The sequence below is a fragment of the Roseobacter sp. MH60115 genome (assembly GCF_015644665.1).
In the GTDB taxonomy this organism is placed as follows: domain Bacteria; phylum Pseudomonadota; class Alphaproteobacteria; order Rhodobacterales; family Rhodobacteraceae; genus Roseobacter.
This window is the reverse complement of sequence record NZ_JADOBQ010000002.1, coordinates 287,524-512,496: the sequence shown is the minus strand read 5'-3', so window position 1 is coordinate 512,496 and position 224,973 is coordinate 287,524. Positions and strand designations below refer to the sequence as shown.

The 224,973-nt window shown below is 60.2% G+C and carries 236 protein-coding genes, 3 tRNA genes, 2 pseudogenes and 1 riboswitch (2 of these 242 cut by a window edge); of the genes and pseudogenes, 86 read left to right on the top strand and 155 right to left on the bottom strand.

All coding sequences use genetic code 11. The features are described 5' to 3' along the window. On the top strand, positions 1-111 hold the final stretch of the coding sequence (locus ISX84_RS08125) for a sulfite exporter TauE/SafE family protein (protein ID WP_326838718.1). The gene continues 696 nt to the left of window position 1, outside the view; 111 of the gene's 807 nt are visible here — the last part of the coding sequence; its start codon lies beyond the left edge, outside the window; it ends in the stop codon at positions 109-111. A gap of 3 nt (positions 112-114) precedes the next feature. Here ISX84_RS08125 and ISX84_RS08120 read toward each other — a convergent pair whose 3' ends face one another. Genes ISX84_RS08120 through ISX84_RS08090 form a run of 7 tightly spaced genes read right to left on the bottom strand, consistent with a single transcriptional unit; the run spans position 115 to position 7,796 of the window. Further along, the gene (locus ISX84_RS08120; protein WP_195819833.1) at positions 115-1,260 is read right to left on the bottom strand and encodes an iron-containing alcohol dehydrogenase; all 1,146 of its coding nucleotides are present in this window, start codon (positions 1,258-1,260) and stop codon (positions 115-117) included. Positions 1,261-1,264: 4 nt separating this feature from the next. After that, complete coding sequence (locus ISX84_RS08115) at positions 1,265-2,638, bottom strand: aldehyde dehydrogenase family protein (RefSeq protein ID WP_195819832.1); 1,374 nt, start codon at positions 2,636-2,638, stop codon at positions 1,265-1,267. A 3-nt stretch (positions 2,639-2,641) separates the two neighbouring features. After that, on the bottom strand, positions 2,642-4,006 hold the full coding sequence (locus tag ISX84_RS08110; protein WP_195819831.1) for a glutamine synthetase family protein: 1,365 nt from the start codon (positions 4,004-4,006) through the stop codon (positions 2,642-2,644). Positions 4,007-4,061: 55 nt separating this feature from the next. Beyond that, the gene (locus tag ISX84_RS08105; protein WP_195819830.1) at positions 4,062-5,096 is read right to left on the bottom strand and encodes a TRAP transporter substrate-binding protein; all 1,035 of its coding nucleotides are present in this window, start codon (positions 5,094-5,096) and stop codon (positions 4,062-4,064) included. A gap of 48 nt (positions 5,097-5,144) precedes the next feature. Then, a complete protein-coding gene (locus ISX84_RS08100) occupies positions 5,145-6,467 on the bottom strand; it encodes a TRAP transporter large permease (protein ID WP_195819829.1) in 1,323 nt (440 codons plus the stop codon). Then, positions 6,457-7,035 (bottom strand): TRAP transporter small permease subunit, encoded by a 579-nt coding sequence (locus tag ISX84_RS08095; protein ID WP_195819828.1) that lies wholly within the window; start codon positions 7,033-7,035, stop codon positions 6,457-6,459. Before ISX84_RS08095 ends, ISX84_RS08100 begins: the two co-directional genes overlap by 11 nt. Further along, positions 7,032-7,796: an N-formylglutamate amidohydrolase gene (locus tag ISX84_RS08090; protein WP_195819827.1), complete on the bottom strand. Its 765-nt coding sequence runs from the start codon at positions 7,794-7,796 to the stop codon at positions 7,032-7,034. The genes ISX84_RS08095 and ISX84_RS08090 overlap by 4 nt, the downstream gene beginning before the upstream one ends. A gap of 119 nt (positions 7,797-7,915) precedes the next feature. Between ISX84_RS08090 and ISX84_RS08085 the strand changes: the two genes are divergently transcribed. Beyond that, positions 7,916-8,788 carry a MurR/RpiR family transcriptional regulator gene (locus ISX84_RS08085; RefSeq protein ID WP_195819826.1) on the top strand — a complete coding sequence of 291 codons (873 nt, stop codon included), beginning with the start codon at positions 7,916-7,918 and terminating at the stop codon, positions 8,786-8,788. A gap of 22 nt (positions 8,789-8,810) precedes the next feature. Beyond that, complete coding sequence (locus ISX84_RS08080) at positions 8,811-10,505, top strand: AMP-binding protein (RefSeq protein WP_195819825.1); 1,695 nt, start codon at positions 8,811-8,813, stop codon at positions 10,503-10,505. A 129-nt stretch (positions 10,506-10,634) separates the two neighbouring features. On the opposite strand, the gene ISX84_RS08075 is transcribed toward ISX84_RS08080, so the two are convergent. The 4 genes from ISX84_RS08075 to ISX84_RS08060 form a co-directional block, all read right to left on the bottom strand. Next, entirely contained in the window at positions 10,635-11,171 is a 537-nt protein-coding gene (locus tag ISX84_RS08075; protein WP_195819824.1) for a peroxiredoxin-like family protein, read from the bottom strand. A gap of 180 nt (positions 11,172-11,351) precedes the next feature. Continuing rightward, positions 11,352-12,146 carry an ABC transporter permease gene (locus ISX84_RS08070; RefSeq protein WP_195819823.1) on the bottom strand — a complete coding sequence of 265 codons (795 nt, stop codon included), beginning with the start codon at positions 12,144-12,146 and terminating at the stop codon, positions 11,352-11,354. Then, a complete protein-coding gene (locus tag ISX84_RS08065) occupies positions 12,139-12,906 on the bottom strand; it encodes an ABC transporter ATP-binding protein (RefSeq protein WP_195819822.1) in 768 nt (255 codons plus the stop codon). The genes ISX84_RS08070 and ISX84_RS08065 overlap by 8 nt, the downstream gene beginning before the upstream one ends. Before the next feature lie 5 nt (positions 12,907-12,911). After that, positions 12,912-13,931 carry an ABC transporter substrate-binding protein gene (locus ISX84_RS08060; protein ID WP_195819821.1) on the bottom strand — a complete coding sequence of 340 codons (1,020 nt, stop codon included), beginning with the start codon at positions 13,929-13,931 and terminating at the stop codon, positions 12,912-12,914. A gap of 153 nt (positions 13,932-14,084) precedes the next feature. Between ISX84_RS08060 and rpe the strand changes: the two genes are divergently transcribed. Then, entirely contained in the window at positions 14,085-14,774 is a 690-nt protein-coding gene (rpe, locus tag ISX84_RS08055; RefSeq protein WP_195819820.1) for a ribulose-phosphate 3-epimerase, read from the top strand. Positions 14,775-14,788: 14 nt separating this feature from the next. On the opposite strand, the gene ISX84_RS08050 is transcribed toward rpe, so the two are convergent. Both ISX84_RS08050 and ISX84_RS08045 read right to left on the bottom strand, forming a co-directional pair. Continuing rightward, a complete protein-coding gene (locus ISX84_RS08050) occupies positions 14,789-16,879 on the bottom strand; it encodes a 3-hydroxyacyl-CoA dehydrogenase NAD-binding domain-containing protein (RefSeq protein ID WP_195819819.1) in 2,091 nt (696 codons plus the stop codon). A 105-nt stretch (positions 16,880-16,984) separates the two neighbouring features. Beyond that, positions 16,985-17,470, bottom strand: a complete 486-nt coding sequence (locus ISX84_RS08045; RefSeq protein WP_195819818.1) for a class I SAM-dependent methyltransferase — start codon at positions 17,468-17,470, stop codon at positions 16,985-16,987. Positions 17,471-17,642: 172 nt separating this feature from the next. Here ISX84_RS08045 and ISX84_RS08040 point away from each other — a divergent pair, with 172 nt between their 5' ends. The 5 genes from ISX84_RS08040 (at position 17,643) to ISX84_RS08020 (ending at position 24,815) form a co-directional block, all read left to right on the top strand. Continuing rightward, positions 17,643-19,415, top strand: coding sequence for an ABC transporter ATP-binding protein (locus ISX84_RS08040; RefSeq protein WP_195819817.1), 1,773 nt, complete (start codon positions 17,643-17,645; stop codon positions 19,413-19,415). Beyond that, complete coding sequence (locus ISX84_RS08035; protein WP_195819816.1) at positions 19,408-21,327, top strand: ABC transporter substrate-binding protein; 1,920 nt, start codon at positions 19,408-19,410, stop codon at positions 21,325-21,327. The genes ISX84_RS08040 and ISX84_RS08035 overlap by 8 nt, the downstream gene beginning before the upstream one ends. Then, positions 21,324-22,352: an ABC transporter permease gene (locus ISX84_RS08030; RefSeq protein ID WP_195819815.1), complete on the top strand. Its 1,029-nt coding sequence runs from the start codon at positions 21,324-21,326 to the stop codon at positions 22,350-22,352. Before ISX84_RS08035 ends, ISX84_RS08030 begins: the two co-directional genes overlap by 4 nt. Beyond that, entirely contained in the window at positions 22,349-23,503 is a 1,155-nt protein-coding gene (locus tag ISX84_RS08025; RefSeq protein ID WP_195819814.1) for an ABC transporter permease, read from the top strand. The genes ISX84_RS08030 and ISX84_RS08025 overlap by 4 nt, the downstream gene beginning before the upstream one ends. A 136-nt stretch (positions 23,504-23,639) precedes the next feature. Continuing rightward, positions 23,640-24,815, top strand: a complete 1,176-nt coding sequence (locus ISX84_RS08020; protein ID WP_195819813.1) for an MFS transporter — start codon at positions 23,640-23,642, stop codon at positions 24,813-24,815. 58 nt (positions 24,816-24,873) lie between these two features. Here ISX84_RS08020 and ISX84_RS08015 read toward each other — a convergent pair whose 3' ends face one another. Together ISX84_RS08015 and ISX84_RS08010 are read right to left on the bottom strand one after the other, a co-directional pair. Then, entirely contained in the window at positions 24,874-25,347 is a 474-nt protein-coding gene (locus tag ISX84_RS08015; RefSeq protein WP_195819812.1) for a GNAT family N-acetyltransferase, read from the bottom strand. Between the two features lie 153 nt (positions 25,348-25,500). After that, the gene (locus ISX84_RS08010) at positions 25,501-26,391 is read right to left on the bottom strand and encodes an SRPBCC family protein (protein WP_195819811.1); all 891 of its coding nucleotides are present in this window, start codon (positions 26,389-26,391) and stop codon (positions 25,501-25,503) included. A 123-nt stretch (positions 26,392-26,514) separates the two neighbouring features. Here ISX84_RS08010 and ISX84_RS08005 point away from each other — a divergent pair, with 123 nt between their 5' ends. Continuing rightward, entirely contained in the window at positions 26,515-27,309 is a 795-nt protein-coding gene (locus ISX84_RS08005) for a helix-turn-helix domain-containing protein (RefSeq protein ID WP_195819810.1), read from the top strand. A gap of 409 nt (positions 27,310-27,718) precedes the next feature. After that, positions 27,719-28,549 carry a LysR family transcriptional regulator gene (locus tag ISX84_RS08000; RefSeq protein WP_195819809.1) on the top strand — a complete coding sequence of 277 codons (831 nt, stop codon included), beginning with the start codon at positions 27,719-27,721 and terminating at the stop codon, positions 28,547-28,549. 48 nt (positions 28,550-28,597) lie between these two features. Here ISX84_RS08000 and ISX84_RS07995 read toward each other — a convergent pair whose 3' ends face one another. Next, positions 28,598-30,952, bottom strand: coding sequence for a mechanosensitive ion channel family protein (locus tag ISX84_RS07995; RefSeq protein WP_195819808.1), 2,355 nt, complete (start codon positions 30,950-30,952; stop codon positions 28,598-28,600). Positions 30,953-31,246: 294 nt separating this feature from the next. On the opposite strand from ISX84_RS07995, the gene ISX84_RS07990 reads away from it, so the two are divergent. The 9 genes from ISX84_RS07990 (at position 31,247) to ISX84_RS07950 (ending at position 38,143) form a co-directional block, all read left to right on the top strand. Further along, positions 31,247-32,461, top strand: a complete 1,215-nt coding sequence (locus tag ISX84_RS07990; RefSeq protein WP_195820273.1) for a glycosyltransferase family protein — start codon at positions 31,247-31,249, stop codon at positions 32,459-32,461. Further along, the gene (locus tag ISX84_RS07985) at positions 32,458-33,705 is read left to right on the top strand and encodes a glycosyltransferase family 4 protein (protein ID WP_195819807.1); all 1,248 of its coding nucleotides are present in this window, start codon (positions 32,458-32,460) and stop codon (positions 33,703-33,705) included. The genes ISX84_RS07990 and ISX84_RS07985 overlap by 4 nt, the downstream gene beginning before the upstream one ends. Before the next feature lie 65 nt (positions 33,706-33,770). Further along, positions 33,771-34,775, top strand: coding sequence for a glycosyltransferase family 4 protein (locus tag ISX84_RS07980; RefSeq protein WP_195819806.1), 1,005 nt, complete (start codon positions 33,771-33,773; stop codon positions 34,773-34,775). Beyond that, positions 34,772-35,356 carry a histidine phosphatase family protein gene (locus ISX84_RS07975; RefSeq protein WP_195819805.1) on the top strand — a complete coding sequence of 195 codons (585 nt, stop codon included), beginning with the start codon at positions 34,772-34,774 and terminating at the stop codon, positions 35,354-35,356. The genes ISX84_RS07980 and ISX84_RS07975 overlap by 4 nt, the downstream gene beginning before the upstream one ends. Further along, positions 35,353-36,498, top strand: a complete 1,146-nt coding sequence (locus tag ISX84_RS07970) for a glycosyltransferase family protein (RefSeq protein WP_195819804.1) — start codon at positions 35,353-35,355, stop codon at positions 36,496-36,498. The genes ISX84_RS07975 and ISX84_RS07970 overlap by 4 nt, the downstream gene beginning before the upstream one ends. Beyond that, positions 36,488-37,249: a polysaccharide deacetylase family protein gene (locus ISX84_RS07965; protein ID WP_195819803.1), complete on the top strand. Its 762-nt coding sequence runs from the start codon at positions 36,488-36,490 to the stop codon at positions 37,247-37,249. The genes ISX84_RS07970 and ISX84_RS07965 overlap by 11 nt, the downstream gene beginning before the upstream one ends. Beyond that, complete coding sequence (locus tag ISX84_RS07960) at positions 37,246-37,725, top strand: class I SAM-dependent methyltransferase (protein WP_195819802.1); 480 nt, start codon at positions 37,246-37,248, stop codon at positions 37,723-37,725. The genes ISX84_RS07965 and ISX84_RS07960 overlap by 4 nt, the downstream gene beginning before the upstream one ends. 64 nt (positions 37,726-37,789) lie before the next feature. Continuing rightward, positions 37,790-37,909: an entericidin A/B family lipoprotein gene (locus ISX84_RS07955; protein ID WP_195819801.1), complete on the top strand. Its 120-nt coding sequence runs from the start codon at positions 37,790-37,792 to the stop codon at positions 37,907-37,909. A 117-nt stretch (positions 37,910-38,026) separates the two neighbouring features. Next, on the top strand, positions 38,027-38,143 hold the full coding sequence (locus ISX84_RS07950) for an entericidin A/B family lipoprotein (protein WP_195819800.1): 117 nt from the start codon (positions 38,027-38,029) through the stop codon (positions 38,141-38,143). A gap of 6 nt (positions 38,144-38,149) precedes the next feature. Here the strand turns inward: ISX84_RS07950 and ISX84_RS07945 are convergent, their stop codons facing one another. Together ISX84_RS07945 and ISX84_RS07940 are read right to left on the bottom strand one after the other, a co-directional pair. Beyond that, positions 38,150-38,329 (bottom strand): CTP synthetase, encoded by a 180-nt coding sequence (locus ISX84_RS07945; RefSeq protein ID WP_195819799.1) that lies wholly within the window; start codon positions 38,327-38,329, stop codon positions 38,150-38,152. A gap of 11 nt (positions 38,330-38,340) precedes the next feature. Continuing rightward, positions 38,341-38,664: a TraR/DksA family transcriptional regulator gene (locus ISX84_RS07940; protein WP_195819798.1), complete on the bottom strand. Its 324-nt coding sequence runs from the start codon at positions 38,662-38,664 to the stop codon at positions 38,341-38,343. Positions 38,665-39,623: 959 nt separating this feature from the next. Here ISX84_RS07940 and ISX84_RS07935 point away from each other — a divergent pair. After that, positions 39,624-40,730: a hypothetical protein gene (locus tag ISX84_RS07935; protein WP_195819797.1), complete on the top strand. Its 1,107-nt coding sequence runs from the start codon at positions 39,624-39,626 to the stop codon at positions 40,728-40,730. Here ISX84_RS07935 and lepA read toward each other — a convergent pair. After that, positions 40,727-42,526: a translation elongation factor 4 gene (gene lepA / locus ISX84_RS07930; protein ID WP_195819796.1), complete on the bottom strand. Its 1,800-nt coding sequence runs from the start codon at positions 42,524-42,526 to the stop codon at positions 40,727-40,729. The two genes, ISX84_RS07935 and lepA, sit on opposite strands and share 4 nt — an antisense overlap. Positions 42,527-42,572: 46 nt before the next feature. Between lepA and ISX84_RS07925 the strand changes: the two genes are divergently transcribed. Together ISX84_RS07925 and ISX84_RS07920 are read left to right on the top strand one after the other, a co-directional pair. Then, positions 42,573-43,682, top strand: coding sequence for a hypothetical protein (locus tag ISX84_RS07925; RefSeq protein WP_195819795.1), 1,110 nt, complete (start codon positions 42,573-42,575; stop codon positions 43,680-43,682). A gap of 456 nt (positions 43,683-44,138) precedes the next feature. Further along, entirely contained in the window at positions 44,139-45,236 is a 1,098-nt protein-coding gene (locus ISX84_RS07920) for a porin (protein ID WP_195819794.1), read from the top strand. A gap of 506 nt (positions 45,237-45,742) precedes the next feature. On the opposite strand, the gene ISX84_RS07915 is transcribed toward ISX84_RS07920, so the two are convergent. From ISX84_RS07915 to ISX84_RS23180, 8 genes are all read right to left on the bottom strand, one after another. After that, the gene (locus tag ISX84_RS07915) at positions 45,743-46,330 is read right to left on the bottom strand and encodes a GNAT family N-acetyltransferase (protein ID WP_195819793.1); all 588 of its coding nucleotides are present in this window, start codon (positions 46,328-46,330) and stop codon (positions 45,743-45,745) included. Positions 46,331-46,332: 2 nt separating this feature from the next. Next, the gene (locus ISX84_RS07910; protein WP_195819792.1) at positions 46,333-46,725 is read right to left on the bottom strand and encodes a ketosteroid isomerase-related protein; all 393 of its coding nucleotides are present in this window, start codon (positions 46,723-46,725) and stop codon (positions 46,333-46,335) included. 9 nt (positions 46,726-46,734) lie between these two features. Next, complete coding sequence (locus tag ISX84_RS07905) at positions 46,735-47,196, bottom strand: arsenate-mycothiol transferase ArsC (protein WP_195819791.1); 462 nt, start codon at positions 47,194-47,196, stop codon at positions 46,735-46,737. Continuing rightward, on the bottom strand, positions 47,197-47,676 hold the full coding sequence (locus ISX84_RS07900; protein WP_195819790.1) for a UPF0262 family protein: 480 nt from the start codon (positions 47,674-47,676) through the stop codon (positions 47,197-47,199). It lies immediately after the preceding gene. An 82-nt stretch (positions 47,677-47,758) separates the two neighbouring features. Next, positions 47,759-49,060 (bottom strand): histidinol dehydrogenase, encoded by a 1,302-nt coding sequence (gene hisD / locus ISX84_RS07895; RefSeq protein WP_195819789.1) that lies wholly within the window; start codon positions 49,058-49,060, stop codon positions 47,759-47,761. 72 nt (positions 49,061-49,132) lie between these two features. Then, positions 49,133-49,600, bottom strand: a complete 468-nt coding sequence (locus tag ISX84_RS07890; protein WP_195819788.1) for a DUF2948 family protein — start codon at positions 49,598-49,600, stop codon at positions 49,133-49,135. Next, positions 49,597-50,865, bottom strand: a complete 1,269-nt coding sequence (murA, locus tag ISX84_RS07885; RefSeq protein ID WP_195819787.1) for a UDP-N-acetylglucosamine 1-carboxyvinyltransferase — start codon at positions 50,863-50,865, stop codon at positions 49,597-49,599. The genes ISX84_RS07890 and murA overlap by 4 nt, the downstream gene beginning before the upstream one ends. Before the next feature lie 4 nt (positions 50,866-50,869). Next, a complete protein-coding gene (locus ISX84_RS23180; protein WP_229884178.1) occupies positions 50,870-51,049 on the bottom strand; it encodes a hypothetical protein in 180 nt (59 codons plus the stop codon). Between the two features lie 86 nt (positions 51,050-51,135). Here ISX84_RS23180 and ISX84_RS07880 point away from each other — a divergent pair. Beyond that, positions 51,136-51,210 (top strand) — tRNA-Thr (locus ISX84_RS07880). A 27-nt stretch (positions 51,211-51,237) separates the two neighbouring features. Here ISX84_RS07880 and ISX84_RS07875 read toward each other — a convergent pair. Next, on the bottom strand, positions 51,238-51,609 hold the full coding sequence (locus ISX84_RS07875) for a hypothetical protein (protein ID WP_195819786.1): 372 nt from the start codon (positions 51,607-51,609) through the stop codon (positions 51,238-51,240). Between the two features lie 152 nt (positions 51,610-51,761). Here ISX84_RS07875 and ISX84_RS07870 point away from each other — a divergent pair. Further along, positions 51,762-52,099, top strand: a pseudogene (locus tag ISX84_RS07870) (transposase); the annotation flags it as partial. 172 nt (positions 52,100-52,271) lie between these two features. Here the strand turns inward: ISX84_RS07870 and ISX84_RS07865 are convergent. From ISX84_RS07865 to ISX84_RS07860, 3 genes and pseudogenes are all read right to left on the bottom strand, one after another. Then, positions 52,272-52,928 (bottom strand): hypothetical protein, encoded by a 657-nt coding sequence (locus tag ISX84_RS07865; RefSeq protein WP_195819784.1) that lies wholly within the window; start codon positions 52,926-52,928, stop codon positions 52,272-52,274. Positions 52,929-53,660: 732 nt separating this feature from the next. Next, positions 53,661-53,783, bottom strand: coding sequence for a hypothetical protein (locus ISX84_RS23365; RefSeq protein WP_268247446.1), 123 nt, complete (start codon positions 53,781-53,783; stop codon positions 53,661-53,663). Positions 53,784-53,795: 12 nt separating this feature from the next. After that, a pseudogene (locus tag ISX84_RS07860) lies at positions 53,796-54,469 on the bottom strand (IS5 family transposase); the annotation flags it as partial. Positions 54,470-54,611: 142 nt separating this feature from the next. Here ISX84_RS07860 and ISX84_RS07855 point away from each other — a divergent pair. From ISX84_RS07855 to ISX84_RS23455, 5 genes are all read left to right on the top strand, one after another. Then, complete coding sequence (locus ISX84_RS07855; protein WP_195819783.1) at positions 54,612-55,334, top strand: DUF2303 family protein; 723 nt, start codon at positions 54,612-54,614, stop codon at positions 55,332-55,334. A gap of 63 nt (positions 55,335-55,397) precedes the next feature. Next, positions 55,398-55,634 (top strand): hypothetical protein, encoded by a 237-nt coding sequence (locus ISX84_RS07850; RefSeq protein ID WP_195819782.1) that lies wholly within the window; start codon positions 55,398-55,400, stop codon positions 55,632-55,634. Then, a complete protein-coding gene (locus ISX84_RS07845) occupies positions 55,631-55,984 on the top strand; it encodes a hypothetical protein (protein ID WP_195819781.1) in 354 nt (117 codons plus the stop codon). The genes ISX84_RS07850 and ISX84_RS07845 overlap by 4 nt, the downstream gene beginning before the upstream one ends. Before the next feature lie 16 nt (positions 55,985-56,000). Continuing rightward, a complete protein-coding gene (locus ISX84_RS07840) occupies positions 56,001-56,243 on the top strand; it encodes a helix-turn-helix domain-containing protein (RefSeq protein ID WP_195819780.1) in 243 nt (80 codons plus the stop codon). After that, positions 56,204-57,319 (top strand): tyrosine-type recombinase/integrase, encoded by a 1,116-nt coding sequence (locus tag ISX84_RS23455; RefSeq protein WP_195819779.1) that lies wholly within the window; start codon positions 56,204-56,206, stop codon positions 57,317-57,319. The genes ISX84_RS07840 and ISX84_RS23455 overlap by 40 nt, the downstream gene beginning before the upstream one ends. 48 nt (positions 57,320-57,367) lie before the next feature. Here ISX84_RS23455 and ISX84_RS07830 read toward each other — a convergent pair. From ISX84_RS07830 to ISX84_RS07815, 4 genes are all read right to left on the bottom strand, one after another. Further along, positions 57,368-57,444 (bottom strand) — tRNA-Arg (locus tag ISX84_RS07830). Between the two features lie 124 nt (positions 57,445-57,568). After that, positions 57,569-58,996, bottom strand: coding sequence for a sensor histidine kinase (locus tag ISX84_RS07825; protein ID WP_195820272.1), 1,428 nt, complete (start codon positions 58,994-58,996; stop codon positions 57,569-57,571). A gap of 13 nt (positions 58,997-59,009) precedes the next feature. Then, positions 59,010-60,428, bottom strand: a complete 1,419-nt coding sequence (locus ISX84_RS07820; RefSeq protein ID WP_195819778.1) for a dihydrolipoyl dehydrogenase family protein — start codon at positions 60,426-60,428, stop codon at positions 59,010-59,012. 3 nt (positions 60,429-60,431) lie between these two features. Beyond that, a complete protein-coding gene (locus ISX84_RS07815; RefSeq protein WP_195819777.1) occupies positions 60,432-61,175 on the bottom strand; it encodes a TVP38/TMEM64 family protein in 744 nt (247 codons plus the stop codon). Between the two features lie 311 nt (positions 61,176-61,486). Here ISX84_RS07815 and rpmH point away from each other — a divergent pair, with 311 nt between their 5' ends. From rpmH to yidD, 3 genes are read left to right on the top strand one after another with little or no spacing between them, the layout of a single operon-like run. Further along, the gene (gene rpmH, locus ISX84_RS07810; protein ID WP_037911188.1) at positions 61,487-61,621 is read left to right on the top strand and encodes a 50S ribosomal protein L34; all 135 of its coding nucleotides are present in this window, start codon (positions 61,487-61,489) and stop codon (positions 61,619-61,621) included. Positions 61,622-61,646: 25 nt separating this feature from the next. Next, a complete protein-coding gene (rnpA, locus tag ISX84_RS07805) occupies positions 61,647-62,060 on the top strand; it encodes a ribonuclease P protein component (protein ID WP_195819776.1) in 414 nt (137 codons plus the stop codon). Next, a complete protein-coding gene (gene yidD / locus ISX84_RS07800; protein WP_195819775.1) occupies positions 62,057-62,299 on the top strand; it encodes a membrane protein insertion efficiency factor YidD in 243 nt (80 codons plus the stop codon). Before rnpA ends, yidD begins: the two co-directional genes overlap by 4 nt. 8 nt (positions 62,300-62,307) lie before the next feature. Here the strand turns inward: yidD and ISX84_RS07795 are convergent, their stop codons facing one another. Continuing rightward, positions 62,308-62,838, bottom strand: a complete 531-nt coding sequence (locus ISX84_RS07795) for a DUF3833 domain-containing protein (protein ID WP_195819774.1) — start codon at positions 62,836-62,838, stop codon at positions 62,308-62,310. A 173-nt stretch (positions 62,839-63,011) separates the two neighbouring features. After that, a complete protein-coding gene (gene ttcA, locus ISX84_RS07790) occupies positions 63,012-63,914 on the bottom strand; it encodes a tRNA 2-thiocytidine(32) synthetase TtcA (protein ID WP_229884177.1) in 903 nt (300 codons plus the stop codon). A 409-nt stretch (positions 63,915-64,323) separates the two neighbouring features. Between ttcA and ISX84_RS07785 the strand changes: the two genes are divergently transcribed. The 8 genes from ISX84_RS07785 to ISX84_RS07750 all read left to right on the top strand — a co-directional run bounded on the left by ISX84_RS07785 (position 64,324) and on the right by ISX84_RS07750 (position 72,148). Further along, a complete protein-coding gene (locus ISX84_RS07785) occupies positions 64,324-65,868 on the top strand; it encodes a putative bifunctional diguanylate cyclase/phosphodiesterase (protein WP_195819773.1) in 1,545 nt (514 codons plus the stop codon). A gap of 157 nt (positions 65,869-66,025) precedes the next feature. Next, a complete protein-coding gene (gene yidC / locus ISX84_RS07780) occupies positions 66,026-67,849 on the top strand; it encodes a membrane protein insertase YidC (RefSeq protein ID WP_195819772.1) in 1,824 nt (607 codons plus the stop codon). Further along, positions 67,846-68,577, top strand: coding sequence for an MOSC domain-containing protein (locus tag ISX84_RS23450; protein WP_195819771.1), 732 nt, complete (start codon positions 67,846-67,848; stop codon positions 68,575-68,577). Before yidC ends, ISX84_RS23450 begins: the two co-directional genes overlap by 4 nt. Beyond that, positions 68,574-69,227 (top strand): ribosome biogenesis GTP-binding protein YihA/YsxC, encoded by a 654-nt coding sequence (gene yihA, locus ISX84_RS07770; protein ID WP_195819770.1) that lies wholly within the window; start codon positions 68,574-68,576, stop codon positions 69,225-69,227. The genes ISX84_RS23450 and yihA overlap by 4 nt, the downstream gene beginning before the upstream one ends. A gap of 59 nt (positions 69,228-69,286) precedes the next feature. Beyond that, positions 69,287-70,150 carry an acetylglutamate kinase gene (gene argB, locus ISX84_RS07765; protein ID WP_195819769.1) on the top strand — a complete coding sequence of 288 codons (864 nt, stop codon included), beginning with the start codon at positions 69,287-69,289 and terminating at the stop codon, positions 70,148-70,150. 57 nt (positions 70,151-70,207) lie between these two features. After that, positions 70,208-71,002, top strand: a complete 795-nt coding sequence (locus tag ISX84_RS07760; RefSeq protein WP_195819768.1) for a sterol desaturase family protein — start codon at positions 70,208-70,210, stop codon at positions 71,000-71,002. Further along, positions 70,999-71,649, top strand: coding sequence for a ferredoxin (locus ISX84_RS07755; RefSeq protein WP_195819767.1), 651 nt, complete (start codon positions 70,999-71,001; stop codon positions 71,647-71,649). The genes ISX84_RS07760 and ISX84_RS07755 overlap by 4 nt, the downstream gene beginning before the upstream one ends. 4 nt (positions 71,650-71,653) lie before the next feature. Next, complete coding sequence (locus ISX84_RS07750; RefSeq protein WP_195819766.1) at positions 71,654-72,148, top strand: SixA phosphatase family protein; 495 nt, start codon at positions 71,654-71,656, stop codon at positions 72,146-72,148. 27 nt (positions 72,149-72,175) lie between these two features. Here ISX84_RS07750 and ISX84_RS07745 read toward each other — a convergent pair whose 3' ends face one another. The 14 genes from ISX84_RS07745 to rpsM all read right to left on the bottom strand — a co-directional run bounded on the left by ISX84_RS07745 (position 72,176) and on the right by rpsM (position 85,000). After that, positions 72,176-72,946 carry an amino acid ABC transporter ATP-binding protein gene (locus tag ISX84_RS07745; protein WP_195819765.1) on the bottom strand — a complete coding sequence of 257 codons (771 nt, stop codon included), beginning with the start codon at positions 72,944-72,946 and terminating at the stop codon, positions 72,176-72,178. Positions 72,947-72,999: 53 nt separating this feature from the next. Beyond that, complete coding sequence (locus tag ISX84_RS07740; RefSeq protein WP_195819764.1) at positions 73,000-74,298, bottom strand: amino acid ABC transporter permease; 1,299 nt, start codon at positions 74,296-74,298, stop codon at positions 73,000-73,002. Between the two features lie 5 nt (positions 74,299-74,303). After that, a complete protein-coding gene (locus ISX84_RS07735) occupies positions 74,304-75,518 on the bottom strand; it encodes an amino acid ABC transporter permease (protein WP_195819763.1) in 1,215 nt (404 codons plus the stop codon). 133 nt (positions 75,519-75,651) lie between these two features. Beyond that, a complete protein-coding gene (locus tag ISX84_RS07730) occupies positions 75,652-76,668 on the bottom strand; it encodes an amino acid ABC transporter substrate-binding protein (RefSeq protein WP_195819762.1) in 1,017 nt (338 codons plus the stop codon). Between the two features lie 204 nt (positions 76,669-76,872). Next, the gene (locus ISX84_RS07725) at positions 76,873-77,577 is read right to left on the bottom strand and encodes an ATP12 family chaperone protein (protein ID WP_195819761.1); all 705 of its coding nucleotides are present in this window, start codon (positions 77,575-77,577) and stop codon (positions 76,873-76,875) included. Beyond that, a complete protein-coding gene (locus ISX84_RS07720; RefSeq protein WP_195819760.1) occupies positions 77,574-78,248 on the bottom strand; it encodes an HAD-IA family hydrolase in 675 nt (224 codons plus the stop codon). The genes ISX84_RS07725 and ISX84_RS07720 overlap by 4 nt, the downstream gene beginning before the upstream one ends. After that, the gene (locus ISX84_RS07715) at positions 78,245-79,288 is read right to left on the bottom strand and encodes an RluA family pseudouridine synthase (RefSeq protein WP_195819759.1); all 1,044 of its coding nucleotides are present in this window, start codon (positions 79,286-79,288) and stop codon (positions 78,245-78,247) included. The genes ISX84_RS07720 and ISX84_RS07715 overlap by 4 nt, the downstream gene beginning before the upstream one ends. Further along, on the bottom strand, positions 79,285-79,665 hold the full coding sequence (gene crcB, locus ISX84_RS07710; RefSeq protein ID WP_195819758.1) for a fluoride efflux transporter CrcB: 381 nt from the start codon (positions 79,663-79,665) through the stop codon (positions 79,285-79,287). The genes ISX84_RS07715 and crcB overlap by 4 nt, the downstream gene beginning before the upstream one ends. Before the next feature lie 31 nt (positions 79,666-79,696). Beyond that, positions 79,697-81,004: a replication-associated recombination protein A gene (locus ISX84_RS07705; RefSeq protein ID WP_195819757.1), complete on the bottom strand. Its 1,308-nt coding sequence runs from the start codon at positions 81,002-81,004 to the stop codon at positions 79,697-79,699. A 1-nt stretch (position 81,005) separates the two neighbouring features. Continuing rightward, the gene (locus ISX84_RS07700) at positions 81,006-82,385 is read right to left on the bottom strand and encodes a trypsin-like peptidase domain-containing protein (RefSeq protein WP_195819756.1); all 1,380 of its coding nucleotides are present in this window, start codon (positions 82,383-82,385) and stop codon (positions 81,006-81,008) included. Between the two features lie 135 nt (positions 82,386-82,520). Beyond that, a complete protein-coding gene (gene rplQ, locus ISX84_RS07695) occupies positions 82,521-82,940 on the bottom strand; it encodes a 50S ribosomal protein L17 (protein WP_195819755.1) in 420 nt (139 codons plus the stop codon). A gap of 156 nt (positions 82,941-83,096) precedes the next feature. Next, the gene (locus ISX84_RS07690) at positions 83,097-84,113 is read right to left on the bottom strand and encodes a DNA-directed RNA polymerase subunit alpha (RefSeq protein ID WP_195819754.1); all 1,017 of its coding nucleotides are present in this window, start codon (positions 84,111-84,113) and stop codon (positions 83,097-83,099) included. A 113-nt stretch (positions 84,114-84,226) separates the two neighbouring features. Beyond that, positions 84,227-84,616 carry a 30S ribosomal protein S11 gene (gene rpsK / locus ISX84_RS07685; RefSeq protein WP_159974560.1) on the bottom strand — a complete coding sequence of 130 codons (390 nt, stop codon included), beginning with the start codon at positions 84,614-84,616 and terminating at the stop codon, positions 84,227-84,229. Positions 84,617-84,631: 15 nt separating this feature from the next. Beyond that, on the bottom strand, positions 84,632-85,000 hold the full coding sequence (gene rpsM, locus ISX84_RS07680) for a 30S ribosomal protein S13 (RefSeq protein WP_195819753.1): 369 nt from the start codon (positions 84,998-85,000) through the stop codon (positions 84,632-84,634). Between the two features lie 443 nt (positions 85,001-85,443). On the opposite strand from rpsM, the gene ISX84_RS07675 reads away from it, so the two are divergent. Then, positions 85,444-86,250 (top strand): hypothetical protein, encoded by an 807-nt coding sequence (locus tag ISX84_RS07675; RefSeq protein WP_195819752.1) that lies wholly within the window; start codon positions 85,444-85,446, stop codon positions 86,248-86,250. 29 nt (positions 86,251-86,279) lie between these two features. Here ISX84_RS07675 and ISX84_RS07670 read toward each other — a convergent pair whose 3' ends face one another. The 16 genes from ISX84_RS07670 to ISX84_RS07600 form a co-directional block, all read right to left on the bottom strand. After that, positions 86,280-86,927 carry an adenylate kinase gene (locus ISX84_RS07670; protein ID WP_195819751.1) on the bottom strand — a complete coding sequence of 216 codons (648 nt, stop codon included), beginning with the start codon at positions 86,925-86,927 and terminating at the stop codon, positions 86,280-86,282. Then, positions 86,924-88,291 carry a preprotein translocase subunit SecY gene (secY, locus tag ISX84_RS07665; RefSeq protein WP_195819750.1) on the bottom strand — a complete coding sequence of 456 codons (1,368 nt, stop codon included), beginning with the start codon at positions 88,289-88,291 and terminating at the stop codon, positions 86,924-86,926. The genes ISX84_RS07670 and secY overlap by 4 nt, the downstream gene beginning before the upstream one ends. A gap of 121 nt (positions 88,292-88,412) precedes the next feature. Next, positions 88,413-88,895 carry a 50S ribosomal protein L15 gene (gene rplO / locus ISX84_RS07660; protein WP_195819749.1) on the bottom strand — a complete coding sequence of 161 codons (483 nt, stop codon included), beginning with the start codon at positions 88,893-88,895 and terminating at the stop codon, positions 88,413-88,415. A 604-nt stretch (positions 88,896-89,499) separates the two neighbouring features. After that, a complete protein-coding gene (locus ISX84_RS23355; RefSeq protein WP_268247445.1) occupies positions 89,500-89,634 on the bottom strand; it encodes a hypothetical protein in 135 nt (44 codons plus the stop codon). A gap of 101 nt (positions 89,635-89,735) precedes the next feature. Continuing rightward, positions 89,736-89,924: a 50S ribosomal protein L30 gene (gene rpmD, locus ISX84_RS07655; RefSeq protein ID WP_195819748.1), complete on the bottom strand. Its 189-nt coding sequence runs from the start codon at positions 89,922-89,924 to the stop codon at positions 89,736-89,738. 2 nt (positions 89,925-89,926) lie between these two features. Then, the gene (gene rpsE, locus ISX84_RS07650) at positions 89,927-90,505 is read right to left on the bottom strand and encodes a 30S ribosomal protein S5 (RefSeq protein ID WP_195819747.1); all 579 of its coding nucleotides are present in this window, start codon (positions 90,503-90,505) and stop codon (positions 89,927-89,929) included. A gap of 172 nt (positions 90,506-90,677) precedes the next feature. Further along, entirely contained in the window at positions 90,678-91,037 is a 360-nt protein-coding gene (rplR, locus tag ISX84_RS07645; RefSeq protein WP_195819746.1) for a 50S ribosomal protein L18, read from the bottom strand. A gap of 11 nt (positions 91,038-91,048) precedes the next feature. Then, on the bottom strand, positions 91,049-91,582 hold the full coding sequence (gene rplF / locus ISX84_RS07640) for a 50S ribosomal protein L6 (protein WP_195819745.1): 534 nt from the start codon (positions 91,580-91,582) through the stop codon (positions 91,049-91,051). Positions 91,583-91,592: 10 nt separating this feature from the next. Then, on the bottom strand, positions 91,593-91,985 hold the full coding sequence (gene rpsH / locus ISX84_RS07635) for a 30S ribosomal protein S8 (protein WP_195819744.1): 393 nt from the start codon (positions 91,983-91,985) through the stop codon (positions 91,593-91,595). A gap of 12 nt (positions 91,986-91,997) precedes the next feature. Continuing rightward, positions 91,998-92,303 (bottom strand): 30S ribosomal protein S14, encoded by a 306-nt coding sequence (gene rpsN, locus ISX84_RS07630; RefSeq protein ID WP_195819743.1) that lies wholly within the window; start codon positions 92,301-92,303, stop codon positions 91,998-92,000. Positions 92,304-92,319: 16 nt separating this feature from the next. Continuing rightward, positions 92,320-92,883 (bottom strand): 50S ribosomal protein L5, encoded by a 564-nt coding sequence (rplE, locus tag ISX84_RS07625; RefSeq protein WP_195819742.1) that lies wholly within the window; start codon positions 92,881-92,883, stop codon positions 92,320-92,322. Further along, positions 92,876-93,187, bottom strand: a complete 312-nt coding sequence (gene rplX, locus ISX84_RS07620) for a 50S ribosomal protein L24 (RefSeq protein ID WP_195819741.1) — start codon at positions 93,185-93,187, stop codon at positions 92,876-92,878. Before rplX ends, rplE begins: the two co-directional genes overlap by 8 nt. Before the next feature lie 2 nt (positions 93,188-93,189). Then, complete coding sequence (gene rplN, locus ISX84_RS07615) at positions 93,190-93,558, bottom strand: 50S ribosomal protein L14 (protein ID WP_011567679.1); 369 nt, start codon at positions 93,556-93,558, stop codon at positions 93,190-93,192. A 72-nt stretch (positions 93,559-93,630) separates the two neighbouring features. Continuing rightward, on the bottom strand, positions 93,631-93,870 hold the full coding sequence (gene rpsQ, locus ISX84_RS07610) for a 30S ribosomal protein S17 (protein ID WP_195819740.1): 240 nt from the start codon (positions 93,868-93,870) through the stop codon (positions 93,631-93,633). 11 nt (positions 93,871-93,881) lie between these two features. Beyond that, a complete protein-coding gene (rpmC, locus tag ISX84_RS07605; protein WP_195819739.1) occupies positions 93,882-94,088 on the bottom strand; it encodes a 50S ribosomal protein L29 in 207 nt (68 codons plus the stop codon). 274 nt (positions 94,089-94,362) lie between these two features. After that, entirely contained in the window at positions 94,363-95,034 is a 672-nt protein-coding gene (locus ISX84_RS07600; protein ID WP_229884175.1) for a LysE family translocator, read from the bottom strand. 287 nt (positions 95,035-95,321) lie between these two features. Here ISX84_RS07600 and ISX84_RS07595 point away from each other — a divergent pair, with 287 nt between their 5' ends. Next, on the top strand, positions 95,322-95,942 hold the full coding sequence (locus ISX84_RS07595) for a TIGR02466 family protein (protein WP_195819738.1): 621 nt from the start codon (positions 95,322-95,324) through the stop codon (positions 95,940-95,942). Between the two features lie 153 nt (positions 95,943-96,095). Then, the gene (locus tag ISX84_RS07590) at positions 96,096-96,839 is read left to right on the top strand and encodes a hypothetical protein (RefSeq protein WP_195819737.1); all 744 of its coding nucleotides are present in this window, start codon (positions 96,096-96,098) and stop codon (positions 96,837-96,839) included. A 137-nt stretch (positions 96,840-96,976) separates the two neighbouring features. Here the strand turns inward: ISX84_RS07590 and rplP are convergent, their stop codons facing one another. From rplP to rplB, 5 genes are read right to left on the bottom strand one after another with little or no spacing between them, the layout of a single operon-like run. Next, positions 96,977-97,390: a 50S ribosomal protein L16 gene (gene rplP, locus ISX84_RS07585; protein ID WP_195819736.1), complete on the bottom strand. Its 414-nt coding sequence runs from the start codon at positions 97,388-97,390 to the stop codon at positions 96,977-96,979. Between the two features lie 13 nt (positions 97,391-97,403). Then, positions 97,404-98,111, bottom strand: coding sequence for a 30S ribosomal protein S3 (gene rpsC, locus ISX84_RS07580; RefSeq protein ID WP_195819735.1), 708 nt, complete (start codon positions 98,109-98,111; stop codon positions 97,404-97,406). Further along, on the bottom strand, positions 98,111-98,491 hold the full coding sequence (rplV, locus tag ISX84_RS07575; protein WP_195819734.1) for a 50S ribosomal protein L22: 381 nt from the start codon (positions 98,489-98,491) through the stop codon (positions 98,111-98,113). Before rplV ends, rpsC begins: the two co-directional genes overlap by 1 nt. A gap of 3 nt (positions 98,492-98,494) precedes the next feature. Then, on the bottom strand, positions 98,495-98,773 hold the full coding sequence (rpsS, locus tag ISX84_RS07570) for a 30S ribosomal protein S19 (RefSeq protein ID WP_067296663.1): 279 nt from the start codon (positions 98,771-98,773) through the stop codon (positions 98,495-98,497). Between the two features lie 3 nt (positions 98,774-98,776). After that, entirely contained in the window at positions 98,777-99,619 is an 843-nt protein-coding gene (gene rplB, locus ISX84_RS07565; RefSeq protein WP_195819733.1) for a 50S ribosomal protein L2, read from the bottom strand. A 313-nt stretch (positions 99,620-99,932) separates the two neighbouring features. Between rplB and ISX84_RS07560 the strand changes: the two genes are divergently transcribed. Then, positions 99,933-100,646, top strand: a complete 714-nt coding sequence (locus tag ISX84_RS07560; RefSeq protein ID WP_195819732.1) for a DUF533 domain-containing protein — start codon at positions 99,933-99,935, stop codon at positions 100,644-100,646. Between the two features lie 256 nt (positions 100,647-100,902). Here the strand turns inward: ISX84_RS07560 and ISX84_RS07555 are convergent, their stop codons facing one another. The 5 genes from ISX84_RS07555 to rpsJ all read right to left on the bottom strand — a co-directional run bounded on the left by ISX84_RS07555 (position 100,903) and on the right by rpsJ (position 104,412). After that, positions 100,903-101,943, bottom strand: coding sequence for a hypothetical protein (locus ISX84_RS07555; RefSeq protein WP_195819731.1), 1,041 nt, complete (start codon positions 101,941-101,943; stop codon positions 100,903-100,905). 341 nt (positions 101,944-102,284) lie between these two features. After that, a complete protein-coding gene (locus ISX84_RS07550) occupies positions 102,285-102,581 on the bottom strand; it encodes a 50S ribosomal protein L23 (RefSeq protein WP_195819730.1) in 297 nt (98 codons plus the stop codon). After that, positions 102,578-103,195 (bottom strand): 50S ribosomal protein L4, encoded by a 618-nt coding sequence (gene rplD / locus ISX84_RS07545; RefSeq protein ID WP_195819729.1) that lies wholly within the window; start codon positions 103,193-103,195, stop codon positions 102,578-102,580. Before rplD ends, ISX84_RS07550 begins: the two co-directional genes overlap by 4 nt. Next, on the bottom strand, positions 103,192-104,073 hold the full coding sequence (rplC, locus tag ISX84_RS07540; protein WP_195819728.1) for a 50S ribosomal protein L3: 882 nt from the start codon (positions 104,071-104,073) through the stop codon (positions 103,192-103,194). The genes rplD and rplC overlap by 4 nt, the downstream gene beginning before the upstream one ends. Before the next feature lie 18 nt (positions 104,074-104,091). After that, complete coding sequence (gene rpsJ, locus ISX84_RS07535) at positions 104,092-104,412, bottom strand: 30S ribosomal protein S10 (protein WP_195819727.1); 321 nt, start codon at positions 104,410-104,412, stop codon at positions 104,092-104,094. A 451-nt stretch (positions 104,413-104,863) separates the two neighbouring features. On the opposite strand from rpsJ, the gene ISX84_RS07530 reads away from it, so the two are divergent. Next, positions 104,864-105,640 (top strand): hypothetical protein, encoded by a 777-nt coding sequence (locus ISX84_RS07530; protein WP_195819726.1) that lies wholly within the window; start codon positions 104,864-104,866, stop codon positions 105,638-105,640. Between the two features lie 179 nt (positions 105,641-105,819). Here ISX84_RS07530 and tuf (ISX84_RS07525) read toward each other — a convergent pair whose 3' ends face one another. The 10 genes from tuf (ISX84_RS07525) to ISX84_RS23160 all read right to left on the bottom strand — a co-directional run bounded on the left by tuf (ISX84_RS07525) (position 105,820) and on the right by ISX84_RS23160 (position 123,395). Then, positions 105,820-106,995, bottom strand: coding sequence for an elongation factor Tu (tuf, locus tag ISX84_RS07525; protein ID WP_195819710.1), 1,176 nt, complete (start codon positions 106,993-106,995; stop codon positions 105,820-105,822). A gap of 78 nt (positions 106,996-107,073) precedes the next feature. After that, positions 107,074-109,191: an elongation factor G gene (gene fusA, locus ISX84_RS07520; RefSeq protein ID WP_195819725.1), complete on the bottom strand. Its 2,118-nt coding sequence runs from the start codon at positions 109,189-109,191 to the stop codon at positions 107,074-107,076. A 66-nt stretch (positions 109,192-109,257) separates the two neighbouring features. Continuing rightward, complete coding sequence (gene rpsG, locus ISX84_RS07515) at positions 109,258-109,728, bottom strand: 30S ribosomal protein S7 (protein ID WP_195819724.1); 471 nt, start codon at positions 109,726-109,728, stop codon at positions 109,258-109,260. Between the two features lie 12 nt (positions 109,729-109,740). Then, complete coding sequence (gene rpsL / locus ISX84_RS07510; RefSeq protein WP_011570072.1) at positions 109,741-110,112, bottom strand: 30S ribosomal protein S12; 372 nt, start codon at positions 110,110-110,112, stop codon at positions 109,741-109,743. Between the two features lie 425 nt (positions 110,113-110,537). After that, positions 110,538-111,404 carry a DMT family transporter gene (locus tag ISX84_RS07505; protein ID WP_195819723.1) on the bottom strand — a complete coding sequence of 289 codons (867 nt, stop codon included), beginning with the start codon at positions 111,402-111,404 and terminating at the stop codon, positions 110,538-110,540. A 70-nt stretch (positions 111,405-111,474) separates the two neighbouring features. Further along, positions 111,475-112,707: an HlyD family secretion protein gene (locus tag ISX84_RS07500; RefSeq protein ID WP_195819722.1), complete on the bottom strand. Its 1,233-nt coding sequence runs from the start codon at positions 112,705-112,707 to the stop codon at positions 111,475-111,477. Between the two features lie 3 nt (positions 112,708-112,710). Then, a complete protein-coding gene (locus ISX84_RS07495; RefSeq protein WP_195819721.1) occupies positions 112,711-113,061 on the bottom strand; it encodes a hypothetical protein in 351 nt (116 codons plus the stop codon). 221 nt (positions 113,062-113,282) lie between these two features. Continuing rightward, positions 113,283-117,527 (bottom strand): DNA-directed RNA polymerase subunit beta', encoded by a 4,245-nt coding sequence (gene rpoC / locus ISX84_RS07490; protein WP_195819720.1) that lies wholly within the window; start codon positions 117,525-117,527, stop codon positions 113,283-113,285. Positions 117,528-117,804: 277 nt separating this feature from the next. Beyond that, on the bottom strand, positions 117,805-121,941 hold the full coding sequence (rpoB, locus tag ISX84_RS07485; protein WP_195819719.1) for a DNA-directed RNA polymerase subunit beta: 4,137 nt from the start codon (positions 121,939-121,941) through the stop codon (positions 117,805-117,807). Between the two features lie 386 nt (positions 121,942-122,327). Further along, a complete protein-coding gene (locus tag ISX84_RS23160; RefSeq protein WP_229884174.1) occupies positions 122,328-123,395 on the bottom strand; it encodes a helix-turn-helix transcriptional regulator in 1,068 nt (355 codons plus the stop codon). 120 nt (positions 123,396-123,515) lie between these two features. Here ISX84_RS23160 and ISX84_RS23445 point away from each other — a divergent pair, with 120 nt between their 5' ends. Beyond that, positions 123,516-124,361: a VPLPA-CTERM sorting domain-containing protein gene (locus ISX84_RS23445; RefSeq protein WP_195819718.1), complete on the top strand. Its 846-nt coding sequence runs from the start codon at positions 123,516-123,518 to the stop codon at positions 124,359-124,361. A gap of 83 nt (positions 124,362-124,444) precedes the next feature. Here the strand turns inward: ISX84_RS23445 and rplL are convergent, their stop codons facing one another. The 10 genes from rplL to ISX84_RS07425 form a co-directional block, all read right to left on the bottom strand. Then, positions 124,445-124,819 (bottom strand): 50S ribosomal protein L7/L12, encoded by a 375-nt coding sequence (rplL, locus tag ISX84_RS07470; RefSeq protein ID WP_195819717.1) that lies wholly within the window; start codon positions 124,817-124,819, stop codon positions 124,445-124,447. 73 nt (positions 124,820-124,892) lie between these two features. Continuing rightward, positions 124,893-125,408 (bottom strand): 50S ribosomal protein L10, encoded by a 516-nt coding sequence (rplJ, locus tag ISX84_RS07465; protein ID WP_195819716.1) that lies wholly within the window; start codon positions 125,406-125,408, stop codon positions 124,893-124,895. Positions 125,409-125,679: 271 nt separating this feature from the next. Next, complete coding sequence (gene rplA, locus ISX84_RS07460) at positions 125,680-126,378, bottom strand: 50S ribosomal protein L1 (RefSeq protein WP_195819715.1); 699 nt, start codon at positions 126,376-126,378, stop codon at positions 125,680-125,682. Position 126,379: 1 nt separating this feature from the next. Continuing rightward, positions 126,380-126,805 (bottom strand): 50S ribosomal protein L11, encoded by a 426-nt coding sequence (rplK, locus tag ISX84_RS07455; RefSeq protein WP_195819714.1) that lies wholly within the window; start codon positions 126,803-126,805, stop codon positions 126,380-126,382. 124 nt (positions 126,806-126,929) lie between these two features. Beyond that, complete coding sequence (gene nusG / locus ISX84_RS07450) at positions 126,930-127,463, bottom strand: transcription termination/antitermination protein NusG (protein ID WP_195819713.1); 534 nt, start codon at positions 127,461-127,463, stop codon at positions 126,930-126,932. Positions 127,464-127,670: 207 nt separating this feature from the next. Further along, a complete protein-coding gene (gene secE / locus ISX84_RS07445) occupies positions 127,671-127,868 on the bottom strand; it encodes a preprotein translocase subunit SecE (RefSeq protein ID WP_195819712.1) in 198 nt (65 codons plus the stop codon). A gap of 148 nt (positions 127,869-128,016) precedes the next feature. Then, positions 128,017-128,092, bottom strand: a tRNA-Trp gene (locus ISX84_RS07440). 80 nt (positions 128,093-128,172) lie between these two features. Then, positions 128,173-128,829, bottom strand: a complete 657-nt coding sequence (locus ISX84_RS07435; protein WP_195819711.1) for a CatB-related O-acetyltransferase — start codon at positions 128,827-128,829, stop codon at positions 128,173-128,175. A gap of 538 nt (positions 128,830-129,367) precedes the next feature. After that, entirely contained in the window at positions 129,368-130,543 is a 1,176-nt protein-coding gene (tuf, locus tag ISX84_RS07430; RefSeq protein ID WP_195819710.1) for an elongation factor Tu, read from the bottom strand. Between the two features lie 110 nt (positions 130,544-130,653). Next, positions 130,654-131,274, bottom strand: coding sequence for a hypothetical protein (locus ISX84_RS07425; protein ID WP_195819709.1), 621 nt, complete (start codon positions 131,272-131,274; stop codon positions 130,654-130,656). 112 nt (positions 131,275-131,386) lie between these two features. Here ISX84_RS07425 and ISX84_RS07420 point away from each other — a divergent pair, with 112 nt between their 5' ends. After that, the gene (locus ISX84_RS07420) at positions 131,387-132,766 is read left to right on the top strand and encodes a cytochrome P450 (RefSeq protein WP_195819708.1); all 1,380 of its coding nucleotides are present in this window, start codon (positions 131,387-131,389) and stop codon (positions 132,764-132,766) included. A gap of 97 nt (positions 132,767-132,863) precedes the next feature. Here the strand turns inward: ISX84_RS07420 and parC are convergent, their stop codons facing one another. Further along, positions 132,864-135,167 carry a DNA topoisomerase IV subunit A gene (gene parC / locus ISX84_RS07415; RefSeq protein WP_195819707.1) on the bottom strand — a complete coding sequence of 768 codons (2,304 nt, stop codon included), beginning with the start codon at positions 135,165-135,167 and terminating at the stop codon, positions 132,864-132,866. Positions 135,168-135,371: 204 nt separating this feature from the next. Between parC and ISX84_RS07410 the strand changes: the two genes are divergently transcribed. The 6 genes from ISX84_RS07410 to ISX84_RS07385 all read left to right on the top strand — a co-directional run bounded on the left by ISX84_RS07410 (position 135,372) and on the right by ISX84_RS07385 (position 139,698). Further along, positions 135,372-135,974, top strand: a complete 603-nt coding sequence (locus tag ISX84_RS07410; protein ID WP_195819706.1) for an SH3 domain-containing protein — start codon at positions 135,372-135,374, stop codon at positions 135,972-135,974. Between the two features lie 57 nt (positions 135,975-136,031). Next, complete coding sequence (locus ISX84_RS07405; protein ID WP_195819705.1) at positions 136,032-136,862, top strand: SDR family NAD(P)-dependent oxidoreductase; 831 nt, start codon at positions 136,032-136,034, stop codon at positions 136,860-136,862. A gap of 81 nt (positions 136,863-136,943) precedes the next feature. Then, positions 136,944-137,147 carry a twin transmembrane helix small protein gene (locus tag ISX84_RS07400; protein WP_195819704.1) on the top strand — a complete coding sequence of 68 codons (204 nt, stop codon included), beginning with the start codon at positions 136,944-136,946 and terminating at the stop codon, positions 137,145-137,147. Between the two features lie 6 nt (positions 137,148-137,153). After that, positions 137,154-137,726: a cob(I)yrinic acid a,c-diamide adenosyltransferase gene (locus ISX84_RS07395; protein ID WP_195819703.1), complete on the top strand. Its 573-nt coding sequence runs from the start codon at positions 137,154-137,156 to the stop codon at positions 137,724-137,726. A gap of 287 nt (positions 137,727-138,013) precedes the next feature. Continuing rightward, entirely contained in the window at positions 138,014-138,772 is a 759-nt protein-coding gene (locus tag ISX84_RS07390) for an electron transfer flavoprotein subunit beta/FixA family protein (protein ID WP_195819702.1), read from the top strand. Beyond that, positions 138,772-139,698, top strand: coding sequence for an electron transfer flavoprotein subunit alpha/FixB family protein (locus tag ISX84_RS07385; protein WP_195819701.1), 927 nt, complete (start codon positions 138,772-138,774; stop codon positions 139,696-139,698). Before ISX84_RS07390 ends, ISX84_RS07385 begins: the two co-directional genes overlap by 1 nt. Before the next feature lie 62 nt (positions 139,699-139,760). Here ISX84_RS07385 and ISX84_RS07380 read toward each other — a convergent pair whose 3' ends face one another. Beyond that, positions 139,761-140,597 carry a DUF6473 family protein gene (locus ISX84_RS07380; protein WP_195819700.1) on the bottom strand — a complete coding sequence of 279 codons (837 nt, stop codon included), beginning with the start codon at positions 140,595-140,597 and terminating at the stop codon, positions 139,761-139,763. A 157-nt stretch (positions 140,598-140,754) separates the two neighbouring features. Between ISX84_RS07380 and ISX84_RS07375 the strand changes: the two genes are divergently transcribed. Then, positions 140,755-141,630, top strand: a complete 876-nt coding sequence (locus ISX84_RS07375) for a 3-hydroxybutyryl-CoA dehydrogenase (protein ID WP_195819699.1) — start codon at positions 140,755-140,757, stop codon at positions 141,628-141,630. Positions 141,631-141,634: 4 nt separating this feature from the next. Here ISX84_RS07375 and ISX84_RS07370 read toward each other — a convergent pair whose 3' ends face one another. The 7 genes from ISX84_RS07370 to ISX84_RS07340 are packed head-to-tail and all read right to left on the bottom strand — an operon-like array spanning position 141,635 to position 147,023. Further along, positions 141,635-142,516: a lysophospholipid acyltransferase family protein gene (locus tag ISX84_RS07370; protein WP_195819698.1), complete on the bottom strand. Its 882-nt coding sequence runs from the start codon at positions 142,514-142,516 to the stop codon at positions 141,635-141,637. A gap of 42 nt (positions 142,517-142,558) precedes the next feature. Beyond that, positions 142,559-142,828 carry an HPr family phosphocarrier protein gene (locus ISX84_RS07365; RefSeq protein WP_195819697.1) on the bottom strand — a complete coding sequence of 90 codons (270 nt, stop codon included), beginning with the start codon at positions 142,826-142,828 and terminating at the stop codon, positions 142,559-142,561. After that, positions 142,825-143,238 (bottom strand): PTS sugar transporter subunit IIA, encoded by a 414-nt coding sequence (locus ISX84_RS07360; RefSeq protein WP_195819696.1) that lies wholly within the window; start codon positions 143,236-143,238, stop codon positions 142,825-142,827. The genes ISX84_RS07365 and ISX84_RS07360 overlap by 4 nt, the downstream gene beginning before the upstream one ends. Before the next feature lie 4 nt (positions 143,239-143,242). Then, entirely contained in the window at positions 143,243-144,130 is an 888-nt protein-coding gene (rapZ, locus tag ISX84_RS07355; RefSeq protein WP_195819695.1) for an RNase adapter RapZ, read from the bottom strand. Further along, positions 144,127-144,588 (bottom strand): HPr kinase/phosphorylase, encoded by a 462-nt coding sequence (locus ISX84_RS07350; protein ID WP_195819694.1) that lies wholly within the window; start codon positions 144,586-144,588, stop codon positions 144,127-144,129. The genes rapZ and ISX84_RS07350 overlap by 4 nt, the downstream gene beginning before the upstream one ends. Before the next feature lie 3 nt (positions 144,589-144,591). Further along, complete coding sequence (locus tag ISX84_RS07345; RefSeq protein WP_229884173.1) at positions 144,592-146,280, bottom strand: sensor histidine kinase; 1,689 nt, start codon at positions 146,278-146,280, stop codon at positions 144,592-144,594. 41 nt (positions 146,281-146,321) lie between these two features. Next, entirely contained in the window at positions 146,322-147,023 is a 702-nt protein-coding gene (locus ISX84_RS07340; RefSeq protein ID WP_195819692.1) for a response regulator transcription factor, read from the bottom strand. Between the two features lie 323 nt (positions 147,024-147,346). On the opposite strand from ISX84_RS07340, the gene ISX84_RS07335 reads away from it, so the two are divergent. Beyond that, complete coding sequence (locus tag ISX84_RS07335; protein ID WP_195819691.1) at positions 147,347-148,945, top strand: phosphoenolpyruvate carboxykinase; 1,599 nt, start codon at positions 147,347-147,349, stop codon at positions 148,943-148,945. 24 nt (positions 148,946-148,969) lie between these two features. Here the strand turns inward: ISX84_RS07335 and ISX84_RS07330 are convergent, their stop codons facing one another. Continuing rightward, entirely contained in the window at positions 148,970-149,701 is a 732-nt protein-coding gene (locus ISX84_RS07330) for a hypothetical protein (RefSeq protein ID WP_195819690.1), read from the bottom strand. Between the two features lie 54 nt (positions 149,702-149,755). Continuing rightward, positions 149,756-150,733, bottom strand: coding sequence for a LysR family transcriptional regulator (locus ISX84_RS07325; protein WP_326838715.1), 978 nt, complete (start codon positions 150,731-150,733; stop codon positions 149,756-149,758). A gap of 109 nt (positions 150,734-150,842) precedes the next feature. Here ISX84_RS07325 and ISX84_RS07320 point away from each other — a divergent pair, with 109 nt between their 5' ends. The 4 genes from ISX84_RS07320 to ISX84_RS07305 all read left to right on the top strand — a co-directional run bounded on the left by ISX84_RS07320 (position 150,843) and on the right by ISX84_RS07305 (position 154,239). Continuing rightward, complete coding sequence (locus ISX84_RS07320) at positions 150,843-151,202, top strand: helix-turn-helix domain-containing protein (protein ID WP_195819689.1); 360 nt, start codon at positions 150,843-150,845, stop codon at positions 151,200-151,202. Between the two features lie 288 nt (positions 151,203-151,490). Beyond that, complete coding sequence (locus ISX84_RS07315) at positions 151,491-153,176, top strand: acyl-CoA dehydrogenase family protein (RefSeq protein ID WP_195819688.1); 1,686 nt, start codon at positions 151,491-151,493, stop codon at positions 153,174-153,176. Positions 153,177-153,313: 137 nt separating this feature from the next. Beyond that, entirely contained in the window at positions 153,314-153,835 is a 522-nt protein-coding gene (locus ISX84_RS07310; protein ID WP_195819687.1) for a TetR/AcrR family transcriptional regulator, read from the top strand. Next, on the top strand, positions 153,832-154,239 hold the full coding sequence (locus ISX84_RS07305) for an META domain-containing protein (protein WP_195819686.1): 408 nt from the start codon (positions 153,832-153,834) through the stop codon (positions 154,237-154,239). Before ISX84_RS07310 ends, ISX84_RS07305 begins: the two co-directional genes overlap by 4 nt. Here ISX84_RS07305 and recO read toward each other — a convergent pair. The 12 genes from recO to folK all read right to left on the bottom strand — a co-directional run bounded on the left by recO (position 154,223) and on the right by folK (position 163,687). Further along, the gene (recO, locus tag ISX84_RS07300) at positions 154,223-154,948 is read right to left on the bottom strand and encodes a DNA repair protein RecO (protein ID WP_195819685.1); all 726 of its coding nucleotides are present in this window, start codon (positions 154,946-154,948) and stop codon (positions 154,223-154,225) included. The genes ISX84_RS07305 and recO overlap by 17 nt on opposite strands. After that, the gene (locus ISX84_RS07295) at positions 154,948-155,277 is read right to left on the bottom strand and encodes a DUF1491 family protein (protein WP_195819684.1); all 330 of its coding nucleotides are present in this window, start codon (positions 155,275-155,277) and stop codon (positions 154,948-154,950) included. The genes recO and ISX84_RS07295 overlap by 1 nt, the downstream gene beginning before the upstream one ends. A 63-nt stretch (positions 155,278-155,340) precedes the next feature. Continuing rightward, the gene (gene era / locus ISX84_RS07290; RefSeq protein WP_195819683.1) at positions 155,341-156,249 is read right to left on the bottom strand and encodes a GTPase Era; all 909 of its coding nucleotides are present in this window, start codon (positions 156,247-156,249) and stop codon (positions 155,341-155,343) included. Beyond that, positions 156,246-156,932: a ribonuclease III gene (gene rnc, locus ISX84_RS07285; protein ID WP_195819682.1), complete on the bottom strand. Its 687-nt coding sequence runs from the start codon at positions 156,930-156,932 to the stop codon at positions 156,246-156,248. Before rnc ends, era begins: the two co-directional genes overlap by 4 nt. Then, positions 156,929-157,768, bottom strand: coding sequence for a signal peptidase I (gene lepB, locus ISX84_RS07280; protein WP_195819681.1), 840 nt, complete (start codon positions 157,766-157,768; stop codon positions 156,929-156,931). Before lepB ends, rnc begins: the two co-directional genes overlap by 4 nt. 119 nt (positions 157,769-157,887) lie before the next feature. After that, positions 157,888-158,295: a holo-ACP synthase gene (acpS, locus tag ISX84_RS07275; RefSeq protein ID WP_195819680.1), complete on the bottom strand. Its 408-nt coding sequence runs from the start codon at positions 158,293-158,295 to the stop codon at positions 157,888-157,890. Beyond that, positions 158,292-158,915: a LysE family translocator gene (locus tag ISX84_RS07270; RefSeq protein ID WP_195819679.1), complete on the bottom strand. Its 624-nt coding sequence runs from the start codon at positions 158,913-158,915 to the stop codon at positions 158,292-158,294. The genes acpS and ISX84_RS07270 overlap by 4 nt, the downstream gene beginning before the upstream one ends. Continuing rightward, positions 158,912-159,661: a pyridoxine 5'-phosphate synthase gene (locus ISX84_RS07265; RefSeq protein WP_195819678.1), complete on the bottom strand. Its 750-nt coding sequence runs from the start codon at positions 159,659-159,661 to the stop codon at positions 158,912-158,914. The genes ISX84_RS07270 and ISX84_RS07265 overlap by 4 nt, the downstream gene beginning before the upstream one ends. A gap of 14 nt (positions 159,662-159,675) precedes the next feature. Beyond that, positions 159,676-160,347 carry a DUF2062 domain-containing protein gene (locus ISX84_RS07260; RefSeq protein WP_195819677.1) on the bottom strand — a complete coding sequence of 224 codons (672 nt, stop codon included), beginning with the start codon at positions 160,345-160,347 and terminating at the stop codon, positions 159,676-159,678. A gap of 88 nt (positions 160,348-160,435) precedes the next feature. Then, entirely contained in the window at positions 160,436-162,595 is a 2,160-nt protein-coding gene (locus tag ISX84_RS07255; protein WP_229884171.1) for a RelA/SpoT family protein, read from the bottom strand. Between the two features lie 32 nt (positions 162,596-162,627). Beyond that, a complete protein-coding gene (gene rpoZ, locus ISX84_RS07250; RefSeq protein WP_195819676.1) occupies positions 162,628-162,981 on the bottom strand; it encodes a DNA-directed RNA polymerase subunit omega in 354 nt (117 codons plus the stop codon). 97 nt (positions 162,982-163,078) lie between these two features. Continuing rightward, a complete protein-coding gene (folK, locus tag ISX84_RS07245) occupies positions 163,079-163,687 on the bottom strand; it encodes a 2-amino-4-hydroxy-6-hydroxymethyldihydropteridine diphosphokinase (RefSeq protein WP_229884170.1) in 609 nt (202 codons plus the stop codon). 97 nt (positions 163,688-163,784) lie between these two features. On the opposite strand from folK, the gene ISX84_RS07240 reads away from it, so the two are divergent. From ISX84_RS07240 to ISX84_RS07205, 8 genes are all read left to right on the top strand, one after another. Then, positions 163,785-164,339 carry a LabA-like NYN domain-containing protein gene (locus ISX84_RS07240; protein WP_195819675.1) on the top strand — a complete coding sequence of 185 codons (555 nt, stop codon included), beginning with the start codon at positions 163,785-163,787 and terminating at the stop codon, positions 164,337-164,339. A gap of 102 nt (positions 164,340-164,441) precedes the next feature. Continuing rightward, complete coding sequence (ispH, locus tag ISX84_RS07235; RefSeq protein ID WP_195819674.1) at positions 164,442-165,392, top strand: 4-hydroxy-3-methylbut-2-enyl diphosphate reductase; 951 nt, start codon at positions 164,442-164,444, stop codon at positions 165,390-165,392. Further along, on the top strand, positions 165,389-166,003 hold the full coding sequence (locus ISX84_RS07230; RefSeq protein ID WP_195819673.1) for a LysE family translocator: 615 nt from the start codon (positions 165,389-165,391) through the stop codon (positions 166,001-166,003). The genes ispH and ISX84_RS07230 overlap by 4 nt, the downstream gene beginning before the upstream one ends. Beyond that, positions 166,000-166,656 carry a glutathione S-transferase family protein gene (locus ISX84_RS07225; protein WP_195819672.1) on the top strand — a complete coding sequence of 219 codons (657 nt, stop codon included), beginning with the start codon at positions 166,000-166,002 and terminating at the stop codon, positions 166,654-166,656. Before ISX84_RS07230 ends, ISX84_RS07225 begins: the two co-directional genes overlap by 4 nt. A 31-nt stretch (positions 166,657-166,687) precedes the next feature. Next, positions 166,688-167,140, top strand: coding sequence for a DUF3429 domain-containing protein (locus ISX84_RS07220; RefSeq protein WP_195819671.1), 453 nt, complete (start codon positions 166,688-166,690; stop codon positions 167,138-167,140). Then, complete coding sequence (locus ISX84_RS07215) at positions 167,137-167,730, top strand: class I SAM-dependent methyltransferase (protein WP_195819670.1); 594 nt, start codon at positions 167,137-167,139, stop codon at positions 167,728-167,730. Before ISX84_RS07220 ends, ISX84_RS07215 begins: the two co-directional genes overlap by 4 nt. Further along, positions 167,723-168,178, top strand: coding sequence for a ribonuclease HI (gene rnhA, locus ISX84_RS07210; protein WP_195819669.1), 456 nt, complete (start codon positions 167,723-167,725; stop codon positions 168,176-168,178). The genes ISX84_RS07215 and rnhA overlap by 8 nt, the downstream gene beginning before the upstream one ends. Next, a complete protein-coding gene (locus ISX84_RS07205; protein WP_195819668.1) occupies positions 168,175-168,798 on the top strand; it encodes a trimeric intracellular cation channel family protein in 624 nt (207 codons plus the stop codon). Before rnhA ends, ISX84_RS07205 begins: the two co-directional genes overlap by 4 nt. A 137-nt stretch (positions 168,799-168,935) precedes the next feature. Here ISX84_RS07205 and ISX84_RS07200 read toward each other — a convergent pair whose 3' ends face one another. From ISX84_RS07200 to ISX84_RS07150, 11 genes are all read right to left on the bottom strand, one after another. Further along, on the bottom strand, positions 168,936-169,817 hold the full coding sequence (locus ISX84_RS07200; RefSeq protein ID WP_195819667.1) for an AEC family transporter: 882 nt from the start codon (positions 169,815-169,817) through the stop codon (positions 168,936-168,938). Positions 169,818-170,016: 199 nt separating this feature from the next. Beyond that, positions 170,017-170,940 carry an endonuclease/exonuclease/phosphatase family protein gene (locus ISX84_RS07195; protein ID WP_326838727.1) on the bottom strand — a complete coding sequence of 308 codons (924 nt, stop codon included), beginning with the start codon at positions 170,938-170,940 and terminating at the stop codon, positions 170,017-170,019. Positions 170,941-171,132: 192 nt separating this feature from the next. Further along, complete coding sequence (locus ISX84_RS07190) at positions 171,133-172,563, bottom strand: hypothetical protein (protein WP_195819666.1); 1,431 nt, start codon at positions 172,561-172,563, stop codon at positions 171,133-171,135. A 12-nt stretch (positions 172,564-172,575) separates the two neighbouring features. After that, complete coding sequence (locus ISX84_RS07185) at positions 172,576-173,349, bottom strand: class I SAM-dependent methyltransferase (RefSeq protein WP_195819665.1); 774 nt, start codon at positions 173,347-173,349, stop codon at positions 172,576-172,578. After that, positions 173,346-173,735: a GtrA family protein gene (locus tag ISX84_RS07180; RefSeq protein ID WP_195819664.1), complete on the bottom strand. Its 390-nt coding sequence runs from the start codon at positions 173,733-173,735 to the stop codon at positions 173,346-173,348. Before ISX84_RS07180 ends, ISX84_RS07185 begins: the two co-directional genes overlap by 4 nt. Beyond that, positions 173,735-174,685 (bottom strand): glycosyltransferase family 2 protein, encoded by a 951-nt coding sequence (locus ISX84_RS07175; protein WP_195819663.1) that lies wholly within the window; start codon positions 174,683-174,685, stop codon positions 173,735-173,737. Before ISX84_RS07175 ends, ISX84_RS07180 begins: the two co-directional genes overlap by 1 nt. 157 nt (positions 174,686-174,842) lie before the next feature. Continuing rightward, complete coding sequence (locus ISX84_RS07170; RefSeq protein ID WP_195819662.1) at positions 174,843-175,142, bottom strand: DUF4387 family protein; 300 nt, start codon at positions 175,140-175,142, stop codon at positions 174,843-174,845. Next, the gene (locus tag ISX84_RS07165) at positions 175,135-176,490 is read right to left on the bottom strand and encodes an acyclic terpene utilization AtuA family protein (protein ID WP_195819661.1); all 1,356 of its coding nucleotides are present in this window, start codon (positions 176,488-176,490) and stop codon (positions 175,135-175,137) included. The genes ISX84_RS07170 and ISX84_RS07165 overlap by 8 nt, the downstream gene beginning before the upstream one ends. A gap of 121 nt (positions 176,491-176,611) precedes the next feature. After that, a complete protein-coding gene (locus ISX84_RS07160) occupies positions 176,612-178,117 on the bottom strand; it encodes a tripartite tricarboxylate transporter permease (RefSeq protein ID WP_195819660.1) in 1,506 nt (501 codons plus the stop codon). A 1-nt stretch (position 178,118) separates the two neighbouring features. After that, positions 178,119-178,610, bottom strand: coding sequence for a tripartite tricarboxylate transporter TctB family protein (locus ISX84_RS07155; RefSeq protein WP_195819659.1), 492 nt, complete (start codon positions 178,608-178,610; stop codon positions 178,119-178,121). After that, on the bottom strand, positions 178,610-179,578 hold the full coding sequence (locus tag ISX84_RS07150; protein WP_195819658.1) for a Bug family tripartite tricarboxylate transporter substrate binding protein: 969 nt from the start codon (positions 179,576-179,578) through the stop codon (positions 178,610-178,612). The genes ISX84_RS07155 and ISX84_RS07150 overlap by 1 nt, the downstream gene beginning before the upstream one ends. A gap of 104 nt (positions 179,579-179,682) precedes the next feature. Here ISX84_RS07150 and ISX84_RS07145 point away from each other — a divergent pair, with 104 nt between their 5' ends. The 5 genes from ISX84_RS07145 (at position 179,683) to ISX84_RS07125 (ending at position 185,824) form a co-directional block, all read left to right on the top strand. After that, positions 179,683-180,351, top strand: a complete 669-nt coding sequence (locus ISX84_RS07145; protein WP_195819657.1) for a response regulator transcription factor — start codon at positions 179,683-179,685, stop codon at positions 180,349-180,351. Beyond that, on the top strand, positions 180,348-181,730 hold the full coding sequence (locus tag ISX84_RS07140) for a sensor histidine kinase (RefSeq protein WP_195819656.1): 1,383 nt from the start codon (positions 180,348-180,350) through the stop codon (positions 181,728-181,730). The genes ISX84_RS07145 and ISX84_RS07140 overlap by 4 nt, the downstream gene beginning before the upstream one ends. Next, a complete protein-coding gene (locus tag ISX84_RS07135) occupies positions 181,700-182,722 on the top strand; it encodes an ABC transporter substrate-binding protein (protein ID WP_195819655.1) in 1,023 nt (340 codons plus the stop codon). Before ISX84_RS07140 ends, ISX84_RS07135 begins: the two co-directional genes overlap by 31 nt. Positions 182,723-183,089: 367 nt before the next feature. Then, complete coding sequence (gene ettA, locus ISX84_RS07130; RefSeq protein ID WP_195819654.1) at positions 183,090-184,745, top strand: energy-dependent translational throttle protein EttA; 1,656 nt, start codon at positions 183,090-183,092, stop codon at positions 184,743-184,745. A 98-nt stretch (positions 184,746-184,843) separates the two neighbouring features. Then, on the top strand, positions 184,844-185,824 hold the full coding sequence (locus ISX84_RS07125; RefSeq protein WP_195819653.1) for a hypothetical protein: 981 nt from the start codon (positions 184,844-184,846) through the stop codon (positions 185,822-185,824). 188 nt (positions 185,825-186,012) lie between these two features. On the opposite strand, the gene ISX84_RS07120 is transcribed toward ISX84_RS07125, so the two are convergent. Continuing rightward, positions 186,013-186,360 carry a hypothetical protein gene (locus ISX84_RS07120; protein ID WP_195819652.1) on the bottom strand — a complete coding sequence of 116 codons (348 nt, stop codon included), beginning with the start codon at positions 186,358-186,360 and terminating at the stop codon, positions 186,013-186,015. A 35-nt stretch (positions 186,361-186,395) separates the two neighbouring features. On the opposite strand from ISX84_RS07120, the gene cutA reads away from it, so the two are divergent. Next, on the top strand, positions 186,396-186,725 hold the full coding sequence (cutA, locus tag ISX84_RS07115) for a divalent-cation tolerance protein CutA (RefSeq protein WP_195819651.1): 330 nt from the start codon (positions 186,396-186,398) through the stop codon (positions 186,723-186,725). A gap of 73 nt (positions 186,726-186,798) precedes the next feature. Here the strand turns inward: cutA and ISX84_RS07110 are convergent, their stop codons facing one another. Next, positions 186,799-187,275, bottom strand: coding sequence for a DUF2938 domain-containing protein (locus ISX84_RS07110; RefSeq protein ID WP_195819650.1), 477 nt, complete (start codon positions 187,273-187,275; stop codon positions 186,799-186,801). A gap of 521 nt (positions 187,276-187,796) precedes the next feature. On the opposite strand from ISX84_RS07110, the gene ISX84_RS07105 reads away from it, so the two are divergent. The 3 genes from ISX84_RS07105 to ISX84_RS07095 all read left to right on the top strand — a co-directional run bounded on the left by ISX84_RS07105 (position 187,797) and on the right by ISX84_RS07095 (position 189,282). Then, a complete protein-coding gene (locus ISX84_RS07105; protein ID WP_195819649.1) occupies positions 187,797-188,282 on the top strand; it encodes a histidine phosphatase family protein in 486 nt (161 codons plus the stop codon). Between the two features lie 315 nt (positions 188,283-188,597). Continuing rightward, a complete protein-coding gene (locus tag ISX84_RS07100; RefSeq protein ID WP_195819648.1) occupies positions 188,598-188,852 on the top strand; it encodes a hypothetical protein in 255 nt (84 codons plus the stop codon). 223 nt (positions 188,853-189,075) lie between these two features. Then, positions 189,076-189,282, top strand: coding sequence for a cold-shock protein (locus ISX84_RS07095; RefSeq protein ID WP_007117950.1), 207 nt, complete (start codon positions 189,076-189,078; stop codon positions 189,280-189,282). 143 nt (positions 189,283-189,425) lie between these two features. Here the strand turns inward: ISX84_RS07095 and ISX84_RS07090 are convergent, their stop codons facing one another. The 8 genes from ISX84_RS07090 to ISX84_RS07055 all read right to left on the bottom strand — a co-directional run bounded on the left by ISX84_RS07090 (position 189,426) and on the right by ISX84_RS07055 (position 196,698). Next, positions 189,426-189,680, bottom strand: coding sequence for a hypothetical protein (locus ISX84_RS07090; RefSeq protein ID WP_195820265.1), 255 nt, complete (start codon positions 189,678-189,680; stop codon positions 189,426-189,428). A gap of 129 nt (positions 189,681-189,809) precedes the next feature. Further along, positions 189,810-190,799, bottom strand: a complete 990-nt coding sequence (locus tag ISX84_RS07085) for an ABC transporter substrate-binding protein (RefSeq protein ID WP_195819647.1) — start codon at positions 190,797-190,799, stop codon at positions 189,810-189,812. 22 nt (positions 190,800-190,821) lie between these two features. Next, positions 190,822-191,664 carry an ABC transporter permease gene (locus ISX84_RS07080; protein ID WP_195819646.1) on the bottom strand — a complete coding sequence of 281 codons (843 nt, stop codon included), beginning with the start codon at positions 191,662-191,664 and terminating at the stop codon, positions 190,822-190,824. Next, on the bottom strand, positions 191,661-192,524 hold the full coding sequence (locus tag ISX84_RS07075; protein ID WP_195819645.1) for an ABC transporter permease: 864 nt from the start codon (positions 192,522-192,524) through the stop codon (positions 191,661-191,663). Before ISX84_RS07075 ends, ISX84_RS07080 begins: the two co-directional genes overlap by 4 nt. A 237-nt stretch (positions 192,525-192,761) precedes the next feature. After that, positions 192,762-193,556, bottom strand: a complete 795-nt coding sequence (locus ISX84_RS07070; protein WP_195820264.1) for an ABC transporter ATP-binding protein — start codon at positions 193,554-193,556, stop codon at positions 192,762-192,764. A 27-nt stretch (positions 193,557-193,583) separates the two neighbouring features. Beyond that, on the bottom strand, positions 193,584-195,044 hold the full coding sequence (gene hydA / locus ISX84_RS07065; RefSeq protein WP_195819644.1) for a dihydropyrimidinase: 1,461 nt from the start codon (positions 195,042-195,044) through the stop codon (positions 193,584-193,586). Positions 195,045-195,127: 83 nt separating this feature from the next. Beyond that, positions 195,128-195,451, bottom strand: coding sequence for a hypothetical protein (locus ISX84_RS07060; protein WP_195819643.1), 324 nt, complete (start codon positions 195,449-195,451; stop codon positions 195,128-195,130). Then, entirely contained in the window at positions 195,448-196,698 is a 1,251-nt protein-coding gene (locus tag ISX84_RS07055; RefSeq protein ID WP_195819642.1) for a Zn-dependent hydrolase, read from the bottom strand. The genes ISX84_RS07060 and ISX84_RS07055 overlap by 4 nt, the downstream gene beginning before the upstream one ends. 181 nt (positions 196,699-196,879) lie before the next feature. Here ISX84_RS07055 and ISX84_RS07050 point away from each other — a divergent pair, with 181 nt between their 5' ends. Then, on the top strand, positions 196,880-197,497 hold the full coding sequence (locus ISX84_RS07050) for a TetR family transcriptional regulator C-terminal domain-containing protein (protein ID WP_195819641.1): 618 nt from the start codon (positions 196,880-196,882) through the stop codon (positions 197,495-197,497). Positions 197,498-197,613: 116 nt separating this feature from the next. Then, positions 197,614-198,087: a hypothetical protein gene (locus ISX84_RS07045; RefSeq protein ID WP_195819640.1), complete on the top strand. Its 474-nt coding sequence runs from the start codon at positions 197,614-197,616 to the stop codon at positions 198,085-198,087. A 3-nt stretch (positions 198,088-198,090) separates the two neighbouring features. Here ISX84_RS07045 and preA read toward each other — a convergent pair whose 3' ends face one another. Then, complete coding sequence (gene preA, locus ISX84_RS07040; RefSeq protein WP_195819639.1) at positions 198,091-199,392, bottom strand: NAD-dependent dihydropyrimidine dehydrogenase subunit PreA; 1,302 nt, start codon at positions 199,390-199,392, stop codon at positions 198,091-198,093. Between the two features lie 24 nt (positions 199,393-199,416). Beyond that, the gene (locus tag ISX84_RS07035) at positions 199,417-200,748 is read right to left on the bottom strand and encodes an NAD(P)-dependent oxidoreductase (protein WP_195819638.1); all 1,332 of its coding nucleotides are present in this window, start codon (positions 200,746-200,748) and stop codon (positions 199,417-199,419) included. A 324-nt stretch (positions 200,749-201,072) separates the two neighbouring features. Here ISX84_RS07035 and ISX84_RS07030 point away from each other — a divergent pair, with 324 nt between their 5' ends. Continuing rightward, positions 201,073-201,279, top strand: a complete 207-nt coding sequence (locus ISX84_RS07030) for a cold-shock protein (RefSeq protein WP_159977586.1) — start codon at positions 201,073-201,075, stop codon at positions 201,277-201,279. 55 nt (positions 201,280-201,334) lie between these two features. Here ISX84_RS07030 and ISX84_RS07025 read toward each other — a convergent pair whose 3' ends face one another. Together ISX84_RS07025 and ISX84_RS07020 are read right to left on the bottom strand one after the other, a co-directional pair. Continuing rightward, positions 201,335-201,952, bottom strand: a complete 618-nt coding sequence (locus ISX84_RS07025; RefSeq protein ID WP_195819637.1) for an SOS response-associated peptidase — start codon at positions 201,950-201,952, stop codon at positions 201,335-201,337. A 1-nt stretch (position 201,953) separates the two neighbouring features. Continuing rightward, positions 201,954-202,643, bottom strand: a complete 690-nt coding sequence (locus ISX84_RS07020) for an arylesterase (protein ID WP_442800615.1) — start codon at positions 202,641-202,643, stop codon at positions 201,954-201,956. On the opposite strand from ISX84_RS07020, the gene ISX84_RS07015 reads away from it, so the two are divergent. Both ISX84_RS07015 and ISX84_RS07010 read left to right on the top strand, forming a co-directional pair. After that, positions 202,642-203,331 carry an ABC transporter ATP-binding protein gene (locus tag ISX84_RS07015; protein ID WP_195819636.1) on the top strand — a complete coding sequence of 230 codons (690 nt, stop codon included), beginning with the start codon at positions 202,642-202,644 and terminating at the stop codon, positions 203,329-203,331. The two genes, ISX84_RS07020 and ISX84_RS07015, sit on opposite strands and share 2 nt — an antisense overlap. Beyond that, entirely contained in the window at positions 203,328-205,856 is a 2,529-nt protein-coding gene (locus ISX84_RS07010; protein WP_195819635.1) for an ABC transporter permease, read from the top strand. Before ISX84_RS07015 ends, ISX84_RS07010 begins: the two co-directional genes overlap by 4 nt. A gap of 220 nt (positions 205,857-206,076) precedes the next feature. Here the strand turns inward: ISX84_RS07010 and gcvP are convergent, their stop codons facing one another. From gcvP to gcvT, 3 genes are all read right to left on the bottom strand, one after another. Continuing rightward, positions 206,077-208,920: an aminomethyl-transferring glycine dehydrogenase gene (gene gcvP, locus ISX84_RS07005; RefSeq protein ID WP_195819634.1), complete on the bottom strand. Its 2,844-nt coding sequence runs from the start codon at positions 208,918-208,920 to the stop codon at positions 206,077-206,079. Positions 208,921-208,996: 76 nt separating this feature from the next. Further along, positions 208,997-209,356, bottom strand: a complete 360-nt coding sequence (gene gcvH / locus ISX84_RS07000; RefSeq protein WP_195819633.1) for a glycine cleavage system protein GcvH — start codon at positions 209,354-209,356, stop codon at positions 208,997-208,999. Between the two features lie 18 nt (positions 209,357-209,374). Beyond that, on the bottom strand, positions 209,375-210,499 hold the full coding sequence (gcvT, locus tag ISX84_RS06995; protein WP_195819632.1) for a glycine cleavage system aminomethyltransferase GcvT: 1,125 nt from the start codon (positions 210,497-210,499) through the stop codon (positions 209,375-209,377). 149 nt (positions 210,500-210,648) lie between these two features. After that, positions 210,649-210,737, bottom strand: a riboswitch (glycine riboswitch). Positions 210,738-210,834: 97 nt separating this feature from the next. Between gcvT and ISX84_RS06990 the strand changes: the two genes are divergently transcribed. Then, positions 210,835-211,425 (top strand): gamma-glutamylcyclotransferase family protein, encoded by a 591-nt coding sequence (locus ISX84_RS06990; RefSeq protein WP_195819631.1) that lies wholly within the window; start codon positions 210,835-210,837, stop codon positions 211,423-211,425. Here ISX84_RS06990 and ISX84_RS06985 read toward each other — a convergent pair. The 3 genes from ISX84_RS06985 to ISX84_RS06975 form a co-directional block, all read right to left on the bottom strand. Continuing rightward, positions 211,372-212,772, bottom strand: a complete 1,401-nt coding sequence (locus ISX84_RS06985) for an MATE family efflux transporter (protein ID WP_195820262.1) — start codon at positions 212,770-212,772, stop codon at positions 211,372-211,374. The genes ISX84_RS06990 and ISX84_RS06985 overlap by 54 nt on opposite strands. Positions 212,773-212,873: 101 nt before the next feature. Beyond that, positions 212,874-214,208 carry a glutamate--tRNA ligase gene (gene gltX / locus ISX84_RS06980; RefSeq protein ID WP_195819630.1) on the bottom strand — a complete coding sequence of 445 codons (1,335 nt, stop codon included), beginning with the start codon at positions 214,206-214,208 and terminating at the stop codon, positions 212,874-212,876. A gap of 60 nt (positions 214,209-214,268) precedes the next feature. Then, entirely contained in the window at positions 214,269-214,679 is a 411-nt protein-coding gene (locus tag ISX84_RS06975; protein WP_195819629.1) for a DUF1801 domain-containing protein, read from the bottom strand. A gap of 103 nt (positions 214,680-214,782) precedes the next feature. Here ISX84_RS06975 and ISX84_RS06970 point away from each other — a divergent pair, with 103 nt between their 5' ends. After that, positions 214,783-215,709 carry an MBL fold metallo-hydrolase gene (locus ISX84_RS06970; RefSeq protein WP_195819628.1) on the top strand — a complete coding sequence of 309 codons (927 nt, stop codon included), beginning with the start codon at positions 214,783-214,785 and terminating at the stop codon, positions 215,707-215,709. Positions 215,710-215,751: 42 nt separating this feature from the next. On the opposite strand, the gene ISX84_RS06965 is transcribed toward ISX84_RS06970, so the two are convergent. Together ISX84_RS06965 and ISX84_RS06960 are read right to left on the bottom strand one after the other, a co-directional pair. Next, a complete protein-coding gene (locus tag ISX84_RS06965) occupies positions 215,752-216,561 on the bottom strand; it encodes an alpha/beta hydrolase family esterase (protein ID WP_195819627.1) in 810 nt (269 codons plus the stop codon). A gap of 130 nt (positions 216,562-216,691) precedes the next feature. Then, positions 216,692-218,350: an NAD+ synthase gene (locus ISX84_RS06960; protein ID WP_195819626.1), complete on the bottom strand. Its 1,659-nt coding sequence runs from the start codon at positions 218,348-218,350 to the stop codon at positions 216,692-216,694. 182 nt (positions 218,351-218,532) lie between these two features. Between ISX84_RS06960 and ISX84_RS06955 the strand changes: the two genes are divergently transcribed. Beyond that, on the top strand, positions 218,533-219,921 hold the full coding sequence (locus ISX84_RS06955) for an MORN repeat-containing protein (RefSeq protein ID WP_195819625.1): 1,389 nt from the start codon (positions 218,533-218,535) through the stop codon (positions 219,919-219,921). Between the two features lie 1,041 nt (positions 219,922-220,962). Here ISX84_RS06955 and ISX84_RS06950 read toward each other — a convergent pair. Beyond that, positions 220,963-222,765: an NAD(P)/FAD-dependent oxidoreductase gene (locus ISX84_RS06950; RefSeq protein WP_195819624.1), complete on the bottom strand. Its 1,803-nt coding sequence runs from the start codon at positions 222,763-222,765 to the stop codon at positions 220,963-220,965. 144 nt (positions 222,766-222,909) lie between these two features. Continuing rightward, entirely contained in the window at positions 222,910-224,736 is a 1,827-nt protein-coding gene (locus ISX84_RS06945) for a sigma-54-dependent Fis family transcriptional regulator (protein ID WP_195819623.1), read from the bottom strand. 197 nt (positions 224,737-224,933) lie between these two features. Between ISX84_RS06945 and ISX84_RS06940 the strand changes: the two genes are divergently transcribed. Beyond that, a protein-coding gene (locus tag ISX84_RS06940; protein ID WP_195819622.1) for a TetR/AcrR family transcriptional regulator crosses the window boundary here: on the top strand, positions 224,934-224,973 show its 5' end (the start). 545 nt of this gene lie beyond the right edge of the window; the window shows 40 of its 585 coding nt (coding positions 1-40); it begins with the start codon at positions 224,934-224,936; the stop codon falls past the right edge of the window.

Genomic DNA, 224,973 nt, shown 5'->3' with positions numbered 1-224,973 from the left:
GGCGAGGTCTTTCGCAAACGCCTTTCAGGCATCGCGTTTCGCAATGCTCTCCTGATCGTTTTCGTGTTCATGGGACTGAACCTGATCCGCCGCGCCATCTGGTACGGCTGAGGATCAGAGACACGCCTCCAACAGGTCCGTGGTGTTTTTCACGGTCATCTTCACCGGGTTTCCGCCGACACTGGGATCCTGCAACGCAGATGCCACAAGCGCGTCGATATTCGGGTCTTTTACACCGAGTTCCGTCAGATTATTTGGAATATTCAACTTTGTGTTCAAGTCACCCACAAAGCGATGGAAGCCGTCAAACCCGCCCGAGATGCTGAGGTAATTGGCCGCCCGTGCCAGATGTTTGCGCACTTTCGGACGGTTGAACATCAGCACTTGCTGCATGACCACCGCGTTGGTGGTCCCGTGGTGCGTATGATGCACCGCGCCAATCGGATGCGACAGGGCGTGGATCGCACCAAGACCTTTCTGGAACGCCGTCGCGCCCATTGCCGCCGCCGACATCATATGCGCCCGCGCCGTCAGGTTGGTACCGTCCTCATAGGCCGTCAACAGGTTATCCTTGACCAGCCGCATGCCCTCCAGCGCCATGCCCTGGCTCATCGGATGATAATGCGGCGAGCAATAGGCCTCCAGGCAGTGGGCAAAGGCGTCCATCCCTGTGCCCGCCGTGATCGCAGGGGGCATCCCAACGGTGAGTTCAGGATCGCAGATCACAACCGAAGGCAGGATTTTCGGGTGGAAGATGATCTTTTTCTCATGGGTGTCTGAATTGGTGATGACGCTGGCGCGGCCCACTTCCGAGCCCGTCCCCGCCGTTGTCGGCACCGCTACGATGGGCGCAATCGCCTCTGCATCGGCGCGCGTCCACCAATCTCCAATATCCTCGAAATCCCACAGGGGTCGCGTCTGACCGGCCATGAAGGCAATAACCTTGCCCAGATCGAGCCCCGAGCCACCCCCGAAAGCAACCACGCCATCATGCCCGCCATCGCGGAACATGCGCACGCCTTCTTCGGCGTTCTTCTCAGTCGGGTTCGGGTCTACATTCGAGAACATCGCGCGGCCCAAGCCAGCGGTCGTCAGTAGTTCGAGCGTGTTCTGGGTGATCGGCAAGTCCGCCAGTCCCTTGTCGGTGACCAGCAGCGGCTTGGTGATCCCGGCGGCCGCACAGGCTTCGGCAATCTCGGAAATGCGCCCAGCACCAAAACGGATCGCGGTGGGGTAGGACCAGTTTGCAGTCAACGTCATCGGATCAGGCCTTCTTGAGGTGGTATGATTTCGGGCGTGTCAGATTGTGGTAGCCAATGACCGACAGCCCGCCACCCCGTCCGGTATCCTTGCACCCGGTCCAGCACAAGCCCGGATCGAGGTAATCAGCGCGGTTCATGAAAACGGTGCCGGTCTCGATTGCATCGCCGATCGCCTCGGCGCGACCGATGTCCGGCGTCCAGAGCGATGCCGTCAGCCCGTAGGCGCTGTCATTCATCAACCGGACCGCCTCGGCGTCGTCCTTGACCGGCATGATACCCACAACCGGGCCAAAGCTCTCATCGCGCATCACGCGCATGGAATGATCCACATCCACCAGGATTTGCGGCATGAGATAAGCGCCACTGTCCTGAGGAAAGAGTTGCTTGTCGATCAGTGCCTTGGCGCCCATTTCTAACGCTTCTGCCGTCTGTGCCCGCACCTCATCGGCAAAACGTACCTGCGCCATGGGGCCAAGCGTCGTCTCCTGTTCCAACGGATTGCCGAGCTTGTAGTTTTCGACGATTGAGACCGCCTTATCCACAAACCGATCAAACAACGTTGCGGCCACGTAAATGCGCTCAATCCCACAGCAACACTGGCCGGAATTGAACATCGCCCCGTCGATCAGCGTCTCGGCGGCAGCCTCGAGATCGGCGTCCTCCATCACATAGCCCGGGTCCTTGCCACCCAATTCCAGCCCAAGACCGGTGAAGGTACCCGAGGCCGCAGCCTCCATCGCTTTGCCGCCACCGACAGAACCGGTGAAATTCACAAACCCAAAAGCCCGGTCGGCAATCAGCGCCGAGGTGGTCCTGTGATCCAGGAAGACATTCTGAAACACATCCTCCGGGATGCCCGCGGCGTGGAACGCCCGTGCCATGCGCTCGCCCACCAGCGGCGTCTGGCTCGCGTGTTTCAACATCACCGCATTGCCCGCAATGAGCGCGGGGGCGACTGTGTTGATCGCAGTCATGTAAGGATAGTTCCAGGGGGCCAAGACCAGCACCAACCCATGGGGCACACGTTTGATCATGCGGCGAAACGCGCCGCTGTCCTCTAGCGCAATCTCGGCCAGCGCTTCCTCGGCAATGCCGGCCATGTGCCGCGCACGCTCGTCAAATCCGCCGAACTCACCGCCATAGCGCACAGGGCGTCCCATCTGCCAGGCCAGTTCCGGCACGATCTCGTCATTCATCGCGCCGACATTGGCCACGCCTTTCAAGACGAGATCGATCCGTTCCCGCAAGGGCCGCGCGGCCCAATCAGCCTGTGCGGCCTTGCCCTTGGCCACGGCTTCGGCGGCCTCAAATTCGTTCAGCACGGGGCGCGTGGCGTAAATGGAGCCGTCAATCGGGGAGATACAGGTGATGGTCATGGCTCAGGCCCTCTCGAAGCCGCGTGCAATTTCCCAATCGGTCACGGCGCGGTCAAATTCTTCCTGCTCCCATTCGGCGCAGCGCGTGTAGTGGTCGATCACGTCGTCGCCCATGGCCGCGCGCAACATCGCTGAACCGCGCAGCGTCTCGGTCGCTGCCCGCAATGTCTGTGGGATATCGGCGGCTTTTGCGTCTTCGTAAACGTCACCTTTGGTCGGCGGGGCAAGCGTCATCTTGTCCTCGATCCCCTTGATGCCAGCGGCCAGCATGGCTGCCTGCGCCAGATAGGGGTTCAGGTCCGATCCGCCGATCCGGCATTCGACGCGCAGACCCTTCGTGCCCTCACCACAGAGCCGGAACCCGGCGGTGCGATTGTCCACCGACCAGACGGTCTTGGTCGGCGCAAAGGTCCCCTTGGCGAAGCGCTTGTAGCTGTTTACGTAAGGCGCCAGAAAAAACGTGTAGTCCGGCGCATAGGCAATCAGCCCAGCCATGTAATGGCGCATGAGGTCGGACATGCCCATCTCGGCCCCTTCTTCATAGAAGAGCGGGGCGCCGTCCGCCCAAAGCGATTGATGCACATGGCTGGAACTGCCGACCTTGTCGGCGGCCCACTTCGGCAGGAAGCTGGCGGCATGGCCTTGCTGCCACGCGATCTCCTTTACCGCGTGTTTGGCAATCGTGTGGTGATCAGCGCAGTCGAGGGCTGCGGCGTAGCGGATGTTCAGCTCTTCCTGCCCGGTTTCCGCTTCACCCTTTGTGTTTTCAACCGGCACACCGGCGGCATAGAGGTGGTTGCGCAAGGGGCGCATGATACCTTCTTCCTTGGTGGTCTGCACGATGTGATAATCTTCATTGTAGCCGCTGATCGGCGCCAGGTCGCGGAAACCCGATTTGCGGATCTCATCATAGCTCTTCTCGAAGAGGAAGAACTCCAACTCCGTCGCCATCATCGCGTCAAAGCCTATCTCGGTCAGCCGCGCCACCTGGCGTTTCAGCACCGCGCGGGGATCGTGCGGCACCGGCGCATGCGTGTGATGATCGAGAATATCGCAGAGCACCATCGCCGTGCCCTCCAGCCACGGGACGGGTCGGATCGTGCTCAGATCCGGGCGCATCACATAGTCGCCATAGCCTGCCTGCCACGAGGTACTGGCATAGCCATCGGGCGTCGCCATCTCCAGATCCGTGGCCAGCAGGTAGTTGCAGCAGTGCGTCTCCGCATAGGAATGCTCGACGAAGTTCGCCGCGTGGAAGCGTTTGCCCATCAACCGGCCCTGCATGTCCACAAAGCAGACAAGAACCGTGTCGATCGCGCCCTCCGCCACCTGCGATTTCAACTGTTCAAAGCTCAATGTGCCAGCCATGGGAGTGTCCGTTTGCAAAAGGGTCGGGGGCGACACGCGCCGCCCCCAAGAAGAGTTAGCCGTAGCGGTAAGGCCGTCCGGCCTCGACCATATCGGCGTTGTATTGCTTGAATATCTCGACGACCTTCGCCTTGGTCTCGGACTCTGCTGCGATCTCGTCCCAGAACTTGAGCGCGGCATCTTCGACCTGCTGCCATTCCGCATCGGGGATCGAGGTCAGCTCCATCTTGGTGCCGTTCACGCGCAGGTTGGCCTCGCCGCCCCAGTACCACCATTGGCGATAATAGTGCGACTGATCCATGCAGACTTTCAGCAGCTCTTTGAGGTCATCCGGCAGCGCGTTGTAGCTTTCCATATTAGCAAAGAACGAGCCCGCCCAGGCGCCGGAAATGTTGTTGGTCAGGAAGTAGTTGGTCACATCTGCCCAACCCACGGTGTAATCTTCGGTGATGCCTGACCAGGCGATACCGTCCAATTCACCCGTCTGTACCGCGACCTCGATATCTTCCCAAGGCAGCGTCACCGGCACCACGCCGAACTGCGTCAGGAAGCGGCCAGCCGTGGGGAAGGTGAAGACGCGCTTGCCCTTGAGGTCTTCGAGGCTGTTGATCGGATCCTTGGTGGCGAAATGGCACGGGTCCCAGGCACCGGCAGAGATGTGTTTCACACCCACAGCCGAGTACTGCTCGTCCCATATCTCGTTCAGCCCGTATTGGTTGAAGAGCACCGGTACGTCGAGCGAGTAGCGCGAGGCGAAGGGGAAATAGCCTCCAAAAACAGTGACTTCCGTAGGCGAGGCCATGCTGTCATCATCCGACTGCACGGCGTCGATGGTGCCGTTCTGCATGGCGCGGAAGAGCTCCCCCGTGGGCACCAGCTGATCGGCAAAGAAAAGCTCGATCTGCATCCGGTCGCCGGCGATCTTGTTGAAGCTATCGATGGCGGGCTTGATCACATGCTCGGCCAGTGCGGGGCCCGCATAGGTCTGCATCCGCCATGTGATCGTGCCTTGCGCCAGCGCAGGGGCGGCCAGCGGCGCGGCTGCGGCCCCGGCTGCGGCGCTGGTCAGAAACTTACGTCTTGTTGTCATGGTCTTACTCCTTGTTGAGGTGAATGCCCCGGTCTGCCGGGGTCTTGATTATTTTCCGTAAACGTATTCGGGCAGCCACAGGGCAATCTGCGGGAAGGTCATGATCAACGCGAGGCATCCAATCATCACGATCACGAACGGCAGGATCGAGCCGTAGATGTCCTTGAGCGTGATCTCGGGCGGGGCCATCGCCCGCATCAGAAAGAGATTATAGCCAAAGGGCGGTGTCATATAGGCGATCTGTGTGGTGATCGTGTAGAGCACGCCGTACCAGATCAGATCAAACCCTAAGGCGGCGACCAGCGGCACGTAGAGGGGCGCTACAATCACCAACATCGCGGTGTCATCGAGGAAGGTGCCCATCAGCAGAAACGAGAGCTGCATGAGAATCAGGATCATCCATGGGTTGAGGCCCAACTGTTCCGTAAACAACTGATCGATGGCTTTAACCGCACCCAGACCGTCGAAAACCGCACCAAACCCGAGGGCGGCGAGAATAATCCACATGAACATACAGGAGATCGCCAGCGTCTGGCGCACGGAGGTTTCGAACACCTCGCGGTTCATGCGTCCCTTTACCACGGCGGCCATGAAGGCCGTCAGCGCGCCGATGGCCGAGCTTTCCACTAGGCTGGTCCAGCCGTTCACAAACGGCACCATCATCGCCATGAAAATGACAATGGGCAGCAGCCCCGCCCGCAACAGCCGCAGCTTTTCCGCCGTCGGCACGGTGCGCTCTTCGGGTGGCAGTACCGGCCCCAGCGCGGGGTTCGCCTTGCAGCGCAGGTAGATATAGAGAATGAACGCCGCTGCCATCATCAGCCCCGGGATCACACCAGCCAGCCACAGCTGCCCCACAGGCTGCCGCGCGATCATCGCGTAGAGCACCAGCACCACGGAGGGCGGCACGAGGATGCCCAAACTCGACCCCGCCTGGATCACCCCCGTCACCATGCGTTTGTCATAACCGCGCCGCAAAAGCTCGGGCAGTGCGATGGTGGCCCCGATGGCCATGCCCGCCACGCTTAGGCCGTTCATGGCCGAGACCAACACCATCAGCCCGATGGTGCCAATCGCCAACCCACCGGACACCGGCCCCATCCAGACGTGGAACATCCGGTAGAGGTCATCCGCGATCTTCGATTCCGACAACACGTAACCCATGAAAATGAACATCGGTAGCGTCAGCAGCGGGTACCATTTCATCAGCTTCATGGCGGAGGAAAACGGGATGTTCACCCCGCCCGGCGTCCAGAGCAGCACCGCCGCAATCGCCGCCACGCCGCCAATGGCGCCGAACACCCGTTGGCCAGTCATCAGCATCAGCATCATTGAGGCGAACATCAGGATCGCGATCATCTCATACGACATCGAGATCCACCTCGCGTAATGTCGCAATATCCTTGATCAGCTCGGAGATCGCCTGCAGCAGCATCAGGAAGAACCCCGCGATCATCACCGCCTTGATCGGCCAGATATAGGGTCGCCACGCGGTGCTGGAGCGCTCCAACCGTCCGACCTCTTCCGCGCCTGTCAAAAGCCCGGCGAAATAGGTCAGCGGCTCCTGCCCCCAATACCCCAGCGAATAGGCGGTCGACCCCAGCGCGCCGTAGAGCAGGATGCCCAGATAAAAGATCAGCAGCAGTACGGTGAAGGCGTCGAACCACGCTTTCTTCTCCACCGACCAGTTGTGATAGAAGAGGTCCATGCGCACATTCGCGCCCAGTTGCATCGCATAAGGCCCCCCCGTGATGTAGTAGGCAACCATCGCAAATTGCGCCATTTCCAGCGTCCAGAGGGTCGGCAGGAAAAACGTCTTGGAGATCGACGACCACAACAGGATCGCCATCATGACAAAGATACCGTACATCATGATGCGCCCGATCCGGTAGTTCACCGCATCCACCCAGCGGACGTAGAAAGCGGCCACGCGCGTCATGCTGCCGCCTCTAGTGCCGCAAGCGCCTGGGCGACCCAACCGGCCAGCATTTCCGCCACGTCCTGCTGCTGTTGCGCAGTGGCGATCAGATCATTCCGGATCTCAAGCATCACATTGGGGATGCCGCGGCTCTGCCCGTGCAGTTTCAGCGTATGCGTTACGCCGTCCTCGGGCCCGTAGGGCGCATTCCGCTGGACGTTTAGCGCCGTGTGTCGGGCCGCGGTGCTGAGCATGGCGTCCGCAAGCCGCGTGTCGCTGTCGTGCAGGATACCGATTTCCACGTCGCGGGTCTGCCTCATGAAAATCGGCGTGAAACTATGCACGGTTACCAGAACCCGCGCGTTCGCCGCATCCATGGTGTCGCGTACCGCGGCCTCGAACGGCAGATAATAGCGCACGACACGGTCCGCCCGATCCGCCCCACTGAGGCCGATGTTGCCTGGAATGTCGCGGCCTTCGCTCTGGTCCAGAATGGCGGAGGCGGCTTCGGGCGGACGGTTGCAATCATAGATCAGCCGCGACACGGCGCCTGCCACAAGGGGCGCATCAAGACGCTCCGACATCCTACGCGCAACCGCCAGTGCGCCGGGATCCCAAGCTGCGTGGCCCTTTTGCATGTCAGGCGGCAGCCCCAGCGCGTTCAGTTCCGGCGGGAAGAAGGCGCTGGCGTGTTCGCAGACCAGCACGGTACCGGACGCACCATCTGCATGTAGTACATGCACCGGTACATCCTCCTGTTGCGCTGCGCCTGGTTTCGTCATTCGACCCCCGTTTCGCATAAACTTCTTGCCGGATCGGGATTCTGTCAACAGAATAATGAAACTATTCTTTCAGTTCTCTATGATCTGTAAAAAAATCCATCAAAAAGAAGGCACCCGATTTGGATGACGCCAATCTCACCATCGCAGACCGCATTCAGGCCCGGCTTGAAACCCTGACCCGTGCCGAGCGACAGCTGGCCCATGCGATCCTGGAAAACTACCCTGCCTCAGGGCTTGGTCCGATTGCGACCCTGGCCAAGGATGCCGATGTTTCGACCCCGACCGTGGCGCGGATGGTGCAGAAGCTGGGGTTCAAAGGGTATCCGGAGTTTCAGGCCGATCTGCGCGAGGAACTGAAGGCGAAGGTCAGCGGCCCCATCGCCAAACATGACACCTGGGCCGAGGGTGCGCCGGAAGGCCACATGCTGAACCGTTTCACCGAGGCGGTGATCCAGAACATCCGCCATTCGTTGGCCCAGATCGACACCAATGATTTCGATGCCGCCTGCGCACAACTGGCCGACACCAGTTCGCGGCTGCACATCGTCGGTGGACGGATCACCCACACGCTGGCGGAATATCTCTTTCTGCACATGCAGATGATCCGCCCGGAAGTGATCCATATTCAATCCACCTCCAACGCCTGGCCGCATTACCTGCTGGACGTGAAGGAGGGCGATACTTTCGCGATCTTCGACGTGCGCCGGTACGAGAGCAATACGCTCAAGCTGGCGGAAATTGCCCAAGCGCGGGGCGCGCGGATCATTCTCTTTACCGATCAGTGGCGGTCCCCCATCCACAGCCTCGCCGATATCTGTTTCTCCAGCCGGATCGTTGTGCCCTCGGCCTGGGATTCCGCCGCCACCACATTGCTGTTGGTCGAGACGGTCATCGCGGCGGTGCAAGACCTGTCCTGGGCCGATACCAAGGACCGGATGCAAACGCTGGAAGACATGTTTGACCAAACCAAACTCTTCCGTAAATTCACCTAGAGATGCGTCGGGAGGGACAGATATGAGCAGGCACAATCGGCGACCGCGCAAGGGGATGTCCCATGTGATCGGCGACACATCCGCGCCTCTTCTGAACATGACCTTGCCTAATATGCTGGCGCAAACGACCGCGCGGCTCCCGGACCATCCCGCCGCTATCTTTCGCGCTCAGGAGATCCGATGGAGCTATAGTGATCTCAGCCGAGAGGTAGACCGTTGTGCCGCCGGGTTGCTTGATCTGGGGATCAGCCAAGGCGACCGCGTCGGCATCTGGTCGCCAAACCGCTATGAATGGCTGCTCACCCAGTTCGCCACCGCCCGCATCGGGGCCGTGCTGGTGTGCATCAATCCTGCCTACCGCCTGTCGGAGCTTGAGTTCGCCCTGAACAAGGTTGGCTGTCGGGCGTTGATCACGGCCCGCGCCTTCAAGTCCTCGGACTACACCGGCATGCTGCAAAAGCTTGCCCCTGAACTGGGCCAGACCACGGGTCTCCTGCGCGCCGCCAAGCTGCCCCACTTGCGCCATGTCATCGTGATGGGGCAGGACATCCCGGAAGGGATGCGCAGTTTTGACGCGCTGTGCCGGGCAGGCAAAGCCAGCACAGCCGACCTCGACGCAATCAGTGCCCGTCTCGACCCGCAGGATGTGATTAACATTCAGTTCACCTCCGGCACCACCGGCAGCCCAAAAGGCGCCAGCCTCACGCATCATAACATCGTCAACAACGCGCATTTCGTCACGCAAACCCTTGAGCTGACGGAACGCGACAAGCTCTGTATCCCCGTGCCTTTCTATCACTGCTTTGGCATGGTGATGGGCACCTTAGGCTGCGTCACCAAAGGTGCCACCATCGTGGTCCCCGGTGAGGGCTTTGATGCGAGGGAAACTCTGCAAGCCGTCTCGGAAGAATGCTGCACGGCCCTCTTCGGCGTGCCCACGATGTTTGTGAACGAACTCGCCCTGCCCGACTTCGACCGCTACGATCTCAGCACCCTGAGGACGGGCATCATGGCCGGCGCGCCCTGCCCGCGCGAAATCATGAAACAGGTGCAGTCGCAGATGCACATGACCGGCGTGACCATCGCCTACGGCATGACCGAAACCTCCCCTGTTTCCTTCCAAAGCAACGTGGACGATCCGCTGGACAAGCGGGTCTCCTCAGTGGGCCGCATCCATCCGCATGTCGAGGTCCGCCTCGTCGATGCAGAAGGCCACACAGTGCCCACCGGACACCAGGGAGAGCTATTGACCCGCGGCTATTCGGTGATGAAAGGCTACTGGGGAGAGGATGAAAAAACCACTCAGAGCATCGATGCCGAGGGCTGGATGCATACCGGAGACCTCGCCACTCTGGATGCGGAGGGCTATTGCAGCATCACCGGTCGCGTCAAGGACATGATCCTGCGCGGGGGCGAGAACATCTACCCACGGGAAATAGAGGAATTCCTCTACACGCATCCGGATATCGCTCAAGCGCAGGTTTTCGGCATCCCCGATGACACCTTGGGGGAAATCGTCTGCGCCTGGGTGGTCCTGCACGGAGGTGCCACGGCGTCACCGAAAACGATACGGGACTTCTGCAAGGAAAACATCGCCCACTTCAAAACGCCAACTCACATCCGCATCAGATCCGAGCTGCCGATGACGGTCACCGGCAAGCCGCAAAAGTTCATCATGCGGGATCAGATGGTGGCAGAGCTCTCTGGTGAGGCATGAAAGGCGACGCGAAGTGCCAACACCAGGCCAATCCGCTCAGGATTTGCCTGGGACATGTCGTGCGGCGCCAGCCGCGCCTTTCACCAACAGCACGGTTCTGACCAATCGCCCGATCCGAACCACCCTCTGTCAGACCGCACCGGTGTATTCACCCCGCGCCGGATAGTCATTGCCTATTGCAAAGTCCAACGCCCCCACCAGTTCCGAGAAATGCGGGCGCACGAACGGCATCGTCTGCACCGATCCGTAGTAAAGCGTCTGTTGCGGTGTCACCATGAACAGCCCCGGCTCGGAAAAAAGCGCAGGCTCTTCGATCCCGATCGACGTCTTGCCCCGCGATGTAGAGATGTAGAGCCCCCATTCCTTGGCCTTGCTCAGGGACAGATCATAGCCGAACCGCAGCTCTTTTGCCTCGATCTTTTCCGCCATCGCCTGTGCGCGCTCTTCACCATCGCTGCTGATCGCGATGGTCTTCACGCCACGTTCCGCAAATTCCGGTGTTCGTTTTTCAAGCTCTTTCAGATAGGTCGCGCAGAGCGGGCAATGCAGCCCCCGGTAAAAACAGACAACCGTGCCCCGTTCAGAGGCATCTTCCGACAGGTTGAATGTGCCTCCACCAAGAAGGGGGAGCTCAAGGTCGGGGGTTTTCTGGCGTGGCATCAGCATGGGGCACTTCTCCGTTCTATAATTCGTGGGTCCCACTGCTCTCATGGATACCGACGCAAGGCCATAGGCGAGAGTTCACGTTGCCTTGTGCGCAAGAGCATGGAACGGAAGTCGCGGGGAAGTGGCTTTTTACCCGCCTCGGTTTTTTCCAAACCGCGTTGGCGGCACCGACAACATCCCCTAACTACGCCAATTTAACACGCGCTTTTCGATGGCGCCGATCACGGCGCTGACCAGAACACCCAAAACCGACAGGATCACCACGCCTGCAAAAAGCCGTTCCAGATCATAGAGCGACCCCGCCTCGAGAATATAGGCACCGATCCCATATTCCGCGCCCAGCATCTCCGCCGCAACCAGCAGGATGATCGCAATCGCCAGCGAAATCCGGAGCCCCGCAAGAATGCCGGGCATTGCCCCCGGCAGGACAATCTTGCGGACGATACTGAGCCAGCTCAGCCCAAAACTCTGCCCCATGCGGATCAGCGTTCGGTCTACGTTATCCACAGCCGCATATGTGGCCACGACGGTCGGGGTGAAGGTACCAAAGGCGATCAATGCATATTTGCTGCCTTCGTCGATCCCGAACCAGATCACAAAGAGCGGCAGCAGGGCAATCTTGGGAATTGGGAAGATCGCCGCCACCAAGGGCACCAATCCGGCGCGGATGAAAGAGAACAATCCCATCAAAAGACCCACACCGATCCCCAATGACGCCCCCAAAGCGGCACCGACCGCCAGTCGGGACAGAGAGGGCAAGAGATGTTGGAACAAGAGCCCCGAGCTGTAAAGCTCTGCAAATGTTTGCAAAACATCGCTTGGCTTGGGCAGGGTAAGCGGCGAGATAAACCCGGTGCGCGTGCCCCATTCAACAGCCAGTAGCAGGACCAGAAACACCGCAAACCCAACCCAACGCCGTGTCACCGGCGCAAAACCTCCCCCTCTGAATACGACTATTTTGACCGGGTTATCCACCGATCAGCTCCGCATCCGCCGCCGCTGCTTCCGCGCGCATCAACTCCCAGAGATGTTTCTGCTTCACCTCCAGATCTGCGTCACCATAGGCGCGCGCCTCGAGCGGTTTTTCCAGAGTGACCACCTCTCGAACCTCACCCGGGCGGCGCGACAACACCACGATCCGGTGTCCCAAGCGCACGGCTTCGGCCAGATTGTGCGTTACATAAACTGCCGTAAAGGGGGTCCTTGTCCACAGGCTTATCAGATCGTCCATCAGCAATTCGCGCGTCTGGCTGTCCAGCGCCGAGAGCGGCTCATCCATCAACATCACCGCCGGATTGACGACCAGCGCACGGGCGATGGCCACCCGCTGTTTCATGCCGCCAGAGAGCTGTCGTGGTAACGTATCGGCAAAGTCCGAAAGGCGCGTGCGCTGCAGCACATCCTTGATCATAGCGCTCGCATCTACGCCTTTGATCTCATGGTCTTCCAACACAAGAGACACATTCCCCGCAACCGTGCGCCAGGGCAGCAAAGCAAAATCCTGAAAAATGTAGGTCAAAGGGTTCAGGCAGTCCTCGGGCGCCTGCCCCACCTGCAGAACCTCCCCAAGGTCCGGTTCTTCCAACCCGCCCATCATCCGCAGCAGCGTGGATTTGCCACAGCCGGACGGCCCGACGATGCAGACAATCTGCCCCGCCGGGATGTCGAGATCGATGCCGCGCAGCACCTCGCGGCCACCATATCCGTGACCAACTCCCCGCAGGCGCAGCTCCATCTGCCCTAGCTGCCCAGGGTCTCGACAAAACTGGTATCAAGCAGCGTATCCAGCGTGATATCCGCCCCCACCAGCCCCTCGGACTGGAACCATTCCAACTGGTCGCGCACGGAGGCTACGTTCAACGCGGCCCCTTCATTCAGCCGCATGGTGCCATTGATGATCGACGGTGCCGCCTTTTCGCGCGGGCGGTCGGTGTAGACATATTTGTGGATCAGATCGACCATACCATCGATCCCTTCCTGACCGCTTTCCTTGGCAATCATGGTGGCATTGTAGTCCGCCACACCCTTGGAATAGGCCTCCAGATAGTCCTGGGTCATCTCCCGCTCCTCCGCCGCATTGCTGGCCGAGGTAAAGACCGTGGTGACCTGATAGTCCGGCAGGTAATCCGCGATGTTGCCGATGATATGGACGGCGCCGGACCCCGCAAGCGGCTTGGCGATATGCGGCACGATGGACCAGGCATCGATCTGCCCGGACTTCAGCGCGCCAATGATCGCTCCCACCTTTTGCAGCGGCTTGAAAGACATCGACACGCCTTCGGCTACGGCCACCTTGGACCCCATGTAGTGAAACGAAGAACCGGCAGTGGACATGCCAAAGCTCTTGCCATCCAATGCCTTGGGTGAGGTTAGCCCTGCCTGAAAGGCCGCGTCGCTGGCGAGAATTTTCTGCCCGTCAATGCCCGGTTCTTCGGACAGCGCACCACCGATCACCTTGATCGCCCCCTTGTCGGCCAAGGACACAAGACCACCCGAAATCGCCGTGACTGCGTAGTCCACGTCGCCGCTGGCAATCGCGACAGCCATAGGCTGGGCCGCCTGAAAGAACTTCAGCTCCACATCCAGGCCCGCCTCGGCAAAGTAGTTGCGTTCATAGGCGATGAAGCTGCCGGAATGGCTGGTAAACCGCAGCGCGCCCACGGTAATCTTGCGGCCCGCCGCATAGGCGGGTGCCGCCAGACCAACGGCCGTAGCCGCCCCCAGAACGCCCATAGCGTCGCGACGATTGAAATTCGGCATCTGATCCTCCCTGGAATTCACACGGCCCACCGGCCCTTTGGTCAAGGTTTACCCGACATTGCCCTAGCTGCAAGCGCCGAACGCTATTGCCTCGCGCCCATCGCCCCCGGTATAGCGCGCATGTCCCTTCCCGATGCAAAAGGCGCTATGCCCATGTCCTTTGACCGATCCATCAAAATTGCCCCCTCGATCCTGGCTGCGGATTTTGCCAATTTCGGCGCGGAATGCGAAGCCATCGAAGCGCAGGGCGCCGATTGGGTGCATGTGGACGTGATGGACGGGCATTTCGTGCCCAATATCACCTTTGGCCCGACCACATGCGCCGCAATCCGCCCGCACATCAAGGGCGTGATGGACGTGCATCTGATGATCACGCCGGTTGACCCTTACATCGACGCCTTTGCTCAGGCGGGCGCGGATGTGATCACCGCCCATGTCGAGGCAGGCCCCCATATCCACCGCACGCTGCAGGCCATTCGCGGGGCGGGCGCCAAGGCGGGTGTTGCGCTGAACCCCGGCACACCGGCAAGCGCGGTCTCCGAGTTGATCGACAGTGTCGATCTGATCTGCGTGATGACCGTGAACCCCGGCTTTGGCGGACAGAAATTCATCGACATGTCGGAGAAGATTTCCGCTTTGCGCCGCATGATCGGGGATCGCCCGGTGCATATTGAAATCGATGGCGGTGTTGACCCGAGCACGGCACCTTTGGTGGCAAAGGCCGGGGCGGATGTGCTGGTTGCGGGCTCTGCCGTGTTTCGCGGCGGATCGGTCAGCGATCCGGCCCCCTATGGCGACAACATCGGCGCCATTCGCGCGGCTGCAAGCGGCACCTACGTCTAAAGCAGGCCGCCGCCTCAGCCCGGTTTATTCAGATCGTCAAAGTTCCGGCCTTCGGCGACCAGTTTCTGCAAGAGCGGCGCGGGTTGCCAAAAGAAGTCATCCTCTTTTGCGAATCCCTCAATATCCGCGAGAACCGTGTCCAGGCCCTGAAGATCGGCCCATTTCAGCGGCCCGCCGTGATAGCGCGGAAATCCGTAGCCAAAGAGCAGCACCATATCAACGTCGAGCGGGCGGCGGGCGATGCCTTCGCCTACAATCCGCGCGGCCTCATTGACCATGGCCGCCATGTAGCGGCGCTGAATTTCCTCTGCAGTGAAGCTGCGCGGGGTGATGTCACGGTCGGCGCGTTCCGCCGCGATCAGGTCAAGCACCTCGGGGTTGGGTGTGCTGCCCCTTTGGTCCGCCTCATAGAGGTAAAACCCCTTGCCAGATTTCCGTCCGAAGTGTCCCGCTTCACAGAGCTTATCCGGATAGCGCCCCACCCGTTCACGCGGGTCACGGGTGGCGGCCAGACGTTTGCGCATGGCCCAGGCGATGTCGAGCCCGGCGAGATCGGACACTGCGAATGGCCCCATGGCAAAGCCGAAGTCGGTCAGCGCCGTGTCGATCTCGAAGGGGGTCGCGCCCTCCAGCACCATATGATCCGCCGCCATCCGGTAGGCGCGCATGATGCGGTTGCCGATGAAGCCATCGCAAACGCCCGATCGCACGGCGATCTTGCCCAGCGTCTTGCCCAGTGCGAAACCAGTGGCCACCACATCCGCAGCGGTCTGCTCCGGCACCACCACCTCCAACAGCTTCATGACATGAGCGGGCGAGAAGAAATGCAGGCCGATCACGTCACCGGGCCGCGATGTGCTGGTGGCGATCTCGTTGATGTCCAGGTAGGAGGTATTGGTCGCCAGCACCGCCCCTGGTTTGCAGACGGCGTCGAGTTGACCAAAGACCGACTTCTTGACCGCCATGTCTTCAAAAACGGCCTCAATCACGAGGTCCGCGTCCCTGAGCGCGTCATAGTGAATCGCAACATCGAGATGGTCGTTCAGAAGGTTATCATGTGCCTCTGCCGTGATCTTGCCGCGCTTCAGCGCACCGGCGAGGTTGCCCGCAATCCTGCCCCGCGCGGCATCCGCCGCGTCCTGGGTCATCTCGATCAGTGTCACAGACATGCCACTCAACAGACCCGCTGTCGCGATACCCGCACCCATGGTGCCGCCGCCAATCACGCCGATTTTCTCAAGGCGGCGGGGATCAATGCCTTTCAGCTCAGGCAGGTTGCTCACGGCGCGTTCCGAGAAAAAGGCGTGGATCATGCCCTGCCGCTGATCCGTTTCCATCAGATCGCGGAACATCTGACGCTCGGTTTGCAGTCCTTCGGCAAAGGGCTGCTCGGTGCTGGCCTGCACCGCGCGCACGGCCTGTGCGGGGGAAAGTTGGCCGCGACCTTTCTTTAAAACCGCCGTATAGGTGGCATCCCAGTCGATGGCATCCGGGGCGGGCATTTCACTGACGGGCCGCCTCTCTGCTCCGGAGACCAGCAACGACCCTGCATAGGCCAGCCCCACGGTTTGTGGATCACCTTCCTCAACCCGGTCGATGATACCAAGCGCTGCCGCCTCTTTCGCCGGGATATGGCGCCCGGTGGTGATGGCCTCGATGGCGGCCTCTGCCCCGGTCAGTCGCGGCAGACGCTGGGTGCCGCCTGCACCAGGGATCAACCCCAGATGCACCTCCGGTAACCCCACGCGGGCGCCGGGCTGTGCAATCCGGTAATGGGCCGAGAGCGCCACCTCCAACCCACCCCCAAGGCTGACCCCGTGCAGGGAGGCGACCACCAGCAGCGGCGAGGCCTCGATCCGGTTGCACAGATCGGGCAGATGCGGCTCAAGCGGCGGCTTGCCGAACTCCTTGATGTCGGCCCCGGCGATAAAGGCCCGCCCCGCCCCGACCAGCAGTACCGCACGCACCTCAGGGTCGCTTTCGGCCTTGTCCATGCAGGCCATCAACCCGCTGCGCACCGCGTGGCTCAGCGCATTGACCGGTGGGTTCTGCAGGCGCAGAACGGCGATATTGCCGTGGCGTTCGTAGGCGATCATATCTGTCATGGCGCGCTTTCCGGCTGCGAAGGGAAGGCGCAGCACAGGACCCTCATGCCGCGCGTCGGCGTCAGGGTTTCGCAGAAACCGGCGAAGCGCAAGGCCCCTTGCGGCTCACCTTTGATAGATAAAACACCGGCCCAGCACCGCCTCCGGTGGCAAGGCAATCTCCTGCAGGTCATCGAAATACATCCGGTCGCTCGACACCATCAACCCGCCGGGGGCCAACAGCGGTGCGACAACAGGGGAGAGCTTGCGCGCGAATGCATCGTTCTTTTCCGCATTATGCCCTCCCAGATCGGCGTGGATCAGACGTGCGGTTGGACCAAACCGCGCCAGTGCCTGGGGCAGCGTGTCAAAGACATCGCCCAGAAAAACTTGCGCATCCGGCGGTGTGCTATCCGGATGAGAGGCCACCGCCCGTTCGAACACATAGATGTCCTGGGCCGGCAGGATGCTGCACATGTGATGATATGTCCGCCCGTTGCCCAACCCCAACTCGTAGACCGGACCCGGCATCTGCTGCGTCAGCGCTGCGGCGTGGTTCAGGCAGGCGCGTTGTGACACCATTCGGTCGATGAAGAGGTCGAGGCGGCTCATGAGGTCTCCCTTTGCAGAAATGTCATGTTCAAATGCCTCTTTTCCATCAAAATTGGTAGTAGAAAGGCACTCAAACATCTGTGTGCTGGACGCGAGGCGGGAAATCGCGTTGACTGACTGAACTGGACGACGGGTTTTAGGGACGAATGCGTAACAAGGAAGAGACAAGGACGTGGTAACGCCCCTGCTGGATGTGCGCGATCTGAGCATCGGCTTCGGGTCGGCGGATGCGGTTGTGCGCGACGTCAGCTTTCAGGTGATGCCCGGCGAGACACTGGCGCTTGTGGGCGAAAGCGGGTCTGGCAAAACAATCACCTGTCGGTCCGTTCTGCGCATCCTACCGCAAGCGGCACAAATCCGCAGCGGTGTCATCAACTACAGCGCCGGTGGCAAGACCTGCAATCTGCTGACGGAGTCGCGCCGCACCATGCGCTCGATCCGCGGCAATCAAATCTCGATGATCTTTCAGGAACCAATGCGATCACTCTCGCCCTTGCACCGTCTGGGGGATCAGGTCGGCGAAGTGTTGCGGCTGCACCGGGACATGCGCCCCGGCGAGGCCAAAAAGACGGTTCTGGACACATTCGAACGGGTTGGTTTCCCCGATCCCACGCGGGTCTGGCGCTCCTATCCGTTTGAGATGTCAGGCGGCATGCGGCAGCGCGCAATGATCGCCATGGCGATGGTGGCCAAGCCGGAACTGCTGATCGCGGATGAACCCACGACGGCGCTGGACGTGACCACGCAAGCGCAGGTCTTGGGGCTGATCAAGGAGTTGCAGCTGGAAACCGGCATGGCGGTGATCCTGGTCACCCATGATCTGGGCGTGGTGGCCAACATGGCAGAGACCGTTGTGGTCATGAACAAGGGCCGGGTGATGGAACGCGGCCCGGCGCCTGCCGTGCTGGGATCCCCCGCACACGGCTACACCAAGAAGCTTTTTGCCGCAGCGCCCATGATCCCCGAGGTGGCAGCACCCGCCCGGGCGGAAACGAGCGACGATCTCATTCTCGATCTGCGCAATGTCTCGAAGACCTACACCATGCGGGCAGGCGGCTGGCGTAAACCGGTGACGATAACGGCCTGTCACGAGGTGAACCTTTCACTGCAACGCGGCAAGACACTGGCCGTTGTGGGGGAGAGCGGGTCCGGCAAAACCACCTGTGCGCGGATCGCATTGGGCGCAGAGCTGCCCGACCCCGGTGGCGAGGTCCTGTTCCGCCCGACCAAAGATGCGGATCAGGTAAAAATCAACGCGATGTCGCAGCAGGAACGTGTCCATTTTCAGCGCCAGGCGCAGATGGTATTCCAGGACCCCTATTCATCGCTGTCGCCGCGTATGCGGGTGCAACAGGCCCTGACCGAACCGATGGAAATCCACCAGTTGGGCACCCGCGCCGAACGCCGCGACAAGGCGGCAGAGATGTTGCGCTGGGTCGGGCTCGATGCGTCCATGCTCAGCCGCTATCCGCATGCCTTCTCCGGCGGACAGCGTCAGCGGCTGTCGATTGCCCGCGCGCTGACGCTCGATCCGGTTCTGCTTGTCTGCGACGAACCCACATCGGCGCTGGACGTGTCGGTGCAGGAACAGATCCTCTGCCTGCTTGAGGACATACGCGACCGTGTGGGGTTGAGCTATCTCTTCATCAGCCACGATCTGGCGGTGGTCGCCCGTATCGCCGATGAGGTGGCCGTGATGCGCCAGGGCGTGATCGTCGAGCAGGCGCCGCCCGACACGCTCTTTTACAACCCGCGCCATCCCTACACCTGCGCACTGATCGCGGCACAACCCGAGCCGGATGTGAACCGGCCCATCGACCTCGGGCTGGTGTCGCAGGGTGCTGGCAAACCGTCAAGCTGGCCCGAAGCTTTCCGGTTTGAAGGGGTCGCTGCGCCCGCGCTGACGGAACTGGAACCCGGTCACAAGGTACGCTGCCATGTCTAGAGCCTTTGCCATTTTCCTGCTGACCCTTCTTGCTCTCACTGCGCGGGCGGAACAACCAGTTATGGTCGAAAGCAGCTTTTGGCAAAGCGAAGTGAAAAACGGCATCCTGCCACCGGTGAACCAGCGCATGCCGACAGAACCGCTTGTCGTTGATCTGGAGGCAAAGGGGCGCAGCTTTGGCGAACATGGCGGCACATTGCGCACGCTGGTGTCCCGCTCCAAGGACGTGCGTCAGATGGTTGTCTACGGCTATGCCCGTCTGATGGGCTACGACCAGAACTACGAGCTTTACCCCGACATCCTGCGCGATATTGAGGTCGAGGAAGGACGCAAGTTCACCCTGCACCTGCGCAAAGGCCATCGCTGGTCCGATGGTCATCCCTTCACCTCCGCCGATTTCGAATACTACTGGAAACACGTGGCGCTCAACGAGGAGCTCAGCCCCGCGGGCCCGCCGCAAAACCTGATCGTGGATGGGGTGCTGGCCGAGATGAGCTTCCCCGACGCCCATACGGTGGTGATCGAATGGCCCACGCCGAACCCGCAATTCCTCCAGCTTCTGGCCCAGGCCAGCCCGTTTTTCATTTACCGCCCCGCGCATTATCTCAAGCAGTTTCATGCGGAATTCACCGACGCCAAGACCCTGAGAAGAAAGATCAAAAAGGCGCGGGTAAGGGCCTGGGCCCCGCTGCACAATGACCGCGACAACATGTTCAAATTCGACAATCCGGACCTGCCGACGCTGCAGCCCTGGATGAACGCCTCCGGCACCAAGTCGAGCCGTCACGTCTTTGTGCGCAACCCCTACTATCACCGGGTGGATGCGCGGGGGCTGCAACTGCCCTACATCGACGTGGTGGAGATGACGATTGTGGGGGGCGGATTGATTGCCGCCAAGGCCAACGCGGGCGAGGTCGACCTGCAGGCACGGGGCCTCGATTTCCCGGATATCTCGATCCTGAAGAAGGGCGAGACCGATGGCGCGGGCTATCGCACATTGCTCTGGGCCAATGGGGCGGCGAACCAGATCGCCATCTATCCCAACCTCAATTTCGCCGATCCAGTCTGGCGTGAGGTGATCCGCGATGTACGCTTCCGCCGGGCGCTGTCCATGGGCATCGACCGGCGCATGATCAACCGGGCGCTGTACTTCGGGTTGGCCAAGGAGGGCGGCATGACCGCGCTGGCCAAAAGCCCGTTTTTTGACCCCGCAAACCTCTTCAAATGGTCGATCTACTATCCAGCCAAATCCAATGCGCTTTTGGATGAGATGGGCCTGACCGAACGCACACCCGACGGGATCCGCAAGCTGCCAGACGGACGCCCGATGGAATTCGTGATCGAGACGGCGGGGGAGCGGCAGGAGGTCGAGAACGCCCTGGCCATCGTCACCGACACCTGGCGCGAGATCGGGATCAAGCTGGTGATGCGCCCGCTGGATCGGGATATTCTGCGCAACCGGGTCTATTCCGGCCTCAGCATGTCCGCGGTCTGGTTCGGTTGGGACAATGGTCTGCCGCAAACCTACACGCCGCCGGAGTATCTCGCGCCGACGCATCAGGAATTCTTTGCCTGGCCGAAGTGGGGGCAATACTACCAGACCGGTGGCGAGGTCGGCGAGGCCCCGGACATGCCTGCCGCGAAACGGCTGATGCAGCTGAGCTGGGAGTGGGACCACACCGAAGACACCGACGCACGGGCGCGCATCTGGCGAGAGATGCTGGCGATCCACGCGGAGAACCAGTTCGGCATCGGCATTCTGGCCGAAGCGCCGCAACCGATTGTGGTCTCGAACCGGCTGCGCAACGTGCCGGAACAGGCGAAATGGGCTTGGGACCCCGGCGCCCATTTCGGCATTCACCGGGTGGATGAGTTTTACTACGACGAACCGTTCCAGCAGCTCACCCAATGATGTTTCTGCGCTATGCCATCTATCGGTTCATCACGATGCTGCTCACTCTCTGGGTGGTGTCGATCCTGATCTTCGTGATCATCAACCTGCCGCCCGGTGACTATCTGTCGAACCAGATCGCAGAGCTGCGCGCCACGGGTCAGGCCGAAGGTGTTGCCAAAGCGGAATTCCTGCGCACGGAATACGCGCTCGACCGCCCGATCTGGGAGCAATATCTGATCTGGGTCGGCATGGCGCCCGGGCCGCAGGGCTGGTACGGGCTCATCCAGGGCAATTTCGGCTGGTCTTTCGAGTTCGACCGCCCCGTCAGCGAAGTCGTCGGCGATGCGCTCTGGCTCACGGTGCTGGTGAACCTCGCCGCCGTGCTCTTTGTCTATATGGTCGCCCTGCCGCTTGGCGTAATTGCCGCCGCCAAGTCGGAAACCTGGGTCGACTACACCGCCGCCTTCGTCGGCTATCTTGGCCTTGCCACGCCCAACTTCCTGCTGGCGCTGATGCTCTTCTACTACGGCAACAAGTATTTCGATCTGCCCATCGGCGGGCTGATGGCTCCCGAATTCGAGGGCGAGCCGATGTCCTGGGAGAAAGTCAGATCCATTCTCGTGCATCTGATCGTGCCGACCTTCGTGATCGGCACCTCCGGGGCGGCGGCCATGATGCAGCGCCTGCGTGCCAATATGCTGGATGAGCTTTCCAAGCCCTACGTGGAAACGGCCAAGGCCAAGGGGCTCGGCCCCTCGAAACTGCTGGCCAAATACCCGCTGCGCATGGCTTTCAATCCCTTCGTGGCCGACATCGGCAACCTGCTGCCCGCGATGGTCTCGGGCTCCGTGCTTGTCTCAGTGGTGCTCGGGCTGCAGACCATCGGTCCCTCGCTGCTGACAGCGCTGAAAAGCCAGGATCAGTTCCTTGCCGGCTTCGTGCTGATGTTCGTGGCCCTGCTTACGCTGATCGGCACCATGATCTCTGATCTGCTGCTGGTTCTGCTCGACCCCCGCATCCGGTATGGGGCGCGCGGCTCATGAAAAAACTGCCCGATGGCCGCTATGTGGACGAGGCCCCATGGTCCGATGATGCGGACCTTTCCGCGCTCGAACGCTCCGACATGGACGCACCGAACTGGGTGCTGGTCTGGCGCAAGTTCAAGCGCCACAAGCTGGGCCTCATCTCGGGCATCTTCCTGCTGCTCAGCTACCTGATGCTGCCCATCGCCGGGTTCATCGCGCCCTACACGCCAAACGAACGCAGCGCCGATTATCTCTATGCCCCGCCACAATCCATCAACTTCTGGCACGAGGGCGACTTTATCGGGCCTTATGTCTACCCGACCACGGCGACCGCCGATCTGGTCAACTACCGCTGGACCTACGAGACCGATACGACGCGCCCGATGCCATTGCAGTTCTTCTGCGAAGGGGATCGCTACAACCTCTTTGGCTTCATCCCCTCGGACACCCATCTCTTCTGTGCGCCCGAGGGGGCCACTGTCTTTCTCTGGGGCTCCGACCGGCTGGGCCGCGATGTGTTCAGCCGCATTCTCTACGGCGCGCAACTGTCGCTGACGGTCGGCCTGATTGGCATCACGGTCTCCTTTGCGCTGGGTATCTTCTTTGGCTCCATCGCAGGGTACTTCGGCGGCAAGACCGACTGGGTGATCAACCGCGCCATCGAAATCCTGCGCTCGTTGCCGGAACTGCCGCTCTGGCTTGCGCTCTCTGCTGCTGTGCCGTCCAACTGGGGCCCGGTGGCCGTCTTTTTCATCATCTCGATCATCCTCGGCATCCTCGACTGGCCGGGCCTCGCGCGGGCGGTCCGAAGTAAATTCCTCTCGTTGAGAGAGGAGGAATACGTGCGTGCGGCAGAGATGATGGGGGCCAAGCCGGGCCGGGTGATCCGGCGCCACCTGCTGCCCAATTTCATGTCGCATTTGATCGCCTCGGCGACGCTGTCGATCCCCGCGATGATCCTCGGCGAAACTGCACTGAGTTTTCTCGGCCTTGGGCTGCGCGCACCGGCAGTCAGTTGGGGCGTGATGCTGAACGATGCCCAGAACCTCGCCTCCATCGAAATCTATCCCTGGACGGCGATCCCGATGCTGCCGATCATCTTTGTGGTGCTGGCGTTCAACTTCCTCGGCGACGGGCTGCGCGCCTCGCTCGATCCCTACAAGAGCTGAACCATCGCGCAGCCTTGGCTCTCTGTCGCGCGGGATCAACCGCCACCAGTTTTTTTGCCTCAACGCCATTCTGCCGTTGCACTCCCCGCGCAGGTCGGTGAGGTAGTCCAGGTCCCTGCACGCGCGGTTTTCGATCATGTTGCATGCCAAATACAAAGCGCTTCTCACCTTTCTGACCTTGCTGTTCTGCGGCACGCTGTGCAGCGCGATGATCATCCCCTTCATGGGCTTCTTTCTGGTCGAAGGACTGGGATACGAGCCTTGGATCATCAGTGTCTATTCCGTGCTCGCCATCAGCCTGACGCTGATCGCCAACAGACAATTCGCCCGCCGCATCGATCGGGGTGACCGGGTCTTTCCATTGGTCGGTCTGGCAGCCCTAGGATATGCAGTCGCATCTTCCGCACTTGCCCTCTCCCCGGCGCTCTGGACGGTACTGACCTTTGGCGTTGTCGGCTTTGGCATCAGCTCCAGCGCGGTCTCGACGATGTTCAGTCTCGGAGGCAGCCTCGCGGAGCAGCGTCAGATCGAGCGCAGCCGCTTCAACGCCTATATGCGGGCGACCGCCTCCACCGCCTGGATGCTGGGCCCGGCGGCGACTTTCCTCATTGCGGATCTTGTGACCGTGCAGGCGGTGTTTGTCGCCACGCTGGGAACGTCTGTGATCTGGATCGCCTTGTGGTGGGGCACACTACCGCGCGACATCACCGCGAAAGCCACGCCCAAACCGGAAGACACAGGCAGCGCCTTGGGCGCATCGCGTCGTCTCTGGCTGGCCGCGATGTTCATCTTTTGCCTGTCATCAGCCCACTCGCTGACCTTCTCCGCGCTGCCGATTTTCTATGTGCAGGAAGTCGGCTTGCCGGGCTACGCACCCGGTGTCGCGTTCAGCGTCAAAACATTTGTCGAAGTCATCGCGATCTTCTGCACGCCGATGATCATCGCCCGGTTCGGTATACGCCGGGCGCTCCTGGCGACCGCCTGTCTCGCCGTGGTGACGATCCAGTTGCTGGCCTCGGTGCAATCCCTGCCGCAAATGCTGGCAGGCGCGGCACTGGAAGGCCTCTACTACGGGTTCTATGCCAGTCTTGGCATCAGCTACGTGCAGTCCTTTGCCAGGGATCGCCCCGCCAGTGCCACGGCGCTCTATTGGAACACGCTCATGGTCAGCGGTCTGCTGGCCGGGCCGGTGGTCGGCCTGGTCGCACAGGCCTATGATTTTCAGACCGTTGTGCGCGTTGCCTCCGGCGTGGCCCTCTTGGCCTGCGCCGTGCTGCTGTTCAGCCGACCACGTGCGGAAGTCGTCACATAACGCGCAACTCTGACGAGCAAACGCCCCAGGAGTGCGGTTCCGGTCTGCGGGATCAGGATCAGGCCGTTTCCAAGCGATACTTGCGAAACACTTTGCCATCATAATCGACCTCGCCGACGAAAGAAGCACCCAATCGACTGAGGGCCCCAAGATGTTCGCGCGACGGCGGCAACAGAAAGGTCACAAACGGGATGCGCGCATCCGCGACGGCGAAGGCGATCGCCTTTCTTGAGATCGGCACGCCCAGCCCAAAGCAGTCCGGCTTCAGGACCAGACCGTAATCCCATTCATCGCCCTCTTTCTGGAAGCCGCCCCATCCGACGTATCTGTTGCCGGACAGGATGGCCCAATGCCCCAGGCCGTCCCGCGCCCAACAGGCTTCCTTGGCGGCGATGAATTCAATGGCCGTCGTGGTGTCCCAGTTGGACGTCAGCAACGGCATGTGTTCCGCAACCCGGCTGTCAGACATATGCGCCGCTATCTCCTGCGGATCGATCTCTGACAGCCGGGCAAATCTAATCTCGTCGTTCAAACCGACCTCCAGCCACACTCGCCTCTCAGGGCGACACTTGCTGCCCTCTCTAAACACGCATTGCCGACAGACTAAACCGTTTTGTGGGCGTGATGGTTGGCGTCATGGAAAAACGCAAAAGCGGGATGACGCCCGGTGGCCCGAATGTCGAAACTACCCGCGCGCCTCGCCTTCCATGCGCGTCGCCCAGGCGTCCGCCAGATCGATCAAAACGGCTTTGATCTGGTGTTTGGCGACCATGGTGAACACCCATCTGGCCAAGGCATTGCCGTTTGGCGTTGCAGTGATCTCGATGCTGAATTCCGAGCTGTCTTTGACGGGTTTCACCAGCCATTTGCCGGACAATGCCGAGAGGGGATAGGGATAGTCTTCGGCCTTGGTGTGGATGCGGAAGCCAAAGGCGCGACCCGGCACGAAAAGATCACATGTCTCTTCCCAACTCTCGCCTTTCGGCCCGTGGCACCGTCGCGTCATGCCGATCCCCTCGCCGGCCAACACCTCGACCTTTGTAATGTTGCTGGCCACGTCCGCATAGGCCGGATGATCGGTCATCACCTCCCAGACGGTTTCGGTTGGCGCCTTCACCTCCCGCTTGACCGTGGCGATGAGGTCGCCGTTCCTGGAACTGACATCCGCCACGGGGCGGGGTTTTACGATTTTCGCCGCCCCGGCAAATTGCGCAATGGCAAAAAACGCAACGACCATGGCGACAATGGTGACCAGTGAAATGCCCGTGGTTGTCAGGAGGGGGCCAAAGAATGCAACAGTGACGATACTGGCGATAACCCACAAAACATCCAGAAGAACGACTTCATGGACCGACGCCCTGCTGACAAACCGGTTCTTCGCCAGGACATAAAGGAGTGCCGCAAACCCGAGCAGCCCACCCCCCAATAGGCGCAGGGCACCCGGAACCCAGTCTGCAGGCTGGGCAAAAATCATCGGCGACAGAGCCCCTGCGGCGGCAAGCAGGACAAGCCCGCAGAGCGCTGAATACTGGCTGTTGAGTTTCAAAAACAGGCGCGCGGTTGCTGAGTGTGTCATGGCGTTTCCTTCAGGAATTGAATGTCGCCGACAGGGCTCCCATCAATAGCGCGCCGTCTCAATTACCTTGAATGTAATGGATCGATGGGTTTTGGGATGCGATAACGGGGCATGGACATCACGATGAACAGACCGCAGGGCGCCTTTGGATCCTTGCTCAGGTCGTGGCGCAACAGGAAGCGCCTGAGCCAGCTTGACCTCGCTCTGGACGCCGGGCTGTCGCAACGGCACATCAGCTTTCTGGAGACCGGCAGGTCGCATCCCAGCCGCTATGCGGTGCGCCAGATCTGCGACGCCCTGCAAATGCCCGCTGCTGAACATGACGTGATGCTGGTCTCCGCAGGATTTGCACCGCAGGCCGCAGATGCGACCTGGAGCGCGGATGTCCGGGCCGCAGTGGAGGCTTCGGTGGACCACGTTCTTGCAGGCCACGATCCGTTTCCCGCCGTTGCAATTGACCGCATCTGGACCCTGCAGAAGGCCAACAAAAGCGCCCAGGCTTTCTTTGCCCGTGCGGGAGGCACCGGACAACCCAATCTGCTGCTGGACCTGATGTCGCCGGGGCCGCTGCGCGATACCATCAGCAACTGGGCCGAAGTCACCCGAGCCCTGTTTCGACTGGTCGATCTGGAGGTGGCACGCCGCCCGCATGATGCGGATGGCAGGCGGCTGCTGGATCAGTTGAAATCACTGCCCGGCGTGGCGGATGCGATTGCAGATGGGCCACGCGCGCACCCCGCACCGGTCGTAACGGTGGAGTTTCTGATCGATGGCGCAGCACTTCGCCTGTTCTCGCTCATCGCGACCATCGGGATGAGCATGGATGCAACACTCGACGACCTGCGCATCGAAACCCTGTTGCCCGCGGATGAAAAGACCCGGCGCTGGTTCGAGGGGTTGCCGCAACGGACGTCATAGCCATGTGGGGTTTGAGATCGGCGTCACGTGCACGACGGCTTCCGCGCTGGCAAAAGCGGGGTGTGTTGCCTGCACCCTCCGGGCCCGTTGCGCGCAAGTGTCTCTGAACGGATCACCGAACCGGCCGCGACCTCGACAAGGGCACGCGTTGACTATTGCGGCGCAGCGCCGCCAGCAAACGCCGGACGCCGATCACAACAAGGCGCGCAGCACCTTTGCGCTGACGCAACTCGACTTCCATTTCTGCAAAGCCCGCGCGTTCCTTTTGATATTCCGTGGGCTTTGTATATGAGCTAGGCAGGGGTTGGATCAGAGGCATCATGAGGGGGTCTCCTTTCAAAGCTGCCTCATAGCTAACCGTTAGCCCCGCGGCCCATCAGCCCCCGAAACCGGAGGTGGACTTTCACAAATGAAAACCGGACCCGACTGGAACGACCTGGCCTATTTCTCGGCCATTGCCCGCACCGGCGGTCTGATGCGCGCCGCCGAGACCCTGGGCGTCAGCGCAGCGACCCTCAGCCGCCGGATGAAGGCTTTTGAGGCCAGTCTCGGACGGCGGCTCTTTCTGCACGGATCCGACGGATACACGCTGACCTCCGATGGCCGGGCGCTGGCGCAGCAGACCCGCAGCATGGAAGAGGCCGCGCGCCAGATCGATATCTGGCAGGGGCAGGCGGCAGGTCCGGTCTGCGTGCGCATCTCCGCAGGCACCTGGACGTCCTTCGATCTGGCCGAGCGGCTGGCGGACTACTGGCAGCCAGCGGACACCTGGGTGCCGGAATTCATGTATTGCGACCTCGATCTGGACATCGCCCGGCGCGAGGTCGACATCGGTATCCGCAACCGACGCCCGGAACAGCCTTGGGTCGCCCGACAGCAAATCGGCTGGGTTGACTATGCCGTTTACGCGTCCGGCCCGGAGGTCGAGGGCTGGATCGGCCCCTCCTGGGACGCAGTGGTCACCCCCTCGGCAAGATGGATCCAGCAGCAGCATGGCGAGGAGATCGTGACCAAAGTGAACAGCCCGCACCTGGCCTCTGCGCTGGCCAAGGCGGGCGTCGGCCGGGTGGTGCTGCCGGTGTTTGTGGGGGACAGGATGCCCGGGCTGGTGCGCCTCTCAGACCCCATCGAGGCCTTGCGCAGCGAGCAGTGGCTCGTCTCTCATCATGAGGGGCGCAACCAGCCCCCCATCCGCGCCGCACTCGACGCCATCGCCGGGTATCTGAGACAGCGCCCCTAAGAGCAGGTCAGTGCATCAAGGAGACGGCCCGGTTCAGGACCAAAGGCCCTACCGGTCGTCGCCACCATCATCGCCATCCAAAAGATCCTCCTCGATCTGCGCCTGCGCTGCTGCTGTGACCGCCTTCTTGTCTTCTTCCGAAAGCTCGTCGACCTTGCCGTCGGCCAGGCGCACGGTCACTTCCTTATGCGCGAATTTGATGCCTTCACGCTCGAAGAGCGCGCGGATTTCCTCATAGACCTTCTTGCGCACCAGCCATTGGTCGCCCGGCTTGGTCATGAACTTCACCCGGATGATCATGGCGGAATCCTGCATCTCGATCACGCCCTGCGATTTCAGCGGCTGGATGAAATTCTCACCGATCACCGGATCATCCAGCAGGTCGACCCCCAGTTTCTTGATCAGTTTGCGGACCTTTTCGACATCGGTGTCATAGGTCACCCGCAGCGGCAGTTTCATGATTACCCAGTCGCGGGAGTAATTGGTCATCACCTGGATTTCCCCAAAGGGAATGGTGTGCAGCGCGCCGAGGTGGTGGCGCAGCTGGAAGGACCGCACGGAGATCTTCTCCACCGTGCCCTTTACCCCGCCCACGTCCAGGTATTCGCCCTTGCGGAAGGCATCGTCAAACAGGAAGAACCCGCCCGAGAAGATATCCCGCACCAGCGCCTGCGAGCCAAAGCCCACCGCCACGCCAACCACACCGGCTCCGGCAAAGAGCGGCCCGACATTCACGCCCAGTTCGAGCAGGATAATCAGCCCGATGGTTACCAGCACCACAATCAGGATGAAGTTGCGAAAGAGCGGCAGCAAGGTCGCCAGACGACTGGCGCTGGAGCCGCCGCCCTCATCCCCCAGCTCGCCTTCGGTCATATCCCCCTGCTCTTCCAGGATCTTGTTGTCGATCCAGATGCGGAAGGCGTGATAGACGATGTATCCGATGAAGATGATCACCATGATATCGAGCAACTGCGTCGCGGCGCTCTCGACCATCTCGGCAGAATTATTGTCCCAGATGTAGAAGAACGCATAGACACCCGCGACAAAGGCCAGAATACCCGCGACCCGGCGCGCCAACGCCTCGAAGGAGCTCAGCGCATGGCGCGGGCGCAGCTGGCGGGCTTCCTCCTCCAGTTCCGCGGTTTCCTCGGGCGTCAGATCTTCCTCGGCCTGTGCCTCGTTCAACGCGCGCAGGGCACGTGCCCGCTGGAAGCTGCGCTCGATCATGTAGTTGATCACGCCGTAGACCACGATGATTGACATCAGGATCATGTAGGCGCCGCCGATCAGCGGGATCGAGGAGGGGTTGCCCAGCACCAGATCATACGTCAGTTCGAACCAGGCGAAGATCACATAGAAGACCACCACCGGTGCCCAGATCTTGGTGAGCAGTTTGATGGTCCAGCTCAACTCGTCCACCGGTGTGCCATTGCGCATCGCCTTGGAAATGGCCTGGCGGTTGACCAGAACCATGAGGATGTTGAGCAGCACGACAAACGCCGACATCATCGATGACAGGAAGGCATAGACGTCGTAGTTCAGCCCCAGCTCACCGATCCAGACGCCAAAGAGGATTGCGGTGACATCCACCGTCGCCAGCACCCAGAGCCAGAAGTAGAGCTGCTTGGCATCCCGCGTGGACATCACCGGAATGCGGTATTGTTCGAGGTAGGGCGACAGCACCATGCGCCACAGGTTCGCCACCAGACGACAGACAAAGTACCCGGTGTTGATCACGCTGACGGTGAACTGCATCGCCTTGTCTTCGAGCGGGCCAAAGATGAGAGCGCCGAGGACATAGGCGACCAGCATGGAGACGAGAATCCCGATTAGGCCCATGAAAAAGCGGAAAACCAGGAAGGGCATCTTTTCCGAATAACCCACCGGCTTTTCACGGATGCGCGAGACCACGAAATTCTTTACGATCCGCTTGCCGTAGACCTGACTTTCAAACACCATCCCGATGGCGAACAGCAACAAAGAGACCAGCAAGGCCTTGGTGAACGCCCAGATCGTACCATCCGGGCTGGTGGCGCGCAGGATATAGAGCACTTCGTTGAAGGCATTGGGCAGGTCGAGAACCCGCTCCACCAATGCTGCGCGGAAATCGACAAGCGCATCCTGCGCCTTCATCAGGCTGGACCCCTCAGAACCTTCCGCTTCCGGCACCGCGTCGGGTGTGGGCGTGGTCAGGACCTGACCATCGCTGTCGATGACAACCACGCCGACGCCGTTCTCGGCCGCCTGCTTCATGATTTCGGATATCTGGTCACTGCTTTCGGCGGCCGTGTCAGAACCGGGGCTGAACAACGATCCGACACCCTGCGCCTGTAGCGGAGCAATAAAGAGAATTGTTGCCAGTAGAAAACAGCAAATCAGGGAAAGGAAATCTGAAACACGCATAAAACGGTCCGAAATGGTAATAATTGTGGATGAACGGTAGGGGAGGCACGGAGCCATTGCAATTGCACATCATTGCAAACTCCGGCGATCAGACGTGTTTTGCACCTGAATAACTTTTGTGCCAAAGAGGGAACATCCGTGGGCAACGCCCCAGCAAAGACGCAAGGACTGGCCGATGCGGCTGATATTCCCTCTGTTCACCGCGGCCGGTGAAACGCGGACATCTACACTCTCCAATCGGGCGCGCATAGGGCGTTGTCCGAGAGGTCGGATGTCATGAATGTGCTCAATAGCATGGGCGCTCCCGAGGGCTCCGGGCCTGAGCCTGAGGGCGTGGAGAAAGGGCCACCCCAACGGGTCATGCTCTATAGCCACGACACCTTTGGCCTGGGCCATCTGCGCCGGTCGCGTGCGCTGGCCTCTGCCCTGACCGCCTATAACCCAAACGCCTCGGCCATCATCCTTACCGGATCACCCGTCGCCGGGCGTTTCACCTTTCCTGAAAAGGTCGACCACGTCCGCCTGCCAGGCGTCACAAAGCTGCCTGATGGCACCTACGTCAGCCAGACGCTTGGGCTGGACATCGACCAGACCACCAACCTGCGCTCCGGATTGATCCAGACGGCGGTGGAGCAATATGAGCCCGACCTGTTGATCGTCGACAAGGAGCCTACCGGCTTTCGCGGTGAGTTGCTGCCCACACTTGAATGGCTGACCGACCGCGGCACAACCCGCTGCGTGCTGGGGTTGCGGGATGTCCTGGATGAGCCAACGGTTCTGGCCGCGGAGTGGGAGCGCAAGGGGGCCACCATCGCGACGGAGCGGTTCTACGACCAGATCTGGGTCTATGGTCCCCGGTCCATCTATGATCCGACCCAAGGTCTGCCTCTGTCCAAGGAAACCCGCGCGCGCATTCACTGGACCGGATACCTGCGCCGCGAGGTCACGGATGTGGCCGAAACGCCGGATACGCCCTACGTGCTGATTACCCCTGGTGGCGGCGGAGACGGGAAGGCAATGGTCGATCTTGTTCTGGAAGCCTACGAGCTTGATCCGTCTCTGCAGCCCAACGCCGTTCTGGTGTACGGGCCATTTCTATCCGGCGAAGTTCGCGAAGGCTTCGAGGCGCGGGTGGCCAAACTTGACGGCCGTGTGACTGCCGTGGGCTTTGAATCGCGCATCGAGTCGCTTTTCGCCGGCGCCGAAGGTGTCGTCTGCATGGGCGGGTACAACACCTTTTGCGAGGTGTTGTCCTTTGACAAACGCGCGGTGATCGTGCCCCGCACCATTCCCCGGCTGGAGCAGTGGATCCGTGCGTCGCGGGCCGAGGAACTGGGTCTTGTACGCATGCTGGACGAAGACCGCGATGGCATGACACCGCAGACCATGGTGGATTTCATCCGCGCATTGCCCACGCAGCAGAAACCGTCGGAAGCCGGTGCGAATGGCTTGCTGGACGGGCTGGACGTGGTCGTGGCGCGCGCGACGGCCCTGATGGCTGAGAAATGACACCACGAAGAGGCCGGTTGGCGGTCGTGCTCAAAGGGTGGCCACGGCTGTCTGAAACCTTCATCGCGCAGGAGCTTGTGGCGCTTGAAGAGGCCGGGCTCGATTTCGAGATCTGGTCGCTGCGACATCCCACGGACCCCAAGACACATCCGCTGCATGACCGTTTGCGCGCACGGGTGAACTACCTCCCCGAATACCTCAAGGATGAACCGCTACGCGTCCTGCTTGGTGTGCTGAGCGCCTTGCGCCGCCCGGGGTTTACCACCGCATGGCGTGCGTTCCGCGCCGATTATGCCCGGGACCGGACGCCAAACCGCCTGCGCCGCTTTGGTCAGGCCTGCGTTCTGGCGCGGGAGCTGCCGCCGGGCAGCCTGGGTCTCTACGCACATTTTCTGCACACCCCTTCTTCGGTCGCACGCTACACCGCCATCCTGCGCGGGTTGCCGTGGTCCTTTTCGGCACATGCCAAGGATATCTGGACCTCGCCGGAGTGGGAACTCCGCGAGAAACTGCACCCCGACAGTCATGGCGCGACCTTTGGGGCGACCTGCACCGGGTTTGGTGCGATCCATCTGCAATCCCTGGCTGATCGGCCTGACCGGGTGGATCTGGTCTACCATGGGCTCGATTTGGCGCGGTTCCCGGCACCGCCTGAGCGGGACATACGGGACCCGATGGCGCCCCTGCACCTGATGTCCGTTGGACGGCTGGTCGAGAAGAAAGGGTTTGACCGCCTGATCGAGGCCTTGGCGCTCCTGCCCTACACCCTCGACTGGCATTGGACCCACATCGGGGGCGGTACGCTTGGGAAAGAGCTGCAGGCGATGGCGCAGGCCAAGGGCGTGGCGGACAGGATCACGTGGCGTGGCCCGTGCGATCAGCCCGAGGTCATCGAGACGATGCGCGCCGCCGATCTCTTTGTCCTGCCAAGCCGGGTTGCCGAGGATGGCGACCGCGACGGTCTGCCCAACGTGTTGATGGAGGCCGCCAGCCAGAAGCTTGCCATCCTTTCCACGCCGGTTTCGGCCATTCCGGAATTCATCGACACCGGCGTGCATGGCGTGCTGAGCGATGATGCCCCCGCCAGCCTTTCCCACGCCATCGAAACGCTTGCAAACGATCCCGCCGCCGCGGCGCATATGGCGGATGCGGCCTACACCCGTCTGATCACGGAGTTCCGCATGGCCCCGGGGATCACGCAACTGTCCCGCCGCCTGCGCGCGATGATGGGACCGGCCAAATGAGCACGGTTGCTTTTTATGCGCCGATGAAACCGCCCTTTCATCCGGTCCCTTCCGGGGACAGGACCATGGCGCGCGCGCTTCTCAAGGCGCTCGATCACGGCGGGCTCTCGTGGGAGCTGGTCTCGACCCTGCAGACCCGCGACAAGGCCGGGGACACAGAGGTTCAGGCGCGGCTCTTTGCACAGGCAGAAGAGGAAATCGCGCGGCTGATCATGCAGGGACGGTATTCAAACTGGCGTATCTGGCTCACCTACCACAGCTACTACAAGGTTCCCGACCTGTTGGGACCAACCGTCGCGGCGGCGCTCAACATTCCCTATTTCCAGATCGAAGCCACCCGCGCGCGTAAGAGGCTGAACGGCCCATGGTCGGCTTTTGCCCAGGCAGCAGAGGCTGCGAGCGACGCGGCGCACGCCATTTTCCACCTGACCCACCGCGATGGAGAAGCCTTGCTGGCCTATGCGACCCAAGGTCAGAAGATCATCCACCTGCGCCCCTTTCTGGCGCGCACCGAATTGCCGCCACTGGGCGCGCGCAATGGTCCGATGCTGAGCGTCGGCATGTTGCGCCACGGGGATAAGTTCGCGTCTTATCAACTGATTGCGGATGCGCTGCATCTGCTGAAAACACCGGACTGGAAGCTCATTGTTGCGGGGGACGGCCCGGCGCTCGATGCGGTCGCCTCGATGATGCATCCCTTTGGGGCGCAGGTTGAGCTGCGTGGTTCACTGGACCACGCGGCGTTGCAGGACATCTATGCCGCTGCCAGCCTGCTGTTCTGGCCCGGCGTGAACGAAGCCTTCGGCATGACCTTTCTGGAAGCGCAGGCCGCCGGTTTGCCGGTCGTGGCGCAGCGCCGCCCCGGCGTCTGTGACGTGCTTGCGCCAGACAGCTACCCCGCCCCGGAAGACGGCCCCGAAGCGCTTGCCGCGAAAATAGACGCGCTGCTGGGTGATGAATGCACGCGCATCAAGGCCGGTGATCGCGCAAGAGATTACACGGGTCAACATCACCTGCTGCCATCGGCCAGCCGCACCCTCTGTGACGCCATTGCCGAGGCGGTGTCATGATCCGGCTGGCTCTCTTGCGCCACGGGCGCACGCCCTGGAACCGCGCCGGGCGTATCCAGGGCCGCACCGATGTCGCCCTGGACGCGGAGGCCGAGGCAGATCTGGCCGCGCGGGCCCTGCCCGCCCCCTGGGCATCTGCCGCGCTGTGGTCCAGCCCGCTGATCCGTGCGCGGCGTACGGCCGAATTGGTCGCGGGCAGAGCGCCCCGAACGGACCCGGCCTTGACGGAGATGGACTGGGGCGACTGGGAAGGCCTGAAAGGGATCGATCTGCGTGCAGACCCGGCCAGCGGATATCGCGATATCGAAGACTGGGGGTGGGAGTATCGCCCACCGGGTGGAGAAAGCCCGGCTGATCTGCGGGCGCGGCTGCAGCCATGGGTCGACGGATTGCAGCAAGACAGTCTCGCCGTCTGCCACATCGGGATCATGCGTGTGCTCATGGCGCAGGCGACGGGTTGGGATTTCGACGGCCCCGCCCCGTTCCAGATCAAGCGCAGCAGGCTCTATGTCCTCACGATTGATGGCGAAGACTGGCGCGCGGAACCGACCCCAGTCCGGCTGAAGGCACGCCAGACATGAAGGTTCTGATCCTCGTCACACATCTGCTGGGCACCGGACATCTGGCCCGCGCCCTCACTCTCGCGCGCGCGTTTTCGACCGTAGGGCATAAGGCGACGGTCGTGTCGGGCGGCATGCCCGCGCACCAGCTTGACGCAGGCGGCGTCCAGCTGGTGCAATTGCCGCCGCTGCGGTCCGATGGTGTCAACTTCACCCGACTGCTTGACGCGGATGGACGGGACGCCGGCGCAGACCTGATGGCAAGGCGCGCAACACATCTGCGGGACACGCTCCGGGCCATCGCACCGGATGTGGTTACCACGGAGCTTTTCCCCTTTGGCCGGCGGGTGTTGCGTGCGGAATTTTTGGAAGCCCTGGACGCCGCCCGGTCGCTCTCGCAACGCCCCCTGGTCTGCGCATCCGTGCGCGATATCCTTGCGCCCCCCTCAAAACCGGCCAAGGCGGCGATGACAGAGGATATTATCAGCCGGTTTTACGATGCGGTTCTGGTACATTCCGATGCCGATGTGACCCCGCTGGAGGTCAGTTGGCCCGTCACAAAGACGCTGGCACCCTACCTTCACTACACAGGATTTGTTGCCCCGCCGCCCGCCCCAGCACATCCTGACGGTGTCGGCACCGGGGAAGTCCTCGTCAGCGCGGGCGGCGGCAACGTGGGAACCAATGTCTTTGACGCCGCACTGCAAGCGGCACGGCACGATCCGGACCGGCGCTGGCGATTGCTGGTCGGCGGCACCAAAGCAGCAGACCGGATTGCCACGCTCCGCCAGAACGCGTCGCCGAACACCATCGTCGAAGCGGCCCGCCCGGATTTCCGGCAGATGCTGCACCACGCCGCAGCCTCCGTTTCCATGGCCGGATACAACACCGCGCTGGACCTGTTGCAAACGCAGACGCCCGCCGTGCTGGTGCCCTTCGATGCCGGTGACGAGACCGAGCAGAGCCTGCGTGCCGAGGCGCTCGCACGCCTGCCCGGTATCAACGTGCTGACCAGCGCCGCGCTCAATGGCCAGACGCTTCTGGAGCAGGTGCAAAAGGCGATCAGCGCCCCCCGCCGGGCGGCGCGCACTTCGGGCCTGCATGGCGCGCAGAACACCGTACGCATTGTGCAGGAATTGGCGGGTAAGCACCATGCGGATTGACTGGTCCCCGTTGCGCGCTGAACTGGCGCTGTGGCGCGCCGAGAAAAGGGTGCTGCCCCTCTGGTGGCGGGATGACGACGCTGTTGATGTAACGCCAGCGCTTGATGAGCTGTCACAACTCGCAACAGACCTAGCCATGCCTGTGCATCTGGCCGTCATCCCGGCCTTTGCGCAACAGGCTCTAGCAGACTACGTGGGCGAGCAGCCCCTGCTCGTGCCCACCGTGCATGGCTGGTCCCATGAAAACCGTGCACCAGAAGGCCAGAAGAAAGCCGAATTCGGGCAGGTTCATACCGATTCCGCAGAGCTGCTTGAACGAGGGCTGACCTGCCTGACGGCCCTGTTCGGGGCACGCCTTGCGCCTGCCTTTGTTGCACCGTGGAACCGGCTGCATCCCGATGTGTTGCCGCTGCTTGTGCACTCCGGCTACCGCATTGTGTCCACCTTCACGCCGCGTGTGACGGTCCAGCCCGTTCCAGGTCTGCTTGCGGTCAACGCGCATATCGATCCGATTGACTGGCGCGGCACGCGTGACCTGGCCCGGCCAGAACACATCATCGGCCAAACCGTTCGGCATCTGGAGGCCCGACGGCAAGGTGGCGAGGATTCTACCGAACCGCTCGGGTACCTCACCCATCACCTTGTCCATACACCTGACATCTGGTCTTTTTCCCGCGCCTTTCTCAGCGAAATGCTGGACGGCGGCGCCGTGAGCATGACCTTGACCCAATCCCTGAAGGAGACGCGATGAGCCGTCTTGAATCCATGCGCCGCAGGCTTTCTGCGCAGATCGACGGGCTCGACTGGGCCGCGTCGCAGATTGCTCAACTTGATGGAGACGTGCTCGAATTGGGCCTCGGCAACGGGCGCACCTACGACCACTTACGCGAACGCCTGCCAGACCGCCGGATCTGGGTGATCGATCGGGTTTTGCAACCGCACCCGTCCTGCATTCCCCCCGCAGATTGCTTTATCATGGGCGAGGCCGAGGACGCGCTGACCCGTCTTGCGCAGGCAACGCCCGGGATCGCCCTGGCGCACTATGATTTCGGCCATGGGATCAAGGAAAAGGATGTCGCCGAAGGCGCCCGCCTGTCGCCCTTTATCGCGCCCCTGATGGTGCCGGGTGGGCTGATCGTCAGCCAACAACCGCTCACCGGTTTCGATCAGATTACCGGTCCCGACACCATTGCCCCGGACCGCTATCTTTTTTACCGCGCGACGTGACAAATCTTTGGGAACCAACAGGTGGCATGCGGCGTTGCCCTCTTGAACAAAAGAAGGAAACACCATGCTCAGAATACTTGCCGCAATCACCGTTTTGACCGCACTGGCCGCCTGCGAAACCACCAAGGGTGTAGGCCGCGATGTCGAAGACGCCGGCGAGGCCATTCAGGACGCCGCGACCTGATCCGGGCCGATCCGACACGAAAATCGAGGTGGCCTTGTGCCACCTCTTTTTTTGCGTGAACTGGCTGCGCAAATCAGTGTACGGTAAAGCCAGAACTTCAAACAAAGGACCTCTCCCATGATCAGACTTGCCGTTGCTCTCGCCGTCGTATTCACCTTGGCGGCCTGTGAAACCACCAAAGGCGTCGGCCGCGACGTGACCAACGCAGGGCAGGCGCTCGACGACGCGATCTGATCCGGGTCAGGCGGTGATGCGCGCCGCGATCATCCAGGAGACGGGCAACGCCAGCGCCGCACCCGCTCCGGCAGCGATCAGGATCGGCATCACCGCCGTATAGCCCATGCTCAGCACGGTGATCACGCCGATGCCAGCCATGGTTGCGGCGACGAAGCAGTAAAGAATTGCGGTCAAACGTAGCATGGGAAACCCTCCTAGGCTGCCTTGGCTGCGCAGATCTTGCACAGCGGTGTGTCGGGGAGAATGGCGAGCCGCGCATCAGAGATATCGTCGCCGCAGTCCAGACAGATGCCGTAGGTCCCCGCATCGACCCGCGCGAGGGCGGCATCAATGCGCCGGACCTCGTTCAACTCCGCCTGCCCCAGCGCTTCGAGCACCTCATCGCCCTGCCGTTCCGTCGAAAAATCCTCCAGATCCTTCGTCGGGGTCTCATCCAACTGATGCTCCACCTCCGTCAGATGGCCGACAAGCTCCTTGCGGCGCGCCAACAGGGTGTCTTTCGCGACTGCGTCATCCATATGTCTCTCCTTCCGTCCGGCGGAAAGATCACATGAGCCCGGCAGCACTGCCTTGATTTGGGTCAATTGGGTCTTGGATGTCCGGGGGAAACGCCCACCCGGAATAGCGAAAGGCGCCAGGGGATCAGACCGAGGTCCAGACCCGTGCCCGGAGGCACATCCTGACGCCTTCTTGAACCTCTATATCCCCCCAGAGGGCGACAGCAGGCCCAGCTTGCATGAGAGCGTTACCACCCCCTGCCGAGACGACCTGTCCGAAGACCGACCCTCTCCCGCATCCTCCCCGCCTACACGTGCCCGTCTTCGTGACCCTTGCGAGCCTCTCCGACTTCTTCGCACCAGACCTCCGCCGCCCATTCGTCACGAGGCTTTCGCCTCCACACGATCCGACCTGCTTCCTCAAAGGGTTTGCGATCCGAACCTGACCCGAAGGCCTATCCCGTTCCGCCACCACCCCAAGGGGGTTTTGCGTCCGCTCCTTCGTTCAGTGAACTCCGTTGCGGTAACCTTAGACTGCGTCTTCCCGGGTGAGTCGTGCAACAAAAAAATGACGGATTCCGGAAATTTCTTGTGGATAAAGCATTGAATTTGTTGCGGTTTCAACTGTGGGTAACTTGGGGATAATCTGGAATTATCGTGTGATTTGGCAGTATTCCAGAAGGAAGGCGATTTTTCAGTCCGTTGGTTTTTCTGAACGGATTGTGAAGGATCTCTACGGCCTTACTTATCAATCTCAACCACACTATCCGATCTAAACAGAAAAATTGAAGGGACTTACACCTAAGCGACTCGGATCAAAGCATTGGGCTTAACCTTGACTACTTCAAATTAATTATACTCGTTAGCTGTAGATTTTCATGCACATCAACCAAGCAATATTTGTATTGACCATTGGCAAATCCAAATGGGACAATTGATGTAAGCATCGTGTGCATACCTTTACTGTTTGCGGAGAACTAATGGCTTTAACCGTTTCGTTTGATGTTCCGGTTCGATCCTCAGGAATTAGATGGTCGAGAAATCGTATAAGTTATCGAGTGACCCCAAATTTTGCGGGTAACCCCCGCTCGGAAGGCGATAGTCAGGAGGAATGTGACGGCCTTCCCAGCAAAACCTTAAGTGATTGGAGCGGCTATCTTGTTGAAATGCCGACACCGATCATCATGGCGAAAGGCTCCTTTAACCCAATTATTTCTCCTTCGTTTCGAATTTATGAGCCGTTCGAAATCAATCAAAAGGCGAGAAACGCGGGGGCCATGTCGGATATCCACATCCCCGCGGATCAAGATGGGCGAATATCTGTTCCTGGTTACGCAATAAATGGAATGACGGCTTCAAATGCCGGTGATGACTGTCTCTCTTGCTTAGGCCTAAGAATTGATTTTCTGGATGGCAATCCAGAAAATGACATACATGAACTCATTAGGTTGTTTAGGAGCGCAGTGAGAGAAGTTACTTTCCAGTGGTGGCTTAGCTCAAGGACTAACCCGTTTGATCTCGGGCATCGTCTTAGCTTTGAACTAACGCCGTCATTTGGTGCGGCTAAGCCATATCCTTCAAGCAACAGCGACAGCTACACAGGGACTTGGCGAGGAAGTACTTCTTTGACGAATAGATTGGGTTTTGAGCGGCCCGTTGGAAAAAATGAATGGGCAGAGATAGACAGTAGAATACGCGCTGGTCGCGAAATGGAATCTGCAACCAGCTTCTTTATGGATGCGGTTTCAGCATTCATGGCTCATGAAGATCATAATTGCCTAGTTAACGCTTGTGTAGCTCTAGAGATAATGGAGTGCAAGATGCGAGCCCTCTCCGGAAAAAAAATCAATGGCTACGGAGACAAACTTCGCCGCGACGCGGTTCTTTGGCGTAAAAAAGATGAAGAAACAATAAAAAAAATGTTTATCGACAGAGGTCATATTGCGCATGGGCGACCTCCCTACAACTACCGAAAAAACCCTGTTATAATGGTAGATTATCTGGAGCTTTTGGTAGAGTATTATAATCGATTTCTTGACCGATCAGGTATTCATGGATGGCCGGCTGTAACAGGGGTTAATTTTTAGCCATCCATCTTGAGCGCCGAAATAAAGGCCTCCTGAGGAATATCCACCTTCCCGAACTGCCGCATCTTCTTTTTCCCCGCCTTCTGCTTGTCCAGCAGTTTGCGCTTCCGCGTCGCGTCCCCGCCATAGCACTTGGCCGTCACGTCCTTGCGCATCGCCGACAGCGTCTCGCGCGCGATGACCTTGCCGCCGATGGCCGCCTGGATCGGGATCTTGAACATATGCCGCGGGATCAGGTCTTTGAGCTTTTCGACCATCGCCCGCCCGCGCATCTCCGCCCTGTCGCGGTGCACCATTGTCGAGAGCGCATCCACCGGCTCGTCGTTCACCAGAATGGACATCTTCACCAGCTTGTCCTCGCGGTAGCCGATCATCGCATAGTCAAACGACGCATAGCCCTTGGTGACCGATTTCAGCCGGTCGTAGAAATCAAACACCACCTCATTGAGCGGCAGGTCATAGACCACCATCGCGCGTGAGCCCGCATAGGTCAGATCCTGCTGGATACCACGTCGGTCCTGACAGAGCTTCAGCACGTCGCCCAGATAGTCGTCCGGCACCAGAATGGTCGCCTTGATGCGCGGTTCCTCCAGATGATCCACCAGCGTCAGGTCCGGCATGTCGGCGGGGTTGTGCAGCTCCATCATCTCCCCATCCTTCATGTGAATGTGGTAGATGACCGAGGGCGCCGTGGTGATCAGCTCGATGTTGTACTCGCGCTCGATCCGGTCGCGGATCACCTCCAGATGCAGAAGCCCCAGGAACCCGCAGCGGAACCCAAAGCCCAACGCAGCAGAGGTCTCCATCTCATAGGAAAAGCTCGCGTCATTCAGCGCCAGCTTCTCGATCGCATCGCGCAGATCCTCGAACTCGGCTGAGTCCACCGGGAAGAGGCCACAGAACACCACCGGCTGCGACGGCTTGAACCCCGGCAGCGCGTCTTCTGTGCCCTTCTTCTCATGGGTGATCGTGTCACCCACGCGCGTGTCGCGGACCTGCTTGATCGACGCCGTCAGGAAGCCGATCTCGCCCGGCCCCAGCTCGTCGATCACCGTCATCTCCGGCCGAAACACCCCGATGCGGTCCACATGATGCACCGAGTTGTTCGACAGCATCCGGATGCGCTCGCCCTTCTTCAGCACGCCGTCCATGATCCGCACCAGAACGATCACGCCTAGGTAACTGTCGTACCATGAGTCCACCAGCATCGCCTTCAGCGGCGCATCCCGCTCGCCCCTTGGCGCGGGCAGGTTCTGCACAATGCTCTCCAACGTCTCCATGATGCCCTGCCCGGTCTTGGCCGAGACCTGAATGGCACCGGAGGCATCGATGCCAATCACGTCCTCGATCTGCTCGGCCACGCGGTCACAATCGCTCGCCGGCAGGTCGATCTTATTCAGGACGGGCACGATCTCATGATCGGCGTCGATGGCGTGGTAAACATTGGCCAGCGTCTGCGCCTCGACGCCCTGCGTGCTGTCGACGACCAAGAGCGAGCCCTCGACCGCGCGCATGGACCGGGAGACCTCATAGGCGAAATCGACGTGGCCCGGCGTGTCGATCAGGTTGAGCACATAGTCCTCGCCATTCTGCGCAGTGTAGTTGATGCGCACGGTCTGGGCCTTGATGGTGATGCCGCGCTCGCGCTCGATGTCCATACTGTCGAGCATCTGCTCCTTCATGTCCCGGTCAGCCACCGTATTCGTGGACTGAATGAGCCGGTCAGCGAGCGTCGATTTCCCGTGGTCGATATGGGCAACGATGGAGAAATTGCGGATATGTGAAAGCGGTGTCATGCTGAGGATATGTAGGGGTTTTGCGGGGCGGTCAAGGTGGTTTGGAATGGTTGAGATAGCGGGCAAAGATGGCATAAGGGATTGGCTGGAGAGCCAAGATCGCCAGACGCAGATTTGGTTCGCCGCGCGTGGTGCCCTACGAACGATTCCAGGACTTGGGGAATGGGGAGCTGCAACACGATACGATCTCGCCCTAACCACAATGAGAAAGATCTTGGTGGTTAGCGCAGCTTCTGCATTCGACGTTACCAAAACACCCATGTTGCTGGATCGGGCGCGATCTGCGGAAGCTGTTATGCAGATATCTGCTGAACCGAACTCAAGTACCGCTACCGTGGCAAGAGCCACTGCACGCGCGTCCAACTCAGCAGTAATGTGCCTTCTAAGGTCGTGGGAGGCAGCTGAGCCAGTTAATTCGTTCTTATATACTGCACTTTCAATCGAATCTGAAGCGCTTGCGGCGGCGGTGTATGATGTCAACAACCCAAGAGCTTGGCTGCCTCTATGGCCAGACAATTCGCCACCCGCGCCTTTGGTCCAAGGTTGGGTTTGGCTCAAGGAGCAGTGGGAAGCTGATCCTGCAGACTGGTCCTTTTGGGTCGAATGGTACGAAGCCATTCTCAACGGCGCTCCGCTTTCATGGGAGCTGACCCGACGCATCGCGTTGGAGGTCACCGACGACGAGTGGGACGCTGGGCAATCTGTTGTTGCGGCCCGGATTGACGAGATCCGCGCAAGATTCGAAGTTCAGTGGTTCGCCACCGAAGTCGCGGAGGCCGCCCACGCGATGCAACCGGGCACGCCCGGCATAGGTCACAACCAACCGCCTTCTCTGATTGATGAAGACCTGCCCACACAGCCGCCCGAAACACTCATTTGGGTTGCTGCCAGTGCGCTACGCGATGAAGCAGCCTCGACGACGCCAGACAGATCAAACCTACAAAAAGCAGCCGGAATACTGATCGCCGCATTGCGAGCATCGGGGCTTTGGGTGGCGCAGAAACTAGATAATGCGATCACGGAAGCCGCTGGTGCCTTTGGCAAAGCTTTTGGCGCTGCTGCAGGCGTCTCCGGTTTGGCATATATCACCGGTTACTCCGACAAGATCATTCTATTGGTCGAGAAGGTGCTGTCGTGGCTCCCTCTCATTGGGTGAATAACTAAATCGGCATCCGGAATTAACCATGCCCAATCTGCGATTGGACAGCGCCCGAACCGCCCCCGTCGTGCCAGAGGCACGCCTGCGGCGTGACGCGGGCGCTTCGCTTCCACCCCTCGGTTCGAGCGCGCTGCCATACTGAAAGCACACCGCATAGTTCTTGCTTCTTAAGAGGTCTGCCCGTTGGCGGCCAAAAAGGTCCGGACAGTTTCCAAGACGACACCAACCCCCGATTTAGACACCTGCGCCAGTCCGGAAACACATCGCACGTCGCGCGCGGTCCTGAGACGCAGCGCGCGGCGCTCGACTTAGAGACCAAATGGTCCACAATTCCGCACGTTTCCCTGTGCACCTGCGCACCCCTCTCCCCCGTTCGTGAGTTTTACATGCCGCGATACACGCGTAAGGTGTAAGCAGACGCTGCTTCGGCGCCGCTTCCCGAAAGGCACTCCCATGACATGTATTCCCCGTTCCCGCATCCTCCCTGCCGCTGGGCTCCTCGCTCTTGGCCTGCCTGCGACCGCCACCGCTCAGCAATCCGGACCGGAGGTTGATTTCTACGGTCACATCAACCTTGGCATCATCAACGTGGACAACGGTGCCGATAGCGAAACCGCGCTCACGGATAACGACAACTCCAACAGCCGCGTCGGGCTGATCTACAAGCAGAGGCTGAGCAATGGCGGCGAGTTCCGCCTGCATTTCGAGACCGCTCTGGGCTTCACCGGGTCGTCCAGCATCAATTGGGACGACAACGGGCTGGAGCTCAACTACCGCCGGACGGAGTTGCGCAAGTTCGAGGCGATCTACCAGTCGCCCACATGGGGCACCCTGTCGTTCGGGCAGGGCAGCATCGCGACGGATGGCACGGCAGAGGCCGATTTCTCGGGCACCTCGGTGATCGCCTATTCCAGCCTGCAGGATCAGGCGGGCAGCCAGTTGTTCCAGCTTGCTGGCGGCGGCGCATCGGGGTTTGACGTGGGCGACGCTTTCAACGCCTTCGACGGCGGGCGGCGGTTCCGCATCCGCTATGACACGCCGACCTACATGGGCTTTTCGCTGGCGGTCAGTGCGGGTGAAGAGGTTCTGACAAGCGGCAACGACGATGAGTTCTACGACATCGGCCTGAAGTATGACCAGGACTATGGTGCCTATCAGGTGGCCGCGCGGGTTGGTCTCTCGATCCGCGATTCCGATGAGGAACTGTTGCTGGGGTCCGTTACCGTGCTGCACAAAGCCACCGGCCTGAACCTCGCCGTCGCGACCGGGCGCCAGCAGGAAGGTGATGACAGCTATGTCTACATCAAGGGCGGGATCAAGCGCGACTGGTTTGCCCTCGGAGAAACCCGCTTTTCGGTTGATTACTACTCGGGCGAGGACTTCGGCGTAACGGGGTCGGACTCCGAATCTGTCGGCATCGCCGTGGTACAGAAAGTTGATGCCTGGAACACGGAGCTTTACGCCAGCTACCGGACCTTTGACTTCGACGGCACCGGCGCCAACCTGCTGGATCAGGACGTGACCTTCGTGGGGGCCCGCTGGCGGTTCTGACACCGCGAATGACCGCGGGCGCACAATTGAAGTGCTCCGGAGAATACGCCATAAACAGATAAATCTGGATTGAGATATCTGTTTATGGCGCGTCTTTCGGTTTTCTTTTGTCTTTTGCTTGCCGTTTCCGCCTGTGGGGGGCGGGAAGCGCCCCGACAACAGGCCAACGTCAGACCGCCGACACCGCCTGTTTCGGGCGACGCGCCGCAGTTTGCCGCGGGTCCAATCAGTACCGCCTGCCTTGCGCATCAGCGCCCGCGCGCCACCCCGGCACGCTGTAGCTGCATCCAGGCGGCCGCCAACAACACGCTGAGCCAATCACAACAGAAACGCAGCACATTGTTTTTCAGCGAGCCCGGCCGCCTGCAGGATGTGCGGCAATCGGATGCGCCCGCCAATGAAAGGTTTTGGGAGGCATGGAAGCAGTTTGCAGAAACGGCAGAGAAACTCTGTGGGCGGGTCTGATACCGGCAGGTAGGTTGGGCTTCAGGCCAACATGAGACGGATCACAGGTCTCTCATCCAGAACTGCAGGGATTTGGCTGTCTCTTCCAACGCACCAACATCCTTCCAGGAAAAAGAGGCGATCACGCCGGGCAAAGGTTCATACCCGCGCCGCCGCCAGAACCTGTCGAGTGGGCGGTAGTCGGCGGGACAATGGGGATGATTGGTATCTCTGATCACGGCACAAAAACAGATTTTTCGAAATCCCAGCCGCCGCGCATGCGCTTCGCGCAAATCAAAGAAACGATGCCCTGCCCCGTGGCCACGCCAGTCTGGTAACAAGACGCTTTCAGCACAGTAAAAGACCTGTGCCAAGTCGACGCCGCTCTGGTCGAAGGCCGCTGCAAAATCCGCAGCATGTTCGCTCAACGGTGCGCCGGTGGATGCCCCGACAAGACGGCCCTCGGCAAAAGCACCGACAATCAGCGCCTGATCGCTCTTTGCATAGGGTGCCAGATAGCGGCGCTCATACGCCAGATCGCCCTCATAGAGGTATGGCCAATCGCGGAAAACCGCGATCCGCAACCGCGCCACGTCATCCAGGGCTTCGGTCAGAGCGTCACCGGTCAGAACACGGAACGCCAGCGCCACGATCAGGAAACCTGCTTGATCCAGTCATTCAGATTGTAGCGGGTCGTGACCCGCGTGATCAGCCCGTCGGAGACATCAAAGAACGATCCAGCAGGCAGCGTGTAGCGCTGACCGTGCGCCTCGGGTAACCCTGTATCGGTCTTGAGATACCGACCGTTGACCACATATTCTGCAGCCGCACGCCCGTGATCGGGCGCGTCGAAAATCACCATATTCACCAGTGTCTCGTCATAACAGCGGCTCATATGCGCGCAGAAGTCGGCAAATGCTTTCTTGCCGACGCGCACGTCCCCTTCATTCACATGGTGCGCCACATCCTCTGACAGGCAGGCCAGCATGGCCGGGATGTCCTTGGCGTTGAAAGCGTCGAAGTAGGTCTTGATGACATTAGACATGGCGAGGCCTCAGATGATTTCCGTTGGGGGGCCGAACCGATTGATCAGGCGCTCCATGATCTGATCACGCGCCTGCCGGTAGCTGGCAAGTTTCGCCTCGCGTCCTTCCCCCAGACCTGTGGGATCGAGGATCGGCCAGTACTCGACCTTCAAATGATAAAATCGCGTCAAGTCCAGTGCCCGACGTTGGGAGGCGGGGCTAAGGGCAATGACAAGATCAAAGGAGCCTAGATCATCGCCCCAGTTCTCCATCTCGTCGAAACTGCGGCTGCGGTGGCGGGACAGTTCGACATCCAATTCCTGGCAGACCGCGATGGAAAACCCATCGATTTCCATATCATTGGTCACCCCGGCGGACTGCACGTAGGTGCCCGTGCCATAGAGCTTTTTCATGATCCCTTCGGCCATGGGAGAGCGCACAGCGTTGTGGTCGCAACAAAACAGAACCGACCCTGGCAGCTCGTCGTCCATTCAGCCTCCGAAATGCAGCACGCAGATCAGCGTAAAGAGACGGCGGGCGGTGTCGCTGTCCACCTCGACCTTGCCCTCCAGACGTTCCTGCAGCACCCGACTGCCTTCATTGTGGATGCCACGCCGGGCCATGTCGATGGTTTCAATCTGGCTCGGCGGCAGTTTCTTCACCGCCTCGAAATAGCTTTCACAAATCTGGAAGTAGTCTTTGACGACCTGCCGAAAGGGTCCCAGCGACAGATGAAACTCCGCCGCCTTTTCGGCCCCTTCGGTGTTCACATCAAAGACCAGCCGCTTTTCACGTATGGCGAGCCCCACGTGATACGGCCCGTCGGGTACCGCGCGCCCGTCGCGCTGCGGCAGCACAAAGCTGTTGTCTTCCAACAGATCGAACATCGCCACGCGACGCTCCTGTTCGATCTCGGGGGTGGCCGGGGGCAACCCGGCATCATCAAGGACGATGTGTGAAATGCGGGACATGATACGGATTCTTTACACGAACAAACAACTGGAGATGCTTAGCGCAGGTTCGCTGCCAAGGGCAACACGCAAGAGGGCGTGGTCAGTCGTTCAGTTTCTGCAAACGTGCCGTCACCGATAACCCGTGCGCTTCGAGGCTCTCCGTCTGCGCAAGCGTTTCCGCTGCGGGACCAATGCTGCGCAGGGCGCCCGGCGTCATCCGGGCAAGCGTCGTGCGCTTCATGAAATCCAGTACCGAGAGACCGGAGGAAAACCGGGCGGATCGGGCGGTCGGCAGCACATGGTTCGGCCCACCCACGTAGTCGCCGATTGCCTCCGGTGTCCATTGACCAAGAAAAATCGCCCCGGCATGGGTGATCCGGGCGCTCAATGCCTCCGGGTCCGCCACGCAAAGCTCCAGATGCTCGGGCGCGATGCGATCGCTGAGGGATGCCGCCGTTTCCAGATCGGGCACCGTTATCACCGCCCCGAAATCGCGCCAGCTGGCACCTGCAATGGCACGCCGTTCCAGCGTTTCCAGCCGTGCATCCACGGCGGCCACCACGGCCTGACCAAAAGACGCATCGGTGGTGATCAGGATCGACTGCGCGCTTTCGTCATGTTCCGTCTGGCTGAGCAGATCGAGCGCGATCCAGTCGGGATCATTGTCACTATCCGCAATCACCAGAATTTCCGAAGGCCCGGCGATCATATCAATGCCGACCTTCCCAAAAACGCGGCGCTTGGCAGCGGCAACAAAGGCATTGCCCGGCCCGGTGATTTTATCCACGGGCGCAATGGTTTCTGTCCCATAAGCCAGGGCCGCCACGGCCTGCGCCCCGCCGATGCGGTAAATCTCATCGACACCGGCAAGCTCTGCTGCGGCCAGCACCAGCGGGTTCAAAACGCCATCAGGCGCCGGAACCACCATCGCCAGACGCGGCACGCCCGCGACCTTTGCTGGAATCGCATTCATCAAGACCGACGAAGGATAGGATGCCAGCCCCCCCGGCACATAAAGCCCGGCCGCGGCAACCGGGGTCCAACGCCATCCGAGGGTTGCCCCGGTTTCATCTGTCCATTCCGCGTTCTCGGGCCGCTGGCGCTCGTGATAGGCGCGGATCCGGTCGGCTGCCAGCGTCAGCGCCACGCGCTGATCTTCGGGAACGCCAGCGGCGGCCTGTGTCACCTCGTCCTCGGAGATGCGCAGCGTCTCGGCGGTGAGCGCCAACCGATCAAATTTCTCGGTCAGCGCGATCACCGCGGCATCCCCCTCGGCGCGGACCCGCGCGATGATCTCTGCCACCGTGTCGTCCACATCCGGGCTGTCTTCCCGCTTTGCGGTAAGCAGCTTTTGAAAAGCGGCTTCGAAATCGACGTCTGTGGCGTTCAGGAACACGGGCATTGAAAGGACCTTAAAGGAACGGACCGAAAGCTGCGCAACCTTCGGTCGAAATTTATCTGGGGTCGAAGGACATCAGGCCGGATGGTCGGGCGTCTTCTTTGACGGAGCCATATAGGGTTTCGTCACATCTTTCAAAGTGACCTCCAGCGCCTCTACGCTGAGACGAATGGCTCCATCGCCCGCGAGCGTGAGTTCGACATGGCCCGCCGGTGCGTCGGTTTCGGAGAACGTAACGGACAGCAGCGACAAAACAGTTTCGGTATCCTTGCGGTCGATACCGTTGCTGGCCACACCTATGACCGTCTCGAACACCAACAAGGACTGCACCCGTTCCGGTGCCGTCCCTCTGGCGGGCCCGTCTTCCCAGCGGAAGCGGTTCAAAAGCACCGCAAACCGGTTGGCCTGCCGGTCCCAGCGCATTTCCTGCGCCGGAAAAATCGCATCCTGGGTCAGCGCGGAAATGACCGAGAGGTCATCCGCATCCATCGCGCCCAGATTGAGCGGTGCTTCACGGCCATCTTCAAAACGCGCGTCGGTCATGTCTCGGAAATCCGCTCGATATTGGCGCCCACACCGGAAAGCTTGGCGACCACATGCTCGTACCCCCGATCCAGGTGATACACCCGGCCAACCCGGGTTTCCCCTTCGGCGGCCAGCCCTGCCAGGATGAGCGAGACCGAGGCGCGCAGATCGGTCGCCATCACCGGCGCGCCCTTGAGCTTTTCCACACCCGTCACGGTTGCCGTGCCGCCGTGCACCTCGATATCCGCGCCCATCCGCATCAGCTCAGGCGCATGCATGAACCTGTTTTCGAATATCTTTTCTTCCAGAACCGATGTGCCCCAGGCCGTGCACAACAGCGCCATCATCTGGGCCTGCAGATCCGTGGGGAACCCGGGGAACGGTTCCGTCGTCACATCAACCGCGTTGATGTCATTCCCGCGCCGTTTGACGGATAACCCATCCTGCGTCTCGGTCACATCAATGCCAGCCGCGTCCAGTTTCTCGCAAAACGCCTCGACAAGGCCAAGCCGCCCGCCCAGAAGCTCGACCTCGCCCCCGCAGATCGCCGGGGCCAGCATGTAGGTGCCCAACTCGATCCGGTCGGTGACCACCGTATGCGTCGCGCCACCGAGCCGGTCGACCCCTTCAATGGTGATGATCGAAGTGCCTTCCCCCGCGATCCGTGCGCCCATCGCGCGCAGACATTGCGCAAGGTCGACGATTTCCGGCTCCCGCGCCGCATTGTTGATCACGGTTGTGCCTTTGGCCAGCGTCGCGGCCATCAGCGCGTTCTCGGTGGCGCCGACGGAGGCGAACTCGAAATCAACTTTACCACCCGTGAGGCCCTTGGACGCCTTGGCATGGACATAACCATCCTTGAGCTCCAGCTCCGCGCCCATTGCTTCCAGCGCCTTGAGGTGCAGATCGACAGGTCGCGCCCCAATGGCACAGCCACCGGGCAGGGACACAACCGCATGCCCCATGCGCGCCAGCATCGGCCCCAAAACGAGGATCGAGGCGCGCATCTTGCGCACGATGTCATAATGCGCGGTGTGGTTGTTGATGTCGTGGCTGGAAAGAGCAATGACCTGCCCGCCCTGCAGGGAAGTCACCTCCGCCCCCAGAGACTGCAAAAGCTGGGTCATCGTCTTGATATCGCTGAGACGCGGCGCATTGATGAGCGTCAGCGGCTCTTCGGTCAGCAAGGTCGCGGGCATCAGGGTGAGGCAAGCGTTCTTCGCCCCCGCAATGGGGATTTGCCCGCTCAGCGGGCCGCCGCCTCTAACAAGAATGGAGTCCATGCGCCTATGCGTCCTTTTCTGGTCCGGCCGGAGCCGAAGTGCCTGTGTTTGCCCCTTGGTCCTGAGCCCGCGCGCGGGCCTGGGCCTTGCGTCGGGCAAGGTTTGCCTTCAGCGCGGCTTTGAGCCGATCTGCGCGCGCATCATTCGCTTTGGCGGAATCTTTGGGGTCTGCTTTCTGTGCCATGGCGCTTGTCTATCGCAGGTGGCACAAAGCGTCCAGATTGGGCTTGCGCCGCTGCGGGTTTGGGTCTAATCACCCCATCGATCGGCGCTGCTGTAGCTCAGAGGTAGAGCACTCCCTTGGTAAGGGAGAGGTCGAGAGTTCGATTCTCTCCAGCAGCACCATCTCTCTTTTTTACTCCGAAAATCTCTCTAAGCACCTGAAAGAGAATGATAATTCGGGATCTCCATATATACCATTTGGACAGTATCGAAGTGGCTCAGCAAACACCAACCGAAGCACGGTTTAACGCATAGTGTAGTCACCATTTTGTATATTTTCCAGGGGCTTAACGGAAGCCGCAAGGCGAGTTCCATACAATCCTCAAACCGACCCTTTTCAGGGACGGAATTTTCCATCTTCTCCTTTGGCAAAATTTTGTCTCGTTCGAGTTTCTCGATCTTGTCTTCATAGGCGCTCACGACTGAAACGTTGTTCGCCTCAACTATGCGATCCAAAAGGCTTTCGATCTGACGGTTCAGACTATCAAGCTGGTTCTTGAGCGCGGTCTTTTCGCTTTGCACGATGGCAAATCTCTTATCTCAAGCATCACGCATCATTGCCTTAGCAAGTTCAAAGAAATTCTCGGCAAGCGCGCGCCTTCATGATCTCTGACCCAGCCCCCTGAATTCAGGCCACTGAGGTGCTAGTGATCCGTCCAAGCAAAGGATGGACTATGAAACGCAGATTTAGTGACGAACAGATCATTGGGATGATCAAAGAATACGAGGCGGGCGTGAAAGCGCAGGAGCTGTGCCGGAAGTACGGGATCAGTGATGCCACATTCTACAAATACAAAGCCAAGTTCGGTGGGATGAACGTGTCTGACGCGAGGAAGCTACGAGCGCTTGAGGACGAGAACAATCGCCTGAAGCGGATGTTGGCGGATGCAATGCTGGACAATGCCGCACTCAAGGATCTCGTGACAAAAAATTATTGACGCCTGACGTGAAACGCAGGGCTGTGTCGGACGTGATGGATCGGCATGGCCTGTCGCAACGTCGGGCGTGTGAGTTGGCACCAGCCGTCTACGCCAATCTCAACCGTGCCACCCGGCCTGCTTCGCTTGAGCTCCGCAAGGGCTCCGCTCAGCAGGCCTTGACCGAAACCCTAGCAACAGAAAAGAAACAGGAACGGATTCCACACTTGAACGGCCCGGATCAGGGGGCTGGGTCAAGCTCTTTGATTACCTAAGCCCTTGCCAAGGCATTTCTGGTTCTCTTTCGTTAGGTAACCTTGTCACAAAAGTGACACCAGCAAGCTCACTGTTGCGGATCGAGAAAGCACCATCACATGCTAGCTGTGTCTCAATATCTATGGAATCTACATACCCGTTAAAGACTATTTCAACCGTCTTACCCGCCGGAACTTCTGTCGAACTGGCGGTTGCTGGAAAGACAAAACTACCATCTGGTAGTCGTAGAGATGCGAGGTTGTGTTCCCGGTCTAAGTCTGGCGCGTCCCTCCAACCTTTCGAAATGATTTCAGCATCTTTCGTCAACACGCATGAAATCCTTCTAGGCATGCTTATCGTTATGTCTCCATAGTTGGAAACTTGTGCGCGAACGGTAACCCTTGTCTGAAAAAAGCGGCCGTCATCTCTCTGTGAAAACTCCAAGACCCCACTTGTTGATACTTCGATAGATGGAAACAGTTCAATTTTCGCAGCCACCAAACTTTGCGTCGCTAATGCGAAGACACTGAACAGAGCGACAAGAACCGTAAGCGACGAGTCGGAAATCGAGATAACTTTCCGCCAATTCTGCCAAGTGTCACATTCGGTGCACCGGATCTGAGCTTCTCGCAAATGTGCTTGACATGCCCAGCAAAGCTTTTCCGTCATTCCAAGCACCCCCAGAAACCTTGCCGCGATAGTTGATGCCATCGTTCATAGAATGTCATTTCTTTTTTCCGATCCGACAAGAGCCGCCATTCGTACGTCGCGCAGCATCGGTGACTATGGGCTCGGAGCCGCCGTCGGTGTAGGCGCAGCATCTTGGTGCCTGTTTCATCTGGCCTCGCTGAGGACGGCCCATAAGAGACATTGAACGCGCTCTTCCGTCGCTGCGATGCGGCCCGTCAGACCGACCGTTCGCTGCGAGAGCAAAAAACAGGCTTCAAGCCAACTCACAGTTGCGGACAAACCTGCAGTTCGGGATTTTCAGATGTATGTCTGCTTGCGGCAAAAACGAGCTTTCCCAGCTGTAAGTTTACGGTCGCATTCGAGAGCGACGTGGAAACAGTTCTTGTTATCAGTTTAACCACGCAGATCCACGAGCGCGAAGATAAATGAGCCAGTGTTAAAATAAGGTCTGCAATGATCGTACGTCGTTGTGCAGCAACTCCAGTCGTGCAGAAGGATCACGTATTCCTGCCCCTCCCCGATCACCTCATATCCAAGTGTCATGTCTTACTCCTTTTGCTGAACAGACCCTGGAGGCGCAGCAGTGTCTTTGTACGAAGCCAGAGCGAAACCGGTCCATACGGAACAGGTTTTTGGATCCCTTTGATCCGGTGCCCCGGCTCAAATCTATTTCGTGAAATGCGAGGCACTGCAGTTCCGAGTCCTTGGACGTTACGCCGCCTCGGTGACATCCAAAGCAAACTCAGGGTAATTGGTGTATCCGGTTGCCCCGCCCGCGTAGAATGTGGACTTGTCGACCTTGTTCAGCGGCAATCCTTCTTTGAGACGGTGCACTAGGGTCAGGACTCATAACCAATAGATGACGGTTGCTGCGAGAGCGATGGCGGACAGGAAGACCTTCGGGCACCTGTCGTATCGTGTCGCAATGCGTCGCCAATCCTTTAGCCTGCCGAACATGATCTCGATCCGGTTCCGGCGTTTGTAGCGGCGCTTGTCGTATTTCACCGCCTTCTTGCGCTGCTTTCGACCCGGGATACAGGCGCGTATCCCATTGTCTTTCAATGCTTCTCTGAACCAGTCGGCATCATAGCCGCGGTCCCCGAGCAACCAATCGACATCCGGCAAGCTGCTGAGCAGTGCTCGAGCACCGATGTAGTCGCTGACTTGTCCGGCGGTCACGAAGAGGTTGAGCGGTCGGCCCTGGCTATCGCAGATAGCGTGCAATTTAGTGTTCATGCCACCCTTCGTCCGACCAATCAAGCGTCCACGCCCCCCTTTTTCACGCTTAAACTGGTCGCCGTTCGGTGGGCCTTGAGGTAGGTGGCGTCGATCATCACGGTCTTCGTCTCACCGTGCTCGGCAGCCAGACCGGCCATCATTTGAGCGAAGATGCCCTTTTCGCTCCATCGTTTCCAGCGGTTGTAGAGCGTCTTGTGCGGACCGTAGGCGGTGGGGGCATCCCGCCACCGCAAGCCATTGCGATTGATGAAGATAATCCCACTCAGCACACGTCGGTCATTGTCTTAGCCCCGTAGAACTGTGCCACTATTTTGGTGTCACAGGAGGGATGATGGATGGCGCGGAAGCGGTATTCGGATGAAGATGCGTTGAAGCTTTTGCGTGAGATTGACGTGCATTTGCACGATGGGTTGGATGTTGTGAGTGCGTGTCGGAAAAGCCCTGCCATTGATGCTGTCATGGCAGCGACAAAGAGAATTGATGCCGAAAATCTCGAAAGGTACCGGATTGAGCTCTCAAAATGGCAAGAAGCGGACGAAAACCGCCCGCCATTGCCACCATCGTGCCACCTATACCTTTCCGATGTCTGACGAATGGAAGGCGTGGAACAAGATTTCGGGCAACCCGTTGGGCAAAGATGAAATGGGCGAGTTCATCGAGGAGAACGCAAAAGACATCATGGACCCATCGCCAGCCATCCTTGGAATGAAGGAGGGGACCAAGAACCAACCTTGGGAAAATCGCCTGATCCAGACCGCAGCACAGATCGATGGACGCTACGGCCAACTTGCCCAACTGCTGGCCATGTCAAAACAATTTCAGGTCTTCGAAAGCAGCGATCTTGAAGTGAAGACAAACCGCGATACCGGCGAAGCCACGGTTCATTTCATGAACGAACACAAGGATGCGCAGGGCAAGCCTATCAACATCCCGAACCTGATCATCATTGCTATCCCGGTGTTCAAGGGCGGCGCGCTGTATCGCATGCCTGTCCGGTTCAGGTACCGCAAAAACGGCAGCAAGATCGCGTTCATCCTGAAAATCTACAACCCGGAAAAAGCCATGCAAGCGGCCTTTGACGAAGCTGTCACAACGGCGACAGAAGGCACGTCACTGCCAATGTTCAAGGGCTCACCCGAAGTTTGATTTCTAATCTGCCCCTTCGCGAGAGGGGGCAGCGATAGGAACCTGAAACCGGAGATGTCTTGAATGAACTGGTACGGCGAACAGCGGCAGAACTGGATCAAGGAAATGCTGCGCATCTACGGCTTCATCAACCGCGCGCACATCGTGGAGAAATTCGGTTGCTCTGCCCAACTGGCAGGCCACGACCTGACCGCCTTCCAGGCTGCAAATGCCGATTGGGTGCAATATAATCCGCGCCGCAGGGCCTACGTGAACCTAAACCACACTTGGTGGAAATCAGCGAAGGACCCGCAACAATGACACAGAAAGACAAAAAGAGCGTCAGGGAAATCGCACGCGCAGCAGGCCTACCACCCGCTCCCGTGCTCCGCTCTAAGACCGGACAAAATGTCAGCCTGCAAACCGCAGCAAAGATGCGCCCCTTCGTTGATAACTGCCCGCGCTGCGGGATGTCAGCAGAGGCAGATCCGAAAGCACTCATTCATTCCGCCGTAAAGGCAAATGGAGAACGCCTGCTTTCAATCGCTGAGAACTTCAAGCCCAAGGACCATTTCGAAATCCGCGATGCCGGTAGTGATTATTGCCTAGGAGTTCGACACATTTGCGATGCTCTGCGAGAGGCCATAGAAGCGGAAGGGGGTAACGTGTGACCCGTAGAGTTATCCAATGCCCCTGACCAAGGACTTTCCACCTCGCCTGCTTCCAGCACCGCAGGCCGCGCACTATCTGGGCGTGTCGGAATCAAAGCTTAGAGCACTCGCCATTCCGCGGCGGGAACTGGACAGCAAACGGGTCTATGACCGCAACGACCTTGACGCTTTCGCGGATGACCTGCCCTATGAGACGCCAGAGACAAATGAGGAATCAGAGTGCGACGCCGCAAACAAGGCATGGGGACTGGTAAGTTGAAGGGCCTGCGGCGCTTCACCCAGGACGGCGTGCGCTACGTCTACCACCGCGCGACCGGCATCCGCATGCCAGACCTGCCCGAAAACGACAACCGGTTTCTGAAAGCCTACCTCGAAGCCGAACAACAAATCGAGACCGCGCCAGCGCCGAGGAAGCGCAGCGCCGCACCCAAGGCCGGAACACTGTCTTACGGCTGGCGTAAGTTCATTTTGTCTGATGACTTCAAAGATTTGAGCGAAGGATATCGCGTCCGGCTGCAGGCTCACGCGGATGAAATACTTGCGACAGGTGGCAGGGTACCAATGCGCGGAATTCGTTCAGAGCATATCGAAAAAGATCTGGCCGATATGCCACCCGGAACCACCCGGAACAGTAAGCGGATGCGCATGAAAACATGGCGCGCACTATTCGCCTACCTCAAGAACGAAAAAATGATCGAAAAGAACTACGCACTGCTGGCGGAATTGCCGAGGGCAGGAAAAAGCGACAAGCACAAACTCTGGACCAAGGAACACGTTGCGCGTTTTAGACAACACTGGCCCCTGCACACCACGCAGCGCGTTACACTAGAATTGCTTTTGTTTTTCGGTTGTAGATTGAGCGACGCAGTTCGGCTTGGGCCTGGAATGGTGGATCGAGACGGATGGCTGCGCTTCACCCAGAAAAAAACAAAGGGCGAGGTCGAAATTCCATTTGATCGGCCATTGCCGAGTTTCGCTGACCGTGAAGCACATGACCTATTTCGGCGGGCGTTGGCCCTTCGCCAAGGCAAACACATGACTTGGATTGTCACAGCATATGGGGCCGCTAGATCAGAGAAGGCGGCAAGCAGTTGGTTCTCCGAGGCCTGCAGAGCCGCTGGCCTAAAAGGGATTGACCGTCGCACAGCTCACGGATTGCGGGTCACCTGCCTCAGCAGGATGGCCGAACGCGATGCAACGCCACATCAGATCGGCGCATGGGGCGGCCATGAATCCTTGAAGGAAATCGAGGCATACACCAAGTCGGCAAACAAGCGACGGATACTATCCGCGAACGAACCGAATACGCAAATTGTTCAGGTCGTAAAATCCTGAACAAAATGAGGTCTTAAACCAATGTTTTTATTGAACAATTTTTTGAAGTGGCGGACCGAGGAGGATTCGAACCCCCGACCCCTTGATTCGTAGTCAAGTACTCTATCCAGCTGAGCTATCGGTCCACTGTCGCGCGGTTTAGTGCTGTGGGCAGGTTTATGCAAGCCAAATCGGCGGAAAATTTCGTTCACGTCAGGTTATGGCTCTGGACGTTGCCGGTCTTTACAAATGTACACCATTCCGGCCGCTTTAAACGACGACTTCCGACCGCGCCGCAACCTTGCCATTTGACGTCATCGTCCCATCGCCTTTCGGCAGGCAAATCGTGAAACAGGTGCCATCCTGTCCGGTTCTGGCAAGCTCCAGTGTCCCGCCGTGCCCGCGGATCAATTCCGCAGAAATCGCAAGGCCAAGACCCGAGCCACCTTTACGGGCGCCCCCCTGAAACGGCGTAAAGAGGTGCTCTTGCGCCTTTGCGGGCAATCCCGGCCCCGTGTCGGTGACATCAACCCACCAGGCCTCGTCATCTTCGCGCGCATCCACGCTGATCTCTCCAGCCGTGCCTGTTGACACCAAGGCCTGACGGGCGTTGCGGATGAGATTAGCCAGAACACGGTACAGCTGTTCCGGATCGGCGCGCACCATCATTCCGAAAGGCACGGCACAGGCGAAACTGACATCAGCGTCGCCCACGGCGAGCCGTTCACTGTCGATCACCTCTTCGACCAGATCCGCCAGAGGCAGCATGGTCAATGTGGGGCTTGGTTCTTCGGCTTTGCCGAAGGCCAGCGTGCTTTCGCAGAGATGCACGGCCCGTGTGATACTGCTGACCAGCTTCGGAGCCATGCGTTTGACCGTCGGGTCTTCACTCATTTCGATCCGGTCGGTGAAAAGCTGTGCGGAGGTAAGGATATTACGCAGATCGTGACTGATCTTGCTGACAGCACTGCCCAGTTGCGCCAGCCGGTCTTTCTGCCGCAGGGCCTGGGTCAAATCGGTTTCCAGCTTTTGCAACGCTTCTTCTGCCTCGCGCAGTTCGGTCACGCTCGCCGAGGGCGTAATGATCCGGCGTGCATCCTCCGGGGCTTCCGCATAGTTCTGCATGTGCCCGACCACACCCTTGATGGGCTTGAGCAGCAAGGCACGCATGGCAATAAACAGCAAGAATGCCGTGAAGATCGAAATCACTGCAGAGAGGATCAGAATACGAATACCGTAGTCGATCATCGCATCCCGCAGGGGGGTGGTTTCCATCGTGATCTCGATCAGCAGCCCGGCGTCGCGAACCGGCGCGCCGATCACCCGGATGACCTCGTTCTCGGGGGAAACAAAGCGGGTCAATGCATCGCGGATCAGAACGGCGGCCCCATCCTCTCGCATGTCAAAGGTCTGTGAGATCGGTTGCGGCAATTGCGAGGCGAGCATGAGTTGCCGCACCTGATCACGGCGCAGCACCACGTTGAAGACGCCCGCGTTCTCCAGCAGCTCAGCCTCCAGTTCGCGGTCAATCATATCATCGGCCAACAGAGCCAATGATGCAATCTGCGCCCGTTCCAGCCGGTTCATCAGGTAGTCTTCGCGGAACCGCGCAATCGACGGCACGAAGATCAGGACCTCGGCCAACATCACGAAGATGGTGGTCAAGATAACCAGACGTCCTGAGAGCGAATTGAACATGGGCGTCAGCGTTTCACGGCACGAGGCGTTGAACAAGCCCTACAATCCGTTTGACCATGGGGCTGTCAAAGAGCCGCGGGCTAAAATAGGCCCCTGCGGCGCGCTTGTTGATCTCTCCGATTGTGGGATAAGGCGCGACCATCGCGGCGATCTGGCTCATCTTCATGCCATTGGCCAGGGCAAGGGCCCAGAGGTTGATCAGCTCGCCCGCCTGATATCCGACGATGGATGCCCCCACCGGGCGCCCCTTGGCCACCATCACCTTGATGAACCCCTTGGTCTTGCGCTCGGCAATCGCCCGATCGTTGTGATCGTAGTGAAAGCGCACGACCTCCAAATTGCTGCCGTGCGCCTTCTTGGCTTCAGCCTCGGTCATGCCGACCTGCGCCAGTTCGGGATCGGTATAGGTGGCCCAGGGGATATGCGCCGTCTTGGCCTTGGAGGGCAAGGCAAACAGCATCGAACGGATGATGACCCCTGCGTGATACCCCGCGACATGGGTGAACTGCAGACCGCCTGCCGCGTCCCCGATGGCATAGACCTTGCGGTTGGCTGTGCGCAGGCTGGCATCCACCTTCACGCCGGTTTTTGTGGTCTTTATACCCGCCGCGTCGAGATTCAGCTTTTCGGTATTGGTCTTGCGCCCCACCGCCATCAGCAGATGGGTTCCCTTGATCTGGCGACCGTCGTTCGTCACCACCTCGATGGCGCCGGGTTTGCCCCTGATTTCGGCGGCTTTCGCGTCTTCTTCGATCACGACACCTTCGTCGCGCAGGCTGTTCAGCACCACCGCTGCCAGTTCAGGGTCGTCTTTTCCAAGCGCCTTGGCGCCTTCGATCACAGTGACCTTGCTGCCCAGGCGCACGTGAGCCTGCGCCATTTCCATCCCGATCGGACCACCGCCGATGATCAGCAGGTGTTCGGGCGGCTCGCGCAGGTCAAACAGCGTCTCGTTGGTCTCATATGGCACATTTTCCAAGCCGGAGATCGGCGGCACCAGCGGCGAGGACCCGGTCGCAATCACGATACGCCGCGCCGTGATCACCGTGTCGCCCGCCTGCACTTCGTTGGAGGAGATAAAATGCCCGAATTCCCGTATGACCTTGACACCCAGCCCCTCGAAACGCTCCTGGCTGTCCACGGGTTCGATCTGTGCAATCACGTCGGCCACGTGATCCTTGGCCGCTGCATAGTCTGCCGTACCGCGCGCGTTCGCGACCCCATATTGTTCGGCGTGGCGCTGCGCATAGGCGGCCTTGCCGCTGGCAATCAGCGCTTTGGACGGCACACAGCCATAGTTGAGGCAATCGCCCCCCATCTTGTGACCTTCCAGCAGGACCACGTCAGCGCCCATCTGCACGGCACCGGCAGCAACCGAAAGCCCACCGGAGCCTGCGCCAATGATCAGGATATCTGTCTTGATACGGTTCATATGTCAGAGATCTTTCTTGCCGGTCACGGCCTTGATCACAACGGGCAGCAGCGACAACAGGCACAGCCCCAGAATGGGCAGCAGGATGTGCGGCTCGAAGATGACGCCGAGGTTGGGGCTTTCCCCGCGCTCGAAGACCGCGCCCAACCCGGCACCAACCGAAGAGTAGACCAGCGACCCCGGAATGATCCCGAGGAACGTAGAGATCACGTAGCGGTGCAGCGGCACAGCCAGCAGCGCCGGCACCAGATTGGCGACAAAGAAGGGCACCACAGGCACCAGACGCAGCAGGAACAGCATCGACCATTGATTTTCGTCGAGACCTTCCTTGATCTTGCGCACCTTGCCTTCTGACGCATCAATGTGGGCCTTGAGCTTTTCACCCAATCCGTAGCGCGCGGCGAGGAAGATTATCGTTGCCCCCAGCGTTGCGGCCGTCACGCTCAGCGCGGAACCACCGAAGGTGCCAAAGAGAAACCCGCCGGTGAGCGTCGCGGCCGATGCCCCTGGAAGCGAAAACGCCACGATCAAGATATAGGCGGCGAGAAAGCTCAGGGTCGTCAGCAGAAAGTGACTGTCGCGAAAGGCAATCAGCGCCTCGCGGTTGTCGCGCAAGGCATCAAAACTGATATAATCTCTCAGTGTGAAAGCCCCGACTACGGCAACGCCAAGGATCACGATCAGGGGCAGGTTGCGCATCAGCCCCGATTTGGAGCCGGATTTGGGATCGTCCGTCATATCTGACATTACACTGTCCTCTCAGAGCGCCTGTTTCAATTCAATTGCTAGATGACGGCTTATGGCGCGCAGCGATAGGGCCATCACGGGCGCTTGATCAGCTGTGACGGCCTGGCCGCTCTAACCCCGTGAAACGGCTCTATTTGAAACAAGTTGATACCCCCTTACCCCGCGGGATCCGAAATTATTGCAATCTGCGGCAATATTCCCGCCTTCGGGGTTTGACTTGGGGCCCAGAGCGCTTTAGAGCACGGGCTTCGAGTGACACCGGAGGGCCGCGCGATTCCGCGTCACCCGGCAGCAGACATGGAGACGGAGCGATGAAACGCACCTATCAACCTTCCAACCTCGTGCGCAAGCGGCGCCACGGTTTCCGCGCGCGTATGGCCACCAAAGCCGGTCGCAAGATCATCAATGCGCGCCGCGCCCAGGGCCGGAAATCGCTGAGCGCCTGATCGCGCCACGGACAAGGTCGGGAACATGACACCGCCGCAAGCTTCTCCGCCGGGCACATCTGCCTCCGGAGAGACGCTTCCGGCGGTTTCTTTACGTCTGGAGACGCTTAAGAAACGCGCGGACTTCCAACGGGCCGCGCGGGCCAGGCGGGTTGCGATGCCGGGCTTTATCCTGCAGATGCGCAAACGTCCTGACGGGGACGCGCAAGGCGTACGGGTCGGGTACACCTGCTCCAAGAAGGTTGGCAACGCCGTGGCACGAAACCGCGCCAAACGTCGGCTGCGCGAAGCGGCGCGGCTTGTGCTGGCACGTCAGGGCCGCGACGGCATGGACTATGTGTTGATCGGGCGACGCGATCACACCGCCACCCTGCCCTTCGAGCAATTGCAGGCGGATCTCGAAACCGCGCTGCGCAAGTTGCATGGTCAGGTCACATGACACCCTTGGCGCGGCTCATGGCGCTTCCCATACGCGCCTATCGTCTGCTTTTCAGCCCCTGGGTCGGGCACAACTGCCGCTACCAACCAACGTGCAGCGCCTACGCTTTGGAATGTCTTGAACGGCACGGTGCGTGGCAAGGCGGTTGGCTCACGTTGCGACGTCTTGCCCGGTGTCATCCGTGGGGCGCCAGCGGATATGACCCGGTACCGCCCCCGAAACAGGAAGATACCCAGTAACCTGTGGATCAGGGCTGCTTTTCAAAGGTGATGATGACCTCGCCAATATCAACACCATAGCGTTTCATATAGGCGCGGTTGAGGATGCGCGTATCGCTCAGCAACCACATCCAGTCATCGAAACGCACTCGCAGCGTGCCATCCGGGACCGGCAGGTCGATGGTGTATTGCCAGTTGAAGGTATCGCCCCGCTCTTCGCCCGTCGCTTCGCCAATCACCCCCGGAGCGGTGCCGCGCCATGTCTCCGGTCCGGTCGTCTGCAAGCTCCAGACCCGCTGTTCCGTGCTACCGTCTTCGTACAAGAAATCCTCAACCAGTTTCAGCGTCTCACCGTCCCAGGTGCCCTCTATTTCGACGTCGAAACGGCGGCGAACGGTGCCAAAGACATCCTGAAATTGGCCGTATGCAACGACACGCCCGTCAAAAAACTCTTCAAGGTTCAACTGCCGAGCGGACAGCGCATCATCCTCCAGAGCAGGCTTGCCGACACAGGCAGACAGCAGGGCCGTACAAGCAATGGCGATCAGAAATCGAAGCATGAGAACCTCCTTAACTGCAAGGAAGTACGTTCAGCAGGCGCTTTTGGTTCAACCCGAGTATGGACATGACGGCATGGCCATCTCACGACCGGGGTGGGGAGACAGCGGCTGCGCAGTGTCCCCAAGGCCCGCGGCTGACGGGCAGCGCCCATCGCCTTCAAACTGCATGGGGATCAGCTGTCCGCAACCTCGTCATCGACTTTGCGCTTTGACAGATCCAGCACTGGCGCGCTTTCGGACGCAGCCCGACTGTTCAGGGCAAGCCCCGCAAAGTCCCACAGCTTGGGGTCAAGCAGATGCGACGGACGCGCGTTCATCAGCGCCCGGAACATCACCTGCCTGCGTCCGGGGCTGTTCTTCTCCCAGCCGTCGAGGATCTGCTTGACCTGCTGGCGCTTCAGCCCGTCCTGGCTGCCGCACAGATCGCAGGGAATGATCGGATAATCCATGGCCCGCGCGAACCGCTCGCAATCCTGCTCCGCGACATGCGCCAGCGGGCGGAGGACAAAAAGATCGCCCTCTTCATTCACCAGCTTCGGCGGCATCGTCGCGAGCCGTCCCCCATGAAAGAGGTTCATTAGGAAGGTCTCCAGCATATCGTCCCGGTGATGACCAAGCACAACGGCGGTGCAGCCCTCCTCCCGCGCGATGCGGTACAGGTTGCCCCGCCGGAGCCGGGAACACAGCGCGCAATACGTCCTTCCCTGCGGCACCTTGTCCATCACAATGGAGTAGGTGTCCTGATACTCGATCCGGTGCGGCACGCCCGTCCGCTCCAGAAACTCGGGCAGAACGGTCGCGGGGAAACCGGGTTGCCCCTGATCGAGGTTACAGGCCAGCAACTCGACCGGCAGAAGACCGCGCCATTTCAGCTCATAGAGCATCGCCAACAGCGTATAGCTGTCCTTGCCACCCGACAGGCAGACAAGCCAGCGCGGATTGCGCCCTTGCACCATGCCGTACTGGTCGACCGCTTCGCGAGTGTACCGCACGATCCGCTTGCGCAGCTTGCGGAATTCCGTCGTCTGCGGTGCGCCGTGAAAGAGGGGGTGTATATCATTGAGCTCATCGGACATGGCTGAGTGCATAGGGCAAAGCCTTGGCCACGAAAAGAGGCCAGGCGGTTTCAAAGACATCGCGTCTCGTTTTCTCTGTCAGCTGTTTGATCGTGCGACCAATGTATCAAAGCACTGGGCACCCCTCCCCGGCGCTCATTTCCGCAATCAAAGCGACATGTGGCACGGGTGGGCAAGCAGGTGCATGCAGGGCTGCTGGTGGGGCCAGCCCTGCGCCACGTTCGAAAAGCGCAAGCCTTTTCATGTCGTTAATTCCTGGCCGTTCAGGGTCGATATCAAGACCCGGAATTTGGGAAAATTTTAGGCAATCCCGGCCTATTCACGGCAGGTTTGTTAACGAGGAGGTCATTGGTACCAGCATATCTTGCTGCGCAAAGTGCTTTGTGCACGGCTCTGAAAGGTACGCAACATGGCAGGGGTCTTCGCCGATAAAGCTGCAAGGGTGCGCAACAAGATCGCCGGGGTTCTGACGCGGCCCCTTGCCCTGGCCTGTCTGCCGGCGGTTTCCTTGGGCATTTACTGGCTCGGCGGCGACACCGCCCTCATCGCCGTCGCTGTCCTGATGCCGCTGGTCTATGTTCTCATCGGCGGAAATGACGCCTCCAATCGCGGGGCGAACACCTCCAGTCGCTCCCCCTTACAGGACCGGAAAGCATTCGAGGCCACCGTGGCAAGTGTTTTCAAACAAACACGCGAGACCTCTCTTTTCTCGGCAATCTTTAAGGTCGAGATCGATGAAACGGACGGTATCGTTGATCGATATGGTCAAGCTGCCACGGACCTGATCGTCACGCGCACAGGGGAACGCATGGCGGCGGTGCTACGCGACGGCGACGCGATTGCACGCACCGGGGACTTCAAGTTCACCGCCTGTCTGAAACCGGTGAAACAGCTTGACCTTGAACTCTGCATCCAGTTGGCGGGGCGGCTGCAAACTGCGCTGGAAGAACCGATCTCGATAGATGGCACAACGGTCTACATCACCACATCCGTCGGGTTCTGCCAGCATACGCGGGTGATCAACAAGTCCCCCCGCGCCTGGATCGAAGCGGCCCGCACCGCTCTCCGGGAGGCACAAGCCCACGGCCCGAATGCGATACGCGCCTATTCCGACGAGATGAAGCATAGGACGGAAACGCGTGCGGAACTGCGTCATGAGGTCGCCAACGCGCTGGAAAGTGGGGACATCAAGCCCTGGTTTCAGCCCCAGATTTCGACCGATACAGGTCTCGTAACAGGTTTTGAAGCACTGGCGCGCTGGGAACACCCTCAACGTGGGATGATCTCGCCGGCCGATTTCCTGCCCGCGATCGAACAGGCCGACATGCTCGAACGGCTGGCGGAGGTCATGATGTACCACGCCTTTACAGCGATGAAAGCCTGGGATGAAGCAGGGGCGTCAGTGCCGCAAATCGGTGTGAATTTTGCCGGTCCGGAATTGCGGAACCCGCGACTGATCGACAAGGTGAAATGGGAGCTTGACCGCTTCGACCTGACCCCAGAACGGTTGGCTGTCGAAGTTCTGGAAACCGTCGTCTCGAACGCACCCGATGATATCATTGCGCGCAACATCAACGGGTTGGGCGAGCTGGGCTGCCGCATAGATCTTGATGACTTTGGCACGGGCCATGCCTCCATTGCCTCTATCCGTCGCTTCTCGGTCAGCAGGATTAAAATTGACCGGTCCTTCGTGATGAAGGCCGACCGGGACCCCGAACAGCAGCGTATGATCAGCGCCATCCTGACCATGGCGGAGCGTCTGGGCGTCGAAACACTGGCCGAAGGCGTCGAGACAGTCGGCGAACACGCGTTGCTTGCGCAGCTTGGGTGCAATCATGTGCAAGGGTTCGGGATTGGCAAACCGATGCCCTTTGACGAAACAGTTGCATGGGTGGCAAGCCACAACACAAAGCTGCAGGACGTTCCGCGCATCTTGGGAAATCGCGCCAACTGACCGCAAAATCGGACGCCGCCAGGGTGGCCCCTGGTATGCACGTCCCGGTCACGTCCACCTGAGTGAAAACAGCCCAAAAACCCCGAATCCGCTTGACCTTTGGGTCTGCACTCTGTTGAACCCACGCTGATACAAACAGATCAGGTGGCTGTCCCAGATGGACGATCAAAACAAGAACCTTATTCTTGCAACAGCACTCAGTTTCCTCGTGATCCTGGTCTGGTTTATCCTGTTCCCGCCCCCTGAACCGGACATTCCGCTCGAAAGCGTTCCGGCAGCAGAATCGACCGGGTCAGACAGCCCTGCCATCGCGACCGTCCCCTCTTCGACGGCTGACACGCAGGCGGCACCTGAAACGGAAACGCGTGAGGATGCCCTGGCTGACGCACCGCGTATTCCTGTCCTCACAGACCGGGTCAGCGGATCGGTGTCCCTGCTTGGCGGGCGGATCGACGATCTGTCGCTCAATGACTACCGCGTCACGCAGGAAGAAGGCGCTGAAATCGTCAAGATGCTCTCTCCTGTGGGCACAGTCGACGCTTATTATGCGCTTTATGGCTGGGCGCCGGGTGCCGGAATGGATCCCTCTTCGGTGCCGGGGCCCAATACACTCTGGACGCTGGCCAGCGGTGAAACCTTGACCGTCGACAACCCGATTACGTTGACATGGGACAACGGCGCCGGTCAGCTCTTCACGCGCACAATTGCCATTGATGCCGACTACCTGTTCACGGTCACGCAATCCGTCGCCAACACCGGCGCAGGGCCCGTCAGCATGGCCCCCTACGGCGTGCTCGCCCGGCATGGCGAACCCTCGGATCTGAAAAACTTCTTCATCCTGCACGAAGGCGTCGTGGCAATGGCCGATGGCGAGTTGACCGAAACCGACTGGTCGGACATGCCCGATTTCGAATTCGCGCCCCGTGAAGGCGCGCGCGCCGAGATCACACAGGTTGCCCAGAACGGCTGGATCGGGTTCACCGACCACTTCTGGATGTCCACGCTGATCCCCGCGCCGGGCAGCGCCTTCAAGTCGGTCGCCAAATACGATGAGCGTCGCGACATCTATCAGGCGGAAACCGTGCAGCCGACCCAAACCGTGGCCCCCGGCACCTCCGTCACTGTGACCAGCCAGCTGTTCGCGGGCGCCAAGGAATGGGAAACCATCCGCAACTACCAGACCGCGGGCGTCGAAGGCTTCATCGACAGCATCGACTGGGGCTGGTTCTTCTTCCTGACCAAGCCGATCTTCTGGCTGCTGCACGAACTTAACAAGCTGATCGGCAACATGGGGTGGGCGATTATCGGCCTGACCCTGATCATCAAGGCGATCCTCTTCCCGCTAGCCTACAAGTCCTACGTCTCGATGGCGAAGATGAAAGAGCTTCAGCCGCAGGTGGAAAAGCTCAAGGAAGAAGCGGGCGACGACCGCCAGAAGATGCAACAGGGCATGATGGAGCTCTACAAGCGCGAAAAGGTGAACCCCGCCGCGGGCTGTCTGCCCATCCTCTTGCAGATCCCGATTTTCTTCTCGCTCTACAAGGTGATCTTTGTCACGATCGAGCTGCGGCACGCGCCCTTCTTCGGCCCGTTCCAGGACCTCAGCGCCCCCGATCCCACCTCTATCATGAACCTCTTTGGCCTTCTGCCTTTCGCGGGCCCCGAACCGACCTCGATCATGGCGCTGATCTTCATCGGCATCCTGCCTCTGCTGCTCGGTATTTCCATGTGGCTGCAGCAAAAACTGAACCCCGCACCCACGGACCCGACGCAACAGATGATCTTTGCCTGGATGCCCTGGGTCTTCATGTTCATGCTGGGCAGTTTTGCCAGCGGTCTTGTGGTCTACTGGATTGCCAACAACACGATCACCTTCACGCAGCAATACCTGATCATGCGCAGCCAAGGGTATTCGCCTGACGTCTTCGGCAACATCAAGAGCAGTTTCAAACGCAAAGCTGCCGAGGACGCTGACAAGTGACGGCAAAGCTCGCCCATATCTGGCGACACCCCCTCAAGGGTCTTGGCAGCGAGGCGGTGGAGCGGGTCGATCTCGACCCTGAACAAGCAGTTGTGGGGGATCGTGCCTGGGCTTTGCTGAATGCGGAAGCAGAGGACACGGACGAGTGGCAACCCCGTCGCAACTTTCTGCAGGTTGCCTCCGGTCCGCGGCTGTCGGCCATCACTGCCGTAGAAACACCCGGTGGCGTGCGGCTGACACATCCGGATCGCGCACCGCTGGACTTCAGCCCGGCAAGCGGCACGGGCGTGCTGGCAGACTGGATCGGTGATCTATGGCCAGACAATCGCCCCGGCCCCGCCCGGCTGGTTAATGCACCGGCTCAGGGCATGACCGATGTATCCTACGCCTCCGTTTCCATCGGCAATCTGGCCTCGTTGCGTGCGCTTAGCCAAAAGGCCGGGATGGATGTCGATATGCGCCGTTTTCGGATCAACCTCTGGCTCGACGGCCTTGCGCCCTGGGAAGAGATCGATCTGCTGAAGTCCGACATCACGCTGGGCACCGCAACGCTCAGCCCGGTGGAACCTATCGAACGATGCCGCGCACCGGACGCGAACCCGGTGACAGGCAGCCGTGATCTGGGCATGCTGCGGTTGCTGGAAGACGGGTGGAATACACGGGATTTCGGTGTCTATTTCAAGGTGAGCAAAGCAGGATCCGCCAGTATCGGTGACGCCCTGACATGAGTGCCCTGCCCTTTCCCATTGCCGAAGAACCGGATCCGCAGGCATTTGAGACCGGGCGGTTGCTGTTCGCGGGTGACACTGAATTCGTCAAGGGCGTGGTTGCGATGTCTGGCCTGCCGGAGCCTGACCGGCTGGAGGTGTGTTTTGCCGGGCGTTCCAACGTCGGGAAATCCTCGCTGATCAATGCGCTGACCGGGCGCAAGGGATTGGCACGCGCTTCGAACACGCCGGGCCGCACGCAGGAGATCAACTTTTTCACCGCCGGTGAACAGCACTATCTGGTCGATCTGCCGGGCTACGGTTTCGCCAATGCGCCGGTGCCGGTTGTCGAGAAATGGCAACGGCTGTTGAAGCAATACCTGTCAGGGCGTCAGACCCTGCGCCGTGCCTTCGTGCTGATCGACGCGCGCCACGGCGTCAAGAAAGTGGACGATGAGATCCTGAGCCTGCTCGACAGTGCCGCAGTCACCTTTCAGGTGGTCCTGACGAAAGCCGACAAGGTGAAGGAAGCGGAACGCGCCAAGGTCCTGGATCAAGTGCGTGCCGCATTGACCAAACATCCCGCCGCCTACCCGGAGATCATCGTGACCTCCAGCGAAAAGGGCTGGGGCATCCCGACTTTGCGATCTATCATCGCGACACTCGAGTAGACGGGCCCCTTGCGCGACGGCGGGCACGCGATCATAACGCCGCAACGGATGGCCCAAAGATGAAGACCCAAGACATGAACCGTGACTGGATCGCAACCGCAAGCACCCTCAACAAGGCCCTGCCGTACCTGCAGCGCTATGCCAATGCGACGGTGGTGATCAAACTCGGTGGTCACGCCATGGGCAGCGATGCCGCGATGGAAGAGTTTGCGCGTGACGTCGTCTTGATGCGGCAGGTCGGCGTGAACCCGGTGATCGTGCATGGCGGCGGGCCGATGATCAATGCGATGCTGGAAAAGCTCCAGATCAAATCGGACTTCGTGAACGGCAAGCGGGTCACAGATGCGGCCACCATGGACGTGGTGGAAATGGTGCTCGCCGGTCTCGTGAACAAGCGAATCGTGCAGGCGATTAACCGTCAGGGCGGGCGCGCCGTGGGGCTGTCGGGCAAGGATGCGGGAATGATCACCTGCACGCAGGCGGACCCGGATTTAGGGTTTGTCGGCGCGCCGCAAGAGGTCAATCCAAGGCTGCTGCGCGATCTGACGGAAAAGGAATACATCCCGGTCATCGCGCCGCTTGGCATGGGTCGGGAGGGCGAAACCTTCAACATCAACGGCGATACGGCGGCGGGCGCCGTGGCCGCCGCACTCAAGGCCGACCGGCTCTTGCTGCTCACCGATGTCGCAGGCGTGAAAAACGAAAGCGGCGAGGTGGTGACCGAGCTCAGCGCCGACCAGATCCGCGAGATGACCAGCGCCGGTACCATCGCCGGCGGCATGATCCCCAAGACGGAGACCGCATTGGAAGCCATCGAGGGCGGCGTCCGGGCGGCGGTCATCCTCGATGGGCGTGCGCCCAATGCCTGCCTGCTGGAGCTTTTTACCGAGCATGGCGCGGGGTCGATCATCCGCGCGGGCTAACGCAGATGTGTCAAGCTGTCGCTTGGTCTGGACCGTGCGCTGCAGTACATGTGTGCCATGGAAAACGAAGTTGTCATCCGCCTGAGCATCTTTCTGGGCCTCTTCGCCGTTCTGGCCACGCTTGAGGCACTGGCACCGCGGCGTGTCCGAAGCCAGACAAGGCGTCGGCGCTGGACCACGAACTGGGGCATCACCATCGCCAACACGCTGACCCTGCGGGCGATGGCTTTTGCGATGCCGCTGCTTGCCGTCGGGGCTGCCCTGGATGCGCAGGCGCAGGGCTGGGGTCTGTTCAATGCGCTTGGCTGGCCGGGCTGGTTGGAGATCGGCATCGCCATTCTGGTGCTCGATTTTGCAATCTGGCTGCAGCATCTGATCACCCATAAGGTGCCGATCTTGTGGCGCTTGCACCGCGTGCACCATGCGGATGTGGATATGGATGTCACCACGGCAATCCGGTTTCACCCGGTGGAGATTGCCCTCTCCATGGTGTTGAAAATCGGGCTGGTCTACCTGCTAGGTCCGGCAGCCATTGCCGTCATCCTTTTCGAGATCCTGCTGAACGGCACGGCGATGTTCAACCATGCCAATATCCGGCTGCCGCTCTGGCTTGATGCGATGGTGCGGCGCCTGCTGGTCACGCCGGATATGCACCGGGTGCATCATTCCGTGCATCGTTCCGAGCACGACAGCAACTATGGCTTTGCTCTGTCAATCTGGGACCAGATGTTCGGCACCTATATCGCGCAACCAGCGGCCGGGCATGATGACATGGAAGTTGGGCTGGAGTGGCAGGATGACCGGCCCAGCCGGTTCGGATGGTCCATCGCCCTGCCCTTTGCCAGGAAATGACCCTGGAGGATATCTCAAGACTGGCAGCGCCCTTCGGGCTCTTTGTCATGGGTGCGAGACATGGAACACGGTCTGACATCGACGATGCCGGAGAAACGCTGGTGCTGTTGGGAGCTGGCCAAAAGTGCTGGGCACATTTCACGTCCGCTGCGGAGTACCGCGACACCCGGCCGGACCCGCTGGATCGGTGGTCAAAGCGTGTGATCGGAGAGATCGCACAGACACTGGGTGGCGCGGCGGTTTTCCCCTCTGATGGTCCCCCCTACGCACCCTTCATCCGTTGGTCGTTGGAGACGGGACGCTTCTTTCAAAGCCCGACCGGCATGATGATCCATGACGACGCCGGGCTGATGATCTCCATCCGCGGGGCGCTGTGGATCGACGCGGTGTTAGACATCCCCGCCGCTGTCGCACCAAGCCCATGCGACAGCTGTTCCGATCAACCCTGCACAACCGCCTGTCCGGTTGACGCCCTTGCGGCCACGCGTGCCTACGATGTACCGGTATGCAAAAGCTATCTGGAAACGGACCGGGGCCAGGATTGCATGATGCAAGGGTGCAGGGTTCGGCGCGCTTGCCCCGTTTCGCAGCGCTTTGGCCGCGCCCCGGCACAATCGGCCTTCCATATGGCGGCCTTCAAAGGATGACCCCGTGCTCAGACTGATCCTCATGCGTCACGCGAAATCGGACTGGAACCATCCGCATCTGGGCGATCACGACCGCCCGTTGAACAAGCGCGGGGTGGCCTCTGCCAAAGCCTTGGGGGGTTGGCTGCGCAGGACGGGATACCAGCCGGATCAGGTGCTGAGTTCTTCCTCCGAGCGGACAGGGCAGACCTGTGTAGGGCTGGCGTTGCCAGATGAAACACCGATCACCTTCACCCGTGCGCTCTATATGGCTGAACCTGAGATCATGCTGGATGTCTTGCGCACAGCGACGGGGCAGTGTGTCCTCATGCTGGGTCACAATGCGGGTATTGCGGAGATGGCCGAGCGGATCGTCAAGGCGCCGCCACAGCACGACCGGTTTGCCGACTATCCGACCGGGGCGACCCTGGTTGTCGATTTCGATGCTGAGGCGTGGAAGCAAATCGGCTGGCACCAGGGCCAGCCGATTGATTTCGTGATCCCGCGGGAGCTGGTGTAAAGGTGGCCTGAAAGCCCACCCTACCTGTTAATGGCCCAGGATCTGGCTGAGGAACAGCTGTGTGCGCGGGCTTTGCGGGTTGTTGAAGAAGGCCTCTGGCTCGTTCTGCTCCACGATTTGCCCTGCGTCCATGAAGATGACGCGGTTCGCCACCTGCCGCGCAAAGCCCATCTCATGGGTCACGCAGAGCATGGTCATGCCCTCTTCGGCGAGCTCGATCATCGTGTCGAGCACCTCCTTAATCATCTCCGGATCCAGCGCCGAAGTTGGCTCGTCAAAGAGCATGATGCGCGGGCGCATGCACAGGCTGCGCGCAATCGCCACCCGCTGCTGCTGACCGCCCGAGAGTTGACCGGGATACTTCATCGCCTGATCGGGGATTTTGACCTTCTCAAGGAAGTGCATCGCCGTCTCTTCGGCTTCCTTCTTGGGTGTTTTGCGCACCCAGATCGGCGCCAGTGTGCAGTTCTCCAGGATCGTCAGATGCGGGAAGAGGTTGAAGTGCTGAAAGCACATGCCCACCTCCGAGCGGATCTTGTCGATGTTCTTGAGATCCGACGACAAGAGCGTGCCGTCCACTTCGATAGAGCCCTGCTGGTGCTCTTCCAGCGCGTTGATGCAGCGGATGAGCGTGGATTTCCCCGAGCCCGAGGGCCCGCAGATGACAATACGTTCGCCGCGGTTGACCGTGAGGTCGATGTCGCGCAGCACGTGGAATGTGCCGTACCACTTGTTCATCTTCGAGATGGTGATGGCGATCTCATCCGAGACCTGCATTTGAGTTGCGTGTTCAGCCATTGGTCAGGCCTTTCTTTTCTATTTCCCTGCCGCTTTCGCGAGGTGCGGGAAGATTAACGGTGGTCGGTCGCAAGGCGACGTTCGAGCCATTGTGAGTATTGCGAGATGCCGTAGCAGACGACGAAGAACAGGAGTGCCGCAAAGCCCAGCAGTTCCCAGTAGACGCCGTTCCATTCGGTCGAGGCGAGGATCGGGCCGCGGATCATGCCGACGAGGTCGAACATGGAGATCACCGAGACCAGCGTGGTATCCTTGAAGAGGCCCACGGCCACGTTCACGATGCCGGGGATGGAAATCTTCAGCGCCTGCGGCAGGATGATCAGCCGCATTGCCTGCGGGTAATCGAGCCCCAGGCTGTCCGCCGCCTCATACTGCCCTTTGGGCAAAGCAGCAAGACCGCCCCGGATCACCTCGGCGATATAGGCCGCCGAGAACATGGTGATCATGATCACCACGCGCAGGAACAGGTCGACACTGGATTCCGGCGGGAAGAAGTAGCTGAGCATCACCGAGGCCACGAAGAGCAACGTGATCAGCGGCACGCCGCGAATGAACTCGATGAAGACAACACAGACCACCTTGATCAACGGCATGCTGGACTGGCGCCCCAGCGCCAGCGCAATGCCGATGGGGATCGACAGCGACACGCAGGTGACCCCCAGCATCATATTGAGCATGAAACCACCGAGATCGCGGCTGGGCACCGGTGTCAGCATGGCATTGTTCGAGGCCCCTGCCGGGATCAGCAGGCCGCCGATGTACCAGATCGCCAAAGCCGCCGCGATACCGCCGAAGAAACCTGCAGCAAAGCTGCCCGTCACAAACCGTTGGTAGACGGCAAAGCCGCCGATACAGCCGACAAGTGCCAGGATCGGCACGAAGATGGTGCCACCCCAGATCAGATAGTAGGCGATGAAGGGGAACAAGCCGGTGAAGATCAGCAGCTTGCGCGGCAGATCAAAGAACAACACCGGCGCGACAGCGACGAACAGCAGCACGAATGCCAGTGTCGGACGCCAGTAAAGGTCCGACGGATACTTGAAGCCAAAGAGCAGTTGCGGCCAGCGTTCGGTCAGCACCGCAAAACAGGCACCCGTCGCGCCCTGCAGGATCTCGCGGCATTCCGCGAGGCTGTTGGCGCTCCAGACGCCGTTCAGGATCCACGGCAGCGTGGGCGCGAGGATGAGGTAGATGGCGTAAAGCGCGAGCAGGGTAAGCACCGCATTTGCGGGCGTTGCAAAAAGATTCTCGCGCATCCATTTGACCGGGCCCGTCGCGGCATAGGGCGGCGGGGCCGATGGGATTTCCGTATCACGCACGAAGGCGACGGTTTGGGCATGTGTATCTGACATGGGCCTCAGCGCTCCTTCAGCTTAACGGAGTTGTTGTAGACGTTCATGATCGCCGAAATCGACAGGGAGATCGTGAGGTAGAACAGCATCAGCAGGAGCACGCATTCAATGGCGCGGCCCGTCTGGTTCAGCGTGATGCCGCCCAGCGTCGCGGTGATATCGGCGTAGCCCACGGCAATCGCCAGCGAGGAGTTCTTGGTGATGTTGAGATATTGCGAGATCAGTGGCGGAATGATGACGCGCAGCGCCTGTGGCAGCACCACAAGGTTCATCACGCGACCGGGGCGCAATCCTAGTGCGGAGGCGGCCTCGGTCTGGCCCTTGCTGACCGCCTGGATACCCGCGCGCACGTTCTCAGCGATGAAGGCACCGGTGTAGATCGACAAAGCAAACCACAGTGCGATCAGCGGACCACCGACCTTGATGCCGCCCTGGAAATTGAAGCCACGCAGCTCGGGGATATCGAGCCCGATCGGGCGCCCGAGGATGTAGAACATCAGGATGGTCGGCACGAAGAAGATCGCAAGGCTTGGCCAGCCCATGGGCAGCAGACGCCCGGTGGAGTAGAGCAGGTTTGTCGCATAGCGGCGGTAGGCGATGACGCCGATCACCGACGCGATGAAGGTTGCGACCACCACCATGGAGCCCGGGCCCCAGACGGGGGCGGGAATGTAGATACCCCGGTTGGTAAAGGCAAAAAGATCAAGGAACATTGAAGACGTTGGATTGTCGCCGCGGAATTCACGCGGCCCCGGCAGCACAGCGGTCATGATCGTGAAGATGATGATGATCCAGATCAGCACGGGGATGTTGCGGAAAATCTCGACGTAGAAGGCCATCAACTTGCTGACCAGCCAGTTGTTGGACAGGCGCAGCACCCCGGCGATCACGCCAAAGACGGTCGCGGTGATACAGGCCAGGAAGGCCACCAACAGCGTGTTCAGAATACCGACAACGGCCGCGCGCGCGTGGCTCGACTGGCTGTCGTATTCCACAAGCGTCTGGTTGATATCGTAGCCCGCCGGCGTGCCCAGGAAATCATAGGCAATGTTCAATCCGGCCGCCGCGAGGTTGGTGAGCAGATTATTCGTCAAATACGCAAATGCGATGATCAAGACCAGCAGCGCAATCGCCTGGAACGTGAGTGACCGATACCGCGTGTCATTGATCAGCATAGACAGGCGGAAGGACTCCCGTGGTGGGTCCGTCAGTGTCGTCATTGAGTTTTTCCCCGTGGTTCCGGCCTTTGGTTTTTACGGACGCTTGCTGCGTCTCTGTGACCGGGTTGTCGTTTTATGGGTCGTCATAAGGAAAGGGCGCAGGTTGGTCCCTGCGCCCTTGTCCGTGTCGTTCTTAGCGGAACGGTGGCGAGTAGATCAGACCACCGTCTGTCCACTGGGCGTTCAGCCCGCGTGCCAGTCCGATTGGCGTTTCTTCACCGATGTTTTTGGCAAAGACTTCACCGTAGTTACCGCCGGCGGCAATCGCGCGCTTGGACCACTCGGCGTCCAGACCGAGCATTTCACCCAGCGTGCCTTCGGTGCCCAGCAGGCGTGCCACTTCGGGGTTGCCGGTGTTTGCGGCCATCTCGTTCACGTTGGCCGATGTCACGCCCAGCTCTTCTGCCGTGATCAGCGCGTTCAGCGTCCAGCGCACCACGTCACCCCATTCGTCGTCGCCGTGGCGTACAAGCGGGCCGAGCGGCTCTTTGGAGATGATCTCGGGCAGCAGGACGTGGTCGCCCGGTGCTTCGAATGTCGCACGTGTCGCGGCCAGGCCGGAGGCGTCTGTTGTGTAGACGTCGCAGGCACCTGCAAGGTACTGCTGCTGCGCTTCGGCGTTGGTTTCGATCGGCACCGGCTCGTAGTTGATGTTATTGGCGCGGAAGAAGTCCGCGAGGTTCAACTCGGTTGTCGTACCGGTCTGGATGCAGACGGTCGCGCCGTCGAGATCTTTGGCCGAGGACACACCCAGTGCTTTTGGCACCATAAAGCCCTGACCATCATAGTAGTTCACGCCCACGAAGGTGAACTTGAGGTCAACATCGCGGCTGAAGGTCCAGGTGGTGTTCCGTGCCAGAACGTCGATTTCACCGGACGCAAGCGCCGTGAAACGTGTTTTACCCGTTGTCGGTACGAATTCGACAGCTGTCGGATCGTTCAGAACAGCGGCGGCAATCGCGCGGCATACTGCAACGTCAAAGCCTTTCCATTCGCCGTTCGCATCCGGTGCCGCGAAGCCCACGAGACCTGTGGTCACGCCGCAGTTGAGTTTGCCGCGCGCTTTGACGTCGTCCAACGTACCAGCGGCCGCAGCACCGGCCGACAGGCCAGCGACGGTTAGCGCGCCAAGGATTACTGATTTTTTCATTTTTACCTCTTCCTGATTTTCCGCCAGTTTAACGGCGGGTCGACCGGCACATGTTAGGCCGGAGGCGATATTGAAAGTTTTGACCTTCCAAGTGGGCGATATACTGGGCGAATTCACGCAATAACGTCAAGGGCAGGCGCCGCAAAATCAGCCTGTCTTACCGTTATGTTTTAGCTTTCCTCACGGTACGCGAGATTTTTCACCCTATGAGAGATCAAAAACCGTTTTAGCATGCTCGAATGCCATTTGTTTTATGGCCGCGGCGGCCTCTGCTTCGTCGTCCTTGCCCCATTGTTCCGCCTGCCAGATTTCATCGAGACGGGATATTTCCCAAAGCGCTTGAATAGTTTGCACATCTTGCGTGGCAGCAAAGCCCAGAATCAGTGACCCTGACAGGCTGACGAGGTCATGGAAGGCCGCGAGCTGGAAATCAGACAGGGCGTGCACCCGTGCCTTGAGCGCGGCAAGCGCCTGCGCGTCCTGCGGCACATGTATCACACCCGTCCGTGCCTCCAGTCGCGCGCCCAAGGCCTGCTCCGCCCATGCCAACAACGGATCCCAACGCTCGGATTGACGCGCCACCAGTTCCGCAGGTTGCTCAGCCCGGTAGCAGAGCAGGTCGCTATCGCCGTAGGCTGCCAGCATATCCGCAACCTCCGCATGCTGGACCGCCACCTTGTCCAGAGCGGCGTTGGCGGTGCGGGTGAAGGGCATGTTCTGCGGCTCAATGAGCTCTTCCTGCGCCTCCCATTCCGCAGCAACCGCTTGGGCGAAACCACGTGTGGGCACGAGAAGTGCCCGTTTCGCGGGCGTTTTCACGGGGCGCCCGTCGAGTTCGATGCCATACCCTTCCGGTGCTTCGGTGATTTCCACCGCTGTCCAGAACCGCTTGGCCTTCCATTCACTCATGCCGAGGCCCTCCAGAGTGCCTGTAACGCGCCCTCAAGGGCGGAAAACTCGTCCAGCACCAGTTGCGCGGCAGAGAGAGCGGAGACGGGATGATACCCCCAGCTGACGCCAAATCCGGACACGCCCGCCGCCGCCGCCATTTCCATGTCAAAGCTGGTATCGCCAATCATCACCGTATCCTGCGGTTTGACACCGGCGTCCGACATGGCCTGATAGATCATCGACGGATGTGGCTTGGACGGGTGAAAGTCAGCAACCTGCCGGGTGACGAAGACATTCTCAAGCGCATGCGCTTCGATCAGCTTGTCCAGCCCGCGTTTTGATTTGCCTGTCGCGACCCCCAGAAGGACGTCCGGCGCCGACTGTAGGCGTTCCAGTGTCTCACGGGCACCGGGATAAAGCGGCGAAGACTGCGCCGCTCCGGTCTTCGCGCGCAGGGTCATATAGGCGTCCTTGTAGGCTTGCACCATGCGAGCATGATCGGCCTCCGGGGCCAAGCGGGCCATCGCGACCTCAAGGGACAGGCCGACGATGCCCAGTACGGTCGCACGCGAGGGGCGCGGCAGATCAACCGCGTCAAACGCCTCCCCCATGGCCGCCAGAATGTCACCCTGGCTGTCCACCAGCGTGCCATCCACATCAAAGATCACCAGCCGCAAGGCGCCGCTCATCCCAAGGCCTCAAAGGGGTCTTCCGCCGCGAGATCCTCGGTCCAACCGAAGGTCTCCCAGCTCTGCGCCATATGCTCCGGCAGATCGGCCGTCACTGTGATGGTCTTGCGTGTTTCGGGATGCTCAAAGCGCATCATCCGCGCATGCAGATGCAGTTTCTTGGAAATGATGCCACCCAGCTGCGCGCCCCAGCCATCGCCCATGTTTTCCTGCCCGGAGCCACCGTATTTGCCATCACCGACAATCGGATGCCCGATCTCTGCCATATGTGCCCGGAGCTGGTGGGTCCGACCCGTCAGCGGTTCCATCGCCACCCAGGCGGAGCGAGAACCGACACGGTAGAGCGTGGCATAAAGCGTATGCGCCCGCTTTGCGCCAGGGGTGTCGTCAATGTCACGCGGGTGCAGGGCGATCATCTTTTCGCCCTCGCCGCCGCGCCCGTGACCCGGCGCCTTGACCAGCCCATACTTGATCTCGCCAAGGTAGGGCGTCGGCACTCCGGCGACGAGCGCCCAGTAGATCTTGCGGGTCTCACGGTGCCGCATCGCGGCGGTCAGCGCTTTGGCTGCAAGCCGTGTACGGGCCAGCAACAAGACGCCCGAAGTGTCCTTGTCGAGCCGATGCACCAGCCGCGGTTTTTCGTCAAAGCCGAATTTCAAGGCCTCTGCCAGCCCGTCCACGTGGCGGGTCTGTTTCGACCCGCCTTGCGTCGGTAATCCGGCAGGTTTGTTGAGCGCAATGACGTGGTCGTCCCGGTAGATCACGCAGGACTGGATCAGTTTGCTGTCCGCGTCCGAGACTGACGTGCGGGGTTCCGGCGGCGGCGCTGCCCTGTCCGGCAGGGGGGGCACCCGCACCTGCTGCCCCGCGTCCAGACGCGTGGCGGCCTTGACCCGGCCACCGTCCACGCGGATTTCGCCTTTGCGACACATCTTTTCGATCAGCCCCTGGCTGATTTGGGGAAACTGACGGCGGAACCAGCGATCCAACCGCTGATCCGCATCCTCTTCGCCAACCGTCACTGTCTGAACCCGGCTCATAGCAGCACCCCTCGTGTCATCCAGAGGCCCAGCATCAAACCTCCAACGGAAAGAGCAACGGAGAGCGCCATGTAAAGCCCGGCGGCCCCAAGATCACCGCGTTCGATCAAGGTCACCGCCTCCAGTGAAAAGGCTGAGAAGGTGGTGAACCCGCCCAGAAGACCGGTCATCACGAAAGGGCTCAGATGCGTCAGCCCCTTGTGTGCTGCCAGCACCACGAAAGCGCCCATCAGGAAGGAGCCCAGCACATTTGCCATCATGATCGCCACAGGGAATTCAGAGGGGCCGGTCACCCGCATCACGGAAACGCCCCAGAGGAACCGCAACGACGCGCCAAGCCCGCCACCCGCGGCCACCATGATCAGAGTTTTCATCATGCGCGGTCTGTCACGTACCCGCCTGTGATTGTCAAGTTTCGCGCTTTGCCCGCAGCTTGGCAAAGTAGTCCAGGCGCTTTTTCAACTCACGTTCAAAGCCACGTTCGACCGGTTGATAAAGGCTCGGGCGGGCCATTTTCTCCGGAAAGTAGTTCTGCCCCGAAAACCCGTCCTCAGCGTCATGGTCATAGGCATAGCCTGCGCCGTACCCCTGATCCTTCATCATCGAGGTTGGCGCGTTCAGGATGTGTTTCGGCGGCGGTTCGGACCCGGTTTGCTTGGCTGCCGCGCGCGCGCCTTTGTAGGCCACATAGGTCGCGTTGGATTTCGGGGCCAGCGCCAGATAGGCCAGGGCCTGCGCAAGCGCCAGTTCGCCTTCGGGGGAGCCCAACCGTTCGTAGGTTTCCCAGGATTGCAAACAGATTGCCTGCGCCTGCGGGTCCGCCAGCCCGATGTCTTCCACCGCCATTCGCGTGATCCGCCGCGCCAGATATCTGGGGTCCTCGCCGCCTTCCAGCATCCGCGCAAACCAATAGAGTGCAGCATCCGGGTCTGACCCGCGCACGGATTTGTGCAAGGCCGAAATCAGGTTGTAGTGGGCATCCCCGCCCTTGTCGTATTGCGCTGCCCGCCGCATCAGCCGGGCGGAGAGGGCCGTGGTGTCCAGCTTGCCTTCCACCTTCCACGCGGCCACCTGTTCGATCAAATTGAGCAGGGCCCGCCCGTCGCCATCGGCCATCTCCAACAGCGCCTCGCGCGCCGCGCCCTCCAGTGGCAAAGCGCGGTCCAACTCCTTTTCCGCCCGCTGGGCCAGCAGCTCAAGGTCCTTCAGATCGAGCCGTTCGAGCACCATGACCTGCGCCCGGCTCATGACGGCGGCGTTCAATTCGAACGATGGGTTTTCGGTGGTCGCCCCCACCAACAGGATCGTGCCATCCTCCATATGCGGCAGGAACCCGTCCTGCTGTGCCTTGTTGAAGCGGTGGATTTCGTCGACGAAGAGCAGCGTGCCCTGCCCGTTCTGTCGCCGGATCTTCGCCGCCTCAAAGACCTTGCGCAAATCCGGCACGCCGGTGAAGATCGCGCTGATCTGCACAAAGTGCAAATCGGTCTCATGCGCCAGCAACCGGGCGATTGTGGTCTTTCCTACCCCCGGCGGCCCCCAGAAAATCAGCGAACTGAGCGTGCCGGAGGCCAACATGACTGACAGCGGCCCTTCCGGCCCCAGTATCTGATCCTGCCCGATCACCTCACTTAGGGTTTGCGGACGCAACCGGTCGGCCAGCGGGCGGTGGCCCACCGGTTCTGGGACAGTTTCGCTGGCAAAAAGATCGGTCACGTCATACCCCAAACCGCAATTGAAGGCGCCGGTTTCCGCGAATCACGGTCACCGCATAGCCACGCGCACGGGCGCGAAACGCGGCCGCCACGTCCCGCGGGCGCGCCATGCCTTGTTCATTGATCCCCACAATCACATCGCCCACCCGCAGGCCAACGCGCGCACCAAACCGCCCGGGATCCGTGACCAGAACCCCCTGGCTTTCCAATGGCAGGGTGTATTCGGCAATCACCGCCGGGTTTATCCGCACAAGGCTCAGCCCCGGCAAAACGTCTGTATCCTGCAAAACCAAAGGCTCGCGCTCCGGCACGTCCGGCGCTGGGATCAGCCGCACATCCGTCGTCTGCTCTGCACCCTCCCTCAGGTACGTAATCCGCGCGGTTTGCCCCAGCCCTGTGACGCTCATCCGGTAGAGCATCTCAGGCGGGGTATTGACCGGATGGTTGTCCACAGCGACGATCACATCTCCCACGGCAATACCGGCCTGCGCAAAGGGGCTTTCGGTGTGCATTGCCGAAATGATGATCCCGCCGGGACGATCGAGACCAAAGGCCTCCGCAATCTCCGCATCCGCGGGTTGCCCCCCCATACCTGCCCAAGGCCGTGCGAAACTGGTGCGTCCCGCCCGCGCCTGCGTCACGAAAGCGGCTACGAGATCAGACGGGATCGCAAAGCCGATCCCGTTGGAGCCGCCGGATCGGGTCAGGATTGACGTGTTGATCCCGATAAGCTCCCCACGCACGTCGATCAGCGCGCCACCGGAATTGCCCGGGTTGATCGGCGCGTCGGTCTGGATGAAATAGCCACGTCCCGATCCGGTGGCTGCGCCGGAGCGGGCCAGGCCCGACACGATGCCGCTGCTCACCGTCTGGCCGACGCCGAAGGGGTTGCCGATGGCCAGAACCAGCTCGCCAACCTCGACGGTATCCGAGGCGCGCAGCGGCAAATGGGGCAGATCTTCCGCCCCTTCCAATTGCAAAATCGCCAGATCGCTTTCGGCGTCCCCAAGCAAAACCCGCGCGGTAAATTCGCGCCGGTCCGACAGTACCACGCGAATATCCGTCGCCATCCCCACCACGTGGTAGTTCGAGACGATGATCCCATCCTCGGACAGGATCACACCGGACCCCAGCGAATTCTGCACCCGCGGCTCCGGACGGCCAAAACCTTCGAAAAAGCCGTCAAAAAACGGGTCATCCATAAAGGGCGTGCGGCGGCGGGTTTCCGTCACAAAGCGCGCGTAGATATTCACGACCGCCGGGGCCGTTTCGCGCACCAGAGGCGCAAAACTCAACTGTATCTCCGCCGCAGACTTTGGCACCTGCTGGGCCGTCAGCGGGGCAGCACAGATCAGCATCACAATAGTCAGAAAGGTCCGCATGCCACAGATATGCGCCCCGCTTGCACGGACCGCAACACCTCAGCGTGCTTCGGCCCTGAATATCCGGGCCGGACGCACAAAAAAACCCTCGCCCCGACAGGGACAAGGGTCAGTGCAAAGCGCGATGCGCTTGGCTTATTCGTCAGCGGCTTCTTCGGCAGCCAGACGCGCCTTGTCGGCAGCGCCCTTGGCGTCGCGGTCGCGATCCACGAACTCGATGATCGCCATCGGTGCCATGTCGCCATAGCGGAAGCCCGCTTTCAGCACGCGCACATACCCGCCCTGGCGGTCCTTGTAGCGCGGGCCCAGCACGTCAAACAGCTTGGTGACGTATTGGTCCTGCTTCAGCTTGGCTGCCGCCTGACGGCGCGCGTGCAGATCGCCGCGTTTCGCCAGCGTGATCATTTTCTCGATGATCGGGCGCAGTTCTTTTGCCTTTGGCAGTGTTGTCTTGATTTGCTCATGTTCGATGAGCGAGCCGGCCATGTTGGCCCAGAGCGCCTTGCGGTGCTCATGTGTGCGGTTCAGGCGGCGGTATCCACGTGCGTGACGCATTTTCTATCTCCTAATAATGCCCTCTACGGGCGTTTTTGCTTTGTCTGACCGGGTGATGCGTGTCACCCGGCTCTCCTTGGGGCCTTCTGGCCCGGATATTCCCCGCCAGCTGCGGGCATTTAAGTCCCGCACGCGGCGGGCTATCGCAAAGACCCCTTAGAAGGAGTCTTCGAATTTCTTGGCCAGATCCTCGATGTTGTCTGGCGGCCAGTCTTCGACGTCCATCCCGAGGTGCAGACCCATGCCCGAGAGCACTTCCTTGATCTCGTTCAAGGATTTGCGGCCAAAGTTCGGCGTGCGCAGCATTTCCGCTTCGGTTTTCTGGATCAGATCACCGATGTAGACAATGTTGTCGTTCTTCAGGCAGTTCGCCGAGCGGACAGACAATTCCAGCTCGTCCACTTTCTTCAGCAGCAGCGGGTTGAACTCCAGACCATCGTCCTCATCCGCGCGGGAGGCAGACTCAGGCTCGTCGAAGTTGACGAAGATACCCAACTGGTCCTGCAGAATACGCGCGGCAAAAGCCACCGCGTCATCCGGTGTCAGGGAGCCGTCTGTTTCCACTTTCATGGTCAGCTTGTCATAGTCCAGAACCTGACCTTCCCGGGTCGGCTGCACGTCGTAACTGACCTTTTTGACCGGCGAATAGATCGCATCGATCGGGATCAGGCCGATGGGCGCATCTTCGGGCTTGTTCTTCTCGGAAGAGACATAGCCTTTGCCTTGGTTGACAGTCAGTTCCATGTAGAGATCGGCACCGTCGTCGAGGTGGCAGATCACATGTTCGCGGTTCAGCACGTCAATACCAGCGGATTCCGAAATGTCGCCCGCTGTCACAACGCCAGGACCCTTGGCAGAGATCGACAGGCGCTTGGGCCCTTCGACTTCCATGCGCAGGGACACACCCTTGAGGTTCAGGATGATGTCGGTCACGTCTTCGCGCACACCGGCCACGGATGAGAATTCGTGCAGCACGTTGTCGATCTGTACGGATGTGATCGCCGCACCCTGCAGCGAGCTCATCAGCACGCGGCGCAGTGCATTGCCCATGGTCAGACCAAAGCCACGCTCCAACGGTTCGGCGGTCACGGTGGCCTGACGTGCCGGATCATTGCCCGGCTTCACGTCAAGCTGTTGCGGCTTAATCAATTCAGCCCAATTCTTGTGGATCATGCGTCCCTCCATTCCTGTCTAAGCCCCATGTCCGAAAGGCCAAGACTCTCGAGGTTTCAAAAAAGCGGATGGGGGCCGCGAGAAATCCCGCAGCCCCGATAGTCAAATTCTGATTAAACGCGGCGGCGCTTCGGTGGGCGGCAGCCGTTGTGCGCCATGGGCGTCACGTCGCGGATGGAGGTGATGTTGAAGCCCGCAGCTGCCAGCGCACGCAGCGCGCTTTCACGGCCAGACCCCGGCCCCTGCACTTCCACTTCCAGCGTCTTCACGCCGTGTTCCTGCGCCTTGCGGCCCGCATCCTCTGCCGCCATCTGGGCCGCGTAGGGTGTGGATTTCCGCGAGCCCTTGAAGCCCATGGTGCCGGCGGACGACCAGGAGATCGCATTGCCCTGCACATCCGAGATCAGGATCTTGGTGTTGTTGAAGGAGCTGTTCACATGCGCCACACCTGCGGCGATGTTCTTGCTGGCCTTTTTCTTAACGCGGACTCTGTCACGTGCCATTGGTCAGACCCTCCCTTACTTCTTCTTACCGGCAATGGCCTTTGCGGGGCCTTTGCGGGTACGAGCGTTGGTGTGGGTGCGCTGACCGCGAACCGGCAGGTTGCGACGATGGCGCAGGCCACGGTAGCAGCCCAGATCCATCAGGCGCTTGATGTTCATTTGCGTGTCGCGACGCAGGTCACCTTCGACGGTGTAGTTGGCATCGATGTGCTCGCGCACGGCCAGCACTTCGGCGTCGGAAAGTTCGTTGACCCGGCGGGTCGCGTCGATACCAACCGCTTCGCAAATTGCCTTTGCCGAAGTGTTGCCGATACCGGTGATATATGTGAGGGCGATGGGAACCCGCTTTGCAGTCGGGATGTTTACGCCGGCAATACGTGCCACGTGGTCTATTCCTTTTCGTTGCGGGTCCGTAGTTCCAGACCCTTTTTTCACAACGTAAGCCCGAGGCTTTTCATGGCATCGGGCGTCAGCTGATCAGGTGATCTTGCCTCGCGGGAGCGACCGTTGAGACAAATTGATTCTCGTTAGAGATAGCGCGTGTTATGGGGTTTTGGCGCAGGCGTCAACCCGCCGATGCGATGTCATTTCAGGTGGCCAAACTTCGCCGGAGGGCAACAGCTCAGGCGAGTATAGACCCCTCAGTATCTCTAGGCTAGGTTGTAGCGTATCCGTTTGTCGTCAAGGGACCTCCGATGTCAAAACTCACCGCCACCCGTCCTGCCTCCAAGCGTATGAAACATACGTCCTCCCGCCCCGCCCAAGCCGGTGGCAAAGCCAGCCCTGCACTGGGCGCGCTGCAGGCCAAGGCGGATGACAGCACCCCTGTGACACAGCTGCGGCAGGTGCAGTCGCGGGCCAGCACCGTTGTGCAACGCGAAGTTGATACCTCCTCCAGTCCGTTCCTGCCCGACTACGGCCCGGAGGAAACGCCTGCTTGGGACACCAGCTCGAGCGTCCCGGAGTGGGCCGCGGAGGAGTACAAAGAAGAGTCCAAGGTCAAGCTCATCGCCAGCGTCAAGGACGGCCTGATCGGCAGCATTTACTTCGCAAACGGGCGGATCCGAACGACCCACGGCCATGGGCCGGAATTGAGCAAACACGACCCAAAAAAGACCACGACGCACCAATTCAACATCGACATAAAGGTTGCGTATAAACTGTTCAGTGACAGAAACAGGGGTCTGTTCAAACTGCTCTATGACGCGACAGACCCCAAAAAAGGCGACGAGGAAAGGCGCACAGAAGCATCAGATCAATACCGCCGCACCCGCAAATTGTGGCTTTCGAACTATTTGATCAATACGCCTGTCGACAAGCTTCCTGACTGGGTCACCCCGGTCCCGAGCCACGAAAGCGCCTTTGACACCGAGGCTGCTGATCCTCCCGACAACCTGACCCTCTTTGAGGTTTTCAAGAGAGTGAGCAATGGAAAGGTGCAGGGATGGCACCCGTCTCGAGGAATTGCCGCAAAGTTCGAAACCAACAAACAGGTGGTCTCCGTCCTCAAAGCCGCCATCCTGCATATTCACGGCGTGACCGACACAAACGAGCGCAACACCAAGTTCTACGACTTTATCAAAAAGCGCCTACCTGACTTTGCAAAACAGATCAGAAGGCCGGATCAAGTCTAGCACGGGGAAGTACCAGTAGCCCAGGTTCGTTAGGATGCGTCGAGCGCCGCGCCGATTTCGCCCTGGACGGCATCAATGCTGCCCAGCCCGTCCACGCGCGAGAGCATGTCCTTGGCGTAGTAGTAGCCAATCAGCGGCGAAGTCTGCTTGTAGTATTCCATCAGGCGGGTCTTGAGGCTTTCCTCGTTGTCATCCGCGCGGCGCTTGAACTCGATACCGCCGCAGTTGGTGCATTTGCCATCCGCCGGGATCGGCTTGGTGTTGTCGTTATAGACCTCACCGCACATCGCGCAGGTCGAGCGCGCAACGATCCGCGCGACCAGGGCGGCATCATCGACCCGCATCTCGATCACCGCGTCCAGGGTCTCATTCTGGCTCTCCAGCAGGGCGCCCAGGGCATCCGCCTGCGCCAGCGTGCGCGGGAAGCCGTCGAAGATGAAACCATTCGCCTTCACCGTCTCGAGCTTTTCCTTGATCAACCCGATCACGATCTCGTCGGTCACAAGCGCGCCGCGGGCCATCACGTCCGCCACTATGTTACCCATTTCCGTGCCGCTGTCCTTGGCCTCGCGCAGCATATCGCCGGTGCTGAGCTGCACCATGCCGCGTGTTTCTACTAGGTGACGCGCCTGCGTCCCCTTACCAGCCCCGGGAGGCCCCAGCAGGATAATATTCATCGGCGGACGGGGCTCCGTTTCTTGCGTGGTTTGCCGCCAGATTTACCGCGCAGTTGCGACTTTTCAAGCAGACCTTCGTATTGGTGGGCCAGAAGGTGGCTCTGCACCTGCTGGATCGTGTCCATGGTGACCGAGACGACGATCAGCACGGATGTGCCGCCGAAGTAGAAGGGAATGGCAAACTGTCCGCGCAGGATTTCCGGCAGCAGACAGACCGCCGCAAGATACCCCGAGCCCAGCACCAGCACGCGGTTGACCACGTATTCGAGGTATTCAGAGGTCTTCTTGCCGGGCCGGATGCCGGGCACAAAGCCGTTCTGGTTTTTCAGGTTGTCCGCCACGTCATCCGGTTTGAAGCTGACGTTGAAGGTATAGAAGTAGGCAAAGAAAACGATCATCGCCACGAAGAAGGTCAGGTAGAGCGGCTGTCCCGGACCAAAGTTCGCCAGCAGCCAGGACATCACAGGATTGGTGGAATTACCCGAAAACGTGCTGATCGTGACCGGCAGCAGCAGCAGGGACGAGGCAAAGATCGCCGGGATCACGCCCGCCGGATTCACCTTGACCGGCAGGTGGCTGGAGCCGCCGTCATAGACCTTCATCCCCACCTGACGGCGCGGATACTGGATGTGGATCTTGCGCAGCGCACGTTCCATGAACACGACGAACATGATCGTCGTGATCACCATAATGATCACACCGATGATCACCGCGGGGCTGATCGCGCCCGAACGACCGGAGGCAAAGAACTGCGCCAGGGCCGCCGGGACCTCGGCGATAATGCCCACGAAGATGATCAGTGAAATACCGTTGCCGATGCCGCGGGCGGTGATCTGCTCGCCCAGCCACATCAGGAACATGGTGCCACCGACCAGTGTGATCAGGCACGACATGCGGAAGAAGAGACCCGGATCGGTGACGATATCGCCCGCTTCAAGGCTCACCGCGAGCCCGTAGGCCTGCAATGTGGCCAGCAGCACCGTGCCATAGCGGGTGTACTGGTTGATTTTCTTGCGGCCCTGTTCGCCCTCTTTCTTCAACTGCTCCAGCGACGGCACCATGGACGTCAGCAGCTGCACGATGATCGAGGCCGAAATGTACGGCATGATCCCAAGGGCAAAGATGCCCATCCGCCCCAGCGCGCCCCCGGTGAACATCGACACCATGCCGCCGATGCCCTGCCCCGCCTGCTCCATGAACTCGCGCAGGGCCACGCCATCAATGCCCGGCACCGGGATGAAGGTGCCCAGACGATAGACGATCAGCAGACCAAGCGTGAAAAGGATGCGATTGCGCAGGTCGGTGGCCTTACCCAGCGCGGACCAGCTGGTGTTGGCGGCCATGCTTTCGACAGCAGATACCATGAACGGGCTCTCTTTTGATACGGACACGCCGCCCGGGCCGTTTTCCGGCGGGCGGCGTTCGGGAAAACTTGAAAGACTATGTAAGCGGCGAAGGCGCCGCCCACAAGCCTGAACTCGGGCCTCAGGCCTCTGACGTTTCCGCGACCGGCGCCGCCACGGTCAGCGACCCGCCGGCTTTTTCAACCGCTTCGATGGCGGATTTGGACGCGCCTGTGACTGTCAGGTCGAGCTTGGCGGTCACCTCACCCTTGGCCAGCACACGAATGCCGTCACGCTTGCGCCGGATCAGGCCGGACTCAACCAGTACGTCTTCGGTGATCGCTTTCTTGGCGTCGATCTTCTTGGCGTCGATGAATTTCTGGATCAGGCCCAGGTTCACGACGGAATATTGCTTGCGGTTCGGCTTGTTGAAGCCACGCTTCGGCAGGCGTTGATAGAGCGGCATCTGCCCGCCTTCATACCCGTTGATCGCCACGCCTGAGCGGGATTTCTGACCTTTGATCCCGCGGCCACCCATTTTACCGGTGCCGGAACCTGGGCCACGGCCGACGCGCTTGCGTTTCTTGGTGGCGCCCGCGTTGTCAGACAGTTCATTCAGTTTCATTGTCGCTTCTCCTTTGGCCGGATGTACCCCCCAGCGACGGGAGCAGGCAAACACGGCGTTTCGATTCTATGATCACCCTTGTGGTGGTCGTGGGCGTATAGACCTCATATCTGCTTAGATCAAGCGCCCAAAATCGTGCAACGGAGGGCCGCGTCCGACCCAGGGCCGGAGGCCGTCTGTGAAATCGCTCCAGTAGAGCGATTTAGGCCGCAGGATGGGCCTGCCCATAGGGCGGGTCGGGCGCAGCACGTGATCGGGGATCACGGGCCTAATCACCGGTCCAGTATTTCGGCTAGTAGTAGCCACTCCTGCCATCAAATGCCTCCGCGGCACGTCGACTCGCAGCCTCATCCTCCGCAATTTCTCTGTCGCGCTGCGCAATGTTAGTCGCTTCATGACTAGACGGCTTTAGGGTGATGGGAATCTTGAAGCTAACACGACTGACCTGTTCTGCTGAGACAGTCTTGTCACCCTTTGCTCCAACTTCAATCGACATCACTCTTATGCCGGCCTTGGCGCCACCGCTCTTTTCTGAAGAGGCCGTAACGGCGACATCAAATGAAACATTCTGCACCCGGCGCATTGTGTAATTGGAACTTCCGGGCTAATAGACTTCGCTTCCGGACTGAGCGGATGGTGGGTTTATCACAATGTCTTCTGATGTGTAGTGCTCCTGAAGATCCGTCGTCGCATCAGCAATTGCAGAAATAGTTTCGGCGATAAATTCTTTCAAATCCATTTAGTACGACCTTTCTTATTCACTTGGCTGAGCGTAGCAAAAACAAAAAAACGCCCCGCAGTTTCCCACGAGGCGTCTTCAATTTCAATTCGGCGAAAAGCTCAGTCGCGCTCTTCCACGATCTCGACCATATGCGGGATGGAGTTGATCATACCACGCACAGACGGCGTGTCTTCCAGCTCGCTGGTCTTGTGCATTTTGTTCAGGCCCAGGCCGATTAGCGTCGCGCGCTGTTTGGCGGGGCGGCGGATCGGGGAGCCGATCTGCTTTACTACAATCGTCTTGGCCATGCTTATGCCTCCTCAGCCACTTGCGCGGAGGACTCAACGTTGTCTTCACGCTTGGGCAGAATGTCGGCCACTTTCTTGCCGCGACGCTGCGCGACCGACCGGGGGCTCGATTCTTTCTTCAACCCGTCCATGGTGGCGCGGATCATGTTGTAGGGGTTCTGCGAGCCGATGGACTTGGACACAACGTCCTTCACGCCCAGCATCTCGAACACGGCCCGCATCGGACCACCGGCGATGATACCAGTCCCCTCAGGCGCTGTGCGCATGACCACTTTACCGGCGCCGTGACGGCCTTCCATGTCGTGGTGCAGCGTGCGACCTTCGCGCAGTTGCACGCGGATCATCTGGCGCTTGGCCTGCTCTGTGGCCTTGCGGATGGCCTCGGGAACCTCTTTCGCCTTACCCTTGCCAAAGCCCACACGGCCCTTCTGGTCACCCACGACCACGAGGGCCGCGAAACCAAAGCGCTTACCGCCTTTTACGGTTTTGGACACGCGGTTGATGGCGACCAGACGGTCGGCAAATTCCGGTGCTTCGTCACGATCACGGCCTCTGCCACGTCGGTTGTCACGTTCTGCCATAGAGAACATCCTTTGATATCTGGGCAAGCGCCCGTTTGTCTCAACCCAAGTGAGCGCAATGCCCCCGGATCATCGAGGCGGCCACCACAGCCGCCTGCGCTGTCTCAAACAACGGTGGCCTAAAGCCCACCTTACCCGCATGCAGGTAGGGTGGGCCTTGGGCCACCGTACCTTAGATTTTCAGACCACCTTCGCGGGCAGCGTCGGCCACGGCCTTGACCTTCCCGTGAAAGAGGAAACCGCCGCGGTCGAAGTAAGCTTCTTCCACACCGGCTTTCTTGGCGCGTTCGGCAATCGCCGCGCCCACCTTGGTGGCCGCTTCGATGTTGTTCTTGCCCACCACACCGAGGCCCTTTTCCAGTGTCGAGGCGGAGGCAAGCGTCTTGCCCGCCACGTCGTCGATCAGCTGCACACTGATGTTTTTGCTGGAGCGGTGCACGGAGAGGCGTACGCGCCCCGCGTTCACCTTGCGCAGTTTGTTCCGAACGCGCAGGCGGCGCTTCAAGAACAGGTCTCTTTTGCTATTTGCCATTGTTTGCGTCCTTACTTCTTCTTGCCTTCTTTGCGGAAGATGAACTCGCCCTTGTAGCGGATGCCTTTGCCCTTGTAGGGCTCGGGCTTACGCCAAGCGCGGATGTTCGCGGCAACCTGACCAACAAGCTGTTCGTCAATGCCTTCCACCACAATCTCGGTCTGTTTCGGAGCCGTCACGGTCACCCCTTCAGGCGCCGTATAATCCACATCGTGGCTGAGGCCGAGGTTCAGCTTCAGGGTGTTGCCCTGCATGCTGGCCCGATAGCCCACACCCTGGATTTCCAGCTCTTTCTTGAAGCCGTCGGTGACGCCGGTGACAAGGTTCGCAACCATCGTGCGGGACATGCCCCACTGCTGCCGCGCGCGCTTGGATTTGCCGCGTGGCTCGATGTTGATCACGTTGTCCTCGACCTTCAGGGTCACATCATCCGTGGCCTTGAAGGACCGGGTCCCCTTGGGGCCCTTCACTTCGATGGTCTGACCGTTCACGGAGGCGGATACACCGCTGGGCAGGTCGACCGGTTTTTTACCAATACGAGACATGAGCCCCTCCTTAGAAGACGGTGCAGAGCACTTCGCCGCCAACGTTGGCGCTGCGTGCTGCTTGGTCAGACATCACACCCTTGGGGGTGGAGACAATCGACACGCCCAGGCCCTGACGGACAACGGGGATGTCATTGACGCCCATGTAAACGCGGCGACCGGGTTTGGAGACCCGCTTCAGCTCGCGAATGACAGGTTCGCCTTCATAGTACTTCAGGCTGATTTCGATGGCGGGGTGGCCGTCGGCACCGGTGGTTTTCTCATAGCCACGGATGTAGCCCTCGTCCGCCAGCACATCCAACACCCAGGCGCGCAGCTTGGAGGCAGGCGTGTGGACGGTGGATTTACCGCGCATCGAGGAGTTCCGGATGCGTGTCAGCATATCTGCGATAGGATCGTTCATCTGATGCGCTCCTTACCAGCTCGACTTGACCATGCCGGGGATCTGGCCGTTCGAGCCAAGGTCCCGCAGCGCGATCCGCGAAATTTTCAGTTTGCGATAGTAGGCGTGTGGACGACCGGTCAGCTGGCAGCGGTTGTGCAGACGCACAGCGCTGGAGTTGCGCGGCAGTTTCGCCAGCTTCAAGGAAGCGCGGAAACGCTCTTCCATCGGCTTGTCCTGGTCGTTCACGATTGCCTTGAGTTCAGCGCGCTTGGCAGCGTATTTCTTCACCAGAGCTTCGCGCTTCTTCTCGCGTTCGATCATAGATTTTTTAGCCATATCTATTCCCTCCCGATCAGCTGTTGAAAGGCATGTTGAAAGCTTTCAACAGGCTCTTTGCTTCAGCATCGGTTTGCGCCGTTGTGGCGATCACAATGTCCATTCCCCAGTTCTCATCGATCTTGTCGAAGTTGATCTCCGGGAACACCAGATGCTCTTTCAGGCCCATGGCATAGTTGCCACGCCCATCGAAAGACTTGCCCGACACGCCGCGGAAGTCGCGGATGCGGGGCATCGCAATGGTGATCAGACGGTCGAGGAATTCGTACATGCGGTCGCCGCGCAGGGTCACTTTCGCGCCCATCGGCATGTCCTCGCGGACCCGGAAACCGGCGATGGATTTCTTCGCCGTGGTGGTCAGCGCCTTCTGGCCCGCGATCAACGTCAGATCTTCGACCGCCGACTTGGCCTTCTTGCTGTCACGCACGGCCTCGGCACCGCAGCCGATGTTCAGGACAATCTTGTCCAGACGCGGGATCTGCATGTCGTTCTTGTAACCGAACTCTTCCTTCATCGCCGCGCGGATGGTGCCCTTATACGCGGCCTTCAGGCGGGGGGTGTAATTCGCTGTATCAAGCATCGATCACGTCTCCCGTTGTCTTGGCAAAACGGACTTTCTTGTCACCATCCATCTTGAACCCGACCCGTGTCGCTTTGCCTTTGGCATCGACGAACGCGAGGTTGCTGAGGTCAATCGGCATCGCCTTGGGGATGCGACCGCCCTGGCTTTCCTGGGACTGACGTGTGGCGCGGATGGCGATGTTGATGCCGTCCACAATTGCCTTGCCGGATTTCGGGTCCACAGACGTGATGTTGCCTGTCTTGCCTTTGTCCTTGCCGGCCAGCACGATGACCTTGTCACCTTTTTTCAACTTGGCAGCCATGATTACAGCACCTCCGGAGCGAGCGAGATGATTTTCATGAAGTTTTTCGCACGCAACTCACGCACAACTGGCCCGAAGATGCGGGTACCGATCGGCTCGTTGTTGTTGTTGAGGATGACGGCGGCGTTGCGATCAAAGCGGATCGCGGTGCCGTCTTCGCGGCGGACTTCCTTGGCAGTGCGCACGACGACGGCCTTGCGCACGTCGCCTTTCTTCACACGGCCGCGGGGGATGGCTTCCTTCACCGAGACAACAATGATGTCGCCGACGGAGGCGTATTTACGCTTGGAACCACCCAGGACCTTGATGCACTGAACACGGCGTGCGCCGCTGTTGTCAGCAACATCCAGGTTGGTCTGCATCTGGATCATTTGGTTTCTCCCGACCTTTGGGGGGCCGATGCGTGGCCATATCCCCAGGGTTTCGAATTAAGGGCGTGCGCCTTAGGCCTCAGCGGCCTCCAGCACTTCCCAACGTTTGGTTTTCGACTTCGGCGCGCATTCGATGATGCGGACAGAGTCCCCTACCTTGAAGGTGTTCTTCTCATCGTGCGCCCGGTACTTCTTGGACTTACGGATGGTCTTCTTCAGAACCGGGTGCGTGAAGCGGCGCTCGACGCTGACGGTGACTGTTTGGGCGTTGGCATCAGAGGTCACGACGCCGGACAGAATACGCTTTGGCATGGGTGCTCTCCTTACTCAGACGCAGCAGCAGAGGCTGCTTTTTGGTTCAACACGGTCTTCACACGGGCCGCATTGCGGCGCGCGGTGCGCAGCTGCGCAGGGTTTTCCAGCTGGCCCGTGGCCTGCTGAAAGCGCAGGTTGAACTGTTCTTTTTTCAGATTGGCCAGCTCTTCACGCAGCTGGTCCGGGGTCTTGTCGTGCAATTCCTTGGCGTCCATCGCCCTTTTCCTTTCAACATCACGAGAAGGCCGCTTGAAAGCGTCACCCTGATTCCCGTGGAGTTCATGATGAAGGGGCCGTATAGGCCCAACCGGCCTGCATCGCAACCCCTTTTGACAAAGAACAAAACGCCTGACCCAGTGCCGTCGCCTAGTCCCCCACTCCCCCCACAATTTCACCCGCGCTCGAGTCGAGGGGTGGGTGCAAAGCGCCCTCCCTATTGCGGAGGCTTTAGCGGAGCCGCAACAAATCGGGTATGCTTCAAAGAAGATCTTACTGAGCACCTCGCGGCTCCGGTGACTCCAGAAGGAGAAGCCGGACTCCGATAGCAACAATGAGCAGCCCAGCCGTGCGCTCCAATATGGTGCGCGCGCGACGTGAACGGCGCAGGACGGCTCCGATGGTTCCTGAGAATGTGGCGAGCGTCAGCTCCACTACGAGAGCGACAGCGCGCATTACGAAGCCAAGGATGACAAACTGAACAGCGACCGACCCCGCAGCAGGGTCCACGAACTGCGGCAGGAAGGCCAGCATGAACACGTGGCTCTTCGGATTTACCAGACTGGCGATGAACCCCTCTTTGATGGCTGCGCGAGAAGACACGATCGAACTGCCTCCAGTTGGATCAAGCATTGATCCCAACAGCAGTTTTAGCCCGCGCCAGATCAGGTAGGCTCCACCCGCATAGCGGATGACATCGAATGCGAGCGGATTTTCTGCCACAAGTGTCGCCAAGCCGAGAGCCAGCAGGGGAACTTGAACCGTCCCGGCCAGAAAGAAACCCAATGCTGTGTAGATCGCAGCGGCGCGCCCTTGAGATAACCCACGACCAACGATCAAGAACAGGTCCGGGCCCGGCGTAAGCGCCAAGATCACGACCGCAATTGAGAAGGCAGCAAGGGTAAAAGGGTCAATCAGCATAGAAAGACAGTAGAAGCGTTCCAACCGCCTGACAACGCGAGAAGCGGGCGTTCACACGATCACCCCGAAGGGCAGCGCCGTCCGCTCAATCGCCATTTTTCTTCGCAAGTCTTTATCCACGGTACGCCGCTTTAATCCCGCAAATTCGTTCAAACCACTATGCGACCACCGACGTGACAACGGCATCGAAATAACCATATTCCCTTTGGAAGCGACCCAAAATCCCTACCGGGCCCCAAGCCTACGGGTTCTTTGCGCACACGCCGCATCACCCCCTCGCCTCTCGCCACGGGCTCGGCTAAGACGGGGTCATGAGCACTATAGATTCCCTCTTCGTTACCCGCCTCTACCGCGCCTCTCTCTCCGAGAAGAAGCCCGCCATCGATACCGCTGAGTTGCAGGCCTCCTGCTGGTCCATCGCGGAAGATGACGAGGCTGGCCAGGACTGGTGCGAGCAGAACGGCTATCCCGGCTACACCAGTTATGCCTCGCTGACCGACCTGCCCTACCGCTTTCCGATCTTCAAGGATCTGGTCAAGTGCCTCGACAAACACGTGAAATCTTTCGCAAAGGATCTCGCTTTCGACCTAGGCGACAGACCGTTGAAACTGGAAGATATCTGGATCAACATCCTGCCCCCCGGCGGCATCCACACCAGCCACATCCACCCGCATTCCGTGATCAGCGGCACCACCTATGTTGCCGTCCCGCCCGGAGCCAGCGCGCTCAAGCTTGAAGACCCGCGCCTGCCGATGATGATGGCCGCCCCTCCCCGCCACAAAGACGCGCCTGCGGAGTTGCAGACGTTCAGATACATCGCGCCCGAACCGGGAGACGTGATGCTGTGGGAAAGCTGGCTCCGCCACGAAGTCCCGCTCAACATGGCCGAAGAAGAACGGATTTCGGTGAGCTTCAACTACAGTTGGAGTTGACGACAGAACACCCATCCACCCCAAGCGGATTTGCTAAAAATCAGGCGACTTCGGGAATTTGACTGTCTCAGCGGGCCTTCGCTATTGGTTCCAATGGACAAATGTAATAGTTTTGTAAATATTTTATGAAACCATTGCATTGAGGGCCGGTGCATGGCCGTAGAACATCACGATATCCGCGCAGAACGCGGCGCCTTCATCGCGCAAGCGCTGGAAGAGTTTGTGCTCCTATGCCGGATGGGTTGGCAGGATCGGTCCAGCCGGGTGATCTCTGCGGTGTTTCTTGCCACCACAACCCTGTGTCTGGCGGCGGCAGTTCTTGCCTATGCTTTGCAGCCCAATAGTACACTGGCCGGAACGATCCACGCCGAGCTCAACCTCGGGATAGACAACAGCCTGAGCGAAAAACTTGGTCACGGGCTCGCGTTTCTCGCCGCAGCACTGTTTGTCATGTGCCACATCCGCGACCGGTCACGCGTGGCGCTTTTCCTGGCCGTGCTCTGCGCCTTCATCTGGTTCGACGATACGGCGCGATACCATGAGCGGCTTGGCAGTGTGATTGCAGAGGCCGCCGCGTTACAACCGGCGTTTGGCTTGCGCGGACAGGACCTCGGCGAATTGGCCGCTTGGTACATTGCGGCCTGTCTGCTGGCACCGCTTCTTGCCTGGGCGGTAAAACAGCGCATGACCGGTGACCTTGGCTTGCTCTTTGCCGCCGCTCTTTGCTTTGGCGCGCTGGTGATTTTTGGCGTGGTCATCGATATGGCGCATATCGTTTTCCCGGTTAAAGCACTGCTTTTCCTTGAGGACGGCGGTGAGTTGATCACGCTTACGGGCTTCTGCATCCTCGCGGTCAGTGTCTCGCAGACACAGGAGCGGTATTTCCAGACCAACTGACGACAACGTGCCACTAACCCGGTAGCACGTTCCTTCAAAAGATCCGTTCAGACGAAACAACCCCCGCCGAATGAACGACGGGGGTTTTTCTTTTGGCAGCACCCGCAGGTTGCGGGTGACAGAAAAGCCGCCCGGGTTTACCAGTCCTCGCGGACGACGACCCGTGTCTTGATCGGCAGCTTCATCGCCGCCAGACGCAGCGCCTCGCGGGCCACGTCCTCGTTCACGCCGTCGATCTCGAACATCACGCGACCGGGCTTGACCTTCGCCGCCCAACGGTCGACGGAGCCTTTACCCTTACCCATGCGGACTTCGATGGGTTTGGCAGTGACCGGCACGTCCGGGAAGATCCGGATCCAGACCCGGCCCTGACGTTTCATGTGACGCGTCATCGCGCGGCGGGCCGCTTCGATCTGACGTGCTGTAACCCGCTCAGGCTCGATGGCCTTGAGACCATAGGTGCCGAAGTTCAGGTCAGACCCACCCTTCGCCAGCCCCTTGATCGAGCCTTTGAACTGCTTGCGGAATTTCGTGCGTTTTGGTTGTAGCATCTGTCATTCCCCCTTAGCGACGACCGCCTGCACCACGGGGTGCTGGGCCATCCTGGAGTTCCTGTGCTTTTCGGTCACGCGCGGCTGGATCGTGCTCCATGATCTCACCTTTGAAGATCCAGGTCTTGATCCCGATGATGCCATAGGCAGTCGTCGCTTCCACATGTGCGTAATCGATGTCGGCCCGCAGGGTATGCAAAGGCACGCGGCCTTCGCGGTACCATTCAGTCCGCGCGATCTCGGCACCGCCCAGACGACCGGCGACGTTCACGCGGATGCCGAGGGCCCCCATGCGCATCGCGTTCTGCACCGCACGTTTCATGGCGCGGCGGAAAGACACCCGACGCTCCAGCTGCTGTGCAATGCTTTCACCAACCAATGCCGCGTCCAGCTCAGGCTTGCGCACTTCAACGATGTTGAGGTGCAGCTCAGAGTCGGTCATCTTGGCGATCTTCTGGCGCAGACCTTCAATGTCCGCCCCTTTCTTGCCGATGATGACACCGGGGCGGGCTGTGTGGATCGTGACGCGGCATTTTTTATGCGGACGCTCGATGATCACACGGGCCACACCGGCCTGATGACATTCTTTCTTGATGAATTCACGGATTGCGAGGTCTTCCAGCAGAAGGTCCCCGTAATCTTTGGTGTCGGCATACCAGCGGCTGTCCCAGGTGCGGTTCACCTGCAGGCGCATGCCAATCGGATTGACTTTGTTACCCATTAGGCTTGCTCCTCTACCTGACGCACCTTGATCGTAATCTCCGAGAACGGCTTGATGATTTTGCCGAACCGGCCACGCGCGCGCGGACGTCCACGCTTCATGGTCAGGTTTTTACCCACATAGGCCTCAGCGACGACCAATTCATCGACGTCGAGGTTGTGGTTGTTTTCCGCGTTCGCGATGGCGGACTGAAGGCATTTCTTCACGTCCAGAGCGATCCGTTTCTTGGAGAAGGTCAGGTCCGTCAGGGCCTTGTCCACCTTCTTGCCCCGGATCATCGCGGCGACGAGGTTCAGTTTCTGCGGGGATGTGCGAAGCATGCGCAGTTTTGCCATTGCTTCGTTGTCAGCCACGCGGCGGGGATTTTTATCCTTGCTCATGGCTTATTTCCGCTTCGCTTTTTTGTCGGCGGCATGACCGTAGTAGGTCCGTGTCGGGGAGTATTCACCGAACTTCTGACCGATCATGTCTTCGCTGACGTTAACAGGGATGTGCTTGTGACCGTTGTAGACACCGAACGTCAGGCCCACGAACTGGGGCAGGATTGTCGAGCGGCGCGACCAGATCTTGATCACTTCGTTGCGGCCGCTTTCGCGGGACGCTTCGGCCTTTTTCAACACGTAGCTGTCGACAAAAGGGCCTTTCCATACTGAACGAGACATAGATTAACGCCCCTTCTTCTTGGCGTGCCGCGAGCGCAGGATAAGCTTGCTGGACGCTTTTTTCTTGTTCCGGGTCTTTGCACCCTTTGTCGGCTTGCCCCAAGGCGTCACCGGGTGACGACCACCAGAGGTCCGGCCTTCACCACCACCATGCGGGTGGTCGATCGGGTTCATCACGACACCACGCACAGAGGGGCGGATGCCCTTGTGACGCATGCGGCCCGCTTTACCGTAATTCTGGTTGGAGTTGTCGGGGTTCGACACGGCACCAACGGTCGCCATGCATTCCTGACGCACCAGACGCAGCTCGCCGGAGCTCAGACGGATCTGAGCGTAGCCACCATCCCGGCCCACGAATTGGGCGTAGGTACCGGCGGCACGCGCGATCTGACCACCCTTGCCGGGCTTCATCTCGATGTTGTGCACGATTGTCCCGATGGGCATGCCGGAGAAAGGCATGCAGTTGCCGGGCTTGATGTCTGCCTTTTGGCTCGACACGATCTTGTCTGCCACGGCCAGACGCTGCGGTGCGAGGATATACGACTGTTCGCCGTCCTCGTATTGCACCAGCGCGATAAAGGCTGTGCGGTTAGGGTCATATTCGATCCGCACCACGGTCGCGGTGACATCGAATTTGTTGCGTTTGAAGTCGACGATCCGGTAGAGGCGCTTGGCCCCGCCGCCTTTGCGGCGCATCGTGATCCGTCCGGTATTGTTCCGTCCGCCATTCTTGGTCAAGCCTTCTGTGAGGGCTTTGACCGGGCGGCCTTTCCAGAGCTCCGAACGGTCGATCAGTACCAGCCCACGCTGGCCCGGCGTCGTCGGTTTATACGACTTGAGTGCCATGTTGTCTGTCTTCCGTTTTGCTGTCGGTCGTCGCAATGACGACCATGGTATGAAGGCCCCCGTAGGTGCCCGACTTGGGTGTCCGTCAGGACAACAACGAAGCCCCGGACGAATCCGGGGCCTTGCCGATGGGTCCGTTTAAGAGAGGCCGCCCCCGGGGTCAAGCGTGTGCGGGCTGAAAATACAGGTTTTTCCGGTGTGTCATGCCGCACCTTGGCACCTATTCGCCGCGCCAGACACGACCCCATCTTCTGTCTTTCTAACTTAACAGGGGAGATGGTAGGCTCCAAAGATCTTGGGTGGAGGGAATACCATGAGTTTTGTAAAAGCACTTGCTGCGGTCGCTGTCGGGTTCGCCGCAGCGAAGGGTATGGATAAATACAAGCAGATGGGCGGTATGGCCGGTCTGCAAAACGCGATGCAGGGCGCAGGCGGCAGTAATATGGCCGACCAATTGGGCCGCATGGCAGATCAGTTCGGCATCCCGGGCGGCTCCGCACAGGTCAAGAACCTGTTCGGTCAGATGGGGCAGGCAACGGCCGGTGCCACCGAAGCGGGTGCCGCCGGTCTGGGCGGGTTGATGGCGAGCCTGCGGGGGGCAGCCGAAGCGGGCAGCCAACAGTCGGCCTCGATGATGGAGGCGATGTTCGGCAATACACCCGTGGGCGATGCGATGGAACAGCAGGCCAAACTGATGATCCGCGCGATGATTCAGGCCGCCAAGGCCGACGGTGAGATCGACACCGAGGAGCAGGCGGCCATTGTGGACCGGCTGGGCGATATCAGCGAGGAAGAGCGGGAGTTCGTGAAGGCGGAACTGCAGGCCCCCGTTGATCTGGCCGGCCTGGTGCAGGACGCAGGCAATGTCGGGCGCGAGCAGGTCTATTCGACGTCGCTGGCCGCGATCCGCATCGACAATCCGACAGAGGCGCAATACATGCGCCAGCTCGCGACCGGACTCGGCCTGAGCGATGCGCAGCGCGATGCGATCCACGCGAGGATGGGTGTGCCGCCGCTTGCCACCTGACGGCGGGGGCCGCAGGCCAGACATGCCAAGGCTCGATCTGAAAAGCCCAGGCCTCAAAAAAGGCTGACAAAGTCAGCGGAGGTCTGGGCCACCCAAGTGCCGCTGCGCGGTCGGTTCAGTGGTCAGCATCTGGAACCCTGTGGGCATTTATAGCGAGGGTCCGCGCCGCAGCCAGTCACGGAGATGCGTCAAGTCGCCTTGACTGCCTGTGGCCTCCACCGCTTTGCGCAGCACATCCACGCGCTTTACCGCGTCATCACTCGCTCCTTTGACTCTGCGGATTGAACAATCGCGCAAAAAATCCGGTGCGGGGCTGCTCGACGTTACCCGAAGATTTGGGCCTTCCAGCGACCCAAACCTCGATCCGTTCCGAGTTCAGCGCGTTTTCCGAAAAATCGCGCGCTTCTATCCCAAGATCGCTTGCGACGGCCTGGGCAACCGACGCGGTTTCCGGGCTGTAATATCGCAGGTGGGTGGTCGACACGCGAAAGCGCTCGCGTCCTATTTCAGCGACCGCGATCCCGGCGGCCTCCAGCTCAGCCACATAGCTTTGCAGCCTGTCGTTCGGGATACCGTCCGGCGCGTGCATGAAAAACTGAAGCTGGGGCGAGATGCTGCCATACATCGCCTCTTCGCCGGTCAGACCCGGCACCTCCGGCAATGACCGTAAAGTGGCAGCCATCACAAGGTCGGTATCCGCGCGCATGTACTGTACCGCGGAGATTTCAGGCAGAGTGATCGCCTCTGATGAGCCGGGCTCAGGCGCAAAGAACCCCACCGGAGCGGCCGTCAGCGTAGAAACCGCCGCCGCCTCAACCAGCGCGGCGGCACGGGCAGCAGGCACCTCCACAGCGGCAACCGGGTCGGGCGAGATCGGTTGTTGTTCAACCTTGGCACTCTGAGAGACCGCGACAGCTGGCGCCTCAGGCGGTGCAGTCTGCACGCCAATACCGACTAATGCGCCAAAACCAAGTGTCACGCCCAGACCGAAACCAGCGGCACCTGAAAACACCAGCAGGGCCCTGACGGCATGCGTCGTGCTCAGATGCGGCAAGGCTCTCTCCACATCGGGCGTGGATTCAGCCGCCGCTGGCACATCGTCATCCCTGTCTGTCCGGGTTGGCAATGGTTCGGGTATGCTGGGTGCATTGCCCTGCTTCAGCAGCCGCTTGGCGCGTTTGGCGCGGGCTTCGTCCAGACGGTCCTTCCAGTCCGCCACCAACACCGGGTGATCGGATGCGATCGGACGCGCTTCAAGGCCTGATTTGGCGAAACCGCCGGTTCCAGTTTTCGACACGATATTGACCCCTCGGAGAGACGTACTGTCCATGGTGGCAGATCATTGGAAACACTCCGCGGCGCGGCACTGGGAACAAACGTTCACAAATAGTTAATATAGCGAGAGAAAATGGGCAGTTGGTGGCCAGATTACCACACTGACTGCGAAAAATCAGGTGTGACGCGCACCTGGTAACAATTGATCAGGGATGTTTGACCGGACTTCGTCAACCGCATGCCTGTTCAAAGGGCGATGATCGCTTTTGCGAAGAGCTGCGGCGCCGCCAGACAGGCCTCGAACAAAACAAAACCCCGACCTTTCTCAAGGCCGGGGTTCTGCAAAGAGTTCTGATCGGACGTTTAGAGGCCCGTGGACACGTCAATCGTGTTGCCGGCTTCCAGCGTCACATAGGCTTTCTTGACGTCCTTCCGCTTGCCGAGCTGGCCGCGGAAACGCTTTACTTTGCCCTTGGTGATCGTGGTGTTGACCGCTTTGACCTTCACACCAAAGAGCGCCTCGACGGCCTCCTTGATCTGCGGTTTGTTGCTGTCCATCGCCACTTCAAAGACCACTGCGCCGTTTTCGGACGTCATGGTTGCCTTCTCGGTGATGATCGGCTTGCGGATCACATCGTAATGTTCTGCCTTGGCGTTCATTTCAAACGAGCCTCCAGAGCTTCGACACCCGCCTTCGTGATCACCAGCGTGTCACGCTTGAGGATGTCATATACGTTTGCGCCCATTGTCGGAAGGATATCCAGCCCGTCAATGTTGCGCGCGGCTTGAGCGAAATCCTCGTTGACGGACGCGCCATCGATAACCAACGCGCGTTTCCAGCCCAGGTTTGCAACCTGTTTGGCCAGAGCGGCGGTTTTGCCTTCGGAGGCCGCCTCGTCAAGGATGACGATCTCGCCCGCTTTCATCTTGGCGGACAGCGCATGACGCAGACCCAGTTTGCGGAACTTCTTGGTCAGTTCGTGACCATGGCTGCGCGGGGTCGGGCCCTTGTAGATACCACCCTTGCGGAAGATCGGCGCGTTACGGGAGCCGTGGCGTGCGCCGCCGGTGCCCTTCTGGCGATAGATCTTCTTGGTCGAGTAGCTGGTTTCCGAGCGTGTCTTGACCTTGTGCGTGCCGGCTTGCGCGTTGTTACGCTGCCAGCGCACGACGCGGTGCAGGATGTCGGCCCGTGGTTCGAGACCGAAAAGCGCCTCGTCCAGATCTACCGAACCGGCTTTCTTGCCGTCGAGTTTGATGACATCGAGTTTCATGCGTCACCTTCTTTCTTGTCGGCATCTGCATCCGCTTCCGGCGCACCACCTTCTTTGTCAGCTGCGATTTCAGCTTCTGCGGCTTTCAGCGCTTCGGCTTCCGCGGCGGCTTGCTCTTCAGCCAGACGCTTGGCTTCGGCCTCGGCCTCGGCAGCAGCGGCAGCAGCGGCTTCTTCAGCGGCTTTTGCAGCTTCCTCGGCAGCAGATTTCAAAGCGGCAGGCAGGATCGCGTTCTCAGGGAACGGCTTTTTCACCGCATCCTTGACCGTCACCCAGCCCCCTTTGGAGCCCGGCACAGCGCCTTTGACCATGATCAGACCACGGTCTGTATCTGTGCGGACGACCTGCAGGTTTTGCGTGGTGACACGGGCAGCACCCATGTGACCGGCCATTTTCTTGCCTTTGAAAACCTTGCCAGGATCCTGACACTGACCGGTCGAGCCGTGCGAGCGGTGCGAGATCGACACACCGTGCGAGGCACGCAGACCGCCGAAGTTGTGGCGTTTCATCGCACCGGCAAAACCTTTACCGATGGAGGTACCCGCCACGTCAACGAATTGACCCTCAAAATAGTGATCCGCGATGATTTCTTCGCCGACACCGATCAGGTTCTCTTCGTCCACGCGGAACTCGGCGACCTTGCGCTTGGGTTCCACTTTTGCCGAAGCAAAGTGACCGCGCATGGCCTGAGACGTCCGCTTGGCTTTAGCCACACCGGCGCCGAGTTGAACGGCCGTGTAGCCATCCTTTTCAACGGTCCGCTGAGCCACGACCTGCAGCTTGTCGAGTTGAAGAACGGTCACAGGGATCTGCTTGCCGTCTTCCATGAACAGCCGGGTCATCCCGACTTTTTTTGCAATAACGCCTGAGCGCAACATAAAATTACCCTCCTACGCTTATGACTGCAGCTTGATCTCGACGTCCACACCAGCGGCCAGGTCGAGCTTCATCAGCGCGTCCACGGTCTGGGGGGTCGGATCAACGATATCCAGCAGGCGCTTGTGCGTGCGGATCTCGAACTGGTCACGGGATTTCTTGTCAACGTGCGGGCCACGCAGAACGGTGAACTTCTCGATTTTGTTCGGCAGCGGGATCGGGCCGCGAACGGAAGCACCTGTACGCTTGGCGGTGTTGACGATTTCTTGTGTGGAGGCATCCAGCACACGGTAGTCAAACGCCTTGAGGCGGATGCGGATGTTTTGGCTTTGAACGGCCATGAGCATCACCCTTTATATCAGGGTCCAGATCGGAGAGGAGGACGGGCGCTCATCGCACACCCTCATCGCGTCTTTTTATGAACTGAAAAAGGGCACGGCCAGCCGTACCCTCTCAGGACTTGCGCGTCTTAGGGGGAGTCGCAGGAAAAGGCAATGGGGTTTCCGAACGAATATGGATGATATCTGCCGCGCATCCGGTGTTGTCATTGCAGAAACGCTGCTTTCAACAACAATTCGTCCTTGCTGCCGCCCGATATTGCGGCAGACGGAGGCTCTGAGCCCAAACTGTTGGATGCTGCACTTTTCACGAAGGTCCGCTCCTCAACCCATGTCCAAGAATCCCACAGTCGCCATTTTGTCTGCTATTAAGAAAATTGCATCTAAACTTGCATCCTCAATAAAAGAACACGCAAGTTGGGCAAGGATTCAATTAATATTTTGAGGTTTTTCGATGGTCGATGAGAAAGAGCTTTCCACTTCAAGTTCAAGGGTTGAACGTGCTCCTGATTTCGCCAGCATCAATCGGGTCCTTGATGCAAATCCAGAAGGATATGCATCAAGGATCACGTGGGAATCTGTACGCAGTTTTGGCGAATTACAGATCCTGACAAGAGCGTCATACATCATGTTACTGGTAGTTCCACTGATGGCGGGCCTATGGCCGACGGTCAGAGTTCTTGTCAACCGGTATAACCAGAGCCTTAGCCTAGCTCGCGAAAAAATGATCGCAGTTTTGGACCGAATGCCTGAGGCGCAGAGCCTACCATTACAAACGACGACGCGTGAAAAATTGAATACAGGGTTTGAAGATATCGCCGAAGCGCTTCATACGGTGGCCCTTGCAATCGAGAACGCATCGATCCAAGCAACGGCCCTGCCCATGGTTTGGGTAGTTTCCTTTGGTGCCTCACTTTGCGCGGTATTGGGTCAAACACTGTACCAGTCGGCGGCACCTCAAATCATCCGTTCTGACGACAAACGGAGCTACATTGGAAAAGTTATTGAAGAAGAGAAAGGGCTGCGCGAACTGAACGAGTCCAGCCTCCGAGAACTTATTTTGGAGACTAGTCGCGAATACGAAGGGGCAGCGAATACCAACACTTTGGCGCTCAAGTTGAGCGTAGTTATGTACGGCCTTGCAACAGTATTCATCGTTTTGATCGTCACGGATCAGACTATGTCCGTGTTGGATGCGAGCAACTTAATCCCGAACTCCCGCATCTTCTAAGGCCAAGGCGAGTTCGATGACTTCACTCATGGCAACCGCTGAAAAGCGATAAGTGGCGCATCCGCAGCGAAGGGCAGCTTCGTCCGCAAAGCGACCGACACTAACAAACGAAGGGCCGCTCAATTTGAGCGGCCCTTTCTTCAAATTCGTGCGTCGCTGGGAAGCTCCCAAATGCGCGGTTACTCGGTGATTTTGGACACCACGCCGGCGCCGACGGTGCGACCGCCTTCGCGGATCGCAAAACGCAGACCGTTTTCCATCGCGATCGGCGCGATCAGCTCAACGCCAAAGGACACGTTGTCGCCCGGCATCACCATCTCGGTGCCTTCGTTCAGCTGAACCGTGCCGGTCACGTCGGTGGTCCGGAAGTAGAACTGCGGGCGGTAGTTCGCGAAGAACGGCGTGTGACGGCCGCCCTCATCCTTGGTCAGGATGTAGGCTTCGGCCTCGAACTTGGTGTGCGGGGTCACGGAGCCGGGCTTGCAGAGCACCTGGCCACGTTCAACCGCTTCCCGGTCGATGCCGCGCAGCAGCGCGCCGATGTTGTCGCCCGCTTCACCGCGGTCCAGCAGCTTGCGGAACATTTCAACGCCTGTGCAGGTGGTTTTCTGCGTGTCCTTGATGCCGACGATTTCGATCTCGTCGCCCACGTTGATCACGCCACGCTCGACACGACCGGTCACAACCGTACCCCGACCGGAGATCGAGAAGACGTCTTCCACGGGCATCAGGAACGGCTGGTCGATCGCGCGCTCGGGCGTCGGGATCCATTCGTCGACGGCGGCCATCAGCTTCTTGATGGATTCTTCACCGATTTCCGGGTTGTTGCCTTCCATCGCCGCCAGCGCCGAGCCGGGGATGACGGGGATGTCGTCGCCGGGGTACTCGTAGGAGGACAGCAGCTCGCGGATTTCCATCTCGACCAGCTCCAGCAGCTCGTCGTCGTCGACCTGGTCGACCTTGTTCATGTAGACAACCATCGTCGGGATGCCCACCTGGCGGCCCAGCAGGATGTGCTCGCGCGTTTGCGGCATCGGGCCGTCGGCGGCGTTCACCACCAGGATCGCGCCGTCCATCTGGGCGGCACCGGTGATCATGTTTTTCACGTAGTCCGCGTGGCCGGGGCAGTCGACATGCGCGTAGTGACGCGCGTCGGTCTCATATTCCACGTGTGCTGTGGAAATGGTGATCCCGCGGGCTTTCTCTTCCGGCGCGCCGTCGATCTGGTCGTAGGCTTGAAAATCGCCAAAATACTTCGTGATCGCAGCCGTCAGCGTCGTCTTGCCGTGGTCAACGTGACCAATCGTGCCGATGTTTACGTGCGGTTTCGTACGTTCAAACTTTGCCTTTGCCATGGTGGCCTCCTTAGGTGTTCTGTTGGATGGCTAAGCCACCCGAAGTTGGGTTTCGCCGCCCCGGGTGGGGCGACTGAATTACGCGAATTTTGCCTGGATCTCGTCCGAGATGTTCTGCGGAACAGGATCGTAGTGATCGAACTGCATGGTGAACTGCGCACGGCCCGACGACATCGACCGCAGCGTGTTGATGTAACCAAACATATTGGCCAGCGGCACGAAGGCGTCGATCGCAATCGCGTTGCCGCGTGGTTCCTGACCGGACACCTGACCCCGGCGGGAGGTGAGGTCACCGATGATGCCACCGGTGTATTCTTCCGGCGTGATCACTTCGACCTTCATGATCGGCTCGAGCAGTTTCGCACCCGCACCTTTCATGCCGTCGCGCATGCCCATGCGGGCCGCGATTTCAAAGGCCAAGACGCTGGAGTCCACATCGTGGAACTTACCGTCGATCAGCGCGACCTTGAAGTCGATCACCGGGAAGCCCGCCAGCGGACCAGAGTCCATCACCGATTTGATACCTTTTTCCACACCCGGAATGTATTCCTTGGGCACGGCACCCCCAACAATACGGGATTCGAAGGAGTAACCTTCGCCCGGCTCTGTCGGCGTCAGGATCATCTTCACTTCCGCGAACTGACCGGAGCCACCGGACTGCTTCTTGTGGGTGTAGGTGACTTCGTACTCTTTCGAGATCGTCTCGCGATAGGCCACCTGCGGCGCACCGATGTTCGCCTCGACCTTGAACTCGCGCTTCAGACGGTCGACGAGAATATCGAGGTGCAATTCGCCCATACCCTTCATGATGGTCTGACCGGATTCCAGATCAGTTTCCACACGGAAGGAGGGGTCTTCTGCCGCCAGACGCGCCAGACCTTGCGACATTTTTTCCTGGTCGTTCTTGGTCTTCGGCTCAACCGCGATCTCGATCACCGGATCTGGGAAGGTCATGGTTTCCAGAACCACCGGATCGTTCACGGCGCAGAGCGTGTCGCCCGTTGTCGTGTCTTTCAGACCCGCCAGCGCGATGATGTCGCCCGCGAAGGCCTCTTCGATCTCTTCACGGTTGTTGGAGTGCATCATCATCATGCGGCCCACGCGCTCTTTCTTCTCCTTGGTGGAGTTGAGCATCGTGTCGCCCTTGTTCAGCACGCCGGAATAGATCCGTGTGAAGGTCAGCGATCCAACGAAGGGGTCGTTCATGATTTTGAACGCGAGGCCAGCGAAGGCCATGTTGTCATCCGCACGGCGCGCGATGTTCCGGGTTTCTTCCTCGTCGCCCGGTTTGAAGCCCATGTAGTCGACCACGTCGAGCGGGCTCGGCAGGTAGTCAATCACGGCGTTCAGCAGTGGCTGTACGCCTTTGTTCTTGAAGGCAGAGCCACCCAGAACCGGCACAAAAGCAATCTCCAGCGTGCCCTTGCGCAGCAGCGCGCGCAGGGTCGGCACGTCAGGCTCGTTGCCTTCCAGGTATTCCATCATCGCGTCGTCGTCCATTTCGACGGCCGCTTCGATCATCTTGCCGCGCCATTCTTCGGCCATGTCCTTGAGGCTGTCGCGCACGGGCGCTTTGACCCAGGACGCGCCCAGGTCTTCACCCTGCCAGAGCCACTCTTCCATGGTCACGAGGTCGATCAGACCTTCGAGCTCGGTCTCTGCACCGATCGGAATGCCAACAGGCACGGCGCGCGCGCCGGTGCGGTCTTCGATCATGTTTACGCAGTTGAAGAAGTCCGCGCCGATCTTGTCCATCTTGTTGACGAACACCATGCGCGGCACCTTGTAGCGGTCGGCCTGACGCCAGACAGTTTCGGTCTGTGGCTCAACACCAGCGTTGGCGTCCAGCACACAGACGGCACCGTCGAGAACGGCCAGCGAACGCTCGACCTCGATGGTGAAGTCCACGTGGCCCGGGGTGTCGATGATGTTCAGGCGGTGCTTGGGCGTGTCAGCGGTCTGACCGTCCTCGGTGCGCTCCCAGAAGGTGGTGGTCGCAGCCGAGGTGATGGTGATGCCGCGTTCCTGCTCCTGCTCCATCCAGTCCATGGTGGCTGCACCATCGTGCACCTCACCGATGTTGTGGGACTTGCCTGTGTAGTACAGGATGCGTTCCGAACAGGTGGTTTTGCCAGCATCGATGTGAGCCATGATGCCAAAATTGCGGTAGCGGTCTAGCGGATAGTCGCGTGCCATGGGGCTGCTTCCTTGAGGTATCTGAAAACGATTTGCCGCGCCCCCGGACGGGACGCGACGATGTGGTTACCAGCGGTAGTGGCTGAACGCTTTGTTGGCGTCTGCCATCTTGTGCGTATCTTCGCGCTTTTTCACCGCGGTACCGCGGGATTGAACAGCGTCCAGAAGTTCACCAGCCAGGCGCTCTTCCATTGTGTTCTCGTTGCGCGAACGGGCGGCTTTGATCAACCAGCGGATGGCCAGCGCCTGACGACGCTCGGGGCGCACTTCGACGGGCACCTGGTATGTTGCACCACCAACACGGCGCGACCGAACTTCGACGGAAGGCTGGATGTTGTCGAGCGCTTCGTGGAAAACCTCGATGGGTGCGCGCTTGATCTTGTCTTCAACGCGGGTAAGCGCGGAGTAGACGATGCGTTCTGCGACCGACTTCTTGCCGTCGATCATCAGGTTGTTCATGAATTTTGTCAGCACCAGATCGCCATATTTGGCGTCGGGCAGGACTTCGCGTTTTTCGGCTGCGTGGCGACGGGACATTCTCTATTCCTCTTACTTCGGACGCTTCGCGCCGTACTTCGAACGACGTTGCTTACGGTCTTTGACGCCTTGGGTATCCAGAACACCACGTAGAATGTGATAACGGACACCGGGAAGGTCTTTGACACGGCCGCCACGGATCAGAACCACGGAGTGCTCCTGAAGGTTGTGGCTTTCGCCCGGGATGTAGCTGATCACCTCGAAGCCATTGGTCAGACGGACCTTGGCCACTTTCCGCATCGCCGAGTTCGGCTTCTTCGGTGTGGTGGTGTAGACACGCGTACAAACGCCACGCTTCTGCGGGCATTCCTGCAGGTGCATGGACTTTGAACGTTTGATTTTAGGCTGCCGCGGCTTGCGGATCAGCTGTTGGATCGTTGGCATTCCGGTTCTTTCCCCGTGTTGCTCACATATGTGTGCACGAGGACGACCCCCATGCGGTTGAAACTCTCTCACAGACGCGTCCGCCTGCAATGCTCATGCGCCGATGGCGCTACGATTTACATGCGCCGATGGCGCAATGCCAAAAGACCGCCACGTTTCCGTACCGAGGAAAACGACGCGGTGGGTTTACAGAGGATCGGGCCGATAGGGGGCCGGATCGTGACCACTTCAGTTCTGATTTCGGCGCGCAGGCTTGACCCTGCCGTCGAGATGAGCGGCGTATAAAAGGAGTCGCGCATGGTGTCAACAGGCGCACCTCTCTTATCAGAGGCTTGGCACATCCTTCCTTTTGCCGACGGAGGAGATCGGCATTGCAGCCCGCAATACACTGTTAAGCGAGGCCCTTGCCTGCGCACCATGGGCAGTCACCGCCGCATCTGGCTCCGCTCCCTGTAGAGGGTGAAGAGCCCGGTTGCCACGATGATGCCCGCACCCAGAAGCGTCAGCGCACTGGGCCAGTCACCAAACACCAGCCAGCCCAGAACAAGTGCCCAGATCAGTCCCGTGTAGCGGAAGGGCGCAATGAAGGAGACATCTCCCGCCCGCATCACCTGAACGCTGAAGTAGTACCCGCCGACGATGAAAATCGAAGATGCAGCAATCAACGTGCCCAGTTGTGTCGAAACGAGGACCCAGTCGATGGACAGTGACGCAAGCGCTGCCGCCACCAGCACCATGAGAGACGCCGAGAAGGTCACGAGGAGCGAAGGCACTTGCGAGGACAGTCGCCGTGTGGAGAGATCCCGTGCCGTGACACAGAGCACGGCAATCAGCGCGTAAAGCGACCACAGCGTGAACCCATCAGACCCCGGACGCACAATCAACAGCATGCCGCAGAACCCGATTGCAATGGCGCTCATCCGGCGCCAGCCAACGGCCTCGCGGAAAAACAGGGCAGAGCCAAGCGTCACCGTCAAAGGCAAGACCTGCAGAATGGCCGTGATATTGGCCAGCGGCATGTTCAGAAGGGCGGTGATGAAGAAATACGCCGCCCCGACTTCCGAAAGCGAGCGGAAACCGATCCAGAACCAGTCCTGCGGTGCAACACGGGGCCGGAAAGCACCGCGTGACCATGCCAGAAGTGCAATCAGCAAAGTCGCCAGAACCCCGCGCAAAACCAGCAGCTGAAACAGCGGCACCGCGCCGCCGGTCGCCTTGATGAGCGCGTCGTTGATGGTGAAACAGGCCATCGAGGCCATCATCAACAGCGCACCGGCAAGGTTCGGCGACATGGTGCCCGTGTTTGATTGACCGGTGTTCAAAACCTTTTTCGCTCCCTGCGACCAAGCGGCGCGCAGCTCTCTAGTGGCCGGTGAAAACCAATGTCTGCAACGGCAACAACAGCGACCGGATGCGCAGCCCTGCCGCATGCACCACGCCAACCGTATCGACCACATGCAGGAAGATGCGGCGCCCAAACCCAAGCTCGGGGTCGTCCAGCAACGCGTGATTGTAGGTGTAGGCGTTGGCAAGGCAGCGGCTGCCGGGCGGGATGTCGTCGGTCTGGCCGGGGTAGATCGGCTCCATGAACGCGGTGATCGTGCCGGGCGCGCCCATGGCCTGCGCATCGCCCAGCCGGTCCGAGGGGCGCACCTGCCCCGCCGCGATCACATCCTGTACCTCCGTGATAACCATCGGGATGACCGTGAAGGGTTTGGAGATGCACATGATCTCGGCCACCCCGCCCGCCTTCACCACCTGTGCGGAAATTTGCGGGAAGCCCGCCTGAAAGCGGTTCCGGCCCGCCTCCGAGGGCACGAGAATGCCCGCCGGGCGCAACACCGGGCTGACGATGTCGCCCACGCGCAAGGTGAACTGTTCGATGGTGCCATCGACGCCTGCATAAACGGTCAGCTTCTCAATCTCATTTTGTGCCTGTGCCAGCGCGGCCTCTGCTGTCGCACGCTGGGCAGGCAGCTGCACGGTGATCTGCGCATCCACCGCCGCGACCCCGGCGCGCGCCGCATCAACCTCGCCTTGCCGGGCACCCAGCTCATTCTCCAGAATCTCCACGTCGCGGTCACTGACCGCAGAAGAGCCCTGCGCCCGCAAAGCGCGTCGGCGCTCCAGATCTTCGCGGGTCTGCTCAAAGGCAGACATGGCCTGATCCAAAGTGCCGACGGCAGAGGCGCGTTGCGCTTGCGCCAGCACAAGACCGGCCTCGACTTCGGCGATCTGACGGCGCGCGGTTTCGGCGGCGGCTTCCTGGCTGCTGCTGTCGAGCTTGAAGATTGGATCACCTGCCGCGACCTCGGAGTTGATCTCGACATAGACATCCGAGACCCGCCCGCCCTGCTCTGATAGAATCGTCACGGTGCGGAAGAAGGAGGCCACGTTCGAGGTGCTGGGGTGGTAGTAGAAGACGATGGTGATCAGGCTGATCGTCAACATCGCGCAGAGGGTGATGCCCCAGCGCAACTCGTACCAGACCGTGAAGAAATTGATCTGATCGCCCCAGCGTTTGCCCTGGAAGCGACGGCGCAACAGATAGTCCGGCAGGATCGTGACCAGCGAACACAGGATGACCTCAAGCATGGCCTACTTCTCCCGGTTCACGAGGTTTTGCAGCGACTGCGCCATGGAATTCAGCGGGCTGACCAGATCCGGTGGGCGGAAGGCGGCCAGCACTAATGCGATGATCCAGAAGAGATTATTGTGGGTAAAAAGGGCCAGCATCGCGAGAATGCTGATCAGCTGCAATTGCGCGCTGTTGCCCTTATGCGCCATGCGCTCGGGCAGCGCATGCAGGGTGAAATAGGCGATCCCGAGCAGCAGAATCAGCACAAGGACAAAAATGACCATGACGGTGAAGAGGCTGTCGCTGCCATCAGCGCCTGCAAAATAGGGCGGCAGATGGTGCGGGGCGAGCGGATGCTGGGTGTCGGACATGAGCGACCTTCTGGATCAATACGGGCGTGGCTGGGAAGCCGCCAAACAATGACCGGACGCTAGCGCCGAAACGGTCGATTAGCCACAGCTTTTCCACGGTCGGGACGCGGCAATCGCTGCACGGGACCAGCACCACCCCGAGGGCGGATGATCTTTGCAAGGCAAAGAAAAACCCCCGGCGCGCGTGTCGCCGGGGGTTCTGGTGTGTTCTGGACGTCGCCTTAGTCGCGGCTGTCAGGGTCCGGTGTGATCACCTGATCAAAGACGTCGCCGCCGACCATGTCGTCGCCAACAGGTGCGGCCAGAGCCGCCGCTGCCTCGGCTTCTTCACGGCGCGCCTCGATCACCACATTGTCGCGATCCTGCGCCACGCGGCGCACCTTCATGGTGGCCCCACCTGTACCCGCCGGGATCAGACGGCCCACGATCACGTTCTCTTTCAGACCGACCAGTTTGTCCTTCTTCCCTTGGACAGACGCCTCGGTCAGAACGCGCGTGGTCTCCTGGAAGGAGGCCGCCGAGATGAAGCTGCGGGTCTGCAGCGACGCCTTGGTGATGCCGAGAAGGATCGGCTCGCCCTGCGCGGGACGCCCGCCCTTGGCAATCGCCTTCTCGTTGGCGGTGTCGAACTCCTGCTTGTCCACGTGTTCGCCTTTCAGCAGCGTGGTGTCGCCCGAGTCCTGGATTTCCCACTTCTGCAGCATCTGGCGCACGATAACCTCGATGTGCTTGTCGTTGATCTTCACACCCTGCAGGCGGTAGACGTCCTGCACCTCGTCGATCATGTAGTCCGCCAGCGCTTCGACCCCCATGATGGCGAGGATGTCATGCGGCGCCGGGTTGCCGTCCATGATGTAGTCGCCCTTCTGCACGAAGTCGCCTTCGGCCACGGGGATGTGCTTGCCCTTGGGCACCATGTATTCGACCTTGGTGTCCGGATCTTCCGAGGACTCGATCGCGATACGGCGCTTGTTCTTGTAGTCCTTGCCGTAGCGCACATAGCCGTCGATTTCCGCGATGATGGCGTGATCCTTTGGACGACGCGCCTCAAAGAGTTCAGCCACACGCGGCAGACCACCGGTGATGTCCTTGGTCTTCGCACCTTCCCGCGGGATCCGTGCGACCACGTCACCGGCCTTGATCTCGGCACCATCCTCGATGGAGAGAACCGCGTCGACGGACATCGGATAGGTCACCGGGTTGCCCGCATCATTGCGGACCGGTTCGCCATCACCGCCCACCAGGATGATCTCGGGCTTGAGCTCATTGCCCTTCGCCGCCGAACGCCAGTCGATCACAATCTTCTGGGTCATGCCGGTTGCATCGTCGGTCTCGTCCTTGACGGCGATACCACTCACGAGGTCGACAAACTTGGCCGTACCGTCTTTCTCCGCAATGATCGGCAGCGTGTAGGGATCCCACTCAAAGAGCTTGTCGCCCCGCACGATGTCCTGCGCGTCCTTGACGAAGAGCTTGGAGCCGTAGCCGACCTTGTGGCTGGCACGTTCCTCACCGTTTTCGTCCTGGATAATCAGCTTCATGTTGCGGCCCATGACCATGATCTCGCCAGCGGCGTTCTCAAGGGTCTGCGCGTTCTCGAAGACGACCTTGCCGGTGTGGCTGGCCTCCAGGAAGGATTGCTGACCACCCTGCGCAACACCGCCGATGTGGAAGGTCCGCATCGTCAGCTGCGTGCCCGGTTCACCAATCGACTGCGCGGCAATAATGCCCACAGCTTCACCGGTGTTGACCATGGTGCCGCGCGCGAGGTCCCGCCCGTAGCACATGGCACATACACCCTCTTCCGCTTCACAGGTCAGCGGGCTGCGGATTCGCGCAGAGGCCACGCCGGCCTCTTCAATGGCATCCGCCATGCGCTCATCGATCAACGTCCCAGAGGCGAGCATGACCTCATCGGTGCCCGGACGCAGAATGTCCTCGGCCACGACGCGACCCAGAACCCGTTCGGACAGGGACGACACCACCTCACCGTCATTCACCGCCGCAACAGCGGTGATCGACGTCTCGGTGCCACAGTCGGGCATGCGTACGATGCAGTCCTGTGCGACGTCCACAAGGCGGCGTGTCAGGTAGCCGGAGTTCGCTGTTTTCAGAGCGGTATCCGACAGACCTTTGCGCGCACCGTGGGTGGAGTTGAAGTATTCAAGAACGGTCAGACCTTCCTTGAAGTTCGAGATGATCGGCGTCTCGATGATGTCGCCGTTCGGCTTGGCCATCAGGCCGCGCATCCCGCCGAGCTGTTTCATCTGCGTGACCGAGCCCCGCGCCCCGGAGTGCGCCATCATGTAGACCGAGTTCGGCTCCATTTCAGCACCGGCCTCGTCCTTCTGACTGGCAGAGATCGAGCCCATCATGGCGTCGGTGACCTTGTCGTTACACTTCGACCAGGCATCGACCACCTTGTTGTACTTCTCACCCTGGGTGATCAGACCGTCCATATACTGCTGTTCGAAATCCTTCACCTGGTCGCGCGTCTCTTCGACGATCGGCCATTTGGTGTCGGGGATCAGCATATCGTCCTTGCCGAAAGAAATCCCGGCCTTGAATGCCTCGCGGAAACCCATGGTCATGATCTGGTCGCAGAAAATGACGGATTCTTTCTGACCACAATAGCGGTAGACGGTGTCGATGACCTGCTGAACTTCTTTCTTGCGCAGCAGACGGTTCACCAGTTCAAACGGTGCCTTGGCGTTCAACGGCAGAAGCGCACCAAGGCGCACACGGCCCGGCGTGGTCTCAAAACGCTGCATGACCTCCAGACCATTCTCGTCGATCTGCGGCACCCGCGCCGTGATCTTGGAGTGCAGGTGCACAAGCCCAGCATCCAGCGCGTGCTGGACCTCTTCAACAGAGCCGAAGACCATGCCTTCACCCGGCATGCCTTCACGTTCCAGCGTGGTGTAGTAGAGGCCCAGGATCATGTCCTGCGACGGCACGATGATCGGCGCACCGTTGGCGGGCGACAGCACGTTGTTGGTCGACATCATCAGCACACGCGCTTCGAGCTGGGCTTCCAGCGAGAGCGGCACGTGCACCGCCATCTGGTCCCCGTCGAAGTCCGCGTTAAAGGCTGAACAGACAAGCGGGTGCAGCTGGATTGCCTTGCCTTCGATCAGGACAGGCTCAAACGCTTGGATGCCCAAACGGTGCAGCGTCGGCGCACGGTTGAGCATCACCGGGTGTTCGCGGATCACCTCGTCGAGGATGTCCCAAACCTCCGGGCGTTCCTTTTCGACGAGCTTCTTGGCCTGCTTCACGGTGGACGACAGCCCCTTTGCCTCCAGTCGCGAGTAGATGAAGGGCTTGAAGAGCTCCAAGGCCATCTTCTTGGGCAGACCGCATTGGTGCAGCTTGAGCTCCGGCCCGGTCACAATGACCGACCGACCCGAGAAGTCGACGCGCTTACCCAAAAGGTTCTGACGGAAGCGACCCTGCTTACCTTTCAGCATGTCCGACAGCGATTTCAGCGGACGCTTGTTCGCCCCCGTGATCACGCGGCCACGACGGCCGTTGTCGAACAGAGCGTCGACGGATTCCTGCAGCATCCGCTTTTCGTTGCGGACAATGATGTCCGGCGCGCGCAGCTCGATGAGCCGCTTCAGACGGTTGTTCCGGTTGATGACCCGGCGATAGAGATCGTTGAGATCAGACGTCGCGAAGCGGCCGCCATCGAGCGGCACCAGCGGGCGCAGCTCCGGCGGGATCACGGGGATCACGGTCAGAACCATCCACTCCGGGCGGTTGCCGGATTCAAGGAAGCTTTCGACCACTTTCAGACGCTTGATGATCTTCTTGGGCTTCAGCTCACCGGTCGCTTCTTTCAGGTCTGCGCGCAGCGTTTCAGCTTCCTGCTCCAGATCAATCGCGGCCAGCATCTCGCGGATCGCTTCGGCACCGATGTTCGCCGTAAAGGCATCCATGCCATAGGCATCCTGCGCGTCCATATACTCTTCTTCAGTCATCATCTGACCGTATTGAAGGTCTGTCAGGCCAGGCTCGATCACCACGTAGTTCTCGAAGTACAGAACCCGCTCCAGATCCCGCAGCGTCATGTCGAGCATGAGGCCGATGCGGGAGGGCAGCGATTTCAGGAACCAGATATGCGCGACAGGAGAGGCCAGCTCGATGTGGCCCATCCGCTCGCGGCGGACCTTTTGCAGCGTGACTTCCACACCGCATTTCTCGCAGACAACGCCGCGATACTTCATGCGCTTATACTTGCCGCAAAGGCACTCATAGTCCTTGATCGGCCCAAAGATACGCGCGCAGAAGAGACCGTCACGCTCGGGCTTGAAGGTCCGGTAATTGATGGTCTCAGGCTTTTTGATCTCCCCGAAGGACCAGCTCAGGATGCGCTCCGGCGAGGCCAGAGACACCTTGATTTCGTCAAACACCTTGGGCGGCGTGAGCGGGTTGAACGGGTTGTTGGTCAGTTCCTGGTTCATTGGGAAACCTCTGCCAATTCAGGGCAAACGAAAAAGTCTGCACGATTATAATTTCTTTGAGACATGGAGCCGTTAGTGACGACGCCTTGCAATGCTTCAAGCGGCGGAGCGACGACTGGTTGGCGCTCCGATCTACATTCAGTCAAGAAGTCGCTGCCATTTGCATTCCAAATGGCCAAGACCCTCGAGTTGTCGCGCGTATCAAGATAGTCGGCACCGCCGACTATCTGACATGCAGAAAGTGGAACGGCAGCCATTCCTGCGACCGTCAACTTCCTCACTCGTCCTCCTCCGCATCCAGGAGTTCCATGTTGAGGCCGAGGCCGCGGACTTCTTTAACCAGAACATTGAAGCTCTCGGGCACACCGGCTTCGAAGTTGTCCTCGCCCTTGACGATGCTTTCATAGACTTTCGTCCGTCCAGCCACGTCGTCCGACTTCACGGTCAGCATTTCCTGCAGGGTGTAGGCGGCGCCATAAGCTTCTAGAGCCCAGACCTCCATCTCACCGAAGCGTTGGCCACCGAACTGCGCCTTACCGCCCAGCGGCTGCTGGGTGACGAGGGAGTACGGCCCGGTCGAACGCGCGTGGATTTTGTCATCCACCAGGTGGTGCAGCTTGAGCAGGTACTTGACGCCCACGGTCACAGGCCGCGCGAATTGCTCACCCGTGCGCCCGTCGAACAGCACCGACTGGCCGGAACTGTCGAAACCCGCGCGGGTCAGCGCATCGTTCACGTCCGCTTCCTTGGCACCGTCGAAGACCGGCGTGGCAATCGGCACACCGCGTGTGACGTTGCTGGCCGCTTCGATCAACAAGTCTTCTGCCAAACCGGCGATACCTTCGTCATAGACGTTCTCGCCATAGGCATGGTGCAGCGCGTCACGCACAGGGGTCAGATCACCCGACCGGCGGTACTCTTGCAGCGCCTCGTCCACGTTCAAGCCCAGACCGCGCGCGGCCCAGCCCATATGCGTCTCCAGGATCTGCCCGACGTTCATGCGCGACGGCACGCCCAGCGGGTTGAGGCAGAAGTCGACCGGGGTGCCGTCCGCGAGGAACGGCATGTCCTCCATCGGCACCACTTTCGAGATCACACCCTTGTTGCCGTGACGTCCGGCCATCTTGTCGCCCGGCTGCAGCTTGCGCTTCACCGCGACGAAAACCTTGACCATCTTCATCACGCCCGGGGGCAGATCGTCGCCGCGACGCACCTTCTCAACCTTATCCTCGAAACGGGCGTCGAGCGCACGCTTCTGGATCTCGTACTGCTCGTTCAAGGCTTCCACGACTTGCGCATCTGCCTCGTCCTTGAGGGCGAGCTGCCACCACTGACCACGGGTCAGCATTTCCAGCAGGTCTTCGGTGATCTCGGAGTTCGACGGCACGCCTTTCGGGCCTTTCACGGCCACCTTGCCGAGAATCATGCCCTTGAGACGCGCATAGATGTTGCGGTCGAGGATCGCGAGTTCGTCGTCCCGGTCACGGGCCAGACGTTCGACTTCCTCACGCTCGATCTGCAGCGCACGTTCGTCTTTTTCCACCCCGTGGCGGTTGAAAACACGCACTTCCACGACGGTGCCGAAGTCGCCCGGTTTCACGCGCAGCGAGGTGTCGCGCACGTCCGAGGCTTTCTCACCAAAGATGGCGCGCAGGAGTTTTTCCTCCGGCGTCATCGGGCTTTCGCCCTTCGGGGTGATCTTGCCGACGAGGATATCGCCCGGCTCCACATCGGCGCCGATGTAGACGATGCCCGCTTCGTCGAGGTTGCGCAGGGCTTCCTCACCGACGTTCGGGATGTCGCGGGTGATCTCTTCCGGCCCAAGCTTGGTGTCACGGGCGGCGACTTCAAATTCCTCGATGTGGATCGAGGTGAAGACGTCGTCGCGGGCAATCCGCTCGGAAATCAGGATCGAGTCCTCATAGTTGTAGCCGTTCCAGGGCATGAAGGCGACGACGACGTTCTTGCCGAGTGCCAGTTCCCCCATATCCGTCGACGGACCATCTGCGACCACCTGACCTTTGGTCACCATGTCGCCCACCTTCACCAGCGGACGCTGGTTGATGCAGGTGTTCTGGTTGGAGCGCTGGAACTTGCGCATGCGGTAGATGTCCACGCCTGCGTCGCCCAGCTCCAGGTCTTCGGTGGCGCGGATCACGATCCGGCTGGCATCGACCTGGTCGATCACACCGGCGCGTTTCGCCATGATGGCCGCCCCGGAGTCACGGGCCACAACCTCTTCGATGCCGGTGCCGACAAGCGGCGCCTCGGCTTGCAGAAGCGGCACCGCCTGACGTTGCATGTTCGAGCCCATCAAAGCGCGGTTCGCGTCGTCATTCTCAAGGAACGGGATGAGCGAGGCCGCGACCGAGACCAGCTGTTTCGGCGACACGTCGATCAGATCCACGGATTCGCTGGGCGCGAGCGTGTATTCGCCCGACTGGCGGGTGTTCACGAACTCATTGGTGAACTTGCCCCCCTCGTCGATCGACGCGTTGGCCTGCGCAACGGTGTGCCGCTGCTCTTCGGTGGCGGACATATAGTGCACTTCGTCCGTCACCTTGCCGCCTTCGACCTTGCGGTAGGGCGTTTCGATGAAGCCGTATTTGTTCACACGGGCAAAGGTGGCCAGGGAGTTGATCAGACCGATGTTCGGGCCTTCGGGCGTCTCGATCGGGCACATCCGGCCATAGTGCGTGGCGTGCACGTCGCGCACCTCGAAGCCCGCGCGTTCGCGTGTCAGACCGCCCGGCCCAAGCGCCGAGAGACGACGTTTGTGCGTGACCTCGGAGAGCGGGTTGGTCTGGTCCATGAACTGCGAAAGCTGCGAGGAGCCGAAGAATTCACGCACGGCAGCAGCGGCGGGTTTCGCGTTGATCAGATCCTGCGGCATGACAGTGTCGATCTCGACCGACGACATGCGTTCCTTGATCGCGCGCTCCATCCGCAGCAGACCCACGCGGTACTGGTTCTCCATCAGCTCACCGACCGAGCGCACCCGGCGGTTGCCGAGGTGGTCGATGTCGTCGATGTCGCCGCGCCCGTCGCGCAGATCGACCAGCGCCTTGATGCAGGCCACGATGTCTTCGCGGCGCAGCGTCCGCTGCGTGTCTTCCGCATCCAGCGCCAGACGCATGTTCATCTTCACACGGCCGACAGCCGACAGGTCATAGCGCTCGCTGTCGAAGAACAGCGTGTCGAAGAGCGCGGAGGCGGCCTCGACGGTGGGCGGCTCGCCCGGACGCATGACGCGGTAGATGTCCATGAGCGCGGTGTCGCGGTTCATGTTCTTGTCCTGCGCCATGGTGTTGCGCATGTAGGGGCCGACATTCACGTTATCGATGTCGAGCACGGGGATCTCGGTGATCCCTGCGTCGATCAGCTCTTTCGCGGTGCCACCGATCAGCGTGCCGTCCTTGTCGTATTCCAGGGTCAGCTCATCTCCGGCCTCGACATAGATCGCGCCGTTTTCTTCGTTGATGATGTCCTTGGAGACGAACTTTCCCGCGATATGCTCGTAAGGCAGCAGAAGCTCGGTCACCTTGCCGTCGTCGATCAACTGCTTGACCGCGCGCGGGGTGACTTTCTTGCCCTGCTCGAACAGCACTTCACCGGTTTTCGCATCGACCAGATCATAGGTCGGGCGGGTGCCGCGCACACGATCCGGGAAGAACGGGGCGACCCAGCCTTTGTTCTTCTTCAGCTTGTAGGTGACGGTGTTGTAATACGCGTCCATGATCGCTTCCTGGTCGAGACCAAGCGCGTAGAGGAGGGTTGTCACAGGCAGTTTGCGGCGACGGTCGATCCGCGCAAAGACGATGTCCTTGGCGTCGAATTCGAAGTCCAGCCAAGAACCGCGGTAGGGGATGATGCGGCAGGCAAAGAGCAGTTTGCCGGAGGAATGCGTCTTGCCCTTGTCGTGGTCAAAGAACACGCCGGGCGAGCGGTGCATTTGGGACACAATCACCCGCTCTGTGCCGTTCACCACAAATGTGCCGTTTGGGGTCATCAGAGGCATGTCGCCCATGAAGACGTCCTGTTCCTTGATGTCCTTGACGGATTTCGCGCCCGTGTCTTCGTCCACATCAAACACGATGAGGCGCAGCGTCACCTTCAGGGGGGCGCTGTAGGTCATGTCACGCTGCTGACATTCCTCCACATCGTATTTGGGCTTTTCCAGCTCGTACTTGACGTATTCAAGCACGGAGGTTTCGTTGAAGTCCTTGATCGGGAAGACCGACTGGAACACGCCGGTGATGCCTTCGCCGTCCGTGGGGACGTCCGCATCGCCGGAGTTCAGGAAGAGATCATACGAGGATTTCTGCACCTCGATAAGGTTCGGCATGTCCAGCACTTCGCGGATCTTGCCGTAGTATTTGCGTAGACGTTTCTGGCCGAGGAACGTATTTGCCATGCGAAGTCGCACTCCATATCTTTGTCTGTTCGCGCAGCGGGAGGGCGACCCGTCGCGAACGCTCAAAGATCGAAAAGAAGATCTATCCCTGCGTGCTTGCCCGAAAGCACGCGCCCGATCATAATCTCTCCGGAAAAAGCCGCTCTTTTGATCTCTGGGGCGGCTTTTTGCGAAAGATTTCAGGTGTGTGTGAGTGTGCCTGCTCCTGCCTGTGTCAAAGACGCAAAAGGCCGGGTGCGAATCATCGCCCCCAGCGGAAGTCTTCACATAGGCCTTGATTAACAAAAGCACAACAGGGCGGGCGGAGAAAAGCAAGAATTTTTCGCCTGGCCGGACGGCAAAGGTGCCCGGTTGTGCGCCAGAGCGTCAAATCCGTCAGCCTTGCCTTAACGCAGGCCCCGCAGTTTCAACGCCGCTTCGGTGCGGTTTCGACAACCGGTTTTGGACAGGACGCGTTCCACATGGCGCCGGGCCGTATGCAAACTGATATCCAGATCGCGCGCAATCTGCTTGTCCTGATGCCCCTCGGCCAGCAGCTTGGCAACCTCCGTTTCGCGGGGCGTCAAGACATAGTGCTCGCCGCGCGATATCACCTCGACCGACACAAGGCAGATGGGATCGCCATGGGGCCAGGGCGCCTGTGCCGCTGACAACCGCACCTGGCAATCCGGAAGCGAGACGAGCGAGACGACGTTCAACGGCGCCTCGGCCATGTATTGGTCACGCCGGCTCCCCGGCAACACCCGGGCCACCAACTGCGCGGCTGATGTCTGGCAGTCCTCAAGCCCTGCCTGGGTCGCCGCCAGCGCATCAAAGCAATGATTGCGGTGCATTAGCGTGCCCGCAGCATCGAAGACCAACAAGGCCACCGGCATGGCATCCATGGCCTGGACCCACTCAGCCTTGTAGCGCTGCAACTCGGCGCGCAGTTTGCGCCCGGCGGTAAATGCGGGCTCAAGCAGCTTCAGCCACTTGAATTCGGATGACCCTTCGCCGGGAACATCGACATGGCCGTATCCGGCGATCAGCATCCCCTCCCCCACCGACAGCGGGGTCGATGCGGCCATCTGCCGGTCGATCTGGTTGGGGTTCAGGGCTTTTGCGTGCACCTCGGTGTTCTCACGGGCCGCCGGGTCAAACAGCGGCCCATCGTGGAACGCACCCGCCCCGGCGGACCGCAGAACCCGGTGCAGGAAAGAGGCATAGGGATCGACGAAGGTCGAAAAACCGCCGGTGTCATAGCCATGAAAGGTAGCGGCGATCCCGTCGGCAAGGCCGGTGCCCATGGACCGGCTCATAACTGCAATCCCGTCAGCCGTGTCGTTGGGTCCCACCTCATACAACCGGTCAGTGCGCAGCAAGTCCTCAAGGGTACGGCACGCTTCGGGGTCGTTCCAGACGCCCCCTGCCTGAAGCAGCGCCCGCTGCAACTCTATGATCCGTGTGACATCCATCTATCGGTCTGAATACAAATAAAGTTAGGTCAAAATCTCTAGGGCATTTGCCCTAGAGACGTCATCTGAGCAGCAGAGTAGCATTTCAATTCGAATTATCCACGATTTGGGACAGAACCAGTGACAAAGAGTTTTCAAACCATAGTTTCTGCAGCACTTCTTTCAGCCCTGTCATACGGGGCGCATGCCGCAACGCTCAATACGGCCGATTTCGGTATCTCTTACCAGGTCGTCGCCTCTCCTATTAGTAAATCCGAAAGTTTTGCCCCTCGCACTGGCTTTTCCGAAGGCGTGAGCTTTACCACACCCGGCAACACCTCCTTTGCCGACGTCGAGGGGGATCTCGCCACCGGGCGGTTGCGGGCACGCTCCGGTCGAGCTGACCTGGGGTCCTTCTCCGCTCAGTCAACCCGAACCTTGGCGGTGATAAAAGACACAATCTCGGTTGACGCATCCGCACTCAGTTTCAACGACATCTTCAGCGTGACCTTCACCACGCGCCTCAGCGGTTCCCTGGCCGCTGGTGGGCGGGCAAGCTACAGCCTGCTCGCGGACCGGGTCGGTTCGTCGGACTTGGCCAGGTTTACCGGAAACTGGTTCCGCCGCCCGGCGACCACAACCGACTTCGTGGATTACCGTGATCCCCTTGTCGACTTTGGCGGAAGCTTCACCAAGGCAAGTTTTGACGCGGGCGAAGGCCTTGTGTCGGTGTCGTTCAACCTGCGTGGCGACAGGATCTACGATTTCGGCTTGACCGCAACCTTGATCACGGAGGGAGACGCAGACTTTTTCAACACCGCCGCACTTGGCATAGACACATCGGTGCCCTGGACCTCGGCCTCGGGCATATTCCTCAGCGATACCGGCGTGGAGACCAGCCCGGTCCCCCTGCCAGCTGCCGCCTGGTTTCTGCTGGCCGGGCTTGGCGCCCTGCGCCTGCTGCGCCGGAATGCTGGCATGGCCTGACCACACCCGCACATGAAAAAGGGGCGCTCCGACCTGCGGAGCGCCCCCAATGTTTCGACCGGAGGCCTTTGCCTCCGAACCGCTTAGGCCAGTTCGACCTCGGCGCCAGCTGCTTCCAGCTTGCCTTTGATCTCTTCGGCTTCGGCTTTGTCGACGCCTTCTTTGATCTTGCCGCCCGCTTCCACGAGGTCTTTGGCTTCTTTCAGGCCCAGACCGGTGATGCCGCGCACTTCTTTGATCACGTTGATTTTCGACGCGCCCGCGTTCTTCAGAACGACGTCGAATTCTGTTTTTTCCTCTTCAGCGGCGCCAGCACCGTCTGCAGGACCAGCCATCATCACTGCGCCGCCTGCTGCGGGCTCGATGCCGTACTCGTCTTTGAGGATGGTTTTCAGTTCTTGTGCTTCAAGCAGGGTCAGACCAACGATCTCTTCTGCCAGTTTTTTCAGATCAGCCATGTTTAGCTCTTTCCGTTAACGATATGTGTGTTCCAACGTCGTGCATTCAACCCGACGCCGATTTGACGATGCTTCAAGCAGCCGCCTTGTCCTCGATGGTGGACAAGATGGATGCGATGTTGCTTGCAGGTGCGCCAATGGCCCCGGCGATGTTCGATGCAGGTGCGCCCAGCATGCCAGCGATGGTAGCAATAAGCTCCTCGCGCGATGGCATTTTGGACACGGCTTCGACACCGGCGACGTCCAACGCGTTCTCCCCCATGGCACCGCCGAGGATGACGAACTTGTCATTGCCCTTGGCGTAGTCCTGAGCCACCTTGGCCGCGGCCACAGGATCCTCAGAATAGGTCAGAACGGTCATACCCGACAGAAGGTCAGCAATGCTTGCGCATGGCTTGCCCTCAAGGGCGATCTTGGCGAGCCTGTTTTTGGCAACACGCACAGACCCACCCGCTTCGCGTGCTTTGGCGCGCAGGTCCTGCATTTCAGCAACTGTCAGACCGGCATAGTGGCTAACCACAACGACGCCAGAGCTTTCAAAGATCTGGCCGAGTTCGTCGACCAGCTGTTCTTTTTGTGCTCTATCCACAGTTTCACTCCAAAATTGGGTAGGTTGCCCCACCCGGCTCAGTTTAGAGAGGCGATGGTCTGCCCCTCGTTTCGGGTCCAATTCAGGGTCCCGAGACCAAAACCGCCCGAAGGCCGAATTCTCTCGTTTCCCATCTCAGGAAGGAATTATGTGAGGTACCCCACACCCTCCGTCTCGGACAGAAGCAAGGCCGATCGTCTGGCCCTGCCTATCTGGCGGGTCGCCCCGCCAAATTCGGATGGCACGGTGGGCTGAAGCCCACCCTACCTGTTTACTCGGTGACGGCGTTATCAACCGAAACGGAAACGCCAGGGCCCATGGTGGAGCTCAGCGCGATTTTCTTCATGTATGTGCCTTTGGAGCCTGTTGGCTTCGCTTTGGACACGGCACCGACAAAGGCACGGATGTTTTCCACCAGCTTGGCTTCGTCAAAGGACAGTTTGCCAACACCGGCGTGCACAACGCCGCCTTTTTCGGCCTTGAACTGCACTTCACCGCCTTTTGCCGCTTTCACAGCAGCTTCGACGTCCATGGTCACGGTGCCAACCTTGGGGTTGGGCATCAGGTTGCGCGGGCCGAGCACCTTACCCAGACGACCGACGATGGGCATCATGTCCGGCGTGGCGATGCAGCGATCAAATTCGATCTTGCCGCTTTGCACGGTTTCCATCAGGTCTTCGGCACCAACGATATCCGCACCAGCCTTCTCGGCTTCTTCGGCCTTCGGGCCGCGGGCAAATACAGCCACGCGCACGGATTTACCGGTGCCGTTGGGCAGGCCCACCACACCGCGGACCATCTGGTCTGCGTGGCGTGGGTCAACGCCAAGGTTCAGGGCGATCTCGACGGTTTCGTCGAACTTCACACCCGAATTTCCCTTGATCAGCGCAACGGCCTCTTCAACGGTTACATTCTCTTTGCCAGCGAAAGCTTCACGCGCGGCGCGGGTTCTTTTTCCAAGCTTTGCCATCTTACTTCACCTCGATGCCCATGGAGCGGGCGGAGCCCAGGATGATCTGCATCGCCGCTTCCACGGAGTTGGCGTTGAGATCTTTCATCTTCGCTTCGGCAATCTCGCGCACCTGCTTGGAGGTCACATGACCCACAACTTCGCGCGAGGGTGTCTTGGCACCGGATTTCAGCTTGGCGGCCTTCTTCAGGTAGTAAGACGCGGGCGGCGTCTTGATGTCCATGGTGAAGGACTTGTCCTGATAGTAGGTGATCACGGTGGGGCAAGGGGCGCCCTGCTCCATATCTGCGGTCTTGGCGTTGAACGCCTTGCAGAATTCCATGATGTTGATGCCGCGCTGACCCAGCGCCGGACCTACCGGCGGGGACGGGTTTGCTTGACCGGCGGGAACCTGAAGCTTCATGGTCCCGGCAAGTTTCTTGGCCATTGGCCTTCTCCTTTTCCAACCCCTCAGCAGCGCGCTGCCTCAGGTTCCTCGGCGGGAAACCCGCCGTTGTTGTCGTGGTCCGGTTCGGATGCCGCGGCACCCTCGCCTCCCACGCCTTGCACACTCAGGTCTGCTTGTTGACCTGGGTGAATTCCAGCTCGACCGGGGTCTCCCGGCCAAAGATCGACACCGACACCTTCAGGCGCTGGTTCTCATCATCGACCTCTTCAATCATGCCGTCGAAGTCCTCGAACGGACCGTCGGCCACTTTAACCTTCTCACCCACCTCGAAATGGATGAGCGTACGCGGCGCTTCTTCGCCTTCCTGAACCCGGTTCAGGATCGCGTTCACTTCGGCATCGCGCATCGGCATCGGGCGCCCCTGCGGGCCCAGGAAACCGGTGACGCGGTTGATGGAGTTGATCAGGTGGTAGCCCTGATCCGACATCTCCATATGCACCAGCACATACCCCGGCATGAAGCGACGCTCGGTCGTCACCTTCTTGCCGCGGCGCACTTCAATCACCTCTTCGGTCGGAACCAGAACCTCGTCGATCTGCTCTTCCAGGCCCTGCTCGGTCACGGATGTACGGATTTGCTCCGCGATCTTCTTTTCGAAGTTCGACAGAACACTGACCGAATACCACCGTTTTGCCATCTGATCCTTGGTCCCTGTCCTGTCGCGCGCCATGTGCAGCGCAAAAATTCCACTGTCTTTCAGACACTTAGCCCGCTGACTTTAAACAAAAAATCGGCGCGCAACTCGAATCGCCGCACGCCCCCGTTCAGGTCAGGTGTGCGGGATACTCCGCACAGGCCAATGTTTCAAGGGGGCGTTTGGGTTTTTTAGACGTCCGGTTCAGCCTCAGCCAAACATGTTCAGGACAGCCTGCAGTCCGCCACGGATGATGATGTCGACGGTTGCAAAGAAGATGGCCGTCAGCGCAGCGAGGATAAAGACCATCACCGTGGTCAGCATGACTTCGCGCCGGGTCGGCCAGACCACCTTCGCGACTTCTGCGCGAACCTGCTGAATGAACTGAAGCGGATTGGTGGTGGCCATTGGGCATCTCTTTCAAGGTAACGATCTAGGCGACATAACGGCCAAAGCCGAGGATTTCAAGAGGACACCGCCCCGGCATGCGTCCTCTGAACAACGCGAAATGGCGCGTAGAAACATCATTTGCCAACAAAGCCAAAAGCGGGAGAACTGGCAGGGGCTGAGGGACTCGAACCCACGACCCTCGGTTTTGGAGACCGATGCTCTACCAACTGAGCTAAACCCCTATGCCGGGGGATGGCGTAGTCGGAAAAGCGGCCGGGTTCAAGAGGGATCGCAAGGTCAAAACCAGAAAATAGGCGTGCGATTATCCTGCCACCGCTTCCAGCGCATCGATATCCGCACCCGTAATCAGCGCCTCATGGGCCGTGATCTGTTCAATCGGCCAGTCCCACCACGCCAGATCAAGCAACCGGGCAATCACGCCGGGATCGAAGCGGAGACGGATCACCTTACCGGGATTGCCCACCACCACGCTGTAATCCGGGATTGTACCGCCGACGACCGCACCCGTACCGATAATGACACCAGATCCGATCTGTGCGCCCGGCAATACCCGTGCATCTGCGCCGATCCAGACGTCATGGCCCACAACTGTATCACGCCCCTGCGGCAATGCGTTTGCGTAGGCGCCAAATCTATCGGGATCGTGAATGGCAAAGGGGAAAGTCGAAAACCCCCGCATGTCATGATTGGCCCCATGGGTGATGAACCGAACACCGTGGGCAAACTGCCCGAACTTGCCGATGATCAGCCTGTCGCTGGACATCGGGAAAAGATAGGGCGCGATCCGACCCGCCCAGCCAGACAGCTCCGCAGGCGGGTCGAAATCATTGGCGTAAGTGTACTCCCCGACGTCGATGCGCGGATGATCGATGACCGCTTTCAAAAAGACATTGTTGGGCAGCTTGCTGCCATCCGGCAGCGTGACGGGATGGACTGTGTCTGGCGACGGGAAACTCATGAACTCACTCTGCAAGGCTGCGCTAAGAGCCTTTTACCGAATTGCACAGGTAAGAAAATCAACAAATTTTAAAAAATCCTAACGACTGTGATCCGCTTCACTGACGCAATGGCACCCAACTGAGAATGTCGGTTTAGGCAGCGCTATTAGCGGTACTGTCCCAGCGTTTCAAAAGCGCATTCAACGACCCGCCGGAATTGGTGTCCCGGTATATTTTAAGGACGATCATTATGCATATGAAATTTATCTCATTCATCGCCGGTGCCGGAATTATCCTGGCAGGCTGCGCGAACCAGAGCCAATACCCTCTCACCGGTACCACCATAGGCCCGGGTGACTCTGTTCAATTCATGGCTGCGCCCAACGTCGTGCGATACTGACCTAGCAGGTTCCCGCAGCCGGGCATGATCGGGGCCTGGTGTTGCGGCTGGCCTTTGAAGCCGCGCAACACAGCAAAAGAGCCACCGGAGATCCGGTGGCTCTTTTTTGTCTCAAAGCACGCGCGGGCCCGTTTGCCCGCCCGGCGGCCGTGCCGCGGTTACTCGGTGATTTTGGACACCACGCCGGCGCCGACGGTGCGACCGCCTTCGCGGATCGCAAAACGCAGACCGTTTTCCATCGCGATCGGCGCGATCAGCTCAACGCCAAAGGACACGTTGTCGCCCGGCATCACCATCTCGGTGCCTTCGTTCAGCTGAACCGTGCCGGTCACGTCGGTGGTCCGGAAGTAGAACTGCGGGCGGTAGTTCGCGAAGAACGGCGTGTGACGGCCGCCCTCATCCTTGGTCAGGATGTAGGCTTCGGCCTCGAACTTGGTGTGCGGGGTCACGGAGCCGGGCTTGCAGAGCACCTGGCCACGTTCAACCGCTTCCCGGTCGATGCCGCGCAGCAGCGCGCCGATGTTGTCGCCCGCTTCACCGCGGTCCAGCAGCTTGCGGAACATTTCAACGCCTGTGCAGGTGGTTTTCTGCGTGTCCTTGATGCCGACGATTTCGATCTCGTCGCCCACGTTGATCACGCCACGCTCGACACGACCGGTCACAACCGTACCCCGACCGGAGATCGAGAAGACGTCTTCCACGGGCATCAGGAACGGCTGGTCGATCGCGCGCTCGGGCGTCGGGATCCATTCGTCGACGGCGGCCATCAGCTTCTTGATGGATTCTTCACCGATTTCCGGGTTGTTGCCTTCCATCGCCGCCAGCGCCGAGCCGGGGATGACGGGGATGTCGTCGCCGGGGTACTCGTAGGAGGACAGCAGCTCGCGGATTTCCATCTCGACCAGCTCCAGCAGCTCGTCGTCGTCGACCTGGTCGACCTTGTTCATGTAGACAACCATCGTCGGGATGCCCACCTGGCGGCCCAGCAGGATGTGCTCGCGCGTTTGCGGCATCGGGCCGTCGGCGGCGTTCACCACCAGGATCGCGCCGTCCATCTGGGCGGCACCGGTGATCATGTTTTTCACGTAGTCCGCGTGGCCGGGGCAGTCGACATGCGCGTAGTGACGCGCGTCGGTCTCATATTCCACGTGTGCTGTGGAAATGGTGATCCCGCGGGCTTTCTCTTCCGGCGCGCCGTCGATCTGGTCGTAGGCTTGAAAATCGCCAAAATACTTCGTGATCGCAGCCGTCAGCGTCGTCTTGCCGTGGTCAACGTGACCAATCGTGCCGATGTTTACGTGCGGTTTCGTACGTTCAAACTTTGCCTTTGCCATGGTGAGAGGCGCCCTTTTGCTTGCAAGAGGTCATAATCGACCCAGTCCTTCATATGGCGCGCGATGTATTGTGAAGCGACGGGAAAATCAAGCACGACCTGCACGCGATCTCATTCTGCTGCGGTGGCCAGTTTCTCTTCGATCACAGTCGGCGACGCTTCGCCGTTTTCCAGGGACGTCGCACCGGGCGTGTCTTCGAACCAACCCTCTTCGGCATTCTTCTTGACCAGGTAGTTTTCAATGGCCTGCGCCGTATTGCGCGACAGGTTCAAAAGCTGCGTCTCCGCCGACTGGCTCCAACCCGTCCCGACGATGCTTTCTCCGTCCAGGGTCTCCAGCACGGTCAACTGCTCGGGCTCCGCGTTGAGTTTCACGCCCCGCGCGTCGTCCCAGACCGTCAGGCGGATGATCATCGCGGACTTGGGTGCGGCCACCACCGGCACGCCCCGTTTGGCCAGCACATACCCTTCGATACTGACACCGAAGTGATAGTCCTTCTCCCCCTCGTAGCGATCAAATCGTTCAGCGATGGCCATTTTGAGGGCATCGGTCAGCTCGTCCTTGGACACCTCACGGCTCACCGCGGCCGTGGTTTGAACCTTTGGCGCAACCACCACATTGTGGCCAAGGCTGAAATTGCCAAGCGGGACAAGAGGCGCGCTGAGATCCTTGGCCCCTGTGCAGGCGGTCAACACCAAACCCGCCAAAAGTAATCCGATACGCCCGATCATACTGCACCCCGAAGTTTTATTGTTGGCACCCTGACTAGCCCAAGCCTTGGCAACGCGCAATCCATCCGCACCATTCGGTGGACCGCCGCCTGCCCGGCGCTATCTGTATTCCATGTGCCCCTCGACAAGTATTCAGCCTGACGAAGACATCCGTCTGCCCGTGCGTGTGCCGCTGGTGCGCGAAGAATTGGGGGTGTTGCGCAGCTTTGCACGCATGCGTGAAAACGTGCTGAACATCATTCCCGAGATTGCCACGCAAGAGCCTGTCGTGTCAGGCCGCACCGCCAAACGCTGGCATATGATCATGGACCCGCCTGCCATTCGGCGGATGCTGCTGGACCGGGTCGACGACTACCCAAAGTCGGTGGTCACCAAGAACCTGCTGCGCCCTGCAGTGGGCGAGTCGCTGTTCATCGCCGAAGGCGCACACTGGCGCTGGCAAAGACGCCTTGCAGCGCCTGTGTTTTCACATCGCAACGTTCGGAACCTCTCGGGCGTGATGACGGCAGCGGCCGAACGCAGCGCGGAACGTATCGGACAGGCAGGTCCGCGGGCGGTCAACCTGCTGGACGAAATGGTCAAAACCACCTTCGACGTCATCTCGGAAGTGACCTTCAGCGGGGATGGCAGTTTTGACCGCACCTCCATTCACCGTGCAATCGATGCCTATATCGCGGATGCCGGACGCGTCTCGCTCCTCGATGTTTTAGGCGCGCCGGATTGGATGCCCCGCCCTGCCCGGGTGCTTTCCACCCATTCGATGGAGCAGATGCGCCGCGATGCGGATGATGCCATCGACGCCAGGGCGGCGCGCGGGCCGGGGCCCGTACCGGACCTGCTGGATCTACTCCTCGCCGGGGAAGACCCGAAAACCAAACGCCGCATGAATGTGGCGGAGTTGCGGGACAATCTGCTGACCTTCATCGTGGCAGGGCATGAGACCACCGCCTTGACGCTGGCGTGGTCTTTCTACCTCTGCGCCTTCGATCCGTCTGCGCAAGAGCGGGCCAGAGATGAGACCCAAAGTGCGTTGCGAGGACGCGCCGCAACGGGCGATGATCTGGACCACCTTCCCTACATTCGACAGATCGTGGAAGAAGCTCTGCGGCTTTACCCGCCCGCCGGGGTCATTTCACGCACGGCGCAGAAGGCAGATGATCTGAGCGGTGCCGACATCCGGCCCGGTGACACAGTGATGATCCCGATCTACGCATTGGGGCGGCATAAACTGCTTTGGGACGCACCAGACCAGTTCGATCCCGACAGGTTCGCAGATCGAAAGGCCATCGACCGATACGCCTATCTGCCCTTTGGAGACGGCCCGCGCATCTGCATCGGCGCGTCTTTTGCGGTGCAGGAAGCGGTGATCATACTCGCCACCCTGTTGTCGCGGTTCCGCTTTCGGCCCGTGCCGGGGCGGGACCCAAAGCCGGTCATGATTCTGACCCTGCGGCCCGAAGGCGGCGTCTGGCTCATGGCAGATCCTGCCTAGACTGCTTCATCTGCGTTCTGAACGGTTTCCGCTGCCTGTTGCCTTTGGCTCGGATGCAAAGAACGAGGCTTGAGGAGTGCGGCGAAAGGCAAACGCCTCAGGTGAACTTATTGTCGCGTGGAAAGCCTCGCGGCGCCATGCGACCGGCACTGGCACGTTTACCAGCCCATTCGTCCAACTCTGTCTCCGTTCTTGTCCGCCCCGCCGGATCCAGCCAACTGAGGCCCTCCGCGCGTTCAAATGTGGTCGCATCAGACAGACCGCCGTCCTTGTACTTTTGCAACCGAACACCCTTGCCGCGTCCCATCTCAGGCAACTCATCCAAGCCAAAAACCAACACTTTACGGTTTTCGCCCACAACCGCGACGCTATCGCCCGTCACGGGCTTGCACACCAGCGCGCGGGTCTCGCCGCGCACATTCAGCACCTGTTTGCCGCTGCGTGTCTGTGCGACCACGTCGTCCTCCGGCACGACGAAACCGTCGCCGGCATTGGAAGCCACCAACAGTTTGCGGCCCGATTGATGGGTCAGAATGGTCACGATCTCCGCCTCGTTCGGCAGATCGACCATCAGGCGCAGAGGCTCGCCCATGCCGCGACCACCGGGCAAATTGGCGGCGGACACCGTGTAGAACCGACCATTGGAGCCAAAGACCAGCAATCGGTCCGTTGTCTCCGCGTGGAAAATAAAGCGGGGGGCATCGCCATCCTTGAACTTCAACTCGCGGTTCAGGTCGATGTGACCGGTCATCGCACGCACCCACCCCATTTGCGAACAGACCACGGTGATGGGTTCTCGGTCGATCATCGCCTCGATGGGGACATCTTCGATCACCGCCCCTTCGGCAAAGGTCGTGCGCCGCGCGCCGCCTTCGTAGTCCTTGCCGAACTGTTTCTTGGTCTCGCGCAGTTGCGCCGCGATGCTGTCCCACTGCAGGCCGGGGTTTTCCAGCAAGTCCTCAAGGCCTGCGCGTTCTTCCATCAACGCGGATTGCTCGCGCAGCAACTCCATCTCCTCCAGACGCCGCAGGGACCGCAGACGCATGTTGAGGATCGCCTCGGCCTGCACCTCGCTCAACTCGCCCTCCCCCGGGGCCGGGGTCACGTAGTCGTTCTCATCGGTGGCACGCGTGTGGGTCTTGCCCCAATCCTCACGCATCAGGGCGGCCTTGGGATCTTCATCATACCGAATGATGTCGATGACCCGGTCGAGATTGAGGAAGGCGATGATGAAGCCTTCGAGCACTTCCAGACGGTGGTCGATTTTCTCCAACCGGTGGCCGGAGCGGCGGATCAGGACTTCCTGCCGGTGATCGAGGAAAGCGCGCAGCACCTCCTTCATCGAGCAGACTTTGGGCGTCAGCCCGTCAATCAGCACGTTCATGTTGAGCGAGAACCGCACCTCGAGATCGCAGTTCCGGAACAGCATGCCCATCAGCACCTCCGGATCAACGGACCGCGACCGAGGCTCGATGATCATGCGCACATCATCGGCGGATTCGTCGCGTACATCGGCGAGGATCGGGATTTTCTTGGTCTGGATGATCTCCGCGATCTTTTCGATCAGCTTGGACTTCTGGACCTGATAGGGAATTTCGGTGACCACGATCTGCCATTGACCGCGGCCAAGATCCTCGACCTGCCAGCGGCAGCGCAATCGAAAAGATCCCCGCCCTGTTCGGTACGCCGTGGCAATGTTTTCAGGCGGTTCGACGATCACACCGCCGGTCGGAAAATCGGGACCCGGCACGTAGTTCAGCAGCGTGTCATCCCGCGCGTCTGGTGTCTTGATCAGATGAATGCAGGCGTCACAAAGCTCTGCGATGTTGTGCGGCGGGATGTTCGTCGCCATCCCCACCGCAATCCCGGACGAGCCATTGGCCAGCAGGTTGGGGAACTGCGCGGGCAGCACCACCGGTTCGGTGAGCGTGCCATCGTAGTTCTCGCGGAAATCGACGGCGTTCTCGTTCAGGCCTTCGAGCATGGCCTCGGCCACGGCGGTCATGCGCGCTTCTGTGTAGCGGCTGGCCGCCGGGTTATCGCCATCGATGTTGCCGAAGTTCCCCTGCCCATCGACCAGCGGGTAACGCACATTGAAATCCTGCGCGAGCCGCGCCATAGCGTCGTAGATTGCGGCATCGCCATGCGGGTGATAGTTGCCCATCACATCGCCTGAAATCTTGGCAGATTTGCGAAAGCCCCCCGATGACGTCAGCCGCAATTCCCGCATCGCATACAGAATACGGCGATGCACAGGCTTCAATCCATCCCGCGCATCCGGCAAGGCCCTGTGCATGATCGTGCTGAGCGCATAAGTGAGATAACGCTCGCCCAGAGCCCGACGCAGAGGTTCGGACATATCAGCGGGCGGCATGTCGGGGGTATCGAGATCGTCGGCCATTGAGGGTGTGTAGCGCCCCGTCTGCGCCCGAACAAGCGCGTTGTGGTAGAAAAGGCGCGGCCCCGATGTGACGACAGCGCAACAGTCTGAAAGTGAGATTCTGCTCGGTCATTTCCCACTCCCTGAAACCAATTTCGATTGTTATGGACCCAAATGGCGTCGAAATGTGTTAGACTGCTACATGTTGTAACGAGGGTTCTTTCAATGAAGCGATTCATTTTCTTGAGTTTCGGGTTTTTAGGGTTCGCCTTCTACGAAATGAGCGGCGGGGCGGAGTTTGATCCGGTCGCGGCCAGAAATGCGGCAGTTCTCGCCAGAAGTGGTGCTGACATCTCCGCACAAGACATCCAGACCGCACAAGCCGAGCCTGCAGTGCAGCGCGAAGAGGAAGTGACCCGTATGTCGCTGAACCTGACATCGCTCAGCGCAGTGCTCGAAGAAGAGGAAGCCCCAACACCTACCACGTCCAATGGTATCACACCGGCAGCGGCTCCCGTGTCCGTGACCAATGTGACCTTCAGGAATCCATCCGATAACGGGGTTGTGCTGCCAAGCATCATTTTCCCGGGCAACACGGCGCAGGCCTCCTCCGCCGCTGTCACGCAGGCGCGGGACGTGCGCTATGTCTCCGGTACGCTGGTGAACATGCGCGGTGGACCCGGCACCGGTTTCGATGTCGTGGCACAGCTGAACCAGAATACCGAGGTTGAAGTGCTGGAGGATGACGGCACCGGCTGGGTCAGGCTGCGCCCGGTTGCGGGTGGTCCGGACGGCTGGATTGCCGATTTTCTCCTGACAAGCGGATAGGGTTGCACCTCTTGCCCCAAGTTGCGATTGCTGAACCCGGCAATCGCAGAGAGGCACATGGAGCAAAAATCCATACTCATCACCGGCTGTTCATCGGGCATAGGCTATTGCGCAGCCGTGGGGATGCGCGCCCAGGGGTGGCGCGTCTTTGCGGCCTGCCGCAAACCCGAGGATTGCGCACGCCTTCAGGCGGAGGGATTTGAGAGCCCTCTTCTGGACTACACAGACAGCGCCACGATTGACGCCGCCCTTGAGGAGGTGCTCTCCGCAACAGGCGGCACACTCGATGTGCTTTTTAACAATGGCGCACATGGAACCCCCGGCGCGGTGGAGGACCTGCCCACCGACGCCCTGCGCGCAATCTTCGAGGCCAACTTTTTTGGCTGGCACCACCTGACCCGCGCAGTGATCCCCGTCATGCGCCAGCAAGGCCATGGCCGCATCATACAGTGCTCTTCCGTGTTGGGTTTTGTGACGATGCCCTGGCGAGGGGCCTACAATGCGACGAAATTTGCGCTCGAAGGGCTGACAGATACACTCCGGCTCGAAATGCGCGACACGCCGATTGATGTCATCCTGATCGAGCCGGGTCCGGTGACGTCCAAAATCCGCCAGAATGCGGTGATCCACTATGAAAAGTGGATCGACTGGCGCGGCTCCGCCCGCCGGACACAATATGAAAACGGGCTGAACAAACGCCTCTATGAAAGCCGCGGGCGGGACCCCTTTGAACTGCCCCCGACGGCTGTCCTCGAAAAACTCATTCACGCCTGTGACGCACCCAGACCGCAGGCGCGCTACTACGTGACCGTGCCGACCTATGCTATGGGACTGTTGCGCCGCGTGCTACCGACACGGGCGCTCGACTGGGTGCTGTCGAGAGGCTGACGCAGCGCTTCGCGCAAAACCGGTTCGCTTTTCCCGCGCGCACCTCTACATGTGCTGCTGGGACAGAAAAGGAAAAATGCCGTGGGTGACCCTTTATTCGTGCTGATCATACTGGCCTGCCTCGCCGTCGTCGTCGTTCTGATGCTTGGGCTGGGTGGCTTTGCAGAGGGCGGCGCCTTCAACAAAAAGAACGCCAACAAGCTGATGCGCTACCGGATTGGCGCGCAATTTGTCGCGGTGATCCTGATCGTGATCTATGTCTATCTGCGCCAAAAGGGAGGCTGACGTCACATGGTCGTTCTCAACAAGATTTACACCAAAACTGGCGATGCGGGCGAGACCGCTTTGGGCAACGGCGCACGTGTCGCCAAACACGCATCTCGCGTGACAGCCTATGGCACCGCGGATGAATTGAACTCCTTTGTCGGCGTGGCGCGGCTTGACGCCACCGGTGATGTCGACGACGCGCTGAGCCGCATTCAGAACGATCTTTTCGACCTTGGTGCCGATCTCTGCCGCCCGGATATGGAACAGGATGCGGAGGCGGAGTATCCTCCGCTGCGCATGGTCGACGCACAGGTGGTGCGGCTGGAATCCGAAATCGATGCGATGAACGCGAAACTGGATCCGCTGCGCAGCTTTATTCTGCCCGGTGGATCGAAACTTGCCGCGCACCTGCATGTATGCCGGACCGTTGCCCGACGCGCCGAGCGCCTGAGCGTCGAACTGGCGACAATGGAATCCATCAATCCAGCGGCCGTGAAATACCTCAATCGGCTGAGCGATTGGTTTTTTGTCGCGGCCCGCATGGCCAATAACGACGGCAAGGACGACGTCTTGTGGGTTCCGGGCGCGAACCGCTGAAAGCGGCGGCACATCCAGCGGACGCTGCGGCGACCGGAAGGGCAGAGCCCAGGCCCAGCAGGACGGATGAAACCGCTGATCAGATCGGGCATATCCCGGCCAGCTTGCGATGCGGCCTATCGGAAATTTTTGCGCTGAACGGTGGAAATCGGTAGAAACGCGGCGTTCCTGCGCCCAGGCGTGACGATTTTACACTGTTTCATGTGCCGAAGCTTGGGTAAACCACCCCTCAGACAACGAAAGGCTCACGGGGAGTGTGAGTCGCTAATCCAAGGAGAGAGACGCCAATGAAGGTTCTGGTACCTGTCAAACGCGTGATCGACTACAACGTGAAGGTGCGCGTGAAAGCGGACGGATCGGGTGTTGATCTTGCCAATGTGAAAATGTCGATGAACCCGTTTGACGAGATTTCCGTCGAACAGGCGATCCGCCTCAAGGAAGCGGGTCAGGCCGATGAGGTTGTCGTCGTTTCCATCGGTGTCAAGCAAAGCCAGGAAACCCTGCGCACCGCTTTGGCGATGGGTGCAGATCGCGCCATTCTCGTGATCGCGGCAGATGACGTACATCAGGATATCGAACCGCTGACTGTTGCGAAAATCCTCAAGGCCATCGTTGATGAGGAGCAGCCCGGTCTGGTGCTCTGCGGCAAGCAGGCCATCGACAATGACATGAATGCCACCGGTCAGATGCTGTCTGCCCTGATGGGCTGGAGCCAAGCGACATTTGCCTCCGAAGTGTCCATCGAGGACGATCACGCCGTGGTCAGCCGCGAAGTGGACGGCGGGATGCAGACCATCAAGGTGACGATGCCAACCGTCATCACCGTGGACCTGCGCCTGAACGAGCCGCGCTATGCCTCGCTGCCCAACATCATGAAAGCCAAGAAGAAGCCGCTGGATGAAAAGACAGCCGCTGACTATGGCGTTGACGTCAGCCCGCGCCTTGAAATCGTGAAAACCGTTGAACCCGAAGCCCGCGCGGCAGGGATCAAGGTTGGGTCGGTCGAAGAGCTGGTATCGAAACTCAAAGAAGCGGGGGCTGTGTAATGGCTGTTCTACTCCTTGCGGAAGTAACCGATGGCGAACTGGCAATGGACGCGACGTCCAAAGCGGTGACCGCTGCCAAGATGCTGGGCGATGTGACCGTTCTGGCCGCAGGCGGATCTGCCGCCGCAGCGGGCGAAGCGGCAGCGAAAATCGACGGTGTCAGCAAAGTGCTGGTCGCCGAAGATGCCACGCTGGGCCACCGCCTTGCGGAATCCACAGCGGCGCTGATCGTGTCCCTGTCCGGCGACTACGAACACATCGTGGCGCCTGCGACAACCGACGCCAAGAACGTGATGCCACGCGTTGCGGCCCTGCTTGACGTCATGGTGATTTCCGATGCCTCCGGTGTCGTCGATGGCAACACTTTCGAACGCCCGATTTATGCAGGCAACGCGGTTCAGACCGTCAAATCCGCTGATGCCAAGAAGGTCGTGACCTTCCGGACATCGACATTCGATGCAGCGGGCGACGGCGGCTCGGCATCGGTCGAAACCATCTCGGCTGCCGACAATCCGGGCCTCAGCGAATGGGTCGAGGACAAGGTGGCCGCAAGCGACCGTCCGGAACTCACCTCCGCCGGTGTGGTCGTCTCCGGTGGCCGCGGTGTCGGCTCCGAAGACGATTTTGCGCTGATCGAAAAGCTTGCTGACAAACTCGGCGCGGCTGTTGGCGCCTCGCGCGCGGCGGTCGATTCCGGCTATGCGCCGAACGACTGGCAGGTTGGTCAAACCGGTAAGGTTGTGGCTCCCGATCTCTATGTTGCCGTGGGCATCTCCGGTGCGATTCAGCACCTCGCCGGCATGAAGGACAGCAAGATCATCGTTGCCATCAACAAAGACGAAGAAGCGCCGATTTTTCAGGTTGCCGACTACGGGCTGGTGGCAGATCTCTTCACTGCCGTGCCGGAGCTGATCGAAAAGCTGTAATCGACGCACCGCAGTATTGCCAAAACAAGAAAGCCGCGCTCACTCCAAGCGCGGCTTTTTGATCAGACAAGCTCCTGCAGCACGGCTCCCAGTTCCTTCGCCAACTCACCATGCGCTTTGGGCCCGAGCATCTCTGCCGCCGCCATCGCTTCCATCTGGCTGAACACCATGCCTTCGGTGCCCGCCGACGTCGCCTCCGGCGTGGCAACAACCTCGACAAACCTGGACGCGTGAGGCCCCAGTTCTTCCAGCATTTCGCGCGTCACGAAGAGGGGAGAGCGTGCCTTTGCAGGATCAAGCCCGGCAGGTTCCTGGTGCAATGGCGCGTGATCGGCAAACCAGACCAAGACAGTCTCACTCGATGCGTTTTTCAGAAGCAGCTTCATGCGCGCCAGCCACGCGGTCTGAACTTCATTGCGCACAGCGGCAAACCGTTCCCGCGAGACGGTGTAGAGGGAACTGAGCATATGTCGCGTGAAATGGAACTCTGCAAAATCCACTTCCGGATAGATTGCCGTCAACAACGGTGACGCCGTGAGAAAGCGATCGTTCCGGCGCGGATGTACCGTGTAAAAGCGATTCGACAGGTTTTGCGCGCCAACGATCTGGACAACGGTTGCCGCCGCGCCCGCACAGGCTCCCGTCAGGAAACTGTCGTTCAGCAAAACGTCGACACCGGCATTCGCGACGCCGAAATTCACACAGTTTACGCCCAGACCGCTTTCAACCAGTGCCGGAAACGGCGCTTTTATGAATTTTCCATAGGTTGCATTGCCCCCGAGGAAAGAAACATACGGCGCATCCAGCCGCCGCTCCGGCCCCCGAAACAGCAATTTTGAATGGCCGTATCTGCACGGCATGTAATCGAGAGCCCCCGCCCCCAGTACGTCATAGGTCATAGAACCCACCTTTTTTCGTTCACCCGTTGGCGACCTTGCACCCAGCTTCCTTAGATTTTCTTAAACGGTCATTTTGAGCTGTATTTTAAACGACGGGTGGCCTTGCAGCCCATGCGCCCGGCACCCTAAGGTGCGTCAAATCGAAAAGGGGCCGGCGATGGATATCAAGGCGATTGGGATTGTGGGCGCGGGTCAGATGGGCAATGGGATTGCGCATGTGATGTCGCTGGCCGGATACGATGTTCTGCTGAATGACGTCAGCGAAGAAGCATTGAGTGCCGCACTTGATCTGATGACCAAAAATATGGATCGGCAGGTCAGCCGCGGCAAGATTACCGGCGAAGACCAGGCCGCGGCACTGGCCCGGATCAAGACGACAAAGACGCTGACCGACCTGGGCCAGACCGACCTGATCATCGAAGCCGCAACGGAACGCGAAGCTGTCAAGCAGGCAATCTTCGAAGACCTGCTGCCGCATCTGCAACCCCATACGATCCTGACGTCAAACACCTCGTCCATCTCCATCACGCGGCTGGCGAGCCGGACCGACCGACCTGAAAAATTCATGGGTTTCCACTTCATGAACCCGGTGCCTGTGATGCAGCTGGTGGAACTGATCCGCGGCATTGCAACCGATGAGGAGACCTTCAAGACCTGCAAATCCGTTGTGGACCGGCTGGGCAAAACGGCGGCGTCGGCTGAGGATTTCCCTGCCTTCATCGTGAACCGCATCCTGATGCCAATGATCAACGAGGCGGTCTACACGCTCTATGAGGGGGTCGGCAGCGTGCAATCCATCGACAGCTCAATGAAGCTCGGGGCCAACCACCCGATGGGGCCGCTCGAACTGGCTGATTTCATCGGGCTGGACACCTGTCTGGCGATCATGAACGTGCTGCACGACGGGCTGGCAGATACAAAATACCGCCCCTGCCCGCTGTTGACCAAATATGTCGAAGCCGGTTGGCTGGGCCGCAAAACACAGCGTGGTTTCTACGATTATCGCGGCGAGACGCCGGTGCCGACGCGCTAGAGAGCTAGTCTTTCAGCGACAGTGTATGGTCGCGCAGCCAGGCCATGAACCCGCGTGGATCATCGTCCCATTTACGCAGATCGTCCTGATCCAGCGGGTGCCCGACAATCGGCGCCTGCGATTTATTGAGCGAATACACGATCTCGTGCAGCAAAAGGCCCTGCCGCAAAATCGGCGACACCTTGTTGGCGATCTGATAGGCGCGCGAATTCTGTCCGGGAAACTTGATCGGCAGAACCGTCGCCCCCGAACGGCGAATGAGCTTGGCGGTAAAGACATTCCACTCGCCCTCGACTGCCGGCCCGAAATAGGTCTCCGATGCGGCGACCCCGCCCGACGGGAAGAGCGCGACGACACCGCCGTCTTTCAGATGCTGCATCGCTTTTGCGCGCATCTCAACGCCTTTGCGTTGTGCGTCCGGATCGTGCGGGAAGGGCACGGGGATCATGTAAGACCCCGCAACCTCATCAATCACGGTCAACAATGAGCGGGTCAGGATGCGATAGTCAGGCCGCACCCGGCCAATGAGATCGGCAAAAATCATGCCGTCGACCATGCCGTGAGGGTGATTGGACACAACGATCACAGGGCCAGTTTTGGGGATACGGTCCAACTGCTCTTGCGGGGTCAGCAGATCGATGCCCATCACATCCAGTGCCGCACGCCAGAACGCCTGCCCTTGCGGTGCGCCACGCTGCTCGAACTTGCGCACGAGGCGCAGAATGGTCAGCTTGCCGGTCAGCGCCTCGATGATGCGAATAATCGTGGATTTCCAGGGATCTTCGAAGGTTGACGCGTAGGACAAACTTCTGCGGTCATATTTGCTGAAATTGACCGGTTCCGCCTTCCCGGCAGCCACATTGATGTCTTGTGAACTTTCTACCAAGACCTGCTATCCTGTCTGGCGCCTGTCACAGCGCCGGTTTCTTCACTGACCTTCGCCGAATTTGTCAGAGACAAGCGTTGTCAGCGCCTCGGCCAATGCATCAGCATCCGGTCCGGAGGTCGTTATGTCAATAAAGCTTCCCTTGGACGCTGCCAACATCAAAAGTCCCATAATACTGTCTCCGGAGGCGGACAGACCGTCTTTGGAGACCTCGGCGCTCGCGTCGAACCCCTCCACAACCTCAACCAGCTTGGCCGAGGCGCGGGCGTGCAAACCCTTCTCGTTGACAATCTTAAGCGTGCATTCGGTCATTGTCTTGATTGGGTATCCTGCTCTGGACTCACGTTTTGGCTGTCGATGTACTTTTTTCCAGCTTCCAATGCCAGACGCACAGCGTCAGGCACAGCCTTCTGTCGACTTTTTGCCAGTTTTATCAACATTGGCAGATTTGCGCCATAAAGGATGCGACGGTCGCCCGGCCGGCACGCCATCAGGCTCAGGTTGGAGGGCGATCCGCCATAAAGATCGGTAACAATGACAACGCCACTGCCCCTGTCCACTTCATCCGCCGCTATGCAGATTTCACGCTCCTTGGCGGCACGATCATGCACCGCATCGATTGAGATCGCCCGGATACCCGGCTGAACGCCGACAACATGTTCCACGGCTGCGAGATACTCCTTGGCCAACCCGCCATGGGCAACAATCACGATACCGATCACGGGCTCAAGCCTCTTCTTTCTTACGCAGGTCCAATTCGCGGTGTCTTATTGACACCTGCCAGCCTTCCTCCGCAAGGCGCAAACCATGCCTTTCCGCCATCACAACAGACCTATGTTTGCCGCCGGTACACCCAAAGGCGATTGATAGGTGGGACTTTCCCTCTTCGCGATAAGAGGGCAGCAACAAAAGTGTGAGATCGAGCACTTTGTTCTCGAACTCGGCAAAGCTCGGATCGGCGGTCACATGGGCCGCGACGGCGTCCTGCGTGCCATCCAGGGCGCGCAGCTCTGCCACCCAATAGGGATTTGTCAGGAACCGGCAATCGAACACCATATCGACACTGCGCGGCAGACCCCGCTTGTAGGAAAAAGATTGAACGGAAACGGTCAGCCGCCTGTGCCCGCCCGGCGCAAACCAATGCTCCACTTCGGCGCGCAATTGGTGGACATTGAGGTCGGTGGTGTCGATCAGAACATCCGCGCGGGACCGCAACGGCGCCAGCATGTCCAGCTCGCGCATGATGCCGTCCGAGGGGCGGTCATCCGGCGCAAGGGGGTGACGGCGCCGGGTTTCGGAAAACCGGCGCAGCAGCACGTCCGTGGTGCAATCCAAGTATAGCAGTTCCGGCGCCAGTCCGGGCACACCGGTCAGGCGCCCGAGAAGATCCATGATCGTGTTGGTGGAAAAATCCCGGTTGCGCGGATCGATCCCAAGAGCCAGCGGGCGCTCTGCGCCGGGACCTTCCAGGAGGGCGGGGAGCAGACGCAAGGGCAGGTTGTCGACCGCCTCAAAGCCTGCGTCTTCCAGCACGTTCAGCGCGCTGGAGCGCCCGGCCCCCGATGGACCGGTGACAAATACAATCCTGCGCGCTGTCGGTTCTGCTTCGGTCATCCCGGATCTCTTCTGCCCGCCTTGAGATATTGCAAAATGGCGGCTGGAAAATAGCCACTGTCAACTTTGTGAAGGCAGGGTATCAGAACGTGGGCCACCTGCATCGCGTGCACTATTGGCAGACGAGCTGTTTCGGGCGTGTCCAGATCGACGGCCAGAGCCACCTTTGTGGAGTGAGCGTGGTTTGCGTTCAAAAGCCCCACGCCACGGGCCTCGATCAAACCGGCTAATGCGGGTGGTGATGTGGCGTGAATGATGCCCCCGCTCGTGGTTACTTCCGTACGGTCATCAGCGATCAGCACGGCGCCGTAGGCCATCAGTTGTAACGCCAATGCAGACTTGCCGGCACCTGATGCACCAAGGATCAGGACCCCGCGCCCTTCGTAAGCGACACAGCTGGCATGAAGTGTCGTCACTTCCGGGCGGCGGTTTGAGGTTTCGGCGTCACCCTTTTCCACGGCTCAGATCGGCAGGCCCACGACGAAGCGCGCGCCAAGCGGATCGGAGGTAATATCAGCTTCGGTGGGTCGGATGTTCTCTGCCCAGATCACGCCCCCATGGGCCTCCACAATCTGTTTTGAAATCGCCAGCCCAAGCCCCGAGTTATTACCGAAATGCTCGTCCGGGCGCTGCGAGTAGAAACGCTTGAAGATTTTTGAAAGAGCCTGGTCCGGGATGCCGGGGCCAGTATCTTCCACCACGATCAGCACCCGGTTTTCCTTCTTTCGCGCCCAGACACGGATCGCGTCGCCGTCTTCGCAAAAGGAGATTGCATTGGTGATCAGGTTGACGAATACCTGCGCCAAACGTGCTTCCAGCCCATACACAACGATGGGGTTCTCCGGCAGATCGGTGATAAAATCGATCCCCTTGGATTGCGCATCTTCCCCCAGATACTGACCGAGATTGGTCAGGGTGGAGAGCACGTTAAAGGGCTCTTCCTCTTCCTTGACCAGTTCGCTGTCCAGCCGGGACGCATTCGAGATATCACTGACAAGACGGTCCAACCGGCGCACGTCGTGATCGATGACGTCCAGCAGCTTTTCGCGCTGATCGTCGCGCTTGACCATGCGCAGCGTTCCAACGGCAGAGCGGAGCGACGCCAACGGGTTCTTGATTTCATGGGCGACATCCGCTGCAAACTGTTCGTTGCCGTCGATACGATTGTAGAGCGCCGAGATCATGCCGCGCAGGGCCCCGCTCAACCGACCGATCTCGTCCGGGCGCGCGGTAAGATCCGGGATGCGGATGCGACCGGGGTTCATCTTGCGCGCATTCTTGTCGCGTCCCAGTTCAGCGGCGGTAGAAAGATCAGCCAGAGGGTTGGCAATTGTCGAGGCAAGAACGAGGCTGAGGCCAATCGAAACCAACGCCCCGATAACGAAGATCTGCAACACCCGCTCACGCTCCACACGCACCAGAGTGTCGATCTCGCCCGCCGCAGTGACCACGGCAACCGCACCGATTGCCGTGCCATTTTGCGAGATTGGTGTCACGACCGTCAGGAACGTGGCTCCTTCATCGTCCAGCTCATAGCGGATCTGGGTCCCATCCTGCAGGCTTGTGCCGATCATCGGCCTGATCTTGTCGCTCAACTCGATATTGTCTGTCGGCTTGGCATCTGCAAATGGCGTGAAAAATGTGGACCAGAGCCAGCTCAACCCATCCATCAAGTATGTTTTTTCGGCGAACCCACCTGCGGCCTCATCCGTCGCCAGCTGTCCTTCGATATTCGCAACCAACAGTTGGGACCGGTCGAAAACGAACACCTCAACGCCGTTGCGCAGATCGAGTTCGTCCAGTGTTGCAATGACGTCCACACCATCGCCGGTCGCAAGATTGACCGGGGCACCGACGGGCAATTGCACTTCAAGCGTATTGGCGATCAATTCCGCTTCCGAATAGAGGGACGCTGCGCGTTGTTTCGCCAGACTGTCGCGCGACGAATTCAGATATAGAATACCTGAGACAAAGACGCAGATTGCGATCAGATTGAAAGTGACAATCTTGCGCGTGAGCGGGGACCCCCGCAACGACAACCAGCCTCTTCGCTCACGGGTCGCGCGTATCTCATTCTCGTCGATGCTCTCAGGGGTTACCCAGTCTTCGCCCAGAACGACATCGCCGTCCCGAGAAGCAGGAGGGGTCATGTCGCGCACAAAGTTCCTCTCGGCCGTGGCCATCTCGCCGGTTATTCTTCGTTATATCTGTAGCCGATACCGTAGAGGGTCTCAATCGCGGAGAACTCATCATCCGCGGTCCGCATTTTCTTGCGCAGGCGCTTGATGTGGCTGTCGATGGTGCGGTCATCGACATACACTTGGTCGTCGTAGGCGACGTCCATGAGCTGATCCCGTGACTTCACAAAGCCGGGGCGCTGTGCCAGTGCCTGCAGCAACAGGAATTCCGTGACGGTCAGGGAGACGTCCTTGCCCTTCCAGCTCACCGCGTGACGCAGTGGATCCATCCGCAGATCGCCCCGCTCCATCACCTTTGTTTCTTCGCTATCAGCGACCACGTCACCCGCAACCGCATCCTGACGACGCAGCAAGGCGCGGATACGTTCCACCAGAAGACGCTGCGAAAACGGTTTTTTCACATAGTCGTCAGCACCCATGCGCAGGCCCAGCACCTCGTCGATCTCATCGTCTTTGGAGGTGAGGAAAATCACCGGCATGGCGGTCTTCTGACGCAACCGCTGCAGCAGGTCCATCCCGTCCATGCGCGGCATCTTTATGTCGAGTACGGCCATATCGGGCAGCTTCTTGTTGAAGGCATCAAGTGCCGCCTGCCCGTCGTTGTATGTTTCTACCTCGAAACCCTCAGCCTCAAGCGTCATGGATACCGACGTCAGGATATTCCTGTCGTCGTCCACCAATGCAATCTTAGACATTACCCGTTTCCTTGTCCTGCTCGTTTATTAGATTTTTTGGGGTATTGACCATTTTTTGCCCCTCCGAATCAATCCTTAACTGCGAATCAGCACAGTGCTTGGCCGCATTTTGGGCATAACTTGATTACTAATGGCTAAATTGCCGCACATTCCTGCTTTGCTTTCGACAAGGTCTTGGTGCCAAAGCAAGCGCGGGGTGCACCCCTTGAAACAAAGTTGCCCATGGTGGCGCTAACTGCGCGCAAGCCGCCTGTTCAACGATAAAAACGTCATGTTAAGAGGCACTAGCGCCACTTCCGGGCGACGTAATTAGGAGACGACGGATGACACATGGACGGGTAAACCCGGACTTCACGCTCGAAGATCAAGGGATCAAAGGGGCGGGCACCGTCTATTACAACCTCATCGAACCCGATCTCATCCAGCTTGCCCTGGCACGCGGCGAAGGCAACCTGGGCAAGGGCGGCGCGTTCCTGGTAACGACCGGCAAGTTCACCGGACGGTCTCCCAAAGATAAACATGTCGTGAAAACGGACAGCGTTGCCGATACCATCTGGTGGGAAAACAACGCCGCCATGTCGCCCGAAGGCTTCGACGCGCTGCATGCCGATATGCTCGCGCATATGCAAGGCAAGGACTATTTCGTTCAGGACCTGACCGGCGGCTCCGATCCGAAACACGCAATCAATGTGCGCATGGTGACGGAACTGGCCTGGCACGGCCTCTTCATCCGCCACATGCTGCGCCGTCCGGACCGCGAAGACCTGGATGATTTCATCGCCGATTTCACCGTCATCAACTGCCCCAGCTTCCAGGCAGACCCGGCCAAGCACAACTGCCGCTCTGAAACCGTGATCGCGATGAATTTCGACAAGAAACTGATCCTGATCGGTGGCACGGAGTATGCAGGAGAAAACAAGAAATCCGTCTTTACCTTGCTGAACTACCTGTTGCCGGAGAAAGGCGTGATGCCGATGCATTGCTCGGCCAACCACGCCAACGGAAACCCGGTGGATACGGCCGTATTCTTCGGTCTGTCGGGGACTGGCAAGACAACACTCTCAGCGGACCCTGCCCGCACACTCATCGGCGATGACGAACATGGCTGGTCCGACACCGGCACCTTCAACTTCGAAGGCGGTTGCTATGCCAAGACCATCAGCCTGAGCGCGGATGCCGAACCGGAGATCTACGCGACCACTGAAAAATTCGGCACCGTGATCGAGAACATGATCTACGATGACGAGACCAAGGAGCTGGATTTCGAAGACGACAGCCTGACCGCCAACATGCGCTGCGCCTATCCGCTGCACTACATCTCCAACGCGTCGGCCTCGGCCCGTGGCGGGCATCCCAAGAACATCATCATGCTGACCTGTGACGCCTTTGGCGTGCTGCCGCCGATCTCTCGGCTGACGCCAGCCCAGGCGATGTATCACTTCCTCTCGGGCTTTACCTCCAAAGTAGCGGGAACGGAACGGGGCGTGACGGAGCCCGAACCCACGTTCTCCACCTGCTTCGGCGCGCCCTTCATGCCCAGGCGGCCCGAAGTCTACGGCAACCTGCTGCGCGAAAAGATCGCAACCCATGGTGCGACTTGCTGGCTGGTGAACACCGGCTGGACCGGCGGCGCTTATGGCACCGGGTCCCGGATGCCGATCAAGGCAACGCGCGGCCTGCTGACGGCAGCGCTGGATGGATCACTGGCAGACGCGACCTTCCGCAAGGACCCGAATTTCGGGTTCGACGTGCCGGTGGATGTGAAAGGGGTGCCCAACATCCTGCTCGACCCACGCCGCACCTGGGATGACGCGGAGAGCTACGACCGGCAGGCCGCAAAGCTGGTCAAGATGTTCTCGGACAACTTCGAACAGTACCTTCCCTTTATCGATGATGACGTGAAGGCAGCGGCGATCAGCTGATCGCCGCTGGCCGCCCGCGCGGTTTCAAGCGGCCTTTTTCTGCGGCTCAGGCACGTCCACCACGTCGACGATCGGCATCTCGAGCAAATACCGTGTGTCTTCATTGGTCAGGTAGCTGAGGAAACCTTCAAGAGGCCGGTCCGACCCCTCGCGATACCATCGCAGCGCGCCCGGCTCGTTGTGCATATAGCCCATACGCTCGGCAAACCCCTTGAACGCCACCGTACGCGCCATGAAGCCGAAAATGGTGTCGGGGTCCCACCGGCACATTGCTTCGTGGATACCGTAACGCGCAAGCACCGTGGACAGTCCCGTGCCGCGATACGGCCCCGTGTCCCCCATCCAGACTTCGCCGTGATACACCACGTTTCCCTTGATCCGGTTTGCACCGGGGCTGGCGCGGTAGCGTGACCGCTTCAGATCGAGATCGGGGATGGCGGGCGGGAAATCCCGGAACCGTTTGAGCATGTAGCCACTCAGCGACTGCTCGCCCAGGTTGATCAGCCGGGACGCCTGCGTGTGCATCATCATCCCGTCCGCGTCGCGCGCGACCAACCAGAAGGCGTTTTTTTCATTGAGATCGTGGACATCGGGATCAAACGGCGCCCCCAGCACCTGCTGTGGTCGTTCCCGTTTGAGAAGTGCGCGATACTTAAGGAAATCTGACCCAATCGTGACTGTAATATGGTTTTGATGCAGAATATCGCGGCTTGTGGCCACGAATTGTGTCCCCGCATTCAAACTTTGAAAAGACATGCCAAAACTCCTTTGCACGAGCATCCCCATGCAAAGGTTAGACGAAATAAGTGCTTAACGCTCGAACTTTGCGTCCGCAGGGTCCATATTTACCATAATATCGGCAGAAGGTTGCACAATCTTGCCATGATCGAGCCCAGATATCTCAATATCGGACGAAGGCTCGACAAGGGAATAAAGTGCGAGGCTGCCGTCAGGGAATCGCCCTCCTAACATTAGACGTTGATAATTGACGGGTTTCAGGCCCCCATCCGCTTCGGACGGGACAAGAGTAAAAACATGGTCCAAGCGCAAACTTTGTGTCGACTGGACCTCGTGGAAGGGCTCATCCAGCATGCGCGCAAAGTCGTCGCCCCCGGGCATGCGCCCGAGAGATCGGCCAACGCTGCTGCGGGCTTTTGCCCAACCAAACCATTTAACAAAAAACGATTCTTCGCCAAATTCGACGCAGATCCATCCTGCGATCGTATGACGGTAGACGATGAGATACGGGCGCACGTGCTCCATGAAGGGCGATTCGATATCCCCCCCGGCCATGGCCCAACTGCGCAGCGTTTCGCGCTGCAGGCAGGAGGGCGAGTCCCACACACGCCCCAGTGAATGCTGCTGCTGCCAGAAACACCAGCCGTCCGGCAGAACCGAGCTGAAAAGCTGCAGCCCGTGCACGTGGCTGACGTTACTGTTCAGCCAGGCGTTTCCACGGGCAAGAATGCCAAGCGCCTCCGGCAATGCGCGTTCTCCGGCCTCGGTCAAGCCGTATTGCCGGTCTTCGACGGTGAACAGCGCCTCTCCCTTCGCCTCTTCGAGCTGCGCGATATGGCGGCGCACGGTTTGCCGGGTGCTCCCCAACTCCTTGACCGCGTGACTGAGGTTCAGCGTTCTGGCGAGAGTCGTGAACGACCGAATCATCTCATGGAGCAATCCATGAGAATCAGCGGATTTCTTCACCGCTTCAGACGTATCCGACGGGTCCACGACGCGATTCATAATACTAATGGTAAATAAATCACCCAGTAATGCAACATTTTTCACCCATCACCTGAACATTTTTAGTCAAAAAAAAGAAAAAGGTACTCAGTTGAACGATTCGCTGATTCCCGCGAAAAGTGAGAACAGTCACAACCAGAGGTGTTAAATAGTTATGTCCCATCCAGTTGATGTTCACGTTGGTCGCAAGTTGAAGCAGATCCGCACGATGCGCCGTTTGTCCCAGACAGATGTCGCCCGCGAGTTGGATTTGTCTTTCCAGCAGATCCAGAAATACGAAATCGGATCGAACCGGATTGCTGCCAGCAGACTTTACGAGTTGTCGCGCATCCTTGATGTGCCCACGTCTTACTTCTTCGAAGGCCTTGATACGTCGGCAGAAAAATCTGAGCGTCGCGATCCGAGCCTCGAAATCGTCACGGCACTGGCTGCCATCCGCGACGATACCATCAAGACACGCATCGTGACGTTCATCGAGGACGTTTCCGGTGTGACTGTGGCGCGTCAGGGCTGAGCCCCTGGTGGCCGGCGCATCGGTAGACAGTTTCACCTGCCTTCCGATGCGCCTTTAGTACTCCAAGAATCGTTAATGAGTTTGTGACTGATCAGCGCCGCGCCAGCGGCGTTTTTCATATCTGCATACCCCTCAATAGGCCGTTGCGCCCAGCAACGTACCGAGCACAGGCAGATACCGTCAGAAACGTCACGAAATTTTCGACCAAATTGCCGCACCAATCGGCATTTTTGTTGCGCTGCAGGTGCGAAAGACCTACATCACACACAACCGATGAAGGATGTTATGATGCCCCATGATGGACAACCCGCACCGACGCACACCCAAGTGATTCTCGACGACCTGCTTGCTCTGACAGCCGCCGCCCTGCCCCCGGTGGACAGCTTGCTTGTCACGGCGACTGCGCGTGTGAAAACACTGGTCACGGATGGCGACCGGGTGTCGGGCGCGCTGATCGAGACCCATCAAACGGCAGCGCACGGATTGGCCTGGATCGCGACATATGCGCAAGCGCTGCGCCAGATGCAAAACTGGGCGAAGAAGCTGGAATCCGAGGGCAGCTTTGGGGAAACCGAACAGCTGATCCATCAAATCGCCTTTGGCGAATACCTCTGGCAAATCTATGGCGGCATCCAGATGAACCAGGGTGAGATCCTGCGCCTGCAAGACCTTGGCCTTGACCAGTCCGATATGCGGGCGCTGATGGAGCCCGCGATCATGACACTGACGCAGGGCGGCAATACGCAGGCCGCGCGGACGCGGCTCGTGGAATTGATGCAGGAGCATTCGGCAAATATCACGACCGGCGCCTCGGGTCTCGAAGAAGAGCTTGAGATGATCCGCGAACAGTTCCGGCGCTACGCTGTGGAAAAGGTTGAACCCTATGCCCACGACTGGCACCTCAAGGACGAATTAATACCGCTGGAGGTGATCGAAGAACTGGCGGAAATGGGCGTCTTTGGCCTGACCATCCCTGAAGAATACGGCGGGTTTGGCCTTTCCAAGGCGGCCATGTGTGTCGTCTCCGAAGAGCTGTCGCGCGGCTACATCGGCGTCGGAAGCCTCGGCACCCGGTCCGAGATTGCAGCTGAATTGATCATGGCAGGCGGCACCGACGCCCAAAAGGAGAAATGGCTGCCGCGTCTTGCCTCGGCCGAAACGCTGCCCACGGCGGTCTTTACCGAGCCCAACACGGGCTCGGACCTCGGCAGCCTGCGCACCCGTGCGGTCAAGGAGGGCGAGGACTACAAGATCACCGGCAACAAGACGTGGATCACCCACGCGTCGCGTACCCATGTGATGACATTGCTGGCGCGTACCGATCCGGACACGACCAATTACAAAGGCCTGTCGATGTTTTTGGCCGAAAAGACGCCCGGTGATGACGCGAACCCCTTCCCGACCGATGGGATGACCGGCGGCGAGATCGAAGTGCTGGGCTATCGCGGCATGAAGGAATACGAGCTGGCGTTTGACGGCTTCCACGTCAAAGGCGAGAACCTGCTGGGTGGTGAAGAAGGCAAGGGGTTCAAGCAACTCATGGAAACCTTCGAATCCGCGCGCATCCAGACCGCTGCTCGGGCGATCGGCGTGGCGCAATCGGCGCTCGACATCTCCATGCAATACAGCCTCGATCGTAGACAGTTCGGCAAGGCGCTGATCAACTTCCCGCGTGTCTCATCCAAACTGGCGATGATGGCGGTCGAAATCATGATCGCGCGGCAGCTGACCTATTTCTCTGCCTTCGAAAAGGACCAGGGGCGGCGCTGCGATGTGGAAGCCGGGATGGCCAAGCTGCTGGGCGCCCGTGTTGCCTGGGCTGCGGCGGACAACGGCCTGCAAATCCACGGCGGCAATGGTTTTGCGCTGGAGTACAAGATCAGCCGCGTGCTCTGCGACGCCCGCATTCTGAACATCTTCGAAGGGGCGGCAGAGATTCAGGCGCAGGTGATCGCGCGGCGCCTGCTCGGCTGACGGCAAACGCGGCACCCCACACAAAAACGCGCATATTGGCGCGCACGAAATACTGTTGGCACGCGGTTAACTGCGGTTTACCGCGTGCGACCGTCTTCGCACTTGCAGCATGACATGCCGCTGCGTATGGCTAGGCCATGGCAGCAAAGCGACTCACCCGCCAATCGTGGATCGACGCCGGGCTTGATGCTCTGGTGGCGACGGGCCCTGCAGCTCTCGCAGCGGAGCCTCTTGCCCGGACGCTCGGGTCGACCAAAGGTTCATTCTACTGGCATTTCAAAGATGTGCCCGCGCTGCATGACGCGGTTCTGAAGGACTGGCAATCGCGCGCGCTGTCCGACATCGCAACCGCGCTGTCCGAGAACGGTGCCGCGGAGCAACGATTGCGCACCTTCGGCAAACGGTTGTTGCGAGACAGGCAGGATCCTGCATTTCGCGGATGGGCGCAGACGTCTCCGTCGGTCGCAGCCGTCGTGTCGGACGTGGACGCCGAGCGCCTGACGTATATGGCCAGCCTTCTGGCTCACCTCGGCGTCGGAAACCCGGAGTTTGCCCAAAGCTGTCTGGCCGCACTCATCGGATTGCCGCAACTGCAGGGCAAAACCAAACCTGCCAAGGCGTATGACACGATGATCGATCTGGTGCTTGCTCTGAAATGACCCAAGCCTGTCGTGGTGTTCTGGCCTGCATCGTGCTTGCGCTGGCGCTGAGCGCCTGCCGCCGCGATGAAACCGTCACCGCCTATGGCGCCGCCGATAAAACCTGGCGCCTGATCGAGATAGACGGCGCGACCGTTCCCTACGATGCAAACCTGCGCTTTCCGGAAGCTGGCCAGATTGCCGGTGATGCCCCCTGCAACAGCTATTCGGGTGCGATGACGGTGCCCTACCCCTGGTTCGACGCGCAAGAGATCGTGGCGACGCAACTTGCCTGCCCGGACATCGACGCCGAGACAACCTATCTGGCAGCGCTCAGCGAGATGACACTCTCCGAAGTGCTGGGGGATACGCTGATCCTGTCCACCGCCGAGGGGCGCAAGATGGTGTTCACAGCCGACGGGTGAAGGCGTCAACAAACCGGGCGCGTGCTTCCGGCAAAGGCTTGTTCCCGAGGTCTTGCGCCAGATGGGCGCTCAGAAAATGCCCGGTGGTGACAAACGCCTGTGCGATCTCGTCATCACCCGCCGCACCAGCGCCGCGTAACACATCCGGCAGGGGCAGGAGCCTGTCCACCCAATCCCCTGCCGCGCCGCGGGACACCGCGCGCCCGGACTTGGGCGAAACATACGCTAGATCGTCGGTCTGCCCGGTAACGGCGCAGGCGGCCAATTCCAGGGCGTAGCCCATTTCCTCCAGCAGGCTGACCTCCCATCGCAAATAGGCCAGCGGCCAGATCTCCGTCGCGTCCAGCAGGTCCAGCAACTGCTCGGACTGCAGGTAAAGCCGTTTGTGCGGCTCCCGCTCCGGCAGGCAAAACGCCAGCAGGGCCGTCACGGCATTCAACCCGGCCAAGGCCAGACGATCCCCCAGCGCGGCGGCAGCGCGGCTGCGCACCGGTTCGACCTGGAAACTGCCGATATGATCTTCAAGCCGCGCGCGCCAGGTCACGTCAAGCTGCGCGCCGGGTTGCAGGACAGGTGCGATCTTGCGGCTTGTGCCGCCGCGCACGACACCGGCGTGTCGCCCATGCTCGGGCGTGAAAACCTCGATGATCGCAGAGGTTTCGCCGTGACGTCGGGTGCTCAGCAAAATCCCTTCGTCACGCCACTCCATCAGTCCAACCCCGGCTGGTCGAGCAGGTGACGCCCCTGCCGATCCTCCACTTCGATCACCCAGATGTCCGGGTCATAGCCTTGCTGCCGGGTGATGCTGGCATCCACCTCCGCCTCGTCCCCCTGCTCCAGAATGGCCCAGGTGCGCGTGTCGTCCATCAGGTTGTAGCTGCGTTGATAGACCGTGGCCTGCCCGTCGAGCCGGTTCAGTTTCACGAGGATACTGCCCGCCGTATCATCGCCATGGCTTACGATGAAGGCCGGGATGTCCTGCCCGCGCAATCTGGTCAGATAGGCGTCGATCCAGAAGCGCGCGGTCAGCCGGGCCATGATGCTGTCACCCCTGTCTGACGGATCAAAACCGGTTTGCCAGAGTGGGCCGGAACAACTGGCTCAGCTGTTGCCATCTTTGAACTCAAGCCCCATCTCGGAGTATCTTTCCGCCTCGTCCAGCCAGTTTGGTCGCACCTTGACCTGCAAGAAGAGATGCACCCTGCGGCCCAGAAACTCTTCCAGCTCTTCCCGGGCGGCCTTTGACACCGCCTTGATCGTCTCGCCCTTGTTGCCCAGGACGATCCCCTTGTGGCCGTCTCGAACAACGTAAATCAACTGATCGATCTTAGCCGACCCATCCTTGCGCTCTTCCCAGCTTTCGGTCTCCACCGTGAGCTGATAGGGCAATTCCTGATGCAGGCGCAGGGTCAGTTTCTCGCGTGTCATCTCTGCGGCGATCATGCGCATCGGCAGGTCGGCGATCTGATCCTCGGGGTAGAGCCACGGACCTTCCGGCACCTCAGTTGCCAGCCACTGGCGCAGCGCATCCACGCCATGTCCCCGTTCCGCAGAAATCATGAAGGTGTCGACAAAGAGGTAGCGGTCGTTCAGATCCTTGGAGAGGCCGAGCAACACTTCGGCCTGCACCCGATCAATCTTGTTGATGGCCAGCGCGACTTTGCGGCCCTGCCCGATATCGGCAAGGCCTTCTAGAATGCGTTCTACGCCCTCGGTCACGCCGCGCTGCGCCTCGACCAGCAGCACCACGACATCGGCATCCGCGGCACCGCCCCAGGCTGCCGCCACCATGGCCCGATCCAACCGACGACGGGGTTGAAAGAGCCCAGGTGTGTCGACAAAAACAATCTGCGCATCGCCTTCCATCGCCACGCCCCGAATGCGCGCGCGGGTGGTCTGGACCTTGTGCGTCACGATCGACACCTTGGCCCCGACCATACGGTTGAGCAGGGTGGATTTGCCCGCGTTAGGCTCGCCGATCAGCGCCACAAATCCTGCGCGGGTGCTCATTGCGTTTTCTCCAGTTTTGCCAGCAAGTTGCCAGCGGCTGCCTGTTCCGCCTGCCGCTTCGATCCGGCCGTCGCCTGTTCACTCTCGCCGGTCTCCAGGGCGGCGGCAATGGTGAAGACGGGGGCATGATCAGGACCGGAGCGGTTCACTTCAGAGTAGGACGGGGGTGGCAAACCGCGCGCCTGCGCCCATTCCTGGAGGGCGGTCTTGGCATCGCGCGCATCATCCTCGACCTCATGCACCCGGTCCCCCCAAAGCGTCAGAATCAACGCTTTGGCCGCGTCGAAGCCCGCGTCCAGATAAACCGCCGCAATCACCGCTTCGATTCCATCGCCCAGAAGCGCCTGCTTGCGCCGCCCGCCGGACAGCATTTCCGACCGGCCAAGGCGCAGCACGGCGCCAAGATCAATCTGGCGCGCCACATCCGCGCAGGTCTCTTTCCGAACGAGGGCGTTGAAGCGCGGCGCCAACTGGCCTTCGGTGGCACCTTTATCCAGTGCCAGAAGCGCCTCGGACATCACCAGCCCAAGCACCCTGTCGCCGAGGAATTCAAGCCGCTGATTGTCATCCCGGTTGGCCGAAGACATCGAGGCATGGGTCACCGCCTGCGCCAGCAATTCGGGCCGGGAAAACTGGTGGCCCAGACGGTCCTGAAAAGACCTCAGTTCCGCCGAGAGTTTCACTCGACCGCCTTGAAGAAACGATCACCGCGCCACGTCCAGAAGAACAGCATGGACCGCCCGCCGGAAGAGAACATGATCCGATCCGCCCGTCCGATCAGGTTCTCAAAGGGTACGAAACCGACGCCCTGCACCTGTTGCGCCAGACGGCTGTCGGCGGAGTTGTCGCGATTATCGCCCATGAAAAAGTAATGCCCTTCGGGCACCCGGTAGACGCCGGTGCGATCAGAACTTTGCAACCCGATGTCCAGAACGATATGCTGCGTGCCGCCCGGCAGTGTCTCGATCGCGCGGGCTTTCTGGCACACACCGCCGTCGCCCACGGGGCCGTTCGCACATCTGGGACGGCGGCCTTCCGGTCCCTGCGGCTCCATGGTTTCTTCGAAAACGCCCGCAGGCTCCTGCGGTGCCGCCTCTCCATTGATGTAGACGACGCCATCCCGCATCTGGATGCTGTCACCGGGCAGGCCAATCAGGCGCTTGATATAGTCGCGACCGGACACAGGGTGGCGAAAGACCACGACGTCACCACGATCAGGCTCACCGCCAAACAGCCGGGTGTTGTCGCCGTCAAACACGCCACAGATATCCTTGGCATCGATGTTCACCCCAAAGCGCGGCATGATCAGGCTGGGGCAGGACGCATAGGAATAACCATAGGCCATCTTGTTGACAAAGAGGAAATCGCCAACCAGCAACGTCTCTTTCATGGAGCCGGATGGAATCCAGAACGGTTGGAAAAACAGGGTGCGGAAGACACCGGCAATCAGCAGCGCATAGACAATCGTCTTGATCGTCTCGACAAAGGCGTTCTGCTTCTTTTCTTCTTTGGCGGCCATCGGGCGCTCCCACTCATTGATCTGCGCCTAAATGCGGGTGCGACGGGGGCAAGTCAACCCGAGCGCACGCAACGTTCGGTGAGCCCCGACCGGAGTTATCGGAAAACGGGTGCCGGAGGTTACTTTGAGGTGATCGGCAAGGCTTCGATGACCACAAAGGCCTGCGCCCAGGGGTGGTCATCGGTCAGGGTGACGTGGATCACCGCCTCATGCCCATCCGGCGTCATCTCGGCCAGACGTTCGGCCGCCCAGCCGGTCACCTGCATCACCGGCTGGCCGGTGCGCAGGTTGCTGACAGCCATGTCTTTCCAGGCGATCCCCATCCGCAGCCCCGTGCCCAGCGCCTTGGAGCAGGCCTCCTTGGCGGCCCAGCGTTTGGCGTAAGTGCCTGCCACATCCTTACGCCGCTCTGCCTTGCGCTGTTCCACTTCGGTGAAAACACGATTGCGGAAACGGTCGCCAAAGCGGTCCAGCGTGCCCTGAATCCGCTCGATGTTCGCGAGATCCGTGCCGATGCCAAGGATCATTGCAAGCGCGCTGTCAGGATCTTGAAGCTCGCAAAGCCAAAAAATCCGGCAAAGGCCACGTCGAACCAGCGCTGCGCACGGGCGTAGGCGCGCACGACCTTGGAAGAGGAGAACAGCAAAGCATAGCCTATGAAGATCAGGATGGAGCCGGTGTAGAGCAGAGCGAAGTACCCAAAGAGCATCGCAGGCGCGGCATCAACGGGTGCAACAATTGCGTAGATCGAGCCCCAGCTCAGGATCGCCTTGGGGTTGGTGAGGTGGATGGCCGCCCCCTTCATGAAGAGAACCCGCGCGCCGCCGGAAAACGGGGTGCCCATCGCAGTCCCTTTGGGGGACATTGCGCGGCGCAGCGCCTTGAACGCCAACCATCCCAGATAGAGCGCGCCCGCATATCGGATCATCTCGAAAATCCACGCATTGGCGAGCATGATCGCAGAGAGCCCAAGCGCGGCGGCTATGCCCCAGCTGGCGGAGCCCGCAAGGATACCCAGCGCGAAGGCGAGCGCTGACATACGGCCGGCGGACATGGCAGTCCCCGCGATGCCCATGGTTGCAGGACCGGGTGAGCCGCCCGCGAGCAGCCAAGCGACCCAGATGGCGGCGAACTGTGCGGTGATCATGCCCGCGCCTCATCCATTAGGCGGCGCATTTCCTTGATCGCAGGTTCAAGGCCCAGAAAGATGCTCTCGCCGATCAGGAAGTGACCGATGTTGAGCTCCATCACTTCGGGGAAGGCCGCAACCGGCATCACCGTATCATAGGTCAGGCCGTGTCCCGCGTGCACTTCGAGCCCCAGCGAATGGGCATATGTCGCCATCTCGCGCAGGGCGTCGAGTTCATCGTGATGGGTATCGAGTTCACCATCCGCATAAGCGTCACAGTAGGCGCCGGTGTGCAGCTCGATCACCTGCGCCCCGATGCGGTGTGCGGCGTCGATCTGGCGTTTGTCCGCTGCGATGAAAATCGACACCCGGCAGCCCGCGTCCCTGAGCGGCGCGATGAAATGCGCCAGTTTGTTCTCCTCCCGTGCCACTTCCAGCCCGCCTTCGGTGGTACGTTCCTCGCGCTTTTCCGGCACGATGCAGACCGCATGGGGTTTGTGGCGCAGGGCGATCTTCTGCATTTCGTCCGTCGCGGCCATCTCGAAGTTCAAAGGCACATTCAGCACCTCCATCAGCCCTTCGATATCCGCATCCGAGATGTGGCGGCGGTCTTCGCGCAGGTGCGCGGTGATCCCGTCCGCGCCCGCTTTTTCAGCAATACGCGCCGCTCGCAGCGGATCCGGGTAAGCCCCGCCGCGCGCATTGCGCACCGTTGCCACGTGATCGATGTTTACGCCGAGGCGCAGTTTTTCGGTATTGGCCATCAGACAGCCCCCATTTAGTCCCCGGTTGGATGTTCCGCTTTGCGTTTGACGTCTGCTTTTGCAGCAGCTTTGGCCTTGAGGGCATCGAACTTGGCTTTGATCATACCTTTGCGACGCTTTTGGTAAACCCGAATAAGCGGCACGGAGAGGTAGTAGCACAGGGAGGCAAAGAAGATGCCCGGCAGCACTCCTCCGACCAGGTAGGGAAAGAAAATCTCATCATAAAACACTGACAGCCGCGTCCAATCGGCACGGGCGTCGGTGAAGATGGCGAGGAAGTTGTCTTTGAGATCCGCCGCCGCATCTGCAAACTTGCCCACGAAAGAGCGGTGAATACGTTCATCGATGTGATCGCCCAGCAGCCAGTGGCCGGTGGAGAGGGCCGTCACCCCGATGGGGACATAGGTCAGCGGGTTGCCAAAGAACGTGCCCATCAAGGAGGCCAGCACATTGCCACGCATGATCGTGGCCAGACCCGCAGCGATGAAGAAGTGAAACCCATAAAACGGCGTGAAGGCGGCAAAGACCCCGGCCCAGATACCGCGGGCGATGCGCTCGGGACTGTCGGGCAGGCGCCGCATCCGGTGTTTGACGTAATGAAACGCACGCGTCCAGCCGCCACGCGGCCAAAGCAGCTCGACCAGGGCTCGGGGCCAGCTTTTGGGGTCGCGGCGTTTGAAAACCAACGGATGGGGTCCTTTTCCAGTTTGTCCAAGGCGTCTGCCCGCGCATGACACCCCGAAATTGTGACCTACAAGTGGCCGGGTCGCGACATCAGGCAGGTGTTTCTGCTGTCCCTTGTGCCACATTACGCAGACGCGAAATCTCTGCCACGTCGCCTTCGGCTTCCAGTGTCAGCATCAACGAGTGCAAATGCGCCACGTCTCTGAGTTCCACATAAATCAGAAGACGGTAAAAGTCAGGTTTCCTATCGATAAATTGCAAATCTGAAATATTCGCCCGGGTCTCCCCGATCAAGGTGCAGATGCGCCCAAGCGTGCCTGCATCATTATTGAGCGTTACGTCAAGCGTTGCACCATATATCGCAGAATGCGGACCTTCGTGCCAGCGCAGGTCGATCCAGCGATCCAACTGCTCTTCATAGGCGCTCAGACGGTCACAATCGATCGCGTGTACAACCACGCCACGCCCCTTGAAGGTGATGCCGACGATACGCTCCCCCGGCAGGGGCTGGCAGCAAAACGCGCGCTCAAATGACTGGCCCCGCGCCAGCCCGACAACGGCCCGACGCGCATCGACCTTGTCACCGGTTTTCGGCGTCAGGTCAGGGTAAACCGCCTGCACCACTTCACGCCCGGTGATCTCGGCGCTGCCGAGACGGGCCAGCAAATCGTCGCGCCCGTCAAAACGCATGTGGCGCGCCGCCGTCGACAGGGCCTTGTCCGTGGCCTTGCGCCCAACGTGTTCAAAGGCGGATCGTGCCAGTTCGCGGCCCAGCTTCACAAAGCGTGCGCGGTCCTCGTCGCGCAGCGCGCGGCGGATGGCAGAGCGTGCCTTGCCGGTTGTGGCAATATCGAGCCAGGTGGCTTGCGGGCTTTGCCCTTCGGCGGTGATCACCTCCACGCTTTGGCCATTCTTCAACCGGGTCCAGAGCGGCACGCGCATGTGGTCGACCTTGGCACCCACGCAGGCGGTGCCGATCCGGGTGTGGATGGCAAAGGCGAAATCAATGGGCGTGGCGCCACGCGGCAGTTTCACCACCTCGCCCTTTGGCGTGAAGCAGAAGACCTGGTCGGAATACATCTCAAGCTTGACCGCCTCGAGGAAGTCCTCGTGGTCTTCCTCAGCGTCGAACTGTTCGGTCAGCGTGGTGATCCACTTCGCCGGGTCCACGGCAAAGGGGTTTTTCGACCGCACCCCATCGCGGTAGGACCAATGCGCCGCCACGCCGGTTTCGGCGACATCATGCATCTGGCCCGTTCTGATCTGCACTTCCACCCGCTTGCCGTCGCGCCCCGACACAGTGGTGTGGATCGAGCGGTAGCCATTCGATTTCGGTTGGCTGATGTAGTCCTTGAACCGGCCCGGTACGGCGCGCCAGCGCTGATGGATCGCCCCCAGGGCGCGGTAACAGTCCTCTTCGCTCTCGGTGATGATGCGGAAGCCGTAGATGTCGGAGAGACGGGAAAACGTCTGCTCCTTCTCCTGCATCTTGCGCCAGATGGAGTAGGGTTTCTTGGCGCGACCAAAAACCTCCGCCTCCACGCCCGCCTTATCCAGCTCCAACCGCATGTCGCCGGTGATCCGCTGGATCACATCGCCGGTTTCGCGCTGCAGGTTGATGAAACGGCGGATGATGCTGGCGCGGCCTTCCGGATTCAGAACACGGAACGCGAGGTCTTCGAGTTCCTCCCGCATCCACTGCATCCCCATGCGCCCGGCAAGCGGCGCAAAGATATCCATCGTCTCACGCGCCTTTTGCGCCTGTTTCTCGGGACGCATCGCCTTGATCGTGCGCATGTTGTGCAGCCGGTCCGACAGTTTGACCAAAATGACCCGCAAGTCCTTGGACATGGCCATGAAGAGCTTGCGGAAATTCTCCGCCTGCTTGGTTTCCGTCGAGTTGAGCTGCAGGTTGGTCAGCTTGGTCACCCCGTCCACAAGTCCGGCGACTTCCGCGCCGAACCGCCGGGTGACCTCCAGATAGGAGGCCTGGGTGTCTTCGATGGTATCATGCAGCAGCGCGGTAATGATCGTCGCGTCATCCAGCTGCTGTTCGGTGAGAATCGCGGCCACGGCCACCGGATGCGTGAAGTAGGGCTCGCCGGAATAACGGGTCTGGCCTTCATGCATCTCGCGGCCATAATCATAGGCCGCGCGGATCAGTGCTTCGTTGGTCTTTGGATTGTATTTGCTGACAAGGCTGACCAGATCGTCGGCTGTGATGTCCATCTGGTCGGTCGTCGTGATCATCCGTCAGCCTCTGGGCCGGGGCCTGGCTGGTGTCAGCTCTGGCCCTGCGCTGCCATCAACTGCCGCAACAGCATCTCTTCGGACATGCTGTCTTCCTCGGGCTTGTCCTGCTCGGCCCCCATGAGAAGCGCCATGGCGTCCTCTTCGGGCTCATCCACCTCGATCTGGTTCTGGTTGCTCTCGATCAGGCGCTCGCGCAGCTCGTCGGCGCTTTGCGTTTCATCGGCGATCTCACGCAGCGACACGACCGGGTTCTTGTCATTGTCGCGGTTCACAGTGATTGCAGCACCGGAGGAGATCTCACGCGCGCGATGTGCGGCAAGCATCACCAGTTCGAACCGGTTGGGAACTTTATCGACGCAATCTTCAACGGTGACGCGGGCCATGGAACACTCCATAAATCGGGGATTTGTCAGAAGTGCAGTATTTAGGCCCCTTTCAGCGGATTTACAAGCGCCTATTGCAGCTCTTCGGCCCTGCCTGTCAGAGCGCGACGACCTCCTGTTTCAATGCCTCCGGCAAGGCTGCCAGCATATCGGTCACGCTCAGCCCAAGTGCCGGATGCTCCCAATCCGGCGCAACATCGGCCAGGGGCACCAGCACAAAGGCACGCTCCTGCACCCGAGGATGAGGCAGAATCAGCAGATCGGGCTGGCGGGTCATCTGCTCGCTGAGCGGCAATGCGCGCCAAACCGCGTGTGTTTCGGCATCCGGCAGCACAATATCGCCGACACCGATCAGGTCGAGATCAAGCGTCCGATCCCCCCACCGCTTCTTTCGGGTCCGTCCCATCTGGGCCTCGATATCGTGAAGCAGTTTGATCACCTCTTGCGGGGAACGATCGGTTTCGATGCAAACAGCGGCGTTGATATAGTCAGCCCCGCTGCCCGGTGGGAAGGCTGGCGTCTGATAAAGCGGGCTCCGGGCGCGAATCACTTCGAAGCATTTTGAGAGTGCAGCAATCCCCTTTTCGACAACCTCTGCGGGGGTTCTGCCCTCCGATGGGCGGTTTGACCCAAGGGCAACCAGCACGATTGTTCGGTTTTGTGGCAGTTTTTCGCCGGATTTTGGCGAGAGTGTCTCTTGCGGCAAGATAAAAAAACCTTATTTTTGAACTGATCGGTTCGCTAAATAATTAATCATATTGTTTCGTGAGCACCAGCGGCCGGCCCCATCGGAAGGACCAAAAATGTTTTACAAGGACGAACGGCTTGCGCTGTTCATCGACGGCTCGAATCTCTACGCCGCCGCGAAGTCACTGGGCTTTGATATCGACTACAAGCTGCTGCGTCAGGAATTCATGCGTCGGGGCAAGTTGCTGCGTGCGTTCTATTACACGGCCCTTCTTGAGAATGACGAGTATTCGCCCATTCGCCCTCTGGTTGATTGGTTGAACTACAACGGGTTTACCATGGTGACAAAACCCGCGAAGGAATACACCGACAGCATGGGCCGCCGTAAGGTCAAGGGAAACATGGATATCGAGCTCGCGGTGGATGCCATGGAACTGGCGCCGCGGGTTGATCACATCGTTCTTTTTTCCGGGGACGGTGATTTTCGACCGCTGGTCGAAAGCCTGCAACGCTCCGGGGTTCGCGTATCGGTAGTATCGACCATCCGCAGCCAGCCGCCGATGATTTCGGATGATCTGCGCCGTCAGGCGGATAACTTCATCGAACTGGATGAGTTGAAGGATGTGATCGGTCGACCACCGCGCGAAATGCCGGATGCCGCCAACGGCTGATCTTTTCCGGGTAGCAGGTCGCTCTGGACGCTGCCGGGTCAAAGCCTTACCTCTGGTGCAGTGACATGAGACGCATTTTTGTGCGGTGACCGGAGCGCATCTATGAGCAAGCCCCCTTTGACCCTTTACCTGGCCGCGCCGCGCGGCTTTTGCGCAGGTGTTGATCGCGCCATCAAGATTGTCGAGATGGCCTTGGAGAAATGGGGCGCGCCGGTCTACGTGCGCCACGAAATCGTGCACAACAAATTCGTCGTCGATGGGTTGCGCGACAAGGGCGCGGTGTTCGTCGAGGAACTCGAAGAATGCCCCGATGACCGGCCCGTGATCTTCTCCGCCCACGGCGTGCCCAAGGCGGTGCCCGCCGCCGCCGCCGCGCGCGAGATGATATATGTGGACGCCACCTGCCCGCTGGTCAGCAAGGTGCACATCGAAGCACAGCGGCATTCAGACAACGGCCTGCAGATGATCATGATCGGCCACGCGGGCCATCCCGAGACCGTGGGCACCATGGGGCAACTGCCCGAGGGCGAGGTGCTGCTGGTGGAGACCCCCGACGATGTGGCCACCGTCGACGTGCGCGACCCCGAACGGCTGGCCTATGTCACTCAGACCACATTGAGCGTGGATGACACGGCAGAGGTCGTGGCTGCCCTTCAGGCCCGGTTCCCCGCCATTGTCGGCCCGCACAAGGAAGACATCTGCTACGCCACCACCAACCGGCAGGAAGCCGTCAAGGCCATGGCCCCAAAATGCGACGCGATGCTGGTGGTGGGCGCGCCAAATTCCTCGAACTCCAAGCGGCTGGTTGAAGTCGGCGCGCGCGCAGGCTGCCAATACGCACAGCTGGTGCAGCGCGCGACGGATATCGACTGGCGCGCACTCGAAGGCATCCGCAGCATCGGCATCACGGCTGGCGCCTCGGCACCCGAAGTGCTGATCAACGAGGTGATGGATGCGTTTTCCGAGCACTATGACGTGACGCGGGAGGTTGTGGAAACCGCCGTCGAAAACGTCGAATTCAAGGTGCCACGTGTCCTGAGGGTGCCCGCATGATTTCCGTTCAGTTCCTTCTCACGGCCATTGTGGTCGTATTGGCCCCTGGCACCGGGGTGATCTACACACTCGCCCTCGGGCTCGGTCAGGGGCGTATGGCCGCGTTTTGGGCGGCGGTAGGCTGTACCTTTGGAATCGTGCCGCATCTGGCTGCCGCCACGTTGGGGCTCGCAGCAGTGCTGCACACCTCCGCCGTCTTGTTCACAATCGTGAAATTCGCAGGCGTTGCCTATCTTCTCTATCTCGCCTGGCAATCGCTGCGCTCGGGCGGCGCGCTGGCGATCTCGGCGGACCGCAAGGTGGAGAACGGCTGGCGCATCGCCCGGCGGGGCGCATTGATCAACATCCTGAATCCCAAACTGTCGATCTTCTTCCTCGCGTTGCTGCCACCTTTCCTGTCAGGCAATCCAACGACTGCCACGCTGGAGATGACCGTGCTGGGCGGAATTTTCATGGCGCTGACCTTTGCGGTCTTCCTGCTTTACGGGCTCTTTGCCGCGCAGGCGCGCGCATGGCTGCTGGGCTCTGAGGCAGTGATGCGCTGGCTCAACCGCTCGTTTGCCGCGATCTTTGCCGCCCTTGCAGGCCGCCTCGCGCTGGAACGGGCGTGAGTGACCTCACGCTTTATGGCCACAGACCCTCTGTCTATACCCGCGTAGCCCGGCTGGTGCTGGCCGAAAAAGGGCTGAGCTATGACTACCGCGAGGTCGACCCTTTTGATCCGGACGCCAAGGCCGAGCATCGCACGCCACATCCTTTTACCCGTGTCCCCCTGCTGGAGCATGATGGCATTAAGATCTACGAAACAGTCGCGATCGCGCGTTATCTTGACGCGGCTTTTCCGACACCGTCGCTGACCCCCGACGCCCCGCGCGCCGTGGCGCGGATGGCGCAGGTCATCTCCATCGTCGATGCCTATGGCTACTGGCCGCTGGTCCGACAGGTGTTCAGCCAAGGCGTCTTCCGGCCCGCAGATGGGCTTGAGACCGACAAAACCGAATTCGCAGCGGGTCTTGCGGCGGCTGAGGGCGTGCTCGAGGCGCTGGAGACCGTTGCCGTCGAAGGCTACGTGCTGACCGGGGACACCCCGACACTTGCCGATTGCCATCTGGCTCCGATGATCGCAGCCTTTGCCGCAGCGTCAGAGGGTCGAGCGGCGCTGACCCGACGCCCTGCCCTGTCGAACTGGTGGTGCAAGTGGGCAACCCGCTCCAGTATGCACCAAACTGATGCGGGCTTTGACGCGGCACACCCAGAGTCTTGACCTCGCTGGTTCACATGTCACAAAGCAGCCTATGGCCCGTATCCCCACCGCTCCCCTGATCCTCGGCCTCGCCGGGCTTATCCCTTTTGTCTGGGGCGCGGTCACGATGCTGAATGGCGCCTTGGCAAGCTGGGGCGCTGACGCCTTGGGCCCGCGGTTCATCGGTCCTTACATTCAGCTTTTCTACGGCTCGGTGATCCTTAGCTTCATGTCCGGCGTGCTTTGGGGCTTCGCCACCAAAACGACGGGTGGGCGGGCCGCTACCGGCTACGCACTATCCGTCATTCCCGCCCTCTGGGCCTTTTTCATGACCGGCGGCGGGCCGACCACGGCCGGGTTGAATCTCATCTTCGGGTTTCTGGGCTTGCTGATGCTAGATTTCGCCTTCTGGCAATGGGGGCTGGCACCGCGCTGGTGGATGTCGCTGCGCCTCCTTCTGACCGCCATCGTCGTGCTGTGCCTGAGCGTTGGAGTATTCCTGTGAGCGATGATGAGACCCTGAAAGTCTATGCGGATCGGGCGCAGGACTATGCCAAGCGTTTTACCGGCGACAGCAAGCAGAATGCTCACCTGATGGCATTCATCGCGGCCCTGCCTGTGGGCGGCCATGCGCTCGATCTGGGCTGCGGGCCGGGCCATGCCGCGGCCAGGATGGCAGATGCAGGGTTGCGGGTGACGGCGCTCGACCCGGTGCCGGAAATGGTTGATCTGGCGGCGGCTCATGCGGGCGTCAAGGCGCAGATCGCCAGTTTCGATGACATCGCGGGGACCGACCTCTACGATGGCATCTGGGCCAATTTCTGCCTGCTGCACGCGCCACGCGAGGCCATGCCCCGCCACCTGGCCGCCCTGGCACAGGCGCTCAAACCCGGCGGGCGGTTTCACATCGGCATGAAAACCGGGACGGGATCCAAACGTGATCCCATCGGACGGCTTTACACCTACTACACCGATACGGAGCTGAGCGGGCTTCTGGAAGACGCAGGGCTGACTGTCACGGAACGCACCACAGGTCGAGAGAAGGGCCTTGACGGGGTTCCGGCAGACTGGATATGCCTCGCCGCTCATGGCTGAGCTATTTGCATATACCGACGGTGCCTGTTCCGGCAATCCGGGTCCCGGCGGCTGGGGCGCGCTGCTGCGCGCGATGGACGGCGATACCGTCGTAAAGGAACGTGAGTTGAAGGGGGGCGAGCCGGATACCACGAACAACCGCATGGAACTCTTGGCCGCGATCAACGCGCTGGAGAGCCTGTCGCGGCGCAGCAAGATCACCATCGTGACCGACAGCAATTACGTCAAAAACGGGATCACCGGCTGGATCTACGGCTGGAAAAAGAATGGCTGGAAGAATGCCGCCAAAAAGCCCGTGGCCAATGCCGAGCTCTGGCAACGGCTGGACGCGGCGAATGCCCGCCACGACGTGACGTGGGAGTGGGTGAAGGGGCATGCGGGCCACCCAGAGAATGAACGGGCGGATGAATTGGCACGGGCGGGCATGGCCCCCTTCAAACCCAAATGACCCTGATCAGCTTTCTGGACTACGCTTCCGTCTTCATCTTTGCGCTCACCGGCGCGCTGGTGGCCTCGCGCCAGCAACTCGACATCGTGGGCTTTGCCTTTGTCGCCTGCCTCACGGCGGTGGGCGGCGGTACGGTGCGCGACGTGCTGCTGGACCGCAACCCGATCTTCTGGATCGCCCAACCCACCTACATTGGTGTAGCCTGCGCGGCGGCCCTGCTGGTCTTTCTGACAGCACATCTCTTTGAAAGCCGTCTGAAAACGCTGATCTGGCTCGACAGTTTTGCCTTGGCCGTCGCGGTGCCTGCGGGCACGGGGGTGGCACTGGCGCTGGGGCAGCCGCTTCTGGTGGTCGTGCTGATGGGTACGATCACGGGCTGCATGGGCGGGCTCTTGCGGGATGTGGTGCTCGACGACGTGCCGCTGGTGCTGAAACAGGGTGAGCTTTATGTGACCGCAGCCTTTGCCGGTGCCACCGTGGCCGCTTTTGCCCGGCCCTACTTCCCGGACGCATTGGTGCCCTTGATGCTCTGCGCCGCGATAACCTGGGCCTTGCGGGCGGGGTCCCTCGCGTTCGGTTGGCGCCTGCCCGTGTACAAAAGCCGCCCGCCGCGCAGCTGAACGGGGCCCCGGAAAGAGCTCAGCGGTTCTCACTGCCAAATCGGAACCTGTCCAAGCGGCGGTCTCCTCACGTCTTTGCATGCAGGATCAAAACAGCAAGAGGCCGCGCGATCAGCCCAGCCTCCCTTTTGATCCACTCAGAGCACGATGCTCAGCAACAAGGGCAGCGTGAGGATCGACAGCAGTGTCGACACGACAACCAGACCAGCGACCGCTTGCGCGTCGGCACCATATTTTTCGGCAATCAGATAGCTGGTCACGGCAGCCGGGGCGGCGAGTTGCAGGACGAGGATGCCAAAAGCGACGTGGGGCAGCTCAAACCAGGATCCGATGGCCCAGGCGATCGCGACACAGAGGCTCGTTTTTGTCAGAGCAATCAGGAACGACCGCCCGAGGTTGTTCGGCGTCAGACGGGCAACGGCCACCCCCAGCGTGATAAGCATCAGCGGGATCGCCATCTGGCCCACCAGCGAGATCGTGTTGGTCACGAAAACCGGCGTCTGCCAGCCCTGCCAGAGGAACACAGCACCCAAAAGCGTCGCCGCGACCATGGGTTCCTTGAACATCGCGACGGGTGAGCTTGATTTCGAGACAAGCCAAACCCCGAAGGTAAAAGCGTAGATCGCGGAGACCGCAAAGACGACGACCGCATACCCCAGCCCCTCGTCTCCATAGGCAAAGAAGGCCAGAGGCAGGCCGATATTGCCGGTGTTGCCCATCACGATGGGCGCCAGATAGGTGCGCATCTCCAGCTTGGCCAGCCGAACAATAATCCAGGCGGCAACGGTGGCCGTCAGGTAGCCCGCAATCGCGGCAAGGCTGATGCGGGACAGCGCGTCGGCCGGAATTTCAGTCTCCATGAGCGCCACGAAGATGAGCGCAGGCACGGCCAGTGTCATCGACAGCCGCGTCACGAATTGCACGCGGTACTCGAAGCCGAGCTTGACCCAGACAAAGCCGATGGCCGCGAGGAGAAATACCGGCGCCGTGATTTCGATGACTTTCAGAAATAAATCCACGCCGCCGTCTTTCTATCTATCGGTTCGCCTCCCCGGCAGGTCTAGTTGGGTTCGTTTGCAAATGGCAACCTGATACAGGGGGGGTGCGTGTTGCAACAGTTCTGGATTGGTCGCTGGTACCAATGCCGAACGGCTAGGCAGGTAGGTTCACTGCGCCGCTGCTTTTGACTGTTTCGCCTGTCCGCTGAGACAGATCAGGCTACTCTCCGGGGCTGACGGCGATGACCGCCTTCATCGGAAAATGATCTGATCCGATGTGCTCCAGCCGGTCGAAGGAAACCAGATCCAGCCCCTCCGTCAGATAAAGCTGATCGATGGGAAACCGCATCAGCCACGAGTTCGCGTCAAAGCTGGGAAGCATCCCGCGTCCAACCCGCGGATCGCGGAAGCCACCGTATTCCTTGAACCTTTCCGCCGTCCAGGACCAGGCCACATCGTTGAAATCCCCCATGGCCACCACCGGCAGATAGGTCCGATCCGCAAGGAGAGCCGCGCGCTTGATCTGGGCATCGCGTGCCTCAGTATCGTTGCCGGGCACCGGGGGCCGGGGATGCAACCCGACAAAGAAGAATGCGCCACTTGGCCCCTCAAGTTCAGCCAGAACCGTGGGGGTTTCATCATCGCTCAGAAAGACTGTCTCCGCCTGCCTTGCAGGCAGCCGGGTGGCAAAGATTATACCGTAGTGATTCACCAGCGGATGCAGAACCACCGTCTCATAGCGGGCCAGTTGTTCCTCCAGCGCACTGGCCCACACCGCGTCCGTCTCCATCAGGAACAGCACATCCGGGTCTTCCCGGTCGATCAGCTGGCGGAGCTTTTCATGCTCCGTGTTTTCCATCAGCACGTTGATGGAGAGCAGTGAAACCCGCTCCTCCGCTGGCGCGTCGGGCGTCAGGGCAAGCTCCGTCTTGGCCATTGGGCTGTAGGGAAAAATGCGCACCGCCTGATAGAGCGCACAACAGATCATGAGCACAGCGACGATCTGTGTCCATGTGTTGATCAGCATGAAGCCAAGGATCGCGGCGATAACTGCAACACAGGCAATATGCAGACGCGGAAAGTCCCAGCCCCGCACCCACCATTGTGCGCCATTTGTCAGGGGAGCGAGTGTTGTAAAGACCACTGCCAACGCAAGGATCCAGAATAGAAGAGTAGCTATAGTTTGCATTCAACGGACACTCATTTGGCACAGGACCAGCAGCAGGCGATGTGCGCCTTCTCTGATTAACGGCAATTGCCGCGAATAGTTCCACAGATGTCAGGGAAACCCCAGCCTCACTTTGCAGCGCAGCCCAAGAGTTTGATGTATCAGTGCCTAGGGGCCATAGTCTTCCGACGCGCGCACTTCGGGCACAAGCAGGACGGTTCGGCCGCCAAGGCTTGTGATGTGCCAGTCATCCACTGCATCGGTCTCAATCGCCTCCAGGTCGATGTCTGAACAGTCCATCTCTTCGATCTCGCATATCACAAGTTCATAGCCGATCAGCTGCCTGATCCTAAAGTAGAAGCCATGTGAGGATTGAATGCCCGCATCGCGCCCGGCCTGGCTGTTCTTGGTTTGACCGACGACATAAACCGGTTCCGGATAGCGCGCCAAGCGCTCGGCGACATCCTGTGTCTGGATTTGCCAGTCGTGAAACGCCTTGTAGCTTTTATGCGTCTGCATCGCGTAGTTGATCACCAGAACGATGACGGCGCCAAGCCCGACGCGGCCTGCGAGGCTCGCGCGTATGTTGAGAAGCTGGACGCCTCGGACCAAAATCACCGAATAGAACACCCAGAAAAACAGAAGCGCGCGCGCCGGGACAACGATACCGAACTTGAGGGCCTGCAACGCAACAAGAGCCACACCGGTCAACAGGCCGGCGTAGAGGTAGAGCGCTTCCAGCGGTGCCCTGCAGACTATGACCAGGGTCGCCAGCGCCAGGCAGGTTGCATGGGCAAAGAAAACCCCGTCAGAGTTGAAACTGGAGATGCTGACGAAGATGAAGAATGTGTCCTTCACCCAGGGTGCGTTGGCCCAAAGGTCTGCCAGGGTCTGGGCGGGCGTCGCTGCGCGCCACTCCGCCAGGGGGATGCCAAAGACGCCATGCACATACCAGTTCAGCGCGTAGGTGATCAGCATCGCGCCCACAAAGCTGAGCGAGAAGAGGACCATCAATCCAAAGAGATCGCGTATAGACCGTTCGCGGGTCCGCACCAGACAGAGCGCCAGCAGCAGCAGCGGGTATGTCGTGTAGGCCATCAGCGCGGGCACCGTGAAGACAGGCAGCAAAAGCCGCGAGGTCCGCTCCGAGCACCGGCAGACAATGACGGCGTAGAGTGCGACAATCGCCAGTCCCAGTTGCAGCGTGTTGAACCAGCCCGAAATGATCGTGGCTGGCGGTGCGATCAGGATCATCGTTGCAAGCAGGGCGGTACAGACCCTCAGCCTGTCCGACGGTGACGCGGCAACCGCGACGCAGGCGCCAAAGATGGCCCAGCAAATCTGATAGACCGCGAAATTCAGCCAGGAGGGCGTGATGATCTCGCGCAGGTGCCAGATGTAATTGATCCACCGGCCCTCATGCAGGGTCTTGTTCCAGAAGAGATCACCGTATCCCAGCAGCGCCGGGAAATCATCGTGCCGGATCATCGGATCGATGAGGTTCGGCAGCGATACCAGAAAGATGAACGCCAGAGACACCCAGAGCACGGGCGCAAGTCTGGACCGCTCGGGCGCGTGGTCGTGTATCATCTCTGTCACCCCCCGTCTCCGTCAGGCGGATGCGCGGTCGGACCGGCTGGTGAGCCGGGCGCGGGCGGCCAGGACGGCGGCCCGCACTTTTGCGATCTGAGTGACCGTCGCGCGCGGAAGGCGCGACACCACCGAACAGCGCAGGCGCCACATCATGTCGCCGCCGTTCTGAACGGCGTGTTCCAATGGGACCTCATGGCGCAGGATGTCGTCAGGCAACCCCGCGCGTCCGGCCTCATTCACGTAGAGGATGGTGTTGTAGCGATACCAGGGCGCCACGCGGCGGTTGTCGCGAAGATGGGGCCGCACACAGTCAAAGGCACGGTAACCGCGGGCGGCGAAAAGCGTCTGCCAGTAGGAAAGGGGCTGTTCATTGATGTGGAATTCGCCGCCCTGCCCGACAACGGCGGCAGAAAACAGAACGCGGTCGGAGGCAGCGGTCAGGCTGCTCACCAGTGTCTCCGCCGCAGCGGCAGGCAGGTGTTCCCCCACTTCCAGGCTCTGCGCCAGCTCGAAGCGACGGTCGATGTCCAAGGGTGCCGTCAGGTTGGCAGGCAGAAAGGCCTCCCTGGGAATGTCGAGGGTATCTGGATCGACGTAGTCACCATCGGCGCCCAACACGTCCCGGGCACCCGCGCGTTGCCATTCGTTGAGCCAGACACCGCGACCACAGCCCAGATCGATCACGCTCTCAGGGCGCAACAGAGGGTACAGCAATTGCGTGAAACTCTGCGCGGAGGCACGGGCACTTTGATCGATGTAGTCGAAAAACGTGTCGCTATAGACATGGGTCATGACAGGTTCCTTTCGGTGCACTGTTCTCTGGCAAAGACCCAGACGGTCATGAAAACATAGTTCTGGACTGGCAGCACCACGGTGACAGTTGCGGCGGCAATCCAGTCGGCGATCCCGAAGGCCGGGAAAATGACGCCTGTGATCAGGCCGGAGACGACAAGGCCCGTGCCGATCATCACCACAAAGCGCAGGACCTGCTGCGGGTCATCCAACCGTCTGCCGAACGTGAACCCGGCCTGTCCGACATATTGCAGGCAAATGGCCAGCAGGAACGCCAGACCATTTGCGACGCCGCGCGTTATGCCCAGTTGCAAAAACGCCAGGTACAAGAGGAAATAGGTCAGGGCGACAAGCCCGCCGATCAGGGCGAAACGAACGACATGCATCAGGCCGACTTCCGCATGCTGACGGGGGTGGCTTCCCGCAGCTCTTCACTGACGAAATAGAGAGGCCGGTTCTTGGCCTCCACATAGAGGCGACCAATGTATTCGCCAAGGATGCCCAAGGTCAGCAGTTGCACGCCGGAGAAGAAGCTGACCGCCAGCACCACCGATGCCCAGCCGGGCGCGGTTTGATAGATGATCAGCGAATAGGCGACATAGACGGCCATCAGTGCGCTGACGCCAAGGCTCGCAAAGGAGAGCCGCGTCGCCAGCTTTAGTGGCTTGGTCGAAAAGGAGGTCATTGCGTCGATCGCAAAGCGCAGCATCGCCCGCAGCGGGTACTTTGTTTCTCCCATGGTGCGGGGCGCGCGCCTATATTCGATCCCGATTTGTCTGAACCCGGCCCAGGCGAACATGCCCCGGATGAACCGCGACCGTTCCGGCATGGCGAGCACCGCGTCGAGCGTTTTGCGATTCACCAGACGGAAGTCGCCGGTGTCCCGCGGGATCGGGACATCCGACATCATGTTCAGGAACCGGTAGAAACCATAGGCCGTTGCGCGCTTGAAGAGCGTCTCCCCCTGCCGCTCGATCCGGCGCCCGTAGACCACGTCATAGCCATTGTCCATCATCCGCATCATGTCAGAGAGGAGTTCCGGCGGGTCCTGCAGATCGGCGTCCAGCATCATGATGCGGTCACCCTTGGCGGCCTCCAGCCCGGCGGTGAGCGCAACCTGATGACCACGGTTGGCGGACAATCTGACGCCGACCAGGTTCGGACAATGCAGGCAGGCGTCCTGAATGGCTTCCCAGGTCCCGTCGCTCGATCCGTCATCAACCAGTACGATTTCCGCATCCTGTTTCCAGGGTTCGATGGCAACGGCCAGACGGTCAACCAACGTCGGAATGACGTCCTGTTCGTTCATGCAGGGAACGACAATGGAAAGGTACATTTCTGCCTCGCGTGTTGCGCTTTGGGTCAGAAAGTACAAACGCAATACGGTCGGAATATGGCAACATCCGCTCGAAACTGCGGAGATCACTGGGCCGTTTGTCGTTCAATCGGGAACAGACTGTCATCAAATCGGCGCCCGCATCGGTAGAAAATGCTTAGATATCAAGCTCACCCACAAGAGCGGCCCAGGAAGCACCGTGCATGTCCCGGTCCCCGATAGACCCCTGCACCGTGGGGCGTGGCAAGGAGAACTTAACCACGTTGAGATCCGGCATGTCGAAGCGCTTGAGGGTCTGGCTGTCGGCGTGCAGGGCACCGGCGATCTGCTCGGTCTTGAGGTCGCGCACGACACGGGCATAGGCCTGTGCGTCACCGCAGAAGATATCGATGGTCAACCAGAAGGGGCCTGCGTTCTTGCTGCGCACCTTGGTCACGAGGGTTCTGAGTTCAGCCAACGGTCAAAACCTCCAGCTTGAATGCATCCATGGGATCGGCGAGATGCAGCACATGGTTGAGCGCGAATTCATAGACGGTACCCTGGTGCATCTCGGGCGGGGAGAAGAGAAAGGCGAATGTCGGCTGCTCCTCTTCCTGCGTCAGCGGGTGATGCAGCAGGTAGGGGTTCAGCAACTTGCCGATCTCTGCAGCCTGATCTTCGCTTGGTGCGGTGATGATGCCGATCACGCCGATCTCCACCGGATCGCTGGCCCGCGTTTCCAACGCGCCGAAGCTTGCGGATTGCCCGATAAGGCGGAGTTCCAGTGTGAACGCGTCCGCAGCGATGTCCATGCGGTCAAGCACCTTGGCGCGGCACTTCGTGACGATGTCCTGCGCCCAGTCGGCGGCATTGGCCACGTAGCGCGGATCGCGCAGGAGCGCCATGACGACCGTGCGCGCACCTGCAGGCCGAGCCCCTTCGAGTTTGACGGTGTAGCGGTCTGACGGCACCCATTCGGAGCCTTCCACGCGCACGGAAGTTTCGTCCAGCGCGGTGTAGCTGGCGCGGGTGACGTCGAGATGACCACCGGGTTCATAGAGAATGAACGGATCGGAGTTTTCATAGAGCATATGCGCCGAGACGGTATGAGGGCTGGCATGGGCTCCGTCTGCCAGCGGTGTGACGGTGAAGCCCGTGGCGTCGAAGTCGATCATGATCACGCCGGACTGCGGGTTGGTTGCGCACAGCGCGCCGCATTCACCGATCTTCGCCCCGTGCCAGGCACCGCCTGCGTGCCCCCCCTGCATTAGTGGCAAGGCTGCGATGATCGCGGTATCTGTGGTGCGCCCGGCGATGATGATGTCAGCACCTGTCTTGAGGGCTGCAGCAATCTGCTCGGCGCCTGCAAGGGCAACGATGTTGGAACAGGAGCGAATGGTCTCGGAGGTGATGTCCGGTGCTGCGGAGAGGGGCGTGATCTCGCCTGCCTCGAAGGCCTCCGCGATATGGGTAGGGTCTTGCGAGGAACGGAGCACGGCAACCTTCAGCGGTCTGCCCTGTTCAGCGGCAATCTCGCGGGTGATGTCGAGCATCCAATCCACCGTTGCGTCCGCCCCACAGGTTCCGGCGGTTCCGATAACCAATGGGACATTCGCTGCGGCGCGGGCTTCCATGAGACCACCCCACTCCCGTTTGGTCGAACTCCGCGCGTATTTCGACACCCCGCGTCCCAGGTAGGACGGCCCGCTGTCCGTTGAACCGCCATCGATGGCGATGATATCCGGCTTGGCCGCAATCCCCCGTGCCAGAGCGTCCGGGTCATAGTTCAGACCCAATGCGCCGGAAGGGATCAGAACTCTGGTCATTGTCGCGCTTCCTTCTGAGGGGTGCGGGGAACCGGTGCGCAAGCGGGGGCGGGCATATTCCCGCCCCCGCTTGCGCACCGGCTGAGCCCGGCTTTGCCGGGCTGGACGGCACAGCCGTCCATCAGTCGGTCACTGCTTGCGGTTTCTTCAGGATCCCGCGCAGGAACATCGGTGCGACAAAACCGGCAATTGCTGCAATCCAAAGGCCAATGGCGATGGGGCTGGAGAACAGGTAGGTGGGATCACCGTCCGAAAGGGTCATGGCCCGGCGCAACGCATCCTCCATGTTCCCGCCCAGCAGGATACCGAGGATCACTGGCACCGTGGGCACGTCGAGTTTACGCAGGATGTAGCCCAGCACGCCGAAGCCCACCATCAACAGCAGATCGAAATAGCTGCCGGAGAGTGAGTAGATACCCACGAAGGAGATCATCGTGACCCCCGGCAGCAGCACCCAGGCGGGCACAGACAGGATCTTCACGAAGATCTTCACCATGGGCACGTTCATCAGGAGCAGCACCACATTGGCGATTAGCAGCGAGGCAATCAGGCCCCAAACCACATCTGCCCGCTCGGTAAAGAGCGTGGGCCCCGGCGTGATGTTCAGCGTCATCAGCAGCGCCAGCAGCACCGCCGTGGTCCCAGACCCGGGCACACCCAACGTCAGCATGGGCACCAGCGCGCCACCCGCCGCGGAGTTATTGCCCGCCTCAGGGGCCGCCACACCCTTGGCCACACCTGTGCCAAAGCCACCCTTCTCACCGGCGATGGATTTCTCAGACATATAGGCCAGAAAAGACCCCAGCGAGGCGCCTGCCCCCGGCAGGATGCCCGCGATGAACCCCACGAACGACGCCCGCAGCATCGTCCATTTGGTGGACATGATGTCCTTCCAGGGAATGCGCACCTTGTCGAGCTTCACGCCGATGGAGGAGCCTTTGCCGTGGCTTTCAATGAAAAAGAAAACTTCGGCAATGGCGAAGAGACCCACGATGGCGACAAGGAAGTCGATCCCGTCGAAGAGGTGCAGGTTGCCTCCTGTCAAACGCGGCAAACCGGAGGAGGAATCCACGCCGATCATGGCAATCCCGAGGCCCATACAGGCCGCCAGCGCCGCCTTGGCCTGGTTGTTCGAGGCCATGCCGCCCAGCGTGCAGAAGGCCAAGAGATAGAGCGCGAAATACTCCGCCGGACCAAAGAAGAATGCCACCCGCGCCAGCGACGGGGCGAGGAACATCAACCCGATGGTGGCCAGCAGCGCACCCACGAAGGACGCCACGCCCGACAGCACCAGCGCATCGCCCGCACGGCCCTGCTTGGCCATCGGATAGCCATCAAGCGTCGTCATCAGCGCTGGCTCATCGCCCGGAATGTTCAACAGGATTGAGGAAATCCGCCCGCCATACATCGCGCCGTAATAAACCGAGGTCATCAGCACCAGCGCGGAGGTCGCGTCCAGCCCGAGGGTAAAGGTGATGGGGATCAGGATCGCCACACCGTTCGACGGGCCCAGACCCGGCAACGCCCCGATGATCGTGCCCAGAAAACAGCCGCAGACCGCCAGAAACAGCGTGAAGGGCGAAAGTGCGACGGAAAATCCGAGCGCGAGATTGGCAAGGATATCCACCTCAATGCCCTCCGACGAATGGAATGAGAATGGCGAGCGCGTCCCAGAGCTTGGCCGCCGTGGGCACCTTGTAGGCCACGATATTGCCGAGCCCGAGCGCAAATTTGAACAGAACGAACAGCCCCAGCGACAGTCCGACACCGGCTGCAATCGCCGGCTTCACGTTCGGTGAAATCTGATAGCTCAGGATGCCTGCGGCAATCGCGGTGGGCAGGATGAAGCCCAGTGGTGTGATCATCACGGCATAGATGCAGAGCACCAGCACCGCCACACCCATCGCCAGCCAGGTGCGACCGACCGGCCAATCCGGGTCCGGGTCGGGTTTGAACATGATGGTGAGTGAACAGAGCGCCGCCACCCCGCCGATCAACAGCGGAAAGAGCTTGGGCAGAACTTCACCCGAGAAAAGGTTCGTCTGGATCTGCAAGGCGGCCGCGATATACGCGACCGCCGTGATCAGACAGACCAGACCGAAGATCCGGTCCGAGGCCATTACTGAAGAACCCCCAGTTCCTTGGACATGGCGTTGATCTCGGCCACGAGACCATCAACATAGGCCTGGAAGTCGCCACCCACCTTGGTGAAGGGGGCCAGCCCGTTGTCGACCATGGCCTGCGCCCAGGCGTCGCTGTCCGCGACCTGCTGCAGCTTGCCCGCCCATTCGTCGAACTTGGCGTCCGAGATGTCCTTGGGCACGTAAAGACCGCGCCAGTTCACCGCGACGACGTCATAGCCCTGTTCCTTGGCGGTGGGGATGTCGTCAAAGCCTGGCACGCGCTCTTCGGTGAGCACCGCGATCACGCGGATGTCGCCATTTGCGAGGAAGGAGACAACCTCGGACATGTCACCGGTCATGGCTTGGGTAAAGCCGCCAACGGTCTGGGTGATGGCATCCGCGCCGCCGTCAACGCCGATGTATTTGACCTTTGTGATGTCGGTGAAGCCCGCTTCCTTCAGGATCATCAACGGCTTGAGGTGGTCGAACCCGCCCACAGCAGAGCCCCCGGCAAAGGCAACAGAGCCGGGATCGGCCTTGATCGCCTCAACCAGATCGCCAAGCGACTGGTAGTCACTGTCCGCTGCCACGACGATTACCCCCGGGTCCGCGCCAATGGCACCGACAAAGCGGACCTGATCCGCCGTCATGCCCGCATAGGCGTTCTGCGCCAGCCGGGTGGTGGTGGCCGAAGAGGCCGCGATGATCACATCAGAGTCATCCGCACGCTCGGAGACCACATGGTTGTAGGCGAGACCGCCACCTGCACCGGGCATGTTGGTGACCTGCACGGGTTTTTCCACCGCACCAATGTCATACATGATCTTGCCGATCTGGCGGCAGGTGAAATCCCAGCCGCCGCCGGGGTTCGCAGGCGCGATGCATTCTGCGGCATAGGCGCCACCGGCCAGCCCCACGGACAAGACGGCACTCGTCATGAGCGCCTTGAAAAAGCGTTGTGTCATTGGTTCCTCCCATTTGACTTGACGGGTCTCCACCCGTTTCATGTGGTCAGATGACTTTAGGAACCTGACACCAACCTGTCACGCAGGAAGAACGCACCCTCGAGATGAGATTTTTACTGGTCGAAGACAATGCCGATCTGGCCCGCGCGCTGACCGGGCGCTTTGCCGTGGACGGCCATGTGGTGGATCACGCAGGCGACCTCTCGGATGCGGAGCTGGCCACCCGCACAGTCGCTTACGATATGATTTTGCTGGATATTATGCTGCCGGATGGCGACGGGCGCGAGTTCCTGCGCCGCCACCGCGCACAGGATAATCCAACGCCTGTCATTGTTCTGACGGCGCGCTCGGAGGTCTCGGATCGGGTTGGTCTTCTTGATCTTGGGGCCGATGACTACATCACCAAACCCTTTGATTTCGCCGAGCTGGAGGCCCGCGCACGCGCCGTCATGCGGCGCCTCGGCGGCGCCGCAGACAATAAAAAGGAATTCGCGGGGCTCATATTCGATTCGAATGCGGGCACGATTACGACGGGGGAACGCTCCGAACAGCTGCGCAACCGCGAGATGCGGCTGTTGGAAGTGTTCTTTGCGGCCCCCGGTCAGATTTTTTCCAAGTCCCACCTGATGGACCGACTGTTTTCTTTCGCCGATGACGTGTCGGAAAACGCCATTGAGGTCTATGTCGGCCGCCTGCGCCGCAAGCTGGCGGTATCGGACGCGACCATCGAGACGGTGCGGGGGCTGGGCTACCGCATGGTGCGCCGCGAATGAGCACTGCCGTCGCCCAGGTTTCCATCCGGCGTCGGCTGGTGGTGCAACTGGCACTGGTTGCGGCACTTCTGTCGGTGGTCTTTTTCTTTGCGTTGCAGGTGGTGGCCGATCGTGCGACAGAGGCCACCCAGGACAATATCCTCGCCGCCTCCGCAACATCCATCGCCGATGCGGTCTACACGGATGCGGGCATCGTGCGGGTGGAAATCCCCTATTCCGCGCTATCGATGCTGGGCACGGTCAGCGAAGACCGGGTGTTTTACCACGTCATCCTCGATGGGCAGACGCTCACGGGATACGACGATCTGCCCGTCCCTGCGGCGCGCGGCGCGGGGCGCGATCCCCGTTTTGGGACCTATCTTTATCGCGGGGACACGGTGCGGGCCGTGGTGGTGCGCCGCGCGCTGAACGTCGCGGACCGCATCCACCGGGTCGAGGTGGTCGTGGCACAGACCCGGCTGGGCCTTGCTGCGATCTCGTCGCGCATTACCACAACCGCCACGGCCATCGGGGTCGTGTTCTTTCTCGCGGCCACAGCACTCAGCGCCCTTGCCGCGCAAAACGCGCTCTCACCGCTCAGTCGCCTCGCCGAGGCCGTACGGCGCCGCGGTCCGCGTGACCTGCGGCCCGTGACTGCCGAGACCCCAAGCGAATTGACCCCGCTGGTGGGTGGCCTCAACGGCTTCATCGCGCGGCTGCGCGCGGCGCTGACCCGCTCCGAGGACCTGATCGTCGAGGCCGCGCACCGGGTCCGCACGCCGCTCGCCACCGTGCGGACGCAGGCGGAGATGGTGCATCTGCAGATGGAAAAACCGGAAAACCGCGCCGCCCTGCGCCAGATGATCCGCGCAGTGGATGAAAGCTCCCGCTCCGCCGGGCAGCTTCTGGATCATGCGATGGTCACGCTGCGCTCGGACCAACTGGAAACCGAAGAGATCGATCCTGCAGACCTGCTGCGCGACGCAGTGGACCGGCTGTCGCCCACGGCGGATCTGAAGGATATTGCCATCGTGCTTGATCTGCCGCAGGCCCCGATGCGGGTGCAGGGCGATGCGATCCTGCTGCAAAACGCTGTGCGCAACATCCTCGACAATGCGATCAAATATTCACCGGCTGACACGGAGATCACCGTGCGGCTGTTATCCGGGCCCTCCTGTCGGCTCGTGGTCTGCGATCAGGGACGCGGGTTCATGCCCGAGGATATCGCGCACATGCCGGAACGGTTTTCACGCGGCTCCAATGTTGAGGACGTGGTGGGCTCCGGCCTTGGCCTGACCATCGTGCGCGACGTGGCCGAAGCTCATGGCGGCACTTTGGAAATCGGTCCCAATCCGGAAGGAAGTGGCGCATGCGTCTCCCTTGTCTTGCCCTGCTCCTGAGTGTCTGGGCGGCGTTGGGCCACGCCTTCGAGATCGAGGAAAGCCGCAGCTATCCCGCGCCCGGCACGGCCGCCTTGCGCATCCTCTCAACGGCAGATGCGGATGTCTTCGAGCCGATCATCGAAGCATTCCAGTCGATCTATCCGATCTCCATCACCTATGATGTGGCAAGTTCCACGCAGGTGATGAAAGCCCTCTATGATGAGGGTGCGCAATACGATCTGGCCATTTCCTCCGCCATGGATCTGCAGACCAAACTGGCAAATGACGGGCTGGCACGGCAATACACCTCCGATGCAACAGGCGCGCTGCCGCCCTGGGCAAAGTGGCGGGACCAGGTGTTTGCCTTCACCCAAGAACCCGCGGTGCTTGTGCTGAACGCCGCCGCCTTTGAGACGCTCGATATCCCGAAGAACCGCGAGGGCCTGATCACCCTGCTGCGCGATCACCCCGAGGTTTTCGACACGCGCATCGGCACCTATGACGTGCGCATCTCAGGGCTGGGCTACCTCTTTGCCACGCAGGATTCGCGCAACACCGAAAGCTTCTGGCGCCTTACCGAAGTCATGGGACGGCTGAACACGCGCCTTTATTGCTGCTCGGGGGCGATGATTGATGCGGTGGCTCGTGGCGATCTGGCGCTGGCTTACAATGTTCTGGGCTCTTATGCGCGGGCACGGCTGGCGGACACACCCGGCATTGTGGTGGTGGAAATGGATGACTTCGTGTCGGTCATGCTGCGGACGGCGCTGATCCCGCAAACCGCACAGTCCCCGCAGGCGGCGGGACTACTGATCGATTTTCTGGCTGGAATGCGCAGCCGTCCCGATCTGGCGGCTGAAACCGGGCTGCCGCCGGTAGTCGGAAATGACGCCGAAGATGAAGGTATCATTCGTCCAATCCGCCTTGGGCCGGGGCTTCTGGTCTTTCTCGACCGGTTGCGGCGGGATACTTTTTTGCGAAGCTGGGCAAGCTCTATCGAGCAGGATTGATGGCCTATGCGGCAAGGCACGTATTTGCGATAGCCCTGCAAGGAACAACGGGAGTTGGTGGATCATCCCTCCGCACGGATCGAACCGGGTGGTGCCAATAGCCATACCAGCGCGGGCAAAGTGCGCTTGCAGACCATCGTCGACAGTGCCGTCAGCCAGGTGCGCCCCGTTCCGGACATAAGACATCAGGATCATTTTCAGCGCGGTTCGTCTATGAAACCATTTCAGCCGAAAAGAGGGACTCCCCGGGCAGGATGGCGCCGTGCACGACCCCATGAGCCGCCTCACCCATGTGGATCACGGATTGCTCCCCTCGGCACGCGCCGGTATCAGGGGAAAAAAGATCACAGCGCACAGGAGCATCCTCATGGCCGCCTATCAATACGTCTATCATATGTCCGGCGTTTCCAAGACCTACCCCGGCGGCAAGAAGTGCTTTGAGAACATCCACCTGAACTTCCTGCCGGGCGTGAAGATCGGCGTTGTGGGCGTAAACGGTGCGGGTAAATCCACGCTGATGAAGATCATGGCGGGCCTCGACACCGACTTTCAGGGCGAGGCCTGGCATGCCGAAGGTGCCACCGTCGGCTACCTACCGCAGGAACCCAAGCTCGACGAGAGCCTCACCGTGCGCGAAAACGTCATGCTCGCCGTGGCGGACAAGAAGGCGATCCTCGACCGCTACAACGAGTTGGCGATGAACTACTCGGACGAGACTGCCGACGAGATGGCGCAGTTGCAGGACAAGATCGACGCGGAAAACCTCTGGGATCTGGACAGCCAGATCGACGTCTCCATGGAGGCCCTGCGCTGCCCGCCCGACGATGCCAATATCGCCAACCTCTCCGGCGGTGAGGCGCGTCGCGTGGCGCTCTGCAAGCTGCTCTTGGAAGCGCCCGACATGCTGCTGCTTGACGAACCGACCAACCACCTCGACGCCGAGACCATCGCCTGGCTGCAACAGCACCTGATCGACTACAAGGGTACCATCCTGATCGTCACCCACGACCGCTATTTCCTCGATGACATCACCGGCTGGATCCTCGAGCTCGACCGCGGCCGTGGCATTCCTTACGAGGGCAACTACTCCGCCTGGCTGGAACAAAAGGCCAAGCGCCTCGCCCAGGAAGCCCGCGAGGACAAATCCCGCCAAAAGACCCTCGAACGCGAGCTGGACTGGATGCGGCAGGGCGCCAAGGCCCGCCAGGCCAAATCCAAGGCCCGGATCAACGCCTACAACGAGATGGCCGAAACCTCCGAGCGCGAAAAACTCTCCCGCGCCCAGATCGTCATCCCCAATGGCCCGCGTCTGGGCTCTAAGGTCATCGAGGTCACCGGGCTGGCCAAACACATGGGCGACAAGCAACTGGTCGAAGGCCTCGACTTCTCCCTGCCCCCCGGCGGCATCGTCGGCGTAATCGGCCCCAACGGTGCGGGTAAATCGACGCTCTTCAAAATGCTCACCGGCCAGCTGGAGCCGGACGCGGGCACCATCGAATACGGCGACACGGTCGATCTCAGCTACGTGGATCAGAGCCGCGACGACCTGAACGCCGATCACAATGTCTGGGAAGCCATCACAGGCGGGGCTGAACTCATCCAGCTCGGTGACGCGGAGGTCAACTCCCGTGCCTATTGTTCATCTTTCAACTTCAAGGGTGGCGACCAGCAGAAGAAAGTGGGCCTGCTCTCAGGCGGCGAACGCAACCGCGTCCACATGGCGCGCCTGCTGAAGTCGGGCGGCAACGTGCTGCTCCTCGACGAACCCACCAATGACCTCGACGTCGAAACCCTACGCGCGCTCGAAGACGCCCTCGTCGACTTCGCCGGCTGCGCCGTGGTCATCAGCCACGACCGCTTCTTCCTCGACCGCATCTGCACGCATATTTTAGCTTTCGAAGGTGAAGCCCATGTGGAATGGTTCGAAGGCAACTTCGAGGACTATGAAGAGGATAAGAAGCGGCGACTCGGAGCAGATGCGCTTGAGCCGAAGCGGCTAAAACATAAGAAGTTTGTTCGTTGAGTCTTAAGGCCCGTTCATCAGTGTTTTGCAGACCTCTCAATGCGTACCTTCTGCCTGATCTAGAAAGTTATGCAATCTCTTTGAACGGGGACTAACTGGTGGAATACTCAATCGAAAAGCTATTGGCCTCAAAAACAGGAGAGGAGCTTCCGCTAACTTACTTAGCTATAGATGAGTCTGGCCACTACCCCCAAAAGTTCGCATATGTCTCAGCTTGGTCGACCAACCTTTCAATGGATAGATTTGACAATGCAAAGTTGGACTTCGGCCTTGATTGCAAGTTTGCTTTGGACTTCTCTATATCGGAATACGGCACGCATTATGCCCTACGCTATCAGCTGGCGCCATTTTTTCGCAATAGCTGGCATTTTCAGCTTGGTCGAGGGATGAACCTTTTCTGTGGTAGACAAATCTTTATTCGGTTGGCCACTGATTGCAAAGAATGCGCAATTCAACTTGCCCCACAAACCATTGAGGAGATTGTGGGGCAGCTTCGGCTGGTTTTTGGCCTGGGAGCTGCCGTGTCAGAAGGGTTTTCTGGTGTGGTCGACTATACCAGCGGTGATTTTCTGGTTCCAACCGAGGGGCGGCTCTGGGCGCAACTAACAGGGAAGGGTGAAGATGAATCCAGTCTTGAGCGATTTGTTGTAAACCGGTTTAGTGCGCTGAAGCCTCTATTGAAACGTGACAGTCAAGCACTTTTCTCTCGCGCAGTTTCATCTGAACTCATCTGGGAGCGATTTCTATTCCTTTGGATTGCAATTGAAATTGAGACTGGATCAGGTAGGGATAGAAAGGCATTTGCCCTAGAAGCTTTGCAATCAGAACTGATCAACGACGAGATACGACGGCTTCATCATTTGCGTGGGCAGGTAGCGCATGAGGGCAATCGAGAGATTGCCCAAAGAGATTGTGTATCTGCACTTTGGGTGTTGAGGCTGACAACCGTATCGGATTCAGCCATGAAAAGTGTGATGGTATCGGAATTTGAACGGTGGATATCTGCTTCGCACGATCAGCAAGATGCCTATCCAGCAGGAGATATCGTCTCTGCGATGAAGGTTTCTCCAATTCCTTAGCCGTACCAGCCCCCCGACCGCGGGTCGGAGGCCGTCTTGCAAACTGTCCAGTGGACAGTTTGAGGCCGCAGAAGGCAACAGTCTCGGGGGAGACGCAGTCGCCCCCGCCCAGGGGGGCGGTCGGGGGCGGCGAAAAAGCGGGACGTTTCCGCGGTGACTAGCTCAACTGCCCTTAAGCCTTGATCACCCTACTGGATCGTCCAGACCACCGGCCCGTTCGTGCCGACAATCGTCACCGTCCCGTCGCCATGCACCGTGATCTCCTGACAGGCCGTCCCGGCAATACGCTCGGGCTTCTGCAGCGTCCGGCAGAACTTTCCATCGCGGATCGTCCAGGCGCCCTCAAGTGCCACGTTCTGTTTTGGCCCCACCTTCCCGGTCAGCCGCCCGTTCTTGGCGAACTTGATCGTGCTGCCCTGCGGGTCCTTCACCGTCTTGCCGGAAATGGCATCGGTGATCGGATCCGCGGCCAGCGCCGTGGCACAAACTGCGGCACACACAGACGACACAACCGTCGCCATAACGCGATTTTTCATGAAATGACTCCCTTTCAATGCTTTAATCATTCAATATGACCAGCCTGCCGATCATCGATATCTGGGTCAACTGCCCTACGGTTGAATCCGCCGACACCATCAGCGCGGCCCTGATCGCGCAGCGCTTCGTCGCCTGCGCCAACCGCTACCCCGCGATCCAGAGCAGCTATCGCTGGCAGGGCACACTCGAGCACGAAGAAGAACACCCGCTGCTGCTGAAAACCCGGGCAGCACTCGCCCAACAGGCCGAAGACGCCATCCGCGCCCTGCATCCCTATGACGTCCCGCCGATCATTCGCCTCAACATCGACGGCGCGAACCAGGACTATATCGACTGGGTCTACAGCGTCACGCGCGAGGGGTAAGACGAAAGCGCCCCTCGCACATTGCTATGCAATGCACTGCCCGCCAATGCACCCGGCTGCGCCGGGCACTGGATCAGAGCAATGCACCCAGCCACAGGCCCACCCCAAAGACCGTATGCGCGGCCAGGCCCAGCCCCCGTGCCCGCCACGGGTTGGGTGTTTTCGAGGCGGCCCAGCCCAGCCCCATACCGGGATGCAGCACGAACCAGCCGAACCCCACGGTCAACACCGCGAAAATCCAGGCCGGGATAAACGTCGGGGTCGCCAGCCATGCAGGTCCCATGATCACTGCCAGCGCCACACCATAGACGATGCCCACTGCGTAGTGAAACAGCCAGCCTATCGCCAGCTCGCCCGGCACAGGGGCCGCCGCGCCGATGTCGTCATGCACGAGCTGACCGCGCGGCATATGTGCCACCCAGCGCCCGACCATCGCCCAATTCGGCGCGGGCACCCCGGCGAGCGCCCGCAAGAGCTGCGCCCAGACATCCATGGCCACCGTGGCGACGACGCCCATCACCACGCCGTTCATCACAATACTATCGGTCATACGCACACCCTGCCCCTGCCTGCTCTGGCGCCGTTTCTGGCACCTCGACACGGCATTTGCCAGACGGCTTGATCAAAGGAGGAAAAAAAACGGGCCGGTGAAACACCGACCCGTCAGGGAAGAAGGAAACGCAGGGGGAGAAACTGCGTTCCTTTAGTCAGAGAGCAGCCCAGTCGGTGAAACGCCAGGTAGAGGGGCATTTCGGACCGGGACGACGGTTGACTGGGCTGCGCCCCGTTGCACGCCAGGAAGAGGTGCGCGGAACCGGGGTGAAATCCGGGGAAATGCCCCGGGGGTCGTCATTTAAATCAGGTACTCTGGTCACAATCGTTACTCCACTTCCGAGGAGGTAAATCACCCCGGCTCACATCTCTATCTAGCGGTATTTTCCACCTCAGGTATGTGATCCGGTTCACACTTGATGCGATTTTTCGGAACTTTCTTAACTTTTTCTGCGGTCGGTGTCGGTCGGACCAATCAAAGCAGTTGAAATGCGGATGCCCGGCGGCAAGACTATGGCCATGATACGTCGCGCTTTCCTCACCGGCCTGACCATGTGCACCCTTCTTGCGGCCTGCACGCCGCAATCCGTGCCCTATTCGGCCCGCACTACCGTTATTCTGGTGCGTCATGCGGACAGGACAGGCGAAATCCTCAACACGCAGGGGTTGGCGCGCGCTGCGCTCTTGCCCCAAGCCTTGGCGGACTATGAACTGGACGCGATTTACAGCCCCGACATCTCCCGCAATCTGCAAACCGCCGAGCCTCTGTCAAAGGCGCTGGATCTGCCCGTGACGATCATCCCGAAGGAACGCGCCGGTGCCACAATGACGCGCGCCCACCCGGAGGGCACCGTGATCTGGATCGGCAACAAGGGCAATCTGCGTACGATATGGGCGGAGCTCGGGGGTACGGGCGAGGCGCCGCAAGCATATGGTGAGATAGGGGTCATTACCCTGCAAAGCATGGGCAGACGGCAGGTGACGCGGTTGACTGTGGGCCTCTAACTCAGGTACGAGCGCGGATGTGCTGGCGGTGCGGCAGAGTTTTCGAAACTCTTTAAGATTTTAGTTAATTGCCTGCCTTTCGGTCGAAGCTGACGTTGAGATGCACCAAAAGTGGGACAGTATTTAGCAGCTGCTGCCCATCCAGCCACAACAGGTTGCGTGGATCGGCCTCTGGATATCTACCGGCCATCGGGACAAATCCTGACATTGTCGCGCTTTAGATTAAAGAAGTTGCCCAGCTCCAGCGCATTTTCGCCCCCATATTAACGTTTGATCAACCTCCCGCTTGGTACAAGTACTAAGGAGGATTAAGAAATGGCGATCATTTCTACCTTGGTTGGAGGACTGTGCGGCTTTTTCACCTTTTTGCTCGCTTTGGTGTTTTTCGAGGTGAGCTTCCTGACCGCGCTGGGGCTCTATGTTCTTGTCGGTCTTGGCCTGACGGCGACCCTGATCATCGCGGGCATGACCCGGCAAGCCATGACGAAATCGCCCCCACAGCGGCCGGCGCTGTTGCCTTACTCTTCACGGATGCCCGCCGGAAGCCCGCTTTCGAAGCAGCGCGGCTAGCGCATTACACGGTAAGGAAATATTCCGACAAACATAGGCCGACCCAGCCCCTTCACATCCGGTTTCTCTTGCCAGTTTGTTCCCCATCTGTCATATGCCGCATCGCAAACGTTATTCTTTTTCGACCTGCTGTCTCTTAATCGGGCGGTCAGTCTTCGATCCAGACCGACCTCGCCAGGCCATCGCACACACGCGGATGGCACTTTTAAAGGAGACCACGGATATGGCCACAGGCACCGTGAAATGGTTCAACACCACAAAAGGCTTCGGCTTCATCGCACCTGACGGCGGCAGCAAGGACGTGTTCGTACACATCTCTGCTGTTGAGCGCGCAGGCCTCACAGGTCTGGCGGACAACCAGAAAGTGACTTTCGACATCGAAGCAGGCCGTGACGGCCGCGAAAGCGCGACAAACATCGCGCTGGCATAATCCAGCTGTAAAACACGACGGAAAACCGGCCTGGATCAGGCCGGTTTTTTTTGTTGATCAACGTTTGAATTCTACTTTGAAACCATTCTCGAAAGGAATGCGCTTCATATTGTCGCCTTCCGGCCCCGCCTGGAGTGGAATGCTCAGAGCAAGAGGCTCCAGATCAGCAGGCTGGGCACCAGCATTGCGAAGAGGATACAGAAAAGCTTTGCAGCATGGCTGATCTTGCCGAAGACCCCGTCGCCCATTGCCCCCTCTCCATAGCTGAGAGCGCTCGCCATAACCGCGTAGCCGCTCGCTTCCCGTTTGACTTCTGCGGATTTGATGGACGCCAATGCCTTCGCATGTACACGCGCCTGGCGCTCTTTTTCCGTCAACTGACCTTCGAGACTTTCCATATTACTCACGATCCGGCTACTCCCTTGGCTTAGAACGTGAAATGGCGTTCCGGGTCGCAAAGTCCAGTACCGGGAACGCAAAAAGGCCGGCAAAACGCCGGCCTTCCCACGTAACTTGCACAAAACCGCTTAGTTGAGCGCCTTGTCGGTGATCATATGCGTCCAGGCGCCCTCGGGCGCTTTGGTGATGACCGGATCCGAGCCGCCCGACAGCAGGGAAGCCACGGTACGTTCGTAGTCCGCCGGATCAAGCGCGCCATTGCTGCCCGCCGTCAGTTTGGCAATCTCACCCATCATGCGTTTCTGATGCTCTTCCGTCTGCGCACCGCTGGCATCGTTGTCGAGCACGATTTCAGCCGCCTCGTCGGGATTTTCCTCGGCATATTTCCAGCCCTTCATCGACGCACGCACAAACCGCACCATCTTGTCCTGAAACGCCGGGTCAGCAAGGTTTTCTTCCAACGCATAGAGCCCGTCTTCGAGAGTCGCGACACCCTGCTCTTCGTATTTGAAGACAGTCAGATCCTCAGGGGTCAACCCCGCATCTATGACCTGCCAATACTCGTTATACGTCATTGTGGATACGCAGGCGGCCTGCCCTTGCAGGAGCGGATCGACGTTGAAGCCCTGCTTGAGAACTGTCACGCCGTTGTCGGATCCGTCGGTCGGGATATCAAGCTTGCTCATCCAGCTGAGGAAAGGGAATTCATTGCCAAAGAACCAGACCCCCAGCGTTTTACCGGCAAAGTCATCCGTACTCGCAACACCGGCATCCTTGCGGCAGGTCAGCATCATGCCCGACGATTTGAAGGGCTGCGCGATATTGACCATGCCAAGACCCTTTTCACGTGCGGCCAGTGCTGCGGGCATCCACTCCACGGTCACATCAGCGCCGCCGCCTGCCAGCACCTGGGTCGGCGCAATATCCGGCCCGCCCGGTTTGATCGTGACGTCCAGGTCTTCCTCTTCGTAAAAGCCCTTGTCGAGCGCGACGTAATAGCCTGCAAATTGCGCCTGCGTGACCCACTTCAACTGTAGTGTCACGTCATCGGCCGCCTGTGCGGCCATCCCCCACACCCCAAGTGCAGCCCCCGCTGCAAGTGTCGATATCGTTTTCATCATACTCTCCTTGTTTGGTCTTTTATAAGTGTCTTTGGGACGGATGCCAGAAGGTCACCATCCGTTCGATCAGCGCAACGATCCCGTAGAACGCCGATCCCACTAGCGCTGCGACAACAATCTCCGCCCAGACCAGATCAAGCGCAAGCTGTCCCACCGATGTGGAAATCCGAAACCCCATTCCACGTATGGGGGAGCCAAAAAATTCGGCAACAATGGCCCCGATAAGCGCCAGTGTACTGGCAATCTTCAACCCATTGAAGATGAAGGGCATCGCGGCGGGCAATCGAAGCTTCAGCAAGGTGGTCCAATAGCCCGCGGCATAGGTGCGCATCAGATCGCGCTGCATCGCGGAGCTGTCGGCCAATCCCTGTACCGTGTTCACGAGCATGGGGAAGAACACCATTACCACAACCACGGCAGCCTTGGACTGCCAGTCAAAGCCGAACCACATGACCAGAATGGGCGCCATACCGATGACCGGCAGGGCAGCAACGAAGTTGCCCACCGGCAGAAGCCCCCGGCGCAGGAAATCGAACCTGTCCACAAGGATGGCGACCAGAAAGGCCGCCCCACAGCCCGAAACATAGCCGGTCAGCGCGCCCTTGATGACGGTTTGAACGAAATCCTCCCAGAGGATCGCAGTCGACGCGGCAAAGCGCGCTGCAATCATGGAAGGAGCGGGCAGTAAAACAGCGCTTATATCGAACCCGCGCACAACCCCTTCCCAAATGGCGATCAACGTAAGGCCGAAGATCAACGGGACGACGAGGCCGGTGACCCGCGTGCGCGGCAAAGCTGCCAGGCGTGCATTTACCCACCACCCCAGGGCCCAGGCGCCAAAGGCGAACACCAGCCACATCATGCCATGCCCATCCGTTTCAGGGTCATGCGCTGAACGAAGCCAATCAGTGCCACCAGCGCCGCTGCCAAGGCTGCCGCCATGATGAGCGCCGACCAGATCTGAATTGTCTGCCCGTAGTAACTGCCCGCCAACAAACGTGCACCGAGACCGGCAACCGCACCGGTCGGCAATTCGCCGACAATGGCACCGACCAGTGATGCCGCCATGGCAATTTTCAGGGAAGTGAAAAGAAACGGCATCGAACACGGCAAGCGCAGCCGCCAGAACGTCTGGGTTGCGCTCGCATTCCACGTGCGCATCTGATCCAACTGCATCGCATCCGGACTGCGCAGACCTTTGACCATCCCCACCACGACCGGGAAAAAGGACAGGTACATCGATATCATCGCTTTGGGCAGCAGCCCCGATATCCCCACTGCGTTCAACACGACGATGATCATCGGAGCGATCGCCAGAATCGGGATGGTCTGACTGGCAATGACCCAAGGCATCACAGACATATCCATGGTGCGATTATAGACAATCCCAACGGCAAGGGCGATGCCGAGCCCCGTCCCCAGCGCAAATCCAATCAATGTCGCGCTCAACGTCACCCAGGAATGATAAATCAGCGATCTTTTGGAGGTAATTTTCTTTTCAACAGTGGTCTTCCAAATTTCTGCTCCCACCTGATGCGGTGCCGGTAGCTTCGGTTTCTCCTGTGACCATGTATCGGCAACCAACGTCTGCGTGGTCAGCACCTCGCCGCTGCGGGTCGCCTTGTCGTGCGCCCACGCAGCATTCAGGAAGATTGCCGCTATGTACCAAAGCAGGAAAATTGCCAGAACCACCGTCAGAACAGGCAGGGTGTTTCGGCTCATGGCAGAATCTTCCCTTCATTGTTCTGTAAATATGCATATTCAACTTTGGCAGACTGGAAAAATTTTTTGCATATTTTAAGAACAATGAAAGAGATAACTGATTTGATCTCCACACGGTACAGGCAGGCATGCCGATGACCGTGAACGATGAAAAGGGAGCCCGCCTCCCTACACAAACAGCGGATCGGACCCGGGCGGGCGATACAATTGTTGCGCGCCCGGGCCGTTTTCGACATATCACTCATCGCCGTGACCCGCGCGCAAACCTTCACGTACCCTATGTGCCACTTCCAGAAACGCTGGCGTGTCACGGATGTCCAGAGGCCGATCTGGCGGCAACGGGCTGTCTATAACATCCGTAATGCGTCCGGGCCGGGGTGACATCACCACAATCTTTGTACTGAGGTAAACGGCCTCGGGGATGGAATGGGTAACGAAGGCAATTGTTTTCTGCGTCCGCGCCCAAAGCTTCAGCAGCTGTTCATTCAGATGATCACGGACAATTTCGTCCAGCGCCCCAAAGGGCTCATCCATCAGCAGAATGTCGGCGTCAAATGCCAAAGCGCGGGCGATGGATGCGCGTTGCTGCATACCGCCGGAGAGTTGCCAGGGGAATTTATTCTCGAACCCGGCCAGTTCCACCAACTCCAACACCCGCGCCACACGCTCCGCCTGTTCCGCTTTCGAATAGCCCATAATCTCAAGTGGTAGGCGCACGTTGCCGCCAATGGTCCGCCATGGATAGAGACCAGCGGCTTGAAAAACATAGCCGTAGGCGCGGGACCTGCGCGCCTCTTCCGGGCTCACGCCATTGACGGTGATCTCCCCGCCTGTGGGATGCTCCAGATCGGCCATGCAGCGCAGGAAGGTCGTCTTACCGCAGCCCGACGGTCCGATGAAGCTGACAAACTCCCCCTTCGCGATATCAAGCGACACGTCCTTCAGTGCATGCACCGGACCATCATTCGTCTGAAACGTCAGATCCAGGTGGTGCGCGGAAATCACGCTTTGCCCGGGCACCGTATCGGGCATTTGCACCGCAGCCTCTTGCATAAACCTCTAGATCCCCGCCGGAATGTTCATTGGATCGCGTTTGATCATCTTGGGGGCGGTCAGGGCTTTCCACTTGCTCAGTGCCTCGGAGGCAGAGGAGAATGCGGGACGCGGGATGAACCGTCCGCGACCGGGGTTCGGCTGCGAGTTCTGACCCCAGGCCCAGATGACCTCGCCCCGGTTCAGCGTGTATCGGCTCTGCGCCTTGACCTCGAACCCTTCGAAGACGTTGTAATCGAGCACCGAGTGATGATTGCTGGGCGAAATTGTCTTGGTGATCTTCGGATCCCAGACAACGATATCCGCATCCGCCCCTTCGACAATCGCGCCTTTGCGTGGGTAGATGTTCAGGATCTTGGCCACGTTCGACGAGGTGCAGGCCACAAATTCATTTGGTGTCAACCGCCCGGTTTCCACCCCTTCGGTCCAGAGCACGGCCAGACGTTCCTCCAGCCCGTTCGACCCATTGGGGATGATCCGGAAATCATTGCGGCCCGCGCGTTTCTGTTCCGTGTTGAAGGCAGCATGATCCGTTGCCACGACCTGTAAGGACCCGGCCTGCAAGCCAGCCCACAGACTGTCCTGGTGGTCTTTCGACCGGAACGGCGGGGACATCACCCGCCGCGCCGCATAGTCCCAATCCGTATCGAAGTAGACGCTTTCATCCAGCGTCAGGAACTGGATCAGCGGCTCGCCGTAAACGCGCATGCCCTTTTGTCGCGCACGCCGGATCGCCTCATGCGCCTGCTCACAGGACACATGCACGATGTAGAGCGGCACGCCAGCGGCATCGGCGATTGTGATCGCCCGATTGGCGGCCTCGCCTTCAAACTCGGGCGGACGCGAATAGGCATGTCCTTCGGGCCCGGTAATTCCCTGATCGAAGTATTTCTGCTGCATCTCGGCCACCAGATCGCCGTTCTCCGCATGTACCATCGGCAGCGCGCCCAGTTCAGCACAGCGTTTGAAGGAGGCAAACATCTCGTCATCCTCGATCATCAGCGCGCCTTTGTAGGCCATGAAGTGCTTGAAGGAATTCACCCCCATCTCGACGGCGTCCTTCATCTCGTTAAAGACACTCTCGTCCCATCCCGTGATCGCCATGTGGTAACCCACATCTGAACAGATCTGCGGCGCGGATTTTCGGTGCCACTCGTTGATCGCGTTCTTGATCGAGCCGTCCTCGCCGGGCAGGCAGAAATCCACCACCATCGTTGTCCCGCCAGCCGCTGCGGCCCAGGTGCCGGATTCGAAGGTTTCTGCCGCAGTTGTTCCCATGAACGGCATTTCGAGATGCGTATGCGGGTCGATCCCGCCGGGGATCACATAGGCTCCTTCTGCATCGATGTACTCATCGCCTTTCAGGTCTTCGCCGATCTGGCTGATCGTTTCGCCCTCGATCAGCACATCCGCTTTCCACGTCCGGTCCGCTGTGCAGACCATGCCGCCTTTGATCACCTTGCTCATGTCATCTCTCCCATCTCACTGGCCACGTTTCTTCTGGCCTTAAATATCACGGGTGAGGCCAAAGGCCGAGGGCAACGCCCTTTTCAAACCGACCCGAAACACCCCAACGCGGACCCGTGCACGCCGATGTCCAGTGGCCCGAAATCACTCTCCACACAAAGCGAGAAATATCCCGCGACCGGCATATACATCACCCGGTAGTCCCCGTCGCCCCGCGTCACGCTCCAACACTCCTGGGTCAGTCCGCCAGAGAAATTCACCCTCACCTTGCGCGGCGCGCACAAAGCTCCGCGCATCGCCTCCGCCGTCCTTTGCAATATGACACCGGCGCCTGCCAAAGCGTTATCGATCTCTGCATCCACCAGCGCCGAAACCCGCTCTGCTATTGTCAGATCGGGCGAAATCACCCAACGATCTCCGCAGTTTCCACCACGGCATGCAACAGAACGTCGGTTCCGGCCATGGCCCAGTCCTTGGAGATCTCTTCCGCCTCATTGTGGCTCAACCCGTCCACGCAGGGGCACATCACCATGGCCGTCGGTGCCACCCGGTTGATCCAGCAGGCGTCGTGTCCCGCGCCGGAAATCAGGTTCATGTGGGAATACCCCAACCGCTCAGCGGCAGATCTTACAGCCGTCACACAGCCCTCGTCAAAGGCCACCGGGTCAAACCCGCCCACCTTCTCAAAGGCAATCTCCAGCCCCATCTCGTCGGCGATCTTCTGACCCTCGACGCGCAACCTTGCCTCCATATCCTCGATCACGCTCAGATCGGGCGACCGAAAATCAACCGTGAAAACCACCTTGCCCGGGATCACGTTGCGTGAGTTGGGATAGACATCGATATGCCCTGCAGCGCCCACCGCATGGGGTTTGTGGCTCCAGGCAATCTCGTCGACCTTCTCCAGCACCCGCGCCATGCCGAGGCCGGCATTCTTGCGCATCGGCATGGGGGTCGAGCCGGTGTGACTGTCCTTGCCGGTGATCGTCACTTCCGTCCACGACAGCCCCTGCCCGTGGGTGACGACGCCGATGTCTTTCTCTTCGGCCTCAAGAATGGGCCCCTGTTCGATATGTAATTCGAAAAACGCGTGCATCTTGCGGGCGCCGACTTCTTCATCGCCACGCCAACCGATCCGTTTCAACTCATCACCGAATGTCTTGCCCTCGGCATCCACCCGCGCATACGCCCAATCCTGTGTGTGGATGCCTGCAAACACACCCGACGACAGCATCGCAGGCGCATAGCGCGTGCCTTCTTCATTGGTGAAATTCGTGACCACAATCGGATGTTTGGTTTTCACATTCAGATCATTCAGCGTGCGGATGATCTCAAGGCCGCCAAGCACACCCAGCACCCCGTCGTATTTGCCGCCCGTGGGCTGTGTGTCGAGGTGGCTGCCCACATAGACCGGCAAGGCATCGGGGTCCGTGCCCTCGCGGCGCGCGAACATGTTGCCCATCTGGTCGAGCCCCATCTCGCAGCCCGCCGCCGCGCACCAGCTTTGGAACAGCGCGCGACCCGCGCCATCTTCGTCTGTCAGCGTCTGCCGATTGTTGCCGCCTGCCACGCCGGGGCCGATCTTGGCCATCTCCATCAGGCTGTCCCAGAGCCGATCCGGGTTGATCTTCAGGTTCTGTCCGGGCGCGGGCATGGCTGGGGTCCTTCCTGGCGGTGCTCATTTTTGACCAAGGGCAATTTTTACCATTTGGTAAAGACACGATTGCGATTAGGGTGGGTCAAGTCAAGACTTCCTTTCACGCCTTTCTCATGTGAGCCTGTGAACATCTTTTACACTGCCCGATTTTGCAGCAGCCCATTGGAGGGAGACGCCCGTGCCTGACGGCGCCGATAAAAAGCCCAGCCGCATTCAGCAACGCAACCGCAGGCTCATTCTCGATGCCGCCCTCGATGTTTTTTCCAAACACGGCTACCGCGGGGCGACCCTTGATCAGATTGCCGTGGCCGCAGGGCTCAGCAAGCCGAATATTCTTTACTATTTCGATGGCAAGGAAGAGATCCACGTTACGCTCCTCAACCAGCTCATGGAGACCTGGCTGGACCCTCTGGTAACACTTGACCCGGACGGCGACCCCCTGCAGGAGATCCTAGGCTACGTGCAGCGCAAGCTCGACATGGCGCGGGATCTGCCCCGCGAAAGTCGCCTGTTTGCCGGTGAGATCCTGCAAGGCGCACCGCGCATGGCGCCGCATCTGGTCGCCGATCTGCAACCGCTCTTTGATGAAAAATGCGCGGTGATAGGGGCTTGGATGGACAAAGGCGCCCTGGCGACCGTCGACCCGCGGCATCTGATCTTTTCGATCTGGGCCACCACCCAGCATTATGCCGATTTCGATGCACAGGTGCAGGTGCTGCTCCGCGATGATCCCGAGTGCCACGGCGGGGCCGCCAAGTACCTCGCGACGATGTTTACCAAGCTCCTGAGCCCTTAAGGCTTTGATAACCGTTCTGCAAAATTTCCCTGCTCATTAATACCCGATTAGTGTTCATATTGTTTTAATGGTTTGTGGGTGGCGGCTTCAGACTGTGAACAAGATTGGAGCGAAGTATGAGTGCGATATCCTTTAATGCCCCATATGCGCCACAGCCGGTGGCCCCTGCACAAAATGACGCACAGGTTGCAGGCGTTCAGGCGGGCCAGCCGCCCGCGAAATCCGCATCCGGCAACGGCGCCAACATGGCATCAGATCATTCCGGACAGGGGGCCGGGAATGGGACCGGAACAGGCGGCGCTCACCTCGCCAGTTTGCTGAAACGGGGACAGGTGGCAATGCTGCCGGTTGAGGCAACGCCGAAATCCGTGATCGATGCGCAAGCGGACAAACCGGCCGAAAATGAGTTCCTTGTGCAGCAAGCGAAGTTGCGCGCCGAATCCAAGGCCCTTCAGGAGGCCCGCGACGCCGAGCGTACTGCAGAGAAAGCAGCTGCTGCCGCGCGCGCGGCGGCCGAAGCCGCTGAACCGGAGTACGAATTGCCCAACCCGCTGCCAACCGCCCCGATCCTGGATCGCGGTGACAATTAGGGTCTACTCGGCGGCCTTGGCCGCCGGATTGTTCGGATGGGTTGTCCAGTTGGCATAGTCCGGCTCCACCACCTTGCCTGTGCGCGGATCGACAAGGCCCGGTGCCATCGCCTCCATCGTGATGCAATCCTCGACCGGGCATACGTTGACGCAGAGATTGCAGGCCACGCATTCCTCGTCGATCACAGTAAATGTGCGGTCCTCCGACATGGCAATCGCCTGATGTGAGGTGTCTTCGCAGGCGGCAAAGCAGCGCCCGCAAGAGATACACAGATCCTGATCGATCTTCGCCTTGGCCACGTAGTTCAGGTTCAAATGCTGCCAGTCGGTCACATTCCGCACCGCGCGACCGACAATCTGGTCCACCGAGGTCAGCCCCTTGCTGTCCATGTAATCCGACAGACCGCTGATCATCTCCTGCACGATCTTGAACCCATAGGTCATCGCTGCCGTGCAGACCTGAACGTTGCCCGCTCCCAACGCCATGAATTCCGCCGCATCACGCCAGGTTGTGATGCCGCCGATCCCGGAAATCGGGATCTGCCCCAGGCTCGGGTCCCGCGCGATCTCTGCCACCATATTCAATGCAATCGGCTTGACCGCTGGCCCGCAATAGCCGCCATGGGCCCCCTTACCGTCGATCGTCGGCTCCGGCGCAAAGAGATCCAAATCCACGGAGGTGATCGAGTTGATCGTATTGATCAGCGAGACCGCATCCGCCCCGCCTTTCATGGCCGCCTCGGCGGGCTTGCGGATATCGGTGATATTCGGCGTCAGCTTTACGATCACCGGCATACGCGTGTTGGCCTTCACCCAGCGCGTCACCATTTCGATGTACTCAGGCACCTGCCCCACGGCGGAGCCCATGCCCCGTTCTGACATCCCATGCGGACAGCCGAAGTTCAGCTCCACCCCATCTGCGCCGGTGTCCTCGACCAGGGGCAAAATGAACTTCCACGGCTCTTCCTCACAGGGCACCATGAGCGAGACGATCATCGCCCGATCCGGATAGTCGCGCTTCACAACCTTGATCTCGTCAAGGTTGGTCTGCAGCGGTCGATCTGTGATCAACTCGATGTTGTTCAATCCCAACAGCCGCCGGTCGGCGCCGTAGATCGCGCCATAGCGGGGCCCGTTCACATTCACCACATGCGGATCAAGGCCCAGTGTTTTCCAGACCACACCGCCCCAGCCCGCCTCAAAGGCGCGGCGGACGTTGTATTCCTTGTCTGTCGGCGGCGCAGAGGCCAGCCAGAACGGGTTCGGGCTCTTGATGCCCACGAAGTCACTTGTCAAATCAGCCATATCGGTTCCTCCGTCGGGCGGGCGTTACGCCGCGGCCCCTGTCAGTGCCTCGTGAATATCCATTGCCGCATCGCGCCCTTCGGCCACGGCCGTTACCGTGAGATCGTCACCCCCTGCGGCGCAGTCACCACCGGCCCAGACACCTTGCAACGATGTCCGGCCCGCGTCATCAACCTTGATCTTGCGGCCTTCCAATGCTGGCAAGCCCTCTCCCACCAGCGACTGACCGATTGCGCGGAACACCTGATCCGCCGCCAGCCTCAAGGTCTGACCGGTCGGCGCCATCGCCTCATCGACATAGTCGAATTCAATCTCGCGCACCGCGCCGTTGCCAATAGCCGCGCGCGGCACCGCATGTGTCACAATCCGGACGCCTTTGCTTGTGGCCAGATCCTGCTCAAAGACGCTCGCATTCATCCGATCACGGCCCCGGCGATATACCAGCGTCACATTCAGCGCACCCAGCAGCTTGGCGTGAACGGCGGCATCAATGGCCGTCATGCCCCCGCCGATCACCACCACATCGCGGCCCACAGGCACCTGTGCCAGATCATCAGCCTGCCGCAGGTTGGCGATGAAATCCACCGCGTCCAGCACGCCTTCCTTGTCCGACCCCTCGGCCTCCAACGCATTCACGCCGCCCAGACCCATGCCGAGAAAGACGGCGTCATGCCCCGCGCGCAAGCTCTCGAGCGTCTCTTCGCGGCCCAATGCCTTGCCGAATTCGATGCGGATCCCGCCGATCTGCAACAGCCAATCCACCTCGGCCTGTGCAAAGCCCTCGACCGTTTTATAGGTCGCAATCCCGTATTCGTTGAGCCCGCCTGCCTTGGGCCGGGCGTCATAGACCACGACGTCATGGCCCAGCATCGCCAAACGGTGCGCGCAGCTGAGCCCCGCAGGCCCCGCCCCCACCACGGCAACCGTTTTACCGGTCGCCGCAGCTCGGGAGAAAGGATGGATGCCCTGTTCCTGCAAGTGGTCCGTCGCATAGCGCTGAAGCTGCCCGATCAGGACCGGCTTCCCCTCCGCCAATTCGCGGACACAGGCCTCTTCACATAGCTGTTCCGTCGGACAGACACGGGCACACATACCGCCCATGATGTTCTGGCTCAGGATGGTTTTCGCAGCGGCATCCGGCGTGCCCGTCGCGATTTGCCGGATGAACAGCGGAATATCGATGTCGGTCGGACAGGCGGTGATACAGGGCGCGTCATGACAAAAATAGCAGCGATCCGCCGCCACCAGCGCCTCATGCGCATCCAGCCGTGGGTGTAAATCCGAAAAGTGATCCACATAAGCCTCGGCCTCCAGACGAGCCGGTAGGATACCTGGTGTGAATGCGTCGCTGGACATGGATTTTCCCCATTCTGGCTTGTTCAATTCAAAAAAGCTGTCACGGAATCATTTTTTTATCAACTGGTAAAATTTGTTTCTCTGCAATCAGCCACAACGCTGCTGAAAAATTACGCAATACACGGCTGGCGGGAATTCGCCGACCTCCCGCACGTAAGCGCTGTCATCGGAATTTAACTTGCTTTTGCGCTGACCACCCCCAATATCAAAATCGCGACGCGACAAACTATCGACCACTGCTCCTTCCGGCCAGTCATTCGATCTGCTTTCGACCGAGCCAAGCTGCCGCATTCCGCGGGCAGCACAAGACAGGAGACACGGGGAATGGCCACTGGCACCGTGAAATGGTTTAACACCACAAAAGGCTACGGCTTTATCGCCCCCGATGGCGGCGGCAAAGACATCTTTGTGCATATTTCTGCTGTTGAACGCGCAGGCCTCACAGGTCTGGCAGACAACCAGAAAGTTACCTTCGACGTGGAAGCGGGCCGTGACGGCCGCGAAAGCGCGGGCAACCTCGCACTGGCCTGATTTCAGGCATTTACACGATTTGCAAACGGGCGCCGCGGTGCCCGTTTTTGTATTCTCAGGGGGCGTCCCAATTTACGTCTTCTGCCTTCTCGACCTGTAATCGTCCGTCGGGCCAGGGGCGCAGCAATGGTGCGACCTGCTCTTGCGGGCCGCCAAGCCACAGATCGATGTCTTCAGGATCAAGGATCACACCCATCCGGTGGTGCACGTCGATCACGTCGGCAGAGGGCGCACAGGTGAGCGTCGCAACCTGATCCACCTCTATGCCGCCGGGCCCCTGCCACCGATCCGTGATTGCGGCGAAATACAGAAACCCTCCGGAACGTGGCGTGATCCGCCACGGTGTCTTGCGCCGCTTCTCTCCCGTCCATTCGTACCAGCCGTTCAGGGGCACAACAGCCCGCCCGGTCCCGGTGAAAGCGGATTTATCAAAGACCGTCTCGCTGCGCGCGTTCACGATGGTTTCCATCACCGGGCGGCCCCGCGCATTGACCCGCCCGATGGGAATGATGCCCCACCGCATCCGCGACAGCCCGGCATCGGTCAGCACAACGATCTCCTGCCCGGGGGCGATATTCCGGCGCGCAGGCTCATCCGCAACCTGTGCCGCATCCTGCTTCAGGGCAGCGGCAAGGTCCGTCATGGGCGAGGTCAGAAAAAACCGTCCCGGCATGTCACTTCTCCACGCGGGCGATCAAATCCAATGCATAGGGCCCGAGCGCCTCCACGATCTGGACCACGCCGTCGGCATTGGGATGAATGCCATCGGGCTGCATGAAGGCACGGACCGACGCCGGATCGCCCTCCTCGATGCGCAGCCCCTCAAAAAAGCTGGGGGCAAAGAGCGTGCCGTACGTCTCGGACAACTCAGGATACATCGCGTCAAAAGCCTGCTTGTACGCCGGACCGTAGTTGCCGGGCGCCTGCATGCCGACCAGCAACACCTCGACCTCCGCGGCGGCGGCGGCCTGAAGAATACCCTCAAGATTGGCACGGCTGACGTCGGGATCAATCCCCCGCAAAAGATCGTTGCCGCCCAATGCGACGATCATCGCATCCACCTCCGGGGTAAGCGTCCAGGCGGCCCGGCTCAGCCCCCCGGCAGTTGTGTCGCCGGACACACCTGCATTGATCAGCTGTACATCAGTACCTTCTGCCTCCAGCCAGCTCTGCAATTGCGGCACAAACCCTTCGGTCTCGACAAGCCCGTACCCCTGCGTGAGACTGTCGCCCAGCGCCGCGATCACCACCTCCTCCGCCTGTCCCGCCACGGGGCAGAACAGCGCCAAACACATCACAACCTTGTGCATCTTGATCCAGCCTCCATATGCCACACGTATACCCGCCAAAGGTGTTTCACGCATGATAGATCCAGTCTTCTCTCTCAAAGATGCGACTTTATCGCTGGATGGCAATGCCGGGCGCGTTGATATCCTGCACGGCATCTCGCTTGAGGTACACGAAGGGGAGAGCCTTGGACTGATCGGCCCCTCGGGCTCCGGCAAATCCTCACTGCTGATGCTCATGGGTGGGCTGGAGCATGCGACATCCGGGACCGTGATGGCGCTGGGGCAGGATCTCACGCGCATGTCCGAGGACGCCCTTGCCCGGTTCCGCCGCGATCACATGGGGGTGGTGTTCCAGTCTTTTCACCTGATCCCGACGATGACGGCCCTTGAGAACGTCGCAACCCCGCTGGAGCTTGCAGGTGACGCCGACGCCTTCGCCAAAGCCGAGGCAGAGCTGGCCGAGGTCGGTCTGGCACAGCGGGCCGATCACTATCCATCGCAACTGTCCGGCGGCGAGCAGCAACGGGTGGCCCTGGCCCGCGCCTCTGCCCCGCGCCCCGATATCCTGCTGGCGGATGAACCCACCGGCAACCTCGACGGTGCCAATGGGGCTGCGATCATCGACCTGCTCTTTGGACTGCGCGATCGGCACGGCGCCACGCTGGTCCTGGTGACCCACAGCCAGAGCCTCGCTGCCCGCTGCGACCGTGTGATCCGCCTTGGCGATGGCCGTGTGGTTCCAATGGAGCGCGCGGCGGAATGAGTCTTTCCCTCGCAGCCCGGTTTGCAAAGCGCGAACTGCGCGGCGGTCTGCAGGGCTTTCGAATTTTCCTCGCCTGCCTCGCCCTCGGTGTGGCCGCCATCGCTGCCGTGGGTTCCGTGCGTTCCGGCATCGAAGCAGGTCTCGCCCGCGAAGGTGCCGCTCTTCTGGGCGGTGATGCGGAGATGGATTTCACCTACCGCTTTGCCACCAACGAAGAACGCGCCTGGATGGCGCAGGTCGCTGAAAAAGTCTCGGAGATCGTTGATTTCCGTTCCATGGCGGTGGTGGGCGAGGGCGACATGGCTGAGCGCGGCCTGACCCAGATCAAGGCCATCGACGATGCTTATCCGCTGATCGGCACGGTGGATCTGATCCCCGACATTCCGCTCGATCAGGCGCTTGCGGCTGAAAACGGCCTGCCCGGCGCGGTGATGGAACGCGTGTTGATCGACAGGCTCGGGCTCGTCATCGGCGATGTGTTTCGCCTGGGCACACAAGCGTTCCACCTGAGCGCCGAACTGGCACGAGAGCCCGACAGCGCAGCGGGCGGCTTTGCCCTCGGGCCCCGCACAATTGTGACCACCGAAAGCCTCGCCAACGCGCAACTGCTCGCACCCGGCACCCTCTTTTCCACGAAATACCGCCTCGACCTGCCGCCTGACGCCGATCTCGCCGCCCTTGCCGAAGCAGCACGCAGCCGGTTCGAAGACACCGGTATGCGCTGGACGGATGCGCGCAACGGCGCGCCGGGAATTTCCGAATTCGTGGATCGCCTCGGTGCTTTCCTAATTCTCGTGGGTCTCTCCGGCCTCGCGGTGGGCGGGGTCGGTGTCTCTTCTGCCGTTCGCGCCTATCTTGCGGGCAAGACCAGCGTGATCGCCACACTGCGCACGCTGGGGGCAACCCGCCGCGTGATCTTTCAGACGTACTTCATTCAGATCGGCGTGCTGTCCCTCTGTGGAATCGCAATCGGCGTGGTTCTGGGCGGGCTTGCGCCGCTGATCTTCGCCCCGCTGATCGAGGCGCGCCTGCCGATCCCCGCGGCCTTCGCGCTCTACCCTGCCCCGCTGATCGAGGCCGCGATCTACGGGCTGCTCACGGCCTTTCTCTTCACCCTCTGGCCGCTGGCCCGCGCCGAAGAGATCAAACCCGCGACGCTCTTTCGCGATGCGCTAATGTCGGCCCGCGCTCTGCCTGCTCCGCGCTATCTTGCCGCGACCGCGCTCGCGCTGGCGCTGCTACTGGCCCTCGCGGGCTGGTTCTCTGGCACCTGGTGGCTGACCTTCTGGACAGCAGGCGGCATCTGCGGCGCGCTGCTTCTGCTCGCAGGGGCCGCCCTGCTGATCCGTCACCTCTCGCGCAAGGGCGCCCACCTGGCGCGGGGCGCGCCCCGGGCCAGGTGGGCGCTTGCCGCCATCTCCGGGCCGCGCGAAGGCGCCACATCAGTGGTGCTTTCGTTGGGTCTCGGTCTCTCGGTGCTGGCCGCCGTTGGCCAGATCGATGGCAACCTGCGCGGCGCGATCACGGGCAACCTGCCCGAGGTGGCGCCCTCCTACTTCTTCGTCGACATCCAGAAAGATCAGATGGCGGGCTTTACAGAGCGGCTGGCAAACGACCCTGCGGTCGAGCGCGTCCAATCCGCCCCGATGCTGCGGGGGATCATCACCAGGATCAACGGCCAGCCCGCGCGTGAGGTTGCGGGTGACCACTGGGTTCTACAAGGCGACCGCGGCGTGACCTACTCCGAGACCCCGCCCGAGAACACACGTATCACCGCTGGCAACTGGTGGACCGCGGATTACACCGGACCACCTCTGATCAGCTTCGCCGCCGAAGAGGCCACCGAGATGGGTCTGCAGATCGGGGACGAGATGACCGTGAACATCCTGGGCCGTGACATCACCGGCACCATCGCCAGCTTCCGCGAGGTGGATTTCTCCACCGCCGGCATCGGCTTTATTCTGGCAATGAACCCCGCGGCCCTCTCCGGCGCCCCGCACAGCTTCATCTCGACCGTCTATGCAGAGGAAGAGGCGGAAGCGCAGATCCTGCGTGATCTCGCAGGCCAATACCCCAACATCACGGCCGTGCGTGTGCGCGACGCCATTGACCGGGTGGCTGACGTGCTGTCCGGGCTGGCTGCAGCCACCTCCTATGGCGCGGCGGCCACGCTGCTCACGGGCTTTCTCGTGCTGATTGGTGCGGCGGCGGCTGGCACCAATGCGCGCATCTACGAAGCCGCCGTTCTGAAAACTCTCGGCGCGTCGCGCCGTCACATCCTATTCAGCTTTGCCCTGCGCTCCGCGCTGCTGGGTCTCTGCGCAGGTATCGTGGCGCTTGCGGCGGGGGTCACCGGTGGCTGGGCCATGAGCCACTTCATCATGGATACGGACTTTTCGGTGATCTGGCTTTCTGCCCTGCCTATCATTCTCGGTGGTGTCCTGACGACGCTGATGGCCGGTCTTCTCTTCGCTTGGGCGCCTCTCAACGCGTCGCCCGCCCAAGTGCTTCGAGCGCGGGAATAAAAGTCTTCTTGCCTCCGGCGGGGATACTTCAGGCCAAAAGAAACAACGATTTCTTAACCAATGTCCGCTGGAATGAAGATGCGGTACAGGCGGGGACGCCGATGACCGCGCCAGGAGAAGCCAAAACGCTTCTTGAACGGGGAGCAGTTGGAAAACCGCTCCCCGTTCTTCTGGCCTCAAATATCCCGGGGGAGGCCCGAAGGGCCGGGGGCAGCGCCCCTTATTCGGCAGCCTCTGCATAGTCCTCCATCGGTGGGCAGGTGCACACAAGGTGCCGGTCGCCATAGACATTGTCGACCCGGTTCACGGGTGGCCAATACTTGTCGACGCGGAAAGCGCCCGGCGGAAAACAGCCTTCCTCCCGGCTATAGGGCCGATCCCAATCGCCGACCAAATCCTCAACCGTGTGCGGTGCGTGTTTCAGCGGGTTGTTCTCGACATCCATTTCACCCGCTTCCACTGCGGCAATCTCGGCTCGGATCGCCAGCATCGCATCACAGAAGCGGTCAAGCTCCGCCTTGGTCTCGCTCTCTGTCGGCTCGACCATCAGTGTACCCGCCACCGGCCAGCTCATGGTCGGCGCGTGAAATCCGCAATCAATGAGCCGTTTTGCGATATCCTCCACGGTCACACCTGCACTCTCATCAAAAGGCCGCACATCGATAATGCACTCGTGCGCCACTCGCCCCGTCGGACCTTTGTAGAGCACGTCAAACGCGCCCTCGAGCCTCTGTGCGATGTAGTTGGCGTTCAGGATCGCGACCCGCGTTGCCTGCGTCAGCCCCTCTCCGCCCATCATCAGGCAATAGGCCCAGCTGATCGGCAGCAGCGACGGTGATCCGAAGGGCGCCGCAGACACCGCTCCTTCGCCGCCATTAGGCGCGCCGGGCAAATGCGGCACCAGATGCGCTTTCACCCCAATCGGCCCCATGCCCGGACCGCCGCCGCCATGTGGGATGCAGAAGGTCTTGTGCAAGTTCAGGTGGCTCACATCCCCGCCCAGATCACCAGGACGCGACAGCCCGACCATCGCGTTCATATTCGCACCGTCAATATAGACCTGCCCACCATGCGCATGGGTGATCCGGGTCACCTCCGTGACCGTCTCCTCGAACACCCCGTGGGTGGACGGGTAGGTGATCATGCAGCCTGCGAGGTTCTCGGAATGCTGCTCTGCCTTGGCGCGGAAGTCCTCCAGATCAATGTCACCGTTCGCCGCCGATTTCACAACCACGACTTTCCAGCCCACCATCTGAGCGCTCGCCGGGTTGGTGCCATGTGCGCTCATCGGGATGAGACAGATGTTGCGATGCCCCTGCCCCTGCGCGCGGTGATACCCGGCGATAGACAAAAGCCCCGCATACTCCCCCTGTGCGCCCGAATTGGGCTGCATGGAAATCGCATCGTAGCCAGTGATATCGCACAGTTTGGCACTCAGGTCGTTAATCATCTCTGCATACCCATGCGCCTGATCGGCGGGGGCATAGGGGTGGATCAGCGAAAACTCCCGCCAGCTGACCGGCATCATTTCGGCGGCGGAGTTCAGCTTCATCGTGCAGGACCCCAGCGGGATCATCGCCCGGTCCAGCGCCAGATCCCGATCCGCCAGCCGCCGCATATAGCGCATCATCTCGGTCTCGGCCCGGTTCATGTGGAAAATCGGATGTGTCAGATACTTCGACGTCCGGAGCATCTCTTCGGGGAAGCGGTAGTCGGGGCGGAAATCCTCATCCTTCCGATCAATCCCAAAGGCCCGCCAGACCGCTTCCAGCGTCGCGGGCTTGCAGCGCTCATCCAGCGAAATGCCTACACGACGCTCACCGACGGCACGCAGATTGATCCCTTCATCCACCGCCGATTTGAGAACGGCGGCCTGCAGCGGCCCCACATCCACCGTGATCGTGTCAAAACAGGCCTTCGGGTCCACCTTGAAGCCTGCCGCCTCCAGCCCCTTGGCCAGCCGCACTGTTTTGCGGTGAATACGCTGTGCAATCGCGCGCAATCCTTCCGGCCCGTGGAACACTGCGTACATCGACGCCATTACCGCCAGCAGCGCCTGCGCGGTACAGACATTCGACGTCGCTTTCTCTCGCCGGATGTGCTGCTCGCGCGTCTGCAGGCTGAGCCGGTACGCCCGGTTGCCATGCGCATCGACCGAAACGCCGACAATCCGCCCCGGCATCGCGCGCTTATAGGCGTCGCGGCAGGCCATATAGGCCGCATGTGGCCCGCCATATCCCTCGGGCACGCCGAAACGCTGGGTTGAGCCCACGGCGATATCAGCCCCCATCGCGCCGGGCTCCTTGAGCAGCGTCAGCGCCAGAGGATCGGCAGAGACCACGCCAATCGCGCCGTGGTCATGCAGCGCTGTCATATGATCGGTGAAATCATGCACATGGCCGTAGGTGCCCGGATACTGGAAAATCGCGCCGAAGACCGATGACGCATCCATCTTTGCTGGGTTGCCAACGATCACTTCGATCCCCAGGGGCGCGGCCCGCGTCTGCATCACCGCGATGTTCTGCGGATGACAATCGCGATCGACAAAGAACGCCTTGGCCTTTGACTTCGCAACCCGCTGCGCCATGGTCATCGCCTCGGCGCAGGCCGTTGCCTCATCCAGCAGGGAGGCATTAGCGATCTCCAGCCCGGTCAGATCACTGACCATGGTCTGGAAGTTCAACAGCGCCTCCAGTCGTCCTTGCGAAATCTCCGGCTGATAGGGCGTGTAGGCCGTGTACCACGCCGGGTTCTCCAGAATGTTCCGCTGGATCGCGGGCGGCGTGACCGTGCCGTGATATCCCTGCCCGATGAGGGAGGTCAGCACCTTGTTCTTGGCACCGATCTTGCGCAGATGCTCCAGCACCTCGCGCTCCGACATCGCTTTGCCAAAGTCCAGCGGCTCTTTCTGTCGGATCGCAGGCGGCAGCGTGTCGTCGATCAGCGCATCGAGTGAGGCCGCCCCGACAACGTCCAGCATCTCCGCCATCTCCACCGGGGACGGCCCGATATGCCGCCGGTTGGCAAAATCATATGGCAAATAGTCGGTTGGCTTATACACCATCGCATCGCTCCTCTCGCGCGCTCTTCACGCGTCACCCTTCGTCAATTCTCAGATACCTGTTCCACCCCATGGGCGCTCAGGCGATGAATTTCTGGTATCCCGCTTCATCCATGAATTCGTCCATCTGGCTGGCGTCACTCACCGACATCTTGAAGAACCAGGCTTCGCCCTGCGGATCCTCGTTCACCATCCCGGGATTGTCCGTCAGTGCCGCGTTCACCTCGACGATCTCGCCGTCGACAGGCGCCAGAATGTCACTGGCCGCCTTGACACTTTCGATCACCACAACCTCGTCGTCCTTGCTCACCGTGGTGCCCTCATCGGGCAGTTCGACAAACACCACATCGCCCAGCTGCTCGGCCGCGTGGGTGGTGATGCCCACCACCATCAAACCGTCCTCTTCGCGCAGCCACTCGTGCTCTTCGGTGAATTTCATGTCCTGGTCTCCTGTTGGTTATCTCTTGAAATTAGCGGGCACAAACGGCAGCGCCGCGACGTCCACGGCCAAACGCTTGCCCCGCACTTCGCCCCATATCCGCGTGCCCACCTCTGCGTGCTTGGTGGTCACATATCCCATGGCGACCGGACCCTCGACCGTGGGGCCAAACCCACCCGATGTAACGGCGCCGATCTGCGCACCACCCTCCTGCGCATCGAAAAGCTGCACGCCCTCGCGCATTGGCGCACGGCCCTCGGGGCGCAACCCAACCCGTTTGCGCGTCACGCCACTGGCAAATGCCTCCAGAACGACGTCGGCCCCGGGAAACCCGCCCGCCCGCGCACCACTGGCCCGGCGTATCTTTTGCACCGACCAGGTCAGGCCCGCCTCGACCGGTCCGGTCATCGCATCAATGTCATGTCCATAAAGGCAAAGCCCGGCCTCCAGCCGCAGGGAATCCCGCGCGCCCAGGCCAATCGGGGCGACGCCGTGATGTGTCAGCAGACTGCGGACCAGCGTTTCCGCCTCATCCGCCGCCACGGAAATTTCAAACCCATCCTCGCCGGTGTAGCCGGAGCGCGAGGCCCAGACGGCATGGCCACAAAGCGCCAGATCAGCCACATCCATGAAGCGCATTTCTGCGGCACGTGAATCCTGGTCCTCGATCACCGCCGCCGCCTTTGGGCCTTGCAGCGCGATCAGCGCGCGGTCCGTCAGCTCCGTCACTGAAATTTCATCCGGCAGCCCTGCCCGCATCCGCGCCACGTCCTCCGCCTTGCAGGCCGCGTTCACAACGACAAACAGATCATCGCCGCGCCGCGCGAACATCAGGTCGTCCTCAATCCCACCGGCGTCATTGGTGAAGAGACCGTAGCGCTGCCGCCCGTCCTCCAGCCCCATCACATCCATCGGGACCAGCGCCTCAAACGCCAGCGCCACCGCCTCCCACGAAGGTCCGGACAGGATCACCTGCCCCATATGGCTGACGTCGAACAGCCCCGCCGCCGCGCGCGTGTGCAGGTGTTCCTTCAGCACACCCATGGGATATTGCACCGGCATGTCGTAGCCAGCAAAGGGCACCATCTTGGCGCCCAGCTCCACATGCAGCCCGTGTAACGGCGTTCTCGCCAGCTCAGTCATCCGACCTCTCCCTCAAAGCCGGTTCTGCGTGAGAATGGACCGGCATCAGATACACGCAAAACGCGCGCCCTAGATGCCCCCTCTGTCTTTTCGCCTGAGATCGTTATCCCTTCGGCGGATGCCACGCGGCACCTCTCTCCAGAGTTCTGCGATCCCGCACGGTCCGGTGGCCTGAGAGTTTCCGGGGCGGTTGCTCCTTCGGCACCGGCTTTGCAGCCGGTTCTCCCGGGCGGGATGTGTCGGGACGGTATGCCAGCGTATGCGGTCTGGTCAAGACGTCTTGTGCCGCCCGCGCCATAATGTTTGAGTGCGCGGGACTGCGCGAAAGACAGACCATGAGCGATCCTTATTTCTTTGGCTATGGCAGCCTTGTGAACACCAAGAGCCATAGCTACCCCGACCCCCATCCCGCCACGCTGAAGGGCTGGCGCCGCGCCTGGGTCGCCACGCCACGATTCGGTGTGGTGCTGCTCACCGGTGTGCCCGCCCCGGGGCACAGCATTCAGGGTCTCATCGCCGCTGTGCCGGGCGCTGATTGGGCAGCACTTGACGCGCGCGAAAGCGGCTATGCCCGCGTGCCTGCCCATGGCGATATCGACCACGCGCATCCTGCCACGCCCGAAATCGCCGTCTATGCGGTGCAGCGGGAAAACATGCTCAGACGCAGCAATCAGATGATCCTGCTCAGCTATCTCGACGTGGTGGTGCAGGGGTTCCACGAGGTCTTTGGCGAGGCCGGGGTGCAGGGGTTCTTTGACAGCACAGATGGCTGGGACACCCCGATCCTGAATGACCGGGCCGACCCCGTCTATCCACGTCACCAGCAATTGACCGAGCTGCAAACCCGGCTGGTGGACGACCACCTGACCCGGTTATCGGCGCAGGTGAAAGAGCGACATGAGGCGCCCCTGCCGCCCGAATTCTGACTTTTTGACAGGCCCACCGTCTGCGGCAGCCGCGCGCATCACCCGCCGCGCCAGGACCCAGGCGATCACGCCAAAGATCACGCCCGCCAGCGCCTGTCCGATCAGCACACCGGCAGGCCCGAACGCCCATGCGCCCAGCAGCACAAGGGGCACCATCCCCACGGTATTGCGGCCCCAATTGAGGAAGGTCGAGTAAAACGGCCGTCCCATGTTGTTAAAGGCCGCATTGCCCACGAAGAGCACCCCGTTGAAGAAAAACAAAAGCGACAGCGGGCCGCAAAAGAGGAATACCAGCTCGCGGGTCACGCCCGTCGCATCGAAGAGCGCCGCGATCTGGGTGCGTAGGCAGAAGAGGATGACCGAGACCAGCACGATCACCATGGCCGTGAACAGCACCGCGTCGTTGAACCCGCGCCGCACACGGTCGTGATCCCGGGCGCCGAAATTCTGCCCGAGGATGGGACCCACAGCGCCCGAGAGGGCAAAGATGATCGCAAAGGCCAGAGGTGTCAGGCGCCCCACGATGGCCATGCCTGCCACTGCCGCCTCACCGAATTGTGCCATGGTCCGCGTCACGATGGCTTGGCCCACCGGTGTGGCGATCTGGGTCAGGATCGCGGGCGCGGCGATGGCGAGGATAGGCCCCAAGTCGCGCAGCATCGGCCCCAGTTGAGGCCGCCCCAGACCGCCGTAAAACCGAATGATCGGGCGCAACGCCATCACCGCAATCGCCACATTCGCGGCGACCGAGGCGAGTGCAGCGCCCGTCAACTCAAGCCCCAGCCCGAAGATCAGGATCGGGTCCAGCACCGCATTCACAAGTCCGCCCCAGATCGTGGACATCATCGCCCGACGCGCATCTCCATGGGCCCGCAGGATGGCCCCGCCGATGATCCCGATCATCAGAAACGGCAGCGCCGGCACGGTGATCCGCAGGTAGGAGAGCGTCAGATCCGCCGTCTCTCCGGTCGCGCCCATCAGCGTCACCAGCCAGGGCAGGTTCACCCAGACCGCAGCGGCAAAACAGATCCCGAAGATCGCGCCATAGGCCAGCGCGTGGGTCTTGCGCGCTTCGGCGCGGGCTTGGTTGCCCTCCCCCAGGGCGCGCGCCACCAATGCGCCAGCAGCGACAGCCATGCCGATGCCAAAGGAGGTGTTGAAAAACAGGATCGCGGCGGCGTAGCCCACGGCTGCAGCCAGCTCTTCCTTGCCCAGCATCGCGATGAAGATCATGTCGATGAAGTCGACGGCAAAGACCGCCATCAGCCCAATCGAAAAGGTCGATGCCATGACCGAGATATGGGCAAAGAGATTGCCGGTCAGGAATTTAGCCTGCGCCTCAGCCATGGCCATCCGTCTGTCTCACGCGGCACCCGAGACTTGATCTTGCAGTCGGCGCAGACCCCACCCCGACAGGGAACGCAGGGAACGGTGGCCTGAAGCCCACCTTACCTGCCAGCCGTGCGGGCCTTGATCACCTGCAAGAGCGGCATCAGGGCCGACATGTCGGGGCCATGGGCCTGACCCGTCAGCGCCTTACGCAACGGCATAAAGAGCCCGCGCCCCTTGCGACCCGTGGCTTCCTTGACCGCTGCCGTCCATGTGCTCCACGTCTGATCGTCAAACGGGGCGTCGGGCAGCAGCTTCATGGCCTCAGCGACGAAATCCGCGTCCTCGGCGTCAATCTCAGGCGCCACCCCGCTGTGCATCATCGTCCACCAGCCTTGGAGATCGTGCAATGTGGTGATATTCTCACGCGTGACCTCCCAAAACTGGGCAGCCTTGTCATCGGGCACACCGGCCCCGGCGATGGCCTCGGCCACCTCTGCCAGAGGCAGCCCCGCCAGATGCCGCGCGGTCAGCGGGAAGAGGTCCTGTTCATCGAATTTCGTCGGTGCCGAACCGAACCGCGTGATGTCAAAGCCGTCGATCAGTTCTGCCATATCGGCGCGCAGTTCCACCGGGTCCGAGGACCCCAGCCGCGCCATCAGGCTGAGCAGCGCCATCGGCTGTACCCCCTGCGCGCGTAGATCGCGCAGCGAGAGCGTGCCAAGGCGTTTGCTGAGCGCTTCGCCCTGCGGGCCGGTCAGCAGCGAGTGGTGTGCAAATGACGGCACCGTACCGCCAAGCGCCCCGATGATCTGGATTTGCGTCGCCGTGTTGGTCACATGGTCCGATCCACGTACCACGTGGGTCACGCCCATCTCGGTGTCATCGACCACGGAGGCCAGCGTATAGAGCACCTGCCCGTCCCCACGGATCAGCACCGGGTCCGACACGGAGGCCGCATCGATCGAGATATCGCCCAGGATGCCATCGGCCCACTCGATCCGCTCCTGATCGAGCTTGAAGCGCCAGACGCCCGCGCCCCGCTCTGCACGCAGCGCGTCTTTCTCCGCGTCGGTCAGCGCCAGCGCCGCCCGGTCATAGACCGGCGGCTTGCCCATGTTGAGCTGCTTTTTCCGCTTCAAGTCCAACTCGGTCGGTGTCTCGAAGGCCTCATAAAAGCGCCCGATCTCGCGCAGCTTATCAGCGGCTTCCGCGTAGCGGTCCAACCGCTCGGACTGCCGTTCCACCTGGTCCCAGTGCAGCCCCAGCCACTCCAGGTCCTGCTTGATACCATCGACATATTCTTCCTTGCTGCGCTCCGGATCGGTGTCGTCAATGCGCAGAATGAATGTGCCGCCCGCCTTGCGCGCGATGAGGTAGTTCATCAGCGCGGTGCGCAGGTTGCCGATGTGGATGTGCCCGGTGGGCGACGGGGCGAAGCGGGTGGTGGTCATGCGTGTCTCCTGTTGGCCTGCGGGATGTCATAGGTGCACAGATTTGTCCAGCGAAGGGCCTTAGGTGGCCGTGACCGGCCAACGGCTTGCGAGATCGTCGAGACCAGCGCGCACGAGACGTTTCAAGACCTCCGTGTCCACATCCTCAAGCTTGTTGATATAGAGGCAGGATTTCCCCGTCTTGTGTTTGCCCAAATCCGCGAGGATTGCACTGAAATCAGCGTATCCGGGCATGATGTAGACCGATAGCCTGGCCTTGCGCGGCGCAAAGCCGGTGGCGAAAAACGTGCCCGACCGACCGGAGGCATAGGTGTAGTCATAGGTACCATAGCCCAGCATACCTCCCGACCAGAGCCGTGGGGCCCAGCCGGTCACTTCGCGAAAGAGGCTGTCGAGCACGCTGGCTTCCCCGTGCCGACGTTCGGGCGTTACCGCCGCCAGAAAGGTGGCCACCTCCACCGCCTCACTCATGATGCCTCCTCGCAAAAATATGATTGGCCGCAAACAGTTTTTCATGGGCACGTCGCATGTGCATACTACCTCAGAGAGCATCCAACAGGAAAGGAAAGTGATCATGTCCGATCAGATCAAAGTCTCCCGCCGTGCGGCCCTTGCAGGCGCCGCCGCCCTGCCACTCGCTGCTGCCGCCGGTGCCACGCGCGCCGCGGCACCCATGATGGGGACCGCCATGTCGCCTTTTCATCGCATCAAGGTCGGTGGTTTTGACGTCACGACCCTGCTGGCCGGCACCCGCGCCGTCGAAGGCCCACACAACATTTTCGGGCTGAATGTCGATGCGGATACTTTTGCTGCTGTCTCCGCTGAAGCCAATCTGCCCACCGACGTGTCGCAGTTCTTCTTCACGCCCACCGTGGTTAACACCGGGTCGGAGCTGGTGCTTTTCGACACCGGGCTTTCGGGGGCCGGCACAACGGCAGCGCTGGAGGCTGCGGGGTACACGGTGGACCAGATCGACGTGGTGGTCATCACGCACATGCACGGCGACCACATCGGCGGCATGACGCTGGACGATGGCAGCCTGACCTACGGCAATGCGCGCTATGTGACCGGCCGCGCGGAGTTCGATGCCTGGGCCGCGCAGGACAACGACAATTTCAAGGCCAAGATCGCGCCCTTTGCCGAACAGTTCTCCTTCCTTGAGGACGGCGGTTCGGTGGCTTCCGGTCTGACCGCCATGGCAGCCTTTGGCCACACGCCGGGCCATATGACCTATATGGTCGAGGATGGTGGCACCCAACTGGTGCTGGGGGCGGATTTCGCAAATCACTATGTCTGGTCGCTGGCGCACCCGGATTGGGAAGTGAAGTTCGATATGGACAAGGCCGCGGCGGCGGCCACGCGGCGGCGCATTCTGGACATGATGGCGACGGACAAGACCGCCTTTGTCGGCTACCATATGCCCTGGCCCGGTATCGGCTATGTGGAGAAAGCGGGCGATGACTTTGCCTATGTGCCGCACAGCTACCAGCTGATGTTGTGACGCGCTGTGGGGCGGTGGCCTGAAAGCCCACCCTACCTGCTTTCAGAGCCGCCCCACTTTTACCAGCTGTTCCCAGCCAAATCGGACGAATTCCGTGCGGAAGGAGTGACCGCCTTCGAAAAGGCAGAACTTGAGTGTGTCACCGGCGGGGTTATCTTCTTCGGAGCACTCCAGATCACCGTAGGTGGCCTGCGCCAAGGGTTCGAATTTGCCGTAGTCGCGATACATCTCCAGTGCCGCGCTGACCTCGCCCTGGTGGGTAGGCCCGATGGGCCGCCCGTTGAGCGGGACAGTGCGGTCTGATGTACCGTGGATATGGATGATACTGGCCACGGGCCCGGCACAGGTTTCCGGCGGCTCCAGCCAGAAGGTGCCCGAGATCGGGATAAACCCGGCAAAGCGGTCACTCATGGAACAGGCGAGGTTCCAGACCATCATACCGCCTGCGCTGAACCCGCTGGCCACGATGCGGCTTTCATCAATGGCAAAGCGATCCGTCGCATCCTCCAGCATCGCCGCAAAGTAGTCGAACTCCTCAGCGCCATCCGTCTCCATATGCCGCGGCGCGTTTGGAATGACCCAATCGTCATCCTTTGATTTCACCGCAATCAGCGCAACACCCATCTCCGATGCCATACGCCGGAGCGACCCATTGCGCATCACCCCCTGTGCAGATCCGCGATAGCCGTGGGCAAACACCAGCGCCGGAACCGGAGTTGCGCCATCGTACCCCTCCGGCAGAGCAATGCGGTAGTGCCGATCCCCCAATGTGCAGTCGGTATCCGGCCCGCAGGCCATGGCCATCGTGCCGCTCGCCCCCATCAGGACTGTGCTCAAAAGAAGTGCCCGCATGAAAAACTCCATATGATCTTTCCGCGCACTCTGTGCGAGGCACCGCACAGGCTCAAATCACAAGCGCGAGACCTTATAGGCACGGCCACTCAACCAGCAGGTAGGGTGGGCTTTCAGGCCACCCCTTGCCTCACGATGGATCGCGCCAGCGGTTCACGATGGGATAGCGGCGGTCCAGCCAAAATGCGCCCTTGGTCAGCCGCGCACCCGGGGCGGATTGAAAGCGTTTGTATTCCGAAATATAGATCAGATGCTCGACCTTCTTGGCCACCTCCCGGTCAAATCCAGCCGCGACGCAATCCTCGATGGAGCCCGCCTGATCCACCAAAATCTCCAACATCGCATCCAGATCCGGGTAGTCCGGCAGGCTGTCGCTGTCCTTCTGATCTTCCCGCAGCTCGGCTGACGGCGGTTTGTCGATCACGCGCTCGGGAATGACCTCGCCTTCGGGGCCTTTCATCCAGTCGCGATGATTTGCGTTGCGCCAGCGACAGGTTTCAAAGACGCGCGTCTTGTAAAGGTCCTTGATCGGATTGTATCCGCCCGCCATGTCGCCGTAGATCGTGGCATACCCGACGGCGACCTCGGATTTATTGCCGGTGGTCAACAACATCTCGCCAAACTTGTTCGACAGCGCCATCAGCAGCAGCCCGCGCAGGCGCGACTGGATATTCTCTTCCGTCAGATCGGGCTCCAGCCCCTCAAAGAGCGGCGCCAACGTGTCCGTAATGGCCGCCCGCCCCTTTGAGATCGGCACGGTGTCGTACCGACAGCCAAGCGCTGTGGCGACGGCCTTCGCATCGTCCAGAGACGCCTCCGACGTGTATTCCGACGGCAGCATCACACAGCGCACATTCTCCGCCCCCAAGGCATCGACGGCAATGGTTGCTACAATCGCACTGTCGATCCCGCCGGAAAGCCCCAGCAGCACCTTGCCGAAACCCGTCTTGGCGCAGTAGTCCCGAAGGGAAGTGACCATCACCCGATAGTCCTGCTCCCAGACGTCAGGATGCGCGGCCTTCTCGCCCTCGACGATGCGCCAGCCCTCCGTCCCGCGTTCCAGATCGACGTGGGTGATCACCTCTTCCAGCACCGGCAACTGCACCGCCAGGGCCCCGCCGGGGTTCAGCGCGAAACTCGCCCCATCAAAGACCTGATCATCCTGCCCACCGACCATGTTGAGGTAGATCAGCGGCAGCCCGGTCTCGACCACCCGCGCGACCATGAGGTTGAGCCGCGTCTCGAACTTGCCCCGGTAGTAGGGCGAACCATTGGGCACCAGCAGGAACTCCGCACCGGTCTCGGCCAGCGTCTCGGCCACATCCTCGTGCCAGGCGTCTTCGCAGATCGGGCTGCCGACACGGGAATTGCCGACCGAATAGGGACCGCCCATCGGCCCCGCATCGAAAATCCGCACCTCGTCAAAGACGGTTTCATTCGGCAGGTGATGCTTGAGCACCTGGCTTGCGATCTGCCCACCCTTGAGGATGAGATAGGCGTTGTAGAGCTTGGTCCCCTCCACCCAGGGTGCGCCAATCGCCAGGGCCGGCCCCTCCGCGCAGTCTTTCGCCAGCTGCGCGATCACATCCGCCACATCCAGCTGAAGCGCCCGGCGCATCACCAGATCCTGCGCGTTGTACCCGGTGATGAACATCTCGGGCAGGGCCACCAGATCGGCCCCGGCCTCCCGGCCCGCTGCCCAAGCCTTGCGCGCCAAGGTTGCATTGCCACGCAGGTCGCCAACCGTTGGGTTGAGCTGCCCCAGTGTAATCCGAAATCTGTCCGACATAGGCCCGGCCCTTTTCGCCTGCTTTACAGTCATGTAGCAGATTGCACCGGCGTGAAAACCCTAACCCAGTGTAATGTCGCAAAAGAAGATTGCCCCCAAAGCGGGCTTTGCATAAGTTCCGGGAAAAGCCGTTCGGGGGTTCGGCCCAGCGTCTTACCTATATGACAATCCCAAGGGGTCTCATGTCTCTTCGCCGTCTTGTCCTTTGCCTCGCTTTCCTGCCTGCACCCTTGCTTGCCCAGGAGGGGCAGGTGCTCACCAAGCAATACGACGACGGCGGCGTTTACGAGGGCACATTCCGCGGCGGTGTCCAGCACGGTACGGGCACCTACAAACTGCCCAACGGCTACGAGTACACCGGCCAATGGCTCGATGGCGAGATCAAGGGCGAGGGCATTGCGCGCTTCCCCAATGGCTCTGTCTACGAGGGGCTCTTTGCCAAGGGCAAACCGGACGGGTTCGGCAAGATCACCTTTGCCGATGGCGGCACCTATGAGGGCGAATGGGAGACCGGGGCGATCATGGGCTCCGGCATTGCGCTCTATGCCAATGGCGTGCGCTACGAGGGCCAGTTCCGCAATGCCAAACACCACGGCAAGGGCACAATGCAAAGCCCCGGCGGATATGAATACAAAGGCGATTGGCTCGATGGCGTCAAAGAGGGCATCGGCACCATCACCTATCCGGACGGCGCGGTCTACGAAGGCGAGATCCGGGCAGGCAAGCGGGCGGGTCAGGGCACGCTGACCATGCCGGACGGTCTGGTCTATGTTGGTCTCTGGCGGGACGGGCAGATTGATGGCACCGGCAAGCTGACGCAGGCCAATGGTGATGTCTATGAGGGACAGCTGGTTGCCGGTCGGCGTGAGGGTGTCGGCAAGGTGATCTACGCCAATGGCGACACCTACGAGGGGGAGTTCGCCAATGATCTGCGCGACGGTCAGGGCACGTTCAGCGCACAGGATGGGTACACCTACACCGGATCCTGGGTCGCGGGCGAGATTGAGGGGCAAGGCCGCGTCACCTATCCCGACGGCTCCGTCTATGTGGGCAGCTTTTCGGACGGGCTGGCAGACGGAGAAGGCCTGATCACCTACCCCGATGGCTCCACCTACGAGGGCGAGTGGAAAACCGGCGTGATCGACGGCACCGGCAAGGCCACCTATACCAACGGCGTGGTCTACGAGGGCGGGTTCAAGAACGCCCGCAACCACGGCCAGGGCGTGATGACCTATGCGGATGGCTACAAATACGACGGCAACTGGGTCGATGGTCAGCGCCAGGGAACCGGCACGGCAACATATCCTGACGGCACGCTCTACGTCGGCGCGTTTGAGGACGGCCAGCGCCACGGGGAAGGCAAGATCACCATGCCCAGCGGCTTTGTCTACGAAGGCGCTTGGGTCGAAGGCGAGATCGAGGGCATGGGCACCGCGACCTATGCCAATGGCGACGTCTATGAAGGCATGTTCAAAGCCGGCAAACGGCAGGGTACGGGCACCATGCGCTACGCCACGGGCGAAGAGGCCACGGGTGATTGGGAAAACGGCGCACTGACGGACGGCGGCTGACGCCGCAGGGACAGCACGTCGGACCAGCTCCGGTGACCATTGTGCATTTTGAGATCAGGGCTGGCATGCGTCGAATGCCTTACTGTTCGTCAAAAACTCTGCCAAAAGTCTGAGCTTGATCACCCCGGTGAGGCTGTCGATGTCCACCGCTCCTCAGGATGCTCGACACCTAAGTCTCCGTGAGCGGTTACCCGTGGCGTAGCATTGATGCTGCACCGAAAGATGCTCCAAATACTGTGATGGAAAGCCAAGTGGCGATCACTCCATGGCATCCATTGGCGCGGCGCCGGGAGTTCAGTGCCCGGATGACGACAGCTCAGCGCGTCGCGCAAGCCCCGCCCACATAGGCCCCCTTCCCCCGGACGCACCAATCGCTGAGGCTTAAATTGAGCCGCGATGGCGGGCGGGCCAAATGCGCTCGTTCTGTTCGTCGATGAGGCTCCGCGCAGTGACCTCGCAATCGTTGGGGCTGTCCAGAATGCAGGTTCTGGCAATACCCCGGTAGACAACGCTGGTCTGATCATACGGCCCATTGGGCCCCTCGATCAGGCGCGTTCTCACAACGTATTTCTCGCCAGCATAAAAGCCGTCTTCCAGAACCGCGGGCGTGCGCGTCTCATCACGAACGGTCGCGCATGCGCTCAGCAGAACACAAATTGATATAGTGAAAGGTTTTAGTGACATAAACTCTACTCCAAACTCGTAACGAATGAACCTAACATAGGGCACTCAACCGGTTGAAACAGCCGGAATGTCGGAAAATAGCGCAGAGTTGATCTGCGGCCGGGCCACGCTGCGAAAGGCGACGTCACCGCCTCTATCGCTCGACGGGTTTTTGCGATTCACAAGCGATCACTCCGAACATCACGCAGAACCTGATCTACTGCAGCCTGTTCCGCTGCCCTGTGCAAAACTGTAGCGCCCGCTCCACACGGCTGCCCTCGCAATCACGCCGGACACACCGCGCCGGACGGGAGGCACCTATCAGCGCACGCGCGCTAGCGGACGTCCGGGCAAACTCGATTGCCCGGAGCCAATCGTTTACCGTCCCAAGTGATGAGACGCCTGTAACTCATAAACCGGTGTCTCAATGCCCTCATAACGCGCCTTCAACTGGAGCGACAGATACTGCGAGTAGTGGCGCGACTGATGCAGGTTACCGCCGTGCATCCACAGGTTTTCCTGCTGTGTCGGCTTCCACATGTTGCGCTGTTCGCCCTCCCAGGGGCCTGGGTCCTTGGGCGTATCGGAACCGAGACCCCAGCATTTGCCCACCTTGTCAGCGGTGTCCTGATCGATCAGATCCGCAATCCAGCCGTTCATCGATCCATATCCCGTGGCATAGACGATCAGGTCAGCCTCAAGCTTGCTGCCATCCTCGAACACCACACCGTCTTCGACGATCTCGCTGACCTGACCATGCGCCAGCTTGACCTTTCCATCGATGATCAACTGGCTGGCGCCAACGTCGATGTAGTAGCCCGAGCCGCGACGCAGATACTTCATGAACAGCCCCGACCCGTCAGCACCCCAGTCCAGCTGGAACCCGGCTTTTTCCAGCCCGGCATAGAACTCCGCATCCACCTCCCTGATCTTGTCGTACACGGGTTTCTGGAACTCATGCATGATCTTGTAGGGGAGCGAGGCAAAGATCATGTCCGCCTTCTGCGTGGTCATCCCTGCTTCGACGGCGCGTTCGGAATAGAGATCGCCAAGGCCGATTTCCATCAGGGGATCAGAACGCACGATATGGGTCGTGGACCGTTGAACCATGGTTACATCCACGTCGTTTTCCCACAGCGCCGCGCAGATGTCGTGGGCGGAGTTGTTCGACCCAATGACAACCGCCTTTTTGCCCTTATAGGCGTCGGGCCCGGGATGTTTGGAGGAATGGTGTTGATCGCCCTTGAAGCGATCCATGCCGGGGAAGGTGGGCATATTGGCCTTGCCCGACATGCCGGTCGCCATCACGAGTTGTTTCGGGCGCAACGTGATTTCCTTTCCGTCGCGCTCGACAACGACCGTCCATTCCTTGCTGTCCTCATCGAACTTTGCGGATTTGGCCGTTGTCCTGGTCCAATAGTTCAGTTCCATGATCTTGGTGTACATTTCCAGCCAATCGCCAATCTTGTCCTTTGGCGCAAAGACCGGCCAGTTCGGCGGGAAGGGCAGATAGGGCAAATGGTCATACCAGACCGGGTCGTGCAGGCAGAGCGACTTGTATCGGTTCCGCCAGCTGTCGCCCGGTTTGTCGTTTTTCTCGATGATGATCGTGGGAACACCCAGTTGCCGCAGACGGGCCCCCAGGGCAATACCACCCTGTCCGCCCCCGATGATCACCGTGTAAGGTTGCACCGTGTGGCCCAGTTCCGCGATTTCCTGATCGCGCTCTTCGCGCCAGGATTTGCGTCCTTTCCCGGCACCGTGCTTGGCACCCAGAGGTCGTTCGTACCCCAGGGGTTCCTCATGCCCCTTCAGTTCGGTCATGGACGTGAGCAATGTCCAGATCAGCCCGTCCTTCAACCGGATCAGGCCATAACCACGCGACACGTCAGTTTCAAAGGTGATCCAGGCCGTGGTGATACCGCCCTCTTCGGTGGCGACCTCGCCTTGTGCAATCTGCCATCCCGATGGCTTGGTCGTTGCAAGTTGCGATGTCAGCATGTCGCGGATTGCGTCCTGGCCCTCCATGGTCCGAATGTTCCAGGTGAACGAAACAAGATCCCGCCAATAGCAGTCAGCTTGGAACATGGAGACAGCCTCCTCGATCCGACCGTTTGTCAGGGCGTCCCCGAACCGGTTTAACATGTCTTCCATTTGATCGTTGTGGGTCGTATCCAGCATGCAGTATTCTCCTCTCCACTGTTGGCGGAAACCATTGCAGGCACGCCTTGTCGCGCCCATCCACACCGCCCGCATTTGCTGCGGCGCGGCGCATCTTCTATCAAAAATCTGTTGCACGCTGAGGCGATGCAACACTCTGTGGCGTCAGGGGCGTCTGATCCCGGCCCGCTTCATCTGGCGATGGATCGTGGATCTGTCGACACCGCGCAAACGGGCAACCCGCGATATGTTCCATCCGCATTCGGTCAGGCTGCGTTCGAGGTCCACCGCCTTTCTGGCCGCGTTTGTCTCCAAAGGGGTGAGCACCGAATTGGGGAGTTGTTCGATGTCGATACGGCCATCGTCACTCATCGCGACGGAAACCCGCAGCGTATTCTTGAGTTCCCGGATGTTGCCGGGCCACTGCCGACGGCGCAGATTGGACCGGGCAGCATCTGTGATGCTGACCGCAGTTGGCTCGGCGACACCGACAAGTCGCAAAATTCTGTCGACCAGGCCGTCGAAATCCGCACGGTCATCGAGATCGGGCAGATCGAGGCAAGCCCCGCCCAATCGAAACATCAGATCAGTGCGCAGGTTGCTCCTTGCGGGCGGCACGGAGCTGGCGGAAACGAGCTTGGCCTTGATGGCAATCGGGTTTTTCCCACCTGCGGGCCGAATCCCATCATCGGTGAGCGCGCGTGCAAGCCGCGCCTGAACCGCAACGGGCAATTCGTTGACGGCATCGAGAAACAGCACCCCGTCACGCGCTTGCGCGATAAGACCCTCATTCCCGTTCCTGTCCCCAAACAGGATCTCTTCCAGTTCCCGTTCAGGGAAGTCCGCGCATTGGACAACGACAAAGGGCGCATATTCATCACGTTCCTTGTGAATTGCCCGCGCCAGTCTTTCCTTGCCGGTACCACTTGCCCCGGTGATCCAAAGCGGCAGATCACTTTTGGCCAAACGTGCAGCCTGCGCCAGCACCCGTTCCATGACCGGGTCTCCAAAATGCAAGGCCGCGAAAGCCCTTGGGAGCGTCTCCGAATTTCCCGCCATCGACTGTCGCGACGGCGGCTTTGGCGCGATTGCATGCGCGTATACCACCTCGCCTGTTTTCATGAAAAGGCATCGATCCTGGGTCGAGCGGGCCCTGGAAAATGTCGGCAGGTCGTCGATTTCCAGATCGAAGAAGGCAGTCAGCCGTTGACCTATGACGCTCCTGCCCGGTGAAGCGGATAGCATTCTGAGTGCCTGCCGGGTGGCCCCGATAATTCTTCCCGAACCATCGACGGCCAGAGCGCCATCGGGATCCACATCGACAAACTCCGGCCGTTCAGAGAAGTGCAGCACCCAATGGGCGCGCATCTCGGCCATGAGGTTTGCCAGTTCGATCCTGCGTGCGGCGCTCTTGACCATATGCAGCGCCAGCGCCTGGGTTGCCTTTGGCTGTGGCGAGCGCAGCAGCGACACGTCCAGCACCGCCGCCAGGTCGCCTTGAAGATCGTAAATCGGGGCCGCGCTGCAACTCAATGGCACGTGGTGCAGATCAAAATGATCCTCCTGATGAACGGTCACCGCGCTACCGGTCGCCAGACAGGCCCCGATGCCATTTGTCCCCGACTGCGCCTCTGACCACGAAGACCCCAGAAACAGTCCCGACTTACGCAGGTCATCTTCGAAATTCGCATCACCGAAGTAATCCACCGTGACCCCATGCGGGTCTGTCAGCAGGACCACGTAGTTCTGGCTCGCAACCTGTCGGAACAATTCCTCCACGCCCGACCGTGCGATGGATGTCAGCCTTTCGGCTTTTTGCTGGTGCTGGCGAAGCTGTCTTTCCGGTAGAATATAGGCTGGCGAAGGTCGCGCCGGATCAAGCCCGTGCTCCTCGATGCACCGCCTCCAGGACGCCACGACAAAGTCATCGCGTTGCACCGGGCGCTCGGACAATGCGGCCTCAATTTCCCTGATATGATCTGCTGCAGCCATCGTTTCCTCCAAAACGGTTCTGCTCGGCCCCCTCCGGATGTCTTTTTGGTCGCGCTCCCCCCTAAGGTCCCACGGCGATCATACCCCGCGCAGAAAATGGCGCGGGGCCTTCTGATCATGTCTCTTGCATCCCGGGTCTAAGTATTGACCGGGTGGTATAAAATGTCTAGATTTATTTGACTTTGGAGAGGTAGCACATGCCCTGGGAAAAGGATTTCGACACCGAAGTCGCGCTCG

Excerpts from the sequence above, each read along its gene's own strand:
- ISX84_RS08120 (WP_195819833.1), bottom strand. The coding sequence starts at position 1,260 with ATGACGTTGACTGCAAACTGGTCCTACCCCACCGCGATCCGTTTTGGT.
- ISX84_RS08115 (WP_195819832.1), bottom strand. The coding sequence starts at position 2,638 with ATGACCATCACCTGTATCTCCCCGATTGACGGCTCCATTTACGCCACG.
- ISX84_RS08110 (WP_195819831.1), bottom strand. The coding sequence starts at position 4,006 with ATGGCTGGCACATTGAGCTTTGAACAGTTGAAATCGCAGGTGGCGGAG.
- ISX84_RS08105 (WP_195819830.1), bottom strand. The coding sequence starts at position 5,096 with ATGACAACAAGACGTAAGTTTCTGACCAGCGCCGCAGCCGGGGCCGCA.
- ISX84_RS08100 (WP_195819829.1), bottom strand. The coding sequence starts at position 6,467 with ATGTCGTATGAGATGATCGCGATCCTGATGTTCGCCTCAATGATGCTG.
- ISX84_RS08095 (WP_195819828.1), bottom strand. The coding sequence starts at position 7,035 with ATGACGCGCGTGGCCGCTTTCTACGTCCGCTGGGTGGATGCGGTGAAC.
- ISX84_RS08090 (WP_195819827.1), bottom strand. The coding sequence starts at position 7,796 with ATGACGAAACCAGGCGCAGCGCAACAGGAGGATGTACCGGTGCATGTA.
- ISX84_RS08080 (WP_195819825.1), top strand. The coding sequence starts at position 8,811 with ATGAGCAGGCACAATCGGCGACCGCGCAAGGGGATGTCCCATGTGATC.
- ISX84_RS08075 (WP_195819824.1), bottom strand. The coding sequence starts at position 11,171 with ATGCTGATGCCACGCCAGAAAACCCCCGACCTTGAGCTCCCCCTTCTT.
- ISX84_RS08065 (WP_195819822.1), bottom strand. The coding sequence starts at position 12,906 with ATGGAGCTGCGCCTGCGGGGAGTTGGTCACGGATATGGTGGCCGCGAG.
- ISX84_RS08060 (WP_195819821.1), bottom strand. The coding sequence starts at position 13,931 with ATGCCGAATTTCAATCGTCGCGACGCTATGGGCGTTCTGGGGGCGGCT.
- rpe (WP_195819820.1), top strand. The coding sequence starts at position 14,085 with ATGTCCTTTGACCGATCCATCAAAATTGCCCCCTCGATCCTGGCTGCG.
- ISX84_RS08050 (WP_195819819.1), bottom strand. The coding sequence starts at position 16,879 with ATGACAGATATGATCGCCTACGAACGCCACGGCAATATCGCCGTTCTG.
- ISX84_RS08045 (WP_195819818.1), bottom strand. The coding sequence starts at position 17,470 with ATGAGCCGCCTCGACCTCTTCATCGACCGAATGGTGTCACAACGCGCC.
- ISX84_RS08035 (WP_195819816.1), top strand. The coding sequence starts at position 19,408 with ATGTCTAGAGCCTTTGCCATTTTCCTGCTGACCCTTCTTGCTCTCACT.
- ISX84_RS08030 (WP_195819815.1), top strand. The coding sequence starts at position 21,324 with ATGATGTTTCTGCGCTATGCCATCTATCGGTTCATCACGATGCTGCTC.
- ISX84_RS08025 (WP_195819814.1), top strand. The coding sequence starts at position 22,349 with ATGAAAAAACTGCCCGATGGCCGCTATGTGGACGAGGCCCCATGGTCC.
- ISX84_RS08020 (WP_195819813.1), top strand. The coding sequence starts at position 23,640 with ATGTTGCATGCCAAATACAAAGCGCTTCTCACCTTTCTGACCTTGCTG.
- ISX84_RS08010 (WP_195819811.1), bottom strand. The coding sequence starts at position 26,391 with ATGACACACTCAGCAACCGCGCGCCTGTTTTTGAAACTCAACAGCCAG.
- ISX84_RS08005 (WP_195819810.1), top strand. The coding sequence starts at position 26,515 with ATGAACAGACCGCAGGGCGCCTTTGGATCCTTGCTCAGGTCGTGGCGC.
- ISX84_RS08000 (WP_195819809.1), top strand. The coding sequence starts at position 27,719 with ATGAAAACCGGACCCGACTGGAACGACCTGGCCTATTTCTCGGCCATT.
- ISX84_RS07995 (WP_195819808.1), bottom strand. The coding sequence starts at position 30,952 with ATGCGTGTTTCAGATTTCCTTTCCCTGATTTGCTGTTTTCTACTGGCA.
- ISX84_RS07990 (WP_195820273.1), top strand. The coding sequence starts at position 31,247 with ATGGGCGCTCCCGAGGGCTCCGGGCCTGAGCCTGAGGGCGTGGAGAAA.
- ISX84_RS07985 (WP_195819807.1), top strand. The coding sequence starts at position 32,458 with ATGACACCACGAAGAGGCCGGTTGGCGGTCGTGCTCAAAGGGTGGCCA.
- ISX84_RS07980 (WP_195819806.1), top strand. The coding sequence starts at position 33,771 with ATGGCGCGCGCGCTTCTCAAGGCGCTCGATCACGGCGGGCTCTCGTGG.
- ISX84_RS07975 (WP_195819805.1), top strand. The coding sequence starts at position 34,772 with ATGATCCGGCTGGCTCTCTTGCGCCACGGGCGCACGCCCTGGAACCGC.
- ISX84_RS07970 (WP_195819804.1), top strand. The coding sequence starts at position 35,353 with ATGAAGGTTCTGATCCTCGTCACACATCTGCTGGGCACCGGACATCTG.
- ISX84_RS07965 (WP_195819803.1), top strand. The coding sequence starts at position 36,488 with ATGCGGATTGACTGGTCCCCGTTGCGCGCTGAACTGGCGCTGTGGCGC.
- ISX84_RS07960 (WP_195819802.1), top strand. The coding sequence starts at position 37,246 with ATGAGCCGTCTTGAATCCATGCGCCGCAGGCTTTCTGCGCAGATCGAC.
- ISX84_RS07955 (WP_195819801.1), top strand. The coding sequence starts at position 37,790 with ATGCTCAGAATACTTGCCGCAATCACCGTTTTGACCGCACTGGCCGCC.
- ISX84_RS07950 (WP_195819800.1), top strand. The coding sequence starts at position 38,027 with ATGATCAGACTTGCCGTTGCTCTCGCCGTCGTATTCACCTTGGCGGCC.
- ISX84_RS07945 (WP_195819799.1), bottom strand. The coding sequence starts at position 38,329 with ATGCTACGTTTGACCGCAATTCTTTACTGCTTCGTCGCCGCAACCATG.
- ISX84_RS07940 (WP_195819798.1), bottom strand. The coding sequence starts at position 38,664 with ATGGATGACGCAGTCGCGAAAGACACCCTGTTGGCGCGCCGCAAGGAG.
- ISX84_RS07935 (WP_195819797.1), top strand. The coding sequence starts at position 39,624 with ATGGCTTTAACCGTTTCGTTTGATGTTCCGGTTCGATCCTCAGGAATT.
- lepA (WP_195819796.1), bottom strand. The coding sequence starts at position 42,526 with ATGACACCGCTTTCACATATCCGCAATTTCTCCATCGTTGCCCATATC.
- ISX84_RS07925 (WP_195819795.1), top strand. The coding sequence starts at position 42,573 with ATGGTTGAGATAGCGGGCAAAGATGGCATAAGGGATTGGCTGGAGAGC.
- ISX84_RS07920 (WP_195819794.1), top strand. The coding sequence starts at position 44,139 with ATGACATGTATTCCCCGTTCCCGCATCCTCCCTGCCGCTGGGCTCCTC.
- ISX84_RS07910 (WP_195819792.1), bottom strand. The coding sequence starts at position 46,725 with ATGTCTAATGTCATCAAGACCTACTTCGACGCTTTCAACGCCAAGGAC.
- ISX84_RS07905 (WP_195819791.1), bottom strand. The coding sequence starts at position 47,196 with ATGGACGACGAGCTGCCAGGGTCGGTTCTGTTTTGTTGCGACCACAAC.
- ISX84_RS07900 (WP_195819790.1), bottom strand. The coding sequence starts at position 47,676 with ATGTCCCGCATTTCACACATCGTCCTTGATGATGCCGGGTTGCCCCCG.
- hisD (WP_195819789.1), bottom strand. The coding sequence starts at position 49,060 with ATGCCCGTGTTCCTGAACGCCACAGACGTCGATTTCGAAGCCGCTTTT.
- ISX84_RS07890 (WP_195819788.1), bottom strand. The coding sequence starts at position 49,600 with ATGACCGACGCGCGTTTTGAAGATGGCCGTGAAGCACCGCTCAATCTG.
- murA (WP_195819787.1), bottom strand. The coding sequence starts at position 50,865 with ATGGACTCCATTCTTGTTAGAGGCGGCGGCCCGCTGAGCGGGCAAATC.
- ISX84_RS23180 (WP_229884178.1), bottom strand. The coding sequence starts at position 51,049 with ATGGCACAGAAAGCAGACCCCAAAGATTCCGCCAAAGCGAATGATGCG.
- ISX84_RS07865 (WP_195819784.1), bottom strand. The coding sequence starts at position 52,928 with ATGACGGAAAAGCTTTGCTGGGCATGTCAAGCACATTTGCGAGAAGCT.
- ISX84_RS07850 (WP_195819782.1), top strand. The coding sequence starts at position 55,398 with ATGAACTGGTACGGCGAACAGCGGCAGAACTGGATCAAGGAAATGCTG.
- ISX84_RS07845 (WP_195819781.1), top strand. The coding sequence starts at position 55,631 with ATGACACAGAAAGACAAAAAGAGCGTCAGGGAAATCGCACGCGCAGCA.
- ISX84_RS07840 (WP_195819780.1), top strand. The coding sequence starts at position 56,001 with ATGCCCCTGACCAAGGACTTTCCACCTCGCCTGCTTCCAGCACCGCAG.
- ISX84_RS07825 (WP_195820272.1), bottom strand. The coding sequence starts at position 58,996 with ATGTTCAATTCGCTCTCAGGACGTCTGGTTATCTTGACCACCATCTTC.
- ISX84_RS07820 (WP_195819778.1), bottom strand. The coding sequence starts at position 60,428 with ATGAACCGTATCAAGACAGATATCCTGATCATTGGCGCAGGCTCCGGT.
- ISX84_RS07815 (WP_195819777.1), bottom strand. The coding sequence starts at position 61,175 with ATGTCAGATATGACGGACGATCCCAAATCCGGCTCCAAATCGGGGCTG.
- rpmH (WP_037911188.1), top strand. The coding sequence starts at position 61,487 with ATGAAACGCACCTATCAACCTTCCAACCTCGTGCGCAAGCGGCGCCAC.
- rnpA (WP_195819776.1), top strand. The coding sequence starts at position 61,647 with ATGACACCGCCGCAAGCTTCTCCGCCGGGCACATCTGCCTCCGGAGAG.
- yidD (WP_195819775.1), top strand. The coding sequence starts at position 62,057 with ATGACACCCTTGGCGCGGCTCATGGCGCTTCCCATACGCGCCTATCGT.
- ISX84_RS07795 (WP_195819774.1), bottom strand. The coding sequence starts at position 62,838 with ATGCTTCGATTTCTGATCGCCATTGCTTGTACGGCCCTGCTGTCTGCC.
- ttcA (WP_229884177.1), bottom strand. The coding sequence starts at position 63,914 with ATGTCCGATGAGCTCAATGATATACACCCCCTCTTTCACGGCGCACCG.
- ISX84_RS07785 (WP_195819773.1), top strand. The coding sequence starts at position 64,324 with ATGGCAGGGGTCTTCGCCGATAAAGCTGCAAGGGTGCGCAACAAGATC.
- yidC (WP_195819772.1), top strand. The coding sequence starts at position 66,026 with ATGGACGATCAAAACAAGAACCTTATTCTTGCAACAGCACTCAGTTTC.
- yihA (WP_195819770.1), top strand. The coding sequence starts at position 68,574 with ATGAGTGCCCTGCCCTTTCCCATTGCCGAAGAACCGGATCCGCAGGCA.
- argB (WP_195819769.1), top strand. The coding sequence starts at position 69,287 with ATGAAGACCCAAGACATGAACCGTGACTGGATCGCAACCGCAAGCACC.
- ISX84_RS07760 (WP_195819768.1), top strand. The coding sequence starts at position 70,208 with ATGGAAAACGAAGTTGTCATCCGCCTGAGCATCTTTCTGGGCCTCTTC.
- ISX84_RS07755 (WP_195819767.1), top strand. The coding sequence starts at position 70,999 with ATGACCCTGGAGGATATCTCAAGACTGGCAGCGCCCTTCGGGCTCTTT.
- ISX84_RS07745 (WP_195819765.1), bottom strand. The coding sequence starts at position 72,946 with ATGGCTGAACACGCAACTCAAATGCAGGTCTCGGATGAGATCGCCATC.
- ISX84_RS07740 (WP_195819764.1), bottom strand. The coding sequence starts at position 74,298 with ATGTCAGATACACATGCCCAAACCGTCGCCTTCGTGCGTGATACGGAA.
- ISX84_RS07735 (WP_195819763.1), bottom strand. The coding sequence starts at position 75,518 with ATGACGACACTGACGGACCCACCACGGGAGTCCTTCCGCCTGTCTATG.
- ISX84_RS07730 (WP_195819762.1), bottom strand. The coding sequence starts at position 76,668 with ATGAAAAAATCAGTAATCCTTGGCGCGCTAACCGTCGCTGGCCTGTCG.
- ISX84_RS07725 (WP_195819761.1), bottom strand. The coding sequence starts at position 77,577 with ATGAGTGAATGGAAGGCCAAGCGGTTCTGGACAGCGGTGGAAATCACC.
- ISX84_RS07720 (WP_195819760.1), bottom strand. The coding sequence starts at position 78,248 with ATGAGCGGCGCCTTGCGGCTGGTGATCTTTGATGTGGATGGCACGCTG.
- ISX84_RS07715 (WP_195819759.1), bottom strand. The coding sequence starts at position 79,288 with ATGAGCCGGGTTCAGACAGTGACGGTTGGCGAAGAGGATGCGGATCAG.
- crcB (WP_195819758.1), bottom strand. The coding sequence starts at position 79,665 with ATGATGAAAACTCTGATCATGGTGGCCGCGGGTGGCGGGCTTGGCGCG.
- ISX84_RS07700 (WP_195819756.1), bottom strand. The coding sequence starts at position 82,385 with ATGCGGACCTTTCTGACTATTGTGATGCTGATCTGTGCTGCCCCGCTG.
- rplQ (WP_195819755.1), bottom strand. The coding sequence starts at position 82,940 with ATGCGTCACGCACGTGGATACCGCCGCCTGAACCGCACACATGAGCAC.
- ISX84_RS07690 (WP_195819754.1), bottom strand. The coding sequence starts at position 84,113 with ATGATCCACAAGAATTGGGCTGAATTGATTAAGCCGCAACAGCTTGAC.
- rpsK (WP_159974560.1), bottom strand. The coding sequence starts at position 84,616 with ATGGCACGTGACAGAGTCCGCGTTAAGAAAAAGGCCAGCAAGAACATC.
- ISX84_RS07670 (WP_195819751.1), bottom strand. The coding sequence starts at position 86,927 with ATGAATATTATCCTGCTGGGGCCTCCCGGGGCTGGTAAGGGGACGCAG.
- secY (WP_195819750.1), bottom strand. The coding sequence starts at position 88,291 with ATGGTATCTGCTGTCGAAAGCATGGCCGCCAACACCAGCTGGTCCGCG.
- rplO (WP_195819749.1), bottom strand. The coding sequence starts at position 88,895 with ATGAAACTGAATGAACTGTCTGACAACGCGGGCGCCACCAAGAAACGC.
- ISX84_RS23355 (WP_268247445.1), bottom strand. The coding sequence starts at position 89,634 with ATGGATTTGAAAGAATTTATCGCCGAAACTATTTCTGCAATTGCTGAT.
- rpmD (WP_195819748.1), bottom strand. The coding sequence starts at position 89,924 with ATGGCCAAGACGATTGTAGTAAAGCAGATCGGCTCCCCGATCCGCCGC.
- rpsE (WP_195819747.1), bottom strand. The coding sequence starts at position 90,505 with ATGGCAGAACGTGACAACCGACGTGGCAGAGGCCGTGATCGTGACGAA.
- rplR (WP_195819746.1), bottom strand. The coding sequence starts at position 91,037 with ATGGCAAATAGCAAAAGAGACCTGTTCTTGAAGCGCCGCCTGCGCGTT.
- rplF (WP_195819745.1), bottom strand. The coding sequence starts at position 91,582 with ATGTCTCGTATTGGTAAAAAACCGGTCGACCTGCCCAGCGGTGTATCC.
- rpsH (WP_195819744.1), bottom strand. The coding sequence starts at position 91,985 with ATGAACGATCCTATCGCAGATATGCTGACACGCATCCGGAACTCCTCG.
- rpsN (WP_195819743.1), bottom strand. The coding sequence starts at position 92,303 with ATGGCTAAAAAATCTATGATCGAACGCGAGAAGAAGCGCGAAGCTCTG.
- rplE (WP_195819742.1), bottom strand. The coding sequence starts at position 92,883 with ATGCTTGATACAGCGAATTACACCCCCCGCCTGAAGGCCGCGTATAAG.
- rplX (WP_195819741.1), bottom strand. The coding sequence starts at position 93,187 with ATGGCTGCCAAGTTGAAAAAAGGTGACAAGGTCATCGTGCTGGCCGGC.
- rplN (WP_011567679.1), bottom strand. The coding sequence starts at position 93,558 with ATGATCCAGATGCAGACCAACCTGGATGTTGCTGACAACAGCGGCGCA.
- rpsQ (WP_195819740.1), bottom strand. The coding sequence starts at position 93,870 with ATGCCAAAGCGTATTCTGTCCGGCGTCGTGACCTCTGATGCCAACGCC.
- rpmC (WP_195819739.1), bottom strand. The coding sequence starts at position 94,088 with ATGGACGCCAAGGAATTGCACGACAAGACCCCGGACCAGCTGCGTGAA.
- ISX84_RS07595 (WP_195819738.1), top strand. The coding sequence starts at position 95,322 with ATGAGCACTATAGATTCCCTCTTCGTTACCCGCCTCTACCGCGCCTCT.
- ISX84_RS07590 (WP_195819737.1), top strand. The coding sequence starts at position 96,096 with ATGGCCGTAGAACATCACGATATCCGCGCAGAACGCGGCGCCTTCATC.
- rplP (WP_195819736.1), bottom strand. The coding sequence starts at position 97,390 with ATGCTACAACCAAAACGCACGAAATTCCGCAAGCAGTTCAAAGGCTCG.
- rpsC (WP_195819735.1), bottom strand. The coding sequence starts at position 98,111 with ATGGGTAACAAAGTCAATCCGATTGGCATGCGCCTGCAGGTGAACCGC.
- rplV (WP_195819734.1), bottom strand. The coding sequence starts at position 98,491 with ATGAGCAAGGATAAAAATCCCCGCCGCGTGGCTGACAACGAAGCAATG.
- rpsS (WP_067296663.1), bottom strand. The coding sequence starts at position 98,773 with ATGTCTCGTTCAGTATGGAAAGGCCCTTTTGTCGACAGCTACGTGTTG.
- rplB (WP_195819733.1), bottom strand. The coding sequence starts at position 99,619 with ATGGCACTCAAGTCGTATAAACCGACGACGCCGGGCCAGCGTGGGCTG.
- ISX84_RS07560 (WP_195819732.1), top strand. The coding sequence starts at position 99,933 with ATGAGTTTTGTAAAAGCACTTGCTGCGGTCGCTGTCGGGTTCGCCGCA.
- ISX84_RS07550 (WP_195819730.1), bottom strand. The coding sequence starts at position 102,581 with ATGAACGCCAAGGCAGAACATTACGATGTGATCCGCAAGCCGATCATC.
- rplD (WP_195819729.1), bottom strand. The coding sequence starts at position 103,195 with ATGAAACTCGATGTCATCAAACTCGACGGCAAGAAAGCCGGTTCGGTA.
- rplC (WP_195819728.1), bottom strand. The coding sequence starts at position 104,073 with ATGTTGCGCTCAGGCGTTATTGCAAAAAAAGTCGGGATGACCCGGCTG.
- rpsJ (WP_195819727.1), bottom strand. The coding sequence starts at position 104,412 with ATGGCCGTTCAAAGCCAAAACATCCGCATCCGCCTCAAGGCGTTTGAC.
- ISX84_RS07530 (WP_195819726.1), top strand. The coding sequence starts at position 104,864 with ATGGTCGATGAGAAAGAGCTTTCCACTTCAAGTTCAAGGGTTGAACGT.
- tuf (WP_195819710.1), bottom strand. The coding sequence starts at position 106,995 with ATGGCAAAGGCAAAGTTTGAACGTACGAAACCGCACGTAAACATCGGC.
- fusA (WP_195819725.1), bottom strand. The coding sequence starts at position 109,191 with ATGGCACGCGACTATCCGCTAGACCGCTACCGCAATTTTGGCATCATG.
- rpsG (WP_195819724.1), bottom strand. The coding sequence starts at position 109,728 with ATGTCCCGTCGCCACGCAGCCGAAAAACGCGAAGTCCTGCCCGACGCC.
- rpsL (WP_011570072.1), bottom strand. The coding sequence starts at position 110,112 with ATGCCAACGATCCAACAGCTGATCCGCAAGCCGCGGCAGCCTAAAATC.
- ISX84_RS07505 (WP_195819723.1), bottom strand. The coding sequence starts at position 111,404 with ATGTCGCCGAACCTTGCCGGTGCGCTGTTGATGATGGCCTCGATGGCC.
- ISX84_RS07500 (WP_195819722.1), bottom strand. The coding sequence starts at position 112,707 with ATGCTTGAGGTCATCCTGTGTTCGCTGGTCACGATCCTGCCGGACTAT.
- ISX84_RS07495 (WP_195819721.1), bottom strand. The coding sequence starts at position 113,061 with ATGTCCGACACCCAGCATCCGCTCGCCCCGCACCATCTGCCGCCCTAT.
- rpoC (WP_195819720.1), bottom strand. The coding sequence starts at position 117,527 with ATGAACCAGGAACTGACCAACAACCCGTTCAACCCGCTCACGCCGCCC.
- rpoB (WP_195819719.1), bottom strand. The coding sequence starts at position 121,941 with ATGGCAAATACGTTCCTCGGCCAGAAACGTCTACGCAAATACTACGGC.
- ISX84_RS23160 (WP_229884174.1), bottom strand. The coding sequence starts at position 123,395 with ATGGATGTCACACGGATCATAGAGTTGCAGCGGGCGCTGCTTCAGGCA.
- rplL (WP_195819717.1), bottom strand. The coding sequence starts at position 124,819 with ATGGCTGATCTGAAAAAACTGGCAGAAGAGATCGTTGGTCTGACCCTG.
- rplA (WP_195819715.1), bottom strand. The coding sequence starts at position 126,378 with ATGGCAAAGCTTGGAAAAAGAACCCGCGCCGCGCGTGAAGCTTTCGCT.
- rplK (WP_195819714.1), bottom strand. The coding sequence starts at position 126,805 with ATGGCCAAGAAACTTGCCGGGACCATGAAGCTTCAGGTTCCCGCCGGT.
- nusG (WP_195819713.1), bottom strand. The coding sequence starts at position 127,463 with ATGGCAAAACGGTGGTATTCGGTCAGTGTTCTGTCGAACTTCGAAAAG.
- secE (WP_195819712.1), bottom strand. The coding sequence starts at position 127,868 with ATGGCCACCACCAATCCGCTTCAGTTCATTCAGCAGGTTCGCGCAGAA.
- ISX84_RS07435 (WP_195819711.1), bottom strand. The coding sequence starts at position 128,829 with ATGAGTTTCCCGTCGCCAGACACAGTCCATCCCGTCACGCTGCCGGAT.
- tuf (WP_195819710.1), bottom strand. The coding sequence starts at position 130,543 with ATGGCAAAGGCAAAGTTTGAACGTACGAAACCGCACGTAAACATCGGC.
- ISX84_RS07425 (WP_195819709.1), bottom strand. The coding sequence starts at position 131,274 with ATGATCGGGCGTATCGGATTACTTTTGGCGGGTTTGGTGTTGACCGCC.
- ISX84_RS07420 (WP_195819708.1), top strand. The coding sequence starts at position 131,387 with ATGTGCCCCTCGACAAGTATTCAGCCTGACGAAGACATCCGTCTGCCC.
- parC (WP_195819707.1), bottom strand. The coding sequence starts at position 135,167 with ATGGCCGACGATCTCGATACCCCCGACATGCCGCCCGCTGATATGTCC.
- ISX84_RS07410 (WP_195819706.1), top strand. The coding sequence starts at position 135,372 with ATGAAGCGATTCATTTTCTTGAGTTTCGGGTTTTTAGGGTTCGCCTTC.
- ISX84_RS07405 (WP_195819705.1), top strand. The coding sequence starts at position 136,032 with ATGGAGCAAAAATCCATACTCATCACCGGCTGTTCATCGGGCATAGGC.
- ISX84_RS07395 (WP_195819703.1), top strand. The coding sequence starts at position 137,154 with ATGGTCGTTCTCAACAAGATTTACACCAAAACTGGCGATGCGGGCGAG.
- ISX84_RS07390 (WP_195819702.1), top strand. The coding sequence starts at position 138,014 with ATGAAGGTTCTGGTACCTGTCAAACGCGTGATCGACTACAACGTGAAG.
- ISX84_RS07385 (WP_195819701.1), top strand. The coding sequence starts at position 138,772 with ATGGCTGTTCTACTCCTTGCGGAAGTAACCGATGGCGAACTGGCAATG.
- ISX84_RS07380 (WP_195819700.1), bottom strand. The coding sequence starts at position 140,597 with ATGACCTATGACGTACTGGGGGCGGGGGCTCTCGATTACATGCCGTGC.
- ISX84_RS07375 (WP_195819699.1), top strand. The coding sequence starts at position 140,755 with ATGGATATCAAGGCGATTGGGATTGTGGGCGCGGGTCAGATGGGCAAT.
- ISX84_RS07365 (WP_195819697.1), bottom strand. The coding sequence starts at position 142,828 with ATGACCGAATGCACGCTTAAGATTGTCAACGAGAAGGGTTTGCACGCC.
- rapZ (WP_195819695.1), bottom strand. The coding sequence starts at position 144,130 with ATGACCGAAGCAGAACCGACAGCGCGCAGGATTGTATTTGTCACCGGT.
- ISX84_RS07345 (WP_229884173.1), bottom strand. The coding sequence starts at position 146,280 with ATGACCCCTCCTGCTTCTCGGGACGGCGATGTCGTTCTGGGCGAAGAC.
- ISX84_RS07340 (WP_195819692.1), bottom strand. The coding sequence starts at position 147,023 with ATGTCTAAGATTGCATTGGTGGACGACGACAGGAATATCCTGACGTCG.
- ISX84_RS07335 (WP_195819691.1), top strand. The coding sequence starts at position 147,347 with ATGACACATGGACGGGTAAACCCGGACTTCACGCTCGAAGATCAAGGG.
- ISX84_RS07330 (WP_195819690.1), bottom strand. The coding sequence starts at position 149,701 with ATGTCTTTTCAAAGTTTGAATGCGGGGACACAATTCGTGGCCACAAGC.
- ISX84_RS07320 (WP_195819689.1), top strand. The coding sequence starts at position 150,843 with ATGTCCCATCCAGTTGATGTTCACGTTGGTCGCAAGTTGAAGCAGATC.
- ISX84_RS07315 (WP_195819688.1), top strand. The coding sequence starts at position 151,491 with ATGCCCCATGATGGACAACCCGCACCGACGCACACCCAAGTGATTCTC.
- ISX84_RS07310 (WP_195819687.1), top strand. The coding sequence starts at position 153,314 with ATGGCAGCAAAGCGACTCACCCGCCAATCGTGGATCGACGCCGGGCTT.
- ISX84_RS07305 (WP_195819686.1), top strand. The coding sequence starts at position 153,832 with ATGACCCAAGCCTGTCGTGGTGTTCTGGCCTGCATCGTGCTTGCGCTG.
- recO (WP_195819685.1), bottom strand. The coding sequence starts at position 154,948 with ATGGAGTGGCGTGACGAAGGGATTTTGCTGAGCACCCGACGTCACGGC.
- ISX84_RS07295 (WP_195819684.1), bottom strand. The coding sequence starts at position 155,277 with ATGGCCCGGCTGACCGCGCGCTTCTGGATCGACGCCTATCTGACCAGA.
- era (WP_195819683.1), bottom strand. The coding sequence starts at position 156,249 with ATGAGCACCCGCGCAGGATTTGTGGCGCTGATCGGCGAGCCTAACGCG.
- lepB (WP_195819681.1), bottom strand. The coding sequence starts at position 157,768 with ATGGCCGCCAAAGAAGAAAAGAAGCAGAACGCCTTTGTCGAGACGATC.
- acpS (WP_195819680.1), bottom strand. The coding sequence starts at position 158,295 with ATGATCCTTGGCATCGGCACGGATCTCGCGAACATCGAGCGGATTCAG.
- ISX84_RS07270 (WP_195819679.1), bottom strand. The coding sequence starts at position 158,915 with ATGATCACCGCACAGTTCGCCGCCATCTGGGTCGCTTGGCTGCTCGCG.
- ISX84_RS07265 (WP_195819678.1), bottom strand. The coding sequence starts at position 159,661 with ATGGCCAATACCGAAAAACTGCGCCTCGGCGTAAACATCGATCACGTG.
- ISX84_RS07255 (WP_229884171.1), bottom strand. The coding sequence starts at position 162,595 with ATGATCACGACGACCGACCAGATGGACATCACAGCCGACGATCTGGTC.
- rpoZ (WP_195819676.1), bottom strand. The coding sequence starts at position 162,981 with ATGGCCCGCGTCACCGTTGAAGATTGCGTCGATAAAGTTCCCAACCGG.
- ISX84_RS07240 (WP_195819675.1), top strand. The coding sequence starts at position 163,785 with ATGTTTTACAAGGACGAACGGCTTGCGCTGTTCATCGACGGCTCGAAT.
- ispH (WP_195819674.1), top strand. The coding sequence starts at position 164,442 with ATGAGCAAGCCCCCTTTGACCCTTTACCTGGCCGCGCCGCGCGGCTTT.
- ISX84_RS07230 (WP_195819673.1), top strand. The coding sequence starts at position 165,389 with ATGATTTCCGTTCAGTTCCTTCTCACGGCCATTGTGGTCGTATTGGCC.
- ISX84_RS07220 (WP_195819671.1), top strand. The coding sequence starts at position 166,688 with ATGGCCCGTATCCCCACCGCTCCCCTGATCCTCGGCCTCGCCGGGCTT.
- rnhA (WP_195819669.1), top strand. The coding sequence starts at position 167,723 with ATGGCTGAGCTATTTGCATATACCGACGGTGCCTGTTCCGGCAATCCG.
- ISX84_RS07205 (WP_195819668.1), top strand. The coding sequence starts at position 168,175 with ATGACCCTGATCAGCTTTCTGGACTACGCTTCCGTCTTCATCTTTGCG.
- ISX84_RS07185 (WP_195819665.1), bottom strand. The coding sequence starts at position 173,349 with ATGACCCATGTCTATAGCGACACGTTTTTCGACTACATCGATCAAAGT.
- ISX84_RS07180 (WP_195819664.1), bottom strand. The coding sequence starts at position 173,735 with ATGCATGTCGTTCGTTTCGCCCTGATCGGCGGGCTTGTCGCCCTGACC.
- ISX84_RS07175 (WP_195819663.1), bottom strand. The coding sequence starts at position 174,685 with ATGTACCTTTCCATTGTCGTTCCCTGCATGAACGAACAGGACGTCATT.
- ISX84_RS07165 (WP_195819661.1), bottom strand. The coding sequence starts at position 176,490 with ATGACCAGAGTTCTGATCCCTTCCGGCGCATTGGGTCTGAACTATGAC.
- ISX84_RS07155 (WP_195819659.1), bottom strand. The coding sequence starts at position 178,610 with ATGGCCTCGGACCGGATCTTCGGTCTGGTCTGTCTGATCACGGCGGTC.
- ISX84_RS07150 (WP_195819658.1), bottom strand. The coding sequence starts at position 179,578 with ATGACACAACGCTTTTTCAAGGCGCTCATGACGAGTGCCGTCTTGTCC.
- ISX84_RS07145 (WP_195819657.1), top strand. The coding sequence starts at position 179,683 with ATGAGATTTTTACTGGTCGAAGACAATGCCGATCTGGCCCGCGCGCTG.
- ISX84_RS07140 (WP_195819656.1), top strand. The coding sequence starts at position 180,348 with ATGAGCACTGCCGTCGCCCAGGTTTCCATCCGGCGTCGGCTGGTGGTG.
- ISX84_RS07135 (WP_195819655.1), top strand. The coding sequence starts at position 181,700 with ATGCGTCTCCCTTGTCTTGCCCTGCTCCTGAGTGTCTGGGCGGCGTTG.
- ettA (WP_195819654.1), top strand. The coding sequence starts at position 183,090 with ATGGCCGCCTATCAATACGTCTATCATATGTCCGGCGTTTCCAAGACC.
- ISX84_RS07120 (WP_195819652.1), bottom strand. The coding sequence starts at position 186,360 with ATGAAAAATCGCGTTATGGCGACGGTTGTGTCGTCTGTGTGTGCCGCA.
- cutA (WP_195819651.1), top strand. The coding sequence starts at position 186,396 with ATGACCAGCCTGCCGATCATCGATATCTGGGTCAACTGCCCTACGGTT.
- ISX84_RS07110 (WP_195819650.1), bottom strand. The coding sequence starts at position 187,275 with ATGACCGATAGTATTGTGATGAACGGCGTGGTGATGGGCGTCGTCGCC.
- ISX84_RS07105 (WP_195819649.1), top strand. The coding sequence starts at position 187,797 with ATGATACGTCGCGCTTTCCTCACCGGCCTGACCATGTGCACCCTTCTT.
- ISX84_RS07100 (WP_195819648.1), top strand. The coding sequence starts at position 188,598 with ATGGCGATCATTTCTACCTTGGTTGGAGGACTGTGCGGCTTTTTCACC.
- ISX84_RS07095 (WP_007117950.1), top strand. The coding sequence starts at position 189,076 with ATGGCCACAGGCACCGTGAAATGGTTCAACACCACAAAAGGCTTCGGC.
- ISX84_RS07090 (WP_195820265.1), bottom strand. The coding sequence starts at position 189,680 with ATGGAAAGTCTCGAAGGTCAGTTGACGGAAAAAGAGCGCCAGGCGCGT.
- ISX84_RS07085 (WP_195819647.1), bottom strand. The coding sequence starts at position 190,799 with ATGAAAACGATATCGACACTTGCAGCGGGGGCTGCACTTGGGGTGTGG.
- ISX84_RS07080 (WP_195819646.1), bottom strand. The coding sequence starts at position 191,664 with ATGATGTGGCTGGTGTTCGCCTTTGGCGCCTGGGCCCTGGGGTGGTGG.
- ISX84_RS07075 (WP_195819645.1), bottom strand. The coding sequence starts at position 192,524 with ATGAGCCGAAACACCCTGCCTGTTCTGACGGTGGTTCTGGCAATTTTC.
- ISX84_RS07070 (WP_195820264.1), bottom strand. The coding sequence starts at position 193,556 with ATGCCCGATACGGTGCCCGGGCAAAGCGTGATTTCCGCGCACCACCTG.
- hydA (WP_195819644.1), bottom strand. The coding sequence starts at position 195,044 with ATGAGCAAGGTGATCAAAGGCGGCATGGTCTGCACAGCGGACCGGACG.
- ISX84_RS07055 (WP_195819642.1), bottom strand. The coding sequence starts at position 196,698 with ATGCCCGCGCCCGGACAGAACCTGAAGATCAACCCGGATCGGCTCTGG.
- ISX84_RS07045 (WP_195819640.1), top strand. The coding sequence starts at position 197,614 with ATGAGTGCGATATCCTTTAATGCCCCATATGCGCCACAGCCGGTGGCC.
- preA (WP_195819639.1), bottom strand. The coding sequence starts at position 199,392 with ATGGCTGATTTGACAAGTGACTTCGTGGGCATCAAGAGCCCGAACCCG.
- ISX84_RS07035 (WP_195819638.1), bottom strand. The coding sequence starts at position 200,748 with ATGTCCAGCGACGCATTCACACCAGGTATCCTACCGGCTCGTCTGGAG.
- ISX84_RS07030 (WP_159977586.1), top strand. The coding sequence starts at position 201,073 with ATGGCCACTGGCACCGTGAAATGGTTTAACACCACAAAAGGCTACGGC.
- ISX84_RS07025 (WP_195819637.1), bottom strand. The coding sequence starts at position 201,952 with ATGCCGGGACGGTTTTTTCTGACCTCGCCCATGACGGACCTTGCCGCT.
- ISX84_RS07015 (WP_195819636.1), top strand. The coding sequence starts at position 202,642 with ATGATAGATCCAGTCTTCTCTCTCAAAGATGCGACTTTATCGCTGGAT.
- ISX84_RS07020 (WP_442800615.1), bottom strand. The coding sequence starts at position 202,643 with ATGCGTGAAACACCTTTGGCGGGTATACGTGTGGCATATGGAGGCTGG.
- ISX84_RS07010 (WP_195819635.1), top strand. The coding sequence starts at position 203,328 with ATGAGTCTTTCCCTCGCAGCCCGGTTTGCAAAGCGCGAACTGCGCGGC.
- gcvP (WP_195819634.1), bottom strand. The coding sequence starts at position 208,920 with ATGGTGTATAAGCCAACCGACTATTTGCCATATGATTTTGCCAACCGG.
- gcvH (WP_195819633.1), bottom strand. The coding sequence starts at position 209,356 with ATGAAATTCACCGAAGAGCACGAGTGGCTGCGCGAAGAGGACGGTTTG.
- gcvT (WP_195819632.1), bottom strand. The coding sequence starts at position 210,499 with ATGACTGAGCTGGCGAGAACGCCGTTACACGGGCTGCATGTGGAGCTG.
- ISX84_RS06990 (WP_195819631.1), top strand. The coding sequence starts at position 210,835 with ATGAGCGATCCTTATTTCTTTGGCTATGGCAGCCTTGTGAACACCAAG.
- ISX84_RS06985 (WP_195820262.1), bottom strand. The coding sequence starts at position 212,772 with ATGGCTGAGGCGCAGGCTAAATTCCTGACCGGCAATCTCTTTGCCCAT.
- gltX (WP_195819630.1), bottom strand. The coding sequence starts at position 214,208 with ATGACCACCACCCGCTTCGCCCCGTCGCCCACCGGGCACATCCACATC.
- ISX84_RS06975 (WP_195819629.1), bottom strand. The coding sequence starts at position 214,679 with ATGAGTGAGGCGGTGGAGGTGGCCACCTTTCTGGCGGCGGTAACGCCC.
- ISX84_RS06970 (WP_195819628.1), top strand. The coding sequence starts at position 214,783 with ATGTCCGATCAGATCAAAGTCTCCCGCCGTGCGGCCCTTGCAGGCGCC.
- ISX84_RS06965 (WP_195819627.1), bottom strand. The coding sequence starts at position 216,561 with ATGCGGGCACTTCTTTTGAGCACAGTCCTGATGGGGGCGAGCGGCACG.
- ISX84_RS06960 (WP_195819626.1), bottom strand. The coding sequence starts at position 218,350 with ATGTCGGACAGATTTCGGATTACACTGGGGCAGCTCAACCCAACGGTT.
- ISX84_RS06955 (WP_195819625.1), top strand. The coding sequence starts at position 218,533 with ATGTCTCTTCGCCGTCTTGTCCTTTGCCTCGCTTTCCTGCCTGCACCC.
- ISX84_RS06950 (WP_195819624.1), bottom strand. The coding sequence starts at position 222,765 with ATGCTGGATACGACCCACAACGATCAAATGGAAGACATGTTAAACCGG.
- ISX84_RS06945 (WP_195819623.1), bottom strand. The coding sequence starts at position 224,736 with ATGGCTGCAGCAGATCATATCAGGGAAATTGAGGCCGCATTGTCCGAG.